Source organism: Vibrio sp. MOR3 (assembly GCF_001557775.1).
In the GTDB taxonomy this organism is placed as follows: domain Bacteria; phylum Pseudomonadota; class Gammaproteobacteria; order Enterobacterales; family Vibrionaceae; genus Vibrio; species Vibrio jasicida.
In genome coordinates, this window is sequence record NZ_LNRD01000007.1 from 1 (window position 1) to 230,686 (window position 230,686).

The following is a 230,686-nucleotide window of genomic DNA, read 5'->3' on the forward strand; positions in this document are numbered from 1 at the left end:
TGGTAGTCGCACTTGCCAATAAGCTAGCAAGAATAGCTTGGGCGGTGTTGTACCACCGCCAAGCTTTTAAGGCTGTATAGCCATAACCAAGTTTGCAACGCCAATGAACGTGATGACAAAAACGGTCGAACGGCCAGATTAGTAACCTGATACAAACAATAGCACCTAGTTGCTTTGGGGCTTTTAAGGATAATCTGGCGCGGATATCATCGTGGAGCGGGGAAGTTAATGTTCCCAACGTGGACTCCGAATACATTAGCGTAAACCAACTCCGTTATTACTAAATTGTAGTTGCAATAACGGGGCGGACCATACATTTTTTATCTGAGCAAAACGCAAGCGAAGCTCTTTCGGTACCTCTACATTATAAAGCTAACATACATTTGGGACATTCAAGCCGATAACATTCTCCGCCCCGAACAGACTAGTAACTCCAGCTAAAGCTTCAGGGTGTAAATATTGAGTATTTAAAACTGCCAGTCGTTTTTTGGGCCGAGAAACTGATACATAAAATAAGTTTCTAGCTCTGAAGTACGCTTTACTATTTTTTGGCGTGAGCGCGCCTGAACGGTTGACTTCAAAAAAATTCGGCCAATTGTACTGATTCCATCCGCCACTCAACACAACTAACACATTATCATATTCGGCTCCTTTCACACTGTGTTGGGTAGCCAAGGATGTACCACCATCCAAGAAAAAAGAGAGGTTTATGATTTCAGAGTAGGATAGCTTTTGTATCTCTTTAAAACGAATAAACTTCGGTGGAAACTCTTTCTCCCCTTTATCCTCTTTTTCGGGGTGAGTCAATTCAGCGTACTCCTTCTGGAGCTTGTCTATTCGCTTACTTTTAGGCAGTATCCGAGACTTTGATATAAACTCCAATACTTCCCCTACGCTCCCATCTATTCGCAACTTATTTAACTGTTCAACTTCACTGCGCCATATACTTTTATCCTCATGGCAAGTGATAGTGGGTCTCTCCCCAAGAATTTTGAACATAAAACCATATCGTTTTTCAGCGTAAGCCTTACACATTGGCTCAATTGTATCTACGAAAAAGCTGATTATTGGGTCTTCTTTTTTCGTAAACAATTCATTTTTTTCACACAAAGAGGCCAGATTGAAATATCCTTGCTGCGTAGCAATCACCTTGTGAGTCAACATGAGTACCTTAGTATTCTCCTCACTCCACCCCTCGTCTCTGAGTTTTTCAAGCAAAGTGTCTTTGAGAGCTACAACGCAATTTTCAGGTAAGTCAGCTTTGAAATGATTTTCATCTCGGCGTACTCCATCATACGAGTTAGTATGAAAAAAACGAGCTTCTCCTTTATAGCTTTGTGGACGCACTTTTTGATTTAAACCCGGTCTTAGTTTATTCAATACGTCTACAACTTTAGTGGTCGAACGAAAATTAGCTTCCTTATCAATAGAGGCCAAACTATAGTCTTTCAAGTCATAATCGCTTGAATAAATCGTTTGCCAATGATCTCCAAAAAAGCCCAATAGTGGACCAGTTTTTGGAGCAATAAATGCCGTATTTAAAGCCTCCATAAAAAACTTATCAGTATCCTGATATTCATCAATGAACACGACAGGATATTGCTGAGTAAATAGGCGTTGTACTTTCACCAACCCCAATAGCTTCGACATTAACAATGGGATATGACCGTGTTGTAATTCAACTCGTTCATCATGGAGCTTAAAATAACCTCTTTTGTACTCTATTTGCTTGCCATCAATAGAATAGTTCTCATCAGCTTTTCTCTTATAATCAGGTAACTCCTTGACTAACTCTCGAAGAGTTACTTGGAAGTGCCTCATAAATGACCAACAAAACGAGTGAATTGTCTCAACGACTATAGCTTCATGACTTTCAATCTCCTGCAGAATTTCCTGCTTCGCAACCTCAGTATAAGTAATGCAAGCGATTCTCTGATTGGCACGAACGAGAGCTTGTCCTCTATCAAAGATTATCTTCTTTAAACACTGAACGAGGGAGTAAGTTTTTCCTGCTCCTGCGCCAGCCTCTAACCGAAAACTTTGACTATTATCAATACACTGCTCTACACTATTTTGCGCTTTTTCCGCAGCGGTCAATGCGTCATTACTCATCTTCAAAGGCTACCTTTTCTTCTGACACTTCAGCTTTCCCTTCAAAATTCGGCAGAGATAACCAAATTAACCCCTCCAAAATATATGCAGGAACATTCCATTTAGGTTCATTCACAGCAAAGCGAAAAGCAGTGTCTGATTTACCAAAAGATTTCGCCTTTTCCCAAGCCCTTTTTTCAATATTAGATCCTTTTCGCAAGCCAAATAACTTGGGATTAGCTAATATCAAAGCGTCCTCGTAGCTGCGTCCACAAGCGCTACCAAGCCCAACTTCTGGGATCTGGTAAGCGATTCTTCTCTGAAGAGTGACTTTGTCCTCGTGCTTCTTATTAACCAATTCAGATAAAGTAATTTCATTTTCTTGAAGGGGGAACCAGTTTTTTATTGACGCGTTGGATGTAAATTCTCCTTCAGAAACTGGGCAGGCAACTCTCTTCTTCCCTTTCTTCTTAATCATAATCTTCACAGAATCAATATCTGTGATAACTAAGGCCTTTAACTCCAGGAAATCAATAAGTGGATAAAACAGATGAGCATACGCCCCTCCGACTTCGACCGTAGATAAATACTGAGAAGAGAGCTTATTTTGCTCACATACGAAACCTTCTGTGAGTTGAATGAGTTTCGGCATTAAAATACGCTCTGTCGTTCCTTCCACGAAGATTGCCTTGTCAGCAAAGTACAGATCACACTTGGTGAGAGTCATGTATTTATGAAGAAACTTTTTGTCCACAGGGTCGATCTCTTTTAGTCCTCTTTTGAGATCTTTTATTTCGGTGTATGCAGGTGCTTGAGAGTGTTTTAAAAAATAACGAATTGCATCGAAATCAGCAGCGTTCGCGATATGAGAAGAGTGTGTAGTAATAACAAACTGCACATTCCATTCTGGCTCTTGTGGATACTTCGCTGACAACTTTTTAGCTATCTCATGCAGTTGACTAATGAATACCTCTTGCATTTGCGGATGCAAGTGAGCTTCTGGCTCTTCAATAAAGATAAGGTGAGTTGAAGGGCGAACCTCCATTCCTCGATACTCTCTGTGATATGTATCCAGATGAAGAAGCATGTAGATCAAATGTCTAGTGCCCAGACCGTAATAGCCCTCCGGCAAGTTAACCTTACTATCCCCCTTATAACAGATTTTAGTGTGGTCAGATAACAAAGACTCAACATCAAGCAAAGTTAACGGTTCAATCTCGGTCTTATCTAAACCTGGAAAGCCCAAAAGCCCCATAGCAGGCATCAATGCTTGCAGCATTACATTGAAACTACCTTGAATTTCGCTCTCAACATCCTCAACAGAGGCTTTGAGTTGCGCTGCTAAATACTTGTCATTAGAACTTGCATTTGGAGAAGATGCTGTTTGAAACATATCATTTAACATACGTCCAATAACGTTGGTATCACCATCTTTAGCTTGTTCTAAAGTGCGCTGCGCTCGTATGACGTCACATTTTAATAGCGCTTTTAGCTCGCTATTGTTGGCGAAAAACTTTGTATTGAGAGGGTCAGTTGGATCAACGGCTGTCACCCTCAGTTTATAACTGTCAGTTATTGATTCTTTTAGATGCTTGATAAATTGAGAGTGCGGTTTTTGCTTCCCAATCAACTCTGGTGGAGACAGCAGATCTCTAATAGCATCGTGTCTAGGAATGTACTCTATATGAACCTTAGCTTCTGTAGAATCATCGTTTACATCAATAACAAAAGGAGAAAGCGTCCCAATATCGTTTGCTTGTGGATTGTATTCAAAAGTGCAGATTAACGATATTTTAGGTAATAGTTCCCACAGTTCAGATACTCCTTGGCCTTTCTCAAAAGCGGCCTTTGCAGTAAAAAACATTTCTTGGCTATTTGTCGAAAAATCTTCTAGCCGGATATTTTTACCGAAATCCTTCAGTAGGCGCTCAAAAATAGTGGTTATAGAGGTTTTCCCACTATTGTTTCTGCCAACAATAACCGTAGTACCCTTTTCTACAGATAACCCAGTATTTTCAAGCAGCCTAAACCCTTCAACCTTTATATGTGTAACAGTCATCTAACGTCTCTATGAAATTATATTTTATCTTGCACAACAATTGCGAAAAGCCACTCACAGAAAAGAAACAAAAGAATATTGCTTATAATCAGTATATTAGCCCAACCAATATAATACTTATTGCACACTGAAGGGGCTAGGGATTTTCTAATATTTAGATTGACCTAGAAGTTCAGATGAATTTAGTTAGACGGTGAAAGCTAGCTATACTCAGCTTAAAGCAACAAGACGACTAAGCTGTCTGATGAGTAACAATTAGCTCTGCTAAAGGGCGAGTAAGTTTGAAGCTAAGTTATAATATGCAAGAAAACTGAAGAAGAAGTTTGAGTTCGATATCCAGTGAGTTGGCGTCGTTATGAAGCTACGAGCTAATGTGCATTGCAAATTAGTTTCTTGTTGCACTAAAACGAAAAAGCCCCAGCATTTCTGCTGGGGCTTTTAGAATGTGGCGGTGAGTGAGAGATTCGAACTCTCGATACGTTGCCGTATACACACTTTCCAGGCGTGCTCCTTCAGCCACTCGGACAACTCACCGAATCAAATTGTGGTTAGCATCATTGGCTAACGAGGCGCTAATTTAATGATTATGTGCCTGATGGTCAAGGCTAAACACGAAAAAAAGCGCCCTTTTGCGTTTGTTTGCTCACTATCTAGCTAAATTGCATAAAACAGGGGCAATTATGCTTCTTGATAGTAGCCAGGTACTCGGAACCAACGGCGGCATTGATCGAGGAAGAAACCGTAAAGCACACCCATACCACAAGACACAACTGCGTTACTCGCTACTGCTGTGATAATTTGGTCAGTAGAAGCGCCTACAGCCAGCAGAATGCCCGCATAAACCGGAGATTGGAATAGCACGTAGGCCATCAAGTCAGATACGTTCTTCATGAAAGATGAAGGTGAAAGCTTGTTGCCTTGGCGCAATACCCAGTCACGGAACATGCCATAAGGCCATGCAATTGCGATGTTGACCGGAATAGACAACGTACGCGATGCCAAAGACTGCTCGAACGTCATACCCGAGATCAAAATCTCAATGATCATCCCTGTGATAAAACAAAAAACCACCATAGCAAAAGTATCCGCTGCGGCGTTACGAATACAAAATGGTCCACGAGACTTCATTTACAACCTCTAAAATCAAATACTGTTAAAAACGACATATATAAAATGATTTACTACATTTAAAACCACTTAGCAGTTAATGACGCTATTAGACCACAATACTTTTAGTTTATGATTCCGTTTTAAAATCTCAGTTGTAAATTAATAACCAACTTTAAGCCCAAAAGTAGCAGCTTTCACCAAAACCAGTAAAAAGTACCGTTAAAGGACCTAAAATGAAGTTAAAAAACGTAATTTACTTACCAATAAATGACTTAGCTCGCGCTAAAACACAAAAAACCAGACGAATATCTGGTAAGCGAATTTCAAAAAGATCGGCTTATGCTACTTGGAGAAGGATTTTCAGAGTAAATGCGAAGTTTGTGAGATTTGATGAATGGACAAGGAAAGAGGAAGCAACTTGAACCTCTGTTCAAGCGGCTTCCTCTTTATGAATGAGGTTATTGATCTGCCAATAAAATGGTGAGCTGATCGATGTCTTCTTGTTCAGGAGATAATGCGTTGATCAAGTGACTTTCAATACGTTCGATCACGCCTCTTAACTCCTGCGTGACGCTCGGTTGAACACTGTCAAAAATATGAGCGAGCGTTGTCATCGCTTGTTCTAAGTTGCCATCATCTAACGCCATGTAAAAATTCAAAAGCAATGCCTCTACATTACGCGGCTTCGCTGACTCGTCTCCCTGCTTATTTTGATATTGGTAGAGGATTGAGGAATGGCGATACAAGGCATCATCCAACTCAGACTCAACAACAGGTTTAGCAATAATGTGGTTGGCACCAACATCGAGCATCCGCTCTTGTGTCTCTTTAAATACATCGGCTGTACAACCGAAGATCAACACAGATTTTGCAGGCGAGTCCATAGAACGAATCACAGCGATTGCCCCTACCCCATCGAGTACTGGCATATGGTTGTCCATTAAGACCAAATCGAACTCTTGCTTGGCGACCTGCTCGACCGCTTGCTGCCCATTCTCCACACACACGCACGTAAAGCCTTTGGCTCGTAAAAAGGTTTCCATAATGATGGTATTGGTTCGATTGTCTTCGACGATCAGAGCGTGTAAACCTTGGCAATCAAGCTTATGTGTGTTGGTCGATTCCGAAATACCCGCTTCACACGGATTGAGCTCCAGTTCCACCACAAACTTGGTGCCAATACATTCTTGGCTTTGAACGCTAATGCCACCTTTCATGTGTTCAGAGATCTGCTTAACAATCGCTAGCCCTAAACCCGTTCCACCAAATCGACGCATCGTTGAAGATTCGGCTTGCTCAAACGGTCGGAAAATTCGTTTTTGCGCATCGGGATGAATGCCAATTCCAGAGTCTTTGACGGTGATAATAAGCTTAGCGTGATCGCTCTGTATCTGTTCTTCCAACTCAACTTCAACAAAACCGCGATCCGTAAATTTCACGGCATTATTAAGAAGGTTAAACAGTACTTGGCGAAGGCGTGCTTTATCGTTGTTGTACCATCGCCCTTGTGGAACATTTGAGACCACTCGGAACTGTAAGCCCTTTTCAGCACAAAGTGTGTGGTAAACACTGTTAATACTGCCGAGAATGGACTCGATAGGAAATGGGGTGTTATCAAGTTCGATATGACCTTGCTCTATTTTGGAGTAATCGAGGATCTCGTTAAGCAACGTCATCATATGATCGCCAGAATCATACAAGGTATTGAGGTGCTTTCTTTGCTCATCAGTAAGTGGCGTCTTTAACAAGATTTGCGCGGTGCCTAGCACACCATTCATCGGTGTTCTGATCTCATGAGAGAGTGTGGCGAGAAAAGCAGTTTTCGCATTGGTAGACGCCTGAGCCTTCACCCTCTCTTGCTCTAAATAAACGGTTTTTTCGTTAAACTTAGTCACCAAGTGGCCGATTTCATCCTCACTATCATAAGCAATATCGATGATGCCTCCGGTCTTAGAATCATCGACTTTTTGAGCGATTCGCACTATCGGTTCAACGATGTATCGATTTAGCAAGTAATATCCGACCAGCACACAGAGCAATAAGAATGGAATAATACCTCGCTCTACACTCATGACTTGTTCAAACACTTGATCGGCAACTTTTACTTTTGCGTTAACAACGTCCATCTGCCAATTGAACGCTCCGAAGTCTAATTGGCTGATGTAAATGTCTTTGCTGAGTTGGAAATTGTGCTCAATCACGACTTGCGAATCAGCATCACGGATAACCACCCCTAAAGAATATTGATTTGTATGCTCTCGAATAAATTGGAATAAAGCTTCTAATGAGAGATCCACTGTTGCTACGCCAGCAAATAGTCCATTTTCATAATAAGGAGCAGACGCCGTAATCATTTGAACCTGAGTGAAAGTATCGATGTACACGCCAGACCAAGTAACGGTTCCTGAAGGCGCATTGGCCACAGATTGATACCAAGGTTCGTTATCGTAACCGCCAGATTCAGGATTATTGTACGAGTGGATCTGATCCAACCCGCCCGTTTCATTCTTATTGAAGAATAAGCTTGTGTATTGCCAACGAGCACCGTCTAGGGTTGGCTTCGGCCATAGGCCACCACTGACAATGATGTCGTCACTCACACGAAGGAGTTGAGGAATCGTCTTTTGTAAGGAAATGCTCTGTTCAGGCGTTTGCCCTAGCCCTACCAGGCTATTAAGCAGACCAACTGAGCTGGTCAGCGGCTCTTCTATTTGAGACGCCAACAACTGCGTACGCAAATCGAGATTACGTTCGAGTTTGCTTCGAACTGGTGGCTCAACAACGAGATACACAACAGAGCCAATCGTAGCAATGAAGAAGCACAAATAAAGTGTTAGGGCGAGAATGCTTTTTTTTCTGAGTGACGAACGAATTTCCATAGATGTAGCCGAATCATTCCCTAATATCGATTTATCACTAATTGATTGGTAATATGAGCGCAACCAACCAGCCCATTAACAAATGGTATTCTATTTTGAAACTACAAGACATCCTTTCTCTTCCAGAACTTGATGGAAAACTACTAAACCTAGCGAAAACTCAAGGCTTTGTAACGGCAATGGCTTCTGCGCCAAACGTGCTGAACCCTCAAGAGTGGCTGCCATTCCTATGGGGCGGTGAAGAAACAGCACCCTTCACAGACGGCGAGCAACTAGAACAGTACATTGATGAGATTGTTCAAATGTGGAACCAAACTCGTCCAGCGCTTCTAGAAGGCGCGTGGCAATGGCCAGAAGGCTGTGAGTTGGATGATCAAGATATCGTGTCAGCAAACACGCGTGATTTCTGTGAAGGTGTCCTTCAGGGTTGGCAGTTGACTCGTGATGATTGGGAAACCCTAATGCCAGAAGATAGCGAAGACAGCGCGCTACTGGGCGGCGTTCTGCTTTCTCTGACGATGCTGTACGATCCAGAAACAACAATAGCAACACTGGCAGAACAAGGCATGGAAGGTCTTGAGCAATTTGAAGAAATCTTCAATGCAATGCCAATGATGCTCGGCGGCTTGACTCAGCGTGGTGTCATGCTGGCAGAAGAAGAGTAAGATTCTCTGCTCTGTTGAATACACTAAATGAAAAAGCTCTCCAAGTCGGAGAGCTTTTTTGATCAATCTAGAATGACATGGGGAATATAACGCGCCATATCTTGGGTAACTAAACTGCTGTCTTCACGAATAGAGATACCCGCGGCTTTATCGTTTACTAACCAACTGCCAATTAAAGTATGACTAGGACCAAACTTGGGTAACGGGTAGTACTGCTGAACAATGTTATGAGCCGACTCATAGGGACCAGAGGTTTTCACTACGCGCTGTCCATTCTTCACAATCTCTATATTCGCGCCTTCGCGAGAAAACAGTGGCTTGATGACGTAGTCTTTCAAACTGTTCGCTTTTGGATCATTAGCAAAGTACGCCGGCAGTAAGTTAGGGTGGCTTGGAAAGCGTTGCCACAACAAAGGAAGCAATGCTTTGTTAGACAGAACAGATTTCCACATCGGCTCTAACCAGTTCACGGTCGCCTTTGCCAAGTATTGGCTGTATTCCTCTTCAAACATAAATTCCCATGGATAGAGTTTAAACATCCATCGAATCGCTCGGCCATCGGCATCGACGAAACGCCCTTCTTCCGTTACGCCAATATCTTCGACGTAGACGAACGCGGTCGACAGTCCTGCTTCTCGAGCGCAGTCTTCTAAATATTGGACCGTGCCTTTGTCTTCTTCTGTGTATTTACAACAACTGAAATGAAGCGTTTGCCCTGGCTGCAATTTGGCGATTTCCGCAAAACGTTCAATCAAGAAATCTTGCAAGATGTTGAATTGATCGGCTCTTTGATGGATACGCCCTTTGTTCACGACATCTTCTAACCACACCCACTGCCAAAAACCCGTTTCAAATAAGGATGTGGGGGTATCGGCGTTGTTTTCCAAAAGCTTTGCGGGTGATGAACCGTTGTAAGCAAAGTCCAACCGAGAATAAAGCGACGGCTCTCTACCTCGCCAAGAAGAAGCAACCTGAGACCACATGGATTCCGGAATCGCGCATTGGGTCAGTAACTGCTCACTTCTAATCACCTCATCCACAACTTCAAGGCACATTTGATGAAGCTCCTCCGTTGGCGCTTCTATATCTCGTTCGATTTGCTCTAATGTGAATTGATAGTACGCACTCTCATCCCAATAAGGTTGGTCGTACATAGAGTGAAATCCAAAACCAAACTGGCGTGCTAAATCACGCCAGTTTTCTCTTTCTTGTATTTCTCTTCGAAACATAAATGCTGTTAACCGCCTCGACCAACAGAGACTGCTTTACCAAAGCCACCTCGGGACATAGCGCGCCCTATCGTGCCACCACCTCGTTTATTTAAGTTGCTGGTTGCGACTTTAGTTGATTGGTTACGGTAAGAACCATAGAACTGCCCTGCACCATTGTAATACTTCGATTTGTAGCGATACATCGGCTCTGAGTAGTAACTCTTGTTGTAACCACTCAAGCCACTCACTGCGCGGCTAAAGAAGTAGCCACCAACAAACGGGACATACGAGCGGTGACGTGAGCTGTAATAACAATCGTCTTCATAGAAATCGTCTTCACACTCAAACTCGTTGTTATAGCGCGGTGCGTTTTCTTCTGCTCTCGCCATCGCTTCTTGGTACGCTATTTCACATTGTTCGCTGAATTCTGGCGCGTCTGATTTGCATTCATCCGCATCAACATAGATATAGCCTTCTGTTTCTGACTCTTGAGTCGCCAGAAAGAAGATGCCACCAAAAGCGACAAACGGGATGATTCGCCCAACTTTGAAGCTTTTATCCATCGAAGATCGTTTTACGTTGGAACTGCGTTTCATCGCCCCTCCTAGTAAGTCATGCAAGCTGCGTTAAGTACGCCGACAGAGATAGAGACTCCCGCGAGTACGATACCTGCGGGTACTTCGTCGTTCTCAATACGCTCAGAGACTTTAGGCAATAGAATGAATCGCACAATGCCAAAAGCAATGATTTGAGCCAACATGGCAACAACGCCCCACACCATAAAATCAACAATATTGACTGAGTTCGTTGCCGCTCCAGCAATGGCTAAGCAGTAACCAAGAAAAGCACCACTCAGTGCGACTGCTGCTGCGGTGTTTTTTTCTTCTTTGATTAGGTGCCATTCATCGTATGGCGTCAGTTTTACGTAGACGAATTTAAACGCTAGCACGAAGACAATCGAGACGGAAAAGTAGAGAAGAAAATTGGGAAAACCTGCCAACAGGTCAGCAATCATATGCATTATTTGTCCTTATTCATGTCATTCCATGCAAAATTATCAATGCGCTCATCTGCAATGTAGAACAGCTTGGTATTTGGTGGCACTTCTGCTTCGAGCTCAGGGTTTAGCTCAATGCCATTGCCAAGATCGAAGGCGATCAATGTGGCCTGATGATGCTTTTTAATGAAGCTGAAGACCTTTTCGACACTGGTTGTCGCCTGATCTTCAGGGTAAATCACCGAGTATTGCGTCATACCTCTAGTAGAAGCTAATAACTCTTGGTGTAGAGCACTTGAACCGGGGTCCACGGCTGCTTTCGCCAGCATCTCAGCACCTACGGCAGGTATACACTCCGCTTTAGGACAATGCTGGCTCAACAATCTACCTAAAGCATCATCTTTAAAGTAGGCAAGCAAGTGTGCATCAGGATTCACAGAGGCACAATACAAGGCGGCCGAGAGGGTAATATCATCGGTGAGATTATCAACAATGATACAGTTGGCGCTGGTGATGTTGGCGTTTTTCATCTCTTGTGCATCGGTGTAACTGTTAACCTTGATGAAACCGATCTCACCCGGTAGCGGATTCTCTATGTCAGAACGGCTACATAACACAATGGGGCGCTTACCCGCTTCTTCATGCTGCAACATACGAATAAGGTGCATGGTCCTTGCGCCATTCCACCCCAACAATACGATATGGTTTTCCACTCTTACTCTCCGTTTACCTAATATACCCGCTCGCCAATAATCGATTGCACCGCCTGCCACACGCCCCAAAATGGCCGCAAACAAGCTCAAGCCACCAGGAATGATAAACAGAACCACGACCCATTTCCCTGCATCCGTCGTTGGTGAATGATCACCATAACCAACCGTCGACGCAGTCACCATCAGGTAATAAATGAAGTTAGAGAAACTGTCGGTAAGTGCATGCTCCCCCGCGAGAGCCAGCAACAGCCAAGAAATACCAATGTAGCTACCACTAATGACGAGAAGGTTTCGGTTGCTTAATTTGAAAAGATGGGTGCTCAGCCACTTTTTCAGTACTAGCCATACAGCCATAAGTTTCCGATTCCTTTCTGATTACTATAAGTAAATACTAACTCATTGATTGTAAGAAACAAAAAAACCAGCCAAATTCGGCTGGTTTTTGAGATTTGTCTTAACAAACTGATGTCTGGGCAGACAGAACGACTATGCGTTCCCTTTCACTTGCATATTCAGTTGTTCAGCAAAGTCTAGCATGCGGTTCAATGGGATGAGTGATTTCACACGCAACGCTTCATCAACGAAGATTTCGTGTTCTTCACCACCTTCATTCAATGCTTTTTCAATCGCTTTAAGACCGTTCATTGCCATCCAAGGACAGTGTGCACAACTGCGACAAGTCGCACCCGCACCAGCAGTGGGTGCTTCGATCAGTTCTTTCTCTGGCACCAGTTGTTGCATTTTAAAGAAGATGCCTTTATCGGTTGCAACAATCATTTTCTGATGAGGTAGCTCTTTCGCCGCTTTGATAAGCTGACTCGTAGAACCAACCGCATCAGCCAGCTCAACCACGCTAGCTGGTGATTCTGGGTGCACTAGGATTGCCGCATCCGAGTATACGTTCTTCATCTTACGCAGTGCGTCCGCAGAGAACTCGTCATGAACTACACACTCACCTTGCCACAACAGCATTTCTGCGCCAGTCTTGTTTGCGATGTAAGAACCTAAGTGACGGTCTGGGCCCCAAATGATTGGCTTATCTTCTGCGTCTAGGTGTTCAACGATCTCCAGTGCAATACTAGACGTTACAACCCAATCAGCGCGTGCTTTAACCGCCGCGGAAGTGTTTGCGTATACCACGACCGTATGATCAGGGTGAGCGTCACAAAACTCGCTAAACTTGTCCGCTGGGCAGCCAAGGTCAAGTGAACATTCCGCTTCTAGTGTTGGCATTAGAATGCGTTTTTCTGGTGTTAAGATCTTTGCAGATTCGCCCATAAAGCGAACACCACCAATGATCAATGTGCTTGCAGGATGACGGTTACCAAATTTCGCCATCTCTAACGAATCACCAACAAAACCACCCGTTTCTTCCGCTAATGCTTGGATCTCAGGATCGGTGTAGTAGTGTGCGATAAGCACGGCATCTTTCTCTTTAAGCAGCTTTTTGATTCGCTCGATGTAATCGGCTTTTTCTTCTTGGCTTAATGGGATTGGCTTTGGAGGGAATGGGTAAACTGTCTCGATTTTATCTAATATGTGGCTCATTGCTCTTGCTCTACGCAACTTCCTTTAATCCGAGTATTGTAACCTTGTTAATTTTCAAAAACCAACCCAGAGCGGGAATTTCTAGCAGTCTAGCCGTATATCTTTGACGCAAATAACTATTCTATCGACAAAATAGAATTGGGTTGTTGCAAAGAAAAACCAGTGAAGTAAAACGAGCAAACAAGAAAAAAGGAGCCGAAGCTCCCTTTATTAGTCTCAATGTATGAGTTTTATTACTTCAGCTTAGCGCTCGCGATTTTCGCTGACGCACTGCCGGCATATTCATCGACAACTTGCTGATAGTATTTCTTCGCTTGTGCAGCATTATTGTTACGCTCAGCAATATCGCCTAGCTTAACCAATGCGTCTGCACGCTTGTTAGAATCTTTGTAAGAAACCACAGCGGCAAAACTCTTCGTTGCTTCTTTGTCTTGCTTCTTAGCAAAATACAACTGGCCTAGCCAGTAGTGGGAGTTTGCTGAGTAAGTCGAGTTCGGGTAATCCTTTTGGAACTGCTGGAAAGCCGCGATAGCGCCCGTGTAGTCTCGTTTCTTAAGGATCAAATCCACGGCATCTTGATAAGCAGTTTGCTCATCAGCGTTGGACGTGTATTTACCACCTGTTTCTGCAGGCTTGGTTTCTTTTACTGGCGCAGCTTTCATTTCACCACGCACACGATCTAGCTCGACAAACAACTCACGTTGACGCTTTAACATTTGCTGCATTTCGTAGCTATTGCGTTCTAACTGACCACGTAGATCACTGATCTCTTGTGACATTTGGTCAATTTGCTCTTGCATTTGGAGCTGAACACGGTTTCGATTTTGCAGCAAGCGCTCTAAACGCTCGACATCTGATTCTGAAGAAGATCGAGTTGATACTGATGATGTGCTGTTGAGATCTGATACTGGAGCTGGTGCAGCGAACGCGAAGTTCGCTGCACTTGCCAGTAACGTAAGCGTAACAGCGCGCTTAGTGTTACTGAACATGAGGTTTACCTCGAATTAGTATACTAGAACCGCACGACGGTTTTTAGCGTAAACATCTTCTGATTGACCTAGAAGAAGTGGCTTCTCTTCACCGTAACTAACGATTGCGATTTGGTCAGCTTGAACACCTAGCGCTTGTAGGTAGTTTGATACTGCTTCAGCACGACGCTCGCCTAGTGCGATGTTGTACTCTGGCGTACCACGTTCATCAGCGTGACCTTCGATTGTCACTTTAAGAGCAGGGTTCTTGCTTAGGTAAGCTGCGTGAGCTGCTAGCATCTCTTCGTAGTCACCTGCAATTGTTGAGTTATCAAATGCGAAGTAAATAGTTTGAGTTTCGCGTAGTGCTTGCTCTTTTAGCTCTTGCTCTGTCAATTGACCGTTTGGATCGATTGGCGTTACTACTGTTGTTTCAGAACCGCTAGTGTTGGTTTCTGCACCCGTATTTGAAGCCGCGTCATCACTTGAGCTACAAGCCGTCATTGCCATCACAGGAATCGCGATTAGCAGTCCTTTTAGAACCTTGTTCAGTTGCATCTTATTTTCCTTTATTAATCAATTTTATTACTACAAAAACGGTGACCATGCGGGAGCTCTGACACGCCCATTTGTTGCCGGTAATCTAGCTTTAAATCGACCATCAATTGACACCATCGATAGTACGTTTTTCTTGTTGTAGATTGAGCTATAGATAACCATGCCACCATTTGGGGCAATGCTCGGAGACTCATCAAGCAATGTTTTTGTTAGTACCTGAAGAGCACCTGTTTCCAAATCTTGCTTAGCCAAGTTGAAGCCCGAATCACTGCGATTCACCATGACAAGGAATCGACCATCAGGAGTGATTTGACCACCTAAGTTTTGGCTGCCTTGCCAAGTCAAACGGTTAGTAGAACCGCTGCCCAAATCTACTTGATAAATCTGAGGTTTACCACCCCTGTCAGATGTAAAAATCAGTGATTTGCCATCAGGGTGCCAGTACGGTTCTGTATTATTTGATCTGCCACGCGTAATTTGTGTCAGCTTACGAGTTTTCAGATCCAACGTGTAAACCTGAAGTGAGCCGGTCTTAGAAAGAACCAAAGCTAACTGACTGCCGTCAGGCGAAAATCTTGGCGCACCATTGTGACGAGGGTATGACGTAATCTTCTCTCGCTCGCCGGTGTAGATGTTCATAATGAAGATCTCAGCTTGGCCGTTCTGGAAACTCACGTAAGCCAATTTCTGGCCATCAGGAGACCATGCTGGAGACATCAGTGGCTGTTTAGATTGAAGTACTAAACGTTCGTTGTAACCATCGTAATCGGCAACACGCAGCTGGTAAGGGAAGCGATCTTTGTCGTTTACAACAACATAAGCGATACGAGTCATAAATGCGCCGCGTTCGCCAGTCAATTGCTCGTAGACAAGGTCCGCAATTCGGTGAGCGTACTCACGCATGCGTGGGCCTTCTACTGTCGCAACCTTGTTAAACAACACGTGGTCTTTGGAAAGAACCAGTTCTCCGTCATCACCGAGAGCTTTGCTTTGACCCTTCGTTAATTGGCCACGAACAACGTCAACTAACTGGTAGTTAACCACGTAGTTACCTTGTTCGTTTTTCTTAATTGAACCGGTCAATAATGCATCTACGCCCAAACCGGTCCACGCATCAAAGTTTACTTCTGATTCGTTGGTTGGCGTTTGTGGCATTTTGCTGGTCGGTACCGGGCTGAATTTACCACTGCGTTGCAAGTCTGATGCAATCACAGCAGAGATGTCCGTTGGAAGAGGTTCACTGCCTTCCCATTTAAATGGAACAACAGCAATTGGTCGTGCTGAGTCAATACCATCGGTAATCACCAGCTCTAGTGCAGCATGAGCCACACTCGTTAGACTGCCAAGCAGTACAAACATTCCTAGTAAAAGGCGTTTAATCACGGCTTATCCCTTATTGTTGTAGTGCGACCGTAAGGTTAATGTCCTTCAGCCTTTGGTTAACTGTTGAATCAGTAGATATTGGAAAACTCGGCACTTGTGCGATTGCGCTCTTTGCAGCCGCGCATACTCTAGAGTCACCAGAAAGCACATTGACTGACGAAACGATCATGTCAGCTCCCGTAGGAATCAGCTTAATGTTAACTCTACACTCCTTTCCCAATAGGTAATCGTCCTTTAGCAGTTTGCTTTGAATAAGCTGAGTATAGATAGAGCTGTAACGAGTGACTTCATCAGCAACAAATTGCCCTTGAGCCTGTTGGTTTGCGCTTGTTTCACTTTCAAGGCCTGCAAAAATGTCATCCAAAGCCGCTTCTTGCTCTTTGCGTTCACGCTCTGCTTTCTCTGCGGCTTCTCGAGCTTTACGTTCGCGCTCAGCGGCCTCTTTGGCTGCTTTTTCTTTCGCGATGCGTTCTTGCTCGGCTTTTGCTGCGGCTTCACGTTCACGTTTCGCTTTCTCTTCGGCTTCTTTCGCCGCTTTCTCGCGCGCTACACGTTCTTGCTCCGCTTTACGTACGGCCTCTTCTTTGGCTTTACGCTCTTGTTCGGCCTTTGCTGCCCGCTCTTTCTCTTTACGAGTGCGTTCTTCTTCGGCCTTACGTTCTTGCTCTTTCTTCTTACGAGCGACCTCAGCTTCGCGAGCGGCTTTTGCATCTTTTGCTTGCTGCTCTTTCAGCTTACGAATTTGCTCTTCTTCAGCTTTGCGATTCTTTTCCAGCTGCTCAGCTTCACGTCTCAGTTTATCAAGACGATCTTGCTCTTTTTTTGCCGCTTTCTCGCGTTGCTGACGAATTTCTTTGGCTTGTTGTTGGACAAGCTTCGGGTCAATAACAACCGCCTGCACCATCTGCCCTGTCGGCTCGGGTTTAGACATGTTGAAATCTGTACCCCAAAGTAACGCTACGACCAAAAGCGCATGCAAACCAACCGATATTGCTATCGGCTTGGTGTATTCTTTGGTTTTCTTCTTATTGTCTTTCATAGATGTTCGATGTCTATTCCCTGATATCGGTCATCAGACCTACTTTAGGGATGCCAGCCCGACTTAGCTCATCAAGCAGAAGTACCACATCTGCATATGGCGTTGCGGCATCACCCCCTACTGCAACCGGAGAATCAGGTTTGATTTCCCGCTCTGCTTTCACACGAACAATAACGTCTTGTAGTGATAGACCGCGTTGAACCTCTTCATCATTCACGCTTAGGCCCAAATTACCATCGCGATCGATTTCAATAATGATGAAGCTACTGTCTGTTTCACCAGCAAGATCTTGCATTGATTCCGCGGTAGAGGTTTTTGGAAGGTCTACATCCACACCTTGAGTGACAAATGGAGCGGTCGCCATGAAAATGATCAGCAGTACAAGCATAACGTCGATATAAGGTACAACGTTAATCTCTGCGGTCATTTTACGCTTTTTAGGTTGGTAACCCGCCATGCCTTATTCCTTATTCGCGCTGTCTCGACCCGCCATTGCTTGACGGTGCAGGATGCTGTGGAATTCTTCAGAGAAAGTTGCGTATGTATGCTCTAGCTTACTTACTTTGTTGCTTAGACGGTTGTAAGCCATTACCGCAGGGATTGCTGCAAACAGACCCATCGCTGTTGCGATCAGTGCTTCTGCGATACCGGGTGCCACCATAGATAGTGTTGCTTGTTTCACTTCACCCAATGCAATAAAGGCGTGCATGATACCCCATACCGTACCAAATAGGCCGATGTATGGGCTGATAGAACCGACCGTTGCGAGGAAAGGTAAACTGGTTTCTAGTTCATCCACTTCACGAGCTACAGAAACGCGCATTGCACGCCCTGTACCTTCCATGATGTAGGCCGGTGAGTTTGCGTTACTCTTACGCAAGCGTGCAAATTCGGTAAAGCCAGCATAGAAGATTTCTTCTGTGCCACCGATGTCGTCTTTACGAGCTTTCACTTTTTGGTACAGCTGTGAAAGATCGGTACCAGACCAAAATTTGTCTTCAAAGGACTCAGCGTCTTTTGATGCTTGAGACAGTACTTTGCTGCGCTTAATGATCATTGCCCATGACGCAATTGACATGCCTAGTAGGGTCAACATCACAAGCTTTACCAACAGACTGGCCTGAAGAAAGAGATCTAAAATGGAAATATCAGCAGTCACTATTTGTTAGCTCCGAATTGATAAAAGATGGGATAGCTATTGGTTTCATTTTCTTATTATCGATACATGCTACCTTAACAATTGTCTTGCACAATGTTTTGCCTTCATCATTGACTAACTCTTGACAGAATTGCAGGGACGCACGCTTTATTTCTGACACTCGGGTAAGAACGGTCAAATGCTCGTCCAGTCTCGCCCCTTGGTTGAAATCGATATCCATGTGTCGGACAACAAAGCCAATGTTTTGTTCCAATAACACATGTTGAGAAATGCCTTTTGCACGCAACATCTCAGTGCGTGCGCGTTCAAAGAATTTTAAATAATTAGAGTGATATACAACGCCACCCGCATCGGTATCTTCATAATACACGGTGATCGGCCAGCGGAAGGGATTAGATGTGCCTTGCAAGGGAGTACCAGTACTTTCAATTCTTTAAAGCAATTACTATAACTGAAGCGGCAGTAATTGGTACTGAGCGAAGGGAATATTTTTGAATTTTGTAGAAAAAATAAAAGCCAGACAAGACGTCTGGCTTTTTATTCGATGATTTAATAACCGACTTTATTTCAGAGTGTAACGCTTACGTGAAATAGAGTGCTGTTAAATAAACTAAGATAGCGAGTGAGAAATAAGGGCTGAACAATACTTGCCAGTACCAATTTCTTGGTTTGAAGCCCACACCGTAAACCATGCTTGAGCAGACTGCCCAAATCAGTGCCGGTGCGATAAACGCATTAAAGCCACCAATTTCTCGATGGTATGCGTTTGGATCCCACATCACCAATCCTACATGCATAAAGCCGAGGATTAAGGCCAAGACTCTCAGTAGAGTCTTGTCCATTGGTGCGTGAAGTTTCGCTACCTTGTCAGCGAGATTACTCACTGTCTTTATCCATCATTTCTGAGTGCTCTAACCAAAGAGCGTTGATGATACCGAATGCACAAGCAAGTAGTACACCTAGAATCCATGCGAAATACCACATAGTAATAGCTCCTTAGTAAAGTGAGTTTTTGTTTTCTTCGATGAACTTGTCATCCAAGCGGCCAAACATCTTGTAGTAAGTCCAAGACGTGTAAGCCAAGATGATTGGAACCATAACAAACGCAACGCCTGTCATTAGGTTCAAAGTCAGTTCAGATGAAGTTGCATCCCACATTGTCAGACTTTGGCTTGGCATTAGGTCTGATGGCATTACGAATGGGAACATTGCAATACCAGCAGTAAAGATAACACCTGCGTTACCAAGGCTAGAGGTTAGGAACGCGATACCACACTTCTCTAGGCGAGATGCCAATACAGCTAGAAGCGGCATTGCAACACCCAGTACAGGCGCAGCCCATAGCATTGGGTAAGCTTCGAAGTTGTTCATCCACGCACCGGCTTCACGGATAACCTCTTTGTTTAGAGGGTTAGAAGCAGCGCCAGTATCGATACCACCTACGATAACGTAACCTTCGATGCTCTGAATCCAGAAGCCAGCTGCTACGAATGCAACCACAGTTAATAGACCCATTAGCTGAGCAACGTTACGAGCACGAGTATGTACTTCGCCAGTTGTCTTCATTTGTAGCCAAGTTGAACCTTGCATCAGAATCATGAACAAGCTTACTAGACCACATAGCAATGCAAATGGGTTAAGAAGACCAAAGAACGAACCATGGTACGTTGGCATTAGGAATTCGTTCAATTGGAATGGAACACCTTGCAGAAGGTTACCAAACGCCACACCAAAGATGATTGGTGGAACGAAGCCACTGATTGAGATACAGATATCCCAAGTGTTACGCCATTTTTTATCTTCAATCTTTGAACGGTAATCAAGACCAATTGGACGTAGCCAAAGTGCCGCTAGGGTTAGGATCATCGCTAGGTAGAAACCAGAGAACGATGTCGCGTAAACCAAAGGCCATGCTGCGAACAATGCACCACCAGCAGTGATAAGCCATACTTGGTTACCATCCCAGTGAGGTGCGATCGAGTTAATCATCACACGACGTTGCGTGTCGTTTTTACCGATAATAGGTACAAGCGCGCCCACACCCATATCGAAACCGTCAGTAATTGCAAAACCAACTAGTAGAACACCGATCAGTACCCACCAGATGAATCGCAAGATTTCGTAATCAAACATCTTGTTGTCTCCTTGTCTTACGCTTCTACTTGGCGACTAACTTTGTCTTCAACAGAGTCAGCGTTTTGCTCGAAGTGGTAGCGGCCAGTTTTCAGGCTGCTTGGACCTTTACGAGCGAATTTCACCATTAGGTATACTTCTGCAATTAGGAATGCAGTGTATAGCGCTAGGATTGCAAATAGTGAAGTCCAGATTTCACCTGCTGTTAGTGCTGATGCAGCAACGTGTACCGGTAAGATTTCACCTACAGCCCACGGTTGACGACCGTATTCAGCAACGAACCAACCCGCTTCGATCGCAATCCAAGGTAGTGGAATGCTGAACAATGCAGCTTTAAGAATCCAAGGTTTCTGTTCGATCTTCTGACGACATGTTTGGATGAATGACGCACCAAATACGAATAGCATGATGAAGCCACACGCAACCATGATACGGAACGACCAGAATAGCGGCCATACTGTTGGGATTGAATCATCCGCTGCAGCTTGGATTTGGTCTTCAGTCGCATCAACAACCTTGTCTGTGTAACGTTTTAGAAGTAGGCCGTAACCTAGGTCACCTTTCACTTCGTCAAACGCTGTCATGTTTGCTTCAGACTTGTCGCCTGCACGCAGTTTTTCAAGCAATTCGTATGCGTACATACCAGTACGGATACGGTCAACGTGCTCTTCACGTAGATCGTGTAGGCCTGTTACTTGCTCATCAAACGAACGCGTTGCGATGATACCCATTACGTAAGGGATCTTGATTGCGTAATCGGTATTCATTGTTTCTTGGTTCGGTAAACCAAACAGTGTGAACGCCGCTGGTGCTGGTTCTGTGTGCCATTCAGCTTCTACTGCTGCTAGCTTCACTTTTTGAACTTCACCAAGCTCGTAACCAGATTCATCACCCAGCACGATTGTAGACAGGATTGCTGCCATACCGAAAGAAGCTGCGATAGCAAACGAACGACGAGCGAACGCCACATCACGACCTTTCAATAGGTAGTAAGAACTGATGCCAAGAACGAACATTGCACCACACGTGTAACCAGATGCTACTGTGTGTACAAATTTAACTTGCGCTACAGGGTTTAGTACAACGTCTGCGAAGCTCACCATTTCCATACGCATGGTTTCGAAGTTGAATTCTGCGCCAACTGGGTTTTGCATCCAGCCGTTCGCGATAAGAATCCACAGTGCAGAGAAGTTAGAACCCAGAGCAACCAACCAGGTTACCGCTAAGTGTTGACGTTTTGATAGACGATCCCACCCGAAGAAGAATAGACCAACAAAAGTTGACTCCAGGAAGAAAGCAACCAGTGCTTCGATCGCTAGTGGTGCACCGAAGATGTCACCTACATAGTGGGAGTAGTAAGACCAGTTCGTACCAAACTGGAACTCCATGGTAAGGCCAGTAGCCACACCAAGTGCAAAGTTAATACCGAACAGCTTACCCCAGAACTTGGTCATGTCCTTGTAGATTTGCTTGTTCGTCATTACGTACATTGATTCCATAATGGCCAAAAGGAAGGCCATACCAAGGGTCAATGGTACGAATAGGAAGTGATACATCGCTGTCAGTGCAAACTGCAACCGCGACAGATCAACTACGTCAATCATGGTAACTCCTATGTGTCGGCTGAATGACACTCTCTACATATTGCAATCCATACACAAGTGTTATTTACACTTGAAAAATGTTGAATTATCACAACGCTTTGTTGCAAAAATGTGCTTCGTTGGTTAGTTAATTGTTAAGCATCAGCTAATATAGCTAGGCCTAATATTACTGCTAAAAACAGTTTGTTTCAAAAGGTTTATAGCGAGAAACCGCTTTGATGTATATCAATCTTTATGCGCTGAATTTGAACAAAAATCCATCACATTGATCCAGATCAAACGATATCAGAAGAGTATGTTAATAGAGAGTAATCAGGAGAGAAAATAATCAGTTAGGCAAGAACATAGAGTTAACAATCTATAAGTTTTTATTACCTATTTAGTATTAGAAGAGATTTAATAAATGAGAGGTTGGTCAACATTGGTGAAATGCTGAGCGCTGTACGCCCAGCGTTGGAATCTTACTTTTCAATTCCGAAATGCAGATAGGCGCGATCAGTCGCTATTCTACCACGAGGTGTGCGTTGTAAGTAACCTTGTTGAATCAAATAAGGCTCTAGCACATCTTCAATGGTGTCTTTCTCTTCACCAATGGCTGCTGCCATGTTATCCAGACCGACAGGACCACCACCAAACTTTTCCATGATCGCAAGAAGCAGTTTTCGGTCCATGTAGTCAAAACCTTTAGCGTCGACATCGAGCATGTTCAGCGCTTTATCTGCAACTTCCGCACAGATGTGTCCATTGCCCTTTACTTCAGCATAGTCACGAACACGGCGTAGTAGTCGGTTAGCGATACGTGGCGTACCACGAGCGCGGCGAGCAACTTCTAACGCACCTTCCAACTCCATTGACAAGCCTAGGCAATCTGCGCTGCGCTGAACGATATCCTGCAAGTCTTTGACCTTGTAATACTCAAGGCGCTGAGTAATACCGAATCGGTCACGCAATGGCGAGGTCAATGAACCCGCTCGTGTGGTTGCGCCGATAAGCGTGAAAGGAGGCAAGTCAATCTTGATAGAGCGAGCGGCTGGGCCTTCACCAATCATGATGTCTAGCTGGTAGTCTTCCATCGCTGGATACAGCACTTCTTCAACCATTGGGCTTAAGCGGTGAATCTCGTCAATGAACAGCACATCGTTTTCTTCTAAGTTGGTCAGCAGCGCCGCCAAGTCCCCTGCTTTCTCAAGTACTGGGCCGGAAGTAGTGCGAATATTCACTTCCATCTCATTAGCAACGATGTTCGCAAGTGTGGTTTTACCCAAACCTGGAGGACCAAATATCAAAAGGTGGTCGAGCGCTTCATTTCGCAATTGAGCGGCTTTGATGAAAATCTCCATCTGACCACGCACGTGATCCTGACCTTGGTAATCCGCCAGCTTCTTAGGACGAATCGCACGGTCGATGACATCTTCATCACGAAATGAAGGATTTTCTGGCGCGATTAAACGATCGGCTTCAATCATATTGTTCCCTTGAACTTTTCGTTACACCATTGATTTTAGTGCTTCACGGATAAGTTGCTCACTGGTCATATCCGGTTTAGCGATCTGAGAGACTACTTTCGACGCTTGAGTTGGTTTGTAGCCTAGAGCTAGAAGCGCACTGATTGCCTCTTCTTCAGCATTGCTAGATGCCGCACCAGAATCCGCAGGAGCCGCATCCGTAAACGGAGTAAATAGGTCGCCAGCACCCCAACCTTTAAGGCGGTCTTTCATTTCCACAACAAGACGTTCTGCGGTTTTCTTACCAACGCCAGGTAGCTTCACAAGTGTTGAAATGTCTTCACGCTCTACGCAAGAAACGAATTGGCTTGCCGTCATACCAGAAAGTATACCCAGCCCAAGTTTAGGACCGACGCCGTTCGCTTTGATTACTTCACGGAAGAGCGCACGTTCTTTGACTGTGTTGAAGCCGTAAAGCAGCTGAGCGTCTTCACGCACAACAAAATGAGTATAAATGATCGCTTCTTCGCCGACGTTTGGCAGTTCGTAGAAACAGCTCATTGGCATCTGTACTTCATAACCAATGCCATTAACTTCAATTAAAACTTCAGGTGGTTGCTTTTCAAGCAGAGTGCCGCGAAGACGTCCAATCACTATAAATACTCTTTGGAAATGAATTTGCGACAGGATAATAAAGAACTGGATAGACATCCAGTCCTTTATGCCGTTCGGTTAGATTTTTGAGACAACTTGATCAAGTTGTTGAGTCAGGTTTCTTACGGTGACGACTTGGCTACTGAGCTCAGTGCCATATTGAGCGACAGTTTCAGCAATGGTCTTGGTGTTCACTACGCCGTTAGCGACTTCGCTACTGGCTTCATCAAGCTCTTTTAATGCGGTCATTTGCGTCGCCATTATGCCAGAAAGACTCTGCACATCATGAGAAATTGTGGTCACTTGCTGGATGATGGTATTCATTCGTTCTGTGCTTGAAGTAACAACATTCTGCCCGTGCTTCACCTCTTGCTCGCTGCGATCAAGCAAGTTACGAATCTCGATTGCGGATTGACTACTCTTTGCAGAAAGCTCTCTCACTTGGTCCGCGACCACTGCAAAGCCTCTGCCCTGCTCCCCCGCTCGCGCCGCCTCAATAGCCGCATTCAGTGCCAATAAATTGGTTTGTTCTGCGACCGAGGTAATCAAGTCTGCCACTTTCATGATGTCTTCATGGCTGGTAATGATCTGGCTGATCGCTTGGGTAGAGTCTTCGAGCAACTCAGAGCTTTTCTCAGCTTGTTGATGAACGTCTTCACTCTTCTCACGAAGCTCTTCAACAAACTTGCTTGACGTTTCAATCCCCGTCGCCATGTGGTGTACTTGCTGACTCATTTGCTCAGCCGCACTGGCTTGAGACTCACTGTTGATATTGAGAGCATTGACTTGAGCACCTAACAGCGAAGATTGTCCATCCAACACTTGCGAAACTTGTTTAAGCTCCGCCGAATTTTGATTAGCTTGCTCTAGTCCCTCTCCTAGCCGTAACTCCCCCGCCGTTGCTTTTTGTGCGACCAATTCACTTTCTGCTTTAGATTTCTCTGCACTTTCAATCGCAATATCTCGCTGCTTGACAGTAAAGGCTTGTGCAATACAAATCACCACCAGCGGTAACACAGTGCCTGACCATATTTCCACGCGCTGCGCAGATTCAGACAACACGAGTTGGGGAAAACCAAAACCAGACACATGCTGATACGTCATTACTGCAGAAACCGCGATGACTAGCGCACTCCATGAGATCGCCATGATACGAGTGCCAGATAAAAAGAAAGCGACGACTAACAAAGGTACCCAGTAAGTTTGGGTTGAATCGACCACACCACCGCTTTGATAAATGATGTTGAGTGCATGCACTGACATGCCTACAAACCCCAGATTGAGCGACAATGCTGGTCGTTTGAACCATCTCAGGCTGAAGGCGGATATCAGTTCGAGTGCGATTAAGAGTACTGAGGTGAAGATTAAGCTTTCATGCCCATGTTTGGACCATTTGATCAGGCTGTAAATCCCGACGAGAAAAGCGATGAAGGTAAATAGCGATAGGATGTCTGCTTGACGTTGTTGTGTTCTTGTCCATTGAGTTTGGCGCGGCATAAATGCACTGCGCCACAGCGTGGCTGGATTCATGTTCAATCTTCCTTGATTGATTTCTTATTAGACCTCTGACTACTATAGTTTTGTAACATTTTCTCAACAAATCCAATCCTTAAATCTGTCTGAGATGTCTCATTTTTAATACGAGAACACGCTTAACGGTAACGACCTTTTCTTGCGCTGGTTGCTTTGCCAGCGAGCGCCACAAGCGTCTTATTGGTGTTAGCGTGACAAATAGCAACACCTAACGCATCAGCAGCATCGGCTTGAGGTTTTGCTGGCAGCTTAAGCATGTGCTGAACCATATGCTGAACCTGAACTTTGTCTGCACCACCTGTCCCCGTTACCGCTTGTTTAATAAGACGAGCTGCGTACTCATGCACCGGAAGATCCGCATTCACAGCCGCAACAATCGCACTGCCACGCGCCTGCCCTAGCTTTAGTGCAGAGTCGGCGTTTTTCGCCATAAATACTTGCTCAATAGCAAACACATCCGGCTGGAACTGTGTGATGATTTCCGTCACACCTGCATAGATTTGCTTAAGTCGACCTGGCAGCTCTTTTTCAGAAGTACGAATACAGCCGCTGCCTAGATATTGTAGATGACGTCCCTGCTGACGAATCACACCGTAACCCGTAATGCGAGAGCCTGGGTCAATACCCAAAATAATTGACATGAATTTTCCTAAGAAAGCAGATCAAGAACGATCTCTATCTCGTTATTATAATTAATGAAAATAAATGGGAACAGAACGCTCTGTCCCCATTGAGTAATCTTATTCTAATGTGGCTGCCACTTCGTCAGAAATGTCACCGTTGTGATACACCTCTTGAACATCATCCAAGTCTTCTAACGCATCAATCAGACGTAGAAGCTTAGGGGCAGTATCCACGTCCAATTCTGCTTTCGTTGATGGGATTAATGATACTTCTGCATTGTCAGCCTCAAAGCCTGCTGCATCCAAGGCATCTTTGACGCTACCGAAATCAGCTGGTGCCGTGTACACATCAATAGAACCGTCTTCGGATGTTTCGATATCATCGGCGCCGCTCTCAAGCGCCACTTCCATCACTTCGTCTTCATCTAAGCCGGAGGCATAAGAAATCACACCTTTCTTATCGAACAGATAATTAACACTTCCATCTGTACCCAAATTACCGCCAGACTTCGAAAACGCGTGACGCACGCCAGAAACCGTTCGATTGCGATTGTCTGTCATGCATTCAACCATTACAGCGGTGCCACCTGGACCGTATCCTTCGTAGATGACGGTTTCCATGTTGTCATCGCCTTCACCACCAGCACCACGACTGACCGCACGGTTCACCGTGTCTCGCGTCATGTTGTTAGAAAGTGCTTTATCGATAGCAGCTCGTAACCGAGGGTTATTGTCAGCTTCTCCGCCACCCTCTTTCGCGGCGACGACAATTTCACGAATTAACTTGGTAAAGATTTTGCCACGTTTGGCATCTTGCGCAGCTTTACGGTGACGAATATTCGCCCATTTACTATGACCTGCCATGATTCACCTTTTAATTTATTTTGACGTTAATGCTCAGCTTTGATTGCTCAACAACGTTACTTGGGAAAGTGCTCGGAATAATTCTTGGGTTCATTAAAACAAAAACTCCCGCAAGTGCGGGAGTTTTCTTTAAATGTTGTGCGCTTATTCTGCGTCTTTTTCTTTCGCAACAGTCACTGCAATTGCTAGCTCTTCTAGAGCCGCTGGGTTTGCAAGGCTCGGTGCATCTGTTAGTAGACACGCCGCTGCTGTTGTTTTAGGGAATGCGATAACATCACGGATGTTCTCAGTACCACATAGCAGCATTACTAGACGGTCTAGACCGAATGCAAGGCCCGCGTGAGGTGGCGTACCAAATTTCAGCGCTTCCAATAGGAAACCAAACTTCAGTTTTTGCTCGTCTGCATCAATACCTAGGATATCGAATACCGCAGCTTGCATTTCTGCGTTGTGAATACGTACAGAACCACCGCCCACTTCGTAGCCGTTTAGAACCATGTCGTATGCGTTTGAGTTCGCTACTGCTGGGTTCGCTTTTAGCTCTTCCGCAGTCACACCTAGAGGTGATGTGAATGGGTGGTGCATTGCGTGCAGGTTGCCTTCGTCGTCTTCTTCGAACATTGGGAAGTCAACAACCCATAGAGGAGCCCAAGTGCCTTCTTTAGTTAGACCTAGGTCTTTACCAAGTTTAAGACGAAGTGCACCTAGTGCTTCAGCAACGATGTTAGCTTTGTCTGCACCGAATAGGATGATATCGCCAGATTCCGCTTGAGTGCGATCTAGAATACCGTTGATCACGTCTTCGCTTAGGAATTTAGCTACAGGAGATTGGATACCTTCCACGCCTGCTGCACGGTCATTAACCTTCATCCATGCTAGACCTTTCGCACCGTAGATACCTACAAATTCTGCGTAACCGTCGATTTGCTTACGGGTAAGCTCAGCACCACCTGGTACACGGATAACGGCAACGCGACCTTTCTCGTCGTTTGCTGGACCAGAGAATACTTTGAACTCAACGTCTTTCACTAGGTCAGCAACGTCTACTAGTTCTAGTGGGTTACGTAGGTCTGGCTTGTCAGAACCGAAACGACGAATCGCTTCGCTGAACGGCATTACTGGGAATTCACCTAAGTCAACGTTCAGTAGCTCTTGCCACATTTCACGAACCATTCTCTCAGTCGTTGCACGAACTTGGTCAGCCGTCATGAATGACGTTTCGATATCGATCTGAGTGAATTCTGGTTGACGGTCAGCACGCAAGTCTTCATCACGGAAACACTTAACGATTTGGTAGTAACGGTCAAAACCAGACATCATTAGAAGCTGTTTGAATAGCTGTGGAGACTGAGGAAGCGCGTAGAAGCTGCCTTTGTGAACACGGCTAGGTACTAGGTAGTCACGAGCGCCTTCTGGTGTCGCTTTTGTTAGTACTGGTGTTTCGATGTCTAGGAAGCCGTTGTCATCTAGGAAACGACGAACAAAGCTAGACGCTTTAGCACGTAGCTTGATGCGGTCGCTCATTTCTGGACGACGTAGATCTAGGTAACGGTACTTCAGACGTTGCTCTTCAGAGTTCTTTTGGTTGAAGTCTAGAGGCAGAACGTCAGAGCGGTTGATGATTTCAAGACCTTTTGCAAGGATCTCAACTTCACCTGTTGCCATGTCTTTGTTTACTTGGCTTTCTGGACGAACGCGAACTTCACCAGTTAGCTTGATACAGAATTCATTACGAAGTGTGTTAGCCACTTCATACGCATCTGCCATATCTGGATCAACAACTACCTGAACGATACCTTCGCGATCTCGCATATCGATAAAAATAAGACCGCCTAAATCACGACGACGGTTAACCCAGCCGCAAAGTTCTACAGTTTGTCCTGCAAGGGACTTGTTCAGGTGACCACAGTAATGGGTACGCATAATGAAATTCCCAATCTCTCAAATATTGTTAACTACGCTCTGTCAGCCTCATTGCCGAGCAGAGTAAAGATCCATTTATACGCTGAAAGCCTATGAAAATCGACTACTCAACATACAATTAAGTGTGTTTTATCATTCATTGGTGGTTTTTAGTACAACAAATGTTCAAAAGCGCACCAAAGCGAAAAAATTGGTGGGGATTATAGCGTGAAATTACCCATTTCAGCAAAACTCTCGTAAAGTGGGCTCAGGAAAAAACGTAAAGCAGAAATATGGATAATTTACCCCTTCGACTTGGATTGACCATGTGGTCGCACAACCAGTGGCAACAAAGCTTTTATGGCAGTGGCACCAAACCCGCAGAGCGACTCGAAAAGTACGCACAGGTGTTCCACACCGTAGAAGGCAACACCACCTTTTACGCCACACCGACACTCAACACGGTGCAAAACTGGAAAGCCGCGACTCACGACGATTTCAAATTCACCTTTAAGTTGCCAAAAGCCATTACTCACGAGCAGATGCTCAGAGGTTGCGACGAGCAGTTACGTGACTTTATGAAGGTAATGGAACCGCTTCATGAACGTGTTGGGCAATGGACGATTCAGCTCCCTGCTGCTTTTGGCCCCGACTATCTTGATAGGTTGAAGAAGTTCTGTGCTAGCTTTCCACCGAATTTTCCACTTGGAGTGGAAGTTCGCCATATGGCGTTTTTCTCCAAAGGTGAAGAAGAACGTGCGTTGAATCAATGGCTACTTGAGAGTGGCATTGACCGCATTATCATGGACAGCCGCCCAGTGTTCGCCGCGCAGCCGACGACCGAAGCGGTGATCGATGCCCACCAGAAAAAGCCTCGCGTTCCAGTTCATGCAATTGCGACTGCTAAGCACCCGATGATTCGCTTTATCGGTCATCCCGACATGGAAGACAACCTGCACTTTTTCGAACCTTGGTTGCAGAAGTTACCGATGTGGATTGAACAAGGCATTCAACCTTACTTGATGATTCACACGCCAGATAACGTCTTAGCACCAGAACTGGCTGAAAAGCTTTATAAGCAGCTACAACTTCAGCTCTCGCTGCCCAATTTGTCTTCGTTTCCTGCCAATGATGGCAACTCACAAATACAAATGTTTTAGGTAAGCTTATAATTAAGCAAATGACAGAGGCGCGAATTTCCCATAAAATACGCGCCTTTTTTGATGCCTGACGTTTCGGGCAGCTTGTATGCAGAGATTTGGTTATGAACCCTAACAGCAATCCAGATACTATTTTTTCGGCTCCAATCGATAAAATTGGGGATTTCACGTTCGATGAACGCGTAGCGGAAGTTTTCCCTGACATGATTCAACGATCGGTGCCGGGTTACAGCAACATCATTTCTGCCATTGGTATGTTGGCAGAGCGTTTTGTTAAACCTCACTCAAACATCTACGATCTAGGCTGTTCTTTGGGTGCTGCTACGCTGTCTATGCGTCGTCATATCAAACAAGAGGGTTGTCAAATCATTGCAGTGGACAACTCTCCTGCGATGGTTGAGCGCTGTAAGCTTCATGTAAACGCCTACCGAAGTGACACGCCAGTTGATGTGGTAGAGGCGGATATCCGCGATATTGAAATCGAAAACGCGTCGGTTGTGGTATTGAACTTCACACTGCAATTCCTTTCTCCAGAAGACCGCTATGCGCTATTGGAGAAAATCTACGCGGGTTTGCGCCCAGGTGGCATTTTGATTCTGTCTGAGAAGTTTGTGTTTGAAGATGAAGTGTCTAACGAGCTGTTGATTGACCTTCACCACGACTTTAAACGTGCAAATGGCTACAGCGAACTTGAGATCAGCCAAAAGCGCAGCGCAATTGAAAACGTGATGCGCCCTGATTCGAAGAAAGATCATAAAGAGCGTTTCGCGAAAATTGGTTTCTCAAGCTACGACGTTTGGTTCCAGTGCTTTAACTTCGGTTCGATGTTTGCGATTAAATAGCGAGAAGCGAGAAAGTCTTAACGTTTCGCATTTAGTGTCAATTTTTTAATTTATTACTCAGTGAAAAACTATGTTTAATTTTGCTAATTTTTTTCAGTTAATCGCGCAAGACACTCGTCTTCAGCCGTGGCTAAACGTATTACCTCAACAGTTAACAGATTGGCAAAATGCTGAGCACGGTGATTTTGGTCGCTGGCTAAAAGCGCTGAACAAGATCCCACAAGGTGCACCAAACCAAGTGGACATCAAAAACTCAGTGACCATCAGCAACGATACGCCTTTCCATGAAGGTGAGCTGAAGAAGTTAGAAAGCCTGCTGCGTACGTTCCACCCGTGGCGCAAAGGTCCATACACAGTGCACGGTATTCATATCGATACTGAATGGCGCAGTGACTGGAAATGGGATCGTGTTCTACCGCACATCTCACCTCTGAAAAACCGCAGCGTGCTCGATGTAGGTTGTGGTAACGGCTACCACATGTGGCGCATGCTGGGTGAAGGTGCACGCTTAACGGTTGGTATCGATCCTTCTCACCTGTTCCTAATTCAGTTCGAAGCGATTCGTAAGTTGATGGGCGATGACCAACGTGCTCACCTCCTTCCATTAGGTATTGAGCAACTACCTAAGCTAGAAGCGTTCGATACCGTATTCAGCATGGGCGTTCTTTACCACCGCCGCTCCCCACTGGATCACTTGGTGCAACTGAAAGACCAGTTAGTGGCAGGCGGTGAGCTTGTACTAGAGACACTAGTGATTGAAGGCGATGAGAACGCAGTATTGGTTCCGACTTCTCGTTACGCGCAAATGCGTAATGTGTATTTCTTTCCTTCAGCGAAAGCACTAAAAGTTTGGCTAGAATTGGTTGGCTTTAAAGACGTTCGTATCGTAGATGAGAATGTAACGTCAGTCGGAGAACAACGTACTACTGACTGGATGACACATAACTCACTGCCTGACTACCTTGATCCAAACGACCCAACGAAAACCGTTGAAGGCTACCCTGCCCCTCGTCGTGCGGTACTTGTCGCAACTAAGCCATAATTAACTGAGATTTCTGACATTGTCTTAACTCACTCCTTCCTTTAAGACATTAACCTCTCTTCATCTAATTAAGGATGCATATTGCGTCCTTAATTTTTTAGCTTTTCGTCACTATTCCTCACTCTGTAAGAGACTGCGAGAGATTCTTACTTGTGAGCCTTTGGCGATAACGCTAAACTCTTAAAAAACAAACAACTTAATCCAATCCCAAGGTTTTCAATGTTTATACGATTGACTCCGGTTGTTGCAATCGCCCTATTGTCAGGATGTACCCTTACAAAAGGCGAACAGTACCACCAAGAAACGTTAGCCGCTATTCAAGCTTCAGAGACGAATTTCAATACTCGTGTTACCAACTTAGAGCTTCAACTTAGTAACCAATCGGATTACATCGAAAGTTTAGAAGGCCAAGTGGATAAGTTAAATGGCGAACTCAATACCTTCCGTAAAGAAGCGATGGACGAAGTAAGAAAGCCGAAAGAGCCTATTATCGTTCAAGCTCCTGCGCCTGTTCAGGCGACTCCTACTCATGACATTGTCCTGGGCTCCATAGAGCGAGTGACTATTGACTCCATCAAACAAACTTTCGATGCACGTGTCGATACTGGCGCAGCAACGTCTTCATTAAATGCAGTCGATATTGAAGAATTCGAAAGAAATGGCAAAAACTGGGTGCGTTTCCATCTTGCTGACAATACCAAATCAGATGAAGAGAAAGACATTTGGATTGAAGCGCCAATTATTCGCTACGTGAAAATCCGTCAAGCAACCACTGAAGAACTAGAGCGTCGAGCTGTTGTTGAACTTTGGGTGCGCGTTGGAAAAATTCATGAAAAAGCGCAATTTACGTTGGCAGATCGTTCTCAAATGAACCATCCTGTGTTACTAGGAAGAGAGTTTATGCGCGACATCGCACTCGTTGATGTGAGCCGTAAATACGTTCAAACGGAAGAAGATAAAAAATAATAAGGTAGATTATGACGTCCAGAATACCGTTTTACCTGTCAATCATCCTGTTGGTGATTGCAGGCATCGCTTTGAGTGTTTTCAGACATCAGAATTACGGCGTACCTTGGACTCCAGGTGAAACACGTCAAATTTGGGATGTTGAAGCCCGTATCGAATTTAATGCGAATGGCAACGAAGTAAAAGCTTCTCTTGCTGCGCCGCATACTCAAAATGGTTACACCCTGATTGGTGAATCAGCATCGTCTCCAGGTTACGGCGTTTCTTACGTCAACTCAGACTCTGGTCGTCGTGCAGAATGGTCAATCCGTCAAGCAAGTGGCCCACAAACTATTTACTACAAAGCCCAGTTCTTAGTTGACCCACAAGCAAAAGTGGATGAACAGCCACCTGCAGGTGAAATCACAAAACCTACCCTTTCAGCGCCGCAACAAGCCGCCGCAAATGCATTGATTGAACGTGCAATGAGCCGCTCAGCAGACAATGTCACCTTTGCTCGCGAGCTGATCAAAACGCTAAACGATCCAGACAGCCAAAACTCAGCACTGATTCTTAATGACTTTGATCGTACCGATGCATTACACAAGATCCTACTTACTGCAGGTGTGCAAAGCAAAATCGTTGGTGTAATCGAATTAGAAGACGGCCGCCGTCGTCAAGCTATTCAGCCTATGGTTCAGGTATGGTCGGGGGAAGAATGGGTTCTCTTCTCGCCAAATTCAGAGCAAGCCGCAGCACAACCTAACCTTCTCGTATGGGATGAATCGAACGTTTCCCTACTTGATTTAGTTGGCGGTAAAAACAGCCAAGTTCACTTCTCTATGATTAAGCAGGAAGTGACTCCACAGCAAGCCACTGACAATAAAGTGGAAGCGGATGGCCTACTCAACCTTTCTATCCATAGCTTGCCACTTGAAGAGCAAGCCATGTTTAAGACCATCATGTTGATCCCAATCGGCGCACTGATTGTTGTGTTCCTGCGTGTCATCATCGGTCTGAAAACTTCGGGTACCTTCATGCCAGTATTGATTGCGGTTGCCTTCGTTCAAACGCAACTGGTAACTGGTATTGTCGGCTTCCTATTAATTGTCGGTACTGGCTTGATAATACGAAGTTACCTCTCGAGGCTTAACTTACTTCTGGTTGCAAGGATATCCGCCGTAATCATAACCGTAATTATGATCATCTCGGTCTTCACCGTAGTCGCATTCAAGATTGGCCTAACAGAAGGTCTAACAATTACGTTCTTCCCTATGATCATCTTGTCATGGACGATCGAACGTATGTCGATTCTATGGGAAGAAGAAGGTGCGAAAGAAGTAGTTCTTCAAGGTGGTGGTTCACTACTAACCGCTGTCTTGGTTTACCTAGCGATGACGAACGTTTATATCCAACACTTAACGTTTAACTTCATTGGCCTACAACTGATTGTTCTTGCAGGCATCCTATTACTAGGTACTTACACAGGCTACCGTCTAACAGAGCTACGTCGATTTAAGCCACTAGCGGAGGACTAAACGATGTTTGAACGTTTCACTTCGCCAGCAAAGCTTCGCCATAAAGGCATTATGGGGATGAACAAGCGTAACCATAGCTATATTGGTCGCTACAATGATCGCTCAAAATACCCGTTGGTGGATGACAAGCTAAAGACAAAAATCATTGCTGAAGCAGCAGGTGCGACAGTGCCTGCTCTTATCGGCGTGATTGACAGCCAAGCTGAAGTCAAAAAGATCCACAAGATGGTATTGGACTGGCCAGGTTTTGTAATCAAGCCAGCGCAAGGAAGTGGTGGTAAGGGTATCCTTGTTATCACTTCGCACAAAGATGGCGTTTACACCAAGCCATCTGGTGCAACCATCAATAAAGAGGATGTAGAACGCCATATCAGTAACGCACTGGCTGGTCTGTTTTCTCTAGGTGGTAAGAATGACGTTGCAGTCGTAGAAAACCTAATCAAGTTCGATGACTGTTTTGATGGTTTCAGTTACGAAGGCGTGCCTGACGTTCGTATTATCGTCTTTAAAGGCTACCCAGTGATGGCAATGATGCGCTGCTCTACTGCAGCCTCAGATGGCAAGGCCAACCTTCACCAAGGTGCAGTAGGTGTTGGTATTGATATTGCGACAGGCAAAGCCATTCGTGCGGTGCAATTTGACCAACCTGTTACGCATCACCCAGATACTGGCAAAGATCTATCAACCCTACAAGTACCTCATTGGGAGCGCTTATTAGAGCTTGCATCGAGTGCGTGGGAAATGACAGGACTTGGTTACATGGGTACTGACATGGTGTTGGACAAAGAAGAAGGACCAATGGTGTTGGAGTTGAACGCTCGTCCGGGTTTGGCTATTCAAATCGCCAACGGCGCGGGTTTGCTACCTCGTTTAAAACACATTGAAAACCTTGGTATGCCGGCCGAATATCCAAAACCAAAAGAGCGCGTTGCTTACGCTGCTGAACAGTTTGGTTCTAAATCTCAGTTCTAATCTCTTAGCTAGTAGCTATTAACGTAGCTGCTAGCTAACCTTTCATATTTGAGCTCTATCGCTCGCTTTCTAAGTAATTCATCACTTCTATCACTGCAATCGATGATCCAGCTAACAGATTACACATGGATCGTTTCTTTTTTTCTCATACTTTTGCTTATCATGTCGTCTCCCCCTTACTCAACTCAAGAGGTTGGGCGATGCTAACAAAAGAAATTAATAACAATGAAACACCGCTTGTTGAACAAGAGAACTTTGATCAACATTTACAACGTTTGTCGGAAATCTCTGTCCAAGCACTTGATGAGCTTGCTGAAATGATCGAAACCAGAAACGACTTTTCAGAAGAATAGCACTTACCTTTTCGCTTTTAAGTGCCTGCTAATAAGCCGAGACTGTTGTCCTACAGCCTCGGCTTATTTTATTTTTTGAAGGGTGTAACTTATATCGAAGCGGTGGCTGGCTTCTCAATACTCTCATCTAAGCGATAGCTAGCTTTGATGGTATCCGCCACTTTCTCCGCGATCATAATGGTTGGCGCATTGGTATTCCCGCCCACTAGCGTCGGCATAATCGACGCGTCGACAACTCTTAGTGCCTCTAATCCATAAACCTTAAGATTGCTATCTACCACGGCTAAAGGATCGTTCGCCATACCCATTTTGCAGGAGCCTACGGGATGATATTGGGTATCCGCTCGATTACGAATATCTTGCTCGATGGCTTTCTCATCGTTCACATCCACGGGATAAAAGCTGGCCCCGCGTATGTCATCAAACGCTTGGCTTTCCAGCATTTGGTGTTGCTTCTTCCAGCCTTTAATCATGATTTCCATGTCTTCAGGGTGACTGAAAAAAGCAGGGTCAATCTTTGGTACATCATAAGGGTTTGCACTGTTTAGCTTAACCGTCCCAATACTTTTCGGTCGAAGTAACGTCACATGAGAACTAAACCCATGACTAGCGTGGATCTTACGAGCGTGATCGTCAACCACCGCCACCACAAAGACAAACTCTAGATCGGGCACGTCGACATCATCACCTGAACGCAAGAACCCTATACCTTCTGCAAAATTACTGGTCATTTTCCCACTACGTGTTTTCATCCACTGTGGTAAAGCCTTAGTCATTTCGGATGCCATTTTGAGTGATACACCAAACGTATCTCGCTTCGCGCTGCACCGGTAAGTATGAACCAAATCAATATGGTCCTGTAGATTCTCCCCGACACCGGGCAATTCATGGATTTGCTCGATTCCGTGGGATTCTAATTCTTTCTTTGCCCCCACACCTGAAAGCATCAAGATCTGCGGAGAGCCAAACGCCCCTGCAGAAAGAATCACTTCTTTCGTGCATTTGATCTGAAAGCTCTGTCCTTTCAGACCATACTCAACTCCAACAGCTCGATTTCCTTCAAACAACACTTTATGAGTCGTAGCTTTGGTCAAGACAGTCAGATTAGGTCGGTTCAGGTTTGGAGTCAGATAGGCTTTTGCGGCGCTGCATCGCTCCCCATTACGCTGCGTTACTTGGGTTGGCATAGCACCAAACTGGTCGGCTCCGTTGATATCGTGATTACGAGGTATACCTATCGACTCACAGGCGGTTAAATAACGCTCAAGAACATCACTTGGCGAGCGTAAGTTCGCGACGTTCAGTGGCCCACCTTGTCCATGATAATCATCTTGGTGAACTTCGTTATTTTCTGCTTTCTTGAAATACGGTAAGCAATCGTCATAACTCCAACCTTCGTTGCTAAGACTGGCCCAAAGGTCGTAATCATATTGATGCCCTCTGGCGTACATCATCGCATTGATAGAACTCGAGCCACCTAAAGTTTTTCCTCTTGGTTGGTAGCCTTTGCGGCCATTCAGTCCAGCTTGAGGAACCGTTTCAAATCCCCAGTTGTTTATCTTGGTCGGCATCATTGCCACTACACCCACTGGCGTATGAATAAAAGGGCTCGAATCGGTACCACCCGCCTCCAACAAACACACGGTGACATCAGGGTCCTCGGTGAGTCGAGACGCTAAAACACAACCCGCAGAACCACCACCGACTACAATAAAATCATAACTGTCCATCTTCGACCTCCGCGACATCTAAAGGATGAAGCTCCCGTTTAAGGATCTTCCCCGTTGCCGTCATAGGCAGTGCTTTGCGAATGAAGACACGACGTGGGTATTTGTAATCAGCAAGTTGCTCTCTACACCAAGTAATCAAAGTATGACTATCCGTTTTTGCATCTTGATGAAGCACAACATGCGCATGTACCTCTTCACCAAGGCGGTCATCGTGTTCACCGACAACAGCGACCATTTCTACATCAGGATGACACATTAAGACTTCTTCTATTTCACGCGGATAGACGTTATAACCGCCTCGGATAATCATGTCTTTAACGCGGTCGACAATGAACAAGTTGCCGTGTTTATCCACTCGTCCAATATCGCCCGTTAAGAACCAACCATCGCGCAACGCCTCACGAGTTGCTTCTGGTCGTCCGTAATAGCCTTTCATTACACTTGGGCTTTTTATGCAGACTTCCCCTAATTCACCCACGGCTTGGGCGTGACCTTTTACGTCCGCAATCTTAATCACGTAGCCACATAATGGTTGTCCGACACTGCCTGGTAGTCGGTCTCCATCACTATGATTAAACGTGGCCACTGGTGCGGTTTCTGATAATCCATAACCCTCCAATACTGGCAGTTCAAAGCGTTGTTCAAATTGACGAATCACTTCTACAGGCATAGAAGCCCCACCAGACACTCCTATGCGAAGACTGTGCTTCACTAATTCGGAATGCTCCGGAGATTGCTCACCCGCTCTGAGTAATGCGATGTACATTGTAGGCACACCTGCAAACACGCTGACTTTATGCTGGATGATTTGTTCAATCACAAACTTTGGCTCAAAGCGCGGGATCAACACCATAGTAGAGCCTGTCAGCACACTGGCATTCATCATCACGGTCTGACCAAAACTGTGGAACAGAGGCAAGGTTGCCATAGTGGTATCACTGTATTCCAACCGCATCAGATACTGGGAAGACATAGCGTTCGTTAACATGTTGGTGTGAGATAACTCCGCCCCTTTCGGCTGACCGGTCGTGCCTGAGGTATAAAGAATAACGGCGGTATCATCACCATTTCTGCTGATTGACTCAAATAGCTTATTGTCTTGCATAAGCCAAGCATCAACAGCGTGCTCTTCTTCTCTGCATCGTTCTGACAAAGAGATAAAGTGTTCGCACTGCTCAGCTTCAGAGAAACCGTGTCTACCGTAGCTTCCCATTGGCAGCTCTTCGCTTCCTTCAAAGCAGAAATACGCTTTTGCATCAGAGTCGTTGAGGTGGTAAGCAATCTCACGGCCTTTAAACAGCACATTTAAAGGAACTACGACACAGCCTGCTTTTAAAATCCCGTAATACACGATTGGGAAGTAAGTAATGTTTGGACAAGACAGTGCAACTTTGTCACCAACTTTTAGTCCAAGTCGATTTAGGTTCGTAGCAATATTGCCTGCAAATTTGTCGAGCAGTGCGTAGTTGATTTCATCATCGCCCATCCTGAGCGCAGCTTTTGAAGGAAAGAGCGCAGCACTGCGCTCCAGATTGACAGCAAGGTTGTGCATCCATGATCTCCTTTGGTCGCAAGGCAGCCAGCGAGCACTGGCTGCTGAAGATTCTTTATGTAGAGAGGTAAGTATTGAGGGTTATGAGTGCTTGTTTAAATCTGGGTCGGGTTTGCCCGCAAACACTCGCAGTACCAGCTTCTGCACCATGTTGCCATATGGCGGTGCAAACAACTGAATCGGGAACCAATCGCGCATTTTTAGTACCGTGCGCGCATGGCTGAGTTCGCGAAAACCTTCTTCTCCATGGTAATTACCAATGCCGGAGTTACCCACGCCACCAAATGGCACTGAATGGTTGAGTACATGCCACCCCCAGTCGTTGATCGTGACACCACCACTATGGGTTTGAGTAAGCAAGATTTCGCGTTGCGCGGCATTATTGCTAAATAAGTAACATGCTAGCGGTCGTGGCCTCTCGATAATGTATTGAATTACCTCATCGAGAGAACGGTAAGTGTGAATGGGAAGAAGCGGGCCAAAGATTTCCTCTTGGCAAATACGCATTTCGGATGTCAGGTTGGTAGCGATGTACAGCGGTGTTTTACGCCCTTCACCATAGTCGAGGCATTGAGTAATAGTCGCCCCTTTATCACGTGCATCCGCCAGTAGATCGTGGAATCGTTTGTGCTGGGCATCATCGACTAACGCGGTGTAATCCTGATTGGCTTTGATCTCTCCGTACATGGTTTGATGTGCGTGCTTTAACGCCTCAACAAACGCTGCTTGCTTACCTTCTGGTACAAACGCGTAATCTGGTGCGATACAAATTTGCCCTGAATTAAAACCTTTACCATGAGCAATGCGCTCTGCGGCTTTTGCAACGTCATAATCATCAAATACCACCACAGGGGATTTACCACCTAGCTCTAAGGTCACAGGCGTTAGATTCGCTGCCGCATTGGCCATGATGACTTTTCCGCTGGCTGGCGACCCAGTGAACACAAGGTGATCAAAAGGTAGATGAGAAATTTCCATTGCTTCTGGGTGGTTGCCATCCACAATACGCACTAAATTCTCTGGGTAAATTTCTCCGAGCATGCGACGCAGTTGACGGGTGGTTTCTGGACAATTTGGCGGCATCTTGATCATGCAGCGGTTGCCCGCGGCTAGCGCGGTGATCATAGGACCAATAGACAGATAAAGCGGGAAATTCCAAGGACAGATGATACCAACTACCCCTTTTGGTTGATAACGCACTTCCAGCTTATTGCCCTTGAATAACCACTCTGTTGGTCTTCGACTTGGCTTCATCCAACCTTTAAGGTGGCGAACAACATGGTTGATATCGAGTATAGGCGCAAGCACATCAGCCATAATGGACTCGGTGTGACTCCGGCCACCAAAATCTTCACTCATCGCGTCTGCCAAGACGTCTTGATAACGGGACAACTGTTTCTTTAACGCCAAGAGTCGGTGCTTTCTCACCGCAAATGTCGCGTTCGGCTCAGCTTGGTATGCAGACTGTAATTCCGAGAACCACATGGTGAGCTCACCGACTAAAGGATCATTGGTTGCAAACGTGCCTTGTTCGCGTTGTATTTCCTTATTTTGCATTGCCAGTACATTCATGTTTCTCTCCTACCGTGCATTTTATTCAATTACAACATTTTGATAACATGCAGCACAGGTTACAAAGAGACAAAAAACGGTGATATTCGGACAGCTTTGAGACAAGGATGACTGAATACCATCCCAATACACGCTAGGATATATCTGAATGTAGAGGAGAAACGCATGGAATACACCGCAGTTTATGAGCCAGATACCGAATCCTGTGGTGTTTTGGACTTGCAGCTACTCACACGCGACCTTGAGCCCAGTATAAATGTAGAAACGTTACTTGAAGGCAGTGGTATTACTGCTCTCGAACTTTATGCGCCGGACACGCATATTACCCTTGCTCAGAAACTGACCATTTTTAGTAACGCAATTGCTCATTCAGGAGAACCGGGGCTTGGCCTAAAAGTGGGACAACAAGCTCGATTTAGTGACTTTGGCGTACTTGGGTATGCCGTTTTCAGCAGTAGCACCCTACTCGATGCTTTGATGATGGGCTTTAAGTATCTTCGGCTGGCAGGACCCGTTTTAAAGAAAAAAATGTGGGTGGAAGATAATTCGGGCTACTTTCGTGCAGAGCAACTTATCGATCTACAATCACTACTGCCATTTTGTTGTGAATATTGGTTCGCGGCCATTCAAAGCTTGTGTGAGGAGGTAATGCAGAAGCCTTTCCCTTCGAAGGTGATCCGCTTCCCCTATCCTGAACCAGAACACAGCGAGCTTTACGAACAAGTGTTCCATTGCGAAATTGAATTCAATAGTGATCGTTTAGAATGGCAGTTTGATGCCACCAGCTTATATGAGCCGCTACCTGCAGCAAATACAATGACGCTACAAATGTGCTTGAAGTCTTGCGATGAAATGTTGGCAAAAGTGAGTGGCAGTGCCAGTTTAAAAGAGAAGATCACACAAATGTTCGTCGAAAGGCCGGGGAGCTATCCGTCGATAGAGCAACTGTCTAGTGAATTAGGCATGTCTTCAAGAACGCTACGACGCCACCTTAAATCGGAAGAGACCAGCTATCAGCAAATTCTCGACCATGTTCGCTTCCACTTAGCTCGTCACTATCTCGCATCGACACAAATGAGCGTTGAAGAGATCTCCGAACGTATTGGCTTTTCAGACAGCGCAAACTTCCGCTGCGCCTTTCGTAAATGGAGTGGGGACTCACCAAGACAATATCGACGACAAGCGCCTCAGCTGTAAGCTTGTTGTTCATCAGAACAGAAACAAAAACGCCCGCATTCATTGCGGGCGTTTTATTAGATTCTGAGTTTAGGATTCAAACTCTTCAATCATCTCTTGCGCTTCGGTCTTAGGTTTGTCTGTTTGACCAAAGCCACGTAAACCAACCACGTGTACGTGTTCGTGATCTTTGAACACCTTACGCACCAGTTTGTAGGTCGTCCCTTTCTCTGGGCTGATGTTTTCTGGCGCTGCGATAAGAAGCTGCATATCCAGACGGTCACACAATTCAAACAACGTCGCGATCGATTTTGTATCCAGACGCGCTGCTTCATCCAAGAAGAGCAAACGACAAGGTACAATGTCTTTGCTGCGCAAACGGCGTGATTCTTCTTCCCAGCTCTGAACAACCATCAGTAGGATTGACTGACCAGTACCGATCGCCTCACCTGTTGATAGCGCGCCAGATTCCGCTTGCAACCAGCCATCTGTACCACGGTTCACTTCTACACTTAGCTCTAGGTAGTTACGGTAATCCAATAACTCTTCACCCAAAACCTGAGGAGAACGTTGACCCATATCGATGTGTGGGTTCACGCGTTGGAACAGTTTCGCCATTGCTTCAGAGAAGGTAAAGCGAGTCGATTCAAACAGATCTTTATGCTGCTCTTGCTGTGTCGCTAGACCGTTCAGTAGCACTTCGTGACTTTCGCGGATCTTCACGTTTAGACGTACGCCCTTCACCTGACCGAACGAGATGTTCGACAAGCCTTGGTTTAGCATACGGATACGGTTTTGCTCACGCTGAATCGTCTTCTTGATGATGCTTGCTACTGACTCAGAGCTGATCGCTAGGCGGTTTTCACGTTGCGTTAGCTCTTCCGTTAGACGTGCCAGCTCTACTTCCATCTCTTCGATCGCTTCGACTGGATCATCAGTACGGATGATATCTTGACGAATACGCTCACGAAGATGTTGGTAAACAGCGATGTAGAATAGAACTTTACGCTCTGGACGTGCATTGTCTTCTGATAGACGCAGCGCATCACGCAGGTCGTCATTGTTCGCAACCGCTAGACGCAGCGCACCCAATGATTTATCAGACATTGAACGCAGTTCATCCGCTGACATGTAAGCCAGTTCGCGCTTGTGTAGACGACGCTCAACATCGTTCTCACGCGCTAGGCGAAGTACTGAGCACCAGCCTGCTTTCGCGGCAACCACGAACGTACGCAGCTCAACGTATTCTTTCTGAACTTTCTTCAGACGTTTCGCCAAGCCCTTCATTTCTAGCTCAGTAGAAGTAATGGTACGTTCGTATTCACTCTTACGGCCACGAGACGTATGCAGACGTTCATGCAGCTCGTCACGACGACGCATTGCACGTTCTTCTGAACCTTCGTCTGCGTTAACACCAAACTCTTGCAACTCTTGCTTGAACTCTTGGACCGTCTCAAGCTTCGCTTGGTGTGAACTCTTCAGAGACGCTAACACTTGATTGTATTGGTTCATTTGACCTTGCGATTGCTTCAACTCTTCACGAGAGCGTGTGCGCATCTGCTCCGCTTGAACCAATTTCGCTTTTAACTGCTCACTCAATTCGCTGCTCTTGTTCAGTAAGTCTACTGAGTCTGAGTAAGCGAAGTAGTGACGACGTTCAACGAGATCTGAGAGTGCAAAGATTTGCTTCTTAAGATCTTGCAGCTGTTGGTCTGCCGCTTTGTATTCCGCTTCTAGCGCGTCGAATTGCTCTGGGTCAGCATCTAGGGCAACTGCGACTTTTTCCAGTTCCGCCACCGCTTTCGCGTGGTTATTTAGGAAAGCTTTTGCTTCTGAAAGCTGGGCGATTTTCTCTTCCAACTCATCAAAGCGTGCTTGCAGCGACTCGTCTTCAATCAACGCCATGTTTGGTGCTAGCTTGTCTAGAGAAGACAACGCTTGCTTGCTGGTTTGAAGCTGAGAACGTTGTTGTTGCTCTTTCGCATCCAGATCAGCCAGTACGCGAGCGATTTGGTTACGCTTGTCGCGAATGGTTGCCAGCGTTTGCTCTGGGTCAGCTTCGAATGCTACTTGAATGTGGCTTGCCACGAACTGGTTGAACGCTTGGTACAGACGCTGCATTTTTTGCGAATCGAATGCTGCTTTCGCATGCTTCTCAACCACTTCCTCACGTTCGTTACGCAGTAGCTCTAAACGTTGCTCACGTGCTGCACGACCAAACAATGGGATTTCAGGCAAGCGAGAGTAACGCATTTGACGGTCGTTCATGCGAACGCAAACCGCGCCTTCTAGCTCTTCTGCGTCGAATGAGCTGTCATCAAAGGCATCGATGTCACCTTCAATGATGTACAAGTCTTCTGGACAGTCGTCTAGCTCTACCAGTTTTTCTTCGATACCAGATAGATCAGAAACGACGATAGCGTGACGAGCCGGACCGTACATCGCACTGAAGTAAGGCGCGTCATCAATCGTGATGTCATCGTAGATCTCAGACAGCAATACACCGCCTAGTGTATCTGCCAAACCTTTCAGACGAGGGTCGTTTGAGCCACCAGGAGAAGCAAGACGCTCAATCTCAGTGTCAAGTTGGCTGCGACGCTCTGCCAGTTTGTCTTTCGCCAGAGAAAGGGTTTTCTCTTGCTCAAGCACCACTTGCATTTGGCTCATGACCGACTGGCTATCTTCTAGCTCAGCGCCACTTTGCTCACGCAGTTTTTCTAGTGCATCGTTCGCCGCAATCCACGTTGGTGCAATGGCTTCTAGCTTGTTGATTTCCGCTGCTGCATCTTGCTCTAGACGACGCTGTTCGCTGCGTTGTTCACGCACGTCTTCTTGCGTCATCTCTAGCGAGTCGATTTGCATCGCGTGACGCTCACGTTCTTGTTCAAACGTGATTTCGTCAGTCAGTTCAACATGGAACTGCTTTTGGTATTCGTTAACGAGCTCACGCGCTTGACGTTGCTGGTTAAGGCTACGTTCAAGGTCACGGTGTTGTGCACGCCATTGTTGTTCGTTTTGCGCAATTTGCTGAGATTCACGCGCTTTCACAATTGCGGTTTTCGCATGTTCAGACGCGTCTTTGCGCTCAACTTGACCAACGATGCTTTGTACCAGTTTAAGCGCGGTTTCGAACTGCTCTGCTGCTGCAGAAGACATATCCAGTTTGTGCTTAACCGATAGCAAAGCGTTGGTGCTTTCTGATTCTTTGCTCTTAAGCTCAGCAACAAGCGCTTGCGCCGATTCTGCCGTTAGGCTGTCGTCACCAAGTAGTTGTTTCGCTTTTTCCAGCGCTTGAACCGCTTGTTGGTATTGAAGGGCACGAGTTTGCTGAACGTCGAGCGCTTGTTGGTAGTCCGCCAATTGCGTCTTAAGGCTGTCCACCTCTTCTTCCGCAACAGTCGCTTGCTCTTCTACCATCATCACGCGTTCTTGCGCTTCTTCCACGACCATCATCTGCTCTTCAAGACGCTCACTCAGCTCTTCAAGATCTTCTTGGTAGCGTTCAATCTTCTCTTGCTGACGCAATGCGTTTTGCACCAATTGCAAGTGATCAGAAGCCGCTTGGTAATCCTGCTCTAGCGCAGATTCCGACTCGATCAACAGTTCTAGTTCTTCTTGAACACGGTTAAGCAGGTTGTTTTGCTCAACGAGAGTTTCACGAGAACCGAACAGCTCTGAACGCAATGACAGCGTTTTATCCAGCTTATTGCGACGATCGTTCGCGTGACGCATGTAGTCAGCGGCCACGTAGTTAGTCGACTCTGTGATCAAATGCTTGAACAAGTCTCGGTCTGCTTGCGTGGTTTTGATCGCTTCTAGCGTCATGCGGTTTTCACGCAGTGCTGATTCCATATCTTGGAACGCTTTCTTCACGCCGCCGTTTTGTGGCAGAAGGTAGTCACGTAGCGAGCGTGTAATCGCACTTGAGATACCACCGTAAAGCGATGCTTCGATCAGGCGGTAGAATTTAGAGCGGTCACCAGAGTTACGCAGTTTCTTCGGAATCACACCGAATTCAAACATTTGCGCGTGGTAATCCACAATAGAAGAGAACGCTTTGAATTGAACGCCCTCAAACTCGGCGATCGATTCTTTTACTTCGTTGATTTGACGAACACGAGCTTGAGTCGCAGATACGCTTTCAACCAAGATATCCGTTGGTTTCACATGGCTTGGAAGACCTTGGATAACAAACGGTTTGATGTCTACTTTTTTATCACGACCCGCAACTTGCTGCAGTTTTACTGCAAACAATAGACGTTGGTTACGTGAGTTCACCACGTCCAGCGCCGCGTAACACGCGCCCGGTTGTAGCTTACCGTACAAACCTTTGTCGCGAGACGACTGGCTGCTGCCTGCTTCTGTCGTGTTACGGAAGTGCAGTAGCGTTTGGTCAGGAATCAGTGCGGTGATGAATGCAGCCATAGTGGTTGATTTACCTGCACCATTACCACCTGATAGCGTGGTGACCAGACCATCGATGTCAAACGTACGGGCAAAGAAGCCGTTCCAGTTGACCATGGTCAGCGATTGGTATTTACCGCGTTCAATCATGCTCATGCTTCACCCTCTTCTTTAATTTCTTCTTGGGCTTGGTCGTCTTGTTCTTCTTCAGACAATAGGCTGCCTTGACTTGGTTCTTTAGTGTGCACTACTGCTTCACCATCACGGATCAGACGCAACTGTGCTTCACGCACATCATCGCCAACACGTACATCAGCACCAAAACGGAATACCGCTTCGCTGATGCTGAATTTACCCGTTTCACCGATGTTGATGATCATTCCTAGGCGGCGCAGACGACGAAGTGACGTACGTACTTTTTCAAACAGCTTTTCTTTATCAAGGTCAGAACCGGTTGCACGGTTCGTCACTAGCTTCATCAGCTTGTTTTCATCTGCTAATGCAAGCAGTTCGTCGTATAACTCTTGGTTAGTGAAGATGCCTTCGTGCGCAAGACGCTCCGGGCTTAGGTAAAGGAAACACAGTACCTTACCCACCAGCATATCCAGCTCAGAAAGAACACTACGACCAATCAAAGAAGTAGAACGTGGGCGAAGGTAGAAGAAACCTTCTGGCGCTTTCACCAATTCGGTGTTGTAACGCTGGTAAAAAGAAGAAAGCTCAAGTTCGAAATCCGACAACAACGCGTGGTTGTCTAGATCTTCACTTGAAACATGGCGCCCTGCTCGAAGCATGCTGTCTAGCGCTGGGAACAGAGGGTTAGAAATTGCTTTTGCCAGATTATCTGACATGTATTCATTAGTATCGGTCGATGACATTCGCTTGTACCTTTGCCCCAAATTCGTTGATTGCTTTCCAGTCTGGCTGAATGGCTTGATAGTCGGATTCTGAATAACCCAGACGAACCGCCTGATCAACGACAATGCGAGCTAAATCAAAGTGATGAGTGTATGGGTGCTGTGCAAGGTAATCTCGCAGAACCACGCTCAAGTCGATTGGTGAGCCTTGATCTTTATGCGCTTTCAGCATGTCACCAATTCGCTCTGCCAACTCATCATTGACTTGTTGAAACTCTTCGTATTCCACTTCCATCGGAACTTGGCCAGTGACTTCGTCATCACGCAGTACCAAAGCTTCGTCACGAAGGTCAGAAAGCCTTTCCGCATCTGCATAAGTCAGATACCAAGGCATATCGAAGTAATCTTTCATGGATTGACGCAAACGCGAGCTAAATGCACGGTTCTTATCCATATCGATAGCGGTACGGATGAACTTGTGCACGTGTCGGTCATAACCAATCCAAAGGTCGATCGCTTGCTGGCCCCAGCTGGTAATTCGGTCTAGCTTCATTTGCAGACCAAACAACGCTTCATCGATGAATTCAAGTTCAGGGTCACCGTAGACGATCTCTTGGATATCTAGGATCTGAGTTTGCAGTTCATCACTGGCAGCTTGCAGCGTATCTTGAAGTTCACGCAACGTGCTGGAGGTTTCTGACAGTAGCGCTTCACAGTTGTTGATCGCTTCACGCCAGTCTTTGTTAAGCAGGTCTGCAATCTGTTGTTTCACAGACTGTTGCTGCTCATCCATCACACGTTGGTTAAGGTCGATTTGATCGAAGATTTCGCCTACAGAATATTTCAAAATCCCGTAAACGTTTTTCTTCCAGTGGCCCGGAGTGCCACCTTTTTGTGCTGCTTCAATCGCTTTTGCCATTTCATCCGCTACCATCGATAGCTGAATAGAAAGACGCAGTTTCGAGAACTCGCGATGACGCACGTAGTAGTCGGTGATTCCTATCGCTAATGGCGACAAGCGGTAAATGCTCGCTCCGTCAGTAATCTCACTGACAAAACGGCTCATAAGACGCTGCTTAACCATCTCGTTGATGGCATTATTCGCGCGGAAAGCCGAAGCTTCACCCGTCTCATCAAATAGTCGAGTGACGATGGCAAATGCGTCGTGCAATTCACCTTCACCCAATTCTTCATCGAACCTTTCATTACTTAGTACGGCGATGGCAATCAAAAACGCCAGTCGCTCAGTGGTCAGGTTCAACGAGAAATCGTGCTGCTTAACCCAACCAACCAACTCATCGATTGGTTGCTCTGCAGCATTGAGAGTCATCTCACTCATCGTTATTCCTGTTTATCGTTCTTCTTAGCCCACACGTGGATATAGCGGCCTAATGAGAGGTATGGCTCTTGTCGACAAAGTTGTTTTTCTAGCGCCAACACATCTTCAAACTCGTAATCGCCCATGTATTCCATATTACCTATGTAATCACTAAAGGAACGAATACCAGATTTACCACAAATACTAAAACCAGAATCTTCTATCCATTGATAGACCTCTTCGGGTTTTAGGCCTTTTTGTGGCTGTAGTTTAAATCTTTTCCGATGAGGCATGCCGTCTAAAATATGAGGAATGTTGCCACAAACCACATTTTTATAGACTAAGCCGTGGTGGTTATAGAACATAACCGATGCAATGCCCCCCGGTTTGACCTGCTCCAATACCGTTTCGAGTGCCGTTTTTGGATCAACGAGCCACTCCATCACAGCATGGAACATGACAAGATCCACCTGCGCGTCCATATGCTCACCAATGGATTGGACAGGTGAATGAATCAGGCGATACTGCTCAAGCAAACCGTTTTTTTCAATATCCTGTTTCGCTAGTTGCAGCATTTCCGAAGATAGATCACATAAAGCGACGTGATGTCCGAGCTTAGCAAGCTTTTGCGACAATTGTGCTAAGCCACCTCCGGCATCAAGTACTTGGAGGGCTTGATGGTCGGCGTCTAATTCACTTAGAATCTGTAGAAAATCTTCCCACACAATGATTTGGCGGATCTCCCCTTTATCGGAGCCGTAAATATTTTTTGCAAATTTGTGGGCGATATCGTCGAAATTGCGGTCTTCTGTCACTTCTGCTGAGTTATCATAACGGATTGTGCCGCTATTCTGGCACAAGGAAAGCAGGAATAAAGAGGGTTATCCTCATTTTTATTATCAATTGATGTTTTTTCGGACTATTTATGTATGTTTGAGCTGAAAAAAGTAATGTCAGCCTTGCTGATGCCATTACCAGCATTGCTACTGATAGGCTTGTTAGGTCTTGCTCTCATCAGTTTTACCACTAAACGTAAAACTGGCTGCTTTGTTGTTCTTTTCTCTTTTGTTGGCATCTTCCTTGTTGCCTTCCAACCCGTTTCAACCAAGCTTCTTATGCCTCTAGAACGCGAGTACAAAGCGTTTTTGCCGGTTTCTGGCACTGTGGACTACGTTATGGTTCTTGGTAATGGACACGTGGTAGATGATGAAATACCACCAACGTCTCAACTGAGCCGTACCGCTTTAATGCGTTTAACTGAGGGTATTCGTATTTTGCGTATGTACCCAGGTGCGAAGTTAATTCTTTCCGGTTACGCAGGTGGCTCTGAAATCAGCCATGCTCGTATGATGGCAAACGTAGCGCTTTCCCTAGGTGTCGCAAAATCCGATATTATTTTATTAGAGGATGCCAAAGATACTTGGGAAGAAGCACGCCAAGCTGCCGCGTTTGTTAAGCAGAAAGACATTGTTTTAGTGACTTCTGCCAGTCACATGAAGCGTGCTCTTTATGAATTCAACGCAGCGGGCATTAAGCCAATCCCAGCCCCAACGAACTTCATGGCGATTGATGATATCGAACAACCTTGGCAAAAGTACGCGCCAAAAGCTCGCTACTTAGAGCAAACTGAGCTGTATTGGCATGAATACCTTGGCGGGTTATGGCAAAAACTGCGTGATAACGTAGGTCAAACACCGATGGTTGAAGTTGAAGATCCTGAAGTGGCGCAGCCATAGAAGGCTTACCAATCGCAGATGAAGTCCATCATCGCTAAATTGCAGAATTGCAGACACAAAAAAGGAGAGCCTATGCTCTCCTTTTTCTTTGTCGCTATGAATTAGTCACCCGCGAACATGTAGCCTTCACCATGAACCGTCACAAAGATTTGTGGGTTCTTCGGATCAAACTCCATCTTAGCGCGCATGCGTCGAATCAATACATCAATAGTACGATCGTTTGGCGCATCCACTCGGTGGCTGATCATATTCAAAATACGTTCGCGGCTTAATACCTGATTTGGGTACGATGAGAGTGCGACCAAAAGCTCATATTCAGCTTTGGTTAGTTTCACGGGCTCACCATTACGGCTAAGAGCACGACGTTGAATATCAAACGTCCACTCACCGAAACGTACAATGTGTTCTTCATTAGTGTCGTTCGCGATTTTTTGTGAACCATTGCGAGCCGCAGAAATGCGCCACAACAGGTTCTTAACGCGAACCAATAATTCCCTTAATTCAAAAGGCTTTGTCACATAATCGTCCGCACCCATTTCTAGGCCAACGATTTTGTCAATGCTATCCGTGCGTCCTGTCACTAATATGATGCCGATATCTGATTGGCTGCGTAATTCACGCGTAAGCATAAGACCGTCTTCACCGGGCAGGTTAATATCCAGCATGATAAGGTCCACATCACCACCTTGAAGCACTTCGCGCATTTCTGCACCGCTTTCTGCTTCACTGACTTTGTAGCCTTCATTTTGGAAGTAGCCCGCAAGCTTACTACGAGTTACAACATCATCTTCTACGACTAATACGTGATAGCTCATTTACACCACTTTCTGTCTTTTTTATTTTCCAAGACGTATTCTATTCATAACTAGTAACATTTCTAGTCATAGATACATTAAAAAGCAAGATTTTGCGATTTTATTGATTCAAAGCAAGCTTATTTACAGCCATTCATAAACCGGCACATTTTCCCATAATGGATAACAATTATAGTTACTGCTATTCATCTTAATTGTTTACACTTAGGGAATAACCATTCAGGAGCAAAAAAATGCAAGAAGTGAAAGCTTTTAACGAGAAACGCGCAGAAATCTATTGGTGGTTTTCTAGCCTGTTCGCAAAAGAACTGACAGAGAAAGAACTAGAAAGCTACCACAGTGTTGAAATTCGAAGCTTTTTGGCTGGCCTTGGTGAAAATGAGTCATTAAAACCAGCTGTGGATACCCTTGTTGATGCACTTAACCGCCTACAGGATCGCGAAGACGCGCAACTTGAATTGGCTGCAGACTTTTGCGAGCTTTTCCTGAAAACAGAAAAGCACGGTGCACTGCCTTACGCATCTATGTACATCGGTGAATCTGGTCTTTTAAATGACAAGCCAGCAGAAGAGATGGAAAAACTGATGGCCGATTTTGGTGTTCAGGTTGATGAGAACCTGAAAGAGCCAGCGGATCACTTAGCGGTTGAACTAGACTTCTTAGGTAACATGATCATTCGTTCTAACGAATTAGAACAAGACAAACACATGGAAGAAGCGTTCGAGAAACAGAACGACTTAATCCAAAAGCATCTTATGTCTTGGTTGCCACAGTTTGCTGCGAAATGTAAGCAATTCGACGAATTTGGTTTCTATGTAAGCGTTGCGCAACTATTAATTGCATTTTGTAAACTGGACAGCACCTACCTTCTTGGTGAATAATTGCCGCCAATTTCAGGGAGCTCGCAAGCGGGCTCCCTATTTTATTCGTTAATTTTTAATCTAGCACATAGAAGCCCTTTCCATTTAGCAGTTAAAATGTGACCTCAATAGCGCAAAACACCTGCTGAAAATATTGCTAGTGTGCCCACATCAGTCTAAAATGTGAGCGCAAACGATTAAATACGACTTATATGTAAACCGCTGAAATATGGCGGTTTTTGTGTTTTATTAACAAGATTGCTGACCAATTCCTCACTTATATAAGTAAGGAACATGAGATTCAGCAACAAATGTTGCTACAAACCTTTTTATACCGATTTCGGAACAACCGCTGCCTAATTAATTGAACCTTAAACTTCAGATATGGTTCAATTCGCGCAACATACTAAGCGTAAGGTTGTATTCACTACGGTATTCAGTAGCTCGATACAGGACATCATTTATGGCCACTATAAAAGACGTTGCTCGCTTAGCCGGCGTTTCTACCACAACAGTTTCGCACGTAATCAACAAAACGCGTTTTGTTGCTGAAGCAACCCAAGAAAAAGTAATGAAAGCGGTTGATGAACTAAATTACGCGCCAAGTGCAGTTGCACGTAGTTTGAAGTGTAACTCAACTCGCACTATCGGTATGTTGGTAACGCAATCGACTAACCTTTTCTTCTCAGAAGTTATCGACGGCGTTGAGAGCTATTGTTACCGTCAAGGTTACACGCTGATCCTATGTAATACTGGCGGTATCTACGAAAAGCAACGTGACTACATTCGCATGCTAGCGGAGAAACGTGTAGATGGCATTTTAGTGATGTGTTCTGACTTAACGGAAGAGCTAAAAGAGATGCTTGACCGTCATTCAGATATCCCGAAAGTGGTGATGGACTGGGGTCCAGAGAGTTCGCAAGCTGACAAGATCATTGATAACTCTGAAGAAGGTGGCTACATCGCAACAAAATATCTGATCGACAATGGTCACACTGATATTGCTTGTTTGAGCGGTCACTTCGAAAAAGCCGCGTGCCAAGAACGCATTGCAGGTTACCGCCGCGCAATGGCAGAAGCAAAGTTAGCAGTAAATGAAGATTGGGTACTTGAAGGTAACTTTGAGTGTGATACTGCCGTACTTGCTGCTGACAACATCACAGCAATGGACAAACGCCCGACTGCCGTTTTCTGTTTTAACGATACCATGGCGCTTGGTTTAATGAGTCGCTTGCAGCAAAACGGCATCAAAGTACCAGAAGATATCTCTGTCATTGGTTACGACAACATCGAGCTAGCAGAGTACTTCTCGCCACCGCTAACGACTATCCACCAGCCAAAACGTCGTGTTGGTAAGAATGCCTTTGAAATTTTGCTAGAACGCATCAAAGACAAAGAACATGAAAAACGCATTTTCGAAATGCAGCCAGAAATTGTTGTTCGCAACACAGTTAAGAAACTGAACTAAGCGGCACCGAAGTTTTATAAAGCGCTCGTAAGGGCGCTTTTTTATTGCCTAAAAATAACATTCCAAAAACATTTCAGAATATAAATACCTCCCCTAATTTAGATAAGTTGCTGTTTTAATTGGGCGTAGTCCATTTCCTACATCAACCTTTTGTATGACAAGGGATCGTTCCCAAATATGAAACCAAACACATCAAAAAATCACTATTAACTGAACCAAGATCACACTTTCATATTTGAAACGTGATGTTAATTCAATATACGAAGTATTCTCAAAGTGTCACGCACAGGGCAAACCATTCGAAAGGGTGGGACGCAAAGCCTCCGGCCTGAACCATCTTATTAGATGGAAGGTAGCGGGGTTACCGATGGCAAATATGCATTAAGTGAGTTTACCCTTTAATGACATTGTGTCTGCATGCATTTGCTAATCTCTCGGACCTGATTTTTGGTGGCGTAATATTAATTACACCGAGATAACACATCATGGATAAACCGATACTCAAAGACTCAATGAAGCTGTTTGAGGCACTTGGTACTATCAAGTCGCGCTCAATGTTTGGTGGCTTCGGGCTTTTCGCCGATGAAACGATGTTCGCACTAGTTGTAAACAATCAACTTCATATTCGAGCAGACCAACAAACTTCATCTGACTTCGAGACTCAAGGACTAAAACCGTACGTCTACAAGAAACGTGGTTTCCCAGTGGTCACGAAATACTATGCTATTTCTGATGATCTATGGGATTCAACGGATCGCTTGATTGATGTTGCAAAGCAATCTCTTGAGACTGCTAAGCAAGAAAAAAAACAGCAAGCGAGCACCAAGCCTAATCGATTGAAAGACCTTCCAAATCTACGCCTAGCAACTGAACGTATGTTGAAGAAAGCAGGCATCGACTCTGTCGAGCAATTAGAAGAAGAAGGTGCCTTAAGCGCATACAAAGCAATCCAAGATACGCATGCCTCTACGGTAAGCCTTGAGTTGTTGTGGGCGTTAGAAGGTGCAATCAACGGCACCCATTGGAGCGTCGTCCCTCAGTCTCGCCGAGAAGAACTGATGAGCGCATTGTCTTAACGCGCACTATCAGCATGACATTGAGTAAAAACCGCAGTTTTCATACTGCGGTTTTTTTTTGAAATTTTTTCTTCTCTTATTCTGTCTTATTATTTAAGAAGCCAAATGGAGTAATTACGATGAATAAGAAACTGATTTTAGGACTGATCCTGCTCGCAACCATCCTCTTTTTAGGAGTGAATTTTGGCCAGTATCTCACCTTAGAAAATGCCAAAGCACAACAAGCAGCACTAAATACGTTCATTGACCAAAACTTTGTGTTTGCTGCGGCGACCTATTTCTTGGCTTACATCGCAATCACCGCTTTCTCTATTCCAGGAGCCGCCGTTGTTACCCTGCTCGGCGCCGCCCTATTTGGTTTTTGGACCAGTTTATTATTGGTGTCTTTTGCTAGCACCATCGGCGCAACAATTGCTTTCTTAAGCAGCCGCTACTTATTACGTGAATGGGTACAAAGTAAATTTGGTAATAAGTTAAATGCCATTAACCAAGGTGTAGAAAAAGACGGAGCGTTTTATTTGTTTTCACTGCGTTTGATCCCAGTATTCCCATTTTTCTTGATTAACCTCTTAATGGGGTTAACACCGATGTCTATCAGCCGCTTCTATTTAACAAGCCAAATCGGCATGCTGCCTGGTACTGCCGTTTACTTAAATGCGGGCACTCAACTAGCCACTATCGACAGTCTTTCAGGAATTGTGTCACCAACCGTATTAGCATCATTTGCTCTGCTTGGTTTGTTCCCTATTATCGCTAAATGGGTTATGAATAAGGTCCGCCCTGCTCAAGTTCAAAATGGAAATGCCTAATGAAAATCTTCATCGCTAAAAACCCTGCGGAAGCTCATATCGTTTGTGAGCTCCTCAAAACCGAACAGATTCACTGTGAAGTAAGAGGCGAAGGTATGTTTGGGTTGAAGGGAGAGTTGCCCTTCAGCGATGATACAGACCCGTATGTTTGGCTTTTACATCCGGAACAGCAGTTGAAGGCGTCTGCGATTGTCGAAGACTATCGACAACAAACAGAGCTTACTTACCAAGACTGGCAATGCCCGCAATGTGCAGAGAAGAATGAGGGACAGTTTGGTGCTTGTTGGCAATGTGGATATCAAATAGGGGAGCTATGATGGCTCCCCTATCTTTTTAGATCGGTTCTCAAATCTATTAAGCCGCTAGACTTTGCTGCTTAATAAACTCAATAGAGTGTTGATTGAAATCTTCTGGACGTTCTACGTTGCACACGTGGCCACAATTTGGAATTTCACGTAATGAGCTTAGCTTATGCACTGCAACCATTTCTTTTACTGGCTTAATGAACATGTAGTCTCTATCCCCCATTAGGTACAGCGTCGGAATAGGCAACTCTTTATCTTTAAAATACTTCATTAACGGATTTACATCCGCCGCCAGTGTGAACCAACGCTTAAACTCTTTTTGGCATAACTTCTTTGCTTCACGAATAAACAAGTGACGAGATTCGCGTTGATTTTTTTGTGGCATCACGATGTAAGCAAAGAGCTTATACAACCACATATAAGGGAGGATGTGCTTTCCAAGATTACCGAGTTTAACTAAGATCTGAGAGCGAGTGTTTAAGCGCGTTACCGCCCCACCAAGCACCATAGAACTCACACGCTCTGTTGCCATTTCGGCAAGGTTACGCACAATAATTGTACCCAAAGACATACCAACAAAGTGTGCGGATTGGATCTTCAAATGATCCAGAACCTTTAAAATGTCCTGTGTCACCTCAGTAAAGGTATAACGACTTGTCATCAGTTCTTTGATCAACTGGTTTGACTTGCCGTGTCCACGGAGATCGATTAAGACTAAATTAAAGTGCTCTTTATAGGCCTTTAATTGTTTAAACCATATTGAAGAACTGCCACCAGCACCATGCACGAAAACGACCCACTCATTGCTGGTAGGGTGTAAATAGGTTTTATGGAATAGAAGTGGCTGAGTCATTTATCAGTTTGAAAAGCATTCTGTATGAAAAAGTGTGGGTAAATCCTACCACACTCCATAAGAGCAAAGTAATAAAGGCACCTAATTCGGTGCCTTTCGTTACACTTTTTAAAGATTTTGCGTCAATTTAACGCAGCCCTATACAGTTGCAAATACTCTTCTGCAGCTTTTCGCCAACAAAAGTCTTTTTGCATAGCATGAAGTTGTACACGTCTCACTTCTGTCACATTTTGTGCGTAAAGAAGAAGTGCTCTCAACATTGTCAGTAATAGACCTTGCGGTGTTGGCTCATAGAAAACGAAGCCCGTTGAATCAGCTGGATCCACATCGTAGTCATTCACGCTGTCTTTCAAGCCACCTACCCCACGAACGATTGGCAAAGTGCCATAGGCCATGCTGTAGATTTGGTTCAAACCACACGGCTCGAATTCAGAAGGCATTAAGAAGAAATCCGAGCCTGCCTCAACCAAATGTGCTAGCTCGTTATCGTAAGCCTCTACAAAAACAAACTTACTCGCAAATTGTGCGGCTACGTCTCTTAACTGTGCAGCAAGAACAGGATCACCAGTGCCAACAACGACGAGTTGAACATTATGCTTAAGGAAATCAGCTAATGCAGGCAGCAGGTAATGCACACCTTTCTGTTGCGTTAGACGACACACCATGCCGAACATGGCGTTATCTGATTCTTCAAGCCCCAGCCTTTCCTGTAGCGCTTTCTTACATGCATTTTTGCCACGGACCATGCTTTGACGGTTCGCTTTGTAATTTAACGGAAGATTAGAATCGGTTTCAGGGTTCCATGTTCCGTAATCGCAACCATTTAAAATCCCAACAAGATCACCTGCGCGTTGCTGGAATTCCCACGCCATACCATGGCTGCCAAGTTCTGTTTTAAGCTCTTCAGCGTAGGTGGGGCTTACCGCATTGATTTTATCCGCGTTCATCACCCCTGCTTTGAGCATAGTGATGTGCGTTGCGCTTACCGCGGCATCAGGAACATTTCGACTGTGAAATTCAGGTAAACACTGGACGTCATCGTAGCTAAATACCCCTTTAAAGACTGCGTTGTGAATGGAAATTACACTGCGAGTCTTGGTAAAAAATGCTTCATTGCCATAACGATGTTTAAGCAAAAATGGGACTAAACCAGTATGCCAATCGTTGGCATGCACAATATCTGGTTGAAAACCAAGTTTTGGCAACATATCTAGACACGCTGCACTAAAAAACGCGAAGCGCTCACCGTTATCCGTGTAAGCTTGGTTATTTTCAGCGTACATTGACGGACGATTGAAATACGGAGGGCAATCAATCAAATAGACCGGATTATCACCAAGGTTTAGCTTCAACACTTTGTATGCCGTATACGGCCAGTGCGCTAACTCGGTATCTAATTCCAACTCGGCTTCCGCTAGTCGCTCGATAGCTGTGTAAGCTGGAATTGTAATTCGTACATCCTGCTGAAGGTTTTGAAGGGCTTCTGGCAGTGCCTTGGCTACATCAGCCAAGCCACCACTCTTTATCAGTCCTTCGACTTCAGACGCTACAAACAGTACAGACAAATTGTTAGTAGCCAACTCTTGCTCCTTTTGGAATCACAACAATGCCATCTTCTGACACGTGGTAGTGTTTTTTATCTTCTTGTAGATTTACACCAATTTGCGTACCAGGTGCAATGTCGGCATCCTTGTCGACAATCACACGACGAAGTACACATCCTTCACCGACCTTCACATCACCAAGTAAAATACTTTGGCTGATGTCACACGCAGAAGCGATGTTGCTGCGAAAACCCAGTACCGATTTTTCAATTCTTGAGCCTCGCACGTAACTCCCGTTACATACTAAGCTGTCGATGATTTGAACTCGGCCATTAACTGAGTCGGTAAACGTTGCAGGCGGCAATGGTGGGTAGTAAGTGTGCAGTGGCCATTTGCGGTTGTAGAGAGAAAACGGGGCGTCTTTTTCCAACAAATCCATATGAGCTTGCCAGTACGCGTCAATAGTACCGACATCACGCCAGTAAACTTCTTCTTTTTCACCAGTAATACGGTTTGTGCTGAAGTCATAAACAAACACGTCGCCACGTGGGAACATCTTAGGAATGATGTCTTTACCAAAGTCGTGTGAAGACGCTTCATTATCCGCATCTTCAATCAGCTCAGAAAATAGCGCTTGGGCTTCAAATACGTAGTTGCCCATGGAAACGAGTGCATGTTCTGGATCGCCCGGGATTGATTTAGGTTGTGCTGGTTTCTCTTCAAAACCGATCATACGACCTTCGGCATCCACTTCAATAACACCAAATTGCGATGCTTCACACAAAGGCATACGTAATGCTGAAACGGTCAACGATGCCTCTTTTTCTTTGTGGAAGTTCAACATCTGTTTGATGTCCATTTTATAGATGTGATCAGAACCAAAAATACAAACTTGGTCAGGCTCAGCAAGCTCCATAAAACGTAGGTTTTGATAGATAGCATCCGCCGTACCTTCATACCAACGCTTACCCGTACGCATTTGTGCTGGGATTGGGTCGATGAATCGATCGGTAATACCGTTGATGTTCCAACCCTTCTTCATATGATGGAACAAAGATTGAGACTTAAATTGAGTGAGGACATAAATGCGCATCAGATCCGCATTCACGAAGTTGTTCAAAGCGAAATCAATAAGTCGGTAACTTCCGCCGAAAGGGACCGAAGGTTTACTGCGGGATTCCGTTAAAGGTCTCAGACGAGAGCCTTCACCGCCAGCAAGAATCATTCCCAAAACACCAGCCATTCGTTGTTCTCCATATATAGTTATAGCTTGGAATTAGTGTTCGTTTGAGGTGAGCAGGACTCGGGGAGTCAAGCGAACACGTTAGTACATCCATACCGATGGGCTTCTCTGAGCTCTCGCGGTATAAACAAAAAAAGCTATTGCACATCCTCTATGCAGGCACCTTATTTATTTTTTATTCTCAGCACCAAATAGCAGCATACAGTTGCATTATTTGTGTAATAAGTTATCGAACTGGAACTAAATTACAATTTTAAATACGCCATTCTGTGTGACATACAGATGTTACTTACTCAAGACGATATCTTGATCACACAACGGTACGCAAACGATTACATTGTGAAAACAATTTACAAACCGATTGACTACACAAGTGCAGTTTTGCGACAGGATACGATGAAACTATGACCGGAAGATGAAAATAAAAATGCAGGGAGTTGAAGTGAGTCGTATTGATATAACTTATAAAACAGTAGGAATTTACGAAAAAAATAAGGCAGCGAATTCGCTGCCTTATTTCATTTGAACCATTAATTATGCTTTGGCTTTTTTACGTTTGTCGGTGATTTCCCATTTACCGTCAATGTAAAGTGCAGTCCAGCCACTTGGTTTGCCATCGTCTTCCGTTCGCACATAGTTCTCTTTGCTCTTACGGCTAAATCGAACCACTGTCGGACGACCATCAGGGTCAGCAACTGGCGCAGTCGTTAGGTACTTGAACTTCTCAGGCAAACGCTCTTCAAAGCGTGCTAGTTCTGACACTAACGGTGCACGAGTCTCACGCGATTTAGGGAAATTACTTGCTGCCATGAATAAGCCAGAAGCACCATCACGCAAAACAAAGTACGCATCCGAGTTTTCGCATGGCAGTTCAGGGAAATGAACTGGGTCTTCTTTCGGTGGCGCAACTTCGCCATTTTTCAGAATCTTACGAGTGTTCTTACACGTTTCACTCGTACAATCCATGTATTTACCGAAACGACCGTTCTTAAGCACCATGTCAGAGCCACACTTGTCACACTCGACAACTGGGCCATCGTAGCCTTTCACCTTAAACTCGCCGTGTTCAACGATGTAGCCTTCACAGTTCGGGTTATTACCACAAACATGCATCTTGCGCTTATCGTCGATTAGATACGCATCCATCGCTGTTTCACAGATAGGACAACGCTTTTTAGCACGCAGTGCCGCTGTTTCAACGTCCTCTTCAAGAACATTGATGATGCCGTCTTCATCACCCAAGTTGATCGTTGTTTTACAACGTTCTTTCGGTGGCAATGCATAACCAGAACAACCAAGGAATACACCCGTTGAAGCGGTACGAATACCCATTGGACGGCTACATGTCGGACACTCAATATCTGTCATCACAATGTGATTCAGCTTCATGCCACCTTCAGTTTCGTCTTGCTCTGCTTGTTCTAGGTCACCAGTAAAGTCAGTGAAAAAGTTATCAAGAACCGATTTCCACTTCACCTCACCTTCTGCGATTTGGTCAAGCTTTTGCTCCATACGTGCAGTGAAGTCGTAGTTCATTAGATCGTTGAAGCTATCATCTAGGCGGTCTGTAACGATCTCACCCATCTTCTCTGCGTAGAAGCGGCGTTGTTCAACTTTTACGTAACCACGATCTTGAATCGTAGAAATGATTGACGCGTAGGTTGAAGGTCGGCCAATGCCACGTTTCTCTAACTCTTTAACTAGAGCAGCTTCAGTAAAGCGCGCAGGTGGCTTTGTGAAGTGTTGTTTCGGGTCAAGAGACTCAAGGTTTAGCTTATCACCCAATTGGACCGCAGGAAGAATCGTGTCTTCATTTTTGCCCATTGGACGCTGAACACGAGTCCAACCATCGAACTTCAGAATACGGCCTTTCGCTTTTAGCGTGTATTCCGCTGCTTTTACGCTGATGGTCGTCGAATCGTATTCTGCTGGTGTCATTTGACAGGCAACGAATTGGTTCCAGATCAACGAGTACAGTTTATGCGCATCTGCATCAACACCTTGTAGGTCTTCTGCTTTCACCGCAACATCGGAAGGACGAATCGCTTCGTGCGCTTCTTGTGCACCTTCTTTGCTGCCATAAGTTAATGGTTTAGCTGGAAGGTATTTGTCACCAAATTCTGAACCGATAAATCCACGAACCGCATCCACCGCCTCTGAACTCAGGTTTGTCGAGTCGGTACGCATATAAGTGATGTAACCCGCTTCATACAAACGCTGAGCGAGCATCATGGTTTTCTTCACACCGTAGCCAAGACGTGTACTTGCCGCTTGCTGTAATGTCGACGTAATGTAAGGCGCAGACGGTTTGCTCTTCGTCGGGCGGTCTTCACGCTTACACACTTCGTAGCTTGCGTTTTCAAGTACAGACATCGCAGCTTTAGTTTCAGCCTCATTCACAGGCTTAAATGCGGTGCCTTCTTTTTGCGCCACAAGCAACTTAAATGCTGTCTTATCTTTGGTATGAGTGTTTGCGTGAATATCCCAGAACTCTTCTGGAATAAATGCGTTAATCTCGCGCTCACGTTCAACCAATAGCTTAACAGCCACTGACTGCACTCGGCCCGCAGACAAACCACGCGCCACTTTCTTCCATAGCAATGGAGAAACCATGAAACCTACTACGCGGTCCATGAAACGACGTGCTTGCTGCGCGTTCACGCCATCCATATTCAATTCACCAGGAGTCTGGAAAGCTTGTTGGATAGCATTCTTTGTAATCTCGTTAAAAACTACACGTTTGTATCGCTCTTCATCGCCACCGATGATCTCACGAAGGTGCCATGCGATAGCTTCCCCTTCGCGGTCCAAATCGGTTGCGAGATAGACGTGATCAGCATCTTTGGCTAGTTTTTGCAGTTCACTAACGACTTTTTCTTTACCCGGAAGGATTTGATAGTTCGCTTCCCAGTCATGATATGGGTTAATCCCCATTTTCTTGATCAGAGCTTTACGGTCTTTTTCTTTTTTGACACGCGCTTTTTCTTCCGGGCTCATTCCTTTCGTAGAAATTGCCGCGGCTTTTTTCTCACCAGTGCTTTGACCGGCCGTAGGCAGATCACGCACGTGACCAACACTAGACTTAACAATAAAGTCTTTACCAAGGTATTTGTTTATCGTCTTAGCCTTGGCTGGTGACTCCACTATAACGAGCGATTTACCCATAACTGACTCTAACGTCCTTCATAATAATGCGGGTGAAAACTCCAAAAAGAGCCTACCCGCATAATGTTCTATTTCATTGCTTCTTTTTTTACTATTGTGCGAGATGAAAAGAAGATCAACTGCTTTTTTGAAATTCAGATCCGATTGGTTGACAATTCATCGCCTTTATACTTTAACAAGGCAGGGTTCTGCAAAAGGTCTTGAGCGGCATATACTAAGCAGGCAAAGTTTCTGCCCGCTAGTCGAATTCAATAAATTTTGTCTCTCATCACAAAATATTTTTTCTTTCGCTATCAGAACGTAACCTTAGATCATGACAGCGAAATAAGCATCATTAGCATATGAGAATGCTTTGCGGTTTTTCTTCTATATTAATGTGTGCTTTGTAGCAAACACGTAATCACAAATTTACCTCTGCAAAGCCACGGCAATTGTAGGTATACTGCGGCCAATTAAGTTTCATTGAATGACGAGAACGCTATGTCTGATAGAAAACACATTGAAAAATTCGACCTCCTGTTGATCGCAAACCAAATCATCCAAGAGCACGAGGATTTTATCGAAGGAATGCGTGCCACAAGCGTAGAAGAAAAAGACGATGTTTTGGTGTTTAAAGGTGAGTATTTTCTAGACGATAAAGGCCTACCGACCCCCAAAACCACTGCGGTATTCAATATGTTTAAATACCTAGCGCATCATCTTTCAAAAGAGTTCACACTAAGTAAATAAGCTTTTGAAATTTCATCAAAAAAGCCAGAGTATCCACTCTGGCTTTTTTCTTTCAATAAGTGAGTTAACAACTCAGTGCTTTCAACTTATCAAAGTAGTCAGGGAATGTCTTTGACGTACACTTAGGATCGTTAATCGTCACAGGTGTATCGCTTAGCGCCACCAGAGAAAAACACATCGCCATACGGTGATCATCGTAGGTGTCAATCGCCGCATGCGTAAGCTGTGGTACGGGCTTAACGATGATGTAATCCTCACCCTCTTCCACTTCTGCACCGACTTTACGAAGTTCAGTTGCCATTGCAGATAGACGGTCAGTTTCTTTTACGCGCCAGTTGTACACGTTACGAATCGCGGTTGTACCTTCAGCGAATAATGCAGTCGTTGCGATTGTCATTGCTGCATCTGGGATATGATTGTAGTCCATATCGATGCCTTTCAATTGACCAACACGAGAAATGACGTAGTCTTCACCCCACTCGATTTCAGCACCCATTTTCTCCAGTGCGTCAGCGAATTGGATATCGCCTTGAATGCTGTTTTTACCAATGCCAGTGACTTTGACCTCACCACCTTTTATCGCTGCTGCAGCCAAGAAATAAGAAGCCGATGATGCATCACCTTCTACCAAAAAGTCACCTGGCGCAATGTATTGCTGACCAGCAGGAATAACAAACTCTTGGTAGTCGTTATTGATCACTTCTACACCAAACTGCTTCATGATATGCAGCGTGATATCGATGTAAGGCTTTGAAACCAATTCGCCTTCAATATTGATGCGAATTTCGCCCTCAGCCAAAGGCGCTGACATTAAAAATGCCGTTAAAAATTGGCTAGAAATCGAACCATCAATCGATACAGAACCAGATTTAAGACCAGTGCCGACGATTTTCAGTGGTGGGTAGTTTTCGTTTTCTAGGTAAGTAATGTCTGCACCAGCCGTTTGAAGGGCTGTCACTAGGTGACCGATCGGACGCTCTTTCATACGAGGTTCACCAGTCAGAATATACTCACCATGTCCAAGGCACAATGCTGCGGCAAGCGGGCGCATCGCTGTCCCCGCGTTACCAAGAAATAGCTCTACTGGTTCAGAAACTGAAAATGGACGACCAAGACCTTCTACAACACATTCTGTTTTGTCTTCAGACAGTTGGTACTGCACACCAAGCTTGGTCAGTGCATTCAACATATGGCGAATGTCATCGCTATCTAGAAGGTTGGTCAAACGAGTCGTGCCTTTTGCAAGGGCAGCGAGAAGCAGAGCTCGGTTAGAAACGCTTTTCGATCCAGGAAGATTCACTTCCCCTTGAATTTTGTTGATAGGTTGTAACGTTAGGCTTTCCATTGAAAGTAGATAATCCTTTGTGCCCTCTTTCGATTTTATTAGAGAGCTAAACAATTCTTCGTGAATTCAGACTAACGAAAAAACCAACACAAAACCAGAGTAAATCCATGCTAATTTTTGAATAATTAGTCAGCTCAAAAATTAGTATGCTAACGTCAGCTTAATAAGCGATATCGACCCTTACACCGTCGTCAAAATATAGGATTCGCACATCGTCACCACGGTTAAACAACATACTATTGTCCACGTCTTGAATCACATTAATTAGCTTGTTGCCGTCTACCTTGACCAGTAATTCAACCAATTTATATTCAACCGTATATTCGTAGTTATTACGGTTTTTGACCACGGCCGCACCTGCCAACGCGCCAACTGCGGTTGCGACTTCTTTACCTGTACCACCACCAAACTGGTTACCAACTAAGCCACCAATGGTCGCACCGAGTAGTGTTTCCCAACCGTTGCTTTGCGACTGTTTAACTTCTTGTTGAGTAATGTATCGCACAGAATCAACCTTGCCATACACCACTTGATTCACTGGTTTTGCGACATTTCTTTCATAAGCTGCATTGGCGAAAAATGGTAAAAACAGTATGATCCATGCCCATCGTTTTGCGCTAAGTATTGCTCTGCTCATATTTCATTCCTATAGGCTTTGATGTTGGTAAACTCTTCTTTATGGCTATTTATTTAACTGAACTTGATGACTCTTTTGCCTTCCCTTCTCCCTATGAGGCCCTACACGACCCAAATGGCTTGTTAGCATTTGGGGGCGATCTCAATCCTCAAAGGATCCTAACGGGTTACCATCAAGGAATCTTCCCTTGGTATGGGCCTGGAGAACCAATCTTATGGTGGAGTCCATCTCCGAGAGCGGTTTTTGACCCAGCAACTTTCACTCCATCAAAGAGCCTTAAAAAGTTTCAGCGTAAACAACAGTATAAAGTAACGCTAAACAATGCAACCGAGCACGTAATTGAATTGTGCGCTTCTACCCGTCCAGCGGAAGAAACATGGCTCAATCCGGAGATGCAAGCTTCCTATATTGCGCTTGCCAAGCAAGGACATTGCCACTCAGTAGAAGTATGGCACGATGATCAATTGGTCGGGGGGTTGTATGGTATCAGCGTCGGCCAACTTTTCTGTGGTGAGTCGATGTTCAGTCTCAAAGACAACGCTTCTAAAGTTGCATTGTGGTATTTATGCGAACATTTGGCGTCAAACCAAGGCCAATTAATCGATTGTCAGGTGATGAACCCTCACCTGCGATCCCTTGGAGCCTTTGAACTTGAGCGTGACGATTTCGTACAAAAACTACTATCTTTAAGGGATAAGAAAATTAATTTGGAAACGTTCGAACCACAAACTTTGCAAGGCGCTGAATCATGAGCACGGATCTTCAACAAATTCGTATCGGGTTGACCAACAATCACCCATGCAGCTACCTACCGGAGCGCCAAGAGCGCGTTGCAGTGGCGTTAGATCCTAGTTTACACAGCGACCAGAACTACCAAATACTCATGGCCAATGGGTTTCGTCGCAGTGGCGACACGATTTACAAACCTCACTGTGAGCAGTGTAATGCTTGTCAGCCGATAAGGATTGCTGTGCCCGATTTCATCCGTTCTAAAAGCCAAAAGCGTTTATTGAACAAAGCGAAGACCATTCAATGGGAAATGAAATCTGAGCTCGATGATGCATGGTTCGATTTATACAGTCGATATATTTGTAAACGCCACAAAGATGGCACTATGTATCCACCGAAAGAAGATGAGTTCGCAAGATTTGCGCAAACGACTTGGTTGAAGACGGGTTTTCTCCATTTATACACGGATTCTGGGCAATTAATCGCCGTCGCAGTTACCGACATAATGGAGAATTGTTCAAGCGCCTTTTACACCTTCTATGACCCTGATTTTTCCTTATCTCTCGGTACGTTAGCTGTGTTGTATCAGATTGAGTTTTGCCAGCAACAGAACAAACATTGGCTTTATTTGGGCTATCAAATCGATGAATGTCCGGCAATGAACTACAAAACTCGCTTTCAACGACACCAAAGGCTAGTAAATCAGCGTTGGCAAGGGTAGAATACGCCCCAACTTTACATAATTACTGTTTAGCGGCAAAATAAGCGCGCTAATACCGCCTAATTTCTAAAGAGGATTAAATGGCTAAAGAAGACGTAATTGAGATGCAAGGCACTGTGCTTGACACTCTACCAAACACTATGTTCCGCGTTGAACTTGAAAACGGTCACGTTGTGACTGCACATATCTCTGGCAAGATGCGTAAGAACTACATCCGTATCCTTACTGGTGATAAAGTAACTGTAGAGATGACTCCATACGACCTATCTAAAGGCCGCATCGTCTTCCGTGCTCGTTAATCTCTGATTTTCGAATACAATAAAAAACGGAGCTCAAGGCTCCGTTTTTTATTGTCTGTTTTTTGCTCTCAATACCAAGCTTACTTTTGGGAGTTTCAATACGCTCCACAGGCTTGCTCCATTCTTGCAGACACAAAAAAGCGTACACCTAGGCGCACGCTTTTAAAATAGATTTCAACAGAGAATTAGTGAAGTGCTGCTTCTTTCTCGCTTAGGTATTCAAACTTAAGCTCGTCTTTCACAAGCGTTACTCTCACTGTTCCACCATCTACAAGTGAGCCAAACAACAGTTCATTTGCCAGAGGTTTCTTAAGCTGCTCTTGGATAACCCGCCCCATAGGACGAGCTCCCATCGCTTTGTCATAGCCTCTATCCGCCAACCAATGGCGAGCGTCTTGAGACACTTCCATTGATACGCCGCGAGCATCCAATTGTACTTGAAGCTCAACAATGAACTTATCAACAACTTGATGAATGACTGTTTCGTCCAGGCTATTGAACCAAATGATATTATCTAGACGGTTACGGAATTCAGGTGTGAACACCTTCTTAATTTCCGCCATCGCGTCATGACTGTGGTCCTGTTGGATCAGGCCGATCGATTTCTTCTCAGTTTCAGCTACACCAGCATTGGTTGTCATAACAAGGATCACGTTACGGAAATCCGCTTTGCGACCGTTATTATCTGTTAGCGTACCGTTATCCATGACTTGCAGCAGCAAATTAAAGATATCTGGGTGTGCTTTTTCGATTTCATCAAGCAGAACCACTGAGTGCGGGTGTTTTAGCACCGCATCAGTCAGCAAACCACCTTGATCGTAACCAACATAACCTGGGGGTGCACCAATCAGACGACTCACAGAATGACGTTCACCATACTCAGACATATCAAAACGAAGAAGCTCAATGCCTAATAGCTTAGAAAGCTGAACCGTCACTTCTGTTTTACCTACCCCAGTTGGACCGGCAAACAAGAATGAACCAACAGGCTTGTTATCAACGCCTAAACCAGCACGAGATAGCTTGATCGCCTCTGACAGTGCGTCAATCGCATTGTCTTGGCCAAAGACCAGCATCTTCATCTTGTCATCAAGGTTCTTTAGAATGTCTTTGTCAGACGACGACACAGATTTCTCTGGAATACGCGCCATCTTCGCAACCATGGATTCGATGTCTGCAACGCCAACCGTCTTCTTACGACGACTCGCCGGCGCTAAACGGCTGCGTGCACCCGCCTCATCAATCACGTCGATCGCTTTATCTGGCAAATGACGTTCATTGATGTATTTTGCCGATAACTCAACCGCTGCACGTAGCGCTTTGTTGGTGTAACGGACTTCATGGTGCGCTTCGTATTTTGGTTTCAAACCAATTAGGATCTTCGTCGTATCGTCCAGCGATGGCTCTACGACATCGATCTTTTGGAAACGGCGGGACAACGCGCGCTCTTTTTCAAAGATGTTGCTGTACTCTTGGTAAGTTGTCGAACCGATACAACGCAGTTTACCGCTACTCAGCAGAGGTTTGATTAGGTTCGCTGCATCAACTTGACCACCAGAAGCTGCACCTGCACCAATGATGGTGTGAATTTCATCAATAAACAGAATCGCGTCTTCTTCTTTCTCAAGCTGCTTCAAGACTGACTTAAAGCGTTTCTCGAAATCACCACGATATTTTGTACCAGCAAGCAAAGAGCCGATATCTAGAGAATAGATAACACTGTTTTGAATCACTTCTGGTACTTGGCCTTCAACAATTCTCCAAGCTAGACCCTCAGCGATTGCTGTTTTACCAACGCCTGCTTCACCGACTAGCAACGGGTTGTTTTTACGTCGGCGACAAAGAACTTGAATAGTACGTTCTAGCTCTTTATCTCGCCCGATGAGTGGATCGATATTACCAGCTTTCGCGACTTGGTTTAGGTTAGTCGCAAAGCTTTCCAATCGTTCTTCTGGATTCGTTTCTTCTGGCGCTTCTGAGCCAAAGGAGTCAGACGAAGATGGGTCTTCATTAGAACCCGAAGCTTTTGTGATGCCGTGGGAAATGAAGTTAACGATGTCTAAACGAGAGATGTCGTTCTTCTTCAATAGATAAGCAGCGTGAGATTCTTGCTCACTAAAGATAGCAACAAGTACATTTGCACCGGTGACTTCACTACGACCAGACGACTGTACATGGAAAACGGCGCGCTGAAGTACACGCTGAAAGCTCAATGTCGGCTGGGTTTCGCGCGTCTCGTCACTTTCTGGGATGAGTGGCGTTGTTTGGTCGATAAAAATATCGAGTTCGTTGCGCAAAGCGTCAAGATCCGCTTTGCAGGCTAGTAGGGCTTCCTTAGCTGCATCATTCTCCAATAATGCAAGTAGGAGGTGTTCGACAGTCATAAACTCGTGGCGTTTATCACGTGCACGAGCGAATGCACCGTTAAGGCTTGATTCTAGTTCTTTATTTAGCATAAGTACCTCCCGAAAGAACAACTTTGGTTGCTCGAGCAAGTCTTCTTATTACGCTTGCTCCATAGTACATAGTAGCGGATGCTCATTTTCCCTTGAGTACATCGTCACTTGCGCTACTTTTGTCTCAGCAATCTCTGCGCTATATGTGCCACAGATTGCCTTTCCTTCATAGTGGATCTTGAGCATGATTTGCGTTGCTTTATCAATATCATGCGAGAAGAATCGCTCAAGTACCTCTATGACGAAATCCATAGGTGTGTAGTCATCATTGTTTAGAACTACGTTGTACAGCTTAGGTGGCTGAACTTTCGTACTTTCTCGCTCCAGAAGATCAGAGTCTGGAGTCACCCATTCAAAATTTTTACTCATGGCAATTCAAAGATATCGTATCAAAGGGTTGATGTTTTTAACCTATAAAAACAATCTACCATAAGCATGCCATGCGGTGTAGTGAGATGTGGCACCTAATTGGACTTTGATAGATAAAATTTATGTCCTTACATAGAGACTAATGCACCTCTGGCAGGGGCGCAAATAAAAGATTTTTATCCCAACACATGCTTATTTTTGCGGTTGTGTTTACCAAATTTCGACTCACTTCACTTATATTAATTAGTGCTCCGATAAGAAAGAAGATCACATTTAATGGTTGATAATCGGTTATTTATCACGAAAACGTCATTTTTTATTCATTCAGTAGAATCTTCTAATGTAATCAACTTGGTTAGTATGCCTCCCCCCTATATCAACACCTTGCAGTCCTTTTAACTAAAAGCTTACGCATGCGGCAGAAACACTTTGCAAAATTGTTAATCTCAAAAGTGATTTGTTTTCAATAATGTTTCCGATTGTCGCCTTTGACTATTGACTGTCAGAATTCATTGACTACAGTGGAAAGTGTTGATGCATAAATCCTCATTTTGAATTTGTTGGATTTCTAACAATTTGATGAATATGGAAGTGCCCAACTCGACGTGTGTTAGTGAACGCTAGCAATGAGACCAAGCTAAAGGTATGGCTTGGTGTTGTAACAACATCAGTAAAAAATGCATGAGGGATGTAAAAGCATGGCTACAGGTACAGTAAAGTGGTTTAACAATGCCAAAGGATTTGGGTTTATCTGTTCAGATGAAGAGGAAGGAGACATCTTTGCCCACTACTCAACTATCCAAATGGACGGTTATCGTACACTGAAAGCAGGCCAACAAGTCTCATACGAGATTGAAAAAGGTCCAAAGGGCTCACACGCTAGCAGCGTTGTTCCAATAGAAGCCCAAGCCAAATAACTAGAGCGCTGTCGGAAAGACAAAACCATTTGCTCTCATAACACTGGCTTTACCTTCTAGTGTTATGAAGAGAAAAATAAACCCGCTTATGAGCGGGTTTATTACGTTTGTAAGAGCACTAAACTAAATAACATACAAACGCGCTACCGAAATAGCGCGAAATCAATGCTTACTTGTTAATGATGCCGTTCAACGTCGTACTTGGACGCATTAGTGTTGATGCAAGAGCATCATCTAGCGCGTAGTAACCACCGAGTTCACCTCTTACACCTTGTGCGTTGTTCAACTCAGCAACAATCGCTTCTTCTTGTTCTGCAAGGGCTTTAGCAACTGGTGCGAATTCAGCAGCCAGTTCTGCATCTGCACTTTGTTCAGCCAAAGCTTTCGCCCAATACGTCGCAAGGTAGTAGTGGCTGCCGCGGTTATCCAACTCACCCACTTTACGGGACGGTGATTTATTCTCGTCTAGGAATTCACCTGTCGCTTTGTCCAATGCCTCAGCCAGAACCTGAGCTTTCGCATTACCAGCAACTGTACTTAGGTGCTCCAATGATGCAGCTAGAGCAAGGAACTCACCCAGAGAATCCCAACGCAAGTGGTTTTCTTTCTCAACTTGTTGGACGTGTTTTGGCGCAGAGCCACCAGCACCAGTTTCAAATAAACCACCGCCGTTCATTAGTGGAACAATTGACAGCATTTTCGCAGAAGTACCCAGTTCCAAAATCGGGAATAGATCCGTTAAGTAGTCACGAAGTACGTTACCTGTTACAGAAATGGTGTCTAGCCCCTCTTTAATGCGCTCTAGAGAGAATTGACATGCATCGATTGGCGCTAGAACCTTGATCTCTAAACCTGAAGTGTCGTGCTCAGGAAGGTATGTATTCACTTTCTTGATCAGTTCAGCATCGTGTGCACGCGCTTCGTCTAACCAAAACACCGCTGGTACACCTGTTGCACGTGCGCGAGTGACGGCAAGTTTCACCCAATCTTGGATTGGCGCGTCTTTCACCTGACACATACGGAAGATGTCACCTGCTTCGACAGTTTGCTCAAGAAGAACCGCACCAGAAGTGTCGACAACACGTACAGTACCAGCAGCGTCAAGGATAAATGTCTTATCATGTGAGCCGTATTCTTCTGCTTTCTGAGCCATTAGACCCACGTTTGGCACGCTGCCCATTGTAGTTGGGTCAAATGCACCGTGTTCTTTACAGAAATCGATAACCGCTTGGTAGATACCCGCATAGCTACGATCTGGGATCATCGCTTTCGTGTCTTTTTGCTTACCATCTGGTCCCCACATCTGGCCAGAAGCACGAAGCATTGCTGGCATAGAAGCATCAACGATAATGTCACTCGGTACGTGGAGATTAGTAATACCACGATCAGAGTCGACCATCGCAAGCGCTGGTTGAGTCTCGTATACCGCTAAAATAGCTGCTTCAATTTCCGCTTTTTGTTCAGCAGGTAGAGATTCAATCTTAGTATAAACATCACCAAGACCGTTGTTTACATCTACACCAAGTTCTTCAAATAGCTTGCCGTATTTTGCGAAAACGTCTTTGTAGTACACTTTAACTGCGTGGCCAAAGATAACTGGGTCCGATACCTTCATCATGGTTGCTTTCATGTGAAGAGACAGAAGGACGTCTTGCTGTTTTGCTTCTGCAATTTCTTTCTCGAAGAACTCAACAAGCGCTTTCTTGTTCATGACTGAACAATCGATCACTTCTTTGTCTTGCAGAGGGAATGCTGATTTAAGTTCTTTTGCCGAACCGTCAGCAGCGACGAATTCAATTTTAACGTCAGTAGCACCAGTAATAGTCGTCGATTTTTCGCTACCGAAGAAGTCATCTCCTGTCATGCTTGATACATGAGATTGAGACTCAGCTGACCATGCACCCATTGAGTGTGGGTTTTTCTTCGCGTAATTCTTAACTGATAATGGAGCACGACGGTCAGAGTTACCTTCACGAAGCACCGGGTTTACCGCACTACCTTTGATTTTGTCGTAAGTCGCTTTAATTGCTTCTTCTTCGTAAGTGGTCGGTTCTTCAGGGTAGTTTGGAAGCGCATACCCTTTCGCTTGCAACTCTTTGATTGCGGCTTTTAGTTGAGGAATTGAAGCCGAAATGTTTGGAAGCTTAATGATGTTCGCTTCCGGTGTTTTCGCTAACTCGCCAAGTTCTGCTAGAGCATCACCAATACGTTGTTCTTCTTTTAAATGCTCTGGGAAGTTAGCGATAATGCGGCCCGCTAGCGAAATATCACGAGTGTCTACGTTGATGCCAGACGATGCGGTAAACGATTGAATGATTGGTAGTAATGAATAGGTTGCTAACGCCGGGGCTTCATCAGTGATTGTGTAGATAATTGTAGGTTTTTCTGTAGGCATGAAATTTCCCTATTTTTTACTCAACTTAGCTGAACTTCTCAGCAACTGAGTTCGTTGAATTGACGCATTGCTTAACGTTAGTAGTGCATTCATCCTCACCAACGCGACATGCGGTTTGCACTCTTTCTTATAGTTTGAAGCTCTATGGCTCTATATCCATGAGTGCACTTGGTGCCAAGCTTACTTTGGTGTCCATTTCCGTTAGAAATGTCTCACTCAAGCAACTTAGCTATATCATTAAACAAATAACACGAAATAGTCTATTATTCTGTGCGCTTTTGTTAGTTTTAGGCGCGCAAATGATAGCCGATAACAAGAAAACATAAAACTTTCAAACACAGTTCATTTACATTTTTGCAAGGTAGTTAACATGTCATCTCGCTCGGGTCATGAAAAAGGTCGCGGTACTCACCAATCAAAAACGAGTCATTTTAAACGCTCTGGAAAAGCAAACCACTCAAATGGACAAGCGAAAAATCGGCAAAGTCGCCCTGCCCGCGCTTCAAAAACATCTAAGCCACGCGTTGCGTTAGAAGATCGCAAAGTGATCATTTTTAATAAGCCGTATGACACGTTGAGCCAGTTCACTGATGGAGATGGTCGCAAAACGCTAGCCGACTTTATTCCAGTGAAAGATGTGTATGCCGCAGGCCGCTTAGATCGAGACAGCGAAGGATTGATGGTCTTAACAAACGATGGCATTTTGCAAGCGAAGTTGACGCAGCCTCAATCAAAATCACCAAAAACTTACTGGGTACAAGTGGATGGAGCCCCTAAAGAAGAAGACTTGGAGATGCTACGTAAAGGCGTAGAGCTAAAAGATGGCATGACCTTACCAGCAAAAGTAGAAGTGATGCCTGAACCAGAGATCTGGGATAGGACTCCACCTGTCCGATTCCGAGCAAACATTCCAACCACGTGGTTAGCGATTACTATCATAGAAGGAAGAAACCGTCAGGTAAGACGTATGACTGCACATATCGGTTTTCCGACACTGCGACTCGTACGCTACTCGATGGGAGGGATTGAGTTACACAACCTCAAACCTGGCGAGTGGAAAGAAATAACGCTCTAACAATAAACATCAAAAAACATAAAAGCAGACTTTTGTCTGCTTTTTTAGTTTTTATCGTCACTAATAACGATTATTGTTGAGCAACCCACTTTTTAAAGGTTTCTTTTTCTTGTGGAGTGGCCTTTTGGTACATCGTCTTAAGTAGATCAACCATTTGGCTGTCTTGTGCAGTCGCAGATTTCGTGTCGACTACCGCAACCGCTTTAGGCTCTACGCCTGTAACAGCTTGGCTGTGTTGGTTTACTGTCACATATGTCACAGCAACCCCAGCGACACCACCAGCAATATTATAGTTGCGAGCTTCCTGAGCATAGTTGCGACCAATTTGAACGCCATCGGACTCAAGAACGTCTTCAACAAGATCGATTGGCTGGCCTTTAGAGTCTAGTAGTTGCCACTCTAAAGGAGAGATGTTGGTTTGTGCTTGGCGGTAGGTTTTGAACTTTGGTAGTTCAAATTTCAGTTCTTCGTCTTTTACATCAAACTTGGCAATAATGGCGTCGCCATAAACCCCTTTGATATCATCACCAATCTCAAATTCTGGTTGATACTTGAAGACAATTTGGTTGGTACCGTCAGGAATCTCTATTGTTTTCTCATCCGAAAACAAACCACCCTCCAACTTTGGCTTCTCCATATTTACCGCAAGTAATTTTACGTCTTCAGGAACCACCAAGGTCGTTGCAGCATATAAGTTTGTACTGGCTAGAACAGAAAGTGTGATTGCCACTTTTAATGATAACTGCATAGAAATTAAATCCTTATCTCCAATAGTAAAAGACCCAGCATAAAGCTGGGTCTTACAATATCAAACTGGGTTTTGATTACCAGTAGAAACGTGCACCAACACCGAAGTCAGTTTTGCTGTCTGTCTTCACGTTGTCAGTTGAAGTTTCTTCAAATACGTATGCGCCTTCAACGAATACGCGAGCCCATTTAGAGAACTTGTACTCAACACCAGCGTAGAAACGTGAATCATCACCGTCTACAGTACCAGCTTGGTCAGAAGAAGACATTACTAGCTCGTAACCAGAGTAAAGAGTTGTCTTAGGAGCTACTGCAAACATACCTGCTAGAGAGATACCGTGAGAATCAACAGTCTCGTCTGAGATCTTGTTCTCGTCTTCGTTGTAGTAGTATGTTGCACCAAGAGTGTGCTCACCTAGAGCGTACTCACCAGTTACTTCAAAAGATAGGTTTTCTGAATCGTGAGCAACCTTGTTTACCGCAATCTTGTTTACAGAAGAAAGGATACCAGCGTGCATAGATAGGTCACCGAAAGACTTACCTACGAATACTTCACGAACTTCTTCGTTCTTGTCTTTCTCGCCTAGAGCGTAACCCGCTTTTAGCCAGAATGCGTCGTTTTCGAATGCGTATTTAATTTGAGAGTCGTTGTTCCACTCGTGTCCGTAAAGTAGAGCAGAGCCACCGAAGAAGTAAGAGTAATCCGCACCGTAAACGTCATCTGCGAAAGTACCTTCTTTACCGAAGCGGATAGTACCCATTTCGCCCATGTCGAAACCGAAGATGTGGCGACGAACGAATACAGTGTCGTCAGTACGCTCACTTGAATCAGCACCAGCGCCGTAGTTATCACCTAGAGCTACACCGATTTCAACTTCACCTAGCACTTTTAGGCTATCGTTTACAACGTAAACACCGTTTACACCCATACGTGAAGAGCTAGTGTTTAGCTCTGCAGTGTGGTCTGTGCTGTCTAGGAATAGAAGAGTTGGACGTAGCTGACCGTAGAAATCTACAGAACCTTCGTCAGATTTGAATACTTCAGCCGCATTCACAGTAGTTGCTGTAGCAGCAACCGCTAGTGCTAAAAGAGTCTTTTTCATATTTAATCCACTGCCTTTTCTTAGTTCGGGATATCCTTGTCCGATTCCCTTTTTTTATATTTTTGAGGTAGCTTGTTATCGAAACGTAACAATGCTTTACCTACAAAATCTGGGCACTAGAGTGCAAAAGATTATTCTGACTGTCAAATTTTCTAAATAGTTTTATCAAAAAACAAAAATAACCTTTAAATACAAAGTCTTGTGCATTTACATTTAAAATATTCGATGAAGTTCTAAACAATGAACTTGATTTTTCTTAATTTAGTAATTCATTAATAACAAATAGAAAACACCTTTCAATCGCCATACAACAATAAACTTTAGAATAAAACACTACAAAGGTATCATTTTTGAAGTTTTATATTTTTCGACTAATGAAATTATTTTCATTTAGTTTAGGTTCAATATTTTTTTGTGAACAAGATCGATATTTATCATAAAAGCATTCCGTTTTGTGAACTACAGTACAACTAGTGATGTGTGCTACTATGCGCCTCCAACGCATTTGAGGCCCGTATGCTAACCAGTAACATTCAAAAATCGATTCGCACCAGTTACCAAAACTTACAAGCGCAGCTTGATAATTTTGTTCCACGAAGAGCACAAAACTACTTAGTTGCAGAAATTGCGAAAACACTATGCGGGCAATACCACAAGTCAAATCGCATGTTGATTGCAGAAGCTGGTACTGGCATCGGTAAATCACTCTCTTATCTGATGGCAGCGATTCCTGTGGCGGTTTATAACAATCGTAAAGTAGTGATCTCTACAGCCACCGTCGCTCTACAAGAACAGTTGGTGAATAAAGACCTGCCTCTTTTTCGTCGTATCACCGATCGAGAGTTTTCTTTTATTCTTGCAAAAGGCCGCCAGCGTTATTGTTGTGCTGAAAAACTCGCGACGGCAAGTGGTGTCGATGGCGGCCAGTTAGCGATGTTTGAAACTAAACCGAAGAAGAAAGATATTGAGCTACTGGAAACCATGTATCGCTCCCTCGCTCTAGGGAAGTGGGATGGCGACCGAGACTCTTGGCCGAAACCAATAGATGATCAGTTATGGCAACTTATTGTCAGTGATAAGCACAGCTGTAACAACAGCTTACCAACACACCGAGGCTGCCCTTTTCAAAAAGCTCGAGCAGAGTTGGATAAAAATGACGTCATTATCGCCAATCATTCACTCGTAATGGCCGATGCAGATTTGGGTGGTGGAGTGATCCTCCCTGAGCCAGAAAACACAATTTACGTGTTTGACGAAGCTCATCATCTACCTCATGTCGCTCGCGATCACGCTTCTGCGTCAGCCAGTTTAAAAGGTGCAGCTGCTTGGTTAGAAAAGCTCAACCAGTCAATCACCAAATTTTCTTCGTTAACAGATGAAAAACGTGTTGGTCGATTCCGTAATGATCTACAAGAATCCGTACAGGAACTGATTCCTGCGTTGACCCAACTGACTAAACAGTTTGATCCAGCCCAGTTTGAGGAAGGGATATACCGTTTTGAACATGGTGAGCTACCGACTTGGTTGGAAAATCAATCAAAAGATTTAAAACAACTAAGCAAAAAGGCAAACCAAAGCGTCGCAAAGATCGCCGATCTAATAGCTGAGCGCGTTAAAGATGGCGAACTTTCATCAAGATTGGCGGAACCAGCTTTGGCTGAGTTAGGGTTTTACATCCAACGTTTGGAAAACCTAGCTCAAGTCTGGCGTTTAATGGCCGAGCCAAGCCGAGACAAAGGTGCACCTCTTGCGCGCTGGTTAGAAAAACACCCAGATCGTGAAGGCGATTTTATTGTCAGCGTTTCCCCGTTGGAAATTGGATGGCAACTAGACCAACAAATCTGGAGTCGTTGCATCGGCGCCGTATTGGTTTCTGCCACTATGCGAGCACTAAACTCATTTAATTACTTTTGCCATCAAGTGGGCGTTGACGCCAAACCGGACTCAGGAACACAGTTTTTGGCACTAGCGTCTCCTTTCGATTATCAAAATCAAGCCGAACTGCTGATACCAGCAATGAAGTATGAACCGCAGGCACCGCAGTTTACTGAATATCTTATTGAAATTTTGCCTAAGTATTTAGAAGACAATAAAGCGAACTTGGTATTATTCTCCTCTTATTGGCAGATGAACCAAGTTGCTGATGCACTCAATGCTGGTTTCATAAAACGAGGTTGGGCGTTGCAAGTTCAAGGCGAAAGTTCACGAACAGAAATTCTAAAAAAACATAAAAGGCTCATTGATAAGCAGAAAACCAGCATCCTTTTTGGTACAGGCAGCTTTTCTGAAGGCCTTGATTTACCTGGAGAGCTATTGGAAAACCTCATTATCACAAAAATTCCATTTGGGGTCCCTACTTCTCCAGTTGAACAAGCACACTCGGAGTACATCGAGAAAAAGGGTGGTAACCCGTTTATGCAAATCACGGTTCCAGATGCAAGTAAAAAGCTGATCCAAAGCGTTGGTCGATTACTGCGCAAAGAACGAGATTCTGGTAGAGTGACCATCCTCGACAGACGCTTGATAACAAAACGCTACGGACAAGCTCTGATTGATTCGCTTCCTCCGTTTAAACGCAAAATAGAATATTAAAAGAATAACTATTTATGGAAATGATTGAGCCAACCATGCTGTTGGTGTTGGCGCTAGTCGCTTTTGTTGCTGGATTTATCGATGCTGTTGCTGGCGGTGGTGGTATGCTGACTGTTCCCGCGTTACTGTCGTTAGGGCTGCCTCCCCACATCGCATTGGGCACCAATAAGTTAGCTGCCTCTTTTGCCTCTTCGACGGCGGCCTATACTTACTATAAGAAACGTCTTTTTAAGCCCCAGTGCTGGGGCAGAGCGTTTGTTGCCACTCTTGTTGGTGCAACACTAGGAACGCTATTTGTTGATGCAATTAGTACAGAATGGTTAGAGAAAGCGCTGCCGCTGATCATTCTCGCTGCTGCGATGTATACTGTTTTCCATAAACCACCACAGTCGACTCATCAAAGCCCAACTCCCGAACCTTGTCCGATGCTAAATAAAAAGCAGTATATGCAAGGCTTATCGATAGGCTTTTATGATGGTTTAGCGGGGCCAGGAACTGGGGCTTTTTGGACGGTGAGTTCCATGGCCTTATACCGACTCAATATCTTGCTTGCGTCTGGTTTGGCTAAAGCCATGAACTTTACCAGTAACTTTACTTCATTGGTTACATTTGCCGTATTAGGACACATCAACTGGGTACTAGGCTTAACAATGGGCGTCTGTTTAATGGCTGGTGCTTTTGTTGGCGCGCATTCAGCAATCCACTTTGGTGCTAAGTTCATACGTCCGGTCTTTGTTACCGTTGTTAGCGTGCTTGCCATTAAACTCGCTTACGATGCATGGTTTGTAGGATTAACATGAACATCAGCCAGCTTTCAGAACATCTAGAACAAATGTCTAAACAGGCTGCAATGCTTGACCGTCAGCGTGGAGAACACCATGTTCCTTTGTTTGATGAGCGTTTGTTCCACTGCCGCTCTCGGCTACTCGTACCCTGTGTAAAAGAAGCAACAGCAACACTTGATTCGATTGTACGCGAGCAAAAGGAGCAAAAGCTCACGGCATTACGAGCAGAGTACTTAACTGAAAGATTAGTCGCGCAAATTGGCGCAATTCAGCGTGAAATTTCCACCACAAAAATTCGCAAAAACGAAGTAAAACACAGCAGTCACTTTAGAAAGCCAATTAATGTCTTGTATCAAGAACTAGCTCAACACCAAGAGTGGGCTCGTCGATTACGAGAAATGGTGCTGGAGAAAGAGAGAGCTGTTGAGTTTTCCCCAAGCTTTGCTCGTGCTGAAGCGCAGAAAGTACTTTTAGCAACAGAACAACGATTAGAACGATGCGAAGCAGCGCTGCTTAAGCTAGAAAATCAAATCACTCACAGGGAAAAGAACCAGTAATGACTGACCAACCAAAATCTCCGCTCGATGATGCCCCAGAAGAGGTGAAGTTAGCCGTCGATTTGATTTACTTGTTAGAGTCGAATGAAATCGAACCTGAAACGGCATTAAAAGCAATTAAGATCGTACAGAATGACCTAGAGAACAAACTCAGTAACAAATAACTGTTCTTATTTACTTTCGACGTTTCCAGCTTATGCCGCCAATGGTAACATCAAGCACAAATACGCCCTTCAGAAGGATAGAAAATGAAAGTAATTAGCTTTAACATCAATGGACTTCGTGCCCGCCTGCATCAGCTCCAAGCCATTATCGATAAGCACCAACCCGATGTCATTGGTCTTCAAGAAATCAAAGTACACGACGAAGCTTTTCCAATCGAAGATGTCGAAGCCATGGGTTATAAAGTTTACTTTCATGGGCAAAAAGCACACTACGGTGTCGCGATGCTATGTAAACAAGAACCAATCAATGTGCAAAAAGGGTTCCCTACCGATAACGAAGAACACCAAAAGCGCATGATCATGGCGACGTTTGAAGATGAGAGTGGTGAAAAGGTCACTGTGTTAAACGGTTACTTCCCTCAAGGCGACAACATCGCTCATGAGACCAAATATCCATACAAACGCCAGTTCTACAAAGATCTGATGACCTACCTAAATGATCACCATACAAATGATGAACAACTGATTGTAATGGGAGACATCAACATCAGTCCGATTGATGCAGATATCGGTATCGGCGAACCGAACCGTAAACGCTGGTTGAAGACTGGTAAATGCTCATTCCAACCGGAAGAGCGCGAGTGGTTGAAGACGCTAATGGATTGGGGATTCGAAGATACTTTCCGTAACCTGCACCCAGAAGTGGATGACCGTTTCTCTTGGTTTGATTATCGATCTCGCGGCTTTGACGATAATCGAGGTCTACGTATTGATGTGATTCTTGCGACGCCATCGCTTGCACAAAAATGTGTTGAGTCCGATGTTGATTACGAACTGCGTGGCATCGAGAAACCGTCAGACCATGCTCCTATTTGGTCTACTTTCAAATAGATAGCTTTAAAGGGCTAATCATCTTGCCAACTTATCGTGATTAGCCCCGACTTCCCCCCCTCTTAGTTCATTTTTCGCTTTCCTTCCTCGTCTCAATTTTGAGGCATTTCTCGAACATTCACTTTCTATACTCATTACTACTTCTTTAGTTCATGGAGTAAAGGAAGTATGGTTCAAAAAAGTTGGAGCAACTTGTCTCCTTTTACATTTAAAGCATTAGGCCCAATGACACTGGTGAGCGCCGTAATTAATGCTTTGATGCTAGTTGTTCCAATCTACAGTCTTCAATTGTTCGACCGTGTATTGTCGAGTAGAAGTACAGATACACTATTGCTACTTACTGCTATCGCTCTGTTTCTGTTGATTTCACAGGCATTGCTTGAAACCTTAAGACAAAAATACACCCAAAGAAAAGCCCTTCAGTTTGAATCGGAAAGTGCTCAATGGTTATACCAACTGTGCGGTCAACATTACGACACGAAGACACGTTACGTGTTTAACGACATAAATGAGATACGAGCTCTTCTCATGTCACCCGGTTTTTTTGTTGCTTTCGATCTGCCTTGGACGCCATTGTTCCTTCTGGTCATGTTTATGCTCCACCCTATTATCGGATTGGTTGGTTTGATTGCTGTTATCTGTGTATTAATGGTCGCACTACTCTCTTTCTACGCGAAAAAGAAATCATTTGACGCATCTTACGCTACCCAAATTGCTGCAAATCGAAAAATCGATGAGCTATTCAACAAACAAGAAACCCTGTTCTCTCAACAAGCAGCCGATGGAACATTTAACAAATTTCAGCCTGTCCTTGCTGAAAAGTTGTGGTTCAGAAACAAAGTAGACCTCGCATCTATTAACTTGACATCTCTCGCCAAACTTGTCCGCATGACGCTACAAATTGGCATTATGGGAACAGGCGCGTTTCTTGTGATTCAAAATTCAATGAGTGCGGGCGGAATGATTGCTGGGTCAATTCTTATGGCGAGAGCGCTCCAACCAATAGAGCAGCTAACCTCTGGGTTTCAAGGCTGGAAGACGGGGTTAGCCGCAGCCAAGCGCATAAAAGCGGTTGTCAGCCAATCAAAAATAGAGCTTGAACGTACAACGCTCCCCCAAATCACCGGTGAATTACGCTTTGAAAACGTGACTTGGTCACCTGAGAATCACAAAAGCGAAGCTATCCTCAAACAGCTGAAACTTAGGCTAGAGGCTGGAAACCGTGTTGCAATCATCGGGGCAAGTGGCTCTGGAAAAACCAGCCTTTGCAAATTAATAATGGGAATACACAAACCGACATCAGGCAAGGTGTCTATCGATGGCTTAGATGTCACCCACTGGGAGAAGACACAATTCAAACATACCGTAGGTTACCTCCCACAGAATATTCAGTTTGTCCAAGGCAGCGTGAAAGAAAATATTGCCCATTTCGACACTGAGATCAGTGACTCTCAAATCATTAAAGCCGCCATTCGCGCTGGTGTACACGAGACGATTCTTCAATTTCCAAACAGTTATGAAACCTTGATTGGTGATGGTGGACATCAATTGTCTGGCGGGCAAGCCCAAAAGCTCGCCTTAGCACGAGCATTGTGCTTTAAACCCAAACTCTTGGTCTTAGACGAACCCAACTCTCACATGGATAAAGAAGGGGAAGAGTACCTCACAACCCTCCTCGCAACATGCAGAGAAGAAGGCATTTCCGTCGTAATGATCACCCACCAGCCACACTTGCTGCGCCATGTCGATTGGGTGGTTGAAATCAATAAAGGTCAGATTGCGAGAGCCGGAGAAGCAAGCAAGGTTCTCCGCTCGATGATGGATGTGCGTTCAAGAACGCAAACTCAATCAGAGGCTTCCAATGAGTAAGACCACACTTAACGAACATGGCATCGATTTCGAAGATGGTCGTAAACTCTCTTTTACTACCAAGCCCGTGGTCATCACTTCTCTGCTCGTATTACTCATCATGATCGGCGGCTTCATTGCATGGGCAAGTTTGTCACCTCTGAGTTCGGCAGCGATAGCTCCCGGCGTTGTTATCGTCGAATCAAAGCGAAAACCCGTTCAGCACCTAGAAGGTGGGATTATCGAGAGCGTTCATGTAAAAGATGGGGATAAGGTCAGAACAAATGATTTGTTGATTACTTTGAGTGCGACACAGGCTCAAGCCAGCTTGAACCGACTAAGAGCTCAGTGGGAAAGCGATCTTGCTCGCTTAAACCGACTTCAGTCCGAGCTCGCTGATCATCCTGAAATTCAATTCGATACACGCTTACTTTCTCGAAATCACTCCAAAGAAATTCAATCCATCATTCGTACTCAGCAAGCTTTATACGAAAAACGCCGCTCATTAAGGGATGGAGAAAATAACATTCTGGCAGAAAAGATTGAGCAAGCTCGATTAGACATGTTCGGCCTACAAAAGCGATATCAAGCCGGCAAAGAAAGTTTGCGCTATCTTGCAGAACAGGTCGCCATGCATAAAAAGCTGCTCACCTCCGGCAATACATCAAAATCACGTTACCTCGATCTCCAACGAGAGCACTCACAACTTGAAGGACAAATTGCCGACCTCAGTGCCCAAATTGGACGAGCAAAAGGCTTTGTTGCGGAAGCGAAAATGGAATTAGCCAATGCGGAGTTCAATTACGCCAAAACCTTAGGCGAAGAAGTTCAGGAGCTTGAACGAAAACTCAATGAGACAAGAGAGGCAATGATAAACGCGAATGATGTACTCAAACGTGTCGAAATCAGAGCGCCACAAGGCGGTGTTGTCGTTGGCCTCAATGTTGTCGGTCAACATGCGATTATTGCTCCAGGCGACACGCTCATGGAAATCGTCCCACAAGAGGACGAACTCATTGTGGAAGCCTTGGTAAAACCCGAAGATATTGAAGCGCTTCATATTGGACAAGCGACTCAAGTACGCTTAACCGCATTCAGCTTTAGAAAAACGCCACCTATAGAAGGCAAGCTTATACATATTTCTGCTGACCGCATCAGCGACCAAGCAACAGGCTCTTCAGCCTACCTCGCTCGCGTGTCACTAGATGCAAACATGTTAGCTGAATTAGGGGAATCAGTTTCGCTTTACCCAGGCATGCCTGCGGAAGTCATGATTCTAATTGATGAACAAACCCCACTCGATTATTTGCTCAATCCTCTCGCCATTGCCTCATATAAGGCAATGCGAGAAATGTAAGACTTATTTATAAAATCATAATCCCTCGACGTTACTGGCTAATTAATTGATTAATAACATAACGGATGACAAAGCCAAACCCACTGCGAAGTGGGGACGGAAAGCTACAGATCTCAAACGGGACTGAGATGGCTGGGCTGCCTCTATGTATCTCGCGATATATGAGGATGAAACAATGGCGGAAGAAGTTTCTGTAACAGAGACCAATGCACAGGTTGGTACCTTAGTTGATGGCCCTACTCAAGATGGAGTGTCAAGGGATGTAGATAATCACCTTGAAGACAATTCAGGTGCAGACCTAGAAGTGCGTGCAGGTAAAGGTGATGATATCGTTAAAACGGGTGATGGTGATGACTTTATCGCTGGTGGTAGAGGTTCAGAGGCGATCAAATCTGGAGATGGCAATGATGTCATTGAATCGTGGAATCACACCATAAATGCAAAAGACGAAGCCGGAGAAAACCCTAACATTAACTTAGCGCGCGAAGGCGATGTTGAAAAAGTGGGCTGCGTTGACGACATCATCGTTGCTGGTTCTGGTAACGACTATGTCGAAGGCGGTGGCAACAACGATATTATTTATGGTGATCGTCGAGCTAAAACGGATGATACCAATTTATTAGCCGATGGCAATTTTGAAGATGATGTAGGTGATAGTCCTGTCGTCGATCATGGCGGCTGGCAAACCTACTCTAGCTACGGTGGATGGGAAGCGACCGAAGGTCTAATCGAAATCCAAAATGGTGGTGGCTACGGAGATAACAAAGATCCCGCACGAGGAAACGTGTTAGAACTTGATTCTCACAAAGACGGGGACAATACCGTTACCAACTCGACCGTTAGTCAAACCTTCACTGTTGATACTGCAGGTACATTCAAACTCTCTTTTGATCACACCAACCGTACCGATAATACAGATACAAATGGGCTAAAAGTCCTCATTGACGGTGAAGTTGTTGGAACATACAACAACGATGGCTGGGAAACGGTCAATCTAGATCTAGATCTAGGCGCTGGCGAACATACCATTTCGTTTATGGCCGATGGTAATGAAGATTCTCTTGGTTCTCTGCTCGATAACGTCGCTCTTCATCAATATCAGGCCAACGATGTGTTGATTGGTGATGGTACTCCTAGAGACGGAGACAACGTCGATAATAGCTCGATGCCGGGAGATGATCTTATTCGCGGTAACAAAGGGGCTGATGTGCTCATTGGTGACAATTTCGATGCCCTCTCTTTCAATGAGCAAACAGGTAACTTTGAACTCGATCTTGACTCAGCACAGACTCCTGAGGGAGAGGATTTAGGTCTTGATAACGCCACAGCATACAACCCTGATGGCTCTGAAGGAAACACGACCCAACAAGGCAGTAAGTATGGAGTCGAAGGCACGGATGAAAGTGGTAAAGATGCACAAATTGGGTATAGCTACGATGACGGAGATTCGGAACCTGGCGATGCAGTTGGCTCCGAAATGCTTTCTGTTTGCTTAGATGAACATACTATGGCCGCCAACGTCGGGATCTCAAATCTTTATGCCAATGAAGGTCGTGGAGAAGATGATGATGTGGACGAAATTGGTATCTGGACTGCATTTCGAGATGGCATTGAAGTCGCAAGTGGATTTTTTAGCGCAAATGAACCTGACGCAGATACCCTAGCCCACTACGCCGCTGCGGGCATGACACTAGAAAATACTAAAGTGCTTTCTACTGATAGCAACAATAGCGGTGAGTTTAGTATTGGTCCAAATGATACTGGCTTCAAAGCCTTTGATGAAATTCAGTTCTCTGCCGCAGGTGAACAATTCAGTAAAGGGGGAGACAAAGAAGACTCAAGTGACTATTTTGTCACATCAGTAGAAACACTTGGGCTCACTGGCGACGGTACCGACATGCTATATGGCGGGCGTGGTGATGATGTCTTACTCGGCGGTGACAATAACGAAATACTGCCGACGCCATCTGATGGTATGTATGATATCAGCCAGTTCAACGGAACGTTCGACGTTGAACTCATCGGGTCCAATGCAGGGTTCAATAACTCCCTTGGTTTCTACACAGCAGACTCAAGCGGTGAAGTCGTGAATGTCGGCATTCTTTGGTCAAATGTAAAACAGCCTGATGAAATGAACACCTCAATATCGAAAGAAATGATGGGTGGAGATGCTTGTAAGCTGGGGTTCTTCGTGGTCCCTGACGGGGCCGATAACGGCATTGAATCTGAGGGATTTATTGATGTTTCAGAATTCGATCTAGATGCGCAATTACTCGGTGAAGCTGCATTTGAATTGGGTCTCCCAGTCCATGCGCAAGTCACTCCTATGGGGGATGGTACCTCCTTATTCGAATGGAATGATAACACTGACCTTTCAACTAACGATGATGACTTCAACGACGTGATCCATAACGTCACTACCATAGCAGAACCTGAACTTCTCAAAGGCGGTCGTGGTGACGACTGGCTAGACGGTGGTGCAGGCGTTGATGTACTTAAAGGCGGCAAAGGCGATGATGTGATCATCGGTGGTAGTGGTGCCGACGAAGTTCGAGGTGGTAAAGGCAACGATACGATCGCTTACGACGCAGATGATACACTAATCAGAGGCGGAAAAGGGTTCGATGTTCTTGTCGCCAATGAGAAAGACGGCCCTATCGATATCGATATGTCTAAAGGTCAAAATGCAGACAACATTAAAGGTATTGAAGCGGTAATAGGTACAAGTAGTGACCAAGATTCTGTTACCTTGACCCTTGGCAAGGCGTACCATCAAGGTGGAGCTAGCGACAATAGTAAGAGTAAAGATGATGGTCAATCAGAGTTCTTTGCCCTTGGCGTTGAAAACATCAAGTTGGACGAAAGCAATAATTGGAGCCTAGAAAGCGATACTCAAGGCGATCCCGATGATGGTGTGACTATGACGGTGGCGGACCTTATGGCGTCATCAGATTACAAGCTAGACCAAGGCATGATTGATTCCTTAGGGTTATCAGGCTCAGATGTCTTAACGGCTTATACCTTTACAAAAGGTGGTAAAGAAGTCGTCATTTATACCGACGCAGCCTTTGACGGTGATTTCCAATTTGTATAGGTAAACTCACTCGCCCTTCATCTACCCAAAAAGAGCGCCAATCGGCGCTCTTTCTTTTAGATATCTATAAAAACGCCTTAGCTTAATGGCCTTAGATATGCCAAGAAGCGCTTCTCTGCGATTTTGAAACACCACAAAATAATGAACGTTAATCCCATGTAGAAGAGACCAGCCGTCAGGAATGACTCAAATGGTGCATAGTAACGAGAGTTCACAAGTCGAGCTGCGCCTGTCAAATCCATAATAGTGATGATCCCAGCGACTGCACTGCCGTGCAGCATAAAGATCACTTCATTCGAATATGCAGGTAAAGCACGGCGTAATGCGCTTGGCAAGATGATGCGACGATAAGTCATAAACTTGCTCATGCCGTATGCTTTTGCTGCTTCTACTTCGCCCTTTGGTAAACCATTGATCGCACCACGAATAATTTCCGCCGTGTAAGCCGAAGTATTAAGAACGAAAGCCACCAAGGCACAGAACCAAGCATGTTCCCAAAGTGTGTCTTTCACAGGAAAGAATTGGTCCATGCCGTAGTAAATGAGATAAAGCTGCACCAACAACGGCGTACCGCGGAAAAAGTAAATGAACGCCCATGACGGCAAACTTAATGCGTAATTCGTGCTATTGCGCGCTATAGCTAAGGGAATCGATACACAGAGCCCGATCACCAGAGCTAATGCCACCAGCCATACCGTTGTCCACAATCCATCTAAGTAGACAGGGAAGCTTTCAATGATCAATGAAAAGTCCATTATCTACCTCGCATGAATACTGAATTTGCGTTCAACAAGCTTAAGTAGACCGGTTGATACACTGGTGAAGAATAAGAAGATGATCGCGACAGCCATGTAAAAAGTGAATGGCATCTTTGTTGTACCAGCGGCAAGTGAACTAATACGCACCATATCTTCCAATCCAATGATTGAAACAAGAGCGGTAGTCTTGAGTAATACCAACCAGTTATTACCAAACCCGGGTAACGCGTGTCGAATCATTTGAGGTAATAGAATTCTTCTAAACGACATAAAAGAACTCATTCCGTAGGCTTTTGCCGCTTCCAACTCACCTTTATCGACGGCCATGATCGCACCACGGAAAGTTTCCGCCATATACGCACCAAAGATAAAACCGATGGTCAGTACACCAGCAATAAATGGGCTCACATCGATGTAATCAGGGAGGTAAGCAGTCCATTCATGTTCAGGGTTGCTTGCGGTAAACCACTCGTTGAGCGTTTCATTGATCGAATAAAGGCTGTTATTCAGTAGAATTTGGCCACCAAAGAAGATAAGCATCATCAAGACTAAGTCAGGAATGCCACGAATAATGGTGGTGTAGAGTGTTGCAATAGCTCTTGCCCATTTATAGGGCGCTAATTTCGCAAGTGCCCCAAGCATGCCTAAAATGACAGCAAGCAACAATGAGAGTATTGCGACTTCGATGGTTACTAGAGCCCCTTTTAGTATCGAGGCTTCATATCCTTGTAAATCCAGCATAGGTGAGTTCCTAATCCCTAAACTCAAAAATCGGCCGTTGGTTACTTCTAGGAACAAGCCAACGGCCGCTTAGTTACGGCTTATTTACCGTAAACATCGTAGTTGAAGTACTTACCTGCGATTTCTTGATAAACACCTTTTTCACGCAGAGATAAGATTGCCGCATCTAACTTTTTAGTGAGATCTTTGTCTTGCTTACGAACCGCAATCCCGAAGCCATCACCAAACCATTTAGGGTCAGTTAGAGAAGGGCCAACAAACTCGTAAGCCTCACCACCCGCCTTATTTAGTACACCTTCTTCAAGAGCTGAAGCATCACCAAGTACTGCAGCGACACGGCCATTTGCAAGATCTAGGTATGCTTCATCAAACGAACCGTAACGTACGATTTCAACTTTATCACCGTAGTTATCTGTCAGATACTTGTCATGCGTTGTCGCGCGTTGTACCGCAATTTTTTGACCATCAAGGTTGTCGAAGTCTAAACCCGCACCTTTTTTAGCAATGAATTTGTTTGGAATGAGTGCGTACTTACCCGTAAAGTCGACTTTCTTCTTACGCTCTTCGGTGATAGACATTGCAGCAATGATCGCGTCGTACTTACGAGCAAGTAACGAAGGAATGATGCCATCCCAATCTTGAGCAACGATTTGACACTTCACTTGCATCTCTTCACAAAGCGCATTCGCCATATCAACATCGAACCCCTTTAAGGAGCCATCCGTTTCAGTCCAGCTAAACGGAGGATAAGCTCCCTCAATCCCAAAACGAACTGTTTTCCATTCTTTCGCTTGGGCGACACCAGACACTGCTGTTGCAGCAAGCGTTGCTGCCAATAACCACTTTTTCATTTCCATACTCCTGTGATTGCTATTTTATTTGGTTTTGTTTGTTGTGCTTGTTTAGGAGGCAAAAAGCTGCCACCCAAAGAAATATTAGTAGATAGAAGAGATAAATTGCTGTAATCGCTCCGAATCTGGATTCGTAAAAAGCTTAGCTGGATCTCCCTGTTCTTCCACTAAACCTTGATGCAAAAACATCACATGGTTAGATACATCACGCGCAAAAGCCATTTCATGCGTGACAACTAACATGGTGCGTCCTTCCTCGGCCAGGTCTCTCATTACCCCTAACACTTCACCAACGAGTTCAGGGTCAAGTGCAGAGGTAGGCTCATCAAACAACATAACCTCTGGATCAACAGCCAAAGCGCGAGCGATTGCAGCGCGTTGCTGCTGACCTCCGGACAGGTGTCCTGGGTAGTAGTCTTTGCGTTCGTATAACCCAACTTTCTTCAACAGTACTTCCGCATTTTCAATCGCTTGCGCCTTAGGTACACCAAGTACGTGCACGGGCGCTTCAATCACATTTTCTAAAACCGTTAAATGCGACCATAAGTTAAAGCCCTGAAATACCATAGCTAAACGTGAACGAATACGCTGAACTTGCTTTTCATTTGCTGGGACAGACTCCCCTGCGCGGTTGTTCTTCATTTGGATAAGTTCGCCGTTTACCCAAATTTCACCCGCAGTTGGTGTCTCTAATAAGTTGATACATCTTAGGAAGGTACTCTTACCTGAACCGGAAGAGCCAATGATGGAGATAACATCGCCTTTATGGGCAGAAAGTGAAATGCCCTTTAATACTTCATTTTGTCCGAAGGTTTTGTGCAGGTCTTTAATATCTAGCGCTGGTACATCATTCATGCGCCCTACTCCCTGTGTTTTAGTCACTGCAATAAAGGGACTCCGCCCTCTTTGAATTGGAACAAACTATCACCCCCCAAGAGAAGTTGCAACAAATTATTAACCTAAATAAATCGAATAGATAGATACAACAATCAAATGAATATGCACTTTCTAGCAATATATTCTTTTAATGATGAATAACTGACATAAAAAAGCCCCTCAAGAGAGGGGCTCATTAAGATACAAAAGTGTTAATTAAAACGTGTCACAACGAGAGAATTCGAAGTGCGTAATGTCACTTCATTTTCCATTCCATCTTTTTCAGAAGTTAGAATACCGTCTAGGTCAGCTTCTAGTTCAGGCTCCGATGCTTCACCATTAGAGAAGAAGCTCATGAACATTTCTGAGTCAATATCGCTGTTACCATCAAGAATGACTGCAGAACGGTTGAAGTTGTCCGTTTCCGATATTTTCAAACCATTTATCGCGGAAGATGGAAAATTGTAGTAGTCCAGCTCAGGTACTACAACATAATCACTATTGCTCTTAGTGAAAATACGATGAGTTACTTTGTAATCACCTGAAGCAGCAAAATATGCGGTACGAGTGAAACCTTCTGTAGAGTTAGTTAATCCCATATTAATATCAATCACCGACTCTCGTCCGCTCTGAGATATCACGCTAGGCTTTGAGTTCGGTAAGTTTTTGATATTTAGGAATGTACTTGGATCAGCATCAATATCCCAGCTTGAATCAATAGTGCCAGTTAATAGTGAATCCCAACCATTTGTAGCGCTTTCAGCAACGGCTAGGTAAACCCATTCTTCTTTATTAGCTTCACTAGGTCGACGATATTCATCAACGGAATTACCCAGCTCTAAGGCATCATATAAGTAGTCGTTTGATACAAAGCCAATATTCAAGGAGTCATACTTGTAGCCAGACGATGAGTAAATACTAGAAACAACATCTGTCGTAACTAGGTCAATATCATTAGTACCCCAAGAACCGATACCATATTGATATAATGATTTATTGTCCGAGCCAGATTCATATTGGAATAAAGCGGTAGGCTCTCCATTGAAACCTAGTAGTTCTTCATCTGAAGTCATATCACTGTTTGGAGATACTAAGACATCTTTTTGTGATACATAGTGGTAATCACCACCACCAGATACTGCGTTTCGGTATGAAAGGTTTTTGAACGTTTTGTCCGATACGTTACTTCCTGTAAAGCACTTATTCAACGACTCACGGTTAAGTGCGAAAGTAACATTGCGTAGCTCTTTATCTTCTAAAAACTCGCGAGAGAAAGAATTTACACGAACTTCTCGACCATTGAATTCAAGTGCTTGAATAGTGATGTAACCACCTTCAGGAATGTCTTCTAAAACAAACTTGAAGTTATCGCTGGTTGGTTTAATAACTTCTCCAACCATTTTGCCATCAGCATCAGAATAGTAACCGATAACATTATTCGTGACCTGAGCTTTTGATGCTTGACTGTAAGTTAAAACGGTAGCGTCACCATTCGAATCAGTATCTCGATCATAAATTGTACAGCTTTGTGCCTTAGCATCGCTCTCAGACAGTGTCGCAGGGATCGCAAAATCAAACGTAAATGTTGTTTTCGATGAACCGCCACCGCCACCGCCACCGCCGCCACAACCGACCATTAATCCCGAAATAATTGCCACTAGCGGCAGTACTTTAAGCTGTTTCATGTCTTCTTCCTAAACTGAGCGGCAATGATTAGCCAAAAAATCGTCTCTGCTCGGTACTAAGCAAGAATGAAGCCAGCTTTATATACAATTCATGAATGACGTAAATAAATCGCATTGGGCATTATTTCTGCAAAATAACGTCTAATTTTATGCAACTTGTGTAATCGAATTACACACTAAACAACCAAGTCATTCGCATGCCAGACACTTTCTGTAGTTTTCTTTCACATCTATTCTTAAAGTGATCTAAATCAATCACCCCAAAGGGCTATCTTGCTAGACTCCGCCACAATGATGAGGAATTTTTTGTGCCTCAACACAATGAGTTATTAGCTATGCTTAGGCACGTGGTATTCGTGCAACAAAATCTAATAATAGCTAGCATAGGAAGTGCCGCAGGAAGCGGAAAAACACAATTCAATTTAGAATTCATAACTTTTAAATATATGAGGAATCTATGTCAGACGCAGTGAATAAAGCGCACTCTGATTCGGATATCGAGACTAAAAGCTACCGCGAGCTTCATCGTCCATCATCTGAGTTCGCAAGCCGTTCAGACTACCTAGACCACGAACTACAAATCATGAAGCCACGCCGTTTTGGCTTAAACTTGCCAGGTCGTGACTTCCGCTTTGAGCTTGAAGACCTTGTTCCAGCGCTTGCTGGTACGATCGGTATTATCGCAATGTACTCTGCGGTAATGATGTCTTGGGCTGAAGGTCTTACTGCTGCATGGGACCACGTTAACTTAGGCAAAGATTTTGCTATCGAAGTTGCTCGTGTAGAAATGCTAATCCCTGCACTCCTTTTCTGTATTCTTGCTTCTGGCTTTATTAACCCTAAAGCCAACCTAGCAGGTAACCACGGTCCAATGATCCCTCTTATTGGTACCATCGCTCTTGCGGGTGCCCATCCTCTTGCATTGGCAATCCTAATCGGTGTGTTTGGTTTGATTTTGAGCTTACTAAAAGGTGGCTCAAAACTCGTAAACCTCACTTCAGAGGGTACAGCTGGGGGCCTACTCATCTTCTTAGGCCTAACGGGTACCATGAGCCAAATCAACTCAATCCAAGCTTGGGCAGTTGGCTTGCAATCGGATACGGTTGCCGCAGGCAGCATGGGTTACATTGGCCTAATCGTTCTCGCGGTTACTATCGGTCTATATGCTTTCCTTGCTAAAGTTAATAAACGTTGGCTAGCCATCCCAGTATGTGCTTTCACGGGTCTCGTCATTGCACTTGTACTTGGTGCTGGTTTCGACATCAAATTCGTTACTGAAACAGGTCTTCCGAACCTAAACCCAATCTACTGGTGGGGTAGCACAGAAGAAGGTTGGATGCTTGGTCTGCCAAATGTAGAACACTTCATTGCTTCACTACCGTTTGCAATTCTTGCTGTAGCGATGTGGTCTCCAGACTTCCTTGGTCACCGTATTTTCCAAGAACTGAACTACCCTAAAAAGACTGAAAAAGTTCTGATGGACGTTGATGACACAATGACTATGTGTTCGGTTCGTCAAATGGTTGGTACTGCTGTAGGTGGTGGTAACATTACGTCATCTTGGGGTACGTACATGATCCCAGCAGCAATTGCGAAACGCCCTATCCCTGGCGGTGCAATCCTGCTCGGCTCTCTATGTATCATCGTCGCGATTCTTGGCTTCCCAATGGATGTAGCAGTATGGCCACCAGTAATGCGTGTTGCTCTTCTAGTAGGTGTATCTCTACCTCTACTTGAAGCAGGTATGCAGATGGTGAAAGACTCTAAAGACTCTCAAGCAGCAGGTATCTGTATCTTTGGTTCTGCGGTAGTTAACCCAGTACTGGCTTGGGCATTGACTATGCTTCTAGACAACAACGGTCTGATTGGTGACAAAGAGCGTGCATCACGTCTGTCATTTGTAGATAAGATTGTGATCCCTGTAGGTGTACTTGTCGTCTGTTTAGTCGCTATGCTTGCAGTTGGTATGCTAGAAGGACAATATGGCATTAAAGCTTGGCTATAATGACATTCGTTCAAAAATTGTGTGGGTAGCGCTCGTCGCTACTCCATTTTTATCGCTATTTTTTAGTATTTATTGATTTAGTTTAAGGTTTGCAAAAATTTTTTAGTGTAGCCTTGAATTGTGGTTGGGAAGAACCCACATTAGTAACAGTGACAATATTTATAGTTTTATCGCCCTATTCTTCTTATTTAAGACTATAAATATTGTTATTCATTAAGAGTGTACTGTTCTCCATGTGGAAGTGGAGATAGCTGGCTCAACGGCGAACCAGTACGTATTTTTTTCTACTACAAAGGTAGGTATGTCATGGCAGAGCAATTTGCTAAAGCTTGGGAAGGTTTTGCTGCAGGCGACTGGCAAAACGAAGTAAACGTTCGTGATTTCATTCAGAAGAACTACACTCCGTACGAAGGCGACGAATCTTTCCTAGTTTCTGAAGGTACTGAAGCGACTAACAAGCTTTGGGCTAAAGTAATGGAAGGTATCAAGCAGGAAAACGCGACTCACGCACCTGTTGATTTCGATACTTCTGTTATCTCTACCATCACTTCACATGATGCTGGTTACATTAACAAAGACCTAGAAACTATCGTAGGCCTACAAACTGAAGCTCCGCTTAAGCGTGCAATCATGCCTAACGGCGGCGTACGTATGATCGAAGGTTCTTGTAAAGCATACGGCCGTACGCTTGATCCACAAGTTTCTAAAATCTACTCTGAGTACCGCAAAACACACAACCAAGGTGTTTTCGATGTTTACTCTCCTGACATCCTAAAATGTCGTAAGTCTGGTGTTCTAACTGGTCTTCCAGATGCATACGGTCGTGGTCGTATCATCGGTGACTACCGTCGTGTAGCTCTATACGGTGTAGATTTCCTAATCAAAGACAAAGTAGCTCAATTCCACTCTACTCAAGAGAAGCTAGAGTCTGGTGAAGATCTACAAATGACGATGCAACTTCGTGAAGAGATTCAAGAACAGCACCGTGCACTAGGTCAAATGAAAGAAATGGCAGCATCTTACGGCTACGACATTTCTGCTCCTGCGACTACAGCTCAAGAAGCTATCCAATGGACTTACTTCGGCTACCTAGCTGCTGTTAAATCTCAAAACGGCGCAGCAATGTCTCTAGGTCGTACTTCGACTTTCCTTGACGTATACGTTGAGCGTGACATCGCAGCTGGCATCATCACTGAAGAACAAGCTCAGGAAATGATCGACCACTTCGTAATGAAACTACGTATGGTTCGCTTCCTACGTACTCCTGAGTACGATGAGCTATTCTCTGGCGACCCAATCTGGGCAACAGAATCTATGGGTGGTATGGGTGTTGACGGTCGTACACTAGTTACACGTACTAACTTCCGTTTCCTAAACACACTATACACAATGGGTCCTTCTCCAGAGCCAAACATCACTGTACTTTGGTCTGAGCAGCTACCTGACGGCTTCAAGAAGTTCTGTGCGAAAGTATCTATCGATACTTCTTCTATCCAGTACGAAAACGACGACCTAATGCGTCCAGATTTCGACAACGATGACTACGCTATCGCTTGTTGTGTATCACCAATGGTTATCGGTAAGCACATGCAATTCTTCGGCGCTCGTGCAAACCTAGCGAAAACTCTACTTTACGTTATCAACGGCGGTGTAGATGAGAAGCTTAAAATGCAAGTGGGTCCTAAGACTGCACCAATGACTGACGAAGTTCTAGACTTCGACAAAGTTTGGGCTGGCCTAGACAACCTAATGGATTGGCTAGCTAAGCAGTACGTAACTGCACTAAACGCTATCCACTACTCACACGACAAATACAGCTACGAAGCAGCTCTAATGGCTCTTCATGATCGTGACGTTCGTCGTACTATGGCTTGTGGTATCGCTGGTCTTTCTGTTGCAGCTGACTCTCTATCTGCAATCAAATACGGTAAAGTTAAACCAATCCGTGACGAAGATGGCATTGCAATCGACTTCGAAATCGAAGGCGATTACCCTAAATTTGGTAACAACGATGCACGTGTTGATGACATGGCATGTGAACTTGTTTCTAACTTCATGGCTAAAATCCGTAAGCTTAAGACTTACCGTGATGCAATCCCAACTCAGTCTATTCTTACTATCACTTCAAACGTGGTATACGGTAAGAAAACGGGTACTACACCAGATGGTCGTAAAGCAGGCGCTCCTTTTGCACCTGGTGCTAACCCAATGCACGGCCGTGACGAAAAAGGCGCGGTAGCATCTCTAACATCTGTAGGTAAACTACCGTTTGCTGATGCAAAAGATGGTATCTCTTACACCTTCTCTATCGTGCCAAACGCACTAGGTAAAGAAGAAGTTAGCCAACGTGCTAACCTAGCGGGTCTGATGGATGGTTACTTCCACCACGAAGCTGGCATTGAAGGTGGTCAACACCTTAACGTGAACGTACTTAACCGCGAAACTCTAGAAGACGCTGTTAAGCACCCAGAGAAATACCCTCAGCTAACAATCCGTGTATCTGGTTACGCTGTACGCTTCAACTCTCTAACTGCAGAGCAACAAGCTGACGTAATCGCACGTACATTCACTGAGTCTCTATAAGACTGATTGAATTAGCACTTTGAGTGATAAAATAGAGGCCGATGCTGTAAAGCATCGGCCTTTTTTTGTGTCTTGAACTAAAGTTGTGACATTGCCTAAGACTTTGTTCTCGATCTTACGTATGATGCCGAAAACGCTAGCAAACGAAGTATATGAAACTCAGTAAATTATTTATCCTTGCCTTGTTGTCGCCTGCTGCGATTGCATCAACAAAATCTACCGTCTCTTTCACTTTAGATAACGATGGCATATTTGGTGTCGACCAAGACTACACCAACGGCATTTTCCTTTCTTACGCGACCGATAAACTGCGTGAAGACAGCGAATGGAAGTGGTTCAGTTTAAACGGTAATGGTCAAGCCAACGTCGATAAAGTAGAACTTGTACTAGGCCACAAAATGTGGACGCCGAGTGATATAGAAGCCGACTACCCTCTTGTTAATGATCGTCCTTACGCTGGCTACCTACACACCGAAATAAACTATATCTCGATCACAGCAGACCAAGCCGTTCGATACAATTTTACTATCGGGGCAACAGGTGAAAGCTCACTATCAGATAAAGCCCAAGATATCGTTCACGGCATCACTGGCTCAACCGACCCACAAGGTTGGGAATACCAAATTGATGACGAAGTCGCATTCAGTGTTGGTTACCGAGCATTCAACAAACTGATGCGCGGCGAAGGTAAAAGCACACAATGGGAAATTACTAACGTAAACGACATCAACGCAGGTAACTTCCGTAGTGATGTATCTCAAGGTGTCATGTTCCGTTGGGGTACCAACTTAGCGAACAGTATCGGTGCGGCAAACATCAGTGTTGAAAGCCCATTCCACGCGAGTATGCTAGCGCAAAGTACATCCAGTTGGTTCTTGTTCACCGGCTTTGAAGGACGTTACCGCTTTAACGACATTACCATCGAAGGCGATCGTTCAGGCATTCCTGAGCCATCCGATCAATACGATGTGACGCTACAAAACTGGCAAGCAAGTGCGGTTGCTGGTGCAGCTTGGTATAACCGAAACTACGGCGCGAGCTTAACCTTTACCGTTAAAACACCGGATTATGAAGAAGCACAAACTGATGTTTATGGTACAGGCTCTCTGTCACTGTTTGCGTTCTTCTAAATATAAGTCCCTGTGCGGCGTGTGAGTTTTCATTCGCCGCTTTCTTTGCTCAATATCTCGCCAACGTCCCTCTCCAAGACTGTTTTAACCCTGCAATTTGTAATAAAATAACGGGTAGAATTTATTAAAAAATGAGAGCAAAAGATGTCAACAGCTGGTCGTATTCACTCGTTTGAGTCATGTGGTACCGTAGACGGACCCGGTATTCGATTTATCGTCTTCTTGCAAGGTTGTTTAATGCGTTGTAAGTATTGCCATAACCGCGATACTTGGGATACGCATGACGGCAAAGAAGTGACGGTTGAAGAAATTATTGCTGAAGCAAAAACCTACCGTCATTTCATGAATGCATCAGGTGGTGGCATTACTTGTTCTGGTGGCGAAGCGATGCTTCAACCAGAATTTGTGCGAGACTTCTTCCGCGCAGCTCAAGCGGAAGGTATTCACACTTGTCTTGATACCAATGGTTACATCCGTAAACATACCGATGTTATCGATGAAGTGCTTGAAGCGACAGACCTTGTAATGCTTGACCTTAAGCACATGAAAGACGAAATTCACCAAGATTTCATCGGCGTTTCGAACCGTCGAGTTTTAGACTTCGCTCGCTATCTACATAAAATCGGTCAAAAAACGTGGATCCGCTACGTGGTTGTTCCGGGCTATACAGACGAACCCGAAGCGGCGCATATGCTTGGTGAATTCATCAAAGATATGGACAACATTGAGAAAGTGGAACTTCTTCCGTATCACAAACTTGGTGCGCATAAATGGGAAGCATTAGGGCTTGATTACCCATTAGATGGTGTAAACCCTCCATCGAAAGAAACGATGGATGAAATCCAATCGATCCTTTCCCAATACCATCCAAATGTGAAATACTAAGTCATATTAGGTTATTGAATAAATTAAAAATACCAGCAATTCGCTGGTATTTTTTTACTCATATTACCGTCGAGAGTACCAAACAAATCAAAACATTTGGTGCCCTATCCTCGACACATTAAACGTATACAAACCTGCTACACAGTTAAAACGGTAAGTAAAGCTCGTAAGGAATCAAAAGTCAGGATATCAAACATGGATTGGTTTAATTTCGTATCGGTCATCATTGTTGGTTGGGTTGTAATCATGCATTGCCTACCCGATTGGCGAACAGTCGTTTGGCCTAAAATGGAACAAGAAAAACCATTTCAACATTTGATCTTCGCAACGCTCTTCTTGCTTAGCATTTTGTGGTCTGCACAAGCCGGTGTGAAAGAAGGGTTGCAAATCCACTTTCTTGCTTTGACAACGCTAACAATGATGTACGGTTGGCGAATGGCTTTTCTGCTCTGTATCCCTGCCATGATCATCAATCATTTGATTCACGGTATTCCTCTATTAATGCTGCCAAGTGCGCTCGTACTTTCTGCACTGGTACCAATACTAATAAGCTACCTCGTTTTTCTACTCAGCTATCAATATTTGCCACGCAATATTTTTGTCTTCATTTTTGTTGCGGGATTCTTCAATGGAGCACTAACCGGTAGCTTACACCTACTCATTAACTCGGTTTATCATCTATCAGTCGGTCATTACGACTGGCAAACCATCCAGCACAACTACTTTGTTTTTGTACCATTACTCGCTTTCCCCGAGGGGCTTCTTAATGGGATGTCATTGGCGGTCCTAACCGTATTCAAACCAGAATGGTTAAGAGTATTCTCGGATCGAGATTACATATACAACCACTACCACAAATAGCATGTCACAACGCATTCATACGCTGTTTGTAAACTGGCTAAATTTGATAATTCTTGCCATTTTTCATATTAAATATGTGTTGAGATCATGTTTCAGTAACGTCTGAAACGTTAACCTAAGCACATTAAAAATGTATTAGATTATTTAGTGAGGTCATCATGGAAATGTCAAACGCTCAACGTTTGATCTTATCAAACCAGTACAACCTAATGTCTCAGATGGACCCTAGCAGCGCAGCAAAATACAAGCGTCTACAGACCATCGTAGAACGTGGTTACGAGCTGCAAATGCGCGAACTGAACAAAGATTTTGGCTGCATTACTGAATCTGAATGTCGTGAAATCATCGACATCATGGAGATGTACCATGCGATGCAAGAATCCAACAAGATGCTGGATGACGAAGAGCGCAGCAAAGTCGATCAACGCCGCCTGCAATTCCTTGGTTTTGATATCGCAACAGAAGCCCAACAAGTGCATTACGTTCGTTTCCTTGTGGATTCTGAAGGTCTATATCCTCAATTTGATAAGGCTGATCACCACTTTAACAGCCAAATGCCAATGCAGGAAAAATACCAGCGCATGTTGAAAACATGGCGCAACTGCCCTCGTCAGTACCATTTGTGTGCAAACGAATTGGCGCAAATTTTCAGTGCATAACGCACTAAGCATTTGAAAAGGAGAGTAAACGCTCTCCTTTTTTCATCTCCCCTGTCACGATTTTATCAAATCTCACCTGTCAGCTTTCTCTACGCTTTCCCAAACACCACCTAGAATTCATTGATATCGACGATTTATCGCCAAATAATTGATTTCTTATACTGTCATTCACAACACAAATTCTTCTCTCATTAAACAGTGATTCAAATGTCACTTTTGCAATAAATTCATAATTGTTAAGCAAAATTGGAAATCCCCGACTAGGCTTAAAATGAGAAAGGGAGTGATTGAAAGGTACCTATCCACCGTCCTCCGTTGCAGTGAAAAATTGTCCATAAAGCAAAGCCTTTGGCGTGACCTAACTGGGGTTCGGTACAAACCAAATGCGATAACAGGGCGTATAAGTTCATACAACGAAGGACATATCAAAGGTGGGTAAGCCTGCGTCAACGTTCGTCGGTAGACTGACTATTAAAGGGGAAAGCGACATGAGTATTTTCGACCACTATCAATCAAGATATGAAGCTTCAAAAGATGAAGAGATGTCGTTGCAGGATTTCTTAGCCCTGTGCAAGGACGATAAAAGCGCTTATGCCAATGCAGCAGAACGACTTCTCATAGCGATTGGGGAACCAGAAGTCATTGATACTGCGCAAGATCCAAGACTGAGCCGCATCTTCTCAAACCGAGTGATCTCTCGTTATGAAACCTTCAAAGACTTCTACGGCATGGAAGACGCTATCGAACAGATCGTGTCTTATCTCAAACACGCCGCGCAAGGTTTGGAAGAACGAAAACAAATTCTTTACCTTCTTGGCCCAGTAGGTGGTGGTAAATCATCACTGGCTGAGAAGTTAAAAGCACTGATGGAAAAAATGCCGGTTTACGTGCTCAGCGCCAATGGTGAGCGTAGCCCTGTAAATGATCATCCTTTCTGCTTATTTAATGCTTCGGAAGACGGCGAAATCCTTAAGAAAGAATACGGTATTGAGCATCGCTACCTACGCTCTATCATGTCACCTTGGGCTGCAAAACGCCTGCACGAGTTTGGCGGTGATATCACCAAGTTCAAGGTGCTTAAGGTACGTCCTTCTATTCTAGACCAAGTTGCAATTGCGAAGACTGAACCCGGCGATGAAAACAACCAAGACATCTCATCATTGGTTGGTAAAGTTGATATTCGCCAGCTTGAACACTTTTCACAAGATGACCCAGATGCCTACAGCTACTCGGGCGCGCTATGTAAAGCAAACCAAGGTTTGATGGAGTTCGTTGAGATGTTCAAAGCGCCAATCAAGGTGCTACACCCTCTCTTGACGGCAACTCAAGAAGGTAACTTTAACGGTACGGAAGGGTTATCTGCTATCCCATTCGACGGCATGATTTTGGCCCACTCAAATGAATCAGAGTGGCAAACGTTCCGTAATAACAAGAACAACGAAGCATTCTTAGACCGTGTATACATCGTGAAAGTCCCTTACTGTTTACGTGTATCGGAAGAAGTGAAGATCTACCAGAAACTGCTTGAAAACAGTGAACTTTCTAAAGCACCTTGTTCACCAAGCACACTCGAAACTCTGGCACAGTTCAGTATTCTGTCTCGACTCAAAGAGCCTGAGAACTCGTCCATTTTCTCGAAGATGCGTGTCTACGATGGTGAAACACTGAAAGATACCGATCCGAAAGCGAAGAGTTACCAAGAGTACCGCGACTTTGCCGGTGTCGATGAAGGTATGAACGGTCTTTCCACCCGTTTCGCGTTCAAGATTCTATCGCGTGTGTTTAACTTCGACCAAACCGAAGTAGCGGCAAACCCTGTCCACCTATTCTACGTGATTGAGCAGCAAGTTGAGCGTGAGCAGTTCCCTTCTGAAATGGCAGAAAAGTACCTCGAGTTCTTGAAGGGTTACCTTGTACCACGTTACGTCGAGTTCATCGGCAAAGAAGTACAAACGGCCTACCTAGAGTCTTATTCTGAATATGGCCAGAACATCTTTGACCGCTACGTAACTTACGCAGATTTCTGGATTCAAGATCAAGAATACCGCGATCCAGAAACAGGTCAGCTGTTTGACCGTGCCTCTCTGAATGCTGAACTAGAGAAGATCGAGAAAACCGCTGGCATTTCAAACCCGAAAGATTTCCGAAACGAAATCGTCAACTTTGTGCTTCGTGCGAAAGCCAATAACAATGGTCTGAACCCAGTTTGGACCAGCTACGAAAAACTGCGCACGGTAATCGAGAAGAAAATGTTCTCCAATACCGAAGAGCTACTTCCGGTTATTTCATTCAATGCGAAAACGTCTTCTGAAGATCAGAAGAAACACGACGACTTTGTCGCTCGCATGATGGAAAAAGGCTATACCGAGAAACAGGTTCGCCTACTTTCTGAGTGGTACCTACGAGTACGTAAGTCATCCTAACCAGTTTGAGTTAGGTCGCTTGTGAAACATGAAGAGGGCTATTTCATGGCGCAATTTATAGACCGAAGGCTCAATGGTAAGAACAAGAGCGCTGTTAATCGACAGCGCTTCTTGAAACGCCATAAAGAGCAGATTAAAGAGTCGGTAGCTGACGCAGTGAATCGACGCTCGATCACAAACACGGAAACGGGCGAAGACGTTGCAATACCGCACAAAGACATCAACGAACCTATGTTTCATCAGGGTAAAGGGGGCATACGTGAGCGTGTGCACCCTGGCAACGACCAATTTATTACTGGTGACAAAATCGAGCGCCCGAAAGGTGGAGGTCAAGGTGGTGGCGCAGGAGAAGGCAATGCGAGTCCTGATGGCGAAGGCCAAGACGAGTTTGTTTTCCAGATATCCAAAGATGAATATCTCGATATCTTGTTCGAGGATTTGGAGTTACCCAATCTTGAAAAAAATCAGATTGCTAAAATAACTGAATGGAAGACCCATCGTGCGGGTTACCAAACTGCAGGCATTCCGTCCAACATTGCCATTGTGCGTTCGTTGCAGCAATCACTTGCTCGACGTACCGCAATGACAGCAGGTAAAAAGCGCCTTCTTAATGAACTAGAGGATGAGCTTACTCGCATCAAAAACATCGAGCCAGCTCAGCAGCTCGAGGAAAATCGTCTAAAGAAGGAAATTGAGGATCTGCGCAAGAAAATCGAAAGCGTGCCCTTCATTGATACCTTCGACTTACGTTTCAAGAACTATGAGAAGCGCCCTGTGCCATCGAGCCAAGCGGTCATGTTTTGTCTGATGGACGTTTCAGGTTCTATGGACCAAGCCACCAAAGATATCGCAAAACGCTTCTATGTTCTTTTATACCTGTTCTTGACGCGCACCTACGAAAATGTAGAGGTCGTATTCATTCGTCACCATACTCAAGCAAAAGAGGTCGATGAACATGAGTTCTTCTACTCGCAAGAAACGGGTGGAACAATTGTGTCGAGCGCTCTCAAGCTAATGAACGAAATCGTGCAAGACCGCTATCCTGTAGGCCAATGGAACATCTACGCCGCACAGGCATCCGATGGGGATAATTGGGCTGACGACTCTCCACGTTGCCGTGAACTCCTAGTGAATAAACTGCTTCCTAACTGTCAGTACTATTCATACATTGAGATCACCCGACGCTCACACCAAACGCTATGGCATGAATACGAGAAGCTTGCTGAAGCCTTCCCAAACTTTGCCATGAAAAACATCCGCTCTGTGGAGGATATCTTCCCAGTCTTCCGTGAACTATTCCAAAAAGAAACGGCGTAAGGAGGCTAGCGATGAATACCGCAACGAAAAACCTTTCGGGGGAAGCTTCGAAGAAGCGCAGAGAAAATATGCTTCCAGACGGCCCAGACTGGACGTTTGAATTGTTGGAGCGTTATCACAAAGAAATCAAGCGTGTCGCGGAGCATTATCGCCTCGACACTTACCCAAACCAAATCGAGGTGATTACCTCTGAACAAATGATGGATGCATACTCAAGTATCGGTATGCCCATCAACTACAATCATTGGTCGTTTGGCAAAAAGTTCATCCAAACTGAGCAAAACTACAAACACGGTCAAATGGGCTTGGCTTACGAGATCGTGATTAACTCCAACCCATGTATCGCTTATTTGATGGAAGAGAACACCATCACGATGCAGGCGCTTGTTATCGCTCACGCTTGTTATGGACACAACTCGTTCTTCAAGGGCAATTATCTGTTCCAAACGTGGACCGACGCCAGCTCGATCATTGACTATCTCTTGTTTGCGAAGAACTACATTGCGGAATGTGAAGAGCGATACGGGGTGCATGAAGTTGAGCAACTACTTGACTCATGCCATGCATTAATGAACTTCGGTGTAGACCGCTATAAGCGTCCCGAAAAAATCTCTATTAATGAAGAGAAAGCACGTCAAGAAGAGCGCGAAGCCTATCTTCAATCTCAAGTGAACGAACTTTGGCGTACCGTTCCACAGGCAAAAACTAAAGAAGAAGATATCAAGATTCGTTTCCCAAGTGAGCCACAGGAAAACCTGCTTTATTTCTTCGAAAAACATGCGCCATTGCTGGAGCCTTGGCAGCGTGAAATTGTCCGAATTGTCCGTAAAGTCAGCCAGTACTTTTACCCTCAGAAACAAACCCAAGTTATGAATGAAGGGTGGGCAACATTTTGGCACTACACGATTCTGAATCACCTTTACGATGAAGGCTTAGTATCAGAGAAGTTTATTCTCGAATTTCTACATAGCCACACCAGCGTTGTTGCTCAACCTGCTTATAACAGTCCGTACTTTAGCGGCATTAACCCCTATGCGCTTGGCTTTGCGATGTTCAGAGACATAAAACGTATCTGTGAAGAGCCAACCGATGAGGATAAAGAGTGGTTCCCAGAAATTGCCGGAGCCGATTGGTTAGACACGCTTCACTTTGCGATGCATAACTTCAAAGATGAAAGTTTTATCAGCCAATACTTGTCACCAAAGCTAATGCGAGATTTTAAACTTTTCGCCATTAATGATGATGATCGTAAGAACTTCGTTGAGGTTGCCGCCATTCACGATGAGATGGGTTACAAACGCATCCGAGAGGCGCTAGCCGCACAATATAACTTAGCCAACCTAGAGCCAAACATTCAGGTATTTAACGTGGATGTGAGAGGCGATCGTTCGTTAACACTTCAATACGTCCCTCATAACCGAATTCCATTGGATAACAGTTATGAAGAGGTGTTGAAACATGTTTATCGCTTATGGGGCTTCGATGTGATTTTGGAGGAAGTAAAAGATACCGGACACCGAGAGATTCTCTCAACCTGTCCGAAACGCAATCAGTACGACACAAATATCTAGAACTCCCTTTCTACTAATGAATAAAAGAAAAGGCTCCTAACTTAGGAGCCTTTATCTATCTAAATCAGTCAGTGCGGTGTACTAAGCTTGCTTTGCAATAATTGTTCTTACCGCTTCAAGGTCGGCTTGCGTATCCACACCTGCTGCTGGCGCTTCTTTTGCAACCGCAACATGAATCTTTTCACCGTACCAAAGCACACGAAGTTGCTCCAGGCACTCGATTTGCTCAAGTGCACTTGGTTGCCAATTCACATAAGTGTTGATGAAACCAGCACGGTAAGCGTAGATGCCGATGTGACGCATTAATGGATTTACGATAGTTTTGTCTTGCTTGGCAAAGTTGTCACGATCCCAAGGGATCGTCGCACGACTAAAGTACATAGCGTAACCACGCTCGTCCGCTACTACTTTTACCGCATTTGGGTTAAAGACTTCTTCTTCCGATTCGATTTCAACCGCAAGCGTTGCCATTGGTGCATCGCAACCTGCTAGGTTATCAGCCACTTGGCGAATAATAGACGGCGGAATCAATGGTTCATCACCCTGAACATTAACCACAATGTGGTCTGCAGGAATCGCCATTTTTTCTACCACTTCTGCTAGTCGCTCAGTGCCAGATTCATGGTTTGGCGAGGTCATACAAACCTTGCCACCAAACTGCTCTGCAGCCGCCGACACGCGCTCATCGTCAGTCGCAATAATCACGTCTTCAGCGCCCGCTTGTAACGCTTGCTCATAAACCCATTGGATCATTGGTTTACCACCAATGTCTGCCAACGGCTTACCCGGTAAGCGGCTTGACGCGTAACGCGCAGGAATGACAACCGTAAAAGACATTAGCGTCCCTCGTCCATGCTCATGGTTCTTGCTTCTGGTTCAAGGAGAACAGGAATACCCTCTTTGATTGGGTAAGCAAGGCGATCTAATTTGCAGATCAACTCTTGATTATCTTTATCGTACGTCAGCTTACCTTTGCACACAGGGCAAGCTACAATCTCAAGCAGACGGTGATCCATAAGTCGCTTTAACCTCTTTTATTCGATTTAAAATTCGTTCTGCATCATGTTGTTCAAACTGAGCAGAAACAGGAAGATACCACCAATTGTCTTGCGCATAGCGGTAGCATTTAACGGCATCTTTTTCTGTCATAATCACATTCGCTCCTTGTTGAGCCAATGCATCTAATTCTTTTTGGTCAAAGTCCTGATGATCGGCAAACCCTTTCGTGACTTTGACATCCGCATTCATTGCGTTAAGTGTATTAAAAAAACGAGGTGGATGCCCAATACCAGCAAATGCGACTAAGTCTTTCAACTCACTAACATCCACGTGCTGCTTCGTCTTCAAATTGATCGCCTTTGATGGCGCTAAAGACATTGGCATTTCGCCATGCTGAGCTTGACCACCATTAGTGATGATAAAGTCGACTTCAGCAAGACGCTCTACCCCTTCACGTAGTGGGCCAAGTGGAATAAGGCTTTCATTGCCAAAGCGGCGATAACCATCAACGATAACGAACTCGATATCTCGCTCTAAAGCGTAATGCTGGAGGCCATCGTCAGTAATAATGATGTCAACGCCATTTTCAAGCAATGCTTTCACCGCATTAGCACGAATCGGGTCTACGGCTACTGGCGCACCAGTACGACGATGAATTAGCTTAGGCTCATCACCACAGTGTTTCGCTGGTGTATTATCATCAAGAACAAGCGGATACTGAGGTGCTTTTGCGCCATAACCACGCGATACCACTCCAGGTTTATAACCCATTAGTTGCAATTGCTCTACCAGCCACACTACCACTGGCGTTTTACCATTGCCACCAGCGGTAATGTTACCAACGACCACAACAGGCACGGGTGCTTTGTAGGCTTCTTTCTTGCCGACTTGGTATTGACGGCGTTTCGATTGGCTTATCGCACCAAACAGCAAGCTTAATGGCCACAAAAGCGGCCATAGCAAGCATTTAAGCGGATGGTTTTCGAACCAGATCTTTTCAATCACAGCGCTTAGGCACCAAATTGAATTCGATGAAGCTGGGCATAAGCGCCATCTTTAGCGATCAAATCAGCATGACTACCACGCTCAACGATAGCGCCTTCATCGACTACAAGGATTTCATCAGCGTTTTCGATGGTCGACAAACGGTGAGCAATCACCAGTACCGTCTTGTCTTTTTGCAGTTCATCCAGCGCCGATTGAATAGCACGTTCCGATTCCGTATCCAGAGCTGACGTTGCCTCATCAAGTACCAGCACAGGTGCATCACGTAGAAGTGCACGTGCAATTGCGACACGCTGGCGCTGGCCACCTGACAAACTCGCACCATTTTCGCCAATCATCGCATCTAGGCCACCGTCCATTTTACCAATGAACTCCATCGCATGAGCCAGTTTGGCTGCACGCTCAATGTCTTCACGTGAGTATTGTTCTTCTGTCGCGTAAGCAATGTTGTTTGCAATCGTGTCGTTGAACAAATGTACGTTTTGCGAAACAAGCGCAAACTGCTCACGAAGATTCTTAAGCTCATAATCACGAATGTCATGACCATCAAGCGTAATTGAACCACTGCTTACGTCATAGAAACGGTTGAACAAGTTAGCAATGGTACTCTTTCCTGAACCTGAGCGCCCAACGAGAGCAACCGTCTTACCTTTTGGAATGTCAAAACTGACACTCTCAAGTGCTGGTTTTTCTGCACCTTCATAAGTAAAGCTGACATCTTTGACAGTTACATCGCCTTGCGCACGCTCTACTTTGAATTTACCTTCGTTCTTTTCTGGTTCTAGATCGACCAGTGCAAACAAGGTTTGGCTTGCCGCCATACCGCGTTGGAACTGTGACGTAACATTCGTCAGAGCTTTCAATGGACGCATCAAACCAAACATCGCAGAGAATACAACCGTAAATGTACCCGGAGTCAACTGGTCTTTAATTGAGTCGATACTAGCAAGGTAAAGCACGACAACAATCGCGATAGATGCAATCATTTGAATGATCGGGTTCGCAGCTGCTTGAGCTGTCACTAGCTTCATGCTTTGCTGGCGCATCTGATTGCTGACTTTCTCGAAGCGTTTGCCTTCGATGTCTTGACCACCATAACTTAGTACGACTTTATGACCTTTCAGCATTTGCTCCGCGGAAGCCGTCACATGACCCATCATGGTTTGCATGTTCTTTGAAATTTTTCTGAATCGTTTAGAAACGATACCAATACCCCAAGCAACAACAGGAGCAACAGCAAACAGTACCAAAGACAATTGCCAGCTGTTGTAGAACATCAAAACCAACAAGCCAATGATACTTGCACCTTCACGAACGATACTGACCAATGCTTGGCTAGTTGCAGCAGATACTTGCTCTGAGTCGTAAGTGATACGTGACAATAAGTTGCCTGTTTTTTCTTTATCAAAATAAGCAACAGGCATATGCATAAAGTGGTTGAACACCATTCGTCGAATTTGCATCACGACGTTGCCGGAAACCCAGCTCAAACAATAGGTCGAGACAAACCCACTCACACCACGAATAAACATCATGGCGAAAACAATTAATGGGAGTGTGCGTAGAAAGTCTGACTCTGCATTGCCAAAACCTTCATCAAGAAGTGGTTTAAGCAGGGAAATCATGTAGGTATCTGAAACAGCATTAACGACTAATGCAATGACAGCAACGATCAAACCGGCCTTATAAAGGCGAATAAATTGCCATAGACGCTTAAACGTCTGCCAGGTCGTTTCATCAGTATTTATCGACATAGAAGTGCTTTATTTTCTTACATTAAGACTCTTATTCTACTCCCTTACGCAGCATCTGCCTATACCAAGGGTCAAATGTCTCACTTCGTTTAACTTCGAAGTGCCAATTGTCTTGCTCAATAAACACCGATACTTGACCATCACTGCCTGTGTCTAACCAAAGCGCCTTGCTCTCTTCATAAGCTGATACAACATTTTCAGCAGGCATCCCCCATTGATTACTTTTTGCGAGAGAAGCAATGGCTAATTTGGGGGAAACAGCTTGAACAAATTTGGGGTTCGAAGAACTCTTGCTGCCATGGTGAGGAACCAACATCACATCACTTTCTAGTTTCTCAGGTTCACGCATGAGTATCCATTCACTTATGGCTTCAATATCTCCCGTCAGCAGCAGACGGAAACCAGATTGAGAGTCGACTACCCTAATCACACAAGAGTGGGGATTGTAGGCACGTTGAACCAACTTCGGTGGCCACAACACTTCCATATTCAAGGATTGCCATGACCAGTACTCCCCTGCAACGCACGCTTTGTAGTCAGTGTAATTCTGGCTGCTGAACTTATTGGTCGGATTGAAAGCACTTTCGATGTATTGACGACCTCCTGCATGGTCAGAGTCCGCATGGCTAATGATGACCCCATCAATGGAACCGTAACCTCGACGATGCAAAGTCGGGGCGATAACCTGCTCAGCAATGCTACCGCTCCCCCATCCTTTACCTGTGTCATAAAGCAATACCTTGCCGCCTTTTTCGATCAATACTGCAAGCCCATGCCCAACATCGAGAACATCCACTCGCCATCGGTCTCTAGTTGAATCATGAAAGAACACCACACAAGTCGTGACCAAAAGTAATAAAAGCAGTCCGTTCGCCCGAAAAAAGCGACCAAGCAAAAGACAAGCACTTGCCACACCGACAAGAAGCGTTGCTTTTAAACTGAGAAACTGCCAACTCCCTGTGGCAAAGGGTAAAGACCAACTCAATGGCCATAGCGCCCAGTCCATGCCTTGCCAAAACCACGCCGAAATGAAATAAGAGCAAAGTGAAAACATAAGTGCAAGAAACATCAGAGGGACCACAATCATCCCAAACCAAGGTATAAATACTAGGTTATAAATAATTGAGGTTAGACTGGTGCCAGAGAAGAAATACCCGCTGATCGGCACGATCAACAAAGTAAGTACTAACTGTACTTTCAACAACAAGATCAACTTGCCCTTCCAATCCCCCTTGTAGCTCTGAACGGCATTCACCGCAAGCAGTACCGCAACAACAGAGAGATACGACAACCAAAAACTCAGACTAAGAGAAGCAAAAGGTTCAATGCAAAGCTGAATAGCGACTGCTAACAGCAATACACGCCAAGCGCTCCAATACACCAGCCAAAACTTTAATGACACATAAATAACACAGACAGAAAAAGCTCTTATCGTCGGCAAAGAAAAATCTGCAAGCCAAGCGTACAAAAACGCGGTGATAATCCCAATGACAGGTGGTAACAGCTGGAGATTGAAAAAAATATACCGAAGCGCAACCCCGGCGAAAATACCAAAACTGAATGCCATCCCAATATGCAAACCGGAAATAGAGACCAGGTGCAATAACCCACTATCCCGTAGCAGCTGCCAATCTTGATACGTTAAAAGTGAGCGGTCACTAAAGGCGAGCGCATTGATGAGTGGATAATGTTTGAGGCGCGAGATGCTTCCAGAAACCGACTGAATGATTTGCTGACGAACAGAGTACGAAGAACGAATCTGCCACTTGGCATTACGTGACGACGTTGCCCTTGCAACAATTCCCTGCCCAATGGCTTGTTGCTCAGAATCAAAACCCGCTTCATTTCTCAACCCTAGAATGGGTTTAAGTGAAACTTGAGTAGTAAAGTCACTGTTAACAGGCAGTGGGAAAGGGGTTATCAGACGGATTTTCGGTTTAAGAAAAGGTAACAGGTTTTGAGAATTCACCCCGCGAACCACCGCAATTCCTTCATATCCGTGACTTATTTGCGTAAAAGGGCTGTCAACTTTACCAATTATGGTAATATTCACCCCTGCTTGAAACAGGGCTTGTCTTTGATGTTCCATAACATTGCCGTGGACAATAACAACCATACAGCCCGAAATTACGCCTATGCTAATTAAGCCTCGACGTAATTTGATTATTGAGCCAATGGCAATTATTCCCAGCAGCAACCATCGCCAATCTGGCATCGTCGGCCACCATGCTGACGAAATAACGCTCGCGACAAATAATGCCAAGGTCCAACTTTTTTCTAAGAGAGTCATGTCGTCCTATGCCTAGAAAGCTGATAAAACGCTTCATGCCAGATCATGAAATGATCAAACGCCAAAAAGCACTAAAGGTCTTCGGCAACGTGTTATACAACCCAAACTTGTGGTGTTTAAACCGTCGCTCTGCATCTGGTGCTTTTGCTGTTGGCTTATTTATGGCGTTTGTTCCGCTTCCGAGTCAGATGATCATGGCCGCAGGTCTCGCCATCATGCTTGGCGTTAACTTACCGCTTTCTGTTGCATTGGTATGGATCAGCAACCCTATCACGATGCCAGTGTTGTTCTACTTTGCGTACAAACTTGGCGCTTTGGTTATGCACGTTCCTCCACAGCCATTCCATTTTGAGTTGTCGTGGGAATTCATCATGCAACAAATGAACACTATTGGACCACCGTTCCTACTAGGCTGCGCAATATGCGGCGTTGTATCAGCCATCATTGGCTATTTTGGTATTCGGGGGCTTTGGCGTTACTCAGTCGTGAGAAGCTGGCAAAAACGTAAGATAAGATAAGTACTTATTCTTCAATTAGCAGGTTGTAGAGCATCGAATGGAGAACAGTTAACGTTCGATATGAAAGGCGCTGTAACTCAAGTATGAAGTCTACCGAGCCATGACAGAGATAAGCTGAACATAGATAAAAGAAAGGACCGAGATTCGGTCCTTTTTTGTGCCTGCCGCTTGAGAGCGGCGGCTAAAGTCTTTCTTTCGATTACTTGGAACTCAATACCGCAGCAGGATTGAGCTTCGCTGCGCGAGAAGCAGGGTACCAAGTTGCTAACAAGCTCAACATGATTGCCGTTCCCGAAACCAAAGCCACATCAGGCCAATGCAACTGGGAAGGTAAGAAGTCAACAAAGTAGATGTCACCCGATAAGAACTGATGTCCGATTAAACTCTCTAACGCTTTAATGATGGGGGTTAAGTTTAGCGCGACAAACACACCAACAATACTGCCTGCAATACTTCCGAATACGCCCGAGAACACACCTTGCCATACAAAGATGCGTTTAATTAGCCCATCTTTTGCGCCCATGGTGCGTAATATCGCAATTTCTGCAGCGCGATCTTTTACAGCCATCATCAATGTAGAAACGATGTTGAAGCTTGCAACACCAATCACCAGAACCATCACCAAGTACATAATGGTGCGAACCAGTTGGATGTCGCGATACAAGAAACCAAATTGTTGTTGCCAGCTCTTGAGGTAGACATACACATCAATCAGACTACCGACTTCACGCACGATCGAAGGTGCGTTAAGTACATCATCTGTCTTCAATGAAATCCCTGTAACACCATCACCTAAACGCGCATACGCCTGTGCATCTTTTAATGGAACCAGTGCGAGTGAATGATCGATCTGGCCGTTAAGCGTTAAAAAACCTGAGACTTTGACTCGCACACGTTTTGGTGCTTGAACTTTGCTGGTGCTTCCCGTCTGCGGAATCATTAACGTAACGTAGTCACCAACCTCAACATTTAATTCGTTGGCAACTCCACGCCCCAGAATGACTTGCTGCTGACCAGCATAAAAATTCTGCCATGCTTGGGGATCAATAAAATCAGACATGCTTGATACGGCCTGCTCAAAAGCCGGATCGACACCTCGTACTTCAACGGCTTTAAGCTTGCTGCCTTTTTCCGCCAAACCAGTAAAGCGAACATAAGGCGCCGCCGCGACAACATGTTCATGACTCAATGCCTGATTCATGGTTTTGGTGTAGTTGTGCAGTGGTCCATTGACCCCTTCTAACTCACCATGCGGAATAACTGATAACACGCGCGATTGCAGCTCACGTTCAAAACCATTCATTGCTGAAAGGCCAATAATGATAACCGCAACGCCAACCGCAATACCAATCGTGGAAGAAAGCGAAATGAACGACACCATTTTGTTACGCTTTTTAGCGCGACTGAATCGGCCCCCGATCATCAGTGCTAGAGATGAAAACAAAATTAGCCCTCCGCAACCGCTGTTTCAGTGATAAAGCGATCCACCAGCAAGCCATCTTGCATATGCATTTGGCGATCCATTTTCGCGGCTAACTCGTTATCATGAGTAACCACTAAAAAGGCAATGTTCGACTCTTGGTTTAATTCACGCATCAAATCGTAAATCGCCAGAGCAGTGTTGTGGTCTAAGTTACCCGTTGGCTCATCCGCCAATACCAGATCAGGCTTGTTCACCAAAGCTCGTGCAATGGCTACGCGCTGACGCTCACCACCAGAAAGTTCGGACGGACGATGATCCATGCGATGACCTAACCCCACCTTTTCGAGTAGAGTTTGAGCAGCTTCTTTTGCTTCCGATACTTTCGTTCCACCGATCAGCAGGGGCATTGCCACATTCTCTACTGCCGTAAAATCCGCCAACAAATGATGGAATTGATACACAAAACCAAGGTGTTTGTTACGCAACGCGGCTTGTTTATTTGAACTCAATGCAGATAGGTCTTGGCCAAGAAAGTCGACCTCACCTTGTGATGCGTCGTCCAACGCACCAAGGATGTGCAGTAAAGTACTTTTCCCTGAGCCCGATGAGCCAACAATTGACACTAACTCACCTTTATCAATATCAAAGCTCACGCCTTTCAACACTTCTGTATCTAACGATCCCTCTCGGTAGACTTTACGAATATCACGACATTCTAATAGCTTATTCATAGCGAAGTGCCTCAGCAGGTTTAACAGAAGATGCTCGATAAGATGGATATACAGTTGCAGCAAGACTCAGAGCAATCGCCAGCACTACCACTAATAAAATTTGGAATGAATCGATAACAATTGGCAAATGGCCACCAAAGCTAAATAGCGCCACACCAGCCGCTTCCAGAATCGCATTGAGGTTAAGCGACAAAGCCACGCCTACCACTCCACCAACAATAGCGCCAATTACGCCACTGCTGGCACCTTGAACCATAAAAATAGCCATCACCTGAGATTGCTTCATCCCCTGGGTTTTGAGAATTGCGACTTCAGATTGCTTCTCCATCACCACCATGATCAAAGCAGAAATGATGTTAAACGCGGCAACACCGACTATTAAACCGAGCATCAAGCCCATCATGTTCTTTTCCATTTTAACCGCTTGGAAAAGTTCACCGCGTTGTGCACGCCAGTCACTCCACTGCCAACCTTCAGGCATAGGTTTATCAGCAAACTCAGTCACCATAAACGGGTCGGAGAAAAAGACACGCCAACCAGAGACCGTCTCTTTAGGTAAGCGCATCAACTTTGCCGCATCCGTCATGTTCACAATCATCAATTGTCCATCAACGTCCGAGCCAGTATTAAACAACCCCGCAACGGTAAAGTTACGCTGACTAGGAATACGCCCTAACGGAGTAAATTGTGATGCATTCGTTACCATTAAACGCACTTTATCGCCCATTGAGACTTTTAACGATCGCGCCAAGCTGTGTCCTAAGAAGACCTTATACTCACCCGCTTTTAAAGAAGACAATCGACCTGCGATTAAATGGTTTGAAATAGGGTCGCCTTGTTTTGGTTCAATCCCAATCAAGTAGCCCGCAGTCAATTGTGCAGAACTTTGAATAACCGCTTCTCCACGAACGATCGGTTCAGGCTTTGCCGTCGTAGACATCTTCTGGATAAATTCAGGCGCCGTCGCTGTCATTGGCGTTTTGCCATCATGCTGTGAAATTACGGCGTGAGGTAACACACCTAAAATGCGCTCTTTTAGTTGCGCTTCAAAACCGTTCATGACTGAGAGTACGGTCACAAGCGCCATCACACCGATCGTAATGCCTGCGGTCGACATATAAGACACGAATCGACTGAACCTATCTCCGGAACGACCCCGAAGATATCTCAAGCCAATAAACAAAGAGATAGGATGATACATATAGGACAAACCAACTGGTTTTCTAATAGTGCTAAATAATAAGAGTTATCTTACCTTACTCTTACAATGAAGAAGACAAGATAATCGCTAAATTTGTCAACGACATGCAATAAGTCCATTTTTAAGCGAGAAAGTTCACCCAGACAAAACATGGAAACTTGATAACTTATTTCAGTTAGCGATAATCAGTGCCCTATCCCTCTCTTTCTTCAATGAAATGAGAGTGCTCGTTGGCAGAAAAGGACCGATTAATGACAGAGCAAGAATACTTCACCGTACACCACAACCTCACTCTTAATGTCGAAACATTAGGAGCGGACTTCGTTCTGCCTGATGAGGAAACCTTTGTCTCGGAAATTCCAACGCCTTTTATTGTCGCAAGCGAATTTAGCCATTTAGATATGCTGGCAGATAATGCACGCCTTGAACTACAAACTAAAGAGCTGAAACACGTCATCAGCCTGTTGGATACACAGAATTCAAAGCTCAACCTTTTACTTAGTTTTATGCTCTCTCAACAAGACGATGCAACACTGCGCTTTCAAACCACTCAGTTTGGAGCAAGCCAGCTCAGCTATCGCTCAGAAACTGAAATTGAGACTCAACAATTAGTGCGAGTAAAACTGTTCTTAGATCACCCTGCTGCAGCCATTTACTGCTACGCTCAGGTAGTGGCATGCGAGCCTTGTGACCGTGGTTTCATTACCACTCTGAGGTATAAATTGCTCAGAGAAGCCGACCAAGATTTATTGATCAAAGCCGCTTTGTACCAACAACAAAAACTACTGCGTCAGCGTTCACTAGAGCGAGATAACAAATAACGACCATGACAAAAGCAACGATTCTTTCCGTCACTAATCCGTCTGAACGTGGCGATAAAAAACAGCTAGGGAATTTACCTGGCGCGTCATTACCAATGGCCATTGCAGAACTGGCAAAACAACACTCAAGCCATTCAGTCCTTGTGGTGCCCGATCCACAAATCGCGCTAAAACTACAAGCTGAAATTGAGCAGTTTACAGACCAAACCGTGAGCCTGTTCCCGGATTGGGAAACCTTGCCATACGATAATTTTTCACCGCACCAAGAAATTATCTCAGACCGAATTGCACGTTTATACCAGTTGCCTCATCAACGTAATGGGGTGACGATCGTACCAGTCAGCACAATCTTGCAACGTCAGTCTCCGAGAGACTTTTTGCTGCAACACACTTTGATGGTTAAGACGGGCGACCAGTTCTCACTCGAAAAGCTACGTGCTCAGCTAGAAAACTCGGGATACCGTCACGTCGATCAAGTGTTTGGACCGGGTGAATACGCCAGTCGCGGTTCGATCTTAGATTTGTTCCCTATGGGCAGCTCCGACCCTTATCGTATTGATTTCTTCGATGATGAGATCGACACGATACGAACTTTCGACCCAGAGAACCAACGTTCGATCGAAGACATCCAGCAGATCCAATTACTGCCTGCGCACGAATTTCCAACGACCAAGGTAGCAATCGAAGACTTCCGTACCCGTTGGCGTACACAGTTTGAAGCACGCCGAGAGCCTGAATCGATTTATATGCAGGTCACTAAAGGAACATGGCCTGCCGGTATCGAATATTGGCAACCATTGTTCTTCGATCACACAGAGACTCTGTTCGATTACTTACCAGAAGATTCGCAACTGATCATTTATGGAGACATCGAAGCAGCGGTCGATACTTTCTTAAATGACGTTGACTACCGTTACGATCAAAAGAAAATCGACCCACTCCGTCCGCTATTGGCCCCTCATGAACTGTGGCTAAAGAAAGACGAACTATTTAAGCACATCAAACAATTGCCTCAGGCCCTATTAAGCCTAGAGAAAATTGTTAAACGTGCTGGTCGTCAGAACCTCGCGGTACAGTCTTTGGCAGAGCTTGGTGTCCAGCAACAAAACAAAGAGCCACTGTCTCGCCTTCGCCAATTTAGCGAACAATTTACGGGAAAAATCGTCTTTTCTGTAGAATCAGAAGGCCGTCGTGAAGCGCTGACAGAACTGTTGCAAGGCATCAAAGTACGTCCCGTGGTTCATGGCTCAATATACCAAGCACTAGATTCAAATGACCGATTCAGCCTGATACTTGGCGCTGCAGAACATGGCTTTATCCATGATGAGCTGAACTTTGTACTAATTTGTGAAAGCGATCTACTCGGCGACCGCGTTATCCAACGCCGTCGCAAAGACAAAAAAACCGTCAATAGTGACACCGTCATTCGCCACCTTGCTGAACTAAAACCGGGGCAACCTGTCGTACACATTGACCACGGTATCGGACGCTACATCGGCCTGCAAACGCTTGAAGCCGGTGGTATGAAAACGGAATACGTTACCCTTGAGTATCAAAACGATGCCAAACTTTACGTTCCGGTTTCTTCCCTGAACTTAATCAGCCGTTATTCTGGCGGTGCAGAAGAGAGTGCACCACTGCATAAACTCGGCGGTGAAGCGTGGGCAAAAGCACGTCGTAAAGCGGCAGAAAAAGTACGTGACGTCGCAGCAGAACTTCTGGATGTTTACGCAAAACGCGAGCTAAAACCGGGTTACAAATTCGAGTTGGATCGTGGCCAATACGCCACATTCAAAGCGACATTCCCATTTGAAGAAACGGACGACCAATCCACCGCCATCAATGCGGTACTTTCGGACATGTGCCAAGCAAAAGCGATGGACCGACTCGTATGTGGTGACGTTGGCTTTGGTAAAACCGAAGTTGCAATGCGAGCAGCCTTCGTGGCAACAGACAACAGCAAGCAGGTGGCCGTATTGGTGCCGACTACCCTGCTCGCTCAGCAGCACTTTGAAAACTTCCGTGATCGTTTTGCTAACTTACCAATTCGTGTAGAGGTCCTTTCGCGCTTTAAATCAGCGAAAGAGCAGAAAGTGATCCTTCAAGACGTCGCGGACGGTAAAGTAGACATCGTTGTTGGTACCCATAAGCTGCTTTCAAGCGACATTAAATTCAAAGATCTTGGCTTGTTGATCGTCGACGAAGAACACCGTTTTGGTGTACGCCAGAAAGAGAAAGTAAAAGCAATGCGTGCCGATGTCGACATCCTAACGCTGACGGCAACGCCAATCCCTCGTACGCTGAATATGGCGATGAGTGGTATGCGTGATTTATCGATCATCGCAACGCCACCAGCGCGTCGTTTAGCGATCAAGACGTTTGTGCGCCAGCATGAAGATTCGGTCGTTCGTGAAGCCGCATTGCGAGAAATTATGCGCGGTGGTCAAGTGTACTTCCTGCATAACCAAGTCGAAACCATCGAGAAAACCGCTGAAGACTTGCAAAAGCTGATCCCAGAAGCTCGTGTGACGGTTGCCCACGGTCAAATGCGTGAACGCGAACTAGAACGCATCATGAACGACTTCTACCACCAGCGTTTCAACTTACTCGTTTGTACCACTATTATTGAAACAGGTATCGACGTTCCGACGGCAAACACCATTATCATGGATCGTGCCGATAACCTTGGTCTTGCGCAGCTTCACCAATTACGTGGTCGTGTAGGTCGTTCGCACCACCAAGCTTATGCTTACTTATTGACACCACATCCGAAAGCCATCACCAAAGACGCCATCAAACGTCTTGATGCTATTGCTTCGTTAGAAGATCTGGGCGCAGGTTTCACTCTTGCGACGCACGATCTTGAGATTCGTGGCGCAGGTGAGCTATTAGGTGACGAACAAAGTGGTCAAATTCAATCGGTTGGCTTTACACTGTATATGGAGATGCTTGAACAAGCGGTTGAAGCATTGAAAGAAGGTAAAGAACCATCGTTGGATGACTTGCTTCGTGACCAAACGGAAATTGAAATGCGTATTCCAGCCTTGTTACCGGATGACTACATCCCTGACGTGAATACACGCCTATCAATGTACAAACGCATTGCAAGCGTCAGCGACAACGAAGGCTTGTCGGAATTGAAGGTAGAACTGATTGATCGCTTTGGCTTATTACCAGATGCAACCAAAAACCTTCTCTCTGTCTCAGAACTGAAAATTGGGGCAGGAAGTCTCAAAGCGAAGAAAATTGAGGCACATGATAAGGGCGGATTCATCGAGTTTTACCCTGATGCTGACATAAACCCAGCGTATTTGGTTAAACTCCTGCAATCACAGCCGCAAAAATTTGCAATGGAAGGTCCAACTAAGTTCAAGTTTAGCGTACCATTAACGGACCGACGAAAACGCATTCAGTTTGTTCAAGACTTACTGAATGATTTTAAACAGAATTTATTACCAACGAGCTAATAGTCGAATGAGAATACTGATCCCATTATTGCTTCTTTGTGTCTCAATGCCTACTTGGGCTGCGCGTCAATTTGATATTGAAGTAATTATTTTCAAGCGAGCAGTTAACGCTGAAAGTACCAGTGAATCATGGCCAAATGAGCTGCCAAAAATCGAAATGAGCAACGTAGGCAGCTTAGACAGTGAGTCTTACCGCCGTTCTAAAGGCGTCACTTTGCTACCACGTTCTTCTTTCCGTTTGAATGCACAAGAATCAGCATTGAACAATCACGCCGGCTTCAAAGTGCTTAAACACGTAGCCTGGCGTCAAGGCGACCGCGGCAAGGCAAGCGCGCCGATCTTCCATATCGTGGGTGGACGTGATTTCTCAGGCTCTTACAACGCTGACGGCAGCCAAATCAATGGCAATGCACAATTACTTTCAACCGATGGTTACAGTGAAGAAACCGTTAACGGCCCGCTCTACGAGTTAGACGGCAAACTTCAAATCTACGTTCAGCACTACTTGTTCGCTGAGACCACCATAGATTTACGTGAGCCCGCTGTACGTGAAGTTCGTATCGAGTCTCAGCCTTCTGAGCAAATGACGAATGAGTTAGGTGAAGTGGACGGCAACGTTCAAGTAGGCAACTTGGCAGAAGTTTCACCAACCATCACTGAAGAGAAGTTCTTGAAGAGCTTCCGCATGGATCAGAAGCGCCGTATGCGCAGTAGTGAAACTCACTACTTAGACAACCCATTGATGGGAATGATCATTCAAGTTCGTCGCGTTCGATAAGAGCAACATAAACATAAAAGCGCAGCACTGGCTGCGCTTTGTTTTATCTAGCGCCAAACAAGGAAGTCGTATCTGTTCATGAGTCCAGATTTTGAAATCATCACCCCACGCTTGGCACTCAAGCTTATTCCCTCAGAACAAGCCCACTCACTACAACGCTTGTTAGTTGAATCCCCTTCCCTACATCAATGGTTAGATTGGTGTGACGAAAACGTCACCCTCAAAGACGCGCAGGACTTCCTTCTTGCCACTCGCTTAAATTGGGTAAAAACGGAAGCGTTTGGATTTGGTATTTATGATCGTGAATACAACAATTTACTTGGAATGGCTGCTGTAAACGAGCTTTACCATACATTCAACATGGCGAGTATTGGCTACTGGGTTGCAGATAAATACCAACGAAAAGGCTATGCACAAGAAGCAATTCGAGCACTGGCTGAATTTTGTTTCGCCAAGCTTAGCCTAACGCGAGTAGAGATCGTCTGCGATCCAGACAACATTGCCAGTCAAGCATTAATCGAATCAGTCGGAGCGAAGAAAGAAGCCATTGCTAGAAATCGTTTTATCTTCCACGGAAAACCAAAAGATGGCGTTGTGTATTCGTTGTTACCCACTGATTTGTAATTAATCGAATGAAAGTGTTCGATTTTAAGACAACAAAAAAGCCACCGACAGACGGTGGCTTTTCGTTTTGATTGTTTGTCTTTCTATCAAGTCAGCAATAGAAAGCCAAGTCATCAAATTAGTGTAGCTTCAAGTTTGGACGAAGTACGCGGTTAATACGGCCAACGAGCATCATCAAGCCAGTCTTAATCACGCCATGCAATGCCATTTGGTGCATACGGTATAGCGAGATGTATACAACACGCGCGATACGACCTTCAACCATCATAGAGCCTTTGGTTAAGTTCCCCATCAAGCTACCAACTGTAGAGAAGCGGCTTAGCGAAACCAAAGAACCATGGTCTTTGTAAACGTAGTCTTTCAGTTCGCGACCGTTAAGCTTAGCGACGATGTTGCTGAACGCTTGGCTTGCCATTTGGTGTGCTGCTTGAGCGCGTGGCGGTACGAATGAACCATCAGGTTGAGTACATTGCGCCAAATCACCAATAACAAAGATGTCATCGTCACGAGTAGTTTGAAGCGTACCTTTAACCACAAGTTGGTTGATACGGTTTGTTTCTAGGCCGGCAATGTCTTTGATAAAGTCAGGGGCCTTAATACCCGCTGCCCACACCATGATTTGCGCAGGAATTTTCTCGCCGTCTTTAGTGGTTAAACCGTCTTTATCCGCTTGCGTTACCATGGTAGCAGTACGCACGTTAACACCGAGTTTAACCAGCTCTTGGTGCGCCGCAGAAGAAATACGCGGTGGCAATGCCGGAAGAATACGCTCACCTGCTTCCACTAGGTTCACGTTTAGTTTGCTCGAGTCTAAGTCACCAAAGCCGTAAGTACGCAGCTCTTTCACTGCGTTGTGCAGTTCTGCTGACAGCTCCACACCCGTTGCACCCGCACCAACAATCGCAATATCCACGGTACCGTTACCATTTTTCGCGTGCAGTTTTAGGAACTCATTGTTCATGCCAGAACGGAAACGGTGCGCCTGTTCTGGACTATCTAGGAAGATACAATTTTCACGAACACCGGGAGTGTTGAAGTCATTAGACGTAGAGCCAATCGCCATCACTAGAATGTCGTACTCTAGTTCGCGACTTGGCATAAGAAGCTCGCCATGTTCGTCTTTAAGCTCACTAAGAATGATCACTTTACGTTCACGGTCGATGTCTTGAAGGCTGCCCATTTGGAAGTCAAAACTGTGGTTTTTCGCGTGAGCACGGTAACTCAATGCGTCCACACCTTCATCCAATGAACCAGTTGCTACTTCATGCAACAGCGGTTTCCACAAGTGGCTCGCTTTACGGTCTACCAGTGTAATTTGCGCACGGTTCTTACGACCAAGAGTTCGACCTAGCTTGGTTGCCAATTCAAGGCCACCAGCACCGCCGCCTACAACGATAATGCGTGTCACAATGTTATCCTCTACAAAAATGAATATATGGGTTCAGCTCGAAGCTCTGACTCACAGTCTTACTGTGGTAAAGCATCCAACCGATGAATTCTTTGGTCTCTAGAGGTGAGCTCACTTTTTGGATAAATCCAATGCCATCTTTAATGTGCGTGTTTGATTAACTTGCTGATGTGGCATTGCTCGTTTGTCTGAAAGATACGATCTCAGACAAAAAATGGGCAAGTTTCTTACTCGCTCTCAATTTTTTTTGATATTTATCAAATTATTTTTACCAAGTTCATTATATAGGGCAATCTTTTGATGGCAACAAAAATCCTTGCTAGGAATACGGATTGGCTAATTTTCAACTGTTTAACGGTATCGTTTTCGTGCCACAAAAGGTTAAAACGATAAATCAAGATAATAAATCGCTACAAAATGTAAATATCTACAGAATTATTGCTATCAAGTTACGTCTTGCAAAAACAAAAACAGCACTTCGAAAAGTGCTGTTTAAACATAGTCAGTTTGTTCGTTTTTATGCAAATTACGCGTTCTTGAATGCCTTCATCGCCTGCAAGTGGTGAGAGATCTTCTTGAATTTATGCGTTTGGGTTTCATCCCAAATGATGTCGTAATGTTTCTCTAATTCCGACGCCGTTTTTCCATTGTCGTGAATCTCATCTTCTTTCGACAAAATCACTAAACAACGCGCTTTGTTCTTAGCACGAAACTCCTCAACACACTTGGTCGCAATGTCTTCGTACTCTTCTGGACGATCAATACGTCCTGCCATTGTCTTCTCAGGATGCAAGTTCGGGTTGAACATCACTTGCTTAATGCCGCAGAGAAAACCGATACGCTCTGACCAATAAGCACCTAAACCAACACCACAGATTAATGGGTTCGAATCGTCAGATTGGTCAATCACCTTAGACACTTCTTTCAGCAGGTGCTGCATATCGTGTTTTGGATGAAGTGTACTGTAGTTGATGAAACGAATGTCATCATCGATGAATTGCAGTTGCAGAACTTTTTCGTGGTTACCTGGGCTTGTACTATCAAAGCCGTGCAAGTAAATAATCATGTGTACCTCTCCCTGTGACTTGCTGGTACTTTCACTTTAAACTACCACTATTTCCTTATGGTTAAAGAGGAAAAAGCCATCAGTTCTCAAAACAGTGATCTTCCATACATAATAAGTCTTTAAACTCGTATGCACTGCTCAAGTATTGTTCATCATCCCATAATTTGTAGGCCAATAAATACCAAAGCATCGCCATCATTCGAGTTCTTGGCATCCACGCTCGCACGCCTTCCAACCATAAAGCGACGTCTTCAATGCCACGAGTTTGGCAATACTGTTCTACACCTTGTTCAATAGGCACGTCGGCGAGTTGCAGAATCAAGGTCAAGTCGAGCCTTGGATCCGCTAAGCCAGCGTACTCCCAATCGATCACTTTCACGCCCTCTTCGCCTCGAACTAAATTGTAACACCCAAGATCAAAATGACACAGCGCTGCAGGGACTTGCGCCACGCTTGGCTCAGAACGCCACTTTAGATAAAGCGCTTCGTACTCAGTGCCGACGTACTGGCCAGCCAGTTCCAACCAATAATGATCGATGCGCGAAAGATACGAGAACGGTACTAAAGGAACCGCCTTTGCAGGATATTCATGAATCCTAGCAGCAATCGGCAATAGCTCTTCAATATCAATACCTGGCTTCGTCAGCGTTTCACCCGGCACCCATTCCACTAACAAACCTTGCTCATGCACAAAGACAGGCTTTGGTCCTAGGTTGAGAGGGGCAATCGCGTTAAGCACTTGATATTCGTTATGACGAGATATAGCAAAGGCCTTACACACGTTGCTGGTCGGGCGCCAGACGTAAGCAAGGCCTTCTGAGGATTCCAACCGCCAACAGCGATTGGTTAACCCACCAGTGACGGTTTGTACCTTCACTGGTGGAGAAGCAAAGAAGCTATCAAGGGTATTAAGACTTGGGTCTAATTGTTTCGCTTGTTGCCAAGAAAACCACGCCATTAATGACTTCTCCACTCAAGGTCGTAGGACCAAATAGAATCAATTAAAGACCAAATAGGCTCTTCGATTGCTCTTTACGGATTTCAGTTTCATCCGCCCATTCGATCAGACCAGTTTCTAGATCCATCAGACGCATCGTCATTTTGTAATATACGTCTTTGTCGCTACCCGCATCTTTTACGATGCTAGAAAGGTTACCGTAAAGCATGTATTGCGCACCGACCATTTTACCGAACTGAATTGCCGTACTTTGGTTCACTAGCTCATCCGTATTTTGGAAGTTTAGTTGCTCACGAACTGACTCAACACGATCCATATCCACGAAACGGAACTTACCTGAGTTCAACATCTTAGTAGAAATAGTGTCGGTGATAGACTCCGTATCGATGTGCTCACTTGTTTTGTTCTTGATGCGCTCAACAAATACGATAGGACGTTGGTCACGAGTAATTGCTGCCACTGAACCTGACATCATCATGCTGTCTACCATTTCACCAGCAATTTTTTGTAGATCCGTCGAGCCGAAATCGATGGTTGTAGTTTCAGTCGCTTGCGCATCACCGTAAGAGACTTTGTTTGAACAACCACCCAAAATGACGGCAAGACCTAAAAGAGCAATAATACTTTTTTTCATGAGAGTTCCTTAGTTTGTGTTTCATCCCAAGGCGTCTCCACCTTGGAAAAGCAGCAAGCTGCCTAAAATTATTTACCCAAAAGTGGGTTAGTTATCTTGTGCTTCGCGAATTTGTACACGGAATTGGGTACCGTTTGGATTCACTGTCACTTCTGACAGCGTCACTTGCTCAAATCCACGTACGATCATTTTTCGCCAAGGGCCTGGCTTGGTGTTCACTTCCAACCCAGAATTGTCATACCAGTAAAAACGATAAAGGATTTCTTGGTCACCTTTGTAGTTGCTACTTAGTTGTACAACACCGCGTGGACGATCATCCACGTAAGTCGTCGTAATATTATCGACTAATAAACGACTGCCCATTACGTTATCGTGGAAGAATACTTTTTGTGTTTGGCCGTCAATTCGGATACCCGCGGTATTATCAGCGCACCCCGCTAAACCAATGATCATTACCAAGCCAATAAGCCATGCTTTCATTACAATCTCCCTAATTGTTTGTGCCATACCGTCGAATGCGTTCCCTGTCGAGAAACCCACACCAACGTGGTTTGCTGTGCTGGCACTTCAAATTGATACACCTGATCACCAACATTGATACTTTGCTGCCCCGGTTTCACAACTTTAGACGCCGTTTTGACCGTCCCAGGAAGCGTCTGCCAACTTCGGGTATCAGGTTGTTCGGTTAATGTATTCCACACATTGAAAAGAATGTTGCCGACATCGTCACCTTTTGCGGCTTCTTTGCGAATTCGGTCTTTCGCCCAAACACGAATGGCTTGACGGATCACGATGGTCGTTAAACGCTCATGCAAATCATTTTGCGCCATCGCATTCACATCCACTAACGTACTCGAAGGCAGTTTCTTGCCATTCAAAGCCACATCACCGAAACGTTGTGTGCCACGTTTTGGGTAGTAAGGCAGTGCGAGTGAATAAATCGCACCGTCACCTCGGCTGTCATAAATCGGCAAGTCAATACGCCAACCTTGCAGAGCGTCTACCACGCCTTGCTCGTCTATCACGATCACGCGCCCTTGTGACTTACTCAGTCCTGAAGGCGCTTTGCCGTAACGTTTTTCCAGCATACGAAGATCTTGACGCATACCGAGCTTTTTCGCGGCATACATTGCACTTTCAATCACTTGTTTGTTATCTGGCATCACAGCGAGCGCGCGACGATAGTCTACGTACGCACTGTTCAAATCTCGTGACGCTTCATAAAGCAAACCTGAAAGGTAGAACAAGTAACCGTTTTGCACTGAGCTAAGCTTCTTGCCTGCGTCCGGGTAGTTAGCTAACACGCTACCTAGGTTCGCTGACATACCTTGCTTCTTAAGATCCTTCTCTGCCTGCTTTAGTTCCTTTTCACGTGCTTTCTTTGCAGCTTCCTGAACTTGATTGGCTCGGCGCATTTCAACCAAAGCTCCTTCAAGATCATTTTTCTGTAAGTAGTTAAGGCCTAAATACAAATGCAAAAAGCCGAGTTCATAGTCGGCTGGTTGGTATTCATTTAGATTGTCGTTAACGGCTAAAGAACCCACGCTGGTCGCCGTCTCCGTGACAGAAATCGTGGCACGGTCTTGTTGCTTACGTACTGCACGGTCGCTGTCTTCAAGCGAGCTCAAACTGGTTGGGTAATCTGCTGCAAGAAAAGAGATTCGGCCTTGCTCGAAATTACCAAGTATCTCGCCACCTACATCGCTTGATTGAAGTTGCTCAGCTTTCGCGTATTCACCTGCAACCACCGCTTGGTAAACTTCTTTATTTTGGTCACTGTAATGACTGAACAGGTTGCCAGCGGATAAATTCGCACACCCTGTCGCGAGCAAGGTCCAGCTAATTAATCCGAATAGCTTCACACCATGTTTCACATTTATCTCCACAAATGTGTCGTTCGAGGAATAAAGAAGTGGATGACGTTCTTCATCCACTTCCTTCTAAAGATTAGCTCAATACCATAGGACCTAAAGGACGACCGCCCACTAGGTGCATATGAATATGATAGACTTCCTGACCGCCATGTGAGTTACAGTTTACGATTAAACGGTAACCGTCTTCTGCAATGCCTTCTTCTTTCGCTAGTTTTTTCGCTACGGTGAACATGCGTCCCATCATTGCTTCATCATCCGCTTCCACATCATTTGTGGTTGGGATTAGCTTGTTTGGAATGATAAGGATGTGGCTTGGCGCACGCGGATTAATGTCGCGAAATGCCGTCACTAGCTCATCTTGGTAAAGGACATCTGCTGGGATTTCTTTGCGAATAATTTTGCTAAAGATGGTTTCTTCCGCCATGGGTACTCCATTTTATAAGGTGTGTAACCTATTTAGTATGCGCTAAGCCAAAAGCGAGCTCAATAAAAAACAGTGTTCACTTAACATTATCAATATAACTCGTGACGTTGAAGCTTTTTTTGTCGTGTGCGTCATAAAATGTGCGTCGCAAACTCAATACAATCCGATGAATTTTGTTACTTTTTTAAGACAATTCTTATTTACGTTGTCTATTTTTGGGAGAGGAAGCTCACTTATGCGAGGTTCAGTAATTAAACGGATGTATGCAGGCTTCGCGCTGATCATCGTCCTTTTCGCGGTCACGATTGCCATTATGATGGGGGGCATGAATGATATTCACGGCAAATTTGAGACAGTATCTAAATCATCACTTCCACTGGTATCCCTATCCAACCAAACCAGTGTCGAGCTACTTTCTGCGGACAAATCTTTTAAAGACTTCCTGACCACGGAGAATAAACTGCGCATGGATGAAATGCGTCAGGAGTTTGCTAAATCTCAACAACGATTCGAAGGCACATTAGGCCAACTTGAAGTGGCCAGCCAAATCTACCCTTCCCTAGCAGAACCTTTTTCTCAGCTTAAAGAACTTGAGCAGAGCTACTTTACCGAAGCAAAGGAAGCAATGGACAACTACGAAGCGATGTTTGCGGCACAAGAAGAAGTGCAGAAGTCTTCTCGTCGTTTCCAAAAGCTCAACACCGAACTTTCCGTTGGTCTGAAAGAATACGTAGCCGATCAATCAAGCATCTCAGTCAAAGTGATGGCAAAAAGCTATTTCATTAAGCTAAAAGATGCAGAGGTGATCACATCGGACGCATTGGCTAGCTCAAATCCAGAGTTTGTGACTCAAGCCGTTGCGAAAAACCGTAAAGCGGTTACGCACCTGAATTACGCATTTCGTGGATTGGTTACTCAGTTACCTGAGCTTAAAAAAGCCTTTGGTGATTCAGTGGATCAATTTACTCGAGACGTAGGCATGCGTGGTGGTGTATTAGACCAACACAACAACTACTTATCTGCTCGTTCTGCGCTGTACAACAATATCACAAATCTAGCGACTAAAGTTGATTCAAGCATGTCGATTCTGGAGCAATTTACAACAACAGCGACAGACAAATTGAATGAGTCTCTGACCGATGCAGGTGACATCTATTCTGCTGGTGTAACCAAAGCTATTGTGATCGCAGTGATTGTGGTTCTGTTTGCGACGGCTATCGGCTATCACATTGCACAAAGTGTACGTGAACCATTGACTCGTATCTTGAAGGTATTAGAAAGCTTGACCGAAGGTGACATGACGCAGCGCATCGATAACCGTTACAACAACGAGTTCAGCCGCGTGAGTGGTCACATTAATACGTTGGCAGACAGCCTGCACAACATTCTTGTGAAATTAAATGATGCCTCAGATAACCTTGCATCTACCGCATCAACGAATGAACAAACTTCTTCTCAAGCGCAATCTAAATTGAATGCGCAGCGCGAGCAAACCGCGACCGTCGCAACCGCAATGACAGAGATGTCACATTCGGTGCAGGAAGTAGCGCAAAGTGCACAAGGCTCACTTGAAATGGTTCAGCGTGTAGAAACCGCCTCGGACCAAGGTCGAAATGTCATGAACAGCAACATTTCGACGATTAACCAACTTGAAACACGCTTGAACGAATCGGTGTCTGCCGTTTCTGAACTGCAAAAGATGAGTGGTCAAATTGGCTCGATTCTGGATGTGATTCGTAACATTGCCGAGCAGACCAACTTGCTTGCCCTAAATGCCGCAATTGAAGCTGCACGTGCCGGCGAACAAGGTCGTGGTTTTGCGGTCGTCGCAGATGAAGTTCGTGTGCTTGCCTCCAAGACCACACAATCGACAACTGAGATTGAGGCAATGATCAGTAACCTACAATCAAGTTCGCAATCCGCTAACCAAGTCATCCAAAGTTGCATGAGTGACATGGAAATGTCAGTAGAGCAAGCATCGAAAGCCAATAGCTCAATGGAAGAAATCCAAGCGCTTATTATCGAAATCAGCCAAATGAGTACGCATATTTCTCAGGCGGCAGCAGAGCAAAGCGAGACGTCAGCTGACATTGCACGCAATATTGAAGACATCAACAGTATCGCAGATGAAAGCTACCATGCGATGTCGAGCATCGCTCAGACCAGCGAATCGTTAACCCAACTGGCTCATCAGCAAAACGAGTTAGTTCATCGATTTAAACTATAAGAGCAGCATCGACAGTTAACAGATTTTTTGCAACCAACTGTATAAGGGCGACTTTTTATTGAAGTCGCCCTTGTTTTTTATGAGCCTTGTCTACATATGGTTAATATGGCTTGCTCATCCCTTTTCTTTTCTCTTTTCGAGCAAGCCAAATAAGAAGGAAAATCTATGGCTGTTCATGTTGGTATTATCGACCAAGACCCAGTGAGATTGGTCACTCCTCTTTTGGATAATCGCACTGTTAGCACACATATCGTCTTCATCGGCGACAAAAGCCAATCTGATATGTACGAGCGACTGAGTGCCGTGTTGGAGCAGCGAGAAATTACTTCTGAATTTTTTGAAGTTCCTTCTGTTGTAAACACTTCTCTTATTAAGCAATCGATCCATAAATTGGCAAAAGACCTCCATGATAGAGGTGAAGAAGTAAAACTGAATGCAAGTTGCGGCCTTCGCCACCGACTGCTTTCTGTGTATGAAGTTTTCCGTACGTACCGCTGGCCAATCTTTGTCGTTGAGCCAAACAGCGACAAACTTTGCTGGCTGTATCCTGATGGTAAAGAAGACACGCAAGTTGAAGACCACATCACCATCTCTGATTACCTGACTATCTTCGGTGCACGCGGTGAATTCCACCACGTCGATCTGCCTCCTCAACTAGACCAAAAACTTTATGAACTGGGTGAGCGTTGGGCTTCTAATGCGCTAGAACTTGGTCCTGGACTGGCGACGCTTAACTATCTTGCGACGACATGTCGTAAAGAACAAAAGTTAGATGTAGAGCTTTCTGAGAAGCAGCAAGGCTACCGTGAACTGAATATGCTTCTGACTGATTTGGTGGAAGCAGAAATTGCGACCTATGAAAATGGGGTTCTCACCTTTATCGATGAAGATGCTCGTCGCTTCTCAAATGGTGAATGGTTAGAAACGTTAGTTCACAGCACTGTGAAGCAAATCCAAGACACAATGCCGACTATTCAAGACCGATCGTTGAACGTTCAGGTTTATCGCAAACTTGGCGAAAGCGAAGTTCGTAACGAGCTTGATGTTGCGACTGTGGTGAACAACAAGTTACACATCATCGAATGTAAAACTAAAGGCATGCGTGATGATGGCGATGATACCTTGTACAAATTGGAGTCATTGCGCGACCTTCTAGGTGGTCTGCAAGCGCGAGCAATGTTAGTTAGCTTCCGCCCACTGCGTCATAACGATATCACTCGTGCAGAGGACTTAGGTTTGGCGCTTATTGGCCCTGATGAGCTGAAAGATCTGAAAACACACCTAAGTGCATGGTTTGAAGCCGCCGGTGGTTCTGACGAAATCTAATCGTCGATATAGATCAAAAATCAAAAAAAGCAGCCTCGAGCTGCTTTTTTATTGCGTCAGATTTGTTGTTTGAATACTCAGACAAAACTGCCAGATAGAAAAAACCAGAGGCGAACCTCTGGTTTTTCCCGTTTGTTTAAATGCCAACTAACCGTTGTGCTTAAAGCATCTTACGCGCTGCTTCTACTACAACTTTAATTGAGCGAGCTTCCGTTTCTTTCAGCGTTGCATGATCTGGAATCTCTTTTTGTGTACGGTTGATGATAACACCCGCCACACAACCTGCTTTCAAGCCAGAGCTTGCACACATGGTTAGCAGTGTTGCTGACTCCATTTCGAAGTTCAGAACGCCCATGTCTTGCCACTCTTGCATAGAACCTTGGAAACGCTTAACAACACGGCCAGAGAATGTGTCGTAACGCTCTTGACCAGGGTAGAAAGTGTCACTTGAAGCAGTCACGCCCATATGAACGGTTGCACCAGACTCTTCAACAGCCGCTTTCATTGCTGTTGCGATTTCGAAGTCTGCTACTGCTGGGAACTCCATTGGAGCAAAGTGTAGGCTCGCGCCGTCTAGACGAACAGAACCTGTCGTAACGATCATGTCACCTACGTTTACGTGTGGCTGGATTGCACCAGTAGTACCAACACGTAGGAAAGTGCGAACGCCAAGTTGCGCTAGTTCTTCTACTGCGATAGACGTAGATGGACCGCCGATACCTGTAGAACAAACCACAACAGGTTTACCGTCTAGCTCTGCACGGTATAGCGTGTATTCACGGTGACTTGCTAGAAATACTGGGTTTTCCATTTCTTCTGCGATTTTTTGTACGCGTGCAGGATCGCCTGGAATGATTGCTAGAGTCGCACCATTAAGATCCGCTTCAGTAACACCTAAATGGAATACAGCTTGAGACATAAGTCGCTCCTTGTTGTGGCTTATTTTGTAAGCAATAAGCTCATTAGTAAGTTGTTGGGTACAGATGCACTGTAGCGAACCTTTTACCAACATAGAGTGATCATAATCACAATGAAACAATGTAATAAACTTACACTTTCAAATAAAAACGGTTTTGATCACACTTTGAAAGCCATAAAGCTATTGTGTTGCATAATAAACAGTGACTCTTCAATCAAGTCATTCAGGAAAATGATTTCAATCATACAAATACAAAAGCCCGAGGCGAATCCACCTCGGGCTAATAATTAATCGATTAGATCGTGAAATTACTTTACTTGTTTGGACTCGAATCGAAGCAATCTCAAAGCATTTAGAGTCACCAAGGCCGTAGCACCACTGTCAGCAAGTACCGCAACCCATAGGCCTGTAATACCTAACAAACTAGTCACTAAGAACACCCCTTTTAAACCCAAAGCCAAAGCAACGTTCTGACGAATGTTATTTAATGTTGCGCGTGATAGCTCAATCATGGCTGGCAGTTCCACCAAGCGGTTGTGAGTCAGCGCAGCATCTGCAGTCTCTAAGGCAACGTCTGTACCGCCTCCCATGGCAATACCAATGCTGGATGCTTTCATTGCTGGGGCATCATTAATACCGTCACCAACCATTGCAACCGTGTGCTGCGCAGAAATTTCTTCGACATAATGGACTTTGTCGGCAGGCAGTAAACTCGCCTTGTAATCGAGACCAATTTGGTTCGCAATCGCTTCAGCACTGCGTGGGTTATCACCGGTTAGCATAACAGATGAAATACCCAGTTGTTTCAAAGCCGCAACCGCTTGCTGAGCATCTTGACGTAACGTATCTTGCCACGCAATCAGACCAATAACTTGAGAGTCATGGCGAGCAACAACCACTGTTTTACCCTGCCCTTCAAGCTCAAGTACACGATCTTCGACTTCTTTATTCAACTTGAATTCGGCTTTAGAAGGTGCAATCACTTGAACCACTTTGCCATCGACTAAGCCAGTCACACCAGAACCTACCTGCGCAGTTTTGTCTGTGGCTTCAGGAATCATCACGCCTTGGTCTTGAGCTTTGTTCACCAGTGAAATCGCTAGCGGATGGCTTGAACCGATTTCAATCGATGCAGTTAGGCTCAATAGCTGCTCATCAGTCACACCTATCGCAACCACATCGGTCACTTGAGGTTTACCTTGTGTCAATGTACCTGTTTTGTCGAACGCAACGGACTCAACACGTCCCAACAGTTCCAATGCTGCACCACCTTTGATGAGGGCGCCTCGTTTTGCTGCCGCTGCTAAACCAGAAGTAATCGCCGCAGGTGTCGAGATAACTAACGCACATGGACAAGCAATCAATAGTAACGCTAAGCCTCGGTATACCCATGTTTCCCAAGGCTGAGCAAACAGCAATGGTGGTGTGATAATGACAAGTAGCGACACCAACATCATCAAAGGAGTGTACCAACGGCTGAACTTATCTAAGAAGCGTTCTAGTGGAGCTTTGCGTGATTCCGCTTCTTCGATCAAATGAAGAATTCGGTCAATCGCGTTTTCACCTTGGCGAGACGTCACTTGAATTTGCACGACTTTGTCGACAACCACAGCGCCAGCCATGATTTTCCCACCTTCAATGTGTTCAACTGGTAGCGATTCACCGGTAAGAGCACTTTCATCAAAGCTTGCGGCTTGATTGATAAGAACACCGTCAGCAGGCATACGCCCCCCCGGTGCCACTTCAATCACGTCACCCGGCTGAAGTTGAGAAGCAGGGACTTCTTTACGCTCTCCGTTCACAATCAAAGTCGTGTTTTCTGGCACCAAATCCATCAGAGCCTGAACACCGCTACGAGCACGGGAGGATGCATATGCTTCTAACTTTTCACCAATAAGGAAAAGCAATAGCACCATCGCAGCTTCTGCGGTTTCACCAAGATACAGCGCACCTAAAGCCGCCACACTCATGAGCGTCTCGATAGCAAAGGGCGTACCACTGCGTGCGAGTTTGAAAGCTTTCATTGCCACTGGGTATAGACCCAACAAACAGGTCAAGGTAAACAACCACGTGCTCAGCATCGGATTAACGTCCGAAATAAGACCGGCAAATGCCATCGCACCTGCAATAGAAAGTATCTGAGCATTGTCTTTGATGATACCTAACCAACCCTTCTTCTCAGCTTTTGGCTTTGGAGCATCGGTCGAAGACAGTGGGAATCCTGTTTGTTGTGAGATTTGTTCAATAACAGGCGCAAGAGCGCGATTGTCAAAATCAACCACCAGCTTTTCCGTCGCAAACAAGACTTTGGCCTTGAGTACACCGTCTATAGAAGAAACGGCTTTTTCAAGCTTTTGGGCACAGGCAGGGCAATCCATGCCAGACACCAACCAGCTATGGCGAATCGAGGTTTCTATGGGTTCGGCAGGGCCTTCTTCATCAGCAGGGTCATTACTACAACCACCACTGCTGCTGCAACATGACTCTTCTGAAGCCATAACACTGGCTTGAGTGATATTTAAGGTTGGTTTTGTTGGTGCGGAACAAGACTCCGTAGCACCTATTGCCACCGCAGATTTGATTTTGCCTGATTGGCAACCTTGATGTTTATTACACATAATTCACTTTCCTTATTGGTGATAAGTCTTTATCTACCGTAAAGAATAAACCTTGGAGCTTACTCCAAGGTCAAGAGTATTTATGTGAGATTATTAAAATTTACGCTTTTTCTTCTTCTAAGGTGGTGACGACTTCATCGATCAAAACCGCATCGTGAGAACAGAAAGGCTGAGTATTTACGCACGTTATCGCAGGGTCGTCTTCCACCAAGTCTTCGCCAAAGTTTTGCATCAGATCTTTAATGTGTTTATTTAGCACAACCAATGCCAGCAAGCCGAATACGATGGTACCGACCGCTTGTCCATAGAGCACACCAAGCGCGCCATACCATTGCGCCCCAAAGTACACGAAAGGTAAAGTACCAATCGTCGCTTTACCTAAATTCAATGCTGTCGAGTAAAGTGGCTTACCAAGGTTGTTAAACGAGGTATTTGCCACAAACAGAGTGCCATTGAACACAAAGCTGATTGCCACATAAGTGCAGAACGCCACTACAATGATTGCAGCATCACCAGTAAGGCTAAACATCGCAACAATGTAGTCTTGCAATAGATACAGTACAACGCACACCGAAAGTGTATAAATCGTGGTGACTAACAACGAGTCCGTCAGCGTTTTTTTCACGCGTTCCATTCGCTCTGCACCAAAGTTTTGTCCAATAATCGGCCCTACCGCACCTGATAAAGCAAAAATCACAGCAAAACAGACTGGCGTCAAACGTCCAATAACGGCAAAACCAGCCACAAAGTCTTCCCCAAAATGCGCAATGTGCGTCGTTACAATAGCGTTCCCAATAGGGGTTGCGGTATTAGTAATGATAGCGGGCACAGCAATGGCTAGAATTGGCTTAAGGTTGTTTTTGAGGATGCTGTAATCCGGGAATGAAACCAACTTGTGCACTTTCACTAATGGATAGAGCGAGAAAGCCAATACGGTAAATCGAGCAATAACCGACGCAGCTGCAGCCCCTTCAACATTCCATTTGAAGACAAAAATAAACAGAGGATCAAGAATAGCGTTAACAATGCCTCCCGCTAAGGTGGCCCACATGGAACGTTTAGCATCTCCCGCCGCACGCAAACCTGCGCCTGCTGACATGCCTAAGGCGAGAATAGGAGCACTTGGAAGTAGAATATTAAGGTAAGCTTCGGCTCTTTCAGCGGCAACGCCCTCTGCACCAATCGCAGCCAAGAGCTCGGGAATGTGCATGTACATGCCAATAGTGATAACCAAGCTGATCATAAAGGCTGTGAGCATGATACTGCCGCTCATCAACCTCGCTCGGTCAAAGTCCTTTGCACCAATAGACTTGGAGACCAGTGCTCCCATCGCGATTGACGTGCCAATCGAAGCTGACGTTGAGAAAAAGATCAATGTCCCAGCAAAACCAACGGCAGCCGCTAATTCAACTTGCCCCAACATACTGATAAACAACATATCGAGTAAATCGACGACGAACAACGCCATCAAACCAACTGAACCTGCGCCAGACATCACTAAGATGTGGCGCATGGTAGAACCTTGGACAAACTTCGCGTCTTGCGTGGACATATTCTTCCTCAACGACAAAAAGACGCCGAGGCGTCTTTTGTCTGAACTTTTATTATTTTGGCTTTAAACAGGATGTTTGAAACATTCGTTTAGCGTCTTCCCGATAGCCCTCAATACATCACGGCGAGTAATTACACCGACAAGCTTATCTTTATCATCCACCACTGGGTACATTTTCGGTTTCCCCACCTTCATCATATCTGCTAGTTCGATGATGGACATTTCTGGTGACACAGACAGTGCATCTTCGTGCATGCACTCTTCTACTGTGTGGGTATCCTGACAGTGGTAACTGGCTTTAACGAGTTTGTCTAAAAGGTCTTGTTCAGAAAGGAATCCAATGACTTTCTCGTTTTCGTCGATAACGGGACCACCTAGAGTAACACTTTGCATCACCTTATCCAAAGCCGCTGTGAGCGACATGTTTTTGGTGAAAGTCACCGCTTGCAACGTCATGTAATCTTTTACTTTTAGTGAGTGCATTCTTATCTCCTTAGCGGCACATTTTTGCTGCCTTTAAGATAAGTGTCGTCTAATTTCTTGATTTTACTAAATGGAAAATGGCAATTTTATTTATAGGCGTTGTCTATTAATCACAGTCACAATAGATTCATAAGATAGAGCAATGAAAGATCAGTTGCATATTTATGTTGTACGCCACCCGCACGGAAAGATCTGACAGAATGCGATGAAATAAGGAAAAAACTGGAAACAAACAGGCTTAAAATCGGAAAAGAAAAAGGGGTTAGGTTAATTAGCTATGCATCACGCACAAAAAAGCCAGCCTCAAATTGGGCTGGCTTTCGACAAATTATTATCTGCTGAAATTATGCATTTTGCATTGTTTCAACGATATCACGAGCAACCGCTTCGGCGACTTTAATGCCATCAATACCCGCAGAAAGAATACCACCCGCGTAACCTGCACCTTCGCCCGCTGGGAAGAAACCTTTCAGATTAATACTTTGGAAGTCTTTACCACGCTTGATGCAAACTGGAGAAGACGTACGCGTCTCAACACCAGTCAGTAGACCGTCTTCAGAAGCAAAGCCTTTGATCTTACGATCGAATGCTGGAATCGCTTCACGAATCGCTTCGATTGCAAACGGTGGAAGCGCCTTAGAAAGATCAGTCAGTTTGATGCCAGGTGTAAACGATGGTTCAACATCACCCAACGCACTTGGATCGCGACCTTTCAGGAAGTCACCAATTTTCTGTGCTGGTGCGTCGTAGTTCTCACCGCCGAGTGTGTAAGCGCCCGATTCTAGTTCACGTTGGAAACGGATACCCGCCAGAGGATCACCCGGGTAGTCAACCTCTGGAGAAATGCCCACTACGATTGCGCTGTTCGCGTTACGCTCTGCACGTGAATATTGGCTCATACCGTTTGTTACTACACGACCTTCTTCAGAAGTCGCAGCAACAACAGTACCGCCAGGACACATACAGAAGCTATAAACCGTACGACCATTCTTACAATGGTGAACCAGTTTATAGTCCGCTGCCCCAAGAATTGGGTGACCTGCACTTGGACCAAAACGCGCTTCGTCGATCATCGCTTGTTTATGTTCGATACGGAAACCAACAGAGAATGGCTTCGCTTCCATGTAAACACCACGGTCATGCAGCATTTCGAAAGTATCACGAGCACTGTGACCAACTGCCAGAACAACGTGACGAGATTTGATCTCTTCACCGTTTGATAGCGTTACGCCTGTGATTTGACCATCTTCCATATGTAGATCGTCAACACGAGTGCTAAAGTGGATCTCACCACCTAGCTCGATGATTTTCGCGCGCATCTTCTCGATCATGGTAACCAGTTTAAAGGTACCGATGTGCGGCTTACTTACGTATAGAATTTCTTCTGGTGCGCCAGCTGCAACAAACTCAGTGATCACTTTACGACCGTAGAAATTTGGATCTTTCACTTGGCTGTAAAGCTTACCGTCAGAGAAAGTACCTGCGCCGCCCTCACCAAACTGTACGTTTGATTCTGGGTTTAGTGTGCGTTTACGCCAAAAGCCGAACGTGTCTTTAGTACGCTCACGCACTTCTTTACCACGCTCAACGATGATTGGGTTAAAACCCATTTGAGCCAAAACCAAACCCGCAAACAGACCACAAGGACCAAAACCGATCACCACTGGGCGTTCTGTTAGGTTATCTGGTGCTTTCGCAACAAATTTGTATTCCATATCTGGTGTTTGGCGAACGTGCGGATCTTTTTCGAATTTCGCTAGCAACGCTTCTTCATCACCTTCAACGATGATGTCTAGCGTGTAGATAAGATGAATATTGGTTTTCTTACGAGCATCGTAGCCGCGTCTAAAGACATTAAAAGAGATAACTTTCTCAGCAGCAATGCCAAGCTTTTTAGTAATCGCGTCCAATAGCGCGCCTTCCTCATGATCAAGAGGAAGTTTAATTTCATTAATACGAATCATGTGATGTCTCGTTATGGTAGGTGTCTTAGCCAGAACTGCTATTTTCTCCTCGTTAATATCAAGGGTGAAAAAGCAGTCAGCTCACAATGGCGCGCATTTTACGAGAAATTGATTTGTCTGTCATACTAAATCCAAGTTGCGCGGCGGAATTAACGTAGCGAATGTTGAATTTTGCCTTGGGATGAGTATTATCCCCATTCTTCATTTTTGACTAACTTAAGAGCTGATTATCATGGCGTTTGTCGTAACCGATAACTGTATCCAATGTAAATACACTGACTGTGTCGCGGTATGCCCTGCTGATGCCTTCCACGAAGGCCCAAACTTTATGGTAATCAACCCGATTGAGTGCATCGACTGTGGTTTGTGCGTGGACGAATGTGCCGCAGCCGCTATCTTCCAAGAAGACGAGCTGCCAGAAGATCAAGTGATCTACAAGGAGCTCAACGCAGAACTTGCAGAAATCTGGCCGGTACAAACTGAAGTGAAGCCAGCAATGGATGAAGCGGAAAAGTGGAACGGCGTGCCAAACAAGTTGGACATGCTAGAAAAATAAGCGCATTAAAACGAAAAAAGCGTAATGAACCTCAACTTGAAAAAGTCTGACTCGTTACGCTTTTTTTGTATCTATGATTCGTTGAGGCGATTAGCTGTTTTGACGACGCATGTTGTCCAGAATAATACCTGTCGCCATTGCCACGTTTAGAGACTCTGCACCGCCAAACGCTGGAATGGTAATCTTGTCGGTCACAAACTTCGATGCCGCTTCACGTATACCGTGAGATTCACTGCCCATCAACAAAATGCACTCTGCTGAGAATTCCGTCTTGTGCACACTCTCGCCCTCAAGGAAAGCGCCATACACTGGCAAGTTTGCATCTTCTAGGTAGCTTGGTAAATCCACTAGGCTCACTTGCACGCGACCAAAGCTGCCCATCGTTGCACTGATGGTTTTTGGGTTGTATGGATCGGCACAATCTGTACTCGCGATGATGTGCTTGATACCGTACCAATCTGCTACGCGAATGATCGTACCTAGGTTGCCTGGATCAGAAACGCCATCCAATGCGATCATCAAGCCTTTTGCCTGAGGCACTGTTACGTTTGGAATTTCAACCACAGCAATGGCTGCATTGTTGCTCACCAGCGTACTTGCTTTAGTTAAGTCATCTAGTGTCGCTTCAATACATTCGAAACTGTTGAGTTCTTGACGATGCTCTTCCAGAAACTCAGCCGTCGCAAAAATCTGCTTTACCGTGAGTGAGCTGTTCGCCAATTCCAGTACGTTCTTTTCACCTTGAACCAGAAATAAGCCGTGCGCTTTACGCTGCTTCTTTTGACCTAAAGCACGCAGCAGTTTTAGTTGGTTTTTTGAAATCATGAAAATATCCCAGATGAAAGTTGGTGAAGTACCAGATGAAAACGGGGGGATTATAGAGTAAACCTTCGCACAGCTAAAGAGATGCCTTGCTTGAGAGAAAAGAAAAGCCCGCCAAGCTATCACTCTCGGCGGGCTTTAGGCATCTGTCGCTTCCCTATGCTGAAAGAATCGACATTACCATTCTTAAACGACTTTGGTTTTCGTCATCTCTTTAATACCAGACAAAATGAATGTCGGTAGCGAAGACACAAGAATCACACCAAATAGGTGACCAGCACTTAGTGCCTCTGTGTTAAAGATCAACTGACCAAGACCGGTGTAAATCACGCCAAGGGACAGCGTTGCCGATAATGCTACTGCGCCCAAGAGGTATTTGTTGGTGAACGGGTTCTTGCGGTATAGCGAACTAAAACTGCGCGAATCGAACAAGTGCCATAGCTGAGCAAAAATCAGCATTGCGAACGCCATCGTTTGTGCATACTGCGCGCTTTGACCACTGCTCAGTGCCCAGTTGAACGCCAAGTAGCTCATACCGCCTAATGCCAAACCACGCGTCACAATACGTGTACCCAGATGGTCGCTGAAGAAACTTTCGTTACGCTTACGCGGCTTACGCTCCATCAGATCTTTCTCTTCAGGTTCTACACCTAATGCCAGCGCTGGCAGACCATCTGAGACTAGGTTGATCCATAGAATCATTAGCGGCGTAAGTGGCAGAATCGCCTCTGGCCCCATCATCAAGAAAGCAAACAAGATAACTGATACTTCACCCACGTTCGCCGTCAGTGCTTGGCGAATAAACTTACGCAAGTTATCGAAGATCTGACGACCTTGGCGCACGGCTTTCACGATCGTACTGAAGTTATCATCCAGTAGAATCAAATCGCCCGAATCTTTGGCTACCGATGTACCAGTGATACCCATTGCAACACCGATGTCCGCACGGCGAAGAGCTGGCGCGTCGTTCACGCCGTCACCTGTCATCGCTGCCACTTCATTATTGTGTTGCTGAGCTTGAACAATGCGCAGTTTGTGTTCTGGTGTTACACGAGCAAAGACGGCAACTTCAGGACAGATTTTACGTAGCGCTTCATCATCCATCTCATCCAGTTGTGCGCCCGTAATGACCAAGTCTTTTTCACTGCGGATAATGCCGATTTCACGTGCAATTGCCGCTGCAGTAAGTGCGTGGTCACCGGTGATCATCACCGTGCGAACGCCTGCGTTATAACAGCTTTCTACTGCGTCGCGAACTTCTGGACGTGGAGGGTCCATGATTCCGTACAAACCAAGTACGGTCACATCTTTCTCTAGCTCAGCAGGATCACGCTTGAGATCATCTTCAGTCAGCTCTTTATAACCTACTGCCAAAGTGCGAAGCGCTTGCTCTGCAAAGTCCTGAATTGCCGCTTCGTAGTTCGCAATCACCTCTTCTGCTGGGCTTGCCGCTAACGCTAAGCTGCCTGTCGACATCGTTGGTGCCGTAGGTAACTCACCACCATCGACCATAAAGCCAGAGGCATTGCGTAACACCACATCTGGCGCACCTTTAATAGCAAGGAAGTGCTTACCATCCGGTCCTTTAACAATCACTGACGCCATCTTACGTGCAGAATCAAACGGGAACTTCTCAACGATAGAGTAACCGCCTGTCGATAGCATGTCTGATTGCTCCAGACCCGCTTTTGCCGCTGCAACAATCAATGCGCCTTCGGTTGGGTTACCACGCACAGACGAGTTATCACCATTTTTGATGTACTCCGCATCATTACACAGGGTCGCAACCACTAAGCCTTTCATCATCTCTGGGCTTTGCTTTGCATCAACCGTGTGGCCTAGAGGTTTGAATTCACCTTCAGGACTAAAGCCTTTGCCTGACACTTCCCAGTAACGACCACTTGCGTCGTACGCTTTCATTACCTGCATTTGGTTTTGTGTCAGCGTACCGGTTTTATCTGAACAGATAACCGTGGTTGAACCCAGCGTCTCAATCGCAGAAAGCTGCTTCGCCAATGCGTTGTTCTTCACCATGCGCGTTGAGCCCATCGTCAACACAATTGAGATAACTGTTGGCAGACCTTCTGGAATCGCCGCTACCGACAACGAAATACCCGTGTTGAGGATTTCCTGCCAAGGCATACCGTGGTAAAGGCCGATACCACAAACCACAGCCACCACACCCAAAGCCGCAACCATTAAGATTTTTGCGATGGTATCCATACGCTCTTGCATTGGTGTTTTGGTTTCTTCAGTGTTTGCCATCATGTCCGCGATGTGGCCAACTTCGGTCTTCATGCCTGTGCTGACAACCACACCCAAGCCTGTACCAGTGGTCACAATCGTGGTCATAAAGCCCAAATTACGCTGATCACCAAGGCCGACGGTTTCGTCTTCAATCACCTTAACGATTTTATCAACCGGCTCAGACTCACCAGTAAGCGCGGCTTCATCTACCGCAAGACGGTTTGCTTCAATGATGCGCACGTCCGCAGCAAGGATATCGCCCGTATTAATCTTTAGAATGTCACCCGGCACAATGTCACGTGCCAACACATCAATCCATTCGCCATTACGACGAACTTGTGCCGTTGGGGCTGCCATTTCGCGCAGCGCTTCCATGCCCTTCTGAGCTTTAAACTCTTGCCAAAATGCGATGATGGCATTGATGAAGATGATCACAGTGATGGCAATCGCATCCACAAGGTGACCAGTAAAGAAGGAAACAATCGCACCAATACCCAGAATGAAGATCAATGGGTTCTTAAATTGGTGTAGGAATAGCTCAAGGGCAGATTTGCCTTCTTGCTCTTGTAGCTCGTTTTTGCCGTGTTCAGCCTGACGCTGCTCTACTTCTTCCGAAGTCAAACCTTGCTCAGTTGATACATTTAATTGAGTCAGTGTTTCTTCAACCGACTCAGTAAACCACTTTTTAGTCATGGGGGTCTCCAAAAAGCATTCAAGCGACATCAGTACAATTTCAAACTGATAAAAAGCATTCGCTGAATAGAATTGAGTTAAATCGCCTCGCTAGTCACCGTTGCACCGTTTATTTTCATTTTGAATATTCATCAAGAATCTATTCAGTGTTATGCCAGCGAGTAAAAATAACCTACCCGAACCGATGAATACTTGTAATTAACTTTCAGATAGCCAGACAGCGAATGCGGACGAATCTTTGACCCCAATCAATCTCAATTTTATTTTGTCATACAAAAGATCAATTAAGTGTAAATGAACATGAATAAGACCCCGATTAGACTGAAAAAACACTTCATCTTTCCCGAAAAGTGTAATTTTTCTACAAGATGCTTTTATTAAGAGTGGCTAACAAGCGTGACAAAAATGCAAGCTATCCGAAAAGATTTGCAAGGGGAGATAGAAAAATTGCTAATAAAGAATGACCAAATTTAACTAGTCGAAATGCATCCCGTTCGAACTATACGACCAGCATATTTATTCACTCCAAAACAAAAGAGAAATCACAAGAGACACGGCTGAATACTGCATACAAATTTGGTTATGAGTAATGAGAAGCCACCAGCCAGACGAATAGCCAGTTGGGAGGAAGGGAAAAGGTTTGAGAGAGTATTTTACAGAGCAGAAACGAAAAAGCCTCGCTGTATAAGCGAGGCTTTTAAAGGGTGGGACCCCAGCCACATCCCGGCACACAAGTCACCCGCTGCGGCTGCTTCCTTCCGGACCTGACCGAGTTCACGAGCTATTGTTGCGAGAGGACCAGGGCCCCATAATTCTGTTTTGAGAGCCTGTCTCAAATGATGTGAGGATTATTCAGTATCGCCTCTCAGATTGCAAGGGCTAAAGCAACGAATTTAACCATTTCACTTCTGTTTGCACAAAACTCGGTCAATTCAGCCTATTAGGTCCCCGCCGGACAGGAATTTCCGTCACAACAATCACGCGACGCCTGCTTACTGGAGTACATGTTCTCATCAGCTAAATGCATGGCTTGCTCCAGACTCACGCTACGCTCACGTTTAGCTGAAACCCCGACAGAGATAGTCACTTCACTCAGTCCATTTAAAGCTTCATCTTTGACATCCAACTGACTGAGCTCCTCCATTGCTCTTTGCAATTGAACTTCGGTTGGGTATCCGAGCAAAATAAATTCATCCCCTCCGATTCGGTAGCTCCTACCCGCCCATACTCGATGTACTTTGAGAGACAGCAATTGCAGTACGCGATCACCAGCTCGGTGTCCGTAGGTATCGTTGATTTGCTTAAACTGATTAATGTCCAGATAAAGAATCGCTAAGTCTTTTGGTACTCCTTGGCGGTACTTCACATGCAGAGCGCGACGATTTCTCAATCCGGTTAAGTTATCGGTATTAGACTGACGATATAAATACAATGTCACCCCAAGTACAAACACCAACACAAAGATAAACACTGCTTGAGTTTGCGTGGCCAAACGTACTTCGTATTCCAATGCAGTTCGCCAATCAGGCCTTAAATCGTATTGCGCGACAATTTTCTCAAGATCGAGCATAGAAATCGCGCGACTGAAATACGGCGCAAGAATTGCTCCGCGCTCGTTCGCCGCCAGCCCAACCGACAGCTTTGATTGGTAGAATTCACCAATCGCATCATCTTGCTCAATGGGGATAAGTTCGCTCAAGCGTAAGAAGTGGTTGAGCATCGCGGTATCCATTGCGATGTAATCAATCTCTCTTGCTAGCAGTGCTTCGAGCATCGCTTGCTGTGAATCAAAACGATTAAGCTCTTTTAACGGCAGCATTTGCGTCAAAATTTGATCGAAGAAATCGTCTTTCACTACGCCAATACGTTCGGAGATCAACTGAGAGACATGAGAATAAACGTTGGGTTTGTAGCCAAGACGCTTAACCATCACGGACGTCGGAGAGTAATGAGGCTGCGGGAAATAACTGAATGCTCGTCTTTCTCGGCTGATCGTCAATGGAGCAAGCATATCAAACTCCCCCCGAATAAATTGATGATACATGGATTCCCAACTTTCACTTGGCTGACCAACAATCACGCAATTGAGATCCAGAATATCGCAGCTCCTAAGCACAACATCTGCCGTCATACCCTCTACCGAGCCATCCTCGTTATAGACAACGTAGGGAAAAATAGACTCCAGTTTGATCCTAAACGGCTCATTTAAATCGATAGGAAGCTGTTTTAACGACTCTCGTAACGCGGTCTGACGCAATTCAAATTGGTACAGTGCTACTTGCTCTCGTAATAGCTTTTGCACCGATTCGCTATGAATGAAATCAGCAAAGCGATCAAGCTCGTCCAGATGGGTGCCTTTCGCACTTACGATTGATACCGGCTTTATTGATATGTGATCGTTGAGCAATTTGGCATCAAAGCCTTCAAGCAACATAGGCTTGAGTTGGTTGATGGCATCAACAACGCCATCAACTCGATTTGCTCGTAGCAGCGTCAACGCTTCTTCATACCCTTGATAGGGAACCTGAATGACTTCGGGATAGTTTTGTTTGATCAGGTCTTGATAAATAGTGTCTTGGGGAACACCAACAACAGCGGTGTCTTTTAAACTAGTATCACTCACCCCATAGAGGTAAGTGTATTCAATATTGGTCGGACGCGAATAGCTAAACCGCGCTGCTCTCTCATCGGTGTAGGTAATGTTGGCAGCGAAATCACTTTCACCTGTCGCTACCGAATCAAGAATGGCATCGAAACTGGAGTAGTTTACGTATTGGATCGAGACATCAAAGTTTTCTGCTACTGCATCAAACAGGACTCGAGTAACGACATCATCCGCTTCTGTCGCAACTTTATAATAAGAGGGTGTTACGGGCTCTGCTTTGAGACTCAGGCTCAGTAAAAAGCAAGCAAAAACCAACAGCCTTTGAACAACTTTAACCATGACTAACGTTTCTAAAATGCCTCTATATCCATAGAGGTTAAGATTGAATTTTTATTTTTAAATACACAATAAATATGAAAAGCCGAACATATAACATCCGGCCTATTATTTCATAATCAGATCAGGAGTCTGCCGCACGGGTCACTATTTAGTCAGCGCGCTTACAACTATTTTATAACTCGGCCTGCTCATCACTACTACGTAAGATGTAGTCTGTCATCCATGCTGTACCAAGTAAGCATATCCAAACCACGAAAACAGGGTTTGGCACTTCAATATTCGGACTGACTACCAAAGCGGCAAAACCTACTGTCGGTAACGTCCAACACAGTAGTTTACCCCAGCGTATTGAATTTTTAATCTTAGTCAGCGCTTCCATGGACGCTAAAATACCTGTGATACCTAATGCCAAAAGTACCGCATAAGGTAGGCCAGCTATCCACAATGGCAGCAACAATAACAACGACCACCAGCTGTGTTTTTCGGAAGGTCTCCAACTTCTCGCGGCCCACCACATCACCACAACGGACAGAGTCTGCAAAACAGTAAGCCATGGTGAACCATCTAACTTACCTGCTTGCTGCGTTACCATAATGCCAACTTGAAGTGTCAATACGATCAAACCTGCGGTGAGCAACACGCCCAGTGAGCTGCGTCGAGAAAAAACCACCATGAGCAACGGAAACAGCACTAAGGTACCAATGGATAAAGCGATCGGCTGCATAGACAACGTAACACCATAGACAGTCATCGCACCCAGTAACACTAGGCCAGCGAAGCCCCCTTGCGGCAAGATCCACAGTGCAGGAATCATCAAAGCAATAACAGGAATGTCACCCTCACTTAAACTAATGGCACGCGCGCACACCACAGCAAGTAGAGTCGTAACAAGAAATTGAAGTGTCGAAAAAATCATAGCGCCTCCTGGCTTCCCCAACCAACTTGGTAATTCAACGGCCAACCTCTTTCGGTTATAACGTCATTGAACGGGTCTAGATTCAAGCTAAGCTTGAGCTTATTTTTGCATTGCTAACCTACTCTTTGAGATCAATGTACAGCTCAGAAAAAAGGGAACGTAAACGGTGTTATTTTGTGAGCAGTAAGTGATGTTAAGGAGCAAGAACTGATAGCGAAATACAAGTCTTGTGTATTACCATTCCTTGGTAAACAACAATGGACACTGTCAGTATGGACCAATTTTTAATGCAAATCTTTGCTGTAATTCACCAAATTCCCACAGGGCGAGTGTCGACCTACGGTGAAATTGCCAAAATGGCAGGCTATCCGGGCTATGCAAGGCACGTCGGTAAAGCGCTGGGTAACCTACCAGAAGGCAGCAAATTACCTTGGTTCCGAGTCATTAATAGTCAAGGAAAGATTTCGTTAAAAGGCCGAGATCTTGAACGACAAAAGTGCAAGCTAGAAGCAGAAGGCATCGAAGTGTCTGAAGTCGGAAAAGTATCCCTTAGAAAATATAAATGGCAGCCTTAAGCTGCCATTTTTTTATTCGTTTTGTTTGAAGGTAGCGATTAACGCGTACCAACAAGGCGAATGTTCGCTTCGTGCGTTTGTTCTGCATCCGTGATAACTGGAATGCTAGTATCATTAATAAAGCGCAGCTTACCATCAACTTCGATACGAGCACGTAGGCTATAACGATGGTTAGGTTTAATATCGTTGCTGTTGTAGCTCAGTTCAAACGCTAGAGGCACTTGTTTACCTTCTGTTTCGAACGTTTGTTTCGCTAGAACTTTCGCAGGAGCATCCGCTAAAGAAACATCTTCAAGTGCTACCGTTACTACTGCGTGTGGAGGCAGTGCAATACGCTCGCGGTAAGCCACTGTACCTGTAATTGTCTTCATTGACGCCTCAGCCGATTCCATTTCTGTTGTTTGAGAAGTTTGGCAACCCACTAGTGCAGCACCGAATAGTAAAGAAGTAACAAGTAGTAGTGTTTTTTTCATAGTTTCCTCAACGGGTGTATCGATTCGCACTAAGTATAGAGGGAGAATATTAAACTGTCTGCGTTAAATGGATTCATTTGACAATAGTTTGACTAAGTTAGAAATTACCAAACAGTTGATTTTGTTTCATAATTGAAGCAGTAATAAAAACAAGGTGAGGAGACATCATGAGTAAACCATTAAGAGAATTGCTCAGCCTACTACAACTCGAAAAACTAGAAGAAGGCTTGTTCCGTGGTCAAAGCGAGAACCTAGGTTTACCTCAAGTTTATGGTGGTCAGGTTATTGGACAAGCGTTATCCGCAGCACGTTACACGGTAGAAGACGCACGCACCGTGCATTCATTCCACAGTTACTTCCTATACCCTGGCGATCCTGAAAAGCCGATCATTTACGATGTTGAAAACCTGCGTGATGGCCGCAGCTTCAGTACTCGACGCGTGAAAGCGATTCAGAACGGTCGCCCTATTTTCTACCTTACTGCCTCTTACCATGGGGATACGCCTGGGTTTGACCATCAAAACGCAATGCCCGACATTCCGGGGCCAGAGAACTTTCCATCCGAATCGGAACTCGCAAGTCACATTGCTGAGTTTTTGCCAGAAAGGCTGCGCAAAACATTCTGTGGAGAAAAGTCGATAGAGACTCGCCCAGTGAACATCGTCAATCCTCTCAAGCCTAAAAAGACAGAACCGAAGCAATATCTATGGATTCGTGCCAACGGTGAGATGCCAGACAACCAGCTCATTCATCAATATCTATTGGCTTATGCTTCTGATTGGGGGTTTTTAACCACAGCACTGCACCCGCATGAAGTATCGCTGATGACGCCAAACTTCCAAGTGGCAACCATCGACCACTCTATCTGGTTCCACCGTCCATTTAAGATGGATGAATGGTTGCTGTATGCCATCGAAAGCCCAACAGCAAGCAATACGCGTGGTTTGGTTCGTGGTGAGATCTACAACCAACAAGGCCACCTTGTTGCTACCGCAGTTCAAGAAGGCGTGATGCGTTATACCAAGTAGCTTGTTGTAAATTGCAACGAAAGAAGGAGTGCCGAAGCGCTCCTTCCTAATATTCCGAATTATCTTAAATCACTTAACCGCCGTAAATAGGCAACTCCGTCGTGTACTTTATCGGTTCCATTGCAAAAGTTGATGTCACGTTCGACAAACCTTTTACGCTGTTGACGAGCCGCTTGTAAAACTCGTCAAAACACTTCATGTCTTTAACCAATACTTTCATCATATAGTCGTATTCACCCGCCATACGATAAAACTCCATCACTTCAGGGAAATCACTCACTGTGGTAACAAAATGGTGATACCAATCTTCAGAGTGGTCACTGGTCTTTAATTGGACAAAAGCGATGAATGACAAATCAAGTTTTTCTGCATTCAGCAACGCGACTCGCTTTTCTATGTAACCTTCATCTTCTAGCTTCTTCATCCGCTTCCAACAAGGTGTTGTGGTTAGATTCACCCGTTCAGCTAAGTCGTTCAAAGACAAGGTGCCATCGGTTTGAAGTAAAGAAAGTAACGTCTTGTCGATTTTATCCAAGTTCATTTCTATAAAAACCTTACAAAGTAGAATTTTTTTCTATCATTAGTGAATATCAAAACAATAATAGCAAAGTTTTTCTCTACATTTATAGGTAGATTATCCCTATAGACAAAAACAACTACCCTACAAAATTCCGAGGAGACACGTTATGTGTACTGACCACAACTGGATCAACAACGCAGTGCGTAAGATTGAAGCTGATTTCCAACGCTCAGCAGACACTCATCTTTTCAAACTTGATCTTCCTTCTCTTGAAGGCATCGACATCTACCTAAAAGATGAAAGCACACACCCTACAGGTTCATTAAAGCACCGTTTAGCGCGTTCGCTATTCCTTTATGCAATTTGTAACGGCTGGGTTGGTCCAGAAACCACGGTGATCGAAGCATCATCAGGCAGTACAGCGGTTTCTGAAGCGTACTTCGCGCGTCTACTTGGCTTACCGTTTATCGCAGTAATGCCAAAAACCACAGCACGCAAGAAAATTGAACAAATCGAATTCTACGGCGGTAAAGCGCACCTTGTTGACCGTTCAGACCAAATTTATGACGAGTCTCGTCGCCTAGCGAAAGAGCTAAACGGTCACTACATGGACCAATTTACTTACGCAGAGCGCGCAACCGACTGGCGTGGTAACAACAACATTGCGAACTCTATCTTTAGCCAAATGGAGCTAGAAGATCACCCAATCCCAAGTTGGGTTGTGATGAGCCCAGGTACTGGCGGTACATCTGCAACGATTGGTCGCTTTATCCGTTACCAAAAATACGACACAAAACTGTGTGTTGTTGACCCTGAGAACTCAGTATTCTTTGACTACTTCCAGTCTGGTAATGCCGATATCAAAGGTGAAAATGGTAGCAAAATCGAAGGTATCGGTCGCCCACGTGTTGAGCCGAGCTTCATTGCTGGCGTCGTAGACGAAATGCGTAAAATCCCTGATGCAGCAAGCGTGGCGACAGCACATTGGCTATCAGGTCTGATTGGTCGTAAAGTTGGCGCATCGACAGGTACCAACCTGTACGGCGTGTTACAGCTTGCATGTGAGATGAAAAAGCGTGGTGAGAACGGCTCTATCGTTACTTTGCTTTGTGACTCTGGAGAACGCTACCTAGATACTTACTACAACACTGATTGGGTAAAAGAGAACATCGGTGATATCCAACCGTATCTTGCTCAACTTGAGATTATTCAAGCAGAAGGCTGTGTGGAACCCGCATGTTGCGGTCCAATCACTGAGTGATTTTCGCTGAGAATAAAGCAACAGCCCGCTGAAATGAGCGGGCTGTTTTGTATCTGCTTAAATGGTGTCTATTACTTTTTCTGACGCGCTTCAAATGCCGCCAACTGTTCTGGTGTCGCTTTTGGCTGGTGGTTTTGTTTCCATTCATCGTAAGTCATACCATAAACGCGCTCACGAGCATCATCGATGTCGATATCCACACCAAGATCTTCCGCTTCTGCCTTGTACCATTTGCTGAAACAGTTACGACAGAAACCAGCAAGTATCATAAGGTCGATGTTTTGCACGTCTTTGTTTGCATCTAAATGTGCAAGAAGACGACGAAATGTTGCCGCGTCCAGCTTGTCTTGTTCTTCTTGAGTTAGATTTTTGTATTTGAATTCAGCCACTTTACTTTCCTTTTATTTATCTCACAGCTCATAGCAGAGAAATGAGCGAGTTTGATCTGCTTAAAACTTGCGCCATCACAACAAATTTTCGCTCAACATCGCATACTCACCCAAAAGACTGATATGATAACTGCCACTTATCTTATTGATTAAATTAATACTAATTCTAAAAACAGTTCTTCACAAAGGTTATCGCCAAGTTATGAAAAACGCCATTCTAATATTATCGGCACTGACCCTGAGTCTGCCAACTTTCGCAGCTCAAGAGCAAACTCACCAATCCTACTTATACCTAGGCACAGGTAATGTTGGTTTTGACACTCCGAATTTTGGTTCTGATCGCGACAGTGGCTGGTCGACACCTCACATTACGGTTGGCTGGGGTTACCATGTAAACCAATACCTCGCATTTGAAGGGGTATTGCGTTATTCACAAAATGAACTTAAGAATGATGCTCTAAAAACTGACTTAGACCTTCACTATTACCAAGCAGGTATGTCTGCTGTTGTAACGAGTGATAACTTAGGCGATACGCCACTGTCACTATTTGGCCGCGTAACCGCGCTTGGCACTCAAGCTGAAATGTATGTTCCAAACGAACAAAAAGTCACAGACGATTCTGGTGCACTATTCAACATTGGTGCAGGTGTCCATTGGGATATGAGTAAAGATATTTGGCTACGTGCAGAATACATCTACAACGTTGCAGACATGGGCTTTGATGACTTCTACGACAGCTATGAAGGCGTGCAAGTGAGCTTGGGTAAACGCTTCTAATCGAACGCTCCAAGCTGGTTATAAAACCCAAAATTGGAGACAAAGAAAAGCCGAGGTCATTGCCTCGGCTTTTGTGTTTTAAAGTTTGGTTAAGGGTGCGCGATACGTCCCTTCGTATCATGGCTAAGCGCTTTATTCAGCTCAGCTTCAACATAACCAGGGGAACGCGTCTTCGCAGAGATCAATCGATACATCGCAGGGATAACAAACAGTGTAACTAACGTCGCAAACCCCATACCGAAGAAGATAACGGTACCGACGGCCACACGGCTTTCATAACCTGCTCCTGTTGACATGATCAAAGGAATAGCACCAGCTAGCGTCGTAAATGCCGTCATCATGATAGGACGCAGACGGCGAGCTGCCGCATCAGTGATCGCTTTTTCAAACTCGATACCACGGTCACGTAGCTGGTTAGCAAACTCAACGATCAAAATACCGTTTTTGGTTACCATACCGATCAACATAATCATGCCGATTTGGCTGTAGATGTTCATTCCTTGACTCATGACGACCAACCCAAGGAAGCCACCAAATACGCCCATAGGCACGGTGAACATTACCACCAGTGGGTTGACGAAGCTTTCAAACTGCGCTGCCAATACTAGGTATGCAACAAGTAATGCCAAGGCAAATACAACGGCAACACTGGCTTGGTTTTCTTTAAAGTCTTTCGACTCACCAGAGTAACTGACCGAAATATCACCCGGCAGGTTATCAATCGCTTCTTGATCTAAGAAATCTAGCGCCTCACCTAGGGTGTAACCTTCCGATAGGTTAGCAGTAATGGTGATCGACTTCTGTTTGTTGTAGTGGGACAGACGAATTGATGCCGCCACTTCTTCGACTTTAGTAACCGTATCTAGGGTCACTAGCTCACCGCTGTTGGTGCGTAAGTAAATCTGGCTCAAATCAGCCGCGTTATTGAAGCTGTTTTCGTCACCTCGAAGGTAAACATCATATTCTTCACCACGGTCAACGTAAGTGGTTTCACTCTTACCACCAAGCATGATTTCTAGAGTTTCAGAGATGTCTTGTACACTCACACCAAGTTCAGCAGCACGGCGCTTGTCCACTGACACCAAAAGCTCTGGTGTTTTCTCTGAGTAGTCGATTTCCGCACCTTCCATCATTGGTGACTCTTCAGCTGTGTTCTTGAGCATTTCAGCCCAGACTAACAACTCATCGTAATCAGAGCCACCAAGAACAAACTGCACAGGTTCGCTAGAACCACCACGGAAACCCGGCATGAATGGGAAGACACGAACGTCTGGAATACCGGCCAATGACTTACGAACTTGGTTGAGTGCTTCTTGTGCCGTCACATCACGCTCGTTCCAGTCTTCTAAAATCATGATAACGAAGCCAGTTTGGTCACCCGCTTGCCCACCAAATGCTGGTGTTTGAATACTGAATGATTTCAGGAAACCTTGTCCCAACAATGGCATCAAGCGATCTTCTACGATGTCCATGTTCGCCGACATTCGGTTGTAGGAAGTCGCATCTGCACCACGAACAAAAGCAAAGATAACCCCTCGGTCTTCTTGTGGCGTTAGCTGTGCAGGCACTTGATTCATCAAACCATAACTGCCTCCCATACACGCAAGGATAACCAAAGGCGCAGCCCAACGAACCTTCAATGCACCACGCAGCGCTTTTCGGTAACCAGCCTCTAACTTAGCAAACAATTTATCGACCGCTTGGTTGAATCGATTCGGCTTCACATTCGCTTTTAGTATCTGACTACCGAGCACTGGAGTCAGCGTTAATGCAATTAAAGATGAGAAGATCACTGACATCGCCAACAATACTGAGAACTCAGTAAATAGCAGGCCTACCATGCCATCCATAAAAGAAATCGGCAGGAAGACCATCACCAGAACCAAGGTCGTAGCAACAACGGCAAATCCGACTTCTCTTGTGCCTTTATAAGCCGCCAGCAGTGGTGACTCGCCGCGCTCAATATGGTGGAAGATGTTCTCTACGACAACAATCGCATCATCCACAACTAGACCGATAGATAGGATAAGCGCCATCAGGGTGATTAGGTTGATAGAGAAGCCGAAGTAGTAAGCCGCAATGAATGAAGAAATCAGTGAGACTGGTACCGTCACCGCAGGAATCAATGTAGCGCGCGCCTGACCGATAAAAATATAGAGGACTAAAATAACCAGACCACCCGTAATAAAGAGCGTGCTGTATACCTCATCAATCGAGCGTTCAATAAATACTGTGGCATCATAGTCTATGGCCAGACGAGTACCGTCCGGTAAGAACTTCTGAATCTTATCTACTTCTGAACGCACCGCCTGTGCCACTTCTAGTGGGTTAGCGTCTGATTGCGGAACGACGCCTAAGCTAATGTTGACTACACCATCACTCTTAAAGGTTGAGTTTTCGTTTTCCGCACCAATGAATACGTCTGCCACATCTTTCAAATAAATAGGCGTGTTATCGCTAGCACGTTTCACAACAAGATATTGAAAGTCTTCTGGCGTATTGTACGTACGTGCTGTACGAACTGACATGACGGTTGAATCGTTACGAACCTCACCTCCTGGACTTTCCAAGTTTTCACTTCGTAATGCTGTCGTGATATCAGATGCAGTAACCGAGCGACCAGCCATCAGATCTGGTTTAAGCTTCACGTACATCACTTTGTATAAACCACCGGACAAGTCGATCGAACTGACGCCCGATATCAGACTAAAGCGGTCCATAAGTACGCGCTCGGCATAATCCGTTAGCTGGGTACGGTCCATCTCTGATGAACTGAGGTTAATATAGAGGGAGGCTTCACCAGAACCATTATTCTTGTAAACAACGGGATCGTCAGCTTCATCTGGCAGCGAACGTTGAGCGCGAGCAACGGCATCGCGAACATCACTCACGCCGGTGTTTAAGTCATAACCCAACTCAAATGTAATGGTGATACGCGACATACTGTTGCGCGTCGTCGAGCTAATTTCGTCGATACCACTGATACCAGAAAGCTGGTCTTCCAATACCGACGTTATTTGGCTCTCGATGATGGTGGCAGAGGCGCCTTCATAACGTGTGCTGATCGAAACCACTGGGCTTTCGATGTCTGGCATTTCACGGACTGCAAGTTTAGTAAACGACACAAAGCCGAATACACACAGCAGCATACTCAATACCAGCGCAGCGACAGGGCGCTTTACGGAAACGTCAGAAAGTAACATTAGTTCGCTTCCTTAGCCGCTTTGCCTTCTGCATCTGCAGCATGTGCACTTTTCGATTGAGTTGGCGCGACAATTTCAGCGACTTCAACGCCATCACGCATATTTACGATGCCTTGAACCACTATTTTGTCGCCGATCTCAACACCCGATTCGATCACAACCTCATTATCAACACGCGCTCCTAGGAAGACCTCCTGACGCATTGCTTTATTGTCTTCATCAATCACGTATACAAAACGCTTAGTACCTGAATACTCAAGTGCTTGAACCGGAATGATTGGCGCTTTAATCGCAGGAAATGCCAACGATGCATTCATCAGCATGCCAGGTTTTAAGTGATTTTCTGGGTTATCAAATTCGATACGAACACGTAAGTTTAAGGTTTCAGCACTAATTCGCGTATCAATACCTGTTACCTTACCCACGAATTCTTGATTATTCCAAGCACTGGTGGTGGCATGCACTTCCATACCGACCGACAACATCGATAGGTAACGTTCAGGAACTTGAAGATCCAATTCCATGACAGAGAGGTCATCAAGCGTCAATAATTCAGAACCAGCGCTGACCATTTTACCTTTGCTAAAATCAATAAAACCAACGGTACCGGCAAAAGGTGCACTAATATGAAGATCCAATAAGTTAGCTTTAGCGGCATCTAGACGCGCTTGTGCAATTTCAACACTCGCCTTTTGCCCATCAATTTCAGTTTGGGTAATCGCATTACGTTTAACCAAACGCTGAAACTCTTTTAACTTACGCTGTTCATCTTTTAGGTATGCTTTTGCCTCTATTAAGGCAGCTTGTGCTTTATCATCGTTAAGTTGAATCAAAAGCTGGTTTTGCTGAACGTTTTGATTAGCGTTAACGGCGATTTGTTTCACCTTGCCAGCGACTTCAGAAGCAACCACTACGGATTCGGCCGCTTCTAACTTGCCGATCAACGACAGAGATTGGTTAATTTCATGCGTTTCTACTTGTTCAGTTACTACCGTAACTGTAGATGGACCACGTTTGGCAGCAAAAGCTACTGGCGAAGCCATTAAAATAGAAAGCGTTAAAACAGATAAAGTGGCTCTCATACTCATAATCTTGACTATTAATCGAATAAACTTATGTCATTAAACTGAATACAGTTTATCAGTAGATACGTCCTCTAACGTCAAGTAGTGTAAATTCAAGTAAAAAGAAGGTTTTCCTTTTGTATAAACGACATACAAAACGCTGACTTTCTACCATCTTTGCCCAAAAAGGCAGCATTCAACGTAAAAACGTAAGAAAAACGCTTTACAGCCGGAGCGAGTTTGCTATGATGCGCTCCGCACTTGAGAGATGTGTTGGGAAAACAAATCTTAAGTATAAAAATACCCTGGAGGGGTTCCCGAGTGGCCAAAGGGAGCAGACTGTAAATCTGCCGGCACTGCCTTCGATGGTTCGAATCCGTCCCCCTCCACCATATTCTTTCTTATGTTTTTCCTTTAAACGTGAGAACAACTTGGAAGCTAGGTTGGGAAACTAACATCTAAGTATAAAAACACCCTGGAGGGGTTCCCGAGTGGCCAAAGGGAGCAGACTGTAAATCTGCCGGCACTGCCTTCGATGGTTCGAATCCGTCCCCCTCCACCATATTCTTTCTTATGTTTTTCCTTTGAACGTGAGAACAACTTGGAAGCTAGGTTGGGAAACTAACATCTAAGTATAAAAACACCCTGGAGGGGTTCCCGAGTGGCCAAAGGGAGCAGACTGTAAATCTGCCGGCACTGCCTTCGATGGTTCGAATCCGTCCCCCTCCACCATATTGAAAAAGCCAGCTCATTGAGCTGGCTTTTTTCGTTCTATAGCTATATTTTTTCAATGGCTTACCTAACTATTTGGCTAAATCTAGCCTCACTCAACGCGCGATTCTTAGTGATCTTTCGTTAAGTAGTACGACACCTAGGTACTTTTAACTAGCTCTGCTTGAGAGCGAATCCAAGTGTTAGTTGGTTTATTTAGGTCAATGGAATCAAGCCATTGATCATCTCCGTTAGCTTTATCTTCACCATTCCCTACTGTGCGACTCATCGCTGCCTCATAACAACTCTATTAAAGTCGACTTCAACCACTCGTCCTGTCTCGATAGATTTAGAGTCTCTGAACTTCAGGCATAAAAAATCCCGCACGAAAGCGGGATTTTATTAAGACTAAATTGAATACTTAAGATAATTAACCTTGAATACCGACGATCAACCACGGTGCATTTGGCACAGTTAGGTCACGCTCTAGGTGCCAGATATCTTCGATTTCTTCTTCGACACCTTCTTCAGCATCACGGTAACGACCACTGAACTGTAAGCTGAGCTGTGCCTTACTTGCATCATAATCTGCACGAACAATTTCAGCATCAACGTACATCACATCTGTGTGCTGCTCACCATCTAACTTCGCACGTTCTGCTTTCAAGTCTTCAAACAGGCTTGCCGAAACGTATTCTTCAATCGTGTGCAGCTGATTGTGGTTCCAAGCACCTTGCAGGATTCGGTAGTGCTCACGAGAGCCGTTGATGAATGCCGCTTGGTCAAAACCCGGTGGGTAGTTATGCGGGATATCAGTTTGTGCGCCGAAACCACCAAAGCCACCAGCATTTGTGTTTGGTTGTTGTTCAAAATTCTGCATGTTTGGCTGCTCGAACTTGGTGTTGTTACCACCAAAGGCTGGCTGCTGACGATGCTGATTCATACTGCCCTGCTTAGCACCAAGCATACCTCGCATCAGTTTGAAGATAACGAATGCGATCAAACCAATGATTAGGATATCCATAAACTGGATACCTTCAAACGCACCACCAAAGAATGCTGCCAGAAGACCACCAGCAAGAAGACCACCAAGTAAGCCGCCCATCAAACCTTTTTTGCTTGATGATTTAGCACCTTGTTCTTTACCAATGGTGTTTGTGTTTTGTTGCTGCTGTTTAGGAGCAGGCGCGGTTTTGTAACTCTTACCAAAAGACTTACCACCACCAAATTTCTTCGCTTCTGCGATAGGCGTTACGGCAACAGTAAACATCAGTAGGGCGACAATCGAAAATAAACGTTTCATCGTTATCCTTAAAATTGACGATATGTACTTAATCATGCTGATTGATGATGAAGCAAACAAGCATCCATATCAGTAGCACGCTAAATATGAGATATGACCATCATACTCCGTCAGATACAACAATGAAACATTCCATAATAGAAGACATGTATCAGAATATTGCCAAGCAATAGGTTTCTGACTGGTTTGTGTTATTGACGGTGATTCAGTAGCTGTCTATCATATTGAACGTTGTTCAATAAGTAGTTTTAGATTATGGCGCGCAGAAACGATCACACCAGAGAAGAGTTAGTCAACTTGACCCTTACTACGGTCAAAGACTTTTTAGACGAAAACTCTTACCACGAGCTCAGTCTTCGTAAGATTGCTAACATGATTGGTTACGTGCCAAGCACTTTAGTAAACATTTTCGGCAACTATAACTTGTTGCTTTTACACGCGGTTGCTCAAACGTTAGATGAGCTACAACAAGAAGCAGTGAAAGCGACCAAGAACAGTAAAGATGCCCATCAGGCCTTATTTGAACTGGCTTATTGTTATCACGATTTCGCGCAAAAACACCCACATCGTTGGCAGTTAGTTTTTGAGCACAATATGAATGGCGCAGAACTTCCTGAATGGCATGCAAAACGCATCGACGGTATGACTGGCATGCTAGAATCCTTACTTGCTCAAATCGCACCGCACCGTACTGAGTCTGAAGTACTTCAAGCGAGTCGCGTATTGTGGTCCGGAGTACATGGAATCACGCTACTAAGCGTTGATGATAAGTTTTTCTCTAGTGAACCTATTGATGGTAAAGAGCTTATTGATAACCTGATTTCAAACTATCTGATCAGCTGGTAATAAAGGATTATTCATGTCATCAGACAGCCAGTCGTCCTTGCTTAGGCAACGAAAGTTCCTTCCCTATTTTATTACCCAGTTTTTTGGTGCTTTCAACGACAATATCTTCAAAAATGTGCTGTTGCTGTTTGTCGCCTTTGCGGGGTCTAGTGCACTGCCCGTTTCTAGCAACTTATTTATCAACTTAGCCGCTGGCTTGTTCATCCTCCCGTTCTTTCTATTTTCCGCATCAGCAGGGGTGCTGGCAGATAAGTATGAAAAATCTTGGTTTATCCGCAAGGTAAAACTGTTCGAGATAGGCATAATGTTGCTTGGGGCTGTAGGTTTCATTACCGAGAGCTACGGTGTTTTACTCCTACTGTTATTCCTGATGGGCACGCAGTCAGCATTCTTCGGCCCAGTCAAATATGCATTGCTACCACAACAACTTAACGAGAAAGAACTCGTTCCGGGCAATGCACTAGTAGAAGCTGGTACCTTTATTGCTATTTTGATCGGTACACTAGGCGCAGGGCTGATTGCTTCCGCAGATAACGCTAAATACCTCGCTGCATTTTGTGTGGTTATCTTTGCCCTTCTTGGCTACTTATCAAGCCGTTCAATTCCCTTTGCTTCCGCTAGCGCTCCCGATATTCAATTTAAATGGCAGCCATACAAACAAACCAAACACACGCTTTCTATTGCCAAGTCTGACCGCATCGTCTTCCAATGCATCATGGCAATCAGCTGGTTCTGGTTCTTAGGCGCGGCTTATCTCACCCAGTTCCCTAATTTCACGAAAGAGTATTTGAATGGTACAGAGAGCGCGGTTTCATTTCTGTTAGCTTTGTTCTCGGTCGGTATTGCTGTTGGCTCAATGGCCTGTAACTGGCTCTCAAACCACAGAATTGAAGTAGGAATCGTACCGATTGGTGCTTTAGGTATCACCATATTCGGTTTCTTGATGGCGACATCTATTCCTACAGACTTACCTCGATTTCATACCTTTGTTGAGTTTGTAAGCTTCGACGCTTTTTGGCCGCTGTTCTTCTGTCTACTAATGATCGGAATCTCTGGCGGCTTGTTCATCGTACCGCTGTACGCGCTTATGCAACACAGAGCAAAAGAGACAGAGCGAGCACAAGTCATTGCGGGGCTAAACATCTTTAACTCGTTGTTTATGGTGGGTAGCGCAATATTGGGTATCGTCTGCCTAAGCGTGCTTGAAATGACCATCCCCCAATTGTTCGCTCTATTGGCTGTTTTAAATTTCTTAGTTGCGGCATACATTTTCCTGCAAATCCCAATTTTCGTTGTGCGCTTTGCTATGTGGGTTGTCACTCACACAATTTACCGCGTAAAACACAAGAATTTGCACCACCTTCCTGAGCATGGTGGTGCATTAATCGTATGTAATCATGTGAGTTACATGGACTCGCTACTATTAAGTGCGGTTTGCCCACGCTTGATTCGCTTTGTGATGGAAGAAGATTACGCCAACCTTCCACCTCTACGACGTTTTCTTCGCCGAGCTGGTGTGATTCCGATCTCGGCCAGCAATCGCACTTCTATTCGTCGTGCATTCAGTGATGTTGAGGCGGCACTAAGTGAGGGGCATATTGTGTGTATTTTCCCTGAAGGTCGTTTGACATCAGATGGTGAGATGAACGAGTTTATGCGCGGTATAGACATCATCCTTCGTCGTAGCCCTGTTCCAGTGATACCAATGGCGTTGAAAGGCTTATGGGGCAGCTACTTCAGTCGCGCAAAAGGCCGAGCATGTAAGGGCTTACCAACGCGTTTCTGGTCTAGACTGGAAATCGAAGCAGGAACGCCTGTCGATCCAAAACATGCCACAGCACAAGCTATGTTTGAGAAAGTAAAAGCACTTCGCGGCGACTGGCGCTAAACTCAAACAGAACCATTCTTAATTTTTGAACATGCGTTTAGTTTTTCTGAACGCACGTTCAATTCATTAAGACTTTCTGACCATAGGCGTTACGATATACTCTGCGCTTTAACTCACTACAACGAAGACACCCTTGAATACAAAGAATATCCCCTTTGGATTGGCACTGCTGTTTTGTTTAACCCCTTTTGTGTCCTCTCCTATCGCGCTTGTGATCGGTTTTCTTTTGGCGAGTTTTAGCCTAGTACCGACAGAGCTTCCTATTGCTTCATTTACCAAAAAGCTGCTTTCTTATTCCATTATTGGTTTGGGCTTTGGGATTCACTTTGACCAAGCACTCGCGGTCACGTCTGATGGAATAGGTCTAATCATCGCGACCATCCTTGGCACACTTGTGATCGGCATGATGATTGCCAAAGCAATAAAACTTGAACGCACAACGGCGTATTTGATTGCTTCTGGTACTGCCATTTGTGGTGGTAGTGCGATTGCTGCTGTCGCTCCAGCGATCAAAGCAAAGGACGAACAAATCGGTCTTGCACTTGCAACGGTTTTCGTTCTGAACTCACTGGCGCTGTTTATCTTCCCTGTAATTGGTCACGCTATTGGTTTGGATCAGCATACGTTCGGAACGTGGGCTGCGATTGCAATTCACGATACCTCTTCCGTTGTGGGTGCGGCATCTGCTTACGGTGAAGAAGCATTGACTACCGCAACCACATTGAAGCTTGCTCGCGCATTGTGGATCATTCCTGTCGCACTGATCAGTGCCGTGATCTTTTCTCGTGGAAACGGTAAAGAAGGTAAAAACAAGTTAGTGATTCCTTACTTCATTTTCTGGTACTGCGCTGCTATTGCATTCAGCGACTTCTTCCCGCAATTTGAAGTGGTGTATCAAGGCATCTTTGCTATTGCTAAGCAAGCGCTTGTGGTGTGTCTGTTCTTGATTGGTTGCAGTATTTCAGTATCGAAGCTGAAGTCGGCAGGGGCAAAACCATTATTGTTTGGTGTCACACTGTGGGTGCTGATTTCTACAACATCACTCGGTTGGCTACTGCTGAGCTAAACCTTAATTAACTTTCTGTGGCTGGGTGAGCTCTGCTTTTTTCGCGCTCTGGTTTTTGTGTACCAACACTAAAGCTATCGCGACCAGAAAGGCGGTTAGCTCAGCCAATGAGCGCGTTAGTCCCTCAGTGCTCATCGCAAGGCCAATTTGTAGCAACACCGCTGCCACCAAAGCTAATTTGATCATCCTGAACCTTATGCTTTATTTCTTAAACTTTAAGCATAATTATGATTCAGAGTTATAAGGATTCGAAATTCCCTTTTCGACTAATTCATTGCTAAATCAACTAAGTTGGCTCTCCACCCATGAAATGAAAGTCTTCACTTTAGGGCGGTGCTCATACCCAGATGGACAGAGTAAATCATACCCCTGCTGAGTATCCATCGTAGGGTAAGGGCTCACTAGTTCTCCTTTGTCTAAGAGATCTTTGACAAACCGATAGCGTCCCATCGCAACACCAACATTGTTTCTCGCGGCTAACACAGCCATATCACGGTGACTAACACAATAAAAGTGTTGGAAAACATCCACATCTAATGCCATGTGAGACACCCACCTCTGCCATACGTCAGAGCCTAATGCATGAATAAAATTAATACGGTGTAGAGAGGCGAGCCCATCTTCTAAAATATTCATCTCTTTCATGTACTGTGGTGTACAAACAGGAATGTACTTTTCACCAAACAATCGCTGACGATAAACATCAACAAGGTGCTCAGTATCATAAAAGATAGCCACATCGATCTGATTTGTTACAAGATCTAACTGACTTTCTTGCGCAAATAGATTGAGATTGAAACCTGGGTAATGGCGCTTAAAGTCCGCAACCCTTGGCATTAACCAACCGTTTAAGAATCCTGGAGAGGCGGCAATGTTTATCTCGCCTACTAAATCCGTCGACTTTATTTCTTCAATCTCATTAAAAATGGTACTGAGCGATGTAGATAACGTCTTTTGAAAACGACGCCCTTCCTCTGTCAGCTCAAGCTTTCTCGTACCGCGAACGAACAAGGTAAAACCCAGCTCTTGCTCGAGTACTTTAATGCGATGACTAACCGCACCTTGGGTTAAATGCAACTCCTTCGCTGCATGAGTAAAGCTAAGGTGCTTCGCTGCGATACTAAAGGTATGAAGATTCCTAAGCAGTAATTGTTGGTTAGCCATGACACACCATGCATTAAAAATATTAATTCATGATAGTAGTGAATTCGTTTGTTTGCGTCGATAATTAAGTTTCAAATAGTCCCTAGAAACTTAATAAAAACGCCAATTTCCAGCATAGATCATATTCTGGGAGGCATTAAAAATTATAGGGGCAAATATGAATATACTCGGCTACATGCAAAAAGTCGGTAAGGCGTTGATGGTTCCCGTAGCGACACTACCCGCTGCGGCAATCTTGATGGGCATAGGCTACTGGATTGACCCTGTCGGGTGGGGCTCAGAAAGCGTACTGGCCGCATTTTTAATCAAATCTGGTGGTGCCATCATCGATAACATGGCGGTGCTATTTGCCGTCGGTGTCGCTTTTGGTCTAAGCAGAGACAAGAATGGCTCTGCCGCACTTTCCGGCTTTATTTGTTTTATGGTTTTAACCACATTGCTTGCGCCAGGAACGGTCACTCAACTGATGGGCATCACAGCAGATGAGGTGCCTGATGCGTTCAACAAGATTAATAACCAGTTTATCGGTATCTTAGTTGGCATAATTTCAGCGGAGATTTACAACCGTTACTCCGGAGTCGAGTTACCTAAGGCATTAGCGTTCTTCAGTGGAAAACGCCTAGTTCCGATCCTAACTTCTATTGCTGGTATGGCATTGGCCTTCATTCTGCTTTACGTTTGGCCTGTGATTTACGATGCACTGATCATTTTCGGCACTAAGTTGGAAGCAATGGGCGCTGTCGGTGCCGGTCTTTTTGGTTTCTTCAACCGCCTGATGCTGACCATCGGCATGCACCACGCGCTTTACCCAGTGTTCTGGTTTGATGTAGTTGGGATTAATGACATTCCAAACTTCCTCGGTGGTGCACAATCTATTGCGAATGGCACTGCGGTTGTTGGCCAAACTGGTATGTACCAAGCAGGCTTCTTCCCTATCATGATGTTTGGTCTGCCGGGCGCTGCGCTTGCGATGTACCACTGCGCAGATAAAGAGAACAAAAACAAAGTATTTTCTATCATGCTTGCCGCTGCAATGGCGTCTTTCTTCACAGGCATCACCGAGCCACTAGAGTTCAGCTTTATGTTCCTAGCGCCTGTGCTTTACCTAATCCACGCAGTACTAACGGGCATTTCTATGTACATTGCTGCAAGCATGCAATGGATGGCAGGCTTCGGTTTCTCCGCTGGGTTCGTAGACTTTGTGCTTTCAAGCCAAAATCCACTCGCAACCAAATGGTACATGTTGATCCCACAAGGTTTAGTGTTCTTCGCTCTGTACTACACGATATTCCGCTTCGCGATCGTTAAGTTCAACCTGCGCACTCCGGGTCGTGGCGAAGACATGGAGAAGGAAGTAACAGAAAACGTTGGTGAACTTGCAAAAGATTACATTGCCGCTATCGGTGGTGCAGATAACATCCTAGAGGTAGACAACTGTATTACCCGCCTACGCTTAACCGTAAAAGATTCCTCACTGGCTGACGAAGCAAAACTAAAACAGCTCGGCGCAGCAGGTGTAGTTTGTATTGGTAAAGGTGGCCTGCAAGTCATCATCGGCCTAGGTAAAGTAGATAAAGTAGCGGAGCAAATGAAAGTCGCCCTCGCTAACTAAAGAATTGTGGTGACTCACCATCACCACATCCCCCTGAAGTGCAATAACGCTTAGTCACCGTTTTGCACTTCATTTTTTAACCAGTCTTTTACCGCTTTGCGCGATACTTTAATTCCTCCAACCAATAAGGTTTGAGGCATTACGTAATACGCGACTGGCCATTTGAATTTTTCTAGCTTAGTTTGCAGGTGTTGCTCGTATTGAGCATTGTCCAGTAATGAATCCGTCTGCATCACTGCTACTGGTCGATGTCCAAATTCCACATCTTCTACCGGTACAACGATGCTCTGCGAAACACTCTCTATTTGGTTCAGTGCCGCTTCTATCTCTTCACAATGAACGTTTTCACCACCAGAGATAAATTGGTTATCTGCTCGACCAATAATCTTGAGTTCATCCCCTTGCCACTCTCCGAGATCCTTACTGTCGAACCAACCGTTTTCATTCAGAAGCGAGGTAACTGAGCCTTGTTTGAAATAGCCTGCTGCTAGCGTTTGCCCACCGATATAAATACGTTCTTCCTCCAGCTTAATATCGCGATTTTGCAATAGGTGACCCGCGTTACTGATGCTATCGATTTGCTTTGCCGTTACGGTAGAGGCCGCTTCTGTCATGCCATAACCCAGCCAAGTTTCAATACCCTGCTGTGTTGCTCGCAGTGCGAGTTCATGGGCAACATGACTGCCGCCGAGTAAGACATGCGTGAGAGACAATTTGACTTGTTCATCCAGTAAACGCTTAAGCTGGGTCGCAACGAGAGAGGCATGAGAGACACCAAGAATATCATCAGCAAGATTTCCGCTTCCTACCTTAAGCGTTGCGCCTGCAAATAGCCAACGGTAGACAATCGCCAAGCCTGACACGTGATAAAGCGGCAAGGAAAGCAGCCAAGTATCTTGATGGTTGAATTGGAATTCGCTTAACAGACCTTGAGCAGAAGCAAGGTGCTGACGATGAGTATGCACCACGGCTTTAGGGGTGCCCGTCGAGCCAGAGGTAAACACAATAGACGCTAAAGCATCATGTGCGTAGCCTTCGTTTGAAGTGCCAGCATCACATTGCGATTCGCTATCCAGAGTCGAAAGTTGGATGATACCTAGTTGCGATAACTGCTGTTCAGAGTAGCTAGCGGCAACACCATCAGCAAACCACACAAAACGTTGTTGAGTTGGCTTATATAGCGTCGTTAACTTACCCGCAAGTGCCTCAAAAGGCTGCGGCATGGTCAACGCAGCAATTGCGCCTATCTGCTGAGCAGCAAGATAAAACCACAGGGTTTCAACTTGGTTCTTACCGACTAGCGTCACCAAGTCTCCACTCGCGACACCCTGTTGTTGAAGGTAGCGAGCGTACAAATCGACACGAGCAGTCAATTGTTGCCAGTTAACTTGCTCTTTGGTCGTCTCAAGCGCAATAGAAAAAGGGCTCACTTGAGCCCAATATTTCCATGGTGCAATCGCAATCGTCTCTATGCTGAATGCCACACTAACTCCTGCTCAGATAGCGGAAGAACTGGAAGTTCACATTTAGGCCAACTTTGCTCTAGCTGCACTTTGAACAAACCAATCGTATCCAAACCTGGGATCTCATTAGGTAGTTGCCATTGTGCTAAACGAGCAAGTTGGTTCAGGCCAAGGCTTGATTCAATGCTTGAGCTGATTACGGCTTTAATACCTAATGTCTTCGCCTTTTCAATCAGCTTAATACAGAAATCAACTGAGCCGATCAGCATTGGCTTGATGATGATGGTTTTTACGCCAGTGAGATCTTCTAAGCTGAAATCTTCACGGCGAACCGCATCTTGCAGTGTTTCATCCCACGCGATTGCAATACCCGTATTGATTGCAAAAGACAGGCTATCACCCGGAGAGCGGCATGGCTCTTCCAAGAAGGTAATACGCTGGCGTAGTGATGGTGCAATATACTTAGCAAACTGCTGGGCTTTTTCTGGCGTCCAAGCGCGGTTAGCATCAAGACGAAGCGTCAGCTGTGGAATCGACTCAAGGAACAAGTTCACTAGCATGCCGTCACGAATAGGTTCGTACAAACCCACTTTTACTTTCGCGACTTTTTCGCCTTCCATCTCGTTCAGTTTCGGGATCAGATCGTCTGGATCACCGTTACACAGAGGGGCGACTTGGTACTTACCTTGTGCAGGTAAACCGCCTTCAAGTTCCAACTGGGCCATAGACAGACCAAAAGCAACCGATGGATACATGTGGTTGTAATCTAAAGGCAAGTTTGCCACCCAACGCTCTGCTTGCGCTTGCAGCTGAATGCCCGCTTCCTCAGTGCCTTCTAGGCTGAAGCCAACCAAAGGGGCAACTTCACCGCGACCAACCTTGTCACCGTCCGTTAATTCAAGGATATAACCTTTACGTTCCGTCAGCTTGTTATCACGTAGTATTACGCCACTGTCCATTGGTAGACAGTAACGGTAAATCTTCGCTTTACGCATAATTCGAATCCTATGTAATGCCGTATATTCTGAGCTTTTTAACGAGAGAACTCGCAGTCTCCCAGAGGGCGAGACGCTCAGGACGAAAAACGAAACAGAGGAGCACAAAGGCTCCTCTTTCTTTACGGATTATGGGTTACGAGGGAACTTGTCGAAGTCTGGGCGACGTTTCTCGTTGAATGCGTTGCGGCCTTCTTGGCCTTCATCTGTCATGTAGAACATCATGGTTGCGTTACCAGCCAGTTCTTGCAAGCCAGCTTGACCATCACAGTCCGCGTTCAATGCGGCTTTCAAGCAACGCAATGCCATTGGGCTGTGCTGTAGAACTTCACGACACCAACGAACGGTTTCTTTTTCTAAGTCTTCTAGTGGTACAACCGTGTTTACTAGACCCATGTCTACCGCTTCTTGAGCATTGTAGAAACGACATAGGAACCAGATTTCGCGAGCTTTCTTCTGACCTACGATACGAGCCATGTAAGACGCGCCCCAACCGCCATCAAAAGAGCCCACCTTAGGACCAGTTTGACCAAATTGTGCATTCTCCGCCGCAATCGTCAGGTCACACATCATGTGCAACACGTGACCACCACCGACAGCCCAACCTGCGACCGATGCGATCACTGGTTTTGGACAAGTACGAATATCGCGTTGGAAGTCTAATACGTTTAGGTGGTGCGTACCTTGGTCGTCTTTGTAGCCGCCGTAGTCGCCACGGATCTTCTGGTCACCGCCAGAACAGAACGCATCTTCACCTAGACCTGTCAGGATGATCACACCAACAGTCGAGTCATAACGCGCATCTGCCAGTGCATCAATCATCTCTTTTACAGTTTGAGGACGGAAAGCATTACGTACCTGTGGACGTGCAATGGTAATTTTCGCGATACCATCAACAGACTTGTGATAGTGGATATCCTCGTATTTCTCGCTGCAATCTTTCCATTGAACCGGAGCGTAAAGTTCTTCTTCAGAAATGCCTACTGTTTTAGCCATGGTGATTCCCATTGTTCTCGTTGCTCTCACTGAAAGTGAGAATGAATTATTTGATTAATCTGTATCGCAAACTTTTGGGGTTGCTCTTGATGAGCGTTATGCCCTGCCCCCTCAATTTGTCGATATGCCAACCCGCTCATTTCTGCCAGTTGACTGAATTTTTTGTCTTTAGCACCGCACACGTAATACAGCGGAACCGCTTGTTGTTGCAGTGCTGGTAGCAAATAACCTTGCTTAGCCAAAGAAGTCGCAAGCAACATATCTGCGACTGACGAGCCAAGATTAGCACTTCGTTTTGTCACTAATGTTTGTCTTTGCTCATGGTTTAGTGAAGAAAAGACCAACTGTTGGTACCAATCGTTCAAAACACAAGCAAGAGGCTCAATTTTGAAACGCTTTGCCCAGCGAGTGTCATTCTTTAATCTGGCCTGCTTATCTGACTCGTTTTGTAGACCGAAGTTTCCTCCTTCAACAATGGCACCACAAATATTGAGATCTGAAAAACACTGGTGCGCAAGGCCATGCATAGCAATGCGTCCCCCCATTGAGTAACCAATCAAAATAAGCGGCTGTTGTGAAGGAAATAGTAAAGATAGTGTGGAATTGAGCAATTTGCAGCAATCATCTAGATCACGGCAAGAAATAGATTGGCTTTGACCATGACCAGGAAGGTCAATCGTCACACGTTCGAATTGAGGTAACGCGTTTGAGCATAGATGCCAATCCGCTCCGCTACCTAACAAGCCATGCAAAAACACCAGAGTAGGCAAAGTGCTACCTTGGTGCTTTTCCGTTGCTGAAAAGTGCTCAGAATAGAGCATGCAAATTCTTGTTGAACGATTTTAAATGCTCAACAGCTTGGTTAGACGGCGTTTGCACTTCAATCACCAATGCGCCTTGCCCTGAAGCAAAATGCTCAGAAACCAAAGATTGGTATTCTGCTAATGAGCTTGGTTGACGATACTCTAAACCAAACTGCTTCGCGGCGTGCTCAAAGTCGTAACCATGAGGCATTTGGTAGAACGACTCACGATGTTCCTGCGGCACCGGCAGTAAATCAAAAATCGCGCCGCCATCATTGTTCGTAATCACCAACACTGACGGTAACTTACTGTGCGTAAACAACGCCAGTGAATTCAACCCATACAATGCCGACGTATCACCAATAAACATTAACATCGGGTTCTGGCGCGCGCGTTGCACCCCGCTTGCCGTTGCAAACAGGCCATCAATGCCTGAAGCACCACGGTTGGTAAACACTTCAGTATTGTCGAGCTTACCAAACATATCAATTAAGCGAACAAACAAGCTGTTACCCACAAACAGGTCAACACCTTTTGCGCGTTCTGCAACATCAATGGCTAATGCAATCTCGCTTAGCTCACTCTTAGGATCAGAAACGAACAAACCTTTTGCATGCTGAGTCACTTGCTTAATGTCAGTCGCAAGGTCGTCTGCCCAACCAGTATATTCCGATTCAAACTCTGTGGTACGTTCTACCCAAGAGCTCGGTTGTTCAGCCCAATGCCATTGTGGCAAGTGGCTTTGATTATCACGGTCTAAACGTGGAGAAACATACCAGTACTGAATATCTCTACCATGTTGGCTACGCGAAACATGTTTATCGAGCCAGTGGTTAAAACGCTTGGAGATTATTCGGCTACCAAATTGAACCACTAAATCACAGCTATCTAACTGGCTCGCCAATCTTGGATGCTGCAACCACATATCAAAATGGGCCCAATCCGAACTCACACCACTTTGAGGATCAGCCAAAACAGGCCACCCCATTTGCTCAGCAAACGAACGTGCAGCCTGTGCTTGGGCTAAAGGCAAACTCCCAATGACCACGATACCTTTGTTGTCACCACAGCTTGGAATGGCACTGTTCGTTTTCGGGTTGAATCGTTGACAATAAGTCACGCGACTTTCTTTCCAACCAGCAACCGTATCGAGGTAATCTTGGTGAGTACTTTTTTCTACGTTTGAGTATAACGGCTCAGGGAAGGCACAGTTGATGTGTACCGCACTGCCTTTTAGCCGCTGCGTGAACATCACTTCATCCACAGAGGTCAAAAGCCAGTTGAGTGGCGTAGACAATGTCGGGCTTGGCAAATTCAGACTGTCAGAAACATGCTGTGAGAAAATACCAAGTTGATTGATGGCTTGATTTGCACCACACCCTACCAACTCGACTGGTCTATCGGCAGTCAATATCACCAGCTTTTCACCAGTGAGTTTTGCCTCTGCAATAGCGGGCAACAGATTGGCGACGGCAGTACCAGAGGTCACGATCAATGCCACAGGCTCTCTACTGGCTTTTGCTAGCCCTAATGCCATAAAGCCCAAACCACGCTCATCAAAGTGCGTGTGAATGATAAAATTTGGATTATCCGCCGCCTCCACCGTCAAAGGGGTAGAGCGAGAACCTGGTGCAATACAGATATGATTTACACCAAAGCGGTTTAATTCTGTCAGGATGGTTTCAGACCAAATTCGATTTAAAACAGCTTGATCAGCATTCATGATGCAACCCCAAGCGGTGGGTGGTCTGAAATAAGAGAAAGTAACGTTGACATTTTTTTATCTAACTCGGCCCATTCATGCTCTGCAATGGAACCTGGAACAATACCCGCGCCAGCAAACAGTTGAACTTGTTCTTCAAGGATCAACGCACTTCTGATTGCGACACAAAACTCTGCACGCTCATGGCTGATATAACCCATGGAGCCTGCATACCAGCCGCGTGCAAACGGCTCATTATCTAAAATAAACTGCATCGACTCTTTACGGGGCAACCCAGCAACAGCGGCTGTCGGCTGTAAAGCAGAGAGTAACTGAACGCCATTAATGCCCGTTTTAAGATCCGCATGGATATTACGCTTTAAATGCTGCACTTTTCTCAGGCGAACCAAACGAGGATCAGTTTCAACTTCAACGCTTTCTGAGTGGGGTGAAAGACGTTCAATAATGTCGTCCACCACATACTGGTTCTCATTGAGGTTCTTAGAATCTTGAGATAGCCAGTTCGCCAATTCCATATCTTGAGTCGCATTCTCGCCACGACCTATCGTACCGGCCAATGCTTCTGTATGTAGCTCGTGTCCGATACGCGAATACAAACGCTCTGGTGTGGATCCCATAAAGCTGTGTTTACTGTCTAAGCTCAACAGAAAATGAAAACTATGATGGTTGTTGAGGTAGCTCGCTTTCAATAGCTGCGCAGCAGAAAGTGTCGAATCTAAATGAACAGTCGATTTGCGAGCCAACACCACTTTTTTAAACTCGTCATTGTCGATACCAGTGAGCACCTTCTCTACCAAATCATTCCATTGTGGCTCCGTCGGAGCGTGATCAATCGAACGGATATGAGAAGAGATTGGCGCTAAGCTAGGCACATCAGAGACCAGCTTTTTCAAGCCTGCTAATGTACGAGTTTTATCTTCTGCGATATTCACCGCAAGTGACCATTGCTGGTCAAACCGAATCAACTCAATTTGCGGAAGAAAAAAGAAGGATGGCATACAGCGACGATTTTTCTCGTGCTGACCGTCAAATGAACGACCGCCCCATACGCGTTGGCCTTCACCAAGGATCGTATAGGCAGGTCCAGGCTCGACAAAGGAGTGGAGTTGGCCTAGAGCAACAACTTCTTCACGAGTATCACGGGACTGCCAGTAAAACTTGGGAAAAAGTGGTTGTGCTTCAAGCCAGTCTATAAACACGAAATTGGGTTTCTCGCTGAGTGGCTCGATTAAACGTGTTTGATTGCCTTCCGTTTGCTGAACTCGCTCGATAATTCTATTTACGGCTTGATGGAACTGTGACAAATCAACCTCGAAACGTGTGAGGATAAAGGATAACTGACGGCTACTCTAAGTTTAGACCCAAAGCAAATCAAGGTCGTATACGATCTTTTGCAAATTCCTGTGATACCAACAGAACAAAACTTAATCACCAAACGGATAATTTACAGATTTTTATTCTAATAAAAAACAAATTATTGTATTTTAATAAAGAAATTAACGATTTTTTAGGAATTAAGCAATGCAAAATATCGGGATGTCGTCAAAACTCGACAATGTCTGCTACGACATTAGGGGTCCTGTACTCAAACATGCTAAACGCATGGAGGAAGAGGGGCATAAAATCCTAAAGCTAAACATTGGTAACCCCGCCCCATTTGGTTTTGACGCCCCTGATGAGATTCTAGTAGATGTCATTCGTAATCTGCCAACTTCTCAAGGCTATTGTGATTCCAAAGGCATTTATTCGGCGCGTAAAGCTGTCGTGCAGCACTATCAGCGCAAAGGCATCCGATCGTTAGATGTTGAAGATGTATACGTTGGTAACGGTGTATCAGAGCTGATCGTGATGGCGATGCAAGCATTACTGAACAATGGCGACGAAATGCTGATCCCTGCGCCAGACTACCCGCTTTGGACGGCATCTGTTGCTTTGTCTGGCGGTAAACCTGTGCATTATATCTGTGATGAAGGGGCAGACTGGTACCCAGATCTTGAAGACATCAAAAAGAAAATCACGCCAAAAACCCGTGGTATTGTTCTTATCAACCCGAACAACCCAACAGGTGCGGTATACAGTCGTGATTTCCTATTAGAAGTTATCGAGATTGCGCGCCAACACAACCTGATCATCTTCGCTGATGAAATCTACGACAAAGTCCTTTACGACGGCGCGACACACACCTCGGTTGCAACGCTAACAGAAGATGTGTTGGTGATGACGTTCAACGGTCTTTCAAAAGCGTATCGCGTTTGTGGTTTCCGTGGCGGTTGGATGTTCCTAACGGGTCCTAAACATCTAGCACAAGGTTACATCAATGGCTTAGAACTACTTTCTTCGATGCGTTTATGTGCCAACGTACCAATGCAACATGCGATTCAAACCGCATTGGGTGGCTACCAGAGTATTAATGAGCTAATCTTGCCGGGTGGTCGTTTGCTTGAGCAACGTAACCGAGCTTACGAACTGATCAACCAGATCCCTGGTGTTTCGTGTGTGAAGCCGAAAGGTGCGATGTATCTGTTCCCAAAAATCGACACCAAGATGTACAACATTAAGAATGACCAACAAATGGTGCTCGACTTCTTGAAGCAAGAAAAAGTACTTCTGGTACAAGGTTCTGGCTTTAACTGGCCGAAACCGGATCACTTCCGTATTGTTACACTGCCGCACGTAGAAGATCTCGAAACCGCGATTGGCCGCTTTGAGCGTTTCCTATCAACGTATAGCCAGTAGTAATTACTGCTGATCTCTCATATGCTTAGAGGAGCTCCCAGTGAGCTCCTTTTTCGTATCAAATACCAATGTCACTTATGAACGGTTTGTGAGATCGGTACATAGGAGAGTGCAATGAAAGAAAGCCATTTTTTCGCCCACTTGGCCCGAATGAAGCTCATCCAACGCTGGCCACTGATGCGCTCAGTCTCGCCAGAAAATGTCTCTGAACACAGCTTACAAGTTGCCTTCGTAGCGCATGCCCTAGCATTAATTAAAAACAAAAAATTCGGCGGTACACTAAACCCTGAACGTATCGCTATACTCGCCATGTACCATGATTCGAGTGAAGTACTCACTGGGGATCTACCGACCCCCGTTAAGTACTACAACCCTGAAATTTCTAAAGAATATAAGAAGATTGAAGCAGCGGCAGAACAAAAACTGCTCTCGATGTTACCTGAAGAGTTTCAAGATGATTTCGCACCCTACTTGCTCTCGCATTCCGCTCATGAAGAAGACGCTAAAATCGTTAAGCAAGCAGATTCTATCTGTGCGTACCTTAAGTGCTTGGAAGAACTCAGTGCAGGTAACCACGAATTTGCCTTGGCAAAGAAACGCTTAGATATCACATTGCAAGAACGCAAAACACCGGAAATGGAATACTTCCTTCATACCTTTGCCCCAAGTTTTGAATTATCACTGGATGAAATTAGCTAGTTGATGGAGAGAAATGTGTCATTTGAATTAAACGCTTTATGGCAAGAACGCCATGATGATGAACATAAAATCCGCCGCGATGACCATCGTAGCCCGTATCAACGTGATCGTGCACGCATTCTGCATTCAGCAGCATTTCGACGCTTACAAGCGAAGACCCAAGTGCATGGCAACAGCTTAGAAGATTTCCACCGTACCCGTTTGACCCATTCCCTTGAAGCGGCACAACTGGGCACAGGCATTGTCGCTCAACTGAAAAAGAAACAACCGGAATTCCGAGACTTACTGCCCTCAGACAGTTTGATCGATTCATTGTGTCTCGCACACGACATTGGTCATCCCCCTTATGGGCATGGTGGTGAAGTCGCCTTAAACTACATGATGCGTGATCACGGCGGCTTTGAAGGCAACGCTCAAACCTTCCGTATCGTCACCAAGCTTGAACCTTATACCGAGCACTTCGGCATGAACCTATCACGTCGCGCTTTACTCGGTTTAATAAAGTACCCAGCTCTGCTTAGTCAAACACGCTCCACACGCCTACCGGACCCGGTTGAGCATCAACGCAAACTCAAAGCCAAAGATTGGAGCCCTGCCAAAGGCATTTATGATTGCGATAAGGATTTATTCGATTGGGTCATTGCGCCACTGACCGAAAACGACAAAGCACTATTAAGCCAAATGCGTTGCCGCCCTGAATCAGACTTGGAGCACTGTAAAACTCGGTTTAAGTCTTTGGACTGCTCAATCATGGAGCTAGCGGACGACATCGCCTATGGCGTACATGATTTAGAAGATGCCATTGTGCTTGGTATGGTAACTCGACAGCAGTGGCAAGAAGGGGCAGCAAGCCAGCTTGCCGATTGCGGAGACCCTTGGTTTGAAGAACACATCGGTTCCATCGGTCAAATGTTGTTTAGTGGTAAACATCATCGACGTAAAGACGCGATTGGTGGCATGGTTAACGCCCTATTGACGAGTATCTCAATCAAAGTAGTTGATGAGCCATTCAATAACCACTTACTGGCTTGGAACGCCTGTTTAGAACCTCATATGGCAAAAGCACTAGAAGTATTGAAACACTTCGTGAGCCAATATGTGATTCAAATTCATCAAGTACAGATTGTTGAATACAAAGGCCAGCAAATCATCATGGATTTATTTGAAGCGCTCAGTGCAGATCCTGAACGCTTGCTACCCAAACACACTCAAGAACTTTGGAAAGAAGCAATGGATGAGAGTGCAAAAATGCGCGTCATTGCAGATTACATCTCGGCGATGACCGACGGCCATGCACAGAAGCTGCACCGTCAGTTGTTTTCTTCAATTGTCTTATAGAGAATGCTCTATAGATTCGCTACTCACCTTTCAGATAGTTCTTCTCAAATACGCCCGGAGGCATCTGGGCGATTTGAAATTCAATCATCTTCTCAAAAGCAATCAACAAAGGAGTAAGATCCTTGCTAGGTTGAAGTAACGAGAGCGCATGAAACCCCGCTTCTACCGTCGACAAGCTGTTATCAGAAGGCGCTTTACGAATCGTATAATGACCTTGTAAGTCTTCCGGTAGTTTAACCGTCTGGATAGTATGAAGGTTCGTCGACAGTTGCCACATCTTGTAGGCTTTCTTCCAAGTACCGTCGAGTAAGATTAAACGTGTTTTCTTATCGGGCACTTCTGCAACCGTCGCCAATTCTGAAAGGCACAACGATTGCTCTGAAGGGTAAAGAATGAAATGTTGGTAGGTTTCATCTTCAAGCAACGCATTCAAGGCCGCACTGTCAGAAAAGTCTTCTCCAATCAGGCAAGTACAATGATTTAGGCTCAAATTGAGAATCCGTGCCGTACCAAGAGGACGATGTTCTTCACTCGTATGCTGAAGAATGATAAGTTCAACTTCGCTTGCTAGCGGTACAATCCATTGGCAAATACAGGCTTTGCGCGATTTTCCACACTGAGAACAATAACGAGACATAGAGTGAACCTTTATACATTGCTGAGCATCATCAGCGTTATCTGTTTAATTCTTCAATTCGAACCCATGGCAAGTCTGACTGAATGGCATGCTTACAATATACGCCATGGCGAATGGTGGCGAATCGTAACAGGAAATCTCACGCATACCAACTTTGCTCATCTCGGCATGAATCTCGCTGGATTATGGGTTATTGGTTTTATCTTTCGACCGACAGCACGTAACTTCACCATCGTATTTTTGATTCTTTGTTCATTTGTCGGTGCGATGAATCTTTTTACCAATATGTCAGTTTATGTCGGGTTGTCAGGTGTATTGCATGGACTCTTTGGTTTCTGGGCGCTCAGTGAGGTTTTCGACGGCAGAAGAAGCAGTTTGGTGTTGGTAGGTGGCTTAATTGCAAAAGTCGCGTGGGAGCAATTCTACGGCCCCTCCACTAGTACTGCAGCTATGATTGGCGCACGTGTTGCGGTTGACGCTCATTTATTTGGTGCAATTGGTGGTTTAGGCATGGCTTGGTTGGAAAAGTTAATGCATCGCCGGATCTTTGGTTAAACCAGATAAGCGATCTTTGGACTTCCTCAAATTTAAATCTGACCAAATAAAAAATCCCGAACCGGTAATGAGGATTGGTTCGGGAAAGCAGTAATAGGAAACAGAAACTTCGCTTTTCAATGGCCAAAATGTATTTACAGCAAAATTCGCTCTTGGTTTTTCTTCACCGTTGCTTCCCCAATGCCTTTCACTTTGCTTAGGTCCGCTGCCGTTTTGAATGGACCGTGCTCTTCACGATACTCTACTATCTGTTCGGCTTTCTTCTCGCCAATACCATTAAGTAATGTCGCGATCTCTTCCGCTGAAGCGGTATTCACATTAACAGTAATCTCAATACCTTCGTATTTCGACGATTTCGACTTTGTTGTCTCACCGCCGGCCGCCCATCCCACTGGTGCCAATAGCATTAAGCACAGCGTTAACATCCATTTCATATTGAGTGCTCCTCCTGAGTTATCTTGTCAAAGTACTGACTACTCTAGATAAACCGAGCACGGCATTGAAGTGACTTCAGATAAAAATAAAACGGGCCGCTAATGCGACCCGTTTTAGTTAACATGCAAATTACATTCGTAGTGCTTAGTTGCTCACAACAAAGTACTCGATGTCAGTGTTTGCGCGTAGTACTGCGATAACAGAAGTAAGATCTTGTTGTGAAGAAGCACGTTGCATCTGCATTGCTACTTGCTCTTCTAAAGAAGCATCTAGTTCAGCTTTCACAGCATCAAGCTCGATAACCACGATGTTACCAGCAAGGTCTTTTGACTGACCGTATACAGGCTTGTCATCAACTGGTTTCGCCATAGCAAATACTGTGCTCGCCAGTGGAGAACGACGGTCTACGGTTTCTTGCTCACCAAACGTTAGATTGTTTTCAGCAAGGATAGCCGTGTTGCCTTCTTTAAGCGCCGCAACCACTTTCGTACCTAGTTCGATTGCGCCTTGCTCACCTTTAACGCGAGATAGCTCAGCAACCACTTGGTCTTTCACTTCGTCTAGAGGAAGTACGGTCTCGTCACGAGCATCTTCAACGCGAACAACAATGATGTGCTCAGGCGCGACTTCGATTGCTTCAGAGTTTAGACCATCTTCTTTCACTTCTGGGCTTAGAATCGCCTGCATTACTGCTTGGTTCTTAAGCACTTCAGGCGCGTCAACTTGAGAAATGAAGTCTGTCGTTTTCACTTCTTGGCCAACCGCTTTAGAAGCGTCGTCTAGAGAGTCAGGGAATTCAAACGCCACTTTCTCTAGCTCGTTTTGTAGCTCGTAGAATTGATCAACTGCTTTTTGGTCAACCATCTCTTGTTTGATTTCAGCTGCGACTTCAGAGAAAGGCTTAGCAACAGAGTCTTTAAGCTCTTCAAGCTTGATGATGTGGTAGCCAAAGTCAGACTTCACTAGACCAGTCACGTCACCAGGGTTCTTAAGTGCGAACGCCGCTTCTTCGAATGCAGGGTCCATTACATCGCGCTCAATCCAACCTAGGTCGCCGCCGTTTTCAGCACTGCCAAAGTCGTCAGATTTTTCTTCTGCTAGCTTAGCGAAATCTGCACCACCGTTAAGTTCATCAAGAATGGCTTGTGCTTTCGCTTCATCATCACCTTCAACTAGGATATGTGCGACGCGACGTTGCTCTTCTGAAGAGTATTTGTCTAGGTGATCATCGTAGTATTTCTTAACTTCTTCGTCAGAAACTTGGATTTGCTTTTTCAGTGCTTCAGCTGATAGTTCAATGTAAGCGACTTTTACTTGCTCTGGGCGAGTAAACATATCTGGATTTGCTTTGTAGTACTCTTGAATTTCTTCATCAGTAAGATCTACTTTTTTAGCAAACTCAGCTAAGTCGATAGTCACAGTACGAACGTCACGAGTTTGTGTGAACAGCTTACCTTCTGACTGAACTTCACCTGGTAGAGTGAACTCACTGGTTTGTAGAGCGTTAAGCAGTTGCTCACGAACCAATTCACGACGCATGTACTCTGCAAATGAATCTGGAGAGAAACCAGCACGGCGCAAAGAAGCTTGGTAGATGTCTTGGTCAAATTGGCCGTTAGACTGGAACTGAGGCATGTCTAGAATCATGCTACGTACTTGAGCATCGCTGATGCGTAGACCTAGTGCTTCAGCTTGTTGATCAAGCAACACATCGTTGATCATACGATCTAGAACTGATTTGCGGAAAGATTCAACGTATGCAGGGTCTGCTAGCAACTGAGAGAAGTTGTCACCCAATTGAGCTTGCATGCGGTTACGCTCATTTTGGTAAGCCATTTCGAACTCACCACGAGCGATCTCGGTATTACCTACTTTCGCCGCAGAGTTGTTGTTACCACCAACAATGTAGCTACCTACACCTGCAAATACGAAAGATAGAATGATAAGTCCAAGGATAATTTTGACCGCGATGCTATTCACGCCTTCGCGTAGTCGATCCATCATAATTTAACTGCTCTCCACAATTGAAGCCGACTGCTTCTAATAGAAAATGTAATGTCGCGATAATATCAGAAAAAGAAATGCGCATCAGTAGGATGCGCATAATTTAAGAAAGTTCGGCTCTTAGTTTGTAAATTTTTGTACAAATCTGACTGTTTGAACAAAAACTATGCAATGGCCGTTCGCTGAACCAGCTCTGCGTCATCGACGCAAAGAATTAGTTACAAGCGTCTTTTAGAGCTTTACCAGCTTTGAAAGAAGGTACTTTAGCTTCTGCGATTTGGATTTCTTCACCAGTTTTTGGGTTGCGGCCTGTGCGTGCTGCACGAGTGCGAACACTGAAAGTACCGAAGCCAACAAGCGCAACTTGGTCACCAGACTGAAGCGTACCACTTACTGCTTCGATGAATGCATCTAGAGCGCGACCAGCTGATGCTTTAGAGATGTCTGCGTTTTCTGCGATTTGTTCTACTAGTTGAGTTTTATTCACTGTGATTTCCCCTTTGTGTCATCTGTGATTATTTTTGTGATGACGTTTCGTTCCATAATTAAAAAATATGCCCCACCCCTTATCCTTCAAGGGCTGGAAGCTATCGAACTTAACTTAGCTTCCAAAAAAAACGCTGACAAGCCTTTTTGAGCCTATCAGCGTAAAGTTTTACTTATTTTTGCTGCACATCACTATTTTTGAGACGGAAACTCAACGCCTGTCGGGTCTTGCTCTAGTGCAACTTTAAGAACTTCGTCGATCCACTGTACAGGGATAACCTTCAGATCAGCGATAACATTTTCTGGAATCTCTTCCAAATCACGCTCATTGTCCTTCGGAATCAGTACCGTTTTGATGCCACCGCGGTGTGCCGCAAGTAACTTCTCTTTTAGGCCACCGATAGGTAAAACTTCACCGCGAAGCGTGATTTCACCCGTCATACCCACTTCTGCTTTTACAGGATTACCCGTCAAGCTAGAAACAAGTGCAGTACACATTGCGATACCCGCACTTGGGCCATCTTTTGGTGTTGCACCTTCAGGTACGTGAACGTGAATATCACGTTTTTCGTAGAAGTCAGAGTTAATACCCAGTTTCTCGGCACGTGAACGCACAACGGTCATCGCAGCTTGGATCGACTCTTTCATTACGTCGCCAAGTGAACCCGTTTGCGTCAGCTTACCTTTACCCGGCATTGATTCAGTTTCGATGGTCAGTAGGTCGCCGCCAACTTGTGTCCAAGCTAGACCCGTTACTTGACCGATACGGTTGCTATCGTCCGCTTTACCGAAGTCATGACGCTGAACACCTAGGTACTCTTTTAGGTTTTCCATTGTCACGGTAACTGATTTCAAGCTGCTATCAAGCAGGATATTCTTCACTGCTTTACGACAGATCTTAGAAATCTCACGCTCTAGGCTACGCACACCCGCTTCACGCGTGTAGTAACGAATGATGCCAATGATCGCTGAATCTTCGATAATAATTTCGCTTGGTTTCAAGCCATTACGTTGAACTTGCTTATCAACAAGGTGACGTTTCGCGATGTTCAGCTTTTCGTCTTCTGTGTAGCCAGACAGACGAATCACTTCCATACGGTCTAACAAAGGACCTGGAATATCCATCGAGTTCGACGTTGCAACGAACATCACATCTGATAAGTCGTAATCGACTTCTAGGTAGTGATCGTTAAACGCGTTATTTTGCTCTGGGTCTAGTACTTCAAGCAGTGCTGAAGACGGATCGCCACGCATGTCTGAAGACATTTTGTCGATCTCATCCAGAAGGAATAGTGGGTTTTTCACCCCAACTTTCGACATTTTCTGAATGAGCTTACCCGGTAATGAACCAATGTACGTACGACGGTGACCGCGAATTTCCGCTTCATCACGTACACCACCTAGAGCCATACGCGTGTATTTACGGCCCGTTGCAGCAGCGATAGAGCGACCTAGGGATGTTTTACCAACACCAGGAGGACCAACAAGACAAAGGATAGGGCCTTTCAGTTTGTTGATACGGTTTTGTACCGCCAAGTATTCAAGAATACGCTCTTTAACACGCTCTAGACCGTAATGGTCTTCGTTTAGAATCTCCTCTGCTTTCGCAAGGTTCTTCTTAACTTTTGAACGCTTCGCCCATGGCACACTCACCATCCAATCGATGTAGCTACGCACCACTGTCGCTTCTGCTGACATTGGAGACATCATCTTAAGCTTTTGTAGCTCTTGTTCTGTCTTTTCACGCGCTTCCTGAGGCATTTTCGATTCATCGATCTTTTGCTTCAGGGTCTCGAACTCGTCAGGAGCATCTTCCATCTCGCCAAGTTCTTTCTGAATCGCTTTCATTTGCTCATTCAGGTAGTACTCACGCTGAGATTTTTCCATCTGCTTTTTAACGCGACCACGGATGCGTTTTTCGACTTGAAGAAGATCAATTTCTGATTCCATCTGACCCATAAGGAATTCAAGACGCTCAGTCACATCAACGATTTCAAGTACTTGCTGTTTGTCCACCAGCTTTAGAGGCATGTGCGCAGCAATGGTGTCTGCAAGACGAGCTGCTTCATCAATACCATTTAGTGAGGTAAGCACCTCTGGTGGGATCTTTTTGTTTAGCTTAATAAAGCCTTCGAATTGGTTGATCGCACTGCGAACAATCACTTCTTGCTCACGCTCTTCAAGCTCAGGCGTAACCACAAACTCTGCCTCTGCTAGGAAGAACTCGCTTTCTTTAAAGTGGTTAATTTTCGCGCGCTGTTGACCTTCAACCAACACTTTAACTGTGCCGTCAGGTAGCTTAAGAAGCTGGAGAATGGTTGCAACCGTACCTACTTCAAATAGGTCATCAACCGTCGGCTCGTCAGTATCAGCTTGCTTTTGTGCCACAAGCAGAACTTGTTTGTTTGTTTCCATTGCCGTTTCTAGACAACTAATCGATTTCTCACGACCAACAAACAATGGAATAACCATGTGTGGGTAGACCACTACGTCACGTAGAGGTAATACCGGGATCTCGATACGCTCGGAACGTTCCAAGTTCATATAATTCTCTCTTCCGCTTTCACGTTTAACGTATTACTTAACGAAGTATATGGGGTCTAATTATTTGGATTCAATAAGAGAAATAAAAAAAGGAGGTAATTACTTACCTCCTTTTTATTCATGGCTGAATTTATTCTGCTCCAGCTGCCTGGCTGTCGGCGTTGCTGTAAATAAGCAGTGGTTCTGATTCACCATTAATGACTGATTCATCAATCACGACTTTACTTACGTCCGTCGCTGATGGCAGTTCATACATGGTTTCCAGCAGAACGCTTTCTAGAATTGAACGTAGACCACGAGCACCTGTCTTACGCTCCATTGCTTTCTTAGCGATAGCACGTAGTGCGTCTTCACGGAACTCAAGCTCAGCATCTTCTAGCTCGAACAATGCTGCGTATTGCTTGGTTAGTGCGTTCTTCGGCTCACATAGGATCTGAATTAACGCTTCTTCATCTAACTCAGTTAACGTTGTCGTTACTGGTAGACGACCAATAAACTCAGGAATCAAACCGTATTTCACTAGATCTTCAGGCTCTACCTGAGTAAATAGTTCACCGACGGTTTTGGTTTCGTTCTTAGAGCGCACTTCTGCGCCAAAGCCGATACCAGTACCTGTTGCTACACGTTGCTCAATCACTTTATCTAGGCCAGCAAATGCACCGCCACAGATGAACAGGATCTTAGACGTGTCCACTTGTAGAAATTCTTGCTGTGGATGCTTACGACCACCTTGTGGTGGAACCGATGCAACCGTACCTTCAATAAGTTTTAGTAGCGCCTGCTGAACACCTTCACCAGATACGTCACGCGTAATTGATGGGTTTTCAGCTTTACGAGAAATCTTGTCAATTTCGTCAATGTATACAATGCCGCGTTCAGCCTTAGCTACATCGTAATCACATTTTTGCAGAAGCTTCTGGATGATGTTTTCAACGTCTTCACCTACGTAACCAGCTTCGGTTAGTGTGGTAGCGTCAGCCATTGTAAATGGCACATCCAAGAATCGAGCTAGCGTCTCAGCAAGCAGTGTTTTACCACTACCCGTTGGACCAATTAGAAGGATGTTACTCTTACCAAGCTCCACACCTTCGCTCGTTGTATCACCATTGCGTAAACGCTTGTAGTGGTTATATACCGCAACTGCGAGCACTTTTTTCGCGTAATCTTGTCCGATCACATAGTCATCAAGGTGTTCACGGATCTGTTTTGGCGTTGGTAACGCCTCAGATTCTTTCTTAGGGAGAACATCCTTGATTTCTTCGCGAATGATATCGTTACATAAGTCGACACACTCGTCGCAAATGTAAACTGACGGACCTGCGATTAGCTTGCGAACTTCGTGCTGACTTTTGCCACAGAAAGAGCAGTACAGCAATTTGCCGCTGCCACTTTCTTTGCTTTTATCTGTCATTCGCTAACCTCTTAGCCTTTACTCTTTATGAATTGAGTGTATATCAAATTTAGCCAAAATGCGCTGGCTAAATTACTCGCCGCGATGGCTCAACACTGCATCCACAATACCGTATTCTACTGCCTGATCTGCCGACATGAAGTTATCACGATCAGTATCACGTTCAATCACTTCAAGAGGCTGACCAGTATGCTCTGCCAATAGGTTATTTAGCTTCTGCTTGATAGTCAGGATTTCCTGAGCATGGATTTGGATATCAGAAGCTTGACCTTGGAAACCACCAAGTGGTTGGTGGATCATCACACGTGAATTAGGCAGAACGTAACGCTTACCTGGCGCACCACCTGCAAGCAGGAACGCACCCATTGAGCAAGCTTGACCCATACATACTGTGCTCACATTTGGCTTGATGAACTGCATAGTGTCGTAAATAGACATACCCGCAGTCACGCTGCCGCCTGGAGAGTTGATGTATAGGAAAATATCTTTATCTGGATTTTCAGATTCTAGGAAAAGTAGCTGAGCCACGACAAGGTTTGCCATGTGGTCTTCCACTTGACCGGTTAAAAAGATCACGCGCTCTTTAAGCAAACGTGAGTAAATGTCGTAAGAGCGTTCGCCGCGGGAAGTTTGTTCAACCACCATTGGCACTAGCGCGTCAATAATTGGCGACATTGCATTTTTTTCTTGGTAGCTCATATTCTTATGTCCCTAAAATAAATGGCCCGGATGATGACTATCATACGGACCATTGTTAGCAGAATAGTCGACGTTAAGTCAACCTTCTACGCAAGATATTGCTTATTAAGCAGCAGGTTGTTGTTGGTTAAGTAGCTCGTTGAAGCTTACTTCTTTCTCAGTAACCTGTGCTTTAGCGATGATCGCGTCGATTGCTTGCTCTTCTAGAGCAACGTTACGCATGTTGTTCATCATTTGCTCGTTTTGCTCGTAGTAAGCAATAACTTCTGTTGGATCTTCGTAAGCTGTTGCCATCTCTTCGATAAGAGACTTCACTTTCTCGTCGTCAGCTTTTAGCTCTTCAGACTTGATTACTTCACCTAGTAGAAGACCAACAACTACGCGACGCTTAGCTTGCTCTTCGAACAGTTCACGTGGAAGCTGTGCAGCTGCTTCTGGGTTACCACCGAAGCGTTGTGCAGCTTGTTGACGTAGAACTTGGATTTCTTGGTCGATAAGTGCAGCTGGTACGTCGATTTCGTTTTGCTCAACTAGGCCGTCGATAGCTTGCTCTTTGATGCGGTTCTTAATAGCTTGCTTAAGTTCGCGCTCCATGTTCTTACGAACTTCAGCTTTTAGTGCGTCAACGCCACCTTCAGCAACACCGAACTTAGAAACGAATTCGTCGTTTAGTTCTGGTAGTTCGCGAGCTTCAACTTTGTTCACTTTGATTGCGAACTTAGCAGCTTTACCTTTTAGGTTTTCAGCGTGGTAATCTTCTGGGAAGTTTACGTCGATCTCGAATTCCATACCTTTAGTTTTACCTTCGATACCGTCTTCGAAACCTGGGATCATGCGACCTGCGCCCATCTCTAGTGGGAAGTTCTCAGCTTTACCGCCTTCGAACTCTTCACCATCGATAGAACCAACGAAGTCGATGCTTACACGCTTACCAGCTTCAGCAGCTTCTTCTACTTCAGCCCAAGTAGCTTGTTGCTTACGTAGAGTTTCGATCATCTCTTCTACGTCTGCATCGTTAACTTCAGTTGTTGGTTTTTCAACTGTGATGCTGTCTAGGCCTTTTAGCTCAACTTCTGGGTAAACTTCGAAAGTTGCAGCGAAAACTAGGTCAGCGCCTTCGTTGTTTTCAACTGGTGCGAACGTTGGAGCGCCTGCTGGGTTGATTTTCTCTTTTACGATCGCTTCGATGAAGTGGCGTTGCATAACTTCACCAAGAACGTCTTGACGTACTGCTTTGCCGTACATCTTAGCAACCATTTTTAGAGGCACTTTACCTTTACGGAAACCATCGAAACGACGGTTTTTAGCGATGTTGCGTAGTTCAGCTGTTACAGCGTCTTCGATGTTTGCAGCTGGAACAGTAATGTTTAGACGGCGCTCTAGGCCCTCTAGCGTTTCAACAGTAACTTGCATTATATATAAACCTCTAAAGTGGCTCGGTCTTCCCGAGCTTATGAGCGAGACTCTGTGAGTTCACGCTTCATCCTTGTGTAGTGTTCTGTCCGAACACCTAAGTTAAAACCGAGTATCGATGCTGGAAACCAACACCGGACTAATCAGTGATATCCTCAGCAAACGCAAAAGGTATCTCCTATTAGCCTCAGGACAGAATTTTTAGACGCGACATTCTAGCGATCTGTCGCAATCCTGTCGAGCCAATAGCCACTATGTGGACATTGTCTGCGCTAAATTCTCGAATACGGGCTCAATTTTTGCGAAAAATGCCCTTTTAGCATCGCTTCGCCTTAGCCAGCATATCTAGAATGGGGACAATAGCGACTTTTTCAAGAGAATCGACTGCTTTTTTTATTGAAAAGCCTAAAAAGAGATCTTGCTCTTGTTTTACTCCACAGAGTTGAAAACTAAATCCCTATTCATCACTACAAACTACTAACATTTTCTTACATCACCAAAGGAAGGGGTAAGGAGCGTAATGATGTCGCAGAAAAACCGTATTCTATTGATTTTTTTTGCCTTCTATTTACTTTGCGCTTTCATCGGTGGGCATTGGGTTTGGAGTCACAGCTACCGATCTTTGCTCGAAAAACACCAGTCTCAGCTGGAACGTTTTTCCAGTCATATCCAAAACAAATTAGACAAATACGCGCACATTCCCCATTTACTATCTAAAGATGAACCTTTGGTACAAGCACTATTGACCCCGAATAACAGTGCGCAGCTCGAAATCACCAACCGCTATCTAGAATCGGTTAATCACGTGATTGAAGCGGCAGACACCTATTTGATCGACAAATGGGGGACGACGATCGCCGCCAGTAATTGGCGCAAAGAGCGTTCATTTGTGGGGCGCAACTTCGCTTTTCGCCCTTATTTCAAGCAAGCCATTGTCGGTGAGAGAAGTGAATATTACGCCCTCGGCTCCACTTCGGGTAAACGCGGCTATTACTATTCCTACCCTATCGTCTATGCCGGTGGCGTAATTGGTGTCGTGGTGGTCAAAATGGATTTGAACAAGATAGAAGACAATTGGCAGCAGCCTAAAAGTGTTTTCGTCGCCAGTGACCCAAATGGCATAGTGTTTATGAGCAGCCGTAACGACTGGTTGTTCAAAAGCCTACAATCACTTGATGAAATAAAAGAAGCCGAAGTTTGGGCAAGCCGACAGTATTTAGACACTCATATTGAGTCACTTGGTTTTGTCGGTGACATGTTGCCGAAACATTCTGAGGTAAAGCAGGGCTACCCTTACAATAAAGGAACCTTGGTGATCTCTTCCCTGCCCCTTGACGAACTCAAACTGACGATCCGGGTACTCTCGCCTAAGCAAACGGTGGTTTGGTTCACCATGGGCTATTTGCTCGTTTTGACTCTAGCTTTTACCGTTTTATTCCTTCTAGGCCAACTGGTTTATCACCGCCAGCAGCGACATCGTCAACTTGATCGAATCCAGCAAGAAGCCAATCAGAAACTTGAATATCAAGTCATGGCGCGTACCGCTGAGCTGCAAGCCGAAGTTGCCCAGCGTACCGAAACCGAGCAGACCTTACGCTTGACGCAAGATGAGTTGATACAAGCCGCAAAACTGGCGGTACTTGGGCAAATGTCAGCAAGCATCAGTCATGAGCTTAATAACCCGCTCGCCGCCATTCGCAGTTTTGCTGAGAACGGGAAGCTATTTCTTCAAAAAGAAAAGTGGGAACGAGTTGAAGATAACCTCACCCGCATTTCCGCACTCACCGACCGAATGGCAAACATCAGCCAACAATTGCGTTCTTTTGCCAAGAAAACCAGTGGGAGTGAACTACTTCAAACCCGCCTATTACCCGTCGTTGCGTCGGCACAAGAGTTGATGAAGCCCGCGTTCAAATCGGCGCGAGTGACATTAGAAACGAATGTTCCAGAGCATGATATCGATGTGTACATCAATACTATCCAGCTTGAGCAAGTATTAGTAAATCTGCTAACCAACGCGATTGAAGCAATGAAAGCCCAAGAGCAGAAACGAGTGGCGTTGTCTGTGGAACGTGATGAGACAACGAAAACTGTCTGGGTTCATGTCGATGACAACGGCTCAGGTTTGGGTGCATCCACACTTTCAGAATTGTGCGAACCGTTTTTGACCACCAAACAAAACGGTTTGGGGTTAGGGCTTTCAATCTCCCAACAAATCTTAGCCGGGATGAACGGTAAATTGAGTGCTCAGAATAGAGACCAAGGTGGGGCTCGATTCTCACTCTGTTTACCTATTGTTTCACCACACGCCAAACCATAGAAGGATGAGACCATGTGTCAGGTATTTTTTATTGATGACGAAGCCGATCTCAGACTGGCGATAGAACAAACCTTCGAACTTGCCGATATTGACGCCAAGTTTTTCTCCGATGCAGAATCGGCTTTAATTGCGATGCAGCAAGGCGAAGAAGCTGGCGTCGTTGTCACTGATATCTGTTTGCCGGGCATTTCCGGAATGGATTTGCTGACCACACTCACTCAGCGCGATGCAAACCTCCCCGTCATCATGATCACCGGACATGGCGATATATCCATGGCAGTACAAGCTCTCCATCAGGGCGCTTACGATTTTATCGAGAAACCTTTTGCGCCAGAGCATCTAGTAGAAACCGTTAAGCGGGCAATCGAGAAGCGCAAGCTCACCAACGAAAATGAAAAACTGCGACAGTCACTCAAAGCCAGCAAAACCCTTGGGCCAAGAATTATCGGCGAAACTCCTAGCATCCAAATGCTGCGCGAAACCATCAGTCACATCGCGGATACGAACGCCGATATTTTACTATTTGGCGAAACAGGAACAGGCAAAGAACTGATTGCTCGTTCGCTGCATGAGCAAAGTGCTCGCCGCAATCAAAACTTTGTCGCAGTAAATTGCGGCGCAGTACCGGAAAACCTAATTGAGAGCGAGTTGTACGGTCACGAAAAAGGCGCATTTACCGGCGCAGAAACCCGTCGTATCGGCAAATTTGAATTCGCTCAGGGCGGCACTCTGTTTTTAGATGAAATCGAATCTATGCCAATTCAGGCACAAATTCGATTACTACGTGTTCTTCAAGAAAGAGTGATTGAACGAGTAGGATCAAATGAATTACTGCCATTGGACATCAGAGTCATTGCCGCAACTAAGGTCGACTTAAAGCAAGCCGCTGAAGAAGGCTACTTTAGACAAGACCTGTATTATCGTCTCAATGTAGTCACGCTCGACTTACCACCCATGCGCGAACGAAAAGAGGACATTCCTGCGCTGTTCCACCACTTTCTGTTAGTCGCTGCATCACGTTATGGTAAAACCTCACCTAGCCTTTCGTCGCAAGATCTCGCTCAATTAATGGCCCATGATTGGCCCGGTAATGTTCGTGAACTGCGCAACGCAGCCGAACGCTTTGTCTTACTGGGTAAGCTGATACAACTCGGAGAGACACCCTCTCACCCAACAACGGCATCAAGCCTTGCAGAACAAGTGGCAGAATTTGAGAAAGCGGCAATAGAGAGTGTTTTACTAGAAAGCCGCGGCAGTATTAAGCAAACCATGGAACAATTGAATGTGCCTCGAAAAACCCTGTATGACAAAATGCAACGCTATCAGATAGATAAAGATCTATATAAATAAAACGCAGTTTGCGGTTTGTTGTTATATCCAACTTGAATCATACTTTTTATAACAACGAAAAGATGGCTCATACGGATATGACAGAAAAAATTAAAATACCGGTGATCACTGATACAGTAATGGTCGACGGGCATTATCAAGAAGAAAGGCGTTCTGGCGAAGATAGGCGCAAAAACAAAAAGAAGTGGCTTGGCTACGAGCGGAGGATCAAACCCGATCCGAGAAGGCCAACCTATAAATCCATAAACGAAGAGGTGTGAACAGTCACACCTCTTTTGCTTTTGTGGCTAAAAACCATTACTTAGTGATGATTTCTGGTCCCATCAGCGTGGTTGGTAGCCAAGTCGAAACCCAAGGTACATACGTTACGATAATGAGGAATAAGAACATCACCGCCACCCAAGGCAAAGCCGCTTTCACCACGTTCATCATCGACATTTTCGCCACCCCGGCGGTTACAAACAAATTAAGCCCCACAGGTGGCGTTATCATGCCTATCTCCATATTCACCACCATCATAATACCAAGGTGAATAGGGTCGATACCTAGTGCGATTGCAATTGGAAAAACCAAAGGTGCGACGATAATCAACAACCCTGAAGGCTCCATAAACTGACCGCCAATCAGCAGCAACACGTTGACCACAATTAAGAAGGTGATCGGGCCGAGCCCCGCAGACAGCATAGATTCAGTGATCATTTGCGGGATGCGTTCTTCTGTCAGTACATGTTTAAGAATCAAAGCATTGGCAATGATGAACAACAGCATGATGGTCAGTTTGCCGGCTTCATAGAGCGTGTGCTTGGTGTCTTTATGGACAAACGTTTGGAAGATCTTCACCAACGCTGGTTTGGTATTATGTTTATCCGCAAATGGTCCCATATCTTTATAGATAAAGTTGGCAATCAAAAACGAATAAACTGCTGCCACCGCCGCAGCTTCTGTTGGCGTGAAGATACCACCGTAAATACCACCAAGAATGATCACCACCAACAACAATCCCCAACTGGCGTCTTTGGCGGCAGCGAACGTTTCCTTCCAACCAACAAAAGGTTGTTTGGGTAAGTTCTTAATCCTCGCGGCGATGTAGATAGCAATCATCAACATCACACCCGCAAGCAAGCCCGGTATCACACCGCCAAGAAACATACGCCCCACCGATACATCCGTCGCAGCGGCATACACAACCATCACAATTGAAGGTGGAATCAAAATGCCCAATGTCCCCGCATTACAGATAACCCCCGCCGCAAACTCCTTCGAGTAGCCGTTTTTGATCATACCGGCGATAACGATGCTACCAATCGCGACTACCGTTGCTGGAGATGACCCCGAAAGCGCGGCAAACATCATACACGCCACAACCGACGCTATCGCTAAGCCACCACGGAACCAGCCGACAATGGCGATCGCGAAGCGGATAATACGTTTGGCTACACCACCGGTAGACATAAAGCTTGAGGCTAAAATAAAGAAGGGAATCGCTAAAAGGGTGTAGTGACCAGCAAACGCATTAAACAGAGTTTGAGCAACAGAGGCCAAAGACGCATCCGAGTGCATCAATAAGAACAGAATACTAGAAAGGCCCAGCGAGACAGCAATTGGTACACCAATCAGCATGAAGCCAATCACCATCAAGAATAAAAACAGAATATCCATGGTTTATTGCTCCTTGCGATCTGATGAAGAAGAGCTATTTGGAATGGCATCCGCCGCTTCACTCAGCTCTTCCTTTAACGCTTCTAACTCTTCTTCCGCTTCATGACCTGCAATTAGACGGTCGAGTTTACCTGTCGCAATTTGCCATGTAATTTGTACAAAACGGAACGTCAGCAGCGCCATACCAAGTGGCAGCGCAAAGTAAGGAATAAATCTTGGTAGCTTTTCGTAGCGTTCACCTTCATTAAGCCAATCGGCCAAGAATTGAAACATCTCTGGCATTGGAATGTCATCCGTCTCATACCATGCACGCTCCGTCGCAAATGGGTACCAGTAATTCCAAGAACCAATCAGTAGTAGAACCGAAAACGCTAGGCAGCAAACAGCGGCAAGCAACGCGAGTATTTTACGTTTAGGCTCAGAAACCATATTGATGATGACATCGACACCAATGTGAAAATGTTTCTTTACGCCATAAGACGCACCAACCAACACCATCCACGCGAACATGAATACGGTCAGCTCCAGCGCCCAAAGTATATTGTCGTTAAAGACATAGCGAAAAATCACATTGGCAAACGTCAGCAACGTCATTGCACCGAGAAAAAATGCAATCAGCGTTTCTTCTAAGGCGTCAGTGATTCGCCCTGCCTTGGCAAAAAAAGTCTGTTCCATAATTACATCACATCATTATTGGGAGAAAAGGGCCCTCTTCCTCAGAACGCTGAGTACATGAGGGCCAATCGTAGTGCTCGTGTAATATTTATTGTTGGTTAGACGCTATTGCGGCATCAATAAGATCGGTGCCGATGTCTTTCTCAAACTTTTTCCACACAGGTTGAAGTGCAGTCACCCATTCTTGGCGTTGCTCAGGCGTTAGAGTTCGAACTACCCCACCCGCTTCAATGATGTTGTTCTTATTCGCAAGGTTAACTTGTGTCGATTCTGCATTGCGCTGAGTCGTTACCTCTTGAATGATGGTATTGAGCTGCTCGCGTTGATCATCTGGGAGTTTTTTCCAGAAGTCGTTTGACGTTACAACAAGGTAATCCAGAATGCCGTGGTTGGTTTCAGTGATGCCATCTTGTACTTCGAAGAACTTCTTACCGTAAATGTTCGACCACGTATTTTCTTGACCATCTATAACTTTGGTTTGAAGACCGCCGTACACTTCTTTAAATGACATTTTTTGCGGGTTCGCACCAAGTTGCTCGAACTGAGCGACCAAAACGTCGGATGCTTGCACGCGGAACTTCAGCCCCTCGGCATCGCTTGGCAGCATTAATGGCTTGTTGGCAGACATCTGCTTCATACCGTTGTGCCAGAAAGCGAGACCTTGTAAGCCACGACGCTTCATTGCGTTCTTTAGCTTCTCGCCAGATTCTGAGTTTTGGAAACGGTCAACAGCCGCCACATCTTCGAATAGAAAAGGAAGGTCAAAGATGCGGTACTTTTTGGTGAATTTCTCAAACTTTGAAAGAGAAGGGGCAGCGAGTTGAACATCACCATTAAGGAGCGCTTCAAGCACCTTGTTATCATCGTACAGTGTCGAGTTAGGGAAAACCTGCATACAGACTTTGCCGTTCATCTCTTCGTTCACGCGCTTTTCTAGCAGCGAAGCTGCAATGCCTTTCGGGTGTTTATCAGTGTTCGTTACGTGGCTGAACTTGATGACGGTTTCACCAGGGTCACAATTTGCGGCAGCGTTAAAACTAGTGACAGCAAGAGCAGAGACAGACAGAAGGGTTAGAGGTTTAAACATTATTATTCTCCTTGTTGAATCACATCCCATCCTTTCCATGAGTACCTAAATGGGTAGAAGGTGATGGGTACGGATGTTCAACAAGGAGCAAGTTGCAGGCCAAGTTAATTAATCCCTATTATTCAGTAATTTAAATAATAAAGAATAATCAATGGTGAAGATAAGGGGTTAAATCCACCCACGAGAACAGGTTCTATGGGTGGGAAATGACACATTTTAGGAAGAGCAGCTGATTTCCATCGTCTTACCCCATTCTGGAGGTAACTTGGCATAATCATCAAACTCTGGCTGTTCATCAAATGGGTGCTTTAGCAACTCAGCGAGACGATTTACTTCACTGAAATCTCCCTCCTCTGCCTTATCAATGGCAAGCTGCGCAAGGTAGTTACGTAAGATGTATTTCGGATTCACTTGACGCATGCGTCCACATCGTGTGGCTGCGTTAACACACTCACCTCGTTCATCAACCTCTAATTCGCAGCGAGCAAGATACAAATCCACCCATGCATTAGCGGCTTCGCGATCAAGGAACAAATCGATCACAGCTTGAGGCGACTTAACATCGAGATTAGACAACTCACGGAAGAAGCGAGTGTAGTCAGCTTTGTTTTGGTTCAACAGCTCAAACATAGCTTCGAACAAACGTCCATCTTCGTCCACCTTAGTATGGAGACCGAGTTTGGCTCGCATCAGTGCACTGAATTTCTGGCTCAGGCGAACTTCAAATTTACCAAGCGCCGCTTCAAGATCTTCTCGCACCACCAACGGCGATAATGCATGCGCTAAGGCAGATAAGTTCCACAGCGCGATGCGTGGCTGCTGCTCAAACGCATAACGACCTTGGTAGTCTGAATGGTTACAAATGTAATTTGGATCATAATCGTCGAGGAAGCCAAACGGGCCATAGTCGAAAGTTTGTCCGAGTATCGACATGTTATCGGTGTTCATCACGCCATGCGCAAAACCGTAAGCCTGCCAGTAGGCAATCATCTCTGCGGTTTTCTCCACAATAGACTCGAACATAGCTGCGTATGGCTTCTCCTTTTGGGAGCACGCAGGGAAGTGCCATTCAATCACTTTGTCAGCGAGCAGCTTTTGCTCAGCAAGTTGATTGGTATAAAAGAAGTGCTCGAAGTGACCAAAACGGATGTGCGTTTCTGCTACGCGAATCAACAACGCACCATATTCCATCTTCTCGCGATAAACGGGGGTATCGCTGTCCATCATACCCAATGCTCTGGTGGTCGGAATGCCTAACCCAGCCATCGCTTCACTGCACAGATATTCACGAATAGTAGAACGTAGTACCGCTCGGCCATCCCCCATTCGCGAGTACGGGGTAAGCCCTGCTCCTTTGAGGTGAATATCAAACCAAGTGCCATCATTGTGCTGCATTTCAGCGAACAACAAGCCGCGACCGTCCCCCAAGTCCGGGTTATAAACCCCAAACTGATGACCTGCGTACTTCATTGCTAAAGGCGCGAAAGGCACAAAATCCGTTTGCCCAGAAAATACCTTCAAAAGCTCGTCACTCTCTTTCACTGGTAAACCAAACTGTTGAGCAAACTCGCCATTCCACACTACCCAACGCGTATTGTCTAAGAGCTGCGGAGTAACATAGGTGAAAAACGCAGATGGTAGTTCACTAAATCGATGGGTGAAATTGACACCTTCTAAGATAGGCATGATGGTTCCTCAAATACGGCTTCCTGTTAGAAAGTATACGCCCTGTATGCCATAGCTTTCAGCCACGAATTATTCATGGGTATTTCAGAAAGAGCAGATCAAAGAAACCACTTTAGCGAAAGGAGTAAAAAGAAGCGGCCCCGCTTTACAGCATCGTTAACGGGGCTGCCATGATGACTTACCCTCGAAACTCGTAAGCATCGCTCTGAGAGTCTGGAACACCCTTAAACTGAGCGCGTTCGATATCCAGAATCGTTCGATAACTCAAAGATAGAAGTGCGATTTGGAAGGCTCCAAAAATACCGAAAATAACGCCAGATACGACCAATGCGAAAAGATGGGTGAACTCAGCGAACACAAATTGACTAACCGATCCCACAACCAAAGGAATTAGCCCCATCAAAATAAAAATCTGCTTGTTGAAAGGACGACTTTGTCGCCATGCATTACCAAGGCTTCTCGGTTCACGATCTAACGCCGTTGCAGGTAACACTAAGGACCAACGGGAAAGAACCCAGTATCCCGGAACACTCAGCAGCAAGGTAACAAGGTTCATTGTGAACTCACTGATCTCTCCGCCTTCAAAGACGATAAAAAACGTCACGAGAAATATTGGTAACGCGATGATCAAGCCCATTGATAAACCGAACAAAACCCACCAGCCAATAAACCGTAACTCTCGCATGGATAAGCGCATCACATCGAGAACAGAACGCATGTATTCATGAGCAAGATAAATACGGTGGATGCGAACCGCCGCCATTGCCGCAACCAGAGGGTACAAAAGGAAAGTCGTAATAAAGAAACCAGCACCAAAGTTAGAAAAGTCAGGCTCTTGCGATCCTTGAACTAGGGCTTCTTGGTATTGGGTAATAAAGATCGTGTGAACCACGATCAAAGGAATACAAGCGACAACTATCGCGAGCAGATTTGCTCTGACCATTACTACTGCTTCTTGGCAAATAGCCGCAACAGAAAACCGATTATCAGACATAAAAATATCCTTACTTTTATAAATACCTAGCCATAGATTACGCCTCAAGAATAGAAGGCGTACAAAAATAAAGGTGAAACTCATCTCATAGTAAAAAGATCGATGAGTACATTGTTGGAATAAGAATGAACAGAAAAAAGCCACTCAAAAGAGTGGCTTTGAAACATCAATTAAGTACGGCGACGCCAACCAAGTAGCGCCAGTAACATTAATGCCCAATAAGAGACACTACCGCCACTGTCAGATTTTTTGAAATCGACACTCTTAACTGAAGCCACGACGGAAACATTGATGGATCCTTTGGTAGTACCACCCATGCCATCAGAAACAGTGTATTCCAACTGAACGTTCGCGACTTCATCATCTGGTGCTTGATATTCGACTTTACCGTTAAGGACACTCGCAGAGCCGTCTCCAGACAAGTTATTTACACTTTGCAATATGAGTGTGTCTCCATTGAAATCCGAATCATTACTCAACACATCAATCACAATACTCTTACCCGCTTCAACACTGGCAGAGTCTGGTTGCGTCACCGGCGCAGTATTCTCAACTTCAACATCGACTGTTGCACTTGAAGACAATCCGCTTGGATCGGTGACCGTCACTTGGAACGTTAGAACCTCACCGGCTTTCGTACCTTGAACGACACTAAAACTTGCGTCTGCGCTGCTTGTATTCGTCAATGTTGCTGCCGTACCGGAGGTTTGTACCCACGTATATTCAAGCGTATCGCCATCTGGGTCCGTACTCGATGCCGCTGATAAGCTTCCTTTGCCATCAACACTCATGCTGCTGGTATTAACGTCAATACTCGCGGTTGGCGCTTCATTTTGACCATTCACTGTCACTTGAACGGTGACTGATGCCGAGTTCAATGCACCATCAGAAGAAACAAGACGATATTGGAAACGATCAGTCCCTACAAAGCCCATCTGTGGTTGGTATTTATTCCCACTAATAGATCCATGTGTCGGTTGCTGCGTGTATTCAACATTAAATTGATAACCTGGAGCAACAAAGTCATTGTCCATTAAGTTCAGATCAACAGAAACATTCTTATCGGTTTCAATGATATCGGCTTTTGCTTCAACAAGGCTGTTTGTGTCGATATCAAATAAGGCGGCGAAAGGAATGAAAGAAAAGCTTTGTCTCGTTAAACCATTTGCGTAAATCGCGTTGCTGCGACCAGCCCACATCGTTGGTTGAGATTGCAATTCTGTCGCTAACGCACTTTCAAAATTGAAATTAGTTTCAAAACGCCCACCTTCAAGCTCAACGACTAGCAAGTGATGACCCGCACTTAGCTGACTAGGTTGATCAAAAAGAATACGTGAGGAACCTTGCAAAGAACCTTCTTGTAGCAACTGAGCTTCACTTTCCTCTAACCACAGGCTGTAAGTTTCTAAACCTGTTGATGGAAAACGCCACACCTTATAATTCATCGAATTCTCAAAGCTGTCTAACGTGGCGTAAACCTGAAGGCCATCAAGTTGCGATGCGGCTTTGAGGTCAATAGAAATGCCCAACGCGTTATCCGTTCCCGACATCACATAGCCTCGATAGAACGAATTTTTCCAAGCCGATTTATTTGGCTCATTTGGCATCGTTAATGAGAAGGTCGCGCTACTGGCGTTACTCGTAATATTCGAAATAGTGACGTCAGTGTTGTATCCCGTAATACTACTCAAGCTAGGAATAGAGAAATCAGAGATAGCCGTAGCACCATTTGGGTACAAATCGCCACTGTCACTTGGGAATCCCCACTCAAGCTCACGCTCACCATCGGCTTGCATGATTTGCACCTGCATATCGCCAGCACCATTGAAAGGATTCAAGATATTCACCGACGTAGCGAGAACACCTTCTCCTGCCAATGCACGGTCGTAATCAACATGGGTACGATTTTCAAGGTAAACGCGAGGGCCATGTTCTTTTAAGTAAGGATCAAGGTAAACCAGCTCTACCTCGCCATTCGATACCGAGGAAGATTCGTCCGTTTGGGCAATTTCTGGTACGACAAACCCAGCGGCATGCTTGCTCCACGCACTCATATTAACGGGGGTATCGCCAGCATAGCTGTCCCCTGGTTTCATCGCCCATGAACCAGCGCCCATCACTCCCCACTGACCAATAGAGGCCAAACCGTTGTAGGAGTATAGGTCCGGTAAACCAAGCATAAGATGACCAAGTTCGTGAACGATCACTCCCAATGTCGATTGATGCGTCACTTGGAAATCAGCAAACACGCAATACTCTGTGATCGTTTTACCGTCGATGGTTACATCATCATGAGAGAATTTGTGCGGCCAAATTGATGGACGATCAAGATAGTCTGTCGAACGGTCACCACCAGCAAAAATAAACATCACTGACAGTTCTGTCGGGTCAATACGCCCGTTGTCATTGACATCGTATTGGGCCAAGTTTAAGTACGGGTCCAATTTTTGATAGGCCTCTGCAAAAACGGCCTTGGTCTTTACATCACACGCATCACCACCAAAACTGCTGTTACAATCTGGGTGGTTTTGGTTAACGCTAACACCGATCACACCATCATTTTCCGTCCCGTATGTTTCAACGGCTGGAACAACACGATATTGCCCTTTCGAGTTCTTGTCGTAGTAATCCACCACACTTTGACGATTTTCACCAAACACCAAAGGTTGGAAATCATGCACCATCGCTTGATCATTAAAGGACACTTCGACAACCAATAGTGGTTGCTGCTTAACACTCGCCCCACTCATCGCTTGAATTCCCTGAGCTTGGCGCATCATATTGGCGCGCGCTCTTGGTTCTATGCCTTTCAATGAAGACATCGACTGCTTGAGCAAGACGCTTGGGCGATTTTTTGCAATGGCAGGTGCAGTGGCTGCTTGTGTCTTTTCAACACCCGTTGAAACCAAAATAGGGCGATCGGATTTACGTTCAATTTGGGCGTAAAACCAAGTCTCACCCTGTTTGATCAGCGCATTACCTTGTTTATCTTCGTGCCAGTGAAAACTTGCGCTACCACGCAGAATCACATCACTAGAAGTACCATCGCTTAGGGCGACTACTCGCCAATTGGGGGAAGGAGGGGTGGTTGCCATGCTTTGACCAGATACGAAAGCGGCCAGCATGGTGAGTGCTAGTGTCTTGAACTTCAAACTACGGCTCCATGAGTTCGATGCGCGAATTACGCATTCCATACGCAAATAAAACAACAAGTTGTATATGAAAGAACTATGGGATAGTACAGAAATCGTTAAGGATTGAAATACTACTAATGCAAATAAATCGAAATTATTCTCATTTCTGCAGCGTATTTATAAAAAACGCGAGCGCAGTTAAACCGCCATACTCGCGTAATCGTTTGCTGATAACAGATCTATTACTAACCAGTTAAGACATTGTCTTCTGGGTATTTGATTAGCGTTGGTTCTGGACGCGCTAGCATATAAGCCAGTGTCAGTGGACCAATACGACCAATGATCATCACTACTATCATGATGTACTTGCCTGGTTCAGAAAGATCAGCCGTCAAACCAGCAGTTAATCCAACAGTCGCAAAAGCAGAAATCGTCTCGAACATCACCTTATCAAAGTCGGCTTTCTCGGTGAGCATGAGCAAAAACATTGCCGTCGTGAGAATAGCCCCGCTCACAACAATAATCGCAAGCGACTTAGTAACGGTTTGCCAATTGACGGTACGTTTGAAAATGACGACATGCTTTTTCTGACGAAGGAACGCCCATGTCGCCATAAACGCGACAGCAAAAGTAGACACCTTAATACCACCGCCGGTTGAGGTAGAACCTGCACCGATAAGCATCAATACAATCATCACCAGCAAAGCTGGTTGAGTAAATTGTGCTAGATCGACACTATTAAAACCCGCTGTACGTGCGCTGGCAGATTGGAAGAACGCCGCTAACCACTGCCCCGCTACAGGCAAAGATTCCATTGTGTTCGGATTGTGTCTTTCCAATAACCAGAACATGATGGTCCCAACGGCAAGCAATACGGGGGTCGCAATCAACATGATCTTGGTATGCAAGTGCAAAAAGTGAAAACCTTTTCGCCAATGCAACCACAAGTCACCAATAACAGTGAAACCCAAACCACCGAATATGAACAATGCCGCCAACGTAAAGATCACCACTGGGTCATTCACAAAGCTCATCATGCTATCTGAGAACAATGCAAATCCGGCGTTGTTGAACGCAGAGATAGAATGGAACAGTGCGTAGAACATCCCCGTTTGCCAACCCATTTCAGGCACCCAACGGAAAGAAAGGAAAATAAAACCTATCGTTTCTGCGATCAGGGCAAACACCACGATTTTCTTAACCAGCTTACGCAAGTTAACCTGACGGTCTTGTCCTAAGGCATCTTTTGCCAAGGCTTGTTGGCGCAAGCTAAGGCGAACACCAAACATATAAAGCAATACCGCAGATAACGTCATTTGCCCTAGCCCACCGATTTGCATCAAGCACATCAGCAAAATCTTACCGGCCAAGGTGAAGTGTTGCCCCGTATCAACGACCCCAAGCCCCGTCACACTGATGGCAGAAGTCGCAGTAAATAGCGCATCGGTAATCGACAGACCGGTCACCGAAAACATAGGTAAGGTTAGCAAAACAGCAGAAGGCAATAACACACCGAGAAAGCTCAGCAATATAATGCGCGGCTCGCCACCTTTCGCTTTATCTCGTTTGCCGTCTTGGACGTAGAACACGCCTCTCTGGTGAAATTGGCTCATAATGATTTCAGCTTGCTTGCTAATTTATCTTGAGGGCCGACAACAATAATAAGGTCACCAATTTCTAATGTCGTGGTGAGCTCAGGCGCTTTGATGATTTCTGGACCACGCTTAAAGCCCAGCACTTGAACACCTTCCACTTTGCACAAAGCCAGTTCGCCCAAGGTTTTGCCCATCCAACGAGAGCCAATGACAAACTCAGTCATTGCCAAGCCACTGCCCAGAGGGTGGAACTCCAGCACACGCTTATCCAACATCTTACGTGCAACGCGGATACCCATGTCTCGCTCTGGCATGATCACGTGGTCTGCACCAATTTTTTGCAGTACGCGAGCTTGGAAGCGGTCGTTTGCCTTCACCCAAACGGATTTCACGCCGGCTTCCTTCGCGATCAAAGTGGCGAGGATGCTGGCATTAACATCAGCACCGATGGCGATCATGACCATGTCATAGTCATCAAGCTTAAGTTCGGTCACCGTCTCTTCATGAGTGCAGTTTGCAACAATGGCTTGGCTAACAAAACTCGCCGCTTCTTTTACACGATCTTCATTAACGTCTACCGCCAAAACTTGTGAGCCAGAATCTTGCAGTTCTTTACACACGGCTAAGCCGAAACGACCTAGACCAATTACAGCAAATTGCTTATCACCCGTTTTCATTTGTGCCTCATTTATGCGTTGAATAGCAAGCGCGAAAGTCTGCGCCTATTCCCTATCATCTGCAAACTAGACGACAGAAAATTGACAGAAGATTAACTGAAACATTCGCACAAAAACTTTTTAAAGCGTAGACGCAACTGGTGAGTTTTCCTACTTATTGTCAATTAAATCAGAACAATAGCTAACTGACTCACACTCATGCTATTCACACAGTTATCAATATATATTTTTGACAGATGCTTTATTTGTAAAGACTATCAATCCCGAAAATTATTTCGTGTTCTTTGCTTTTTGCACGTATAAAAACCAACCAAGTTGATCTTTTCATCAACAAATTAGCCATTTACTCTGACGTTTGTTATAGTGCGCGCCGACAAATTAGTTTGTACTCTAAGTAGTTTTGAGAGGGATGATGTCTACAACTAAGGATAAGTACAGTATTGATAATACTGACTACACGGTCGGCCAAGACAACGTTCAAAAGTGGGGATTTGATGTTCATAACCCTGTTTTTGGCACCAGCGCTGGCTTGATCATTATTTTTTTAATCGCACTTCTGCTCGTCGACCCAGCCACGGCAAAAGCAAGCCTTGATGGTGTCAAATGGCAGATCATCGGAAGCTTTGATGATCTCTTCATGTGGGCTGGCAATATCTTTTTAATCTTCTGTATTGGTTTGATCTTTTCTCCTTTTGGCAAGATCCGCATTGGCGGTGAGAACGCAAAGCCGGAACATTCCAACATTTCTTGGATTGCGATGTTGTTTGCTGCTGGCATGGGCATCGGTCTCATGTTTTGGGGCGTTGCCGAACCTGTCGCATACTTTACAGGTTGGTACGAGACTCCACTTGGCGTAACGCCATTTACAGAAGAAGCCAAACAAGTCGCACTTGGGGCAACCATGTTCCACTGGGGTCTGCACCCTTGGGCAATCTACGCCGTTGTTGCACTGTCTATGGCTTTCTTTGCCTTTAATAAAGGCCTACCACTTTCAATCCGTTCCGTCTTTTACCCACTGCTTGGTGATCGCACGTGGGGTTGGTTTGGCCATGTGATTGATGTTCTGGCCGTGCTCGCAACACTCTTTGGTCTAGCAACCTCGTTAGGTCTAGGCGCGCAGCAAGCTGCAAGCGGTATCGCGCATGTGATGGGCATTGAAAGTGGCATTGGAATGCAACTTGGGGTGATCGCTTTCGTTACTACACTTGCGGTTGTGTCGGTCATTCGAGGAATCGATGGCGGCGTAAAAGTGCTGAGCAACATCAACCTTACTATGGCTTTTGCTCTATTGGTCTTTGTTATCCTAGCGGGTCTTGCCGTCGCGTTGAGTACTATCCCGACTACGCTAATGGGTTACGTTGAGAACATTATTCCTCTTAGCAACCCGTATGGCCGAGAAGATGAAGCGTGGATGCACGGTTGGACGGTGTTCTACTGGGCTTGGTGGATTTCATGGTCACCATGTGTGGGTATGTTCATTGCACGAGTATCAAAAGGACGTACGGTTCGCGAATTCCTTACTGCTGTGATTTTAATTCCGACGCTCATAACGCTAATTTGGATGTCCGCATTTGGTGGCATTGCGATAGACCAAGTAATGAACAAAGTGGGAGAGCTTGGTACGAATGGGCTTACCGACCTAACACTGTCACTATTCTATGCTTATGAAGCAATGCCAATGAGCTCGATTTTGTCTGTCATTTCGATTGTTCTGATCATGGTGTTCTTTATTACCTCGTCAGACTCTGCATCGCTGGTTGTCGATAGTATTACCGCTGGTGGTAAAGTGGATGTGCCAGTACCACAACGTATCTTCTGGGCAACCATAGAAGGTGCTATTGCGGCTGTTCTACTGTGGATTGGTGGTACAGAAGCAATTCAAGCCCTGCAAGCCGGTACGATTTCAACTGGTCTGCCATTCACCATCATTCTATTGGTTATGTGTGTCAGTCTAGTGATGGGTATGCGCACAGAACCTCAGTTCATTCAGCGACGTTTAGCGAAAGCGAACTAGACAGACAGAACCTGAACCCACCTAGCTTGAACAGGGTTGTAAAAAACAAAGAAGCCGCATCGAAATGCGGCTTCTTTTTTTAGTTCTGCGTCTTTAACAAGGATTATTTTTAATCGCGCTTGTCAGCGTTGTCTCGACGAGGACGATCATTGTCTTGTGGTCTACGTTTGTTCTTTGGTACGTAGTTCAAGATAGAAATTGGCACAGGCTTTCTTGGTGTGAAACCTTCGATTTCCACACGTTCAAGCAAGTGACCCAGACGGCTTTCAATCATGCATAGGTTTTTGAAGTCATCTTTTGATACCAGTGAAATCGCTTCACCTTGTGCACCAGCACGGCCAGTACGACCAATACGGTGAACATATTCATCCGCTGGGAATGGCAAGTCGTAGTTAATAACAACAGGTAGGTTGTCGATATCAATACCACGCGCCGCAACACCCGTTGCCACTAAGTACTGGATTTCACCCGCTTTAAACTGCTCAATCAACTCTTGGCGAACCCGTTGGTTACGACCACTGTGGAACGCCTCTGCCACGATACCACGCTTCTCTAGTTGAGAAACCAACTTCGCCGCGCCGTGTTTTGTCTCGATAAACACCAACACTTGCGACCAGTCGTTTTCCGTCAGCATATGGCTCAGTAGTGACGACTTCATGTCTTTATCAACGGTAGTGATCCACTGCTTGATGTTCGACTTAGATGCGCTGTGCTTCGCAATGGTGATCTCTTCAGGGTCAACGATAGCGTTTTTCGCCAAGTCACGAACTGGGTTTGATAGCGTCGCTGAGAACAACAAGCTTTGAATGTCTTCTGGCATGCAATCGACGATCTTATCAATCGAATCGATAAAGCCCATATCCAACATCTTATCGGCTTCATCCAGAACCAGCATTTCCACTTCATCAAAGTGAATGGCACGTTGGCCGTAAAGGTCAATCAAACGGCCTGGCGTGCTTACGACAATATCCACGCCTTCAATCAGCGCTTGTTTCTGTGGCGCATAATCCACACCACCAAACATCGCCATAGAACGAAGCGATAAGTTTTTGCCGTATGCCTCGATGCTCTGGTGTACTTGAAGTGCTAACTCACGTGTCGGGGTCAAAATGATCGCACGAGCGCGCTTCTTACGCTGAGTTTCCCCTTTGCTGAGTTTTTCTAAGATTGGTAGTACAAAGCCAGCAGTCTTACCGGTACCAGTTTGTGCTGCGGCAATCAAATTGCTGCCACGCAAAACAATCGGAATGGCTTTTTGTTGGATAGAAGTCGGTTTTTCATAACCCAGCGCCTTCACTGCATCAGTGATAGGTGCGCTTAAACCAAGCTTAGAAAATGGCATAGAAAAGTCTCAACAGAGGAAATGGGCGCGTAGTGTATCAGAATCCGAACTAAGTAACAGAATCATTCATACCTGAACAAGCCGGAGACGATAAGCAAATTCTATCCTTTTAATAAGGCATCTGATTGTTACAGCGTGATGATTTATTGACCACCTCACATTTCTTCCCCTTGAACCTCGTTATGCTGCAAGAGTGTGCATCACTGGAAAACTTCATGGATATTTTATTACTGGTTGGATTAATAGCGCTTAATGGTGTTTTTGCCATGTCTGAGATAGCGTTAGTCACAGCCAAAAGCGGCCGACTGAAAAAGTTTGCCCAACACAGCGCTTCTGCCCGCCTCGCTCTGCAATTAAAAAACAACCCAACGCAATTCCTCTCCACAATCCAAATCGGCATCACCGTGATTGGTATCCTCAGCGGTATTTTTGGTGAAGCCACCCTTTCAGTTCCCTTTGAGCATTGGCTTGTCGCACAAGGCCTAGAACGAGAGGTCGCCACCATCCTTGCCACCGCCATTGTCGTCGTCGTGATCACCTACTTTGCAATCGTAGTGGGTGAGCTAGTTCCGAAACGCTTCGCTCAAAACAACGCAGAGCGTATTGCTGTTCTTGTGGCCTACCCTATTCATTGGTTGGCCAAGTTAACGACTCCGTTTGTCATGTTACTGACGCTATCGACAGAGTCTTTACTGAGATTGCTACGCCAAAACCACACCGGTGAAATCGTAACAGAAGAAGATATATTTGCTGTGGTCAGTGAAGGTTCTGAATGTGGTGCAATCGAGCCTCAGGAACAGCTGATGATCCGTAACCTTCTGCACTTGAATGACCGCTTGGCGCTCTCTTTAATGACACCACGCTGTGACATTCACTATCTCGATCTGGATTTACCTCTCGATGCAATACTGAAGAATTTACGTCAAACTCAGCATTCCGTTTGGCCGGTATGTAAAGGCGGCTTAGATAACATCATTGGGACCATTTCTTCTAAAGCGTTGCTCGATGAGTATGACGAGCTATCAATATCGCGGTTAGCAAAATTACTCAAACGTTCACGTTTTGTTCCTGAGTCCATGAAAGGGCTACCGTTGCTCAACTACATGCAACAAACCAGCACCGAAATGGTCTTTATCGTTGACGAATATGGCGACGTACAGGGCCTAGTGACACACTACGATTTGCTCAAATCTATCGCTGGTGAGTTAGGCATGGCACCACAGCAAATCTGGGCGAAAAAACAGAAAGACGGCAGTTGGATAATGGACGCCTTGATTCCGATGAATGAGCTGAAATACAAACTTGAGCTCAGCAGCATTGAGGGAGAAGAAAGCGAGGGCTTCCAAACCTTAAATGGTTTTCTGACTTGGTTAATTGGCCGCGTGCCTGCTCAAGGAGAAACCGTTGAATATCAACAGTGGCAATTTGACGTGTTGCAGGTCAAGAGCAATCGGATCACACAAGTTAAAGTAACGGAAATGGTGAGATAATTCGAAGCTGAGCAATAAGGCTAATTACGAATTTACGAGTGTTTGACTCAAACAAAAAACAGCCTCTCGATAGAGGCTGTTTTGCTAAATGAGATTCACGATCTTCGTTTCGATTAGAACAAGTACGTTGCGCTTACATACGCACTACGGCCTTTTTCAGAGTAGCCGTAGTAATCGTCTTCATCGTCCAACTCGACATCAAAAATGTTGTTTAAACCCGCTTTAAGGTTCAACTGTTGGAAATCGTAACCCACACCAAGACCGACTAGCGTGTAACCATCCACCGTTTTATTTTCACGGCTTAGGTTCGTGATCACTTGTTCACCGATGTAATTCACACGAGCAAACGTTGTGAATGAATCAAACACTTCCCAATTGACGTCCAGGTTCGCTAGATGCTCAGGTGTTTGCATGAGCGTATCACCTGTACTCTTGTCTTTAGCGTCCGTGTAAGTGTAGTTACCTTTCAGGTTGATGCTGTCTGTAATGTCATACCAACCTTCAAGCTCAATACCTTTGATCTCCGCTTTACCGATGTTTTGGTAAGTGAAGATTGGCATAGGGCCATCCATACCAACAACCTTGGTTAGGTCACGTTCGATCTTGTTCTTCAAGTCCGTGTAGTAGTACATCAGACCTACGCCCATTGATGTTGATTCGTACGCAAGACCTGCTTCGTAGCTTTCTGATTCTTCCGGTTTAAGATCATCATTACCCGTTAACCAACAACGGTTACCACAACTGATTACGCGAACTTGGTCGCTGCTTTCCATCATGCCAGGAGCTCGGAAGCCACCACCAGCACCGCCTTTCAAAACAAACTCATCGGTGATGCTGTAAACGGCATAAGCACGCGGGCTAAAGTGACTGCCATAGACCTCATGAAAATCTTGACGGCCACCCAATGTCAGCGCCAGTTTGTCGAGATCAAATTCACCTTGAACAAATACCGCACCTTGGTAGTTATCGATATCACCAGATGGAACATCACGGCTGTTTTTCAGCTCAGAAGTACGGTATTCACCACCGAATACCCACTCATGCGAATCTCGCCACAAACCAGAAAGTTTGAAATCGAGAGTATTATTTTGTAAGTCGACATCCGCAGCGCCGTTAGTGTAAGCCGTACTTGCATCGTCAAGTTGCATGCTCTCACCGTAGAGACGTACTTGTGAATCTACCGTGTCCCAAGCGCCTTCATGCGTTAAACCGTAGTTCCAGCGCGTCGAGTCTTGTGTGTTCGTTTGAGGGCCTGAACGAGGGTGAACCCAATCTGCTTCACGCTCATCTTTGGTGTAGATAACATCCGCAATCAAACGCTGTTCTTCGGTTAATTGCCATGCGACCTCACCAAACACATTGGTCGTGTCTTTCTGCTCTAGCGCATCAAAATTAGGATTTGTGTCTGTGCGCCAAGGGTCACGTGTAGAGCTTTCAACAATGATGCTGCCTTCTACATTTTGCGTCAGTTCGCCGCTCGCGTAAGCATGACCTTTCAGGCCATCACCACCGTCACCTTCAAGAATGCTCTCGTATTCAAGACCAACCGAGCCGGATAACTCTTCCGTTGGTGATTTCAAGATCACGTTCACCACACCACCCATGGCCTCAGAACCATAAAGGGAAGAAACCGGGCCACGAACCACTTCAATACGCTGAATCGCCGTTAAAGGGATACTCGATAGGTCAAAGTCATTACCTCGAATAAGCGCATCTTGTGAGTTAATTCGACGACCATTGATCAAGATTAGCGTGTGCTTGGAATCCAAACCACGAATACGGATAGTATTACGACCATAAGCGGTGCTGCTCAAAACACTCACACCCGTCGCACTACGAATCGCTTCTGAGATATCTTTCACTGGCATCTTTGAGATGTCTTCTGCGGTAATAACCGAAACAGAAGCTGGTGCGGTCAATTCTGAGTGTTGGGTAAGGGTTGCAGTAACAACCATACGTTCCATTTCCAACACTTCACCTTGATCATCAGCAACAGCATAACCACTTAGCGCCGTCAAAAGTGCTCCTGCGAGCATAGAAGGCATAAATGTGGGCTTTTTAACTAAACTTTTCACTGCATATCCTTATATCTATTTTATAAATAAATTGAGCTCGCAAACTCTAATAAACGAATGTATAAATGACAATTATTATTACTCGTATTAGCATTTACATTTGAGCTGTATTATATTTTTGAACTGCAACAGGTTGAAAAGTGACACTATTGAAAAACGACAAGCTAGTTAACATTCTTGCCCCTCTCTGTCTTCACTTAGAAAGTGCCAGTCCAACGGTTCACATCGTAAAAGCCACACCCGATATGTACGATAAAGTGGGCCTTCTCGAGGAAGAGCAACAAATTCATAAAGCCGTTAAAAAGCGTCAACGAGAATTCCGAGCCGGACGTCAATCCGCTCGAGAAGCCATAAAGCGATTGGTATCAAACGATTCTGAATTAGCTCAAGTACCCATTCTTTCAGGCAAAGCTAGAGAGCCCTTATTCCCGAGCCTCATCAGCGGCAGCATCAGTCACACCGACAGCCTATGCCTCGCAGCGTGTGCGTTAAAAAGTGAAGTACCGAGTTTGGGTATTGATGTGGAAAACAATACCCCTCTCGCCTCGCACCTTTTTTCTAGCATCTACACCCAGAGCGAAAAGGCATTAATGGAGACGTCCAACACCCTCCCAGATACACTGATATTCAGCATTAAAGAGAGCCTGTTTAAATGTCTCTACCCGTTTGTTCAGGTGTATTTCGACTTTCTAGATGCACAAATCACCCTGCAGCCGGACGCTGAAAACACCGGTCAATTTCACTTCGAACTGATTGGAGAGAATCGAACTTTATTGCAGGCTAACTTGCCGAATCTCTCCTTTCATGGCCGCTATTGCTTTACCGAGCAATACGTTTTCTCGTTGTGCTTTTTTTCCTCATGAATGTGTCATTATTTTTGTTCAATAACCTTTTTGATCACCATTTGTTGTCGAGCATTAACCAGCGGCAACCGTTGTTCTAAAAGCGCTTTCCACATTGGTGGTACTGTGACACCCTTGGCATCTAACTGACGCGTTTGTGGACCTAAATACCAATAGGCATCCACCAGCTGCTCAAGGGAAGTAAACGCGTAAGGGTTCACCGGTGGCTTTTTCGGAATAATGTCGAGAAACGATTTCTTTTTAAGATGATGCTGCGTCGTTGTATAAATACCCCGCTCAGTGCTGCCCCATTCACTTGGTAAAATGTGTGGCCAAACTGATACATATTGTTCGCCAAACTTCTGTTTCGCTAGGTCACCAAAAGTTTTATGTTTGGACATGAACCCTAAGGTTGGGGAACGCTTAAGAATGTGTCTTGCTCCAACAAGCACCACCACACTCTGTGCCTGTTTCTGTTGCAGCTTTTCAACGCCGTCCACTAAGGCTTGGTCACGTTGAGCATTCAACTTACTCAGTTCAGAAGGATGTTGAATGGCTTGCCAATTGAACGACGGCTCCGTCAGCACGACTTTGATCGGCACGTTGCGCTCAGCATTCGCTGCTCGCAATCGATGAAAAAATTGGCCGTAACACGGATGCATCCATGCAGGAAAAGCGATTGAATCTAACCATACGGCAGCCAATTCAGTGTCGGTGACCGCCTCTCCCAATAAGTAGTTGTTAAGCAGCGCTTGATGCTTAGCGTTACCAAACTCGATGAACAAATGCGTGAATGCCCCATCCAATTGAGGATCGAGCAACACATCGGTCATTTGCTCAAATAAATCGGCATACCAATGTGCCTCGCCAAGCGCCAAAATAGCGCCTGATTCCAACTTATTTTTGAAGAAAGTCAGAGGGGAAATCATCCCCTCCAACATCGCACTTGGCTTAGATTGAGCTGTCGAATCAAACATCGAAATTCTCTCTCAACTCTTTCACCATATACGTACCGATTTCACGCAGCATATCTGGGCGCATCATGTCACGGTGAATACAGGCCACATCAATCACTTTCAAGTCGCCGTCCATGTATTTGAACCATCCATTGCGATCCAAAAAGGCCTCTTCTGGTGGCTTCTCAGCATTAAAGAACAGCACATCGCCTTGATATTGATAGTCAATGGCATCACGGACACGTTGGTTGTTGTTGATTACGACATCGATCATCGCCGTGATGGTTTCAGTACTTAAATGCGCCATAGACGAGCCCGCATCCTGCAAGATATCGATCACTTCTGGCTTCGTAATACTGGAATGCGCGGCTTCATCAAACTCAACGCCGGCCATACGAATCAGTGCGCCGAGCGCTTGCTCTTCTCCCGGTGGATGGATGGTTTGCCACTGCTCTGCAGGGTAAGAATCTAACAGCGTAACCAAACCTACTTCTTGGCCTTGTTCTTGTAAGATGCCCGCCATTAGGTGAACAATCATGCCACCAATTGACCAGCCCAGAAGATGGTAAGGACCAAAAGGTTGCTCTTCACGAATCGCGGCAACGTAGTCTTCTGCCATTTCTTTCATGCTCTTTGGCAATGGCGCAGAAGGGTCACCCAGATTACGAGCTTGCACGCCATAGAGTGGAACATTGGATGGAATGATCGGCGTTAAAGCCGCGTAGCACCAACTTAAGCCACCCGCAGGGTGTACACAGAAAATGGCCGCTTTCCCTTCACGTTTACGCAGTGGTAATAACATGTTCAGGGCATCATCACTTTCACTGCCATTCAACTTGGCGGCAATCCCAGAGACAGTCGGCGATTCAAATACGGCTGCCAATGACAGTTCAATTCCCATGATTTCTTTCACATGAGCAATCAACTGTGCGGCAAGCAAAGAGTGACCACCTAGTTCAAAGAAGTTGTCGTCAACGCCTACCGCAGGTAAATCAAGCAGTTGGCAGAACAGCTTACACAAACGTTCTTCAACAAGGTTGCTTGGCCCTTTTGTACCGACCTGACCAGACAAATCTGGCTTCGGCAACGCGTTGCGATCCAGCTTACCGTTTGGCGTTAACGGGAAAGTATCCAACGTCACAAAGTAACTTGGAACCATGTACTCTGGCAGCGGTTCGGCAAGGAATCGCTGCAGCAAGTTGCTATCAACACCCTGTTCTGGATCTTCTGCCGTAACATACGCTACGAGGCGTTTGTCACCATCGGCATATTCCTGCGCCAATACCGCAACTTGCGCGACACTTGGGTGATTTGCTAAGGCGTTTTCAATTTCTTCAAGCTCAATACGGAAACCTCGAATCTTGACCTGAAAATCACTACGCCCGCAGTATTCAATCGCCCCGTCTTTTCGCCAACGAGCCAAATCACCAGATAAGTACATTCGGCTGCCTTTTGGTCCGAATGGGCTTTCAATGAAACGCTCTGCGGTCAGTTCTGGCTGGCCGTGATAACCCAACGCTAATTGTCGACCCGCAATATAAAGATGACCGACGACACCCGGCGGTACTGGATTTAATGCATCATCCAAAATGTAAATTTGGGTATTCCACACAGGGCGGCCTATTGGTGTCGAATTACCTTGCGCATTCGCCTCACTTGGCCAATAAGTCACATCAACAGCCGCTTCTGTCGGACCGTACAAGTTGTGTAATGGCGCACTAAAGTCTTGGTAATAATGATTCACCAACTCCATCGGTAGCGCTTCACCACTACAAAAAACTTGGCGTAAACTCTGGCACAAATTGGCATCGGCTTGTTGGACGAAGATTTGCAGCATTGAAGGCACAAAGTGCAAGGTCGTGATTTTCTCTCGATGGATAAGATCTTGCAGATAAGTAGGATCTTTATGCCCTTCCGGTTTTGCGACCACCAAGCATGAACCGACGATCATTGGCCAGAAAAATTCCCAAATAGAGACATCAAAACCTGCAGGCGTTTTTTGTAATACCCGGTCTTTGGCATCAATTGGGTATTGGTCGTGCATCCACAGCAATCGGTTGACGATAGCATCGTGAGTAACCACAACACCTTTTGGTTTGCCCGTAGAACCAGAGGTATAAATCATGTAAGCCGGAGAGTGAGGTTCCGGACGCACTTGTGGTGGTAATGCCTCAACCACCTTATAAATAGTTGGCAACGTCGCGTCATCAACCAACTTCACCTCCACACCTTGTGGCAATTTGCTTTGTAGCTCGGTCGTCGAGAATACAAACTTCGGTGCAGAAGATTCCAACATGTAGTGGATTCGGCCTTCTGGGTAATCTGGATCGATCGGTACGTAAACCGCACCAGCAGCAAGAATCGCCTGTTGTACGACAATCAGTTCTTCACTTCTTGGGATGCAAACCGCAATGCGATCTCCCAGCTCAACCCCTTGCGCGGTTAACCAGTTCGTCAAGGAGTACACTTTTTTCGCTAACTGCTCATAGCTGAGCTTTTGTCCTTCAAAAATGAGGGCGGGAGCATGAGGCGTCAGAATACGTTGCCTTGCCAACAAGGCAGCTAGGGTCGTTTCTGGCACCTCGTGGTCGGTATCATTCCAAGTTTCGATGACCTTTTCTTTCTCCCCAGAGAGAAGAATATTCACGTCACTGATTTGGCATAACGATGGGTCTTGAGCTTGCGCGCTTGCAAAAAAGTCGCTCATAAAGTGGAACAAGCGCTGCTGGTGCTCTTTAATGTCTTGGTCAGAATACAGCTCTGGATTGGCATCCATATCTATGTGAAGTTGACCGTCAAGCTCATAACAATAGAAGGAAATATCATCCACGGGCCCCGCTGACAGGTTATGCGCTTTCGAAGCCAACTCGCCAAATTTATGTTCATACTCAAACGGCATGATATTGACCAAAGGGCCAAATAGATTGCGGTTGTCTTTTACTAGATTCAATTCGCGGTGCAGTTCTTCATAGCGGTACCCTTGGTGACGACGAACAGATGAGAACTCTTGGTTTACCTGTTTAACTAGCGTTTTGATGTCCGTACCTTGAGTAAAACTCACTCGTACTGGCAAGATATTCACTCGCATCGCTGGCGTTTGAATTGCCACTGAACCTAAGCGCCCCATCAACGGCACACCAAGCACCACCTCGTTGGAACGCGTCATACGATGAACATACGCAGCAATGGAAGCGATCAGCACACTGTACCAGTGCGTTCGGCATTGCTTCGCCAACGATTCCATATGCTGGAAGTCTTCTACTGGCATCGCGCCTTTCAAGCGTAAGAAGTGATCAGATGTCACTGTCGGTTTACCCGCTAAGTTAACCGTATCAGAGTGGTCGGCATAACGTTGTAAGTAGAAGGTACGGTCTTTTTGGTATTTTTCCGACGCTTTATAGTCGTTGTCTTCTTTAAGCAACGCGTGTTGATCCACCAATTGGATCTCGTCAAACTGCTCTCCCTTCGTAAGTTGGCCATAGATATGAGCAATACGCGAAGCGATCAACGACATGCTGTAGCCGTCAATAGCAATGTGGTGAAGTGACAGGAACCAAACAAACTTATCTTCTGCAAGCTTAAGCAGCGCCATAATAAACAATGGGCCTTGCTCCAAATCGACGGGCTGCTTCAACTCTTTCTTCATCCAATTGACTGCAGACTCAAGTGGCACATCATGTTGCGAGAAGTCGATTCGCTCTACCTGCCAGTTTTGTCTATCAATCACCATGCGAGGGCCTTCGGTGGTGGTGACAAACTTCGCGTGTAATGAGTCAACTTCATCAATGGCGGTTTTTACCGCTTCAACAAAACAAGGCTCATCCACCTTGCCATCAATCACTAAGTATTCGCCAGTCTTGTAAATAGGATTATCCGGGTCGCGCAACTGAGCAAACCAAATCCCTGCTTGGGCATCTGTAAGCGGCAGCAATTGCTCCGCTGTATAAGGTAAATCGTACATGTCCATTCCTTTGTTACTCTTCCTCGTAGGCTGTTAAGTCAGCTTCTTCTCAATCAGTTGCCACCAATCTTGCACACTGGGCTTGGCGGCAAGTTCCATAAAACTCACGTCTAGACCAGCTTGCTGCCAATCACCGACCAGTGACATCATACGAACCGAATCTAAACCGAAATCCAGCAGGCTATCTTCCGGCGTCATTTCATCGACTGGCACTTCTAGCAATGCCGCTAACTGCTGAGTTAAATGTTGCTGAGATTGAGGAATGGAAAAGTCATCACCGACAAATTCATCTGCACTGCTGATTTGAGATAGCAATTGCTGCTTATCCAACACATAGCCACAGCGACCTGCGACATAATTGAGTGCCATTTCATGATCGTTCGCTGAGAAATCTGCGACAGCATCAGAAACCATAAAAGCTTTAATATCGGTCATGAACGCTTCGGCAGCGGTTTGTAAACAACCAATGTGGGCATAAATACCTACGATGATCAGCTGGTCACGACCCGTTTCATCCATCATGGATTTAAGCGGAGTACGCTGAAACGCACTATAACGCCACTTGGTGTAAACAATGTCTTGTTCAGAAGGCGCAAGCGCAGGGAAAATGCGCGTAATATCATCATCCGCTTTCAGACCTGGTCCCCAAAAGTCCGTTAGTAAGGCACGGTCTTCTTGGCGTTGGTCACCCGGTTGAGCGGTGTAAACCACAGGGATACCCGCATCGATACACGCTTGTTTAATTTGCTTAATATGATGAGTGAGCGTTTGGATCATCTCACTATCGACATCATAGAAATTGAGAAAATACTGCTGCATATCGTGAATCAATAATACAGCGCGCTTTGGCTCTACAGACCAATTTACGCGGTTTTCTGGCATCGGCTTAGATAGTGAATAACCAGAGATAGATGGAATGGCCATGGGGCTAATCTCCAAAATTTTATTTATACACACAACACCGTTGATATCGTGGTGTGATGGTTCGATTAAATCAGTTCTAGAAGTTTGTTTTTGTTGATCTTTCCTACTGGCGTTTTGGGTAGAACATCAACAAAGATCACGCGATCTGGAATTTTGAAATCCGCCAATCCTCGACCTCGTAAGAATCGCTTGATTTCAATAGGCTTGGGATTTTGCGCTCTGCACACCAATGCCGCGCAACTGCGCTCACCAAGGTATTCATCTGGGATCGCAATCACCGCCGCATCGTGAACGGAATCATGAGCAAGAAGGTGATTCTCCACCTCTTCGGCCGCAATTTTTTCACCACCACGATTGATTTGGTCCTTATCCCGCCCCACAACTTGCAAATTGCCGGCTTCAGTCATAACGACAATATCTCCAGTGCGGTAATAACCAAGATCGGTGAAAGAACGCTGATTGTGTTCCGGTGCATGGTAATAACCCTGAATGGTATAAGGACCACGCACGAACAAAATCCCCGCAGTCCCTTTCGGAACCGGATTACCTGCTTCGTCTAGTACCAAAAGCTCATCTGCAGGAGACATAGGACGGCCTTGCGTAGTGACAATTTCTGAGTCTGGATCATCCAAACGGGTGTAATTTACCAGCCCTTCAGCCATGCCAAACACTTGTTGCAAAGTACAACCAAGCTCTGGCTTCACTCGTTTTGCCGCCTCTTCACTAAAACGAGCGCCACCGACTTGTAGTACCTGAAGTGACGCAATGTTTTGCTGGGTTCTTGCTGCTTCATCTAGCCATAACAACGCCAATGGAGGAACCAAAGCCGCGACAGTGATTTGGTGTTTTTCAATCAAAGAAAAGGCCGTTTGAGGACTGGCATCTGGCGCTAGTACGACCATGCCACCAGCCATAAAGCAGCCCAACGCACCAGGCGAACTTAATGGGAAATTGTGCGCAGCAGGTAAAACGCATAAGTAACGAGTGCAAGCAGAGAACTGACAAACGTCATTGCTCGCACTAACGCTATAAAGGTAATCAATGTGGGTTCTTGGGATGAGCTTTGGCGTACCTGTTGTCCCACCAGAAAGTTGGAAAAAAGCAAAGTCTTCGGCGACATCAGATTGAGCATCAACCTCTTCTAAAAACAGTGTGTTTAGCGCTTGAGCACCGATAGGCATTAAGCTCTCTTCACCAGCCCACACTACCGTTTTTAAACTCGGTAAATCTGCGGCCACTTGTTGAGCTATCTCAGCGGTTTTGACGCCCAATTGAGGTGCGGTAATCAATACTTTCGCTTCTGTAAAATGACAAAAGTATCGAATCTCCGAATAGCGATGCGCAGGTAACGCTAAAACGGGTTGAACCCCAATTTTAAGCAAGGCAAAGAAACTCAAATAAAACTCGCCAACGTTGGGCAAATGCAAAACCGCTTTATCACCGGATTTTAGATTGAGCTTGTGCTGGAACCCGGCAGCAAGCTTGTCAACTTGTTCGACTAACGTTTGGTAAGTCCATTGCTGATCGCCCGCAACCAAAGCTACGCATTCTGAATAGCGCTGTGCGCTCGCCTCAAGCATCTCTGGGATGGTTTGCTGCGTCCAAAACCCTGCATCGCGATACTTTTGAGTCATCTCTTGCGGCCATGGGGTAAATCCTGATGCCTTCATGCACGGGCGGTTCATTGAACCACCTCCATGTTCTCACGGATTTCAATACCCAATGCGTTAAGCACGGTTCGCATCTTGTTGCCGGTTTCTTCAAGTTCACTTTGTGGCTCTGAGCCAGCAACAATGCCAGCACCCGCGTAAACGCGAAGACGTTTTTTCTCGACCTCAGCACAACGGATCACGACAACCCATTCTCCATTGCCGCGGGCATCCACCCAGCCAACCAGTCCGGTAAAGTAACCACGGTCAAAGGGCTCTACATTGCTGATAAAATCATAAGCCTGTGCTGTAGGGTAACCGCATACCGCAGGTGTCGGGTGCAATGCACTCGCGAGTTTTAATACGCTGGTATTGGCATCTGAAACCATGCCCTCGATACGAGTCGAAAGGTGTAACATCGCTTTGGTTTCAATCACCGATGGCACCATCGGCACATACAAATTGTGGCACCAAGGTTGGAGCGCTTTCTCGACGGCATCCACAACCACCGCATGCTCGTGAAGATCCTTGCTGCTTTCCATCATCAACTCACCTTGTTGTTGGTTCATTGATTCGTTGTCACTGCGGCGACGGGAGCCTGCTAGCGGGTTGGAGCAAACATGAGGGCCTTTGCGCGAAACAAGAAGCTCAGGGCTAGAGCCCATTAAATATGCATCGGAATGGCTTCCTCCAATGCGAGTCGAAAAGGTGTAGCCACCGGGATTCTGTTTGAGTAACGTTTTTAGGAAACGAGCGCGGTCAATATCCTCTTCCGTCTCGACTTGCATGGTGCGAGATAAGACGACTTTGTCGAGTTCCACATCCTCTCGACAGCAACTCCTTACGGCTTGTTCAACGCTACGCATGTAATCACTAGGATCGGGAATGGGTTGAATAGAAGATGGATGACAATCCGTTAACCCATCCACATCCGACACTTTATCCGGTCGAATTGGTGATGTCGTAATCAGACGTTCAGGGACAATAAAATGTACTGGGTTGTGTTCAGAAAATGGGATCACACCTACAGCGATAGGGTTTTCATTGCCCTCTTCCTTCGCCGATTCCAATAATTGGCTGATGTGAGTATCTAATTCTGAGAACCTGACTTGTTGGGAAAATTCGGCAGCAATCCCTTGAGTCAATAACGTCACTGTCGGAGAGCTAAAGAAGAACGAAGCATCATCCGTATGGGCATTAAGAAACTCTGTGAGCATAGTGCTGCTTCCCGTTGAGTTACGAAGCATAATCATCTCTCAAACTGTATTAAACATGGCGTTCCAAATGAGATTCCTTCTCATTTAAGAGGTGAGACTACACACACAAAACCATTTATTCAAACACTTTTGATAATAATTATCATTCGTATTGTTTATAGTTTTATAAATTAATCCCATAGTATTAATATGGAAAAACGCAAATAATTCTTTAGTCTTATCAGTAAAATAGCCTCAAAATGACGCATAAAAAATGGCTGACACCTTATGCTGTCAGCCATTGACTGTTGTGATAGTTCTTACTTAGAAATGCTTATTAGCCATATTACCCGTTATCAGAAAACCCATACTTCTCATCACTCAGCGATCGTATCTCGTTGAAGCGATCTTGCATCTTGCCTCCGATCAAATCGACACGCCTTTGCATCTCATTCACCCATTCACGATCTGCCATCACTTCACGTGGAAATACGGTGGAACGCGTATTCTCACCAAGGTACAGAAACGCATCAAACAGTTCCCCGACTGGGGCATCCATCTTATCCATTGCCGCCAGTTTATAGCGCGCTTTAGGTAATAAATCGATGAATCGAAGTGGCTCAATAGGACTATTCGTCACTTCGAGTAGCGCTGGCGATTTTACATTGTGGAAGGTTTGCACGACTTCGGGCTCTGTCATCGGCCAAATTAAATACGTACTATCAGGAAACGCTTGCTCTAATCGAGTCGCAAGCGGCCAAGCGCTGGCTTGCGTTTTCGCGACATAGTCCTTCGGTGCATTCACCAGATGGAAAGCCCCGAAAATCAACAGTGCTTTTTCATTGTGCTCAATTCGCTCTTGAGCAATTTGGTAAAAGTAATCCGTTTTACTCTGCGCCGCTTGTTTCCAAACTTTTGCATCCGCGACACCATCCCATTCAAAGGGCGCTTCCGCGAGATGCACCTGAATTTTTTTGCCTTCAGGTAACAACAAATTACGCGCTCTGATCGCCTTGAAGAAGTTGATATACGCATCTGGCATCCAAGCCATAAAGTAAATCGAACCACGTAGCACCTCATTCAGCTGTGATTCGCTGACCTCACCGCCTGCCAGATATTTATCCAATACAGGTTGATATTTCGCATTACCAAATTCGACCACAATATGGGTGACTTGGTCAGAGAAAGCATCGGTCGAAACCAGTTCCGTTGCGTAACGTAAAAAAGCGTCATTCCAATGGTAATCGCCAATCCCAACAAAACTGTGTTGCTCGAATGCCTTCAGAATTGCAGCATCAGCGGGCTTAGCTTGCTCAACCACTTGTTCAATTTTTTGCTCCGGCAAATCGACCTTTGCAAAGTGCGGTAAATACTCACACCCTGAGATCCCAACCAACCCTAAAACCAGTACCAAGGGCTTGATTTTCCAGCCTAATATTTTCATTGAATTCTATACCTCCTTGTTAATATCATGACAACGATAACAAAAATCATTATCATCTATCCAACTTAGATTTCATATTTGTATCGCGAAAGGGAGAAGATGATGCGTGAAAACCGCTCAGAATTCTACGGCAAACTGTGCTTGGTCACTGGTGCCGGACAAGGGATTGGCCTAGCATGTACTAAAAGCTTATTAGACCAAGGGGCGCATGTTATTGCTTGCGATGTGACTCAAGCAACATTGGATGAACTACAACAAAACTTGTCGACCAACCAACAACAATGCACCACATTGCTCCCGTTTGATCTATCCGAACCACATGCGATCCTCAATGCCTGCCAGAACCTTCAGCAGGATAACATCATCCCTGAGCTCATCATCACTTGTGCTGGTACATTACACCTCGCCTCTATTCTCGAACTGCCGTACGAAGCGCTCAATAAAACCCTAGATATCAACTTAAAAGGCACCATGCTACTCACCCAACAGCTTGCAAAAATGTTGGTCGAAAACGGCAGAAAAGGCGCGATTGTCGCAGTAGGATCAAATGCCGCAGACACACCACGCGTGAAGATGTCTGCCTACTGCACATCTAAAGCTGGCCTGCACATGTGGATGCAATGTTTGGGATTAGAACTGGCAGAGCATGGCATTCGCTGCAATATTGTTAGCCCCGGCTCAACCAGAACACCAATGCAAGAGCAAATGTGGAATGAATCTTATGGCGAGCGAGAAACGGTTCAAGGCAACTTAGCGTCGCATCGAATTGGCATTCCGTTAAACAAGATTGCCGAAACCAAAGACATCACCAATGCGATTGAATTTTTGCTCAGTGATAAATCTGGCCATATCACCATGCATGATTTGAGAGTGGATGGCGGAGCAACCTTCTGATCCCCCGCCAAAATATCGGAAAGTTTAACCGTAAAATTTGGGGTGCATGCCCTTCTCTAACTTGCGCCTCACTTTATAGGACACATCAGCTAATGTGATTTTGCCTGAGTTCTTGCGGTCAATCCCCGCGTTTTGGCGATAAGCGATCGAGCCTTTCTTGAAAAGCACATGTGTTGGCGGTTGGCCGATTGCAGCAGGATAAAGGATCGCCATATACACATCCTCAAGACACGCCATGTCATTTCGGTATGGCATAAAGTACGCTTTGACATAATCCAGCTGATCCAGAGCACTCATTTTAGCCAACTTCTTTGTGCTTGTTCCTAGAACTTCTGCGGTTGAAGGCATAAATTGAATTAACCCTGTCGCACCGCTTCCCGATCCATTTTTAATACTTGGGCTAAATGTCTCTGCTGTTTCAAATGCCATGCAAGCCATCAAATGATTAGGATCGATATTGAGCTCTTTAGAAATGTCGTTAACCTTGATTTTGAACTCTACCGAGACGCGATTTCCCCAAGCAAGGGCATCGGTAGTTGGAACCGATAAAGACGCTGAAGAAACATCACTTTTTTTAAGGAATAAAGATGAAGGTAAAAAAATGTTCAGGCTTTTCGAATTCTTATCTATCCGCTTGTTTTGAAAGGAAAAAACCTTATATTTTTTGTGCTTAAGCTTTTCAATTTTTAATAGCTGATACAATCGCTTAGAAACCGTTTTCACGATACAACCACATTTGGAAAACATGTCCCAAACTGTAATCCATTTCTCACTCTTTTAATATCAGTATCAGTTATGAGGCACAAAAATGTGAGGTGGATCTGTGAGCTTTATAAGAAATGGAAAGTTTATAAATAAGGTTGTTTGAAAAGTATACTCAGCGTTTTTCTGTACGTTGAAAACAATGAGAAATTTGTGGTGTATTCTCGCTAGGTTGGATGGTAAACCACTGAGTGACAATACGACCTTGATCTTGTCGGAGCTGCACTAATACTGCATCACGTTCGTAAACTTGAACACCATGGATGTTAGTTAAGTTGCCGTTTGAATAAGACTCAAACAACACATCTAATGCGGGTCCTCGCCTATTCAATTTACACTTTATCCTTTCATCAGTTTGAACGCCTAAACTACGAAATGTGCACTCTTCATCTTGTACCTGAAGTTCATATTCAATCCACACAAACGGCCCTGCGTTACTTTGCCCCAAATCGACATCACAATGAAAAATCCCATTCCAATTAGGAGTGACAAAGGCCGCCGCCGCTACGAATCCGATTGTGCTAATTATCATACTCTCTCACTTCTCTGGCTAAAAATGAGAGAGTATTTCAACCCAACTATCGCTGCACTTAACAATAACAAAACTTCGAGTGATACCCAGTTACCACTCTGCAATACAAAGACGGCTTTTCACACCACGAATCTGTAATCCCATCGCCTCAAATACATGCTCAAAATCTTGGCAGGAAGCAGGTACATTCGGTAAAGACAACGACGCTTCTGTAAAGAATGACCGACTCAGGGTTTCTGATTCTCCCCACGCCAGTTCCCACCAATCCAAGATGCGTTGTTTAGACGCATTCAATCGATACACCGCGGGCAGTCGATCGCGCTTGTTGAGGTTTTCAGTTTTAGATGTTGGCAGCAGATTCCATTTATCGTTGTTCGGCCAATAAGCGAAGGGCAAGCAGTGATCAACATGGTACTCATTACGCAACTTACTCCCACTCCATACACTGATGATCTCAGATTGATTCGAACGCAACTGCTCTACCCTTTTGCGTACTGCGCGAGTGTCGTGGTCTTTATCAATCCAAACCAAGCAATCATGATAGGTTTGAAGGGCAATGCCTCGGTCTTGGTTTGAGCTAAACCGCTGCATTTCAAGAATCCACTGATTGACCACCAGCGGCGCAATCCATGAATGGTAAAGCCTTAAGCAGTCCCACAAGCTCTCATCCAAAATAAATTTGCCATAGCTTTCAAGGAACTCCCCATCAACAACGATAGTACCTTTATGCTTTTTAGAAGAACGTACCATTTCAAAATATGGATTCGATTTGTCACCTTGGTATGTATAGGTAACTGGCCCATCTTTAATGGTTTTCAAACTGTCTTTGATAGCTTTATCTAAAGCGACAGCATCGTCACCAACAAATATGGTACCAATTGCTAAATCATCCGGACTTAAATGAGAAAGCTTGTCCCAACCATCAGGCTTAATGAAACCGAGTCCTTTTGATGCATTAGAGTTCTGCTGGATGTTTTCTTTATCAATGAGGCGTTTAAACTGACGAATCCAATACAGACCAACTAAACCAAGAGGGATCGCAACTTTACCATCAGTACGATCAATAACGGCTCCGGAATGTGCATCTGCAATTCGTAATAAGGTTCGTAGCAATGCCAGTTTGTAAGTCGCCGATTTAGAGTCGTTCACGATGATATGACGAACCTTGTTGAGATCACCGGAACCATCATCGGGAAGTGACATGACAACCGTCTGCCAATGAACATCATCACGCTTGAGTTGGTCGTCACTGTCCGAGACATGCCTTACCATAAGCGCACTGTTCTTTGCCAGTTGTTCTAACTCTTGAACGGAGACAGGATAAGCTTTGCGCCCATCAGTAAACTCTCCATGGCGAAGGCTTATGACCAAGCGGCCATTAGGCGCAAGCAGATTAGAGAGTTTACGAAAAGCACGCTCACGATGAGAAGTCGCAAGATGCATCCAAACCGCACTCACCAATATCAGATCAAAGCGAAGTCCCAAGTTGGTGGTTTTCTCAAGAGCAGGCAAGGCATCATCAAGCCAAGTAACCAAATTACCCGTCTTAACTTTACCAAGCTCTAGTAGAGATGCCGCTGGTTCAAGAGCAATCACCTCACAGCCTTGCTCCGACATCCATTTCGCATCTCGCCCAGACCCCGCTCCCACATCCAAGATCCGATCGCCTGCATGAGGCCAAAAAGCCTGCCAGCTCGCATGAACGTTCTCAAACGTCGTCGAGTTGTATTGCTCCGCTAATGAGCTCGCATTTTGGTTATAGAAATTGAAGGTAGAGGACATAAAGGTAAGGCTGCAATTGAACTGAACACATAGTAAGTGCTATTGATTGCAAAGACTAGAAGGTAGTGCAAAAGTTGTAGGAAACGTTGCGTTAGAAGTTCTGTCGCTAAAAAGTGGACCAAACGAGCACCGAGAGTAAAGCGATTTGCTTGCGATGCAATCATACCTATTTGGGAATCTACAATTTCTTAGTTTTATATCCAACTTCTTGGCAAGATAAACAAAAAATTGGTTTTCAAGTCCTTGCCATCACTCCAATTGATTGATTTTTATTGAAAATAAAATGGCATACTTTCTGCTGATTAGAGTGATGATTGGTTTTCACTTTAGGTATCAGTGTGTCATACAAAATTCTTCCGCTTTCGGAAGTGATGTCTCATGAATTCGGTTTGATAGAGGGCGATCTCCATAACCTTGTGGAAGCTGATGTTGCCTCTGTCACCCCTTCTCATCTTACTTTTGAACAGCTAAAGCAACATCTCTACGAAGGCAAGCTCGTACTCGTGAGTGATACGCCTCAAACTCCCGCTCTACTTAGCTACAACGACCCAGTTGGCCCTAAAACTTGGCGGCTAAACTCTGAGGCTATCCCGGCATTCTCTGATGATGCCGCTGATAATTTGTTAGCAAAAACGAAAATCACCAGAACAACGGGAGGGTACAGCTCTTGTATTGGGGATACCTCGGCGCTAGAGCGGGTTTATACGCCGCAGCCAATCGCAGCCGAAAGTGAAGAGGAAATCACCAAGGAATTTGAGTACAGCTTTGAAGTTGGCTGCTCAGATACCACCGTAAGTAAAATGGTGCACAGTGACTTTGCTATAGCGAGAACTGAAAATGAGAACGCTGTAACGCGGTGGGAGCAAGCCAATACCGAGCAAGGTACACGCTACACGGCGTTATGTGCATTCGATGAGCCAAAGCGTCTAAATATCCATATAGCTGATGACAACCTCGGGCTGACGCCATTGGAAGCAGTCACCTTACAAAAAGCCGGTAGTCATAAGGCTGTTGAGGGGTTCATACCTGTCGTACCTGCCGTGCGTTTGGGTGAACGCTTAGGGTTGCCTACAGAAGGCTATTACTACCACTTTAATGATGGCGAACTTGTCCAAGAATACAAAATTCTTGGGGAAGAAAAATGGGCCTTTTATGCTACGCAATCGACACAAGACACACTCAATGACGAGCGCGGTTTTACCAAAGACCAAAGCGCTATTTTGGTGTATTGGAAGTTGGCAAACCAAATCCTCGAGAACCAATACATCATTTATCTTGAGCGGCAAATCACGCGTGAAGAGCTAGATAATCTCAGTGAAGATTGGCTGAGTGAAAACGGGATTAAGTTGGATATCCCCGCACTATTTGATGCGGCTAAACAGCCGGAAGAAGCACGCTCAGAAGATAACAACGATGAAGCGGAAGCCGAACAAACCGCAGCAACGCACATCGTAGTTGCGGGGGAAACCTGGCAGAGCATAGCTGAACGATATTGTATGGGAGCTAAAGCCTTGCTCTCGCTTAACCCAGTGTTTGAGTCCGATCCTCTGTCACTCGCGGTCGGTGATGAAATTGTTATTGCTGAGACACAGCAACAGCAAGCACCAGACAAAAAGAACACCTTTCCGCCACTGCGCCCGCAAACCTACAACAACATCCGCAACAGTCATTACCAGCACAGCGATCCATTGCTTGGGTTGACCAAATATCGAGCCATCAACGCCGCCGATTGCGTAGAAGGCGATGTGGCTATCCTTAACTTAAAAGACGTCATGAGTTCGCTCGTGTTCGCTAAATCCTGCACCAGACCAAAAGGATGTATTGAAATTGGCGATCAGCAAGAGTCCATCAGTAACTTTGGCTCATGGTCGTTTTTTTCACAAGCGAACGCAGCCGTTCCCGCGGTAATTCCAGCCATTCAGGCGACACAAGCACAGATGGCCATAGGCAGTTCCGCAGCTGTCGCCGGTTCACCAGAACAAACGCAACAAACCCAAACTGCGGCGATGCAGTTAGATAAACTGGCCGGCACATTGAAAGACAAAATCGTCGAGGGCTACCGCTGGCAAGTAGAAGGCATTGGCGCTCTATTTGCCATGCAACAAAGCTTATTTGGTGATAACACCCAATACACTGACCAAGATTTACGCCAAGTGACCACGGCGCAAAGCCGAATTCGTGTCCACATAACAGAGCCAAAAGATGGGGAGTTTTATCCGCATGTGCAGGGCTATCACATAGACGATACCCGCATCCCTATCAAACACGTGAAACAAGGAAGCAGCGGCCAACTGTCTGTTGCGATTGAAGAGAACGGACCCACCATCTATTGGACGCCAGAAGAAAACGGTGAAGCAAGTTGGCAAAGCACGCCAGATCATAGTGATGGGTTTGAAAAAGACGATATACTGGTCACGCCAATCCACTCGGATAGCGATGCGAATGTCACCGTTACGCCTGCGCCAGAAGAGAAAGACTGGCGTGATGCGATCTTGGTATTCCCTGAAAGCTCAGGCATTGCTCCGCTCTATGTTGTATATGCAACTTTTGGTAAAAGCAGTAGCAAAAACTATAAGAAGACATTTTTCGATGAATACCCTGAACTCGAAGGAAAAGTGGTTGTTCATCATGCTGTCGAGCAACAAGTTTTACTTCGTTATCCTGATATTGTTACTGAATCAGAAATGCATTCGCTAGAAAACTTGCGGGGCATACCGAAAGAAAAGAACTCAACACTTCACCTGAGTAAAATAAGACGAGAATGGAATCGATTCTATCGTATCAACCCATCTGCAAGTAAGCAGGACTTATTAGATTATGCAGAACAGATAGATAACAAATGGGGGCACGAATTTACTCCCCAGTTAGATACTAAAAAATAAAGGTACAAAGTATGTTTTATATCATAGAGCCTGAAATCGCCGGAGTGCTTGGAGAATCGACCTCTCTAGACACATCAACACACCCTCCTGTAGTGACAAGCCTTGAGTTTATTATTGACTCTTGGCTCGGTGACTCAATCATTGAATCTTTTCCTTGTTTCTTAGTTACTAAGAAGTTGGCATCAAATATCTCTGATATTGGTGTTACTGGTTATGAGTTTGATTCAGCTAATGTCGTGGTGTCCGAGGATTATGTAGATCACAGAGTTCCTGAATTTATTTGGCTAAAAGTAAACGGAAAAGGGGGAGTTGATGATTTTGGTCTGACTGAAGACTTTCGGTTAATAGTCAGTCAAACCGTTATGGATATATTAAATATCAATGGATTAGATCATGCAGAGATTGAGCGTTGCTAACTTGTGATCTTACAATAATTTTTTAGGGATCGAGTGTAGAGCGCTCCTGAAAGACCCATGCTTAAACGAAAAAACACACTGAGTGCTTATACTGAAGCTGATTTTATAAACTTACTAGATGAGATAATTGAATCAAAGGGTAGTGATGATTATCAAGATAAGTTGCTTGAACACTTCATTTCAATTACGGATCATCCTACAGGTTCAGACTTAATTTACTACCCAGAGAACCCAGGTGAAGAGACTCCTAAAGGGATAGTTAAAATAGTGAAAGATTGGCGTGCTAGTCAGGGACTTCCTTGCTTCAAAAAGTAATGAAAATTGTTATTGAAAAATTCGACAAACAAACTGAATTACTCGTTTCAGAGTTAGCTATCGAAAAAGAACACCTTGATGTCATTGCTCAAGTATTAGGGTTAAAAGAAGATGATATTCAGTTCCTAACAAGCGGGGCTGGCGGCTTTGATATCAGTGGCGCGCAAGCTTTAGACATAGAGAAGCTGATTAATAAATACTTCTATGACCCAGAATATGATTATCAGTTAGGTACTGCTGGCACCTCTGCTCCAATGAATTTATCACAAATAGTATTAGACAATAGGCATTTAGATCCTGATTTAACGATTTACATTGATAGTGCATGGAGCCCAGATTCTCGCGTCTTACTTTGCGCAGAGCCAGAAGATGGAAGCTCACCGGAAGGGTATGACTACTTCTTAGAGGTATTTATACTGCAAGAATTATTTGAAAATGTTCCCGAGATCACTGTCGAGCGAGTCATCAAATACGCTCAAGTTGATGCTTAATATTAGTTTTACTTTGCTTCAGTGAGTAAACAGAAGGCGTCATAATGACGCCTTTCTCGCTTATCGCGATTGAACTTTTTACAAATTTAGCACAGACATCACTACTGTATTTTTGGACAGAAGCTTCTTAGGAAGTTTGTACAGCTTAGGTTAGTTGATATTAGAAAAATTAGGGCGATGTTTGATTTTTAAACCATCCCCCTTATGATATTGGCAATGTTTTCTTATATCAGATATGTAATATTAGCGTGATCTGATTCAACACATTAGATAAATGTTATTTGAGCAAGACCAACAGCATTAAACAACCAAATTCAACATCTTCCTATAATCTTTTGCCTATTAATATCAGCCTTTCACTAAAAATTAGAATAACCATAATCAATGCAGAGATAGAAAGTGAATACTGCACGCTAAATATATCTGTTATCTGACCAAAAAAGAAAGATCCTATTGTCATCGCTAAGTACATAAAAGTGTATGATATTGATATAGTTAACCCTATGTTGTTTCTTTCTCTACCCATACGTTGAATTTCTCGGTTTATAATAGTCACCTTTATTGACCATAAAAAGCCAAAGATAGCAATAAAAAAGGATGCGATTATAGTTGAATAGCTGATAGAAAAGTTAGTTATTAAGAGCGTTAATGATAGGGTTATCGTGACTAATTTATATGTAAAACTATTAATTTTAATCGATGATATTCTCTCCCTGATCAGGAATGCGGGTACTGCCCCAAGAATCATTAGAGACATTAGTAGTGATTGGAATGATTGATTTAAACCTAATTCATGTGATGAGATATAAGGCATTAATGACCATAATGAACTACCACTCAAAAAGAGAATAACAGAATCAAATAAACATTTCTTATATTCTTGGTTCATGGAAATACTATTGTAAAAACTTTGCTTTGGCTCTTTTTTTCTTACTCTTTCTACTTTGTAGTTAACTGATTTAATTGATATTGGTATGGTTATCACCATTAAAATAGCAATTATTAACAATGACTCAAAAAAGCCTAAAAGAGAATATAAGTAACCCGATGTTAAGGTTCCTAATATTCTTACAAAAGCAAGAGAAATGCTATTTACACTTGCTGAGGTGTTAAGCTGACTAACATCGATAACACTGGCGATATATGATTGTATTGCAATTACTCTTACTGCTGCTATCGAAGAAATGAAAAAAGTTATTATTAAAATATATTGTATCGATTGAAAAAATAGCATTAAAAAAACAAAAGAAACGATAGAGAGATTTGATATGAGAATTATATTTTCTTTATCATATTTATCGCTAATTATCCCTGAAGCAATACTAAATAAGGCGATTGGAGCGTTAATAGATATAAATGCCATCACGCCAATTGAAGCAGAGTTTGAATACTCAACAAGCAATAGCATTATTGAAGTATTAAAAAACCATATTGAAAAGTTACCAATTATATTATTGCAAATGGCCAACTTATATTTTTGATTCTGTTGTAAAGGTGTAATTAATAAACAATCATTCATTTGGTATTCCTTGAACACTGATTTGTTACGAAGCCCTAGAGTTTATGCTGAAGGTACTTTCTCAGTGAGCAGGCTTACCTAAATTCACTCAGCAATAGCTACCCCCAGCCAAATATGGGATGACTGATGGTTGCTATGAGATGAGACTAAATTAAAAATTATCATAGAAAATATATACCTTTTTGATATGCCTTCGTCAACATTTAAATGATGCATTAATAAACAGTAAATGAAGCTAATCTAAAATCATGTAAATAGGATATTAATGAGTAAAAGGTCTAACTCAAAACGGGGCAATTATAAGTTAGCTTTTTAGACTGAAGAAATACCGTCCCCCAAGAAAAACACGTCTTCATCATTAGATTGATTTCATCACCTGGAAAAACATAGCGTCATTAGTTAGCTCTGCAGAGCTAAAAAACAAAAAGCCCCACTTCCACAAGCAGGGCTTTGATATTGGATGACTATCACTCAGTTTCGGCTCTGAGCCTTAACGCTTTTCGCTTCTTACCAGTTCCGCTAATGTAGATAAGCGTTGCTCGCTTTGTTTGACGTATGGGTTTGCTTCGTCCCATGCGTAACCGGCGAGGATCGCGCTGATCATTTGTTTGATACGTGGATTCGGTTCTTGGTAGAAAATGACATCTTGTAGCATACCGTTGTACCAACCTTCTACATAGGTGCGGAAGGTGTTCACTCCAACCATCAGGCGATCGGCGTAGTCTGCTTGCCAATCCACGGCTTCACCGTTGAGTTGGCGCTCAATACAGTCTGCGGCAAATTGAGCTGATTTCATCGCGATGGTCACGCCAGATGAAAAGACAGGATCAAGGAATTCACCGGCATTGCCAAGCAACGCATAGTGCGATGTTGCAAGGTGTTTTACATTGGCCGAGTATCCACCGAGCTCACCGGCTGGGTTCGGGTAGTTGGCTTGATTAAGCAACTCAGCCAAACCAGGCTCTTCACTTGCTAGCTGTTTAATGGCTGCGATTTTGTCTTCTGGGTAGTTTTCAAAAAACGCTGGCTCACCGACCACACCAAATGAACAGGTGCCGTTGGAGAATGGGATCAACCAATACCAAACATCATGGTTATCTGGATGCACAGAGATCAGGATCTTGTTGCGATCGTATTCGATGTTCTCGGCAGTGATATTGTCTTCAATGTGGGTAAAGATCGCCTTTCTTGGTGGCAAGCAAGACGGCTCTTCCAGCTCTAACAATCTTGGAAGCACACGCCCGAAGCCGCTGGCGTCTAATACATAATCGGCTTCAATTTGATACGCTAATTCGTTTTCATCGATAACAGAAAGAACCGACTTTGAGCCTTCAAATTCGATGCTTTTCAGTTCGTGCTGGTAACGAATTTCAACCCCTTGCTGCGCGGCACTGTCTGCCAGTACTTTATCGAAGTGCCCACGCTGGACTTGGTAGGTTGTACCCGGACCTGAGGTGAACTTATCGGTAAAATCAAATTGGGTGTAAACGCCGTTGCGACGAAATGCAGCCCCGTCTTTGTATTGGAAACCAGTTTGGTTGACTGCCTCTAACATGCCCGCTTGCTCTACAACTTCCATGCACGCTGGAAGTAGGCTTTCACCGATAGAGAAACGTGGAAAGGTGGCTTTTTCAATCACAACAACATCGATATCTCGTGCGTTGAGCAATGCTGATACGGTAGAACCTGACGGGCCCGCACCAATAACGACGACTTGCTTTTGCTCTGTTTTCATTCTGTTTTCTAGTTTGCTTGTAGTTTTAATAATGTGTGACCAAGGCCAATGTTGTCTTTTCTTTCTGCCACGGTTAAGCCTGCAGCTTCGACAATTTCTAGGAAATCATCGCTGCGGTAGAAACGACTGTTCCCGTTTGCTAAACAGGTAAAGTAAAGCGAGGTCGCATTCAAGCTATAAGAAGCACCCGCGTATTTTTGCGCGTCCCAGAACAATTCCAGAATGTATACGGTATCGCCTTGTCGTAGTTGCGCTTTGACTTTCTTTAAAATATTGAGAATTTCGATTGGAGAGAAACAATCGAGGAACTGGCTCATCCACCAAATGTCGGCATGCTCAGGCAAGGTTTGAGCTTTGTCCAGCATGTTAGCAGGGAATGGTTTGATGCGATCACTTAGCTGGTTATCCGCTGCGTTCGACATCGCCACTTCAAGCTGCTGTGGTAAATCGACAATCGTCACTTGAACGTCTTGATTGTGGTTACAACACTGCATTGCCCACTTACCTGTGTTACCACCGATATCGACAATGTGGCTTGGTTCGTTGGCAAACACTTCTTTTAGTAGCAATGGGAAGGAACGGTCTGAGTAGAAATGATCA

189 protein-coding genes, 4 tRNA genes, 1 other RNA gene and 2 riboswitches (1 of these 196 cut by a window edge) are annotated in these 230,686 nt (G+C 45.1%); of the genes, 72 read left to right on the forward strand and 122 right to left on the reverse strand.

Features of this window, described 5'->3' with window-relative positions; genetic code table 11:
• The 6 genes from ATB76_RS28540 to ATB76_RS14615 all read right to left on the reverse strand — a co-directional run.
• Window positions 1-238, reverse strand: a 238-nt coding sequence (locus ATB76_RS28540) for a hypothetical protein (protein ID WP_208989752.1), incomplete at its 3' end; no start/stop codon positions are given.
• Between the two features lie 134 nt (window positions 239-372).
• A complete protein-coding gene (locus ATB76_RS14590; protein WP_061035578.1) occupies window positions 373-2,112 on the reverse strand; it encodes a UvrD-helicase domain-containing protein in 1,740 nt (579 codons plus the stop codon).
• On the reverse strand, window positions 2,105-4,150 hold the full coding sequence (locus ATB76_RS14595) for an AAA family ATPase (protein WP_061035579.1): 2,046 nt from the start codon (window positions 4,148-4,150) through the stop codon (window positions 2,105-2,107). The genes ATB76_RS14590 and ATB76_RS14595 overlap by 8 nt, the downstream gene beginning before the upstream one ends.
• Before the next feature lie 446 nt (window positions 4,151-4,596).
• A tRNA-Ser gene (locus ATB76_RS14600) sits at window positions 4,597-4,684 on the reverse strand.
• A gap of 144 nt (window positions 4,685-4,828) precedes the next feature.
• Window positions 4,829-5,278 (reverse strand): L-alanine exporter AlaE, encoded by a 450-nt coding sequence (locus ATB76_RS14605; protein WP_061035580.1) that lies wholly within the window; start codon window positions 5,276-5,278, stop codon window positions 4,829-4,831.
• Window positions 5,279-5,718: 440 nt separating this feature from the next.
• Window positions 5,719-8,139, reverse strand: a complete 2,421-nt coding sequence (locus ATB76_RS14615) for a hybrid sensor histidine kinase/response regulator (protein WP_061035582.1) — start codon at window positions 8,137-8,139, stop codon at window positions 5,719-5,721.
• Window positions 8,140-8,192: 53 nt separating this feature from the next.
• Here ATB76_RS14615 and ATB76_RS14620 point away from each other — a divergent pair, with 53 nt between their 5' ends.
• On the forward strand, window positions 8,193-8,804 hold the full coding sequence (locus ATB76_RS14620) for a YecA family protein (RefSeq protein WP_096030927.1): 612 nt from the start codon (window positions 8,193-8,195) through the stop codon (window positions 8,802-8,804).
• 62 nt (window positions 8,805-8,866) lie between these two features.
• Here ATB76_RS14620 and ATB76_RS14625 read toward each other — a convergent pair whose 3' ends face one another.
• The 22 genes from ATB76_RS14625 to aspS all read right to left on the reverse strand — a co-directional run bounded on the left by ATB76_RS14625 (window position 8,867) and on the right by aspS (window position 29,159).
• Entirely contained in the window at window positions 8,867-10,033 is a 1,167-nt protein-coding gene (locus ATB76_RS14625; protein ID WP_061035583.1) for a glutathionylspermidine synthase family protein, read from the reverse strand.
• Window positions 10,034-10,041: 8 nt separating this feature from the next.
• Entirely contained in the window at window positions 10,042-10,611 is a 570-nt protein-coding gene (locus tag ATB76_RS14630; RefSeq protein ID WP_038866823.1) for a DUF1190 domain-containing protein, read from the reverse strand.
• Between the two features lie 8 nt (window positions 10,612-10,619).
• Window positions 10,620-11,036 carry a DUF350 domain-containing protein gene (locus tag ATB76_RS14635; protein ID WP_038866820.1) on the reverse strand — a complete coding sequence of 139 codons (417 nt, stop codon included), beginning with the start codon at window positions 11,034-11,036 and terminating at the stop codon, window positions 10,620-10,622.
• Complete coding sequence (locus tag ATB76_RS14640; protein ID WP_038866818.1) at window positions 11,036-12,079, reverse strand: ion channel; 1,044 nt, start codon at window positions 12,077-12,079, stop codon at window positions 11,036-11,038. Before ATB76_RS14640 ends, ATB76_RS14635 begins: the two co-directional genes overlap by 1 nt.
• Before the next feature lie 132 nt (window positions 12,080-12,211).
• Window positions 12,212-13,273, reverse strand: a complete 1,062-nt coding sequence (nadA, locus tag ATB76_RS14645) for a quinolinate synthase NadA (protein WP_061035584.1) — start codon at window positions 13,271-13,273, stop codon at window positions 12,212-12,214.
• A 233-nt stretch (window positions 13,274-13,506) separates the two neighbouring features.
• Window positions 13,507-14,262, reverse strand: coding sequence for a tol-pal system protein YbgF (gene ybgF, locus ATB76_RS14650; protein ID WP_038866815.1), 756 nt, complete (start codon window positions 14,260-14,262; stop codon window positions 13,507-13,509).
• A gap of 15 nt (window positions 14,263-14,277) precedes the next feature.
• Window positions 14,278-14,799 (reverse strand): peptidoglycan-associated lipoprotein Pal, encoded by a 522-nt coding sequence (pal, locus tag ATB76_RS14655; protein WP_038866814.1) that lies wholly within the window; start codon window positions 14,797-14,799, stop codon window positions 14,278-14,280.
• A gap of 30 nt (window positions 14,800-14,829) precedes the next feature.
• Entirely contained in the window at window positions 14,830-16,182 is a 1,353-nt protein-coding gene (gene tolB / locus ATB76_RS14660; RefSeq protein ID WP_080774305.1) for a Tol-Pal system beta propeller repeat protein TolB, read from the reverse strand.
• A 10-nt stretch (window positions 16,183-16,192) separates the two neighbouring features.
• Complete coding sequence (tolA, locus tag ATB76_RS14665; protein WP_038875976.1) at window positions 16,193-17,221, reverse strand: cell envelope integrity protein TolA; 1,029 nt, start codon at window positions 17,219-17,221, stop codon at window positions 16,193-16,195.
• Between the two features lie 13 nt (window positions 17,222-17,234).
• Window positions 17,235-17,678: a protein TolR gene (gene tolR, locus ATB76_RS14670; protein ID WP_038866811.1), complete on the reverse strand. Its 444-nt coding sequence runs from the start codon at window positions 17,676-17,678 to the stop codon at window positions 17,235-17,237.
• Between the two features lie 3 nt (window positions 17,679-17,681).
• The gene (tolQ, locus tag ATB76_RS14675; protein WP_038866810.1) at window positions 17,682-18,380 is read right to left on the reverse strand and encodes a protein TolQ; all 699 of its coding nucleotides are present in this window, start codon (window positions 18,378-18,380) and stop codon (window positions 17,682-17,684) included.
• Window positions 18,370-18,789: a tol-pal system-associated acyl-CoA thioesterase gene (gene ybgC, locus ATB76_RS14680; RefSeq protein WP_010447291.1), complete on the reverse strand. Its 420-nt coding sequence runs from the start codon at window positions 18,787-18,789 to the stop codon at window positions 18,370-18,372. Before ybgC ends, tolQ begins: the two co-directional genes overlap by 11 nt.
• Window positions 18,790-18,961: 172 nt before the next feature.
• Complete coding sequence (gene ybgE / locus ATB76_RS14685; RefSeq protein ID WP_042605429.1) at window positions 18,962-19,264, reverse strand: cyd operon protein YbgE; 303 nt, start codon at window positions 19,262-19,264, stop codon at window positions 18,962-18,964.
• Window positions 19,257-19,364 (reverse strand): cytochrome bd-I oxidase subunit CydX, encoded by a 108-nt coding sequence (gene cydX / locus ATB76_RS14690; protein WP_000270284.1) that lies wholly within the window; start codon window positions 19,362-19,364, stop codon window positions 19,257-19,259. Before cydX ends, ybgE begins: the two co-directional genes overlap by 8 nt.
• A 12-nt stretch (window positions 19,365-19,376) precedes the next feature.
• Window positions 19,377-20,513 carry a cytochrome d ubiquinol oxidase subunit II gene (gene cydB, locus ATB76_RS14695; RefSeq protein ID WP_038866805.1) on the reverse strand — a complete coding sequence of 379 codons (1,137 nt, stop codon included), beginning with the start codon at window positions 20,511-20,513 and terminating at the stop codon, window positions 19,377-19,379.
• A 17-nt stretch (window positions 20,514-20,530) separates the two neighbouring features.
• Window positions 20,531-22,117 carry a cytochrome ubiquinol oxidase subunit I gene (gene cydA, locus ATB76_RS14700; protein ID WP_038866802.1) on the reverse strand — a complete coding sequence of 529 codons (1,587 nt, stop codon included), beginning with the start codon at window positions 22,115-22,117 and terminating at the stop codon, window positions 20,531-20,533.
• A gap of 461 nt (window positions 22,118-22,578) precedes the next feature.
• Window positions 22,579-23,583, reverse strand: a complete 1,005-nt coding sequence (ruvB, locus tag ATB76_RS14705; protein WP_061035585.1) for a Holliday junction branch migration DNA helicase RuvB — start codon at window positions 23,581-23,583, stop codon at window positions 22,579-22,581.
• Between the two features lie 21 nt (window positions 23,584-23,604).
• Complete coding sequence (gene ruvA / locus ATB76_RS14710; RefSeq protein WP_038866798.1) at window positions 23,605-24,216, reverse strand: Holliday junction branch migration protein RuvA; 612 nt, start codon at window positions 24,214-24,216, stop codon at window positions 23,605-23,607.
• Window positions 24,217-24,294: 78 nt separating this feature from the next.
• Window positions 24,295-25,746, reverse strand: a complete 1,452-nt coding sequence (locus ATB76_RS14715; RefSeq protein ID WP_061035586.1) for a methyl-accepting chemotaxis protein — start codon at window positions 25,744-25,746, stop codon at window positions 24,295-24,297.
• Window positions 25,747-25,868: 122 nt separating this feature from the next.
• On the reverse strand, window positions 25,869-26,390 hold the full coding sequence (gene ruvC, locus ATB76_RS14720; RefSeq protein ID WP_005426231.1) for a crossover junction endodeoxyribonuclease RuvC: 522 nt from the start codon (window positions 26,388-26,390) through the stop codon (window positions 25,869-25,871).
• A gap of 99 nt (window positions 26,391-26,489) precedes the next feature.
• On the reverse strand, window positions 26,490-27,236 hold the full coding sequence (locus ATB76_RS14725) for a YebC/PmpR family DNA-binding transcriptional regulator (RefSeq protein WP_038866794.1): 747 nt from the start codon (window positions 27,234-27,236) through the stop codon (window positions 26,490-26,492).
• Window positions 27,237-27,380: 144 nt separating this feature from the next.
• Entirely contained in the window at window positions 27,381-29,159 is a 1,779-nt protein-coding gene (aspS, locus tag ATB76_RS14730; protein WP_061035587.1) for an aspartate--tRNA ligase, read from the reverse strand.
• Between the two features lie 272 nt (window positions 29,160-29,431).
• Here aspS and ATB76_RS14735 point away from each other — a divergent pair, with 272 nt between their 5' ends.
• The 7 genes from ATB76_RS14735 to ATB76_RS28200 all read left to right on the forward strand — a co-directional run bounded on the left by ATB76_RS14735 (window position 29,432) and on the right by ATB76_RS28200 (window position 35,990).
• Window positions 29,432-30,298 carry a DUF72 domain-containing protein gene (locus tag ATB76_RS14735; RefSeq protein WP_061035588.1) on the forward strand — a complete coding sequence of 289 codons (867 nt, stop codon included), beginning with the start codon at window positions 29,432-29,434 and terminating at the stop codon, window positions 30,296-30,298.
• Between the two features lie 104 nt (window positions 30,299-30,402).
• Window positions 30,403-31,140 (forward strand): carboxy-S-adenosyl-L-methionine synthase CmoA, encoded by a 738-nt coding sequence (gene cmoA, locus ATB76_RS14740; RefSeq protein ID WP_038866790.1) that lies wholly within the window; start codon window positions 30,403-30,405, stop codon window positions 31,138-31,140.
• Window positions 31,141-31,210: 70 nt separating this feature from the next.
• On the forward strand, window positions 31,211-32,182 hold the full coding sequence (gene cmoB / locus ATB76_RS14745) for a tRNA 5-methoxyuridine(34)/uridine 5-oxyacetic acid(34) synthase CmoB (protein ID WP_061035589.1): 972 nt from the start codon (window positions 31,211-31,213) through the stop codon (window positions 32,180-32,182).
• Window positions 32,183-32,401: 219 nt separating this feature from the next.
• A complete protein-coding gene (locus tag ATB76_RS14750) occupies window positions 32,402-33,148 on the forward strand; it encodes an ATP-dependent zinc protease (protein ID WP_038866788.1) in 747 nt (248 codons plus the stop codon).
• A gap of 11 nt (window positions 33,149-33,159) precedes the next feature.
• Window positions 33,160-34,665, forward strand: coding sequence for an inactive transglutaminase family protein (locus ATB76_RS14755; RefSeq protein ID WP_038866785.1), 1,506 nt, complete (start codon window positions 33,160-33,162; stop codon window positions 34,663-34,665).
• A 3-nt stretch (window positions 34,666-34,668) separates the two neighbouring features.
• The gene (locus ATB76_RS14760) at window positions 34,669-35,637 is read left to right on the forward strand and encodes an alpha-L-glutamate ligase-like protein (RefSeq protein WP_038866784.1); all 969 of its coding nucleotides are present in this window, start codon (window positions 34,669-34,671) and stop codon (window positions 35,635-35,637) included.
• A gap of 125 nt (window positions 35,638-35,762) precedes the next feature.
• The gene (locus ATB76_RS28200) at window positions 35,763-35,990 is read left to right on the forward strand and encodes a hypothetical protein (RefSeq protein ID WP_179946838.1); all 228 of its coding nucleotides are present in this window, start codon (window positions 35,763-35,765) and stop codon (window positions 35,988-35,990) included.
• Window positions 35,991-36,079: 89 nt separating this feature from the next.
• On the opposite strand, the gene ATB76_RS14765 is transcribed toward ATB76_RS28200, so the two are convergent.
• The 3 genes from ATB76_RS14765 to ATB76_RS14775 all read right to left on the reverse strand — a co-directional run bounded on the left by ATB76_RS14765 (window position 36,080) and on the right by ATB76_RS14775 (window position 40,844).
• A complete protein-coding gene (locus tag ATB76_RS14765) occupies window positions 36,080-37,720 on the reverse strand; it encodes a GMC family oxidoreductase N-terminal domain-containing protein (RefSeq protein WP_061035590.1) in 1,641 nt (546 codons plus the stop codon).
• Window positions 37,707-39,272 carry a long-chain fatty acid--CoA ligase gene (locus ATB76_RS14770; RefSeq protein WP_061035591.1) on the reverse strand — a complete coding sequence of 522 codons (1,566 nt, stop codon included), beginning with the start codon at window positions 39,270-39,272 and terminating at the stop codon, window positions 37,707-37,709. The genes ATB76_RS14765 and ATB76_RS14770 overlap by 14 nt, the downstream gene beginning before the upstream one ends.
• An 81-nt stretch (window positions 39,273-39,353) precedes the next feature.
• Entirely contained in the window at window positions 39,354-40,844 is a 1,491-nt protein-coding gene (locus tag ATB76_RS14775) for a coniferyl aldehyde dehydrogenase (RefSeq protein WP_061035592.1), read from the reverse strand.
• Window positions 40,845-41,009: 165 nt separating this feature from the next.
• On the opposite strand from ATB76_RS14775, the gene ATB76_RS14780 reads away from it, so the two are divergent.
• Window positions 41,010-42,041 carry an AraC family transcriptional regulator gene (locus ATB76_RS14780; RefSeq protein ID WP_061035593.1) on the forward strand — a complete coding sequence of 344 codons (1,032 nt, stop codon included), beginning with the start codon at window positions 41,010-41,012 and terminating at the stop codon, window positions 42,039-42,041.
• 69 nt (window positions 42,042-42,110) lie between these two features.
• On the opposite strand, the gene mukB is transcribed toward ATB76_RS14780, so the two are convergent.
• From mukB to cmoM, 4 genes are read right to left on the reverse strand one after another with little or no spacing between them, the layout of a single operon-like run.
• Window positions 42,111-46,574, reverse strand: coding sequence for a chromosome partition protein MukB (mukB, locus tag ATB76_RS14785; RefSeq protein WP_061035659.1), 4,464 nt, complete (start codon window positions 46,572-46,574; stop codon window positions 42,111-42,113).
• A 2-nt stretch (window positions 46,575-46,576) separates the two neighbouring features.
• Window positions 46,577-47,302 carry a chromosome partition protein MukE gene (gene mukE / locus ATB76_RS14790; RefSeq protein ID WP_038866775.1) on the reverse strand — a complete coding sequence of 242 codons (726 nt, stop codon included), beginning with the start codon at window positions 47,300-47,302 and terminating at the stop codon, window positions 46,577-46,579.
• Window positions 47,283-48,620, reverse strand: coding sequence for a chromosome partition protein MukF (mukF, locus tag ATB76_RS14795; RefSeq protein WP_061035594.1), 1,338 nt, complete (start codon window positions 48,618-48,620; stop codon window positions 47,283-47,285). The genes mukE and mukF overlap by 20 nt, the downstream gene beginning before the upstream one ends.
• Window positions 48,621-48,622: 2 nt before the next feature.
• Window positions 48,623-49,414, reverse strand: a complete 792-nt coding sequence (cmoM, locus tag ATB76_RS14800; RefSeq protein WP_038867153.1) for a tRNA uridine 5-oxyacetic acid(34) methyltransferase CmoM — start codon at window positions 49,412-49,414, stop codon at window positions 48,623-48,625.
• A 114-nt stretch (window positions 49,415-49,528) separates the two neighbouring features.
• Here cmoM and elyC point away from each other — a divergent pair, with 114 nt between their 5' ends.
• The gene (elyC, locus tag ATB76_RS14805) at window positions 49,529-50,335 is read left to right on the forward strand and encodes an envelope biogenesis factor ElyC (RefSeq protein WP_038866771.1); all 807 of its coding nucleotides are present in this window, start codon (window positions 49,529-49,531) and stop codon (window positions 50,333-50,335) included.
• A 101-nt stretch (window positions 50,336-50,436) separates the two neighbouring features.
• Here elyC and torR read toward each other — a convergent pair whose 3' ends face one another.
• A complete protein-coding gene (gene torR / locus ATB76_RS14810; protein ID WP_038866769.1) occupies window positions 50,437-51,150 on the reverse strand; it encodes a two-component system response regulator TorR in 714 nt (237 codons plus the stop codon).
• Window positions 51,151-51,383: 233 nt separating this feature from the next.
• Between torR and torD the strand changes: the two genes are divergently transcribed.
• From torD to ATB76_RS14835, 5 genes are all read left to right on the forward strand, one after another.
• Window positions 51,384-52,031, forward strand: coding sequence for a molecular chaperone TorD (torD, locus tag ATB76_RS14815; protein WP_039976227.1), 648 nt, complete (start codon window positions 51,384-51,386; stop codon window positions 52,029-52,031).
• A 442-nt stretch (window positions 52,032-52,473) separates the two neighbouring features.
• Window positions 52,474-53,478 carry an HTH-type transcriptional repressor PurR gene (gene purR / locus ATB76_RS14820; RefSeq protein ID WP_061035595.1) on the forward strand — a complete coding sequence of 335 codons (1,005 nt, stop codon included), beginning with the start codon at window positions 52,474-52,476 and terminating at the stop codon, window positions 53,476-53,478.
• Between the two features lie 279 nt (window positions 53,479-53,757).
• A riboswitch (cyclic di-GMP riboswitch) is annotated at window positions 53,758-53,847 on the forward strand.
• A gap of 116 nt (window positions 53,848-53,963) precedes the next feature.
• Window positions 53,964-54,554: a TfoX/Sxy family DNA transformation protein gene (locus ATB76_RS14825; protein ID WP_038866763.1), complete on the forward strand. Its 591-nt coding sequence runs from the start codon at window positions 53,964-53,966 to the stop codon at window positions 54,552-54,554.
• Window positions 54,555-54,673: 119 nt separating this feature from the next.
• On the forward strand, window positions 54,674-55,363 hold the full coding sequence (locus ATB76_RS14830; protein WP_038866761.1) for a TVP38/TMEM64 family protein: 690 nt from the start codon (window positions 54,674-54,676) through the stop codon (window positions 55,361-55,363).
• Complete coding sequence (locus ATB76_RS14835; RefSeq protein ID WP_038866760.1) at window positions 55,363-55,680, forward strand: DUF2007 domain-containing protein; 318 nt, start codon at window positions 55,363-55,365, stop codon at window positions 55,678-55,680. The genes ATB76_RS14830 and ATB76_RS14835 overlap by 1 nt, the downstream gene beginning before the upstream one ends.
• 37 nt (window positions 55,681-55,717) lie before the next feature.
• Here the strand turns inward: ATB76_RS14835 and ATB76_RS14840 are convergent, their stop codons facing one another.
• The 4 genes from ATB76_RS14840 to topA form a co-directional block, all read right to left on the reverse strand.
• On the reverse strand, window positions 55,718-56,521 hold the full coding sequence (locus tag ATB76_RS14840; RefSeq protein ID WP_038866759.1) for an alpha/beta hydrolase: 804 nt from the start codon (window positions 56,519-56,521) through the stop codon (window positions 55,718-55,720).
• A gap of 122 nt (window positions 56,522-56,643) precedes the next feature.
• Window positions 56,644-58,101, reverse strand: a complete 1,458-nt coding sequence (gene glgA / locus ATB76_RS14845; protein WP_061035596.1) for a glycogen synthase GlgA — start codon at window positions 58,099-58,101, stop codon at window positions 56,644-56,646.
• On the reverse strand, window positions 58,091-59,308 hold the full coding sequence (gene glgC / locus ATB76_RS14850) for a glucose-1-phosphate adenylyltransferase (protein WP_042602682.1): 1,218 nt from the start codon (window positions 59,306-59,308) through the stop codon (window positions 58,091-58,093). The genes glgA and glgC overlap by 11 nt, the downstream gene beginning before the upstream one ends.
• Before the next feature lie 534 nt (window positions 59,309-59,842).
• Window positions 59,843-62,473 carry a type I DNA topoisomerase gene (gene topA, locus ATB76_RS14855; RefSeq protein ID WP_038866755.1) on the reverse strand — a complete coding sequence of 877 codons (2,631 nt, stop codon included), beginning with the start codon at window positions 62,471-62,473 and terminating at the stop codon, window positions 59,843-59,845.
• 480 nt (window positions 62,474-62,953) lie between these two features.
• Between topA and ATB76_RS14860 the strand changes: the two genes are divergently transcribed.
• The gene (locus ATB76_RS14860; RefSeq protein WP_038866754.1) at window positions 62,954-63,202 is read left to right on the forward strand and encodes a YciN family protein; all 249 of its coding nucleotides are present in this window, start codon (window positions 62,954-62,956) and stop codon (window positions 63,200-63,202) included.
• A 64-nt stretch (window positions 63,203-63,266) separates the two neighbouring features.
• Here ATB76_RS14860 and aroA read toward each other — a convergent pair whose 3' ends face one another.
• On the reverse strand, window positions 63,267-64,547 hold the full coding sequence (gene aroA, locus ATB76_RS14865; RefSeq protein ID WP_061035597.1) for a 3-phosphoshikimate 1-carboxyvinyltransferase: 1,281 nt from the start codon (window positions 64,545-64,547) through the stop codon (window positions 63,267-63,269).
• Between the two features lie 160 nt (window positions 64,548-64,707).
• A complete protein-coding gene (locus ATB76_RS14870; protein WP_038866750.1) occupies window positions 64,708-65,184 on the reverse strand; it encodes a glycine zipper 2TM domain-containing protein in 477 nt (158 codons plus the stop codon).
• A gap of 41 nt (window positions 65,185-65,225) precedes the next feature.
• Between ATB76_RS14870 and aat the strand changes: the two genes are divergently transcribed.
• The 3 genes from aat to infA all read left to right on the forward strand — a co-directional run bounded on the left by aat (window position 65,226) and on the right by infA (window position 66,933).
• Window positions 65,226-65,936, forward strand: coding sequence for a leucyl/phenylalanyl-tRNA--protein transferase (gene aat / locus ATB76_RS14875; protein WP_038875951.1), 711 nt, complete (start codon window positions 65,226-65,228; stop codon window positions 65,934-65,936).
• Window positions 65,933-66,634 carry an arginyltransferase gene (locus ATB76_RS14880; protein ID WP_038875949.1) on the forward strand — a complete coding sequence of 234 codons (702 nt, stop codon included), beginning with the start codon at window positions 65,933-65,935 and terminating at the stop codon, window positions 66,632-66,634. The genes aat and ATB76_RS14880 overlap by 4 nt, the downstream gene beginning before the upstream one ends.
• Before the next feature lie 80 nt (window positions 66,635-66,714).
• Window positions 66,715-66,933, forward strand: a complete 219-nt coding sequence (gene infA / locus ATB76_RS14885; RefSeq protein ID WP_001040192.1) for a translation initiation factor IF-1 — start codon at window positions 66,715-66,717, stop codon at window positions 66,931-66,933.
• Window positions 66,934-67,118: 185 nt separating this feature from the next.
• On the opposite strand, the gene clpA is transcribed toward infA, so the two are convergent.
• Together clpA and clpS are read right to left on the reverse strand one after the other, a co-directional pair.
• A complete protein-coding gene (clpA, locus tag ATB76_RS14890) occupies window positions 67,119-69,389 on the reverse strand; it encodes an ATP-dependent Clp protease ATP-binding subunit ClpA (protein WP_038866743.1) in 2,271 nt (756 codons plus the stop codon).
• 48 nt (window positions 69,390-69,437) lie between these two features.
• Window positions 69,438-69,758, reverse strand: a complete 321-nt coding sequence (gene clpS, locus ATB76_RS14895) for an ATP-dependent Clp protease adapter ClpS (protein WP_005427554.1) — start codon at window positions 69,756-69,758, stop codon at window positions 69,438-69,440.
• Between the two features lie 698 nt (window positions 69,759-70,456).
• Here clpS and cspD point away from each other — a divergent pair.
• Window positions 70,457-70,675 (forward strand): cold shock domain-containing protein CspD, encoded by a 219-nt coding sequence (gene cspD / locus ATB76_RS14900; RefSeq protein ID WP_038866741.1) that lies wholly within the window; start codon window positions 70,457-70,459, stop codon window positions 70,673-70,675.
• A 169-nt stretch (window positions 70,676-70,844) separates the two neighbouring features.
• On the opposite strand, the gene ATB76_RS14905 is transcribed toward cspD, so the two are convergent.
• The gene (locus ATB76_RS14905) at window positions 70,845-73,070 is read right to left on the reverse strand and encodes an NADP-dependent isocitrate dehydrogenase (RefSeq protein WP_061035598.1); all 2,226 of its coding nucleotides are present in this window, start codon (window positions 73,068-73,070) and stop codon (window positions 70,845-70,847) included.
• Window positions 73,071-73,440: 370 nt separating this feature from the next.
• Here ATB76_RS14905 and ATB76_RS14910 point away from each other — a divergent pair, with 370 nt between their 5' ends.
• Complete coding sequence (locus ATB76_RS14910) at window positions 73,441-74,145, forward strand: pseudouridine synthase (protein WP_061035599.1); 705 nt, start codon at window positions 73,441-73,443, stop codon at window positions 74,143-74,145.
• A 70-nt stretch (window positions 74,146-74,215) separates the two neighbouring features.
• Here ATB76_RS14910 and ATB76_RS14915 read toward each other — a convergent pair whose 3' ends face one another.
• Window positions 74,216-74,893 carry a DUF2057 family protein gene (locus ATB76_RS14915; RefSeq protein ID WP_038866735.1) on the reverse strand — a complete coding sequence of 226 codons (678 nt, stop codon included), beginning with the start codon at window positions 74,891-74,893 and terminating at the stop codon, window positions 74,216-74,218.
• A 76-nt stretch (window positions 74,894-74,969) separates the two neighbouring features.
• Window positions 74,970-75,995 (reverse strand): porin, encoded by a 1,026-nt coding sequence (locus tag ATB76_RS14920; RefSeq protein WP_020195015.1) that lies wholly within the window; start codon window positions 75,993-75,995, stop codon window positions 74,970-74,972.
• 516 nt (window positions 75,996-76,511) lie between these two features.
• Here ATB76_RS14920 and dinG point away from each other — a divergent pair.
• The 8 genes from dinG (at window position 76,512) to ATB76_RS14960 (ending at window position 87,283) form a co-directional block, all read left to right on the forward strand.
• A complete protein-coding gene (dinG, locus tag ATB76_RS14925; protein WP_061035600.1) occupies window positions 76,512-78,587 on the forward strand; it encodes an ATP-dependent DNA helicase DinG in 2,076 nt (691 codons plus the stop codon).
• 14 nt (window positions 78,588-78,601) lie between these two features.
• The gene (locus tag ATB76_RS14930; RefSeq protein ID WP_038866730.1) at window positions 78,602-79,387 is read left to right on the forward strand and encodes a TSUP family transporter; all 786 of its coding nucleotides are present in this window, start codon (window positions 78,602-78,604) and stop codon (window positions 79,385-79,387) included.
• Window positions 79,384-79,929: a primosomal replication protein gene (locus ATB76_RS14935; RefSeq protein WP_038866728.1), complete on the forward strand. Its 546-nt coding sequence runs from the start codon at window positions 79,384-79,386 to the stop codon at window positions 79,927-79,929. The genes ATB76_RS14930 and ATB76_RS14935 overlap by 4 nt, the downstream gene beginning before the upstream one ends.
• Entirely contained in the window at window positions 79,929-80,093 is a 165-nt protein-coding gene (gene rsmS / locus ATB76_RS14940) for a pleiotropic regulatory protein RsmS (protein WP_038866726.1), read from the forward strand. The genes ATB76_RS14935 and rsmS overlap by 1 nt, the downstream gene beginning before the upstream one ends.
• Before the next feature lie 84 nt (window positions 80,094-80,177).
• Window positions 80,178-80,984, forward strand: coding sequence for an exodeoxyribonuclease III (gene xthA / locus ATB76_RS14945; protein ID WP_038875944.1), 807 nt, complete (start codon window positions 80,178-80,180; stop codon window positions 80,982-80,984).
• Window positions 80,985-81,152: 168 nt separating this feature from the next.
• A complete protein-coding gene (locus ATB76_RS14950) occupies window positions 81,153-82,853 on the forward strand; it encodes an ATP-binding cassette domain-containing protein (RefSeq protein WP_061035601.1) in 1,701 nt (566 codons plus the stop codon).
• On the forward strand, window positions 82,846-84,189 hold the full coding sequence (locus ATB76_RS14955; RefSeq protein ID WP_061035602.1) for an HlyD family type I secretion periplasmic adaptor subunit: 1,344 nt from the start codon (window positions 82,846-82,848) through the stop codon (window positions 84,187-84,189). Before ATB76_RS14950 ends, ATB76_RS14955 begins: the two co-directional genes overlap by 8 nt.
• 63 nt (window positions 84,190-84,252) lie before the next feature.
• Window positions 84,253-84,334, forward strand: a riboswitch (cyclic di-GMP riboswitch).
• 30 nt (window positions 84,335-84,364) lie between these two features.
• A complete protein-coding gene (locus ATB76_RS14960) occupies window positions 84,365-87,283 on the forward strand; it encodes a hypothetical protein (protein WP_061035603.1) in 2,919 nt (972 codons plus the stop codon).
• 77 nt (window positions 87,284-87,360) lie between these two features.
• On the opposite strand, the gene ATB76_RS14965 is transcribed toward ATB76_RS14960, so the two are convergent.
• From ATB76_RS14965 to ATB76_RS14985, 5 genes are all read right to left on the reverse strand, one after another.
• The gene (locus tag ATB76_RS14965) at window positions 87,361-88,038 is read right to left on the reverse strand and encodes an ABC transporter permease (RefSeq protein WP_038866714.1); all 678 of its coding nucleotides are present in this window, start codon (window positions 88,036-88,038) and stop codon (window positions 87,361-87,363) included.
• A 3-nt stretch (window positions 88,039-88,041) separates the two neighbouring features.
• A complete protein-coding gene (locus ATB76_RS14970) occupies window positions 88,042-88,782 on the reverse strand; it encodes an ABC transporter permease (RefSeq protein ID WP_038866711.1) in 741 nt (246 codons plus the stop codon).
• A gap of 80 nt (window positions 88,783-88,862) precedes the next feature.
• Entirely contained in the window at window positions 88,863-89,633 is a 771-nt protein-coding gene (locus ATB76_RS14975) for an ABC transporter substrate-binding protein (protein ID WP_038866708.1), read from the reverse strand.
• Window positions 89,634-89,717: 84 nt separating this feature from the next.
• Window positions 89,718-90,488, reverse strand: coding sequence for an ABC transporter ATP-binding protein (locus ATB76_RS14980; RefSeq protein WP_038866706.1), 771 nt, complete (start codon window positions 90,486-90,488; stop codon window positions 89,718-89,720).
• Between the two features lie 233 nt (window positions 90,489-90,721).
• Complete coding sequence (locus ATB76_RS14985) at window positions 90,722-92,194, reverse strand: hypothetical protein (protein ID WP_061035604.1); 1,473 nt, start codon at window positions 92,192-92,194, stop codon at window positions 90,722-90,724.
• 457 nt (window positions 92,195-92,651) lie between these two features.
• On the opposite strand from ATB76_RS14985, the gene ATB76_RS14990 reads away from it, so the two are divergent.
• The 9 genes from ATB76_RS14990 (at window position 92,652) to ATB76_RS15030 (ending at window position 105,628) form a co-directional block, all read left to right on the forward strand.
• On the forward strand, window positions 92,652-94,199 hold the full coding sequence (locus ATB76_RS14990; RefSeq protein ID WP_038866702.1) for a DUF3360 family protein: 1,548 nt from the start codon (window positions 92,652-92,654) through the stop codon (window positions 94,197-94,199).
• A 306-nt stretch (window positions 94,200-94,505) separates the two neighbouring features.
• Window positions 94,506-96,782, forward strand: coding sequence for a formate C-acetyltransferase (gene pflB / locus ATB76_RS14995; protein ID WP_038866700.1), 2,277 nt, complete (start codon window positions 94,506-94,508; stop codon window positions 96,780-96,782).
• Between the two features lie 152 nt (window positions 96,783-96,934).
• Window positions 96,935-97,912: a lipid A deacylase LpxR family protein gene (locus ATB76_RS15000; RefSeq protein WP_061035605.1), complete on the forward strand. Its 978-nt coding sequence runs from the start codon at window positions 96,935-96,937 to the stop codon at window positions 97,910-97,912.
• A 144-nt stretch (window positions 97,913-98,056) separates the two neighbouring features.
• Window positions 98,057-98,797: a pyruvate formate lyase 1-activating protein gene (gene pflA, locus ATB76_RS15005; RefSeq protein WP_038866696.1), complete on the forward strand. Its 741-nt coding sequence runs from the start codon at window positions 98,057-98,059 to the stop codon at window positions 98,795-98,797.
• A 195-nt stretch (window positions 98,798-98,992) separates the two neighbouring features.
• Entirely contained in the window at window positions 98,993-99,658 is a 666-nt protein-coding gene (locus tag ATB76_RS15010) for an energy-coupling factor ABC transporter permease (RefSeq protein WP_038875931.1), read from the forward strand.
• A 158-nt stretch (window positions 99,659-99,816) separates the two neighbouring features.
• The gene (locus ATB76_RS15015) at window positions 99,817-100,317 is read left to right on the forward strand and encodes a YfbU family protein (RefSeq protein ID WP_038866692.1); all 501 of its coding nucleotides are present in this window, start codon (window positions 99,817-99,819) and stop codon (window positions 100,315-100,317) included.
• Between the two features lie 488 nt (window positions 100,318-100,805).
• A complete protein-coding gene (locus ATB76_RS15020; protein ID WP_038867152.1) occupies window positions 100,806-102,740 on the forward strand; it encodes a PrkA family serine protein kinase in 1,935 nt (644 codons plus the stop codon).
• Between the two features lie 45 nt (window positions 102,741-102,785).
• The gene (locus tag ATB76_RS15025; protein ID WP_042602670.1) at window positions 102,786-104,057 is read left to right on the forward strand and encodes a YeaH/YhbH family protein; all 1,272 of its coding nucleotides are present in this window, start codon (window positions 102,786-102,788) and stop codon (window positions 104,055-104,057) included.
• 11 nt (window positions 104,058-104,068) lie between these two features.
• Window positions 104,069-105,628, forward strand: coding sequence for a SpoVR family protein (locus ATB76_RS15030; RefSeq protein WP_038866687.1), 1,560 nt, complete (start codon window positions 104,069-104,071; stop codon window positions 105,626-105,628).
• Window positions 105,629-105,709: 81 nt separating this feature from the next.
• On the opposite strand, the gene kdsB is transcribed toward ATB76_RS15030, so the two are convergent.
• The 5 genes from kdsB to ATB76_RS15055 are packed head-to-tail and all read right to left on the reverse strand — an operon-like array spanning window position 105,710 to window position 111,676.
• A complete protein-coding gene (gene kdsB, locus ATB76_RS15035) occupies window positions 105,710-106,465 on the reverse strand; it encodes a 3-deoxy-manno-octulosonate cytidylyltransferase (RefSeq protein WP_038866685.1) in 756 nt (251 codons plus the stop codon).
• On the reverse strand, window positions 106,465-106,644 hold the full coding sequence (locus tag ATB76_RS15040; protein ID WP_005378451.1) for a Trm112 family protein: 180 nt from the start codon (window positions 106,642-106,644) through the stop codon (window positions 106,465-106,467). Before ATB76_RS15040 ends, kdsB begins: the two co-directional genes overlap by 1 nt.
• Window positions 106,625-107,632, reverse strand: a complete 1,008-nt coding sequence (gene lpxK / locus ATB76_RS15045; protein WP_061035606.1) for a tetraacyldisaccharide 4'-kinase — start codon at window positions 107,630-107,632, stop codon at window positions 106,625-106,627. The genes ATB76_RS15040 and lpxK overlap by 20 nt, the downstream gene beginning before the upstream one ends.
• Window positions 107,633-107,637: 5 nt before the next feature.
• Complete coding sequence (gene msbA, locus ATB76_RS15050) at window positions 107,638-109,386, reverse strand: lipid A ABC transporter ATP-binding protein/permease MsbA (RefSeq protein ID WP_061035607.1); 1,749 nt, start codon at window positions 109,384-109,386, stop codon at window positions 107,638-107,640.
• A gap of 31 nt (window positions 109,387-109,417) precedes the next feature.
• Window positions 109,418-111,676: a DNA internalization-related competence protein ComEC/Rec2 gene (locus tag ATB76_RS15055; RefSeq protein WP_061035608.1), complete on the reverse strand. Its 2,259-nt coding sequence runs from the start codon at window positions 111,674-111,676 to the stop codon at window positions 109,418-109,420.
• A gap of 8 nt (window positions 111,677-111,684) precedes the next feature.
• Between ATB76_RS15055 and ATB76_RS15060 the strand changes: the two genes are divergently transcribed.
• A complete protein-coding gene (locus ATB76_RS15060) occupies window positions 111,685-112,194 on the forward strand; it encodes a DUF2062 domain-containing protein (RefSeq protein ID WP_005431694.1) in 510 nt (169 codons plus the stop codon).
• A 199-nt stretch (window positions 112,195-112,393) separates the two neighbouring features.
• Here ATB76_RS15060 and lolE read toward each other — a convergent pair whose 3' ends face one another.
• The 3 genes from lolE to lolC are packed head-to-tail and all read right to left on the reverse strand — an operon-like array spanning window position 112,394 to window position 115,549.
• A complete protein-coding gene (lolE, locus tag ATB76_RS15065; RefSeq protein WP_038866676.1) occupies window positions 112,394-113,638 on the reverse strand; it encodes a lipoprotein-releasing ABC transporter permease subunit LolE in 1,245 nt (414 codons plus the stop codon).
• 2 nt (window positions 113,639-113,640) lie between these two features.
• Window positions 113,641-114,348 carry a lipoprotein-releasing ABC transporter ATP-binding protein LolD gene (lolD, locus tag ATB76_RS15070; RefSeq protein WP_038875924.1) on the reverse strand — a complete coding sequence of 236 codons (708 nt, stop codon included), beginning with the start codon at window positions 114,346-114,348 and terminating at the stop codon, window positions 113,641-113,643.
• Window positions 114,341-115,549: a lipoprotein-releasing ABC transporter permease subunit LolC gene (gene lolC, locus ATB76_RS15075; protein WP_038875923.1), complete on the reverse strand. Its 1,209-nt coding sequence runs from the start codon at window positions 115,547-115,549 to the stop codon at window positions 114,341-114,343. The genes lolD and lolC overlap by 8 nt, the downstream gene beginning before the upstream one ends.
• Window positions 115,550-115,800: 251 nt before the next feature.
• Between lolC and ATB76_RS15080 the strand changes: the two genes are divergently transcribed.
• The 4 genes from ATB76_RS15080 to ATB76_RS15095 all read left to right on the forward strand — a co-directional run bounded on the left by ATB76_RS15080 (window position 115,801) and on the right by ATB76_RS15095 (window position 121,239).
• The gene (locus ATB76_RS15080) at window positions 115,801-116,370 is read left to right on the forward strand and encodes a PilZ domain-containing protein (RefSeq protein ID WP_038866671.1); all 570 of its coding nucleotides are present in this window, start codon (window positions 115,801-115,803) and stop codon (window positions 116,368-116,370) included.
• A gap of 5 nt (window positions 116,371-116,375) precedes the next feature.
• A complete protein-coding gene (mfd, locus tag ATB76_RS15085; protein WP_061035609.1) occupies window positions 116,376-119,837 on the forward strand; it encodes a transcription-repair coupling factor in 3,462 nt (1,153 codons plus the stop codon).
• A gap of 7 nt (window positions 119,838-119,844) precedes the next feature.
• Window positions 119,845-120,615 (forward strand): peptidoglycan binding protein CsiV, encoded by a 771-nt coding sequence (locus ATB76_RS15090; RefSeq protein ID WP_081094918.1) that lies wholly within the window; start codon window positions 119,845-119,847, stop codon window positions 120,613-120,615.
• A gap of 78 nt (window positions 120,616-120,693) precedes the next feature.
• Window positions 120,694-121,239: a GNAT family protein gene (locus ATB76_RS15095; protein WP_042602658.1), complete on the forward strand. Its 546-nt coding sequence runs from the start codon at window positions 120,694-120,696 to the stop codon at window positions 121,237-121,239.
• 118 nt (window positions 121,240-121,357) lie between these two features.
• Here the strand turns inward: ATB76_RS15095 and ATB76_RS15100 are convergent, their stop codons facing one another.
• The 7 genes from ATB76_RS15100 to hinT all read right to left on the reverse strand — a co-directional run bounded on the left by ATB76_RS15100 (window position 121,358) and on the right by hinT (window position 127,603).
• Window positions 121,358-122,647, reverse strand: coding sequence for an NAD(P)/FAD-dependent oxidoreductase (locus ATB76_RS15100; protein ID WP_038866664.1), 1,290 nt, complete (start codon window positions 122,645-122,647; stop codon window positions 121,358-121,360).
• Between the two features lie 526 nt (window positions 122,648-123,173).
• Window positions 123,174-123,713 (reverse strand): alpha/beta hydrolase YcfP, encoded by a 540-nt coding sequence (gene ycfP, locus ATB76_RS15105; protein ID WP_038866663.1) that lies wholly within the window; start codon window positions 123,711-123,713, stop codon window positions 123,174-123,176.
• Between the two features lie 79 nt (window positions 123,714-123,792).
• On the reverse strand, window positions 123,793-124,671 hold the full coding sequence (gene thiK, locus ATB76_RS15110) for a thiamine kinase (protein ID WP_038875911.1): 879 nt from the start codon (window positions 124,669-124,671) through the stop codon (window positions 123,793-123,795).
• A 43-nt stretch (window positions 124,672-124,714) separates the two neighbouring features.
• Window positions 124,715-125,305 (reverse strand): penicillin-binding protein activator LpoB, encoded by a 591-nt coding sequence (lpoB, locus tag ATB76_RS15115; protein WP_038866656.1) that lies wholly within the window; start codon window positions 125,303-125,305, stop codon window positions 124,715-124,717.
• 87 nt (window positions 125,306-125,392) lie between these two features.
• Entirely contained in the window at window positions 125,393-125,785 is a 393-nt protein-coding gene (locus ATB76_RS15120; protein ID WP_038866655.1) for a YcfL family protein, read from the reverse strand.
• Entirely contained in the window at window positions 125,785-127,179 is a 1,395-nt protein-coding gene (locus ATB76_RS15125; protein WP_061035660.1) for a hypothetical protein, read from the reverse strand. Before ATB76_RS15125 ends, ATB76_RS15120 begins: the two co-directional genes overlap by 1 nt.
• 73 nt (window positions 127,180-127,252) lie before the next feature.
• Entirely contained in the window at window positions 127,253-127,603 is a 351-nt protein-coding gene (gene hinT / locus ATB76_RS15130; RefSeq protein ID WP_038875905.1) for a purine nucleoside phosphoramidase, read from the reverse strand.
• Window positions 127,604-127,838: 235 nt separating this feature from the next.
• Between hinT and ATB76_RS15135 the strand changes: the two genes are divergently transcribed.
• Together ATB76_RS15135 and ATB76_RS15140 are read left to right on the forward strand one after the other, a co-directional pair.
• Window positions 127,839-129,830 (forward strand): methyl-accepting chemotaxis protein, encoded by a 1,992-nt coding sequence (locus ATB76_RS15135; protein ID WP_061035610.1) that lies wholly within the window; start codon window positions 127,839-127,841, stop codon window positions 129,828-129,830.
• Window positions 129,831-129,995: 165 nt separating this feature from the next.
• Window positions 129,996-131,156, forward strand: a complete 1,161-nt coding sequence (locus tag ATB76_RS15140) for a DUF1887 family protein (protein ID WP_061035611.1) — start codon at window positions 129,996-129,998, stop codon at window positions 131,154-131,156.
• Window positions 131,157-131,316: 160 nt separating this feature from the next.
• Here the strand turns inward: ATB76_RS15140 and udp are convergent, their stop codons facing one another.
• The 5 genes from udp to ATB76_RS15165 all read right to left on the reverse strand — a co-directional run bounded on the left by udp (window position 131,317) and on the right by ATB76_RS15165 (window position 138,692).
• Window positions 131,317-132,075 (reverse strand): uridine phosphorylase, encoded by a 759-nt coding sequence (gene udp, locus ATB76_RS15145; RefSeq protein ID WP_038866646.1) that lies wholly within the window; start codon window positions 132,073-132,075, stop codon window positions 131,317-131,319.
• 308 nt (window positions 132,076-132,383) lie between these two features.
• Window positions 132,384-134,693, reverse strand: coding sequence for a zinc/cadmium/mercury/lead-transporting ATPase (locus ATB76_RS15150; RefSeq protein ID WP_042602651.1), 2,310 nt, complete (start codon window positions 134,691-134,693; stop codon window positions 132,384-132,386).
• A gap of 100 nt (window positions 134,694-134,793) precedes the next feature.
• The gene (locus ATB76_RS15155; protein WP_061035612.1) at window positions 134,794-136,245 is read right to left on the reverse strand and encodes an MATE family efflux transporter; all 1,452 of its coding nucleotides are present in this window, start codon (window positions 136,243-136,245) and stop codon (window positions 134,794-134,796) included.
• Between the two features lie 63 nt (window positions 136,246-136,308).
• On the reverse strand, window positions 136,309-136,728 hold the full coding sequence (locus ATB76_RS15160) for a CBS domain-containing protein (protein ID WP_038866642.1): 420 nt from the start codon (window positions 136,726-136,728) through the stop codon (window positions 136,309-136,311).
• A gap of 344 nt (window positions 136,729-137,072) precedes the next feature.
• Window positions 137,073-138,692, reverse strand: a complete 1,620-nt coding sequence (locus ATB76_RS15165; protein ID WP_061035613.1) for an NAD(P)/FAD-dependent oxidoreductase — start codon at window positions 138,690-138,692, stop codon at window positions 137,073-137,075.
• Between the two features lie 232 nt (window positions 138,693-138,924).
• On the opposite strand from ATB76_RS15165, the gene fdxA reads away from it, so the two are divergent.
• Window positions 138,925-139,248 carry a ferredoxin FdxA gene (fdxA, locus tag ATB76_RS15170; RefSeq protein ID WP_005431654.1) on the forward strand — a complete coding sequence of 108 codons (324 nt, stop codon included), beginning with the start codon at window positions 138,925-138,927 and terminating at the stop codon, window positions 139,246-139,248.
• Window positions 139,249-139,338: 90 nt separating this feature from the next.
• On the opposite strand, the gene ATB76_RS15175 is transcribed toward fdxA, so the two are convergent.
• The 5 genes from ATB76_RS15175 to ATB76_RS15195 form a co-directional block, all read right to left on the reverse strand.
• Entirely contained in the window at window positions 139,339-140,073 is a 735-nt protein-coding gene (locus tag ATB76_RS15175) for an RNA methyltransferase (protein WP_061035614.1), read from the reverse strand.
• A gap of 183 nt (window positions 140,074-140,256) precedes the next feature.
• Entirely contained in the window at window positions 140,257-143,010 is a 2,754-nt protein-coding gene (locus ATB76_RS15180; RefSeq protein ID WP_061035615.1) for a cation-transporting P-type ATPase, read from the reverse strand.
• A gap of 707 nt (window positions 143,011-143,717) precedes the next feature.
• An RNA gene (ffs, locus tag ATB76_RS15185) (signal recognition particle sRNA small type) lies at window positions 143,718-143,814 on the reverse strand.
• A 136-nt stretch (window positions 143,815-143,950) separates the two neighbouring features.
• Entirely contained in the window at window positions 143,951-145,954 is a 2,004-nt protein-coding gene (locus ATB76_RS15190) for a GGDEF domain-containing protein (protein WP_061035616.1), read from the reverse strand.
• 172 nt (window positions 145,955-146,126) lie between these two features.
• Window positions 146,127-146,870 carry a hypothetical protein gene (locus ATB76_RS15195; RefSeq protein WP_039978198.1) on the reverse strand — a complete coding sequence of 248 codons (744 nt, stop codon included), beginning with the start codon at window positions 146,868-146,870 and terminating at the stop codon, window positions 146,127-146,129.
• A gap of 272 nt (window positions 146,871-147,142) precedes the next feature.
• Here ATB76_RS15195 and ATB76_RS15200 point away from each other — a divergent pair, with 272 nt between their 5' ends.
• Entirely contained in the window at window positions 147,143-147,445 is a 303-nt protein-coding gene (locus ATB76_RS15200; protein ID WP_061035661.1) for a DNA base-flipping protein, read from the forward strand.
• 38 nt (window positions 147,446-147,483) lie between these two features.
• On the opposite strand, the gene ATB76_RS15205 is transcribed toward ATB76_RS15200, so the two are convergent.
• On the reverse strand, window positions 147,484-147,918 hold the full coding sequence (locus ATB76_RS15205) for a YbaY family lipoprotein (RefSeq protein ID WP_038875861.1): 435 nt from the start codon (window positions 147,916-147,918) through the stop codon (window positions 147,484-147,486).
• Window positions 147,919-148,085: 167 nt separating this feature from the next.
• Here ATB76_RS15205 and tesB point away from each other — a divergent pair, with 167 nt between their 5' ends.
• A complete protein-coding gene (gene tesB, locus ATB76_RS15210; RefSeq protein ID WP_039978202.1) occupies window positions 148,086-148,946 on the forward strand; it encodes an acyl-CoA thioesterase II in 861 nt (286 codons plus the stop codon).
• A 73-nt stretch (window positions 148,947-149,019) separates the two neighbouring features.
• Here tesB and ATB76_RS15215 read toward each other — a convergent pair whose 3' ends face one another.
• A complete protein-coding gene (locus tag ATB76_RS15215) occupies window positions 149,020-149,487 on the reverse strand; it encodes an Lrp/AsnC family transcriptional regulator (protein WP_054755717.1) in 468 nt (155 codons plus the stop codon).
• Between the two features lie 145 nt (window positions 149,488-149,632).
• On the opposite strand from ATB76_RS15215, the gene ATB76_RS15220 reads away from it, so the two are divergent.
• On the forward strand, window positions 149,633-150,727 hold the full coding sequence (locus ATB76_RS15220; RefSeq protein WP_038866618.1) for a PLP-dependent cysteine synthase family protein: 1,095 nt from the start codon (window positions 149,633-149,635) through the stop codon (window positions 150,725-150,727).
• Between the two features lie 71 nt (window positions 150,728-150,798).
• Here ATB76_RS15220 and ATB76_RS15225 read toward each other — a convergent pair whose 3' ends face one another.
• On the reverse strand, window positions 150,799-151,116 hold the full coding sequence (locus ATB76_RS15225; protein WP_005431642.1) for a DUF1244 domain-containing protein: 318 nt from the start codon (window positions 151,114-151,116) through the stop codon (window positions 150,799-150,801).
• 202 nt (window positions 151,117-151,318) lie between these two features.
• Here ATB76_RS15225 and ATB76_RS15230 point away from each other — a divergent pair, with 202 nt between their 5' ends.
• Window positions 151,319-151,894 carry a porin family protein gene (locus ATB76_RS15230; protein WP_038866614.1) on the forward strand — a complete coding sequence of 192 codons (576 nt, stop codon included), beginning with the start codon at window positions 151,319-151,321 and terminating at the stop codon, window positions 151,892-151,894.
• A gap of 89 nt (window positions 151,895-151,983) precedes the next feature.
• Here the strand turns inward: ATB76_RS15230 and vmeF are convergent, their stop codons facing one another.
• Together vmeF and ATB76_RS15240 are read right to left on the reverse strand one after the other, a co-directional pair.
• Window positions 151,984-155,097 carry a multidrug efflux RND transporter permease subunit VmeF gene (vmeF, locus tag ATB76_RS15235; RefSeq protein ID WP_042605960.1) on the reverse strand — a complete coding sequence of 1,038 codons (3,114 nt, stop codon included), beginning with the start codon at window positions 155,095-155,097 and terminating at the stop codon, window positions 151,984-151,986.
• A complete protein-coding gene (locus ATB76_RS15240) occupies window positions 155,097-156,185 on the reverse strand; it encodes an efflux RND transporter periplasmic adaptor subunit (protein ID WP_039978329.1) in 1,089 nt (362 codons plus the stop codon). Before ATB76_RS15240 ends, vmeF begins: the two co-directional genes overlap by 1 nt.
• Window positions 156,186-156,468: 283 nt before the next feature.
• Here ATB76_RS15240 and ATB76_RS15245 point away from each other — a divergent pair.
• The 3 genes from ATB76_RS15245 (at window position 156,469) to ATB76_RS15255 (ending at window position 156,893) form a co-directional block, all read left to right on the forward strand.
• Window positions 156,469-156,553: transfer RNA gene (locus ATB76_RS15245), tRNA-Tyr, on the forward strand.
• Between the two features lie 85 nt (window positions 156,554-156,638).
• Window positions 156,639-156,723 (forward strand) — tRNA-Tyr (locus tag ATB76_RS15250).
• Window positions 156,724-156,808: 85 nt separating this feature from the next.
• Window positions 156,809-156,893 (forward strand) — tRNA-Tyr (locus ATB76_RS15255).
• A gap of 139 nt (window positions 156,894-157,032) precedes the next feature.
• Here ATB76_RS15255 and ATB76_RS28820 read toward each other — a convergent pair.
• Window positions 157,033-157,161, reverse strand: a complete 129-nt coding sequence (locus ATB76_RS28820; RefSeq protein ID WP_258070497.1) for a hypothetical protein — start codon at window positions 157,159-157,161, stop codon at window positions 157,033-157,035.
• A gap of 141 nt (window positions 157,162-157,302) precedes the next feature.
• A complete protein-coding gene (locus ATB76_RS15260; RefSeq protein WP_039978323.1) occupies window positions 157,303-158,175 on the reverse strand; it encodes a TIM44-like domain-containing protein in 873 nt (290 codons plus the stop codon).
• 255 nt (window positions 158,176-158,430) lie between these two features.
• On the opposite strand from ATB76_RS15260, the gene ATB76_RS15265 reads away from it, so the two are divergent.
• From ATB76_RS15265 to ATB76_RS15275, 3 genes are all read left to right on the forward strand, one after another.
• The gene (locus ATB76_RS15265) at window positions 158,431-159,021 is read left to right on the forward strand and encodes a TetR-like C-terminal domain-containing protein (protein ID WP_038865527.1); all 591 of its coding nucleotides are present in this window, start codon (window positions 158,431-158,433) and stop codon (window positions 159,019-159,021) included.
• A gap of 13 nt (window positions 159,022-159,034) precedes the next feature.
• A complete protein-coding gene (locus ATB76_RS15270) occupies window positions 159,035-160,909 on the forward strand; it encodes an MFS transporter (RefSeq protein WP_061035617.1) in 1,875 nt (624 codons plus the stop codon).
• 160 nt (window positions 160,910-161,069) lie between these two features.
• Window positions 161,070-161,975 (forward strand): putative sulfate exporter family transporter, encoded by a 906-nt coding sequence (locus tag ATB76_RS15275; RefSeq protein WP_045422653.1) that lies wholly within the window; start codon window positions 161,070-161,072, stop codon window positions 161,973-161,975.
• A 3-nt stretch (window positions 161,976-161,978) separates the two neighbouring features.
• Here the strand turns inward: ATB76_RS15275 and ATB76_RS15280 are convergent, their stop codons facing one another.
• Window positions 161,979-162,161 carry a hypothetical protein gene (locus ATB76_RS15280; RefSeq protein WP_038865532.1) on the reverse strand — a complete coding sequence of 61 codons (183 nt, stop codon included), beginning with the start codon at window positions 162,159-162,161 and terminating at the stop codon, window positions 161,979-161,981.
• A gap of 96 nt (window positions 162,162-162,257) precedes the next feature.
• A complete protein-coding gene (locus ATB76_RS15285) occupies window positions 162,258-163,139 on the reverse strand; it encodes a LysR substrate-binding domain-containing protein (protein ID WP_038865535.1) in 882 nt (293 codons plus the stop codon).
• Window positions 163,140-163,296: 157 nt separating this feature from the next.
• Between ATB76_RS15285 and nagE the strand changes: the two genes are divergently transcribed.
• Complete coding sequence (gene nagE / locus ATB76_RS15290) at window positions 163,297-164,751, forward strand: N-acetylglucosamine-specific PTS transporter subunit IIBC (RefSeq protein ID WP_061035618.1); 1,455 nt, start codon at window positions 163,297-163,299, stop codon at window positions 164,749-164,751.
• 50 nt (window positions 164,752-164,801) lie between these two features.
• Here nagE and menE read toward each other — a convergent pair whose 3' ends face one another.
• The 6 genes from menE to ATB76_RS15320 form a co-directional block, all read right to left on the reverse strand.
• Entirely contained in the window at window positions 164,802-166,235 is a 1,434-nt protein-coding gene (gene menE, locus ATB76_RS15295) for an o-succinylbenzoate--CoA ligase (protein WP_061035619.1), read from the reverse strand.
• The gene (gene menC, locus ATB76_RS15300; protein ID WP_045408762.1) at window positions 166,220-167,209 is read right to left on the reverse strand and encodes an o-succinylbenzoate synthase; all 990 of its coding nucleotides are present in this window, start codon (window positions 167,207-167,209) and stop codon (window positions 166,220-166,222) included. Before menC ends, menE begins: the two co-directional genes overlap by 16 nt.
• 129 nt (window positions 167,210-167,338) lie before the next feature.
• Window positions 167,339-168,205, reverse strand: coding sequence for a 1,4-dihydroxy-2-naphthoyl-CoA synthase (gene menB / locus ATB76_RS15305; protein WP_042604634.1), 867 nt, complete (start codon window positions 168,203-168,205; stop codon window positions 167,339-167,341).
• 26 nt (window positions 168,206-168,231) lie between these two features.
• Complete coding sequence (gene menH / locus ATB76_RS15310) at window positions 168,232-169,026, reverse strand: 2-succinyl-6-hydroxy-2,4-cyclohexadiene-1-carboxylate synthase (protein ID WP_038879431.1); 795 nt, start codon at window positions 169,024-169,026, stop codon at window positions 168,232-168,234.
• Complete coding sequence (menD, locus tag ATB76_RS15315; RefSeq protein ID WP_061035620.1) at window positions 169,013-170,731, reverse strand: 2-succinyl-5-enolpyruvyl-6-hydroxy-3-cyclohexene-1-carboxylic-acid synthase; 1,719 nt, start codon at window positions 170,729-170,731, stop codon at window positions 169,013-169,015. Before menD ends, menH begins: the two co-directional genes overlap by 14 nt.
• Window positions 170,728-172,035 (reverse strand): isochorismate synthase, encoded by a 1,308-nt coding sequence (locus tag ATB76_RS15320; RefSeq protein WP_061035621.1) that lies wholly within the window; start codon window positions 172,033-172,035, stop codon window positions 170,728-170,730. The genes menD and ATB76_RS15320 overlap by 4 nt, the downstream gene beginning before the upstream one ends.
• A 217-nt stretch (window positions 172,036-172,252) precedes the next feature.
• Between ATB76_RS15320 and ATB76_RS15325 the strand changes: the two genes are divergently transcribed.
• The 3 genes from ATB76_RS15325 (at window position 172,253) to ATB76_RS15335 (ending at window position 175,504) form a co-directional block, all read left to right on the forward strand.
• Window positions 172,253-173,467 (forward strand): pyridoxal phosphate-dependent aminotransferase, encoded by a 1,215-nt coding sequence (locus ATB76_RS15325; RefSeq protein WP_005437583.1) that lies wholly within the window; start codon window positions 172,253-172,255, stop codon window positions 173,465-173,467.
• A 114-nt stretch (window positions 173,468-173,581) separates the two neighbouring features.
• On the forward strand, window positions 173,582-174,166 hold the full coding sequence (gene yfbR / locus ATB76_RS15330; RefSeq protein ID WP_038865545.1) for a 5'-deoxynucleotidase: 585 nt from the start codon (window positions 173,582-173,584) through the stop codon (window positions 174,164-174,166).
• A 3-nt stretch (window positions 174,167-174,169) separates the two neighbouring features.
• Complete coding sequence (locus ATB76_RS15335; protein ID WP_042602167.1) at window positions 174,170-175,504, forward strand: anti-phage deoxyguanosine triphosphatase; 1,335 nt, start codon at window positions 174,170-174,172, stop codon at window positions 175,502-175,504.
• A gap of 19 nt (window positions 175,505-175,523) precedes the next feature.
• Here the strand turns inward: ATB76_RS15335 and ATB76_RS15340 are convergent, their stop codons facing one another.
• Complete coding sequence (locus ATB76_RS15340; RefSeq protein ID WP_038865547.1) at window positions 175,524-176,141, reverse strand: DTW domain-containing protein; 618 nt, start codon at window positions 176,139-176,141, stop codon at window positions 175,524-175,526.
• A gap of 3 nt (window positions 176,142-176,144) precedes the next feature.
• On the opposite strand from ATB76_RS15340, the gene rrtA reads away from it, so the two are divergent.
• Window positions 176,145-176,696: a rhombosortase gene (rrtA, locus tag ATB76_RS15345; protein ID WP_038879420.1), complete on the forward strand. Its 552-nt coding sequence runs from the start codon at window positions 176,145-176,147 to the stop codon at window positions 176,694-176,696.
• Between the two features lie 134 nt (window positions 176,697-176,830).
• On the opposite strand, the gene ATB76_RS15350 is transcribed toward rrtA, so the two are convergent.
• The 7 genes from ATB76_RS15350 to tig all read right to left on the reverse strand — a co-directional run bounded on the left by ATB76_RS15350 (window position 176,831) and on the right by tig (window position 185,688).
• On the reverse strand, window positions 176,831-177,130 hold the full coding sequence (locus ATB76_RS15350; RefSeq protein WP_038865551.1) for a helix-hairpin-helix domain-containing protein: 300 nt from the start codon (window positions 177,128-177,130) through the stop codon (window positions 176,831-176,833).
• Between the two features lie 145 nt (window positions 177,131-177,275).
• Window positions 177,276-179,135 (reverse strand): peptidylprolyl isomerase, encoded by a 1,860-nt coding sequence (gene ppiD, locus ATB76_RS15355; protein WP_038865553.1) that lies wholly within the window; start codon window positions 179,133-179,135, stop codon window positions 177,276-177,278.
• Window positions 179,136-179,349: 214 nt separating this feature from the next.
• On the reverse strand, window positions 179,350-179,622 hold the full coding sequence (locus tag ATB76_RS15360; RefSeq protein ID WP_005430934.1) for an HU family DNA-binding protein: 273 nt from the start codon (window positions 179,620-179,622) through the stop codon (window positions 179,350-179,352).
• A 191-nt stretch (window positions 179,623-179,813) separates the two neighbouring features.
• A complete protein-coding gene (gene lon / locus ATB76_RS15365; protein ID WP_038865555.1) occupies window positions 179,814-182,165 on the reverse strand; it encodes an endopeptidase La in 2,352 nt (783 codons plus the stop codon).
• A 130-nt stretch (window positions 182,166-182,295) separates the two neighbouring features.
• Window positions 182,296-183,576, reverse strand: a complete 1,281-nt coding sequence (clpX, locus tag ATB76_RS15370) for an ATP-dependent protease ATP-binding subunit ClpX (RefSeq protein WP_038865557.1) — start codon at window positions 183,574-183,576, stop codon at window positions 182,296-182,298.
• A gap of 72 nt (window positions 183,577-183,648) precedes the next feature.
• A complete protein-coding gene (gene clpP, locus ATB76_RS15375; RefSeq protein WP_005430931.1) occupies window positions 183,649-184,275 on the reverse strand; it encodes an ATP-dependent Clp endopeptidase proteolytic subunit ClpP in 627 nt (208 codons plus the stop codon).
• A gap of 105 nt (window positions 184,276-184,380) precedes the next feature.
• Window positions 184,381-185,688 (reverse strand): trigger factor, encoded by a 1,308-nt coding sequence (tig, locus tag ATB76_RS15380; protein ID WP_038865559.1) that lies wholly within the window; start codon window positions 185,686-185,688, stop codon window positions 184,381-184,383.
• Window positions 185,689-186,211: 523 nt separating this feature from the next.
• On the opposite strand from tig, the gene ATB76_RS15385 reads away from it, so the two are divergent.
• From ATB76_RS15385 to ATB76_RS28660, 3 genes are all read left to right on the forward strand, one after another.
• A complete protein-coding gene (locus ATB76_RS15385; protein ID WP_061035622.1) occupies window positions 186,212-188,008 on the forward strand; it encodes an ATP-binding protein in 1,797 nt (598 codons plus the stop codon).
• A 12-nt stretch (window positions 188,009-188,020) separates the two neighbouring features.
• A complete protein-coding gene (locus ATB76_RS15390) occupies window positions 188,021-189,358 on the forward strand; it encodes a sigma-54 dependent transcriptional regulator (RefSeq protein ID WP_042602169.1) in 1,338 nt (445 codons plus the stop codon).
• Between the two features lie 77 nt (window positions 189,359-189,435).
• The gene (locus tag ATB76_RS28660; RefSeq protein ID WP_038879460.1) at window positions 189,436-189,618 is read left to right on the forward strand and encodes a hypothetical protein; all 183 of its coding nucleotides are present in this window, start codon (window positions 189,436-189,438) and stop codon (window positions 189,616-189,618) included.
• Between the two features lie 37 nt (window positions 189,619-189,655).
• Here ATB76_RS28660 and ATB76_RS15400 read toward each other — a convergent pair whose 3' ends face one another.
• The 8 genes from ATB76_RS15400 to ATB76_RS15435 all read right to left on the reverse strand — a co-directional run bounded on the left by ATB76_RS15400 (window position 189,656) and on the right by ATB76_RS15435 (window position 200,865).
• The gene (locus ATB76_RS15400) at window positions 189,656-191,017 is read right to left on the reverse strand and encodes a TRAP transporter large permease (RefSeq protein WP_061035623.1); all 1,362 of its coding nucleotides are present in this window, start codon (window positions 191,015-191,017) and stop codon (window positions 189,656-189,658) included.
• A gap of 3 nt (window positions 191,018-191,020) precedes the next feature.
• A complete protein-coding gene (locus ATB76_RS15405) occupies window positions 191,021-191,692 on the reverse strand; it encodes a TRAP transporter small permease (RefSeq protein ID WP_038865567.1) in 672 nt (223 codons plus the stop codon).
• 88 nt (window positions 191,693-191,780) lie between these two features.
• Window positions 191,781-192,779 (reverse strand): TRAP transporter substrate-binding protein, encoded by a 999-nt coding sequence (locus ATB76_RS15410; RefSeq protein ID WP_038865570.1) that lies wholly within the window; start codon window positions 192,777-192,779, stop codon window positions 191,781-191,783.
• Between the two features lie 216 nt (window positions 192,780-192,995).
• Entirely contained in the window at window positions 192,996-194,465 is a 1,470-nt protein-coding gene (locus ATB76_RS15415) for a protein adenylyltransferase SelO (protein WP_061035624.1), read from the reverse strand.
• A gap of 178 nt (window positions 194,466-194,643) precedes the next feature.
• Window positions 194,644-195,459, reverse strand: coding sequence for a hypothetical protein (locus ATB76_RS15420; RefSeq protein WP_061035625.1), 816 nt, complete (start codon window positions 195,457-195,459; stop codon window positions 194,644-194,646).
• Between the two features lie 170 nt (window positions 195,460-195,629).
• Window positions 195,630-198,611: a M6 family metalloprotease domain-containing protein gene (locus ATB76_RS15425; protein ID WP_061035626.1), complete on the reverse strand. Its 2,982-nt coding sequence runs from the start codon at window positions 198,609-198,611 to the stop codon at window positions 195,630-195,632.
• A 227-nt stretch (window positions 198,612-198,838) separates the two neighbouring features.
• Window positions 198,839-200,206, reverse strand: coding sequence for a TrkH family potassium uptake protein (locus ATB76_RS15430; RefSeq protein WP_061035627.1), 1,368 nt, complete (start codon window positions 200,204-200,206; stop codon window positions 198,839-198,841).
• Entirely contained in the window at window positions 200,203-200,865 is a 663-nt protein-coding gene (locus ATB76_RS15435; RefSeq protein WP_038865576.1) for a TrkA family potassium uptake protein, read from the reverse strand. Before ATB76_RS15435 ends, ATB76_RS15430 begins: the two co-directional genes overlap by 4 nt.
• A gap of 412 nt (window positions 200,866-201,277) precedes the next feature.
• Here ATB76_RS15435 and ATB76_RS15440 point away from each other — a divergent pair, with 412 nt between their 5' ends.
• Window positions 201,278-202,879 carry a BCCT family transporter gene (locus ATB76_RS15440; protein ID WP_061035628.1) on the forward strand — a complete coding sequence of 534 codons (1,602 nt, stop codon included), beginning with the start codon at window positions 201,278-201,280 and terminating at the stop codon, window positions 202,877-202,879.
• Window positions 202,880-202,988: 109 nt separating this feature from the next.
• Here the strand turns inward: ATB76_RS15440 and ATB76_RS15445 are convergent, their stop codons facing one another.
• Entirely contained in the window at window positions 202,989-204,221 is a 1,233-nt protein-coding gene (locus tag ATB76_RS15445; protein ID WP_038865578.1) for a DEAD/DEAH box helicase, read from the reverse strand.
• A 182-nt stretch (window positions 204,222-204,403) separates the two neighbouring features.
• Between ATB76_RS15445 and ATB76_RS15450 the strand changes: the two genes are divergently transcribed.
• Window positions 204,404-205,711 (forward strand): hemolysin family protein, encoded by a 1,308-nt coding sequence (locus tag ATB76_RS15450; protein ID WP_061035629.1) that lies wholly within the window; start codon window positions 204,404-204,406, stop codon window positions 205,709-205,711.
• 113 nt (window positions 205,712-205,824) lie between these two features.
• Here the strand turns inward: ATB76_RS15450 and ATB76_RS15455 are convergent, their stop codons facing one another.
• The gene (locus ATB76_RS15455) at window positions 205,825-207,786 is read right to left on the reverse strand and encodes a TonB-dependent receptor (RefSeq protein ID WP_061035630.1); all 1,962 of its coding nucleotides are present in this window, start codon (window positions 207,784-207,786) and stop codon (window positions 205,825-205,827) included.
• A 140-nt stretch (window positions 207,787-207,926) separates the two neighbouring features.
• Here ATB76_RS15455 and ATB76_RS15460 point away from each other — a divergent pair, with 140 nt between their 5' ends.
• Entirely contained in the window at window positions 207,927-208,649 is a 723-nt protein-coding gene (locus ATB76_RS15460) for a 4'-phosphopantetheinyl transferase superfamily protein (protein WP_038879384.1), read from the forward strand.
• Window positions 208,650-208,657: 8 nt separating this feature from the next.
• Here the strand turns inward: ATB76_RS15460 and ATB76_RS15465 are convergent, their stop codons facing one another.
• The 6 genes from ATB76_RS15465 to ATB76_RS15490 all read right to left on the reverse strand — a co-directional run bounded on the left by ATB76_RS15465 (window position 208,658) and on the right by ATB76_RS15490 (window position 218,758).
• The gene (locus tag ATB76_RS15465) at window positions 208,658-209,605 is read right to left on the reverse strand and encodes a hypothetical protein (protein WP_061035631.1); all 948 of its coding nucleotides are present in this window, start codon (window positions 209,603-209,605) and stop codon (window positions 208,658-208,660) included.
• Complete coding sequence (locus tag ATB76_RS15470; protein WP_061035632.1) at window positions 209,598-213,545, reverse strand: enterobactin synthase subunit F; 3,948 nt, start codon at window positions 213,543-213,545, stop codon at window positions 209,598-209,600. The genes ATB76_RS15465 and ATB76_RS15470 overlap by 8 nt, the downstream gene beginning before the upstream one ends.
• A 33-nt stretch (window positions 213,546-213,578) precedes the next feature.
• Window positions 213,579-214,469 carry an isochorismatase family protein gene (locus ATB76_RS15475; protein WP_038865588.1) on the reverse strand — a complete coding sequence of 297 codons (891 nt, stop codon included), beginning with the start codon at window positions 214,467-214,469 and terminating at the stop codon, window positions 213,579-213,581.
• A gap of 65 nt (window positions 214,470-214,534) precedes the next feature.
• Window positions 214,535-216,154 carry a (2,3-dihydroxybenzoyl)adenylate synthase gene (locus ATB76_RS15480; protein WP_061035633.1) on the reverse strand — a complete coding sequence of 540 codons (1,620 nt, stop codon included), beginning with the start codon at window positions 216,152-216,154 and terminating at the stop codon, window positions 214,535-214,537.
• Complete coding sequence (locus ATB76_RS15485; RefSeq protein ID WP_061035634.1) at window positions 216,151-217,371, reverse strand: isochorismate synthase; 1,221 nt, start codon at window positions 217,369-217,371, stop codon at window positions 216,151-216,153. Before ATB76_RS15485 ends, ATB76_RS15480 begins: the two co-directional genes overlap by 4 nt.
• 289 nt (window positions 217,372-217,660) lie before the next feature.
• Complete coding sequence (locus ATB76_RS15490; protein ID WP_061035635.1) at window positions 217,661-218,758, reverse strand: hypothetical protein; 1,098 nt, start codon at window positions 218,756-218,758, stop codon at window positions 217,661-217,663.
• Between the two features lie 102 nt (window positions 218,759-218,860).
• Here ATB76_RS15490 and ATB76_RS15495 point away from each other — a divergent pair, with 102 nt between their 5' ends.
• Window positions 218,861-219,652 carry a 2,3-dihydro-2,3-dihydroxybenzoate dehydrogenase gene (locus ATB76_RS15495; RefSeq protein WP_061035636.1) on the forward strand — a complete coding sequence of 264 codons (792 nt, stop codon included), beginning with the start codon at window positions 218,861-218,863 and terminating at the stop codon, window positions 219,650-219,652.
• Between the two features lie 24 nt (window positions 219,653-219,676).
• On the opposite strand, the gene ATB76_RS15500 is transcribed toward ATB76_RS15495, so the two are convergent.
• The 3 genes from ATB76_RS15500 to ATB76_RS15510 form a co-directional block, all read right to left on the reverse strand.
• The gene (locus tag ATB76_RS15500) at window positions 219,677-220,399 is read right to left on the reverse strand and encodes a transglycosylase SLT domain-containing protein (protein WP_061035637.1); all 723 of its coding nucleotides are present in this window, start codon (window positions 220,397-220,399) and stop codon (window positions 219,677-219,679) included.
• Between the two features lie 130 nt (window positions 220,400-220,529).
• Window positions 220,530-220,946 carry a DUF5991 domain-containing protein gene (locus ATB76_RS15505; RefSeq protein WP_061035638.1) on the reverse strand — a complete coding sequence of 139 codons (417 nt, stop codon included), beginning with the start codon at window positions 220,944-220,946 and terminating at the stop codon, window positions 220,530-220,532.
• 90 nt (window positions 220,947-221,036) lie between these two features.
• Window positions 221,037-222,728, reverse strand: a complete 1,692-nt coding sequence (locus ATB76_RS15510) for a class I SAM-dependent methyltransferase (protein ID WP_061035639.1) — start codon at window positions 222,726-222,728, stop codon at window positions 221,037-221,039.
• A gap of 338 nt (window positions 222,729-223,066) precedes the next feature.
• On the opposite strand from ATB76_RS15510, the gene ATB76_RS15515 reads away from it, so the two are divergent.
• From ATB76_RS15515 to ATB76_RS28470, 4 genes are read left to right on the forward strand one after another with little or no spacing between them, the layout of a single operon-like run.
• Entirely contained in the window at window positions 223,067-225,610 is a 2,544-nt protein-coding gene (locus tag ATB76_RS15515) for an S-type pyocin domain-containing protein (RefSeq protein ID WP_240538040.1), read from the forward strand.
• 11 nt (window positions 225,611-225,621) lie between these two features.
• On the forward strand, window positions 225,622-226,026 hold the full coding sequence (locus ATB76_RS15520) for a hypothetical protein (protein ID WP_061035640.1): 405 nt from the start codon (window positions 225,622-225,624) through the stop codon (window positions 226,024-226,026).
• Between the two features lie 57 nt (window positions 226,027-226,083).
• The gene (locus tag ATB76_RS15525; RefSeq protein WP_061035641.1) at window positions 226,084-226,341 is read left to right on the forward strand and encodes a bacteriocin immunity protein; all 258 of its coding nucleotides are present in this window, start codon (window positions 226,084-226,086) and stop codon (window positions 226,339-226,341) included.
• Window positions 226,326-226,832, forward strand: a complete 507-nt coding sequence (locus ATB76_RS28470; RefSeq protein WP_179946839.1) for a hypothetical protein — start codon at window positions 226,326-226,328, stop codon at window positions 226,830-226,832. Before ATB76_RS15525 ends, ATB76_RS28470 begins: the two co-directional genes overlap by 16 nt.
• Before the next feature lie 325 nt (window positions 226,833-227,157).
• On the opposite strand, the gene ATB76_RS15535 is transcribed toward ATB76_RS28470, so the two are convergent.
• The 3 genes from ATB76_RS15535 to ATB76_RS15545 all read right to left on the reverse strand — a co-directional run.
• Window positions 227,158-228,351 (reverse strand): MFS transporter, encoded by a 1,194-nt coding sequence (locus tag ATB76_RS15535; RefSeq protein ID WP_042604625.1) that lies wholly within the window; start codon window positions 228,349-228,351, stop codon window positions 227,158-227,160.
• 490 nt (window positions 228,352-228,841) lie between these two features.
• On the reverse strand, window positions 228,842-230,086 hold the full coding sequence (locus ATB76_RS15540) for an NAD(P)/FAD-dependent oxidoreductase (protein WP_061035642.1): 1,245 nt from the start codon (window positions 230,084-230,086) through the stop codon (window positions 228,842-228,844).
• Window positions 230,087-230,094: 8 nt separating this feature from the next.
• Window positions 230,095-230,686: the 3' portion of a class I SAM-dependent methyltransferase gene (locus ATB76_RS15545; RefSeq protein ID WP_061035643.1), read on the reverse strand. It continues 476 nt past the right edge of the window; the window shows 592 of its 1,068 coding nt (coding positions 477-1,068); its start codon lies off the right edge, out of view; the stop codon is at window positions 230,095-230,097.

Bases quoted from the DNA above. Each gene is read 5' to 3' on its own strand.
- ATB76_RS14590 (WP_061035578.1), bottom strand. From the start codon at position 2,112: ATGAGTAATGACGCATTGACCGCTGCGGAAAAAGCGCAAAATAGTGTA.
- ATB76_RS14595 (WP_061035579.1), bottom strand. From the start codon at position 4,150: ATGACTGTTACACATATAAAGGTTGAAGGGTTTAGGCTGCTTGAAAAT.
- ATB76_RS14605 (WP_061035580.1), bottom strand. From the start codon at position 5,278: ATGAAGTCTCGTGGACCATTTTGTATTCGTAACGCCGCAGCGGATACT.
- ATB76_RS14615 (WP_061035582.1), bottom strand. From the start codon at position 8,139: ATGGAAATTCGTTCGTCACTCAGAAAAAAAAGCATTCTCGCCCTAACA.
- ATB76_RS14620 (WP_096030927.1), top strand. From the start codon at position 8,193: ATGAGCGCAACCAACCAGCCCATTAACAAATGGTATTCTATTTTGAAA.
- ATB76_RS14625 (WP_061035583.1), bottom strand. From the start codon at position 10,033: ATGTTTCGAAGAGAAATACAAGAAAGAGAAAACTGGCGTGATTTAGCA.
- ATB76_RS14630 (WP_038866823.1), bottom strand. From the start codon at position 10,611: ATGAAACGCAGTTCCAACGTAAAACGATCTTCGATGGATAAAAGCTTC.
- ATB76_RS14635 (WP_038866820.1), bottom strand. From the start codon at position 11,036: ATGCATATGATTGCTGACCTGTTGGCAGGTTTTCCCAATTTTCTTCTC.
- ATB76_RS14640 (WP_038866818.1), bottom strand. From the start codon at position 12,079: ATGGCTGTATGGCTAGTACTGAAAAAGTGGCTGAGCACCCATCTTTTC.
- nadA (WP_061035584.1), bottom strand. From the start codon at position 13,273: ATGAGCCACATATTAGATAAAATCGAGACAGTTTACCCATTCCCTCCA.
- ybgF (WP_038866815.1), bottom strand. From the start codon at position 14,262: ATGTTCAGTAACACTAAGCGCGCTGTTACGCTTACGTTACTGGCAAGT.
- pal (WP_038866814.1), bottom strand. From the start codon at position 14,799: ATGCAACTGAACAAGGTTCTAAAAGGACTGCTAATCGCGATTCCTGTG.
- tolA (WP_038875976.1), bottom strand. From the start codon at position 17,221: ATGAAAGACAATAAGAAGAAAACCAAAGAATACACCAAGCCGATAGCA.
- tolR (WP_038866811.1), bottom strand. From the start codon at position 17,678: ATGGCGGGTTACCAACCTAAAAAGCGTAAAATGACCGCAGAGATTAAC.
- cydX (WP_000270284.1), bottom strand. From the start codon at position 19,364: ATGTGGTATTTCGCATGGATTCTAGGTGTACTACTTGCTTGTGCATTC.
- cydB (WP_038866805.1), bottom strand. From the start codon at position 20,513: ATGTTTGATTACGAAATCTTGCGATTCATCTGGTGGGTACTGATCGGT.
- cydA (WP_038866802.1), bottom strand. From the start codon at position 22,117: ATGATTGACGTAGTTGATCTGTCGCGGTTGCAGTTTGCACTGACAGCG.
- ruvB (WP_061035585.1), bottom strand. From the start codon at position 23,583: ATGATTGAAGCCGATCGTTTAATCGCGCCAGAAAATCCTTCATTTCGT.
- ATB76_RS14715 (WP_061035586.1), bottom strand. From the start codon at position 25,746: ATGAATCCAGCCACGCTGTGGCGCAGTGCATTTATGCCGCGCCAAACT.
- ruvC (WP_005426231.1), bottom strand. From the start codon at position 26,390: ATGTCAATTATTTTGGGTATTGACCCAGGCTCTCGCATTACGGGTTAC.
- ATB76_RS14725 (WP_038866794.1), bottom strand. From the start codon at position 27,236: ATGGCAGGTCATAGTAAATGGGCGAATATTCGTCACCGTAAAGCTGCG.
- aspS (WP_061035587.1), bottom strand. From the start codon at position 29,159: ATGCGTACCCATTACTGTGGTCACCTGAACAAGTCCCTTGCAGGACAA.
- ATB76_RS14735 (WP_061035588.1), top strand. From the start codon at position 29,432: ATGGATAATTTACCCCTTCGACTTGGATTGACCATGTGGTCGCACAAC.
- cmoA (WP_038866790.1), top strand. From the start codon at position 30,403: ATGAACCCTAACAGCAATCCAGATACTATTTTTTCGGCTCCAATCGAT.
- cmoB (WP_061035589.1), top strand. From the start codon at position 31,211: ATGTTTAATTTTGCTAATTTTTTTCAGTTAATCGCGCAAGACACTCGT.
- ATB76_RS14750 (WP_038866788.1), top strand. From the start codon at position 32,402: ATGTTTATACGATTGACTCCGGTTGTTGCAATCGCCCTATTGTCAGGA.
- ATB76_RS14755 (WP_038866785.1), top strand. From the start codon at position 33,160: ATGACGTCCAGAATACCGTTTTACCTGTCAATCATCCTGTTGGTGATT.
- ATB76_RS14760 (WP_038866784.1), top strand. From the start codon at position 34,669: ATGTTTGAACGTTTCACTTCGCCAGCAAAGCTTCGCCATAAAGGCATT.
- ATB76_RS28200 (WP_179946838.1), top strand. From the start codon at position 35,763: ATGGATCGTTTCTTTTTTTCTCATACTTTTGCTTATCATGTCGTCTCC.
- ATB76_RS14765 (WP_061035590.1), bottom strand. From the start codon at position 37,720: ATGGACAGTTATGATTTTATTGTAGTCGGTGGTGGTTCTGCGGGTTGT.
- ATB76_RS14770 (WP_061035591.1), bottom strand. From the start codon at position 39,272: ATGCACAACCTTGCTGTCAATCTGGAGCGCAGTGCTGCGCTCTTTCCT.
- ATB76_RS14775 (WP_061035592.1), bottom strand. From the start codon at position 40,844: ATGAATGTACTGGCAATGCAAAATAAGGAAATACAACGCGAACAAGGC.
- ATB76_RS14780 (WP_061035593.1), top strand. From the start codon at position 41,010: ATGGAATACACCGCAGTTTATGAGCCAGATACCGAATCCTGTGGTGTT.
- mukB (WP_061035659.1), bottom strand. From the start codon at position 46,574: ATGATTGAACGCGGTAAATACCAATCGCTGACCATGGTCAACTGGAAC.
- mukE (WP_038866775.1), bottom strand. From the start codon at position 47,302: ATGTCATCGACCGATACTAATGAATACATGTCAGATAATCTGGCAAAA.
- mukF (WP_061035594.1), bottom strand. From the start codon at position 48,620: ATGAGTGAGATGACTCTCAATGCTGCAGAGCAACCAATCGATGAGTTG.
- elyC (WP_038866771.1), top strand. From the start codon at position 49,529: ATGTTTGAGCTGAAAAAAGTAATGTCAGCCTTGCTGATGCCATTACCA.
- torR (WP_038866769.1), bottom strand. From the start codon at position 51,150: ATGAGCTATCACGTATTAGTCGTAGAAGATGATGTTGTAACTCGTAGT.
- torD (WP_039976227.1), top strand. From the start codon at position 51,384: ATGCAAGAAGTGAAAGCTTTTAACGAGAAACGCGCAGAAATCTATTGG.
- purR (WP_061035595.1), top strand. From the start codon at position 52,474: ATGGCCACTATAAAAGACGTTGCTCGCTTAGCCGGCGTTTCTACCACA.
- ATB76_RS14825 (WP_038866763.1), top strand. From the start codon at position 53,964: ATGGATAAACCGATACTCAAAGACTCAATGAAGCTGTTTGAGGCACTT.
- ATB76_RS14830 (WP_038866761.1), top strand. From the start codon at position 54,674: ATGAATAAGAAACTGATTTTAGGACTGATCCTGCTCGCAACCATCCTC.
- ATB76_RS14835 (WP_038866760.1), top strand. From the start codon at position 55,363: ATGAAAATCTTCATCGCTAAAAACCCTGCGGAAGCTCATATCGTTTGT.
- ATB76_RS14840 (WP_038866759.1), bottom strand. From the start codon at position 56,521: ATGACTCAGCCACTTCTATTCCATAAAACCTATTTACACCCTACCAGC.
- glgC (WP_042602682.1), bottom strand. From the start codon at position 59,308: ATGGCTGGTGTTTTGGGAATGATTCTTGCTGGCGGTGAAGGCTCTCGT.
- topA (WP_038866755.1), bottom strand. From the start codon at position 62,473: ATGGGTAAATCGCTCGTTATAGTGGAGTCACCAGCCAAGGCTAAGACG.
- ATB76_RS14860 (WP_038866754.1), top strand. From the start codon at position 62,954: ATGTCTGATAGAAAACACATTGAAAAATTCGACCTCCTGTTGATCGCA.
- aroA (WP_061035597.1), bottom strand. From the start codon at position 64,547: ATGGAAAGCCTAACGTTACAACCTATCAACAAAATTCAAGGGGAAGTG.
- ATB76_RS14870 (WP_038866750.1), bottom strand. From the start codon at position 65,184: ATGAGCAGAGCAATACTTAGCGCAAAACGATGGGCATGGATCATACTG.
- aat (WP_038875951.1), top strand. From the start codon at position 65,226: ATGGCTATTTATTTAACTGAACTTGATGACTCTTTTGCCTTCCCTTCT.
- ATB76_RS14880 (WP_038875949.1), top strand. From the start codon at position 65,933: ATGAGCACGGATCTTCAACAAATTCGTATCGGGTTGACCAACAATCAC.
- infA (WP_001040192.1), top strand. From the start codon at position 66,715: ATGGCTAAAGAAGACGTAATTGAGATGCAAGGCACTGTGCTTGACACT.
- clpA (WP_038866743.1), bottom strand. From the start codon at position 69,389: ATGCTAAATAAAGAACTAGAATCAAGCCTTAACGGTGCATTCGCTCGT.
- clpS (WP_005427554.1), bottom strand. From the start codon at position 69,758: ATGAGTAAAAATTTTGAATGGGTGACTCCAGACTCTGATCTTCTGGAG.
- cspD (WP_038866741.1), top strand. From the start codon at position 70,457: ATGGCTACAGGTACAGTAAAGTGGTTTAACAATGCCAAAGGATTTGGG.
- ATB76_RS14905 (WP_061035598.1), bottom strand. From the start codon at position 73,070: ATGCCTACAGAAAAACCTACAATTATCTACACAATCACTGATGAAGCC.
- ATB76_RS14910 (WP_061035599.1), top strand. From the start codon at position 73,441: ATGTCATCTCGCTCGGGTCATGAAAAAGGTCGCGGTACTCACCAATCA.
- ATB76_RS14915 (WP_038866735.1), bottom strand. From the start codon at position 74,893: ATGCAGTTATCATTAAAAGTGGCAATCACACTTTCTGTTCTAGCCAGT.
- ATB76_RS14920 (WP_020195015.1), bottom strand. From the start codon at position 75,995: ATGAAAAAGACTCTTTTAGCACTAGCGGTTGCTGCTACAGCAACTACT.
- dinG (WP_061035600.1), top strand. From the start codon at position 76,512: ATGCTAACCAGTAACATTCAAAAATCGATTCGCACCAGTTACCAAAAC.
- ATB76_RS14930 (WP_038866730.1), top strand. From the start codon at position 78,602: ATGGAAATGATTGAGCCAACCATGCTGTTGGTGTTGGCGCTAGTCGCT.
- ATB76_RS14935 (WP_038866728.1), top strand. From the start codon at position 79,384: ATGAACATCAGCCAGCTTTCAGAACATCTAGAACAAATGTCTAAACAG.
- rsmS (WP_038866726.1), top strand. From the start codon at position 79,929: ATGACTGACCAACCAAAATCTCCGCTCGATGATGCCCCAGAAGAGGTG.
- xthA (WP_038875944.1), top strand. From the start codon at position 80,178: ATGAAAGTAATTAGCTTTAACATCAATGGACTTCGTGCCCGCCTGCAT.
- ATB76_RS14950 (WP_061035601.1), top strand. From the start codon at position 81,153: ATGGTTCAAAAAAGTTGGAGCAACTTGTCTCCTTTTACATTTAAAGCA.
- ATB76_RS14955 (WP_061035602.1), top strand. From the start codon at position 82,846: ATGAGTAAGACCACACTTAACGAACATGGCATCGATTTCGAAGATGGT.
- ATB76_RS14960 (WP_061035603.1), top strand. From the start codon at position 84,365: ATGGCGGAAGAAGTTTCTGTAACAGAGACCAATGCACAGGTTGGTACC.
- ATB76_RS14965 (WP_038866714.1), bottom strand. From the start codon at position 88,038: ATGGACTTTTCATTGATCATTGAAAGCTTCCCTGTCTACTTAGATGGA.
- ATB76_RS14970 (WP_038866711.1), bottom strand. From the start codon at position 88,782: ATGCTGGATTTACAAGGATATGAAGCCTCGATACTAAAAGGGGCTCTA.
- ATB76_RS14975 (WP_038866708.1), bottom strand. From the start codon at position 89,633: ATGAAAAAGTGGTTATTGGCAGCAACGCTTGCTGCAACAGCAGTGTCT.
- ATB76_RS14980 (WP_038866706.1), bottom strand. From the start codon at position 90,488: ATGAATGATGTACCAGCGCTAGATATTAAAGACCTGCACAAAACCTTC.
- ATB76_RS14985 (WP_061035604.1), bottom strand. From the start codon at position 92,194: ATGAAACAGCTTAAAGTACTGCCGCTAGTGGCAATTATTTCGGGATTA.
- ATB76_RS14990 (WP_038866702.1), top strand. From the start codon at position 92,652: ATGTCAGACGCAGTGAATAAAGCGCACTCTGATTCGGATATCGAGACT.
- pflB (WP_038866700.1), top strand. From the start codon at position 94,506: ATGGCAGAGCAATTTGCTAAAGCTTGGGAAGGTTTTGCTGCAGGCGAC.
- ATB76_RS15000 (WP_061035605.1), top strand. From the start codon at position 96,935: ATGAAACTCAGTAAATTATTTATCCTTGCCTTGTTGTCGCCTGCTGCG.
- pflA (WP_038866696.1), top strand. From the start codon at position 98,057: ATGTCAACAGCTGGTCGTATTCACTCGTTTGAGTCATGTGGTACCGTA.
- ATB76_RS15010 (WP_038875931.1), top strand. From the start codon at position 98,993: ATGGATTGGTTTAATTTCGTATCGGTCATCATTGTTGGTTGGGTTGTA.
- ATB76_RS15015 (WP_038866692.1), top strand. From the start codon at position 99,817: ATGGAAATGTCAAACGCTCAACGTTTGATCTTATCAAACCAGTACAAC.
- ATB76_RS15020 (WP_038867152.1), top strand. From the start codon at position 100,806: ATGAGTATTTTCGACCACTATCAATCAAGATATGAAGCTTCAAAAGAT.
- ATB76_RS15025 (WP_042602670.1), top strand. From the start codon at position 102,786: ATGGCGCAATTTATAGACCGAAGGCTCAATGGTAAGAACAAGAGCGCT.
- ATB76_RS15030 (WP_038866687.1), top strand. From the start codon at position 104,069: ATGAATACCGCAACGAAAAACCTTTCGGGGGAAGCTTCGAAGAAGCGC.
- kdsB (WP_038866685.1), bottom strand. From the start codon at position 106,465: ATGTCTTTTACGGTTGTCATTCCTGCGCGTTACGCGTCAAGCCGCTTA.
- ATB76_RS15040 (WP_005378451.1), bottom strand. From the start codon at position 106,644: ATGGATCACCGTCTGCTTGAGATTGTAGCTTGCCCTGTGTGCAAAGGT.
- msbA (WP_061035607.1), bottom strand. From the start codon at position 109,386: ATGTCGATAAATACTGATGAAACGACCTGGCAGACGTTTAAGCGTCTA.
- ATB76_RS15055 (WP_061035608.1), bottom strand. From the start codon at position 111,676: ATGACTCTCTTAGAAAAAAGTTGGACCTTGGCATTATTTGTCGCGAGC.
- ATB76_RS15060 (WP_005431694.1), top strand. From the start codon at position 111,685: ATGCCTAGAAAGCTGATAAAACGCTTCATGCCAGATCATGAAATGATC.
- lolD (WP_038875924.1), bottom strand. From the start codon at position 114,348: ATGAATAAGCTATTAGAATGTCGTGATATTCGTAAAGTCTACCGAGAG.
- lolC (WP_038875923.1), bottom strand. From the start codon at position 115,549: ATGTATCATCCTATCTCTTTGTTTATTGGCTTGAGATATCTTCGGGGT.
- ATB76_RS15080 (WP_038866671.1), top strand. From the start codon at position 115,801: ATGACAGAGCAAGAATACTTCACCGTACACCACAACCTCACTCTTAAT.
- mfd (WP_061035609.1), top strand. From the start codon at position 116,376: ATGACAAAAGCAACGATTCTTTCCGTCACTAATCCGTCTGAACGTGGC.
- ATB76_RS15090 (WP_081094918.1), top strand. From the start codon at position 119,845: ATGAGAATACTGATCCCATTATTGCTTCTTTGTGTCTCAATGCCTACT.
- ATB76_RS15095 (WP_042602658.1), top strand. From the start codon at position 120,694: ATGAGTCCAGATTTTGAAATCATCACCCCACGCTTGGCACTCAAGCTT.
- ycfP (WP_038866663.1), bottom strand. From the start codon at position 123,713: ATGATTATTTACTTGCACGGCTTTGATAGTACAAGCCCAGGTAACCAC.
- thiK (WP_038875911.1), bottom strand. From the start codon at position 124,671: ATGGCGTGGTTTTCTTGGCAACAAGCGAAACAATTAGACCCAAGTCTT.
- lpoB (WP_038866656.1), bottom strand. From the start codon at position 125,305: ATGAAAAAAAGTATTATTGCTCTTTTAGGTCTTGCCGTCATTTTGGGT.
- ATB76_RS15120 (WP_038866655.1), bottom strand. From the start codon at position 125,785: ATGAAAGCATGGCTTATTGGCTTGGTAATGATCATTGGTTTAGCGGGG.
- hinT (WP_038875905.1), bottom strand. From the start codon at position 127,603: ATGGCGGAAGAAACCATCTTTAGCAAAATTATTCGCAAAGAAATCCCA.
- ATB76_RS15135 (WP_061035610.1), top strand. From the start codon at position 127,839: ATGCGAGGTTCAGTAATTAAACGGATGTATGCAGGCTTCGCGCTGATC.
- ATB76_RS15140 (WP_061035611.1), top strand. From the start codon at position 129,996: ATGGCTGTTCATGTTGGTATTATCGACCAAGACCCAGTGAGATTGGTC.
- udp (WP_038866646.1), bottom strand. From the start codon at position 132,075: ATGTCTCAAGCTGTATTCCATTTAGGTGTTACTGAAGCGGATCTTAAT.
- ATB76_RS15150 (WP_042602651.1), bottom strand. From the start codon at position 134,693: ATGTGTAATAAACATCAAGGTTGCCAATCAGGCAAAATCAAATCTGCG.
- ATB76_RS15155 (WP_061035612.1), bottom strand. From the start codon at position 136,245: ATGTCCACGCAAGACGCGAAGTTTGTCCAAGGTTCTACCATGCGCCAC.
- ATB76_RS15160 (WP_038866642.1), bottom strand. From the start codon at position 136,728: ATGCACTCACTAAAAGTAAAAGATTACATGACGTTGCAAGCGGTGACT.
- ATB76_RS15165 (WP_061035613.1), bottom strand. From the start codon at position 138,692: ATGATTCGTATTAATGAAATTAAACTTCCTCTTGATCATGAGGAAGGC.
- fdxA (WP_005431654.1), top strand. From the start codon at position 138,925: ATGGCGTTTGTCGTAACCGATAACTGTATCCAATGTAAATACACTGAC.
- ATB76_RS15175 (WP_061035614.1), bottom strand. From the start codon at position 140,073: ATGATTTCAAAAAACCAACTAAAACTGCTGCGTGCTTTAGGTCAAAAG.
- ATB76_RS15180 (WP_061035615.1), bottom strand. From the start codon at position 143,010: ATGACTAAAAAGTGGTTTACTGAGTCGGTTGAAGAAACACTGACTCAA.
- ATB76_RS15190 (WP_061035616.1), bottom strand. From the start codon at position 145,954: ATGGTTAAAGTTGTTCAAAGGCTGTTGGTTTTTGCTTGCTTTTTACTG.
- ATB76_RS15195 (WP_039978198.1), bottom strand. From the start codon at position 146,870: ATGATTTTTTCGACACTTCAATTTCTTGTTACGACTCTACTTGCTGTG.
- ATB76_RS15200 (WP_061035661.1), top strand. From the start codon at position 147,143: ATGGACCAATTTTTAATGCAAATCTTTGCTGTAATTCACCAAATTCCC.
- ATB76_RS15205 (WP_038875861.1), bottom strand. From the start codon at position 147,918: ATGAAAAAAACACTACTACTTGTTACTTCTTTACTATTCGGTGCTGCA.
- tesB (WP_039978202.1), top strand. From the start codon at position 148,086: ATGAGTAAACCATTAAGAGAATTGCTCAGCCTACTACAACTCGAAAAA.
- ATB76_RS15215 (WP_054755717.1), bottom strand. From the start codon at position 149,487: ATGAACTTGGATAAAATCGACAAGACGTTACTTTCTTTACTTCAAACC.
- ATB76_RS15220 (WP_038866618.1), top strand. From the start codon at position 149,633: ATGTGTACTGACCACAACTGGATCAACAACGCAGTGCGTAAGATTGAA.
- ATB76_RS15230 (WP_038866614.1), top strand. From the start codon at position 151,319: ATGAAAAACGCCATTCTAATATTATCGGCACTGACCCTGAGTCTGCCA.
- vmeF (WP_042605960.1), bottom strand. From the start codon at position 155,097: ATGTTACTTTCTGACGTTTCCGTAAAGCGCCCTGTCGCTGCGCTGGTA.
- ATB76_RS15240 (WP_039978329.1), bottom strand. From the start codon at position 156,185: ATGAGTATGAGAGCCACTTTATCTGTTTTAACGCTTTCTATTTTAATG.
- ATB76_RS28820 (WP_258070497.1), bottom strand. From the start codon at position 157,161: ATGAGTCGCACAGTAGGGAATGGTGAAGATAAAGCTAACGGAGATGAT.
- ATB76_RS15260 (WP_039978323.1), bottom strand. From the start codon at position 158,175: ATGAAACGTTTATTTTCGATTGTCGCCCTACTGATGTTTACTGTTGCC.
- ATB76_RS15265 (WP_038865527.1), top strand. From the start codon at position 158,431: ATGGCGCGCAGAAACGATCACACCAGAGAAGAGTTAGTCAACTTGACC.
- ATB76_RS15270 (WP_061035617.1), top strand. From the start codon at position 159,035: ATGTCATCAGACAGCCAGTCGTCCTTGCTTAGGCAACGAAAGTTCCTT.
- ATB76_RS15280 (WP_038865532.1), bottom strand. From the start codon at position 162,161: ATGATCAAATTAGCTTTGGTGGCAGCGGTGTTGCTACAAATTGGCCTT.
- ATB76_RS15285 (WP_038865535.1), bottom strand. From the start codon at position 163,139: ATGGCTAACCAACAATTACTGCTTAGGAATCTTCATACCTTTAGTATC.
- nagE (WP_061035618.1), top strand. From the start codon at position 163,297: ATGAATATACTCGGCTACATGCAAAAAGTCGGTAAGGCGTTGATGGTT.
- menC (WP_045408762.1), bottom strand. From the start codon at position 167,209: ATGCGTAAAGCGAAGATTTACCGTTACTGTCTACCAATGGACAGTGGC.
- menB (WP_042604634.1), bottom strand. From the start codon at position 168,205: ATGGCTAAAACAGTAGGCATTTCTGAAGAAGAACTTTACGCTCCGGTT.
- menH (WP_038879431.1), bottom strand. From the start codon at position 169,026: ATGCTCTATTCTGAGCACTTTTCAGCAACGGAAAAGCACCAAGGTAGC.
- menD (WP_061035620.1), bottom strand. From the start codon at position 170,731: ATGAATGCTGATCAAGCTGTTTTAAATCGAATTTGGTCTGAAACCATC.
- ATB76_RS15325 (WP_005437583.1), top strand. From the start codon at position 172,253: ATGCAAAATATCGGGATGTCGTCAAAACTCGACAATGTCTGCTACGAC.
- yfbR (WP_038865545.1), top strand. From the start codon at position 173,582: ATGAAAGAAAGCCATTTTTTCGCCCACTTGGCCCGAATGAAGCTCATC.
- ATB76_RS15335 (WP_042602167.1), top strand. From the start codon at position 174,170: ATGGAGAGAAATGTGTCATTTGAATTAAACGCTTTATGGCAAGAACGC.
- ATB76_RS15340 (WP_038865547.1), bottom strand. From the start codon at position 176,141: ATGTCTCGTTATTGTTCTCAGTGTGGAAAATCGCGCAAAGCCTGTATT.
- ATB76_RS15350 (WP_038865551.1), bottom strand. From the start codon at position 177,130: ATGAAATGGATGTTAACGCTGTGCTTAATGCTATTGGCACCAGTGGGA.
- ppiD (WP_038865553.1), bottom strand. From the start codon at position 179,135: ATGATGGATCGACTACGCGAAGGCGTGAATAGCATCGCGGTCAAAATT.
- lon (WP_038865555.1), bottom strand. From the start codon at position 182,165: ATGAACTTGGAACGTTCCGAGCGTATCGAGATCCCGGTATTACCTCTA.
- clpX (WP_038865557.1), bottom strand. From the start codon at position 183,576: ATGACAGATAAAAGCAAAGAAAGTGGCAGCGGCAAATTGCTGTACTGC.
- clpP (WP_005430931.1), bottom strand. From the start codon at position 184,275: ATGAGCTACCAAGAAAAAAATGCAATGTCGCCAATTATTGACGCGCTA.
- tig (WP_038865559.1), bottom strand. From the start codon at position 185,688: ATGCAAGTTACTGTTGAAACGCTAGAGGGCCTAGAGCGCCGTCTAAAC.
- ATB76_RS15385 (WP_061035622.1), top strand. From the start codon at position 186,212: ATGTCGCAGAAAAACCGTATTCTATTGATTTTTTTTGCCTTCTATTTA.
- ATB76_RS15390 (WP_042602169.1), top strand. From the start codon at position 188,021: ATGTGTCAGGTATTTTTTATTGATGACGAAGCCGATCTCAGACTGGCG.
- ATB76_RS28660 (WP_038879460.1), top strand. From the start codon at position 189,436: ATGACAGAAAAAATTAAAATACCGGTGATCACTGATACAGTAATGGTC.
- ATB76_RS15400 (WP_061035623.1), bottom strand. From the start codon at position 191,017: ATGGATATTCTGTTTTTATTCTTGATGGTGATTGGCTTCATGCTGATT.
- ATB76_RS15405 (WP_038865567.1), bottom strand. From the start codon at position 191,692: ATGGAACAGACTTTTTTTGCCAAGGCAGGGCGAATCACTGACGCCTTA.
- ATB76_RS15410 (WP_038865570.1), bottom strand. From the start codon at position 192,779: ATGTTTAAACCTCTAACCCTTCTGTCTGTCTCTGCTCTTGCTGTCACT.
- ATB76_RS15415 (WP_061035624.1), bottom strand. From the start codon at position 194,465: ATGCCTATCTTAGAAGGTGTCAATTTCACCCATCGATTTAGTGAACTA.
- ATB76_RS15420 (WP_061035625.1), bottom strand. From the start codon at position 195,459: ATGTCTGATAATCGGTTTTCTGTTGCGGCTATTTGCCAAGAAGCAGTA.
- ATB76_RS15430 (WP_061035627.1), bottom strand. From the start codon at position 200,206: ATGAGCCAATTTCACCAGAGAGGCGTGTTCTACGTCCAAGACGGCAAA.
- ATB76_RS15435 (WP_038865576.1), bottom strand. From the start codon at position 200,865: ATGAAAACGGGTGATAAGCAATTTGCTGTAATTGGTCTAGGTCGTTTC.
- ATB76_RS15440 (WP_061035628.1), top strand. From the start codon at position 201,278: ATGTCTACAACTAAGGATAAGTACAGTATTGATAATACTGACTACACG.
- ATB76_RS15445 (WP_038865578.1), bottom strand. From the start codon at position 204,221: ATGCCATTTTCTAAGCTTGGTTTAAGCGCACCTATCACTGATGCAGTG.
- ATB76_RS15450 (WP_061035629.1), top strand. From the start codon at position 204,404: ATGCTGCAAGAGTGTGCATCACTGGAAAACTTCATGGATATTTTATTA.
- ATB76_RS15465 (WP_061035631.1), bottom strand. From the start codon at position 209,605: ATGTTTGATTCGACAGCTCAATCTAAGCCAAGTGCGATGTTGGAGGGG.
- ATB76_RS15470 (WP_061035632.1), bottom strand. From the start codon at position 213,545: ATGTACGATTTACCTTATACAGCGGAGCAATTGCTGCCGCTTACAGAT.
- ATB76_RS15475 (WP_038865588.1), bottom strand. From the start codon at position 214,469: ATGGCCATTCCATCTATCTCTGGTTATTCACTATCTAAGCCGATGCCA.
- ATB76_RS15480 (WP_061035633.1), bottom strand. From the start codon at position 216,154: ATGAACCGCCCGTGCATGAAGGCATCAGGATTTACCCCATGGCCGCAA.
- ATB76_RS15485 (WP_061035634.1), bottom strand. From the start codon at position 217,371: ATGATTATGCTTCGTAACTCAACGGGAAGCAGCACTATGCTCACAGAG.
- ATB76_RS15490 (WP_061035635.1), bottom strand. From the start codon at position 218,758: ATGAAAATATTAGGCTGGAAAATCAAGCCCTTGGTACTGGTTTTAGGG.
- ATB76_RS15495 (WP_061035636.1), top strand. From the start codon at position 218,861: ATGCGTGAAAACCGCTCAGAATTCTACGGCAAACTGTGCTTGGTCACT.
- ATB76_RS15500 (WP_061035637.1), bottom strand. From the start codon at position 220,399: ATGTTTTCCAAATGTGGTTGTATCGTGAAAACGGTTTCTAAGCGATTG.
- ATB76_RS15505 (WP_061035638.1), bottom strand. From the start codon at position 220,946: ATGATAATTAGCACAATCGGATTCGTAGCGGCGGCGGCCTTTGTCACT.
- ATB76_RS15510 (WP_061035639.1), bottom strand. From the start codon at position 222,728: ATGTCCTCTACCTTCAATTTCTATAACCAAAATGCGAGCTCATTAGCG.
- ATB76_RS15520 (WP_061035640.1), top strand. From the start codon at position 225,622: ATGTTTTATATCATAGAGCCTGAAATCGCCGGAGTGCTTGGAGAATCG.
- ATB76_RS15525 (WP_061035641.1), top strand. From the start codon at position 226,084: ATGCTTAAACGAAAAAACACACTGAGTGCTTATACTGAAGCTGATTTT.
- ATB76_RS15535 (WP_042604625.1), bottom strand. From the start codon at position 228,351: ATGAATGATTGTTTATTAATTACACCTTTACAACAGAATCAAAAATAT.
- ATB76_RS15540 (WP_061035642.1), bottom strand. From the start codon at position 230,086: ATGAAAACAGAGCAAAAGCAAGTCGTCGTTATTGGTGCGGGCCCGTCA.